This window comes from Microlunatus antarcticus (assembly GCF_014193425.1).
GTDB classification, from domain to species: Bacteria; Actinomycetota; Actinomycetes; order Propionibacteriales; family Propionibacteriaceae; genus Microlunatus; species Microlunatus antarcticus.
Genome location: NZ_JACHZG010000001.1, coordinates 1425076 through 1653064, shown reverse-complemented (window position 1 = coordinate 1653064; position 227989 = coordinate 1425076). Strand labels below are relative to the sequence as shown.

The following is a 227989-nucleotide window of genomic DNA, read 5'->3' as shown; positions in this document are numbered from 1 at the left end:
CCTCACCGGCATCGTCCGCGCCCGGCAGCTCTCCCACGCGACCATGTCGAACATCCGCCAGAACCTGGTGTTCGCGTTCGTCTACAACGTCGCCGGCATCCCCATCGCCGCTGGCGTGCTCTACCCCGCCTTCGGACTGCTCCTCTCCCCCATCATCGCCGCCGCCGCGATGGCCCTGTCCTCGGTCAGCGTCATCACTAACGCGCTGCGCCTCAAGACCCGACGGCTCTGACCCAGCGACGTCGGACTGTGACTGCCGGGCTGAGGAGAGGTCAGGAGCGGACGAGGCGGGCGATGGCTTCGGAGGCTTCCTTCAGCTTGGCGTCGGCCTCCGGCCCGCCCGCGGCGACGGCGTTGACGACGCAGTGGCTGAGGTGCTCGTCGAGCAAACCCAACGACACCGACTGCAACGCCTTCGTCATGGCCGACACCTGGGTCAGGATGTCGATGCAGTACTGCTCCTCCTCCACCATGCGCTGCAGCCCACGGGCCTGACCCTCGATCCGGCGGAGCCGCTTGAGGTACTCGTCTTTGTTGTGGATGTAGCCGTGGGGGGCTGCGGTTTCAGCCATGTCGGTCTCCTTCGGGCTGCAACGGTGCGACCTCAGGTTCCACTGCACGGCCGCGAAGTCGGCGCGATGCGTGCGCCCGACGTACCCCCCAAGGGTATTCGGTGCACGACCAGACTGCAGCAGCGTCGACGACCCCGTCGGCGGGACGACAAGCTGCCTCACCTTTCACCGCCCACCTCCTCGTCGTCGGTGCGCATACCCCCCTGGGGTTCCGAGGGGTAACCTGACATCGACGATCACGACGGCACGGAGGTGGACGGTGAGGCCAGGCTCAGGAGCTGTCGTGCGCGTCCTCCTCGGCCAGCCGGGTGGTCGCCTGCTGCGGCACCTGCTGTTCGCGATGAGCCTGGTCGTCGTGGTGCTGAGCATCGTCGGGATGCACCAGCTGTCCCTCGGCCACGACGTGGCGGTCGGACCGGCCCCCGTTGCTCATGCTCCCGTTGCTCAGGCCGGGACCGCCGCTCGTGTCCTGTCCGGCGGTGAAATGGGGCCGGTCGCGATGGCGGCGCTTCCGAGCGGTCACGACGCCATGGGGATGACCAACGGCGACATGGGCGGCGTCTGCCCGGACTGCGACCATCACCAGATGGCGCTCGGATCGTGCCTGCTGGCACTCACTCTTCTGGTGCTGGGCTGGCTGCTGGCTCCTCCGCGGCCGACCCACGTCTCGCCTTTCCGGCTACCCACCCTGGTTCTCCGGGCGGCCGTGCCCTCCACCGGCAGGCTGGTGCCTCCTTTGTCGTTGGCGGAGCTCTCGCTTCTCCGTACCTGATCGACCTGTGCAGCTGCCGCCGGCCGAGCCTCGCTCAGCCCACCCGCGCGCCACGCCCCCGGTGGTGACGCGCGGTCATCGGACGTCCCACACAGATTCTTGGTACGGAGAGAAGACCCAGATGAAGCACTCACGCGCACGGAAGACCGGCCTCGTCGCCCTGGCCCTGACCGCCACCATCGGCCTGGCCGGATGCAGCGACACCAACATGGGGAACATGGCCCCAAGCTCCTCCGCGGCCCCGTCGAGCCCGAGCGCCAGCACGAGCGCCTCGGCCGAGTTCAACAACGCCGACGTCATGTTCGTCGAGATGATGCTGCCCCACCACGAGCAGGCCGTTGCCATGAGCGACACCCTGCTCGCCAAGACCGGCGTGAACCCCGACGTGACCGCGCTCGCCCAGCAGATCAAAGCCGCCCAGCAGCCCGAGATCGACACCATGAAGGGCTACCTGACCGCGTGGGGCCAGCAGCAGATGGGCGGCGGCGGGATGGGCGGGATGAACCACGGCGCTAGCGATGGCATGGCCACCGACGCCGAGCTCAAGGAGTTCGGCCAGGCCGACGGCAAGACAGGGCAGAAGACGTACCTGGAGCTGATGACCGCGCACCACCAGGGCGCGATCAAGATGGCCCAGGCCGAGGTCAGCAACGGCAAGAGCCCCGACGCCGTTGCGTTGGCCAAGAACATCATCACCACTCAGCAGCAAGAGGTGGGCGTCATGCAGGACCTGCTCGCCCAGCTGTAGGCGCACGAGGCCGGGACCGGGACGATCCTGCGTCCCGGCCTCGTCGGCTCGAACAAGCGGCCGCAGCGCCAGCGGTCGGGCGTTGTGGCCTCGACCCAGCTCTGGGCAGGTAGGACGCCTCATCCGTCGACCGGTGAGCAGCCCGCAGCAGCATCCGCCCAGACCTTGACCCGTTGAAGGAGTCTTCCCATCATCTCGATCGTCAGCACCCGACGCCCTCGATCGGTCGCCGCCATCACCCTCAGCCTCACCGTCGTCTTTCTGTCCACCTCGTGCAGCGCCCCGGCGCAGACGAACGCAGCTGACCAGCCTGCGGCAGCGGCGCCGCCCGTCGAGCTCGACAGCCGCTCAGCACCGCCGTGGCCGGCACCCGCCGACACCACAGCTCGGGTCGCGGCCGCCGGGCTGGACCTCGGACCGATGGGGACGGCCGAGCACTACCACCCCCAGCTCCGCGTCATCGTCAAGGGCAGCGAGGTGGCGGTACCGGCCAACATCGGCGTCGATCCGGCCACCGGTGCCATGTCGGCGCTGCACACCCACGAGCCCGACGGCACGATCCACATCGAGGCCGACCGGGCCGGAAAGGTTTTCACCCTCGGCCAGCTGTTCGTCGAGTGGGGCGTCAAGCTGACCGCCACCCAGATCGGCGGCGTGCGGGCCGACGGCGGCCAGCAGGTGACGCTGACCAGCAACGGAACACCGGTCGACGGCGACCCCTCGCAGCTCCGCCTCACGCCCGACCAGCAGATCGTGCTGCAGCTGCCATGAACACCACCAGCACAACCGTCCGAGCGACCCGCGGCCTTCAAGCCCTGGCGTGGGTCCTTGCTGTCCTGGCGTTGGTGCTCCTGATGATGTGGTGGAAGCCGTGGGCGAGCGCCGACGACGACAACGACGTCACCCGGGCAGACGCCGAGACCGGGGTCAACGCCGAGCCGGGTCTGGACCTCTACCCGACAGCGCAGCGGGCCCCTGCGCCGAAGCTCGAGGGCACCACCCTCGACGGCGAACCGTTCGCCCTCTCCCGGCTGGCCGGCGACATCGTGGTGATCAACGTGTGGGGGTCGTGGTGCGCACCCTGCCGGGCCGAGACGCCCGACCTGGTCCGGGTCGCCACCGACGAGGCGCGTCGCGGGGTCAGCTTCGTCGGCATCGACACCCGCGACAACCCCGACGCGGCCAAGGCTTTCGTACGCGCGAACAAGGTCGCCTACCCCAGCGTCATCGACCACAACGGTGAGGTGCTTCTGGCCCTGCGCGACACCATCCCGACCACCGCCGTACCCACCAGCGTCGTGATCGACCGTCAAGGCCGGATCGCGGCCCGCGTCATCGGGCCGGTCACCTACACCACGCTTAAAGGTCTGCTCGACGACGAGATCGCGGCCAGCAAGGCCACCCGGTGAACCCCGGGGACCTCGTCGCGTACGGGCCGCTGCTGCTCGCGATCCCGGTCGCGATGGCCGCCGGACTGGTGTCGTTCCTCAGCCCGTGCTGCCTGCCGCTCGTGCCTGGGTACCTCGCCTACGTCAGCGGCACCGCCGGAGCCGACGCCCAGACAGCCACCACTACGCAGCCCGACCGCTCAACCACCACCGCACCCGGTGCAGCGACAAGGCCTGGCCGCTTGCGCAGGCCGAGCCGCACGGTCATCGGGACGTTGCTGTTCATTCTCGGCTTCGCGGTGGTCTTCACCAGCTACGGCGCCGCGTTCGGTGCGGCCGGCACTCTGCTGCTCGTACACCAGAACCTGATCATCAAGGTGCTGGGCGTCTTCACCATCGTGCTCGGGCTCATCTTCACCGGGGTCCTCGCCCGGGTCCCGCTTTTTAGCCGCTCGTTCCGGTTGAGTTTCCAGCCCCGCCTCGGGGTCGCCAGCGCGCCGCTGCTGGGGGTGCTCTTCGGCGTCGGCTGGACCCCGTGCATCGGACCCACCCTGGCCGCTGTCTTGTCTCTGTCGTTCAGCACCGGCGGCGCCGGCCGTGGGGCGCTGCTGTCGTTCGCCTACAGCGTCGGCCTCGGGTTGCCGTTCCTGCTGGCCGCCCTGGGCGTCCAGCGAGCCTTCACGGTGTTCGCGTTCGCTCGGCGCCACGCCCGCCGGGTCATGCAGCTCGGCGGGCTGCTGCTCATCGTCGTGGGCATCATGCAGGTCAGCGGCATCTGGGCGTCGCTGATCGTGCAGCTACAGGGCCTCGTGGCCGACTGGCAGACACCCCTCTGAGGAAGGTCGAAGACGGGGAGCTACCGTTTCGCCGAGCCGTCTGGACCGAGCTCGGACCAGTCGGCCAACCGAGAAGCCGCTGACACGATCACTTCGACTCGACATCTGCTGCTTGGCGGCGGGTTGTCGTACTTCCTCCTGCCGATGCTGCTGCTCTGGGTGTTGGCCCCACGAGCGTCAGTGAGCCGCGTGTCTCCGGCAGTGGCCTCAGCCCTGAGTGGTTTGAGCAGCGGGCTCGAGGTTGCCGGAGGCAGGGTGACTTCGTGAGTCCCCTCGGTCGCGCTCAGCTCAGATCAGGGTCGTGTACTGAAGTGCCCAGCCGTCAGGATCGCGTGATGTCGGCCCCGAAGCCGGTGATTAGAAGGATCCCGATCGCGATCATGGTGGCTCCGCTGATGATGGTCAGGAGTCGCTGCTGGGTGCGCACGAGCGTGAGGACGCCGGATAGTCGCTGCAGGGCTTAGCTGCGGAGACGCACCCCAGCCATCGCAGGCGACCGAAGTCTCCCACCTCATTCAGGTGGGGAAGAATCACCCGACTCCACCAACTCACCTCCGCCTCACAACCGAGGACAAGTGTCCCCGCTCTCGAAGCCCCGCGCTCACATGTCTAGGGCGTGATGAGCCCCACGGCAAGAGCAACAGCGATGAGCACGCCGAGGGCGATCCGGTAGGGGACGAATACCGTGATCGAGTGCCGGGCCACCAGACGCAGGAGCCAGGCGATGGCGGCGTAGCCGACGGCGAACGCAACGAGGGTGCCAAGACCGGTCGCTGCCCAGCCCACGGTGCGAGCCACCGCCGAGCCTTCGCTGGCCGCCTCAAAGGCGCCGGCGGCCAGCATGGCTGGGATCGACAGGAAGAAGGAGAAGCGGGTCGCGCTCACCCGGTCGAGACCGCGGAGCAGTCCAGCGCTGATCGTGGCGCCCGATCGTGACACCCCGGGGATGAGCGCGACGCACTGGACGAGGCCGATCACGACGGCGTCGCGATAGCGGATCTCACCCTCGGTACGCGTCTGGCGCCCGTAGCGTTCGGCCACCACCATCACCAGCGACCAGCCGATCAGCGCTGCTGCCACCACCCACAGGTTGCGGGCCGCGCCGACCACGTCGCGCCCGAGGAACCCCACCACCCCGATCGGCACGGTGCCCAGGATCACGGCCCAGGCCAGGCGGTACTGACTGTCGCGTCGGGTTGCGTCGCGGAGCCCGCCCAGCCATGCGCTTGCGAGGGCGACGATGTCGTGGCGGAAGAAGATCAGCACGGCCAGGATCGGACCGAGCTGGACGATCGCGGTGAAGGCGGTCACCCCGGGGTCGTCGAGACGTAGCCCCAGGAGCTTCTCCACCACGGTCAGGTGGCCTGTGCTCGACACCGGCAGGAACTCCGTCAAGCCTTCGGTCACGCCCAGCAGTACTGCTTCGCCCAGATTCACGGCAACCATCAATTCTCGTCGTCCGTCGACCCAGGCCAAACCTGGTGTCGTGCCCGTGGCGCAGCAGGCCGCTAGTATCGCCGGATGGCGATAATAGGGCTAGAACGCGTCGCTGGGGTTCCAGGCGCGCAAGCACGAGAAGCCGCCGCGTGCCTGTTCCACGGTTTCAGCGATCGGTCCCGCTTGGCGATCATGCAGCACCTGGTCCAGGGAGAGCACCGCGTCGGCGAGATCGCCGCGCACCTCGACCTGGCGCAGAGCACGGTCAGCAAGCACCTTGCCTGCCTCAAAGAGTGCGGCCTGGTGACCTCTCGCCCGCAGGGGCGAGCCTCGCTGTTCAGCCTGACCCATCCCGATGAAGTCCTCGCACTCCTCGAAGCGGCCGAGGCCCTGCTCGCCCTCACCGGCGACGCAGTTGCCCTCTGTCCCCGCTACGGCACAACCACCACCCAGGAACTCCAGTCATGACCTCACCCACCACGCCCACCTCGATCTCCGACGCCGAGACCGAGCAACTGACCCGCCGCGGCCTGCGACTGGCTCAGTTCACCGTTGCCTACAACGTGGTCGAGGGCGCCGTCGCGATCACCTTCGGCCTCCTCGCCGGCCTGGTCTCCCTCGTCGGCTTCGGCCTCGACTCCGGCATCGAGTCGGTCTCAGCAGTGCTGGTCGGTCTGCGCCTGGCAGCTCGGCTCCGACACGGTGAAGCGGACGAGGTGAAGGAACGACGAGCTCTCAAGGCCGTCGCGGTCACCTTCTTCCTGCTCGCCGTCTACGTCGTGGTCGAAGGCATCCGGTCCCTGCTCGGCGGGGAGGTACCCGAGCACAGCACCGTCGGGATCGTGCTGCTGGCCCTGTCGATCGTCGTGATGCCTGTCCTGGCCCGCGCCAAGCGCCGCGTCGGCGAGCAGCTCGGTGGCGACCCGCTGATCCTGGCCGACGCGGCCGAGACGCGGATCTGCGTGCTGCTCAGCATCTCCACCCTCATCGGGCTCGTCGTGTTCACCCTCACCGGCGCTGCCTGGCTCGACCCCGTCGCCGGCTTCGTCATCGCCATCTTCGCCGTCAAGGAAGGCCTCGAAGCCTGGGAAGGCGAGCTCGTCGAAGACGACGATGACGATGACGAGGACTGAGAGCCAGGCAAAGTCCCGCCCGCTGACCGCGAGGCGCCTGCTGCTCACCGTCGCGCTCGGCCTGGCCGGCGTTGACCTTGCAGCCAAGGCAGCGGCTCAGCGACTCCTCAGCGCCGGGCGAGTCGTGGACCTCGGCCCGCTCGACCTGCGTCTGGTCTACAACCCCGGAACGGCGTTCAGCCTGGGGGCGACGCTTCCGGCTCCTCTGATCGTGACCGCCGTCGCCGTGATCGTCGCCGCCGTGGCCGTGTTCGCGTGGCGGGAGGCGGCCCACGCGGCGCTGCTCATGGTGCTCGGGCTGGCTTTGGTCCTTGCCGGTGCCATCGCCAACCTGATCGACCGGCTCGACGACGGCGTCGTGACCGACTACCTGCACTCCGGTTGGTGGCCCACCTTCAACCTCGCCGACGTCTTCATCACCGTCGGAGCAGTCGTCGTACTCACGAGCCTGTTTCGCCCGACGCCGCGAACGGTCGATCACCGCCCGCAGAGTCGCTTCGAGTGAACGTCCAAGCTCGAGAACCTGGCCGTCCGCACTACGCGGGCTCGACCGAGTCGGCACCAGACGGGTCTTCGGCTAAGCCGCCCAGTAGCCGCCACGTCTCGGCTCAGGGCACATCACTGAAAAGAGCGCCATGAAGCATCCCCGGCTGCTGGCCGCTGCGGCCCTTCTCGCCGGCGTCACCACGGTGACCGGCTGCGCCAGCAACCCCCGTATAGCCGAACCAGGCCCCGAAGCGACTCGGACCAGACCGAGCCTCACACCTGGCACTCGCAGTGCCGGCAGCAGCGAGCCCACTTCGGGCTCGCATAACGCCGCCGACGTGACCTTCGCGGTTGCGATGCTTCGGCACCACGAGCACGCCACGCAGCTGAGCGACAAACTCCTTTCCAAGCAAGGCATCGACCCCGCGGTCACCTCACTCGCCACACGGATGAAAGCGACGCAAGGCCCTGAGATCGATCAGATGAACACCTGGCTCACCACTTGGCGGCAGCAGGACCCACGCCTCCAGGCCAGAGGTGGCACAGCAGAAGCGGACCCGGACGACGACCCAGCAAGCCAGACTGACCTCGATGCCCTCGACCACGCCATCGGGGCAGACGCCTCCAAACTCTTCCTGACCACCATGATCAAGTACCACCAAGGCGCACTCGGCATCGCCAGGCGAGAGCTAGACGAAGGCCAAGACGGTGACGTCAAGCAGATCGCGCTCACCATCACCACCCTTGACCAAGCCCAGATCATCGAGATGAACTGGCTGCTTCCCCACTGACCTGGGGACGGCGAGGTGACGCCTTGTCCTAGGCCGGTATCTCCCGCTTCGGCCGCGACGCCCGGGCTCTAGCCTCGAGCCCTGGCGATTAGCCAGGCGAGGCGTCTCCCCACCGCGCAACGACGGCGCCGACGCACACGACGGTCACGAACGTCGACCGCAGGTCGGTGTAGTGCAAGCGCGGCAACCCTGCGCCGCAGGCCGTCCGTCCAGCGGTGGCACCGACCCTGTCCCTTCCCCCGCCGCGCGCCACACCGGCCTGATTTTCGTAAGGGCTGACTGTATGGGGCGGGCGGGGTGCCGCCCAAAGGCGACCCCGCTTCTTCTTCTTCGGGCCGCCGAGAGGCTCTGCCTCGCCCGGCTCAGATCGGGGTCGTGTACTGCAGTGCCCAGCCGCGCAGCATTGCGGTGAGGTCAGCCCAGAGGCCGGTAATAAGAAGGAGCCCGACCGCGATCATGCTGGCTCCGCTGATGATGGTGAGGAGTCGCTGGTGGGTGCGTACGAGCGTGAGGACGCCTGAGAGTCGCTGCAGGGCTTGGCCGGCGAGAACGAACGGCAGGCCGAGGCCGATGGCATAGGCGAAGGCGAGCAGGGCGCCTCGGGTGGCGCTTCCGGTGGTGAGGGCGAGGTTGAGGACGACGGCGAGGGTGGGGCCGATGCAGGGTGTCCAGCCGACGCCGAAGACGATTCCGAGCAAAGGCGCGCCAGCGAGGCCGACCTTGGGGGCGAGGTCGAGCCGTCGCTCGCGGCGCCCGAGCGGGACGGCGCCGGCGTAGGCGAGGCCCATGACGACGGCGCCGGCTCCGGCGATGATCTCGATGAGCCGCTGCTGGGTGAGTAGCAAGACGCCGAGGCGTCCGACGACAGCACCGGCGGCGACGAAGACGACAGCGAAGCCCAGCACGAACAGACTGGTGCCGACGAGCATCCGGAGCCGCTGCTTGCCGGGCCGCTGGAGATTGCTGAGACTCATCCCGGTGGCGTAGGACAGGTAGCCGGGCAGGAGCGGGACGACGCACGGGGACAAGAACGACACGAGTCCGGCCAGGACTGCTACCGGGACGGCGGCGAGCATCGGGCCGCCGGCGGCCTGCTGTGCCCAGCCGGCGAGGTCGAGAGGGGTCACCGGGGCTCGGCGGCGATGTCACGGACGAGCTGGACCAGCGTGGTGCGGCTGACGGTGCCGGCGATGCGGACCGCGGTGCGGCCCTGGCGGTCGATGATCAGGGTGCTGGGGATGGCGCTGGGTGATAGGTCGGCGGAGAAGCGGATGAGCTGGGTTCCGTCGGGGTCGTAGATGTGGGCGTACGGCACCTCGGTGGCCCGCACGAACGCTCGGCCTGGATCGGGTGATGCCTCGCGGACGTTCAGCCCGATGAAGACGGCGTCATCGGCGAGGTCCTTGCTGGCGGCGTTAAGCTCGGGCGCCTCCTGGCGGCACGGGCCGCACCACGACGCCCAGACGTTGAGCACGACCACCTGCCCCGGACGGCTGGACGTCACGGTGCCCGTGCCGGCGAGGTCGGGCCCGGTCACGACCGCGGCCGGCTTGCGGTCCTCGGGTGCGACGACGGTCAGCGCCTTCCCGCCGCCCAGGACCTGGCGGTCGTAGGCGTTCGTGTCGTCGATGGCGCTGCCACCGCAGCCGGTGAGCAGGACCAGTAGGAGCCCGGCGAGCAGCGTGCGGCCGCGGAGCCGCGGTCGGGTGGCCATCAGCGGCCGAGCAGGGTCGTCGCGCCCACCGCAGCGCTGAGCAGCACCAGGACCCACAGCACCGAGATCACCGCCGGGCTGGTCGCCAGAGGCTGAGCCACCCCTCGACCCTCGCGCAGTCCTGGACCACCCGCACCAGCGCCGCCGCTGGCGTCGCGGGTGGCGAGCTTGCGGGCGGCGGCATTGCGGGCGGTGACGTGCACGAAGGCTGTGATGGTGACGATCCAGACCGCGATGCAGTACGGGCACAGCGCACCGATGACCACGCTGCTCTGCCAGGCGAGCCAGTGCACGAACACCAACCCAGCCGCCGTTCCGCCCTGCAGGCCGGCCCAGAACCACGAGGCCAGGGGCCTGGGCGAGGCGAGTACGGCGGCACCCGCGGCAGCGAGGGCACCGAAGGCGATCAGCCCGAGTAGGGGGTTGGGGAAGCCGAGCACCTCGGCCTGCGGGCTGGTCATCACCGAGAGGCAGCTGACCTTCTCGTTCACCGTGCACGACGGCACGTAGAACGGGTTCGTGAGTACTCGGAACTTCTCGACCGCCAGGGCAAGGGCCGCGCCGGCGCCGACGAGCCCGCAGAAGAGGACCACTACGCCAGCTCGACGGTCCCGCGAACGCACCCACGACAAAGTGTCCGGCGAATCGCGGTCGTTAGGGGCCGACGCGTCGGCCACCAGCGCGTGGCCCTCCACGGTCATTCGGCGAGCGCGGCGTCGAGAGCGCCGGAGAGGTCGTCGACCGACTTGGGCTGGATGCGCTGTCCGTTCACGAAGAACGACGGGGTGCCCTCGACGCCGAGAGCCTTGCCGTCGGCGATGTCGAGGTTGATGCGGTCGATGGTGGCCTGGTCGTTGTAGGTGCTGTCCCACCGGGCCATGTCCAGGCCGAGGTCGACGGCGAAGCCGCGGAACGTGTCGTCGGCCGCCACCTGCTGCTCGCCCCACTGCTCCTGCGTGGTGTACATCTTCTGGTACATCGCCTCGAGCTGGCCCTGCTGCGCGGCCGCCTCGACCGCGCGCGCGGCGCGCATCGCGTTGAAGTGGCTCTCGATCGGGAAGTAGCGCACGACGAAGCTGACCCGGCCCGCGTACTGCTGGCGCAGCTGCTCCACGACCGGGTAGGCCGCCCGGCAGGCCTCGCACTCGAAGTCGAGGAACTCCACGAACGTCGCCTTGGCCTCAGTCGACCCGGGCAGGCGGTGCGAGCTGTCGCGGACGACCTGCGCGGAGGCGGCATCGGCCGCCGGCACACCCGGCCCGGTCTGCTGCGTGCTGGTACTGCCACGGACCGCGAGCGTGACGACCACGGCGAAGACCACGACAACCGCGACGACGATCGCCACCACCGCGGAGTTGGGCAGCAACCCCGACGGACCCGGCGACGGCAGCGCCGGACCACGTCCGCGGGGAGTGCGGTTCGGTGGGGCGGACTTGGAGCTCATGGGGCGGACCTTCCGTTCCAGTCGTTCGACGTCTAGCGGGCCGGGCTGCGTCACTCGTGCTGCGTCACGCGTCTTACGTCACTCGTCGAGGGGCGCGTCACGCCCCGAAGAACAGAACCGCCCGCGTCCTGCCTGGGTGACGCTGTTCTCGTCAGTCGGTGCAGCACGAGCAGCCGGGCTCGCACCCGCACCGCTCCGTCCCTTCCGTGCGCGCACTGCGGGGGTTGGAGCTGGTGGTCAACAGCGGGGTGAGGGTGAGGAGACCGGCCCCGTTGCTCGCAGGAACGGGCTGCGCGGCCGGGAAGTTCCGGTGGGTGGGTTCACGAGGTTCGCGCCGGGAGGCGTCGGAGCGCGCGGACCGCGGCGGCAGGCCGGCGCGGGTGGGCAGGTGGCGGCGGCGGCCGGCGCGGATGCCGTTGGCGATGACGACGACCTCGGCGAGCTCGTGGGTGGCGACGACCAGTGCCAGGCCGAGGACGCCGAACGCGGACAGCGGCACCAGCACGGCGATGATCAGCACCGACAGCACGAGGTTCTGGGTGAGGACGCGTCGGGCGGCGCGAGCGTGTGCGACGGCGTCGGGCAGGCGGCGCAGGTCAGAGCCCATGAGCGCGACGTCGGCGGCCTCGACCGCGACGTCGCTGCCCATGGCACCCATCGCGATGCCACAGCTCGCGGTCGCGAGCGCGGGGGCGTCGTTGATGCCGTCTCCCACCATCGCGACCCGGCCGCTGCGGCCGAGCTCCTCGACCAGGCGGGCCTTGTCCTCGGGGCTGAGCTCGGCGTGCACCTCCTCCACACCGGCCTGCGCGGCGATCGCGGCTGCGGTGCGATGGTTGTCGCCGGTCAGCATCACCACGCGCAGCCCCTGACGCTTCAGCAGGGCCACGGCTTCGGCGGCTTCGGGACGGACCTCGTCGCGGACGGCGACAGCGCCCAGAAGCATCCCGTCGTGCTCGACCAGGACCACGGTCGCGCCCGCGTCCTGCAGGCGTGCAACATCGGCGTCGAGGGGACCCGCGTCGACGAAGCCGGGCTTACCGAGCCTCGCCGGCCGGTGGTCGACCGCCCCAACCAGGCCCCGGCCGGGCACGGCCTCGACGTCGTCGCCCTCAAGACGCAACGCGGCGGCCCGCTCGTCCGCCTCGGCGGCGGTGAGGATGGCGGCGGCCAACGGGTGCTCGCTGCGCGCCTCGAGCGCCGCGGCCACCGCCAGCACCGTCGCGCGGGCAGCGTCGCTGTCGGGCTGGGTGGCCACGACCTCGATCACCGCGGGCTCGTTGCGGGTGAGGGTGCCGGTCTTGTCGAGGGCGACGATCTGGACCGCGCCCAGGGCCTCGACCGCTGCACCGCCCTTGATGAGGACGCCGCCCTTCGACGCGGCGCCGATGGCCGCGACCACGGCGACCGGGACGCTCAGGGCCAGGGCGCACGGCGCGGCCGCGACGAGAACGACCAGGGCGCGCGGGATCCACACGCCGGGGTCGCCGAGGAGGCTGCCGACCAGCGCGACGAGAGCGGCCAGGATCAGCACACCGGGGACGAGGGGCTTGGCGACGCGTTCGGCGAGCCGCTGGGTGGAGCCCTTGCGCTCCTGCGCCTCCTGGACGATGTGGACGAGCCTCGCCAACGAGTTGTCCGCCGCGGTCGCGCTCACCTCGACCTCGAGCGCGCCGTTGCCGTTGACGGTGCCGGCGAAGACGTCCGCGCCGGGTCCGACCTCGACGGGCACGGACTCACCGGTCACCACCGAGGTGTCGACAGCGCTGCGGCCGCCGCGCACGATGCCGTCGGTGGCGATCTTCTCCCCCGGCCGGACCAGCAGCACGTCGCCGACGGCGAGGTCAGCCAGGCCGACCTCGACCGGGCGCCCGCGCAGCACAGTGGCCGTCTTCGGAGCCAGGCCAAGCAGCGCCTTCAACCCGTTGCGGGTCCGGGTGATGGCGTAGTCCTCCAACGCCTCGGCGATCGAGAACAAGAACGCCAGCGTCGCGGCCTCCGCCACCTCGCCCAGGATCAGCGCGCCGACCGCCGCGATCGTCATCAGCAGCCCGACCCCGAGCCGGCCCTTCACCAGCCCACGCAGCGCGCCGGGCACGAACGTCGCCCCACCCACCACCGCGGCCGCCCAGAACAGCAGAGTCTCGGCCAACGAAGCCGGCACCAGCACGGCCGCCAGCAGCAAGACCCCGGATACCGCCGCGAGCTGGATCTCGCGGACCTGCCAGACCGGCGTCGGCGCCTCGTCCAGCTCGGTGCCGGTCGACGTGCGGGGCTCGTCGGGACCGCAGCACGCGTCAGCCACGGGTCGTCTCCACCTGCGGGGCGAGCGCCGTGCCGGTGGTCACGCCGTCGAGGTCGTCCTCGTGGTCGTCCTCGCGGTCGTGGTCCCCGTGCTCGCAGTCGTAGTCCGCCGGACCACACGTCGACTCCGCCGCCGTCGTCACCAGCACGAGGGAAGCCAGCGCGGCCAGAGCCTCGCCCAGCCGCGGGTCGGCCAGGCTGTAGCGGACCCGCCGGCCCACCGGCTCGGCGCTGACCAGGCCACACCCGCGCAGGCACGACAGGTGGTTCGACACGTTGGTCCGTCCCACCCCCAGCAGCTCGGCCAAGTCGGCCGGGAACGCCGGGCCCGCGACCAGCCGCAGCAGCAGCGCCCGCCGGGTCGGATCGGCCAGCGCCACCCCGACCCGCGCAAGCGCATCCGCGTCCACCGCGATCGCAGGAGTCGGCAGGTCCACCACCGCTTGTTCAGGCCAGGATGAAGTCACGCCTACGAGGATACAGGCAACGATGAATCGTCAGGCGCCACCCGCCGACCGGCGCCGGAGCCACCCCGCGAGCCGGACCAACCCGTGGCAGAAGCCGAGCACGGCCGCCAGGCCGAGCCAGCTGTGCCAGTCGTCGACCTGGTCGGCGCGCGGTGCCGGCAAGGGATGGGCGGTGACCACGACGACCAACCCGGCGACAAGCGCCAGCGCCACCTCCGCAGCAGCGCCCCGCGGGAAGGTCGACCACATCTGCAACCTCCGGCCGGGCACCATCGAGCCGGGCACTAGGGCCGTCGACCGGTAGGCGCCGACTGACGCTCGTGCGTGGACACGACCTCACCGTACAGCCGAGCGTGAATCATTGGGGACACTTGATGCTCCGTGGCCGGTCGAAACAAGAGGCGGCTCGGCGCGCCGGCGATCGCGGGTGCTCGACTCCCGGGGGGGGACCGGCACAGGGCTTCTCTCCCGTCGGCGCCTGCTCTGCGCCTCGCACACTGCTCGCTCAGTGCTGGTGGCGGTGGTGCGCGTCGGGATAGTGCGGGTGGCTGTGCACGGTCGGGTGGTGCGTGTGCTCGTGGGTGTGCCCGGTGCCAGCCGGGACGGCTTCGCGGTGGCCGTGCGGGTGGTGCTCGTCATGGGTGTGCCGGTGGCTGTGGGTCAGCTGCTCGTGGCCGTGGCGGTGCTGGTGGTTCTCGGTGAGGTGCAGCCAGACCCCGGCCGCCATCAGCACCCCAGCGGCGACCAGCGGCCAGGTCAGCTGCTCTCCGAGCGCGACAGCGAGGGCGGCGCCGAAGAACGGGGCGACCGAGTAGTAGGCGCTGGCCCTGGCTGTACCGACATGGCGCAGGGCGAGGATGAACAGGACCAGGCTGACGCCGTAGGCGAAGAACCCGACGACCAGCGCGGCCGCGACGTGAGCGGCGCCCGGAAGCTGGGCGCCGAGGCTGAACGCAAGGACCAGGTTGACCGGACCGGCGACCAGGCCCTTGATCGCGGCCAGCCAGGTGGCGTCGGTCAACGCGACCTTGCGAGTCAGGTTGTTGTCCAGCCCCCAGCACAGGCAGGCGCCGAGCACGGCCAGCGCGGGCCAGACGCTGCCGAGCTGGGCTCCGGTCGGGATGCTGAGCAGGACGGCGCCGGCGATGATCGCCGCCATCCCGACGGCGATGCGCCGGTCGACGTTCTCCTTGAAGACGAACCAGGCGAGCAGGGCCGTGAACACCCCTTCGGCGTTCAGCAGCAGTGACGCCCCCGACGCCGGGAGCGAGGTCAGTCCGACCATCATCAGCACCGGCGCCGCGAGCCCGCCGAACACGATCGCGCCGGCCAGCGGCGCCAGCTCGGCGCGGGTGAGGTGGACGCGGGGAGAGCGACGGGCCAACCGGAGCAGGCCGAGGCCGAGGCCGGAGCCGCAGTACAGCAACCCGGCCAGCAGCCACGGACTCACGCCGTCGAGCAGCAGCTTCGCCGCAGGGGTGCCAGCACCGAACAGGACGGCGGCGAGCAACGCCGCCTGAACGCCGCGGTGTCGCAGAGCGGCCAGCATCAGCCGGACCCTGGGCGGCCCGTGCGGGTCGAGCTCATGCTGCGACCTCTCCGAGGACGTAGATGATCAGGAAGCCCAAGAAGAACATGGCGCTAAGGACGGTGGTCTCGCGCTCCTCGTGGGCCTCGACGAGGAGCTCCTCGACGGCGAGGTAGAGCAGCGCAGCCGTGCCGAAGGCGAGACCCGCGGCCAGCACCTCGTGGCTGGCCCCGCCGAGGAGTGCTGCGCCGAGAACGGCGCCGACGCCGGTCAGCAGCCCCAGCCCCACCGTGATGAGCGCCGACCGCCCGCGGGGCACGCCGGCGTCGGTGAGCTCGGCGACCACCGACAACGACAAGAACAAGATCTCGACCGTCAGGGCGAGGGTGATGATCAGACCGGTGGTCGACCCGAGGGTCACGCCGAGCCCAACGAGCTCGCCGTCGATGAGCAGGTCCACGCCGACCGCGGCGAGCAGCCCGACCGGCAGCACGTAGGCCTCGCTCCGGGCGAGGCTGGTCCGCCGCGCCTCGATCCGACGGCTCCACGCGCCCAGGGTGAGCATCAGCGCGACACCCGCGCTGAACCCTCCGACAACCCAGGGCAGGTGGCCCTGCTCACGCAGCGCGGGAAGTACCTCGCCGACCAGTGCCGCCATCACCACCCCGGCGGCGAAGTGCTGGATCCCGCTCGCCACCGCGGCGCTGGGCCGCCGCACGAGAGCGATCAGCGACCCGAGCAGGGCGGCGAACACCGGGAGGCTGACGTAGAGAGCCGCCTTCGCTACCTGGTCCAACGGTTCAGCCTCCATCGATCACATCGCCTTCAGGCGATGATTTGACGGCAACCTAGCAGGTGCGATGTCATCGTCTCGTGTCGATTGAACAAGAACCGCAGCTCGCGGAAGCTGCCGGGCAGGCGGCCGAGCCGGACTCATCTGCGGCCGTCTGCCTGTTCCGGAGCCTGGCCGACCCGACCCGGCTCCGGATCCTGCTGCACCTGGCGCTGGGCGAGCACCGCGTCGTGGACCTGACCGAGCACGTCGGGCTGGCGCAGAGCACGACGTCGACGCACCTGGCCTGCCTGCGCGACTGCGGCCTGGTCCAGGCCCGCACCGTCGGGCGTTCGTCGGTCTACTCCCTGGCCGTGGCGACCGAGCTGATGGACCTCCTCAGCGCCGCCGAACGGGTCCTCGCCGCCACCGGCGACGCTGTCACCCTGTGCCCCCAGATCGACCACACTGGCGAGACCCACGACGACCCCACGATCTCGCGCTTCAGCCAAGGCCGCTCGTGAGCGGCCACGGTCACGACCACGGCGCGTCGACGGCGACCGGGAAGCACCGCTGGCGCCTGGTCCTGGTGGTCGGCATCACCGCCGCCGTGTTCGTGGCCGAGGTCATCGGCGGACTCGCGTCCGGCTCGCTAGCCCTGCTCGCCGACGCCGGGCACATGCTCACCGACGCCACCGGCCTGGTCATCGCTTTGATCGCGACCTCGCTGGCTGCGCGACCGGCGACCTCGAGCCGCACGTTCGGCTGGCAGCGCGCCGAGATCCTCGCCGCGATGGTCAACGGGATGCTGCTGACCGGGATCGCGGTGTGGGTCCTGGTCGAGGCGGTCCGGCGGTGGAACCAGCCGGCCGACATCTCCAGCACCCTGATGCTGCTCGTCGCCATCGGCGGCGCCGTCGCCAACGTCGTCGGGCTGCTGATCCTGCGGGGTGGCAAGGACGAGAGCCTGAACCTTCGCGGCGCCTACCTCGAGGTGCTGGGCGACCTGCTCGGCTCGATCGCGGTCATCGTGGCCGCCGTGGTGATCGCGCTGACCGGCTACACCCGCGCCGACTCTCTCGCCTCGATCCTGATCTTCTGCCTCATCGTGCCGCGCGCGGTCTTGCTGCTGCGCGACGTCGTGCACGTCCTGCTCGAGGGCACCCCGCCCGGCGTCGACCTCGACCAGGTCCGCCGCCACATCGCCGAGACCCCCGGGGTGGTCGACGTGCACGACCTGCACGCCTGGACCATCACCAGCGGGTCGGCGGTGCTGTCCGCCCACGTCGTCGTCACCGACGAATGGTGGCGCGCCGGCCGCTCCGGCGAAGTCCTCGACCACCTCGGGACGTGCCTGGACGACCACTTCGAGGTCGAGCACTGCACCTTCCAGCTCGAACCCATCGGCCACCAGGACCACGAAACGATCCAGCACGTCTGACCGTTGTCCTCAGCACAAGCCTCATGGGGTGGCCGAGTGCCTCGGCGCGCGTGCTGTGCCGCTCGGCAGAGCCAGGCTCCCGCGCTGAGGACGCCTGCCCGCCCCGTAGACACGGGCGGCACCCGGCCGGCCCCTCCCTGTCGGCGCCACAGGCGCATGGCTGGCAGGACCCAGCCCGTCGTCCCCGAATCTCCTGGAAGGCCCCACCTGATGCGCGTCCCCCTCAAGGCCATCGCCGCACCGATCCTGCTGAGCGCGCTCGGCGTGCTCCTCTCCGGCTGCGGCACGAGCACCACCCCGGCCGACCAGCCGTCATCTGCAGGCAGCGCTCCCCCCGCTGCCAGCAGTTCGGCCACGACCTCGCCGACGACCCAGCCGGGAACGCCCGCCGCCGGAAGCCCGGTGGCCGGCGCGGTCGTGGTGTCGGTGAAGGTCAGCGGCGGCCGGGTCCAACCACGTCTGCAGACCACTCCGGTGAAGGCCGGTCAGACGGTCACGATCACCGCCACGAGCGACGTCGCCGACTCGATCCACGTCCACGGCTACGACAAGACCCTCGACCTTCCGCCAGGCCAGACCGCGTCGGTGAGCTTCATCGCCGACGTGAAGGGCGTCTTCGAGGTCGAGACCCACGAGACCGAGCTCCTCGTCGCGAAGCTGTCTGTGGCGTGAGCCCTGCGCGTCGTCCGCACCGCCTCGGGAGACGGTGATGGTCCCCCTGCACGGCATCGGCGGCCGACAAGACCTCCCCGTCCCGTTCGAGGTGGTCGTGGTCGGGGCGATGCTGGCTGTGCTGGCGTCCTTCGTCGTGCTCTCCTTCACCTGGCGGGCGACCCGCTTCACCGGGGCCGGGACCAGGGCACTGCCGCGGCTGACCCGACTCGTCGACCGGCCGGTCGTGCGGTGGACGGTCCGCGGCGTCGGCCTGGCCATCGGTGCCTGGGCCGCGTGGGCTCTCCTTGCCGGGGCGGACGACCTGACCAACCCGGTCTTCGGCTTCGTGTACGTGTGGGTGTGGATCGGGCTGGTTCCGCTGTCCCTGCTGCTCGGGCGCGTGTGGCCGCTGCTGAACCCGCTCCGCACCCTGCACCTCCTGCTTTGCCGCGCCGTGCGGGTCGATCCCGCCCGCGGCGCCCTCGACCTGCCCGCCCCGGTCGGGGTGTGGCCCGCGGTGGCCGGGCTGTTCGGGTTCGTCTACCTCGAGCTCGTCGCCCCCGACCGCGCCACCATCCCCGTCCTGCTGCTCGCCGTGGCCGCCTACACCGCGGTCATGGCGTGCGGTGCGGTGCTGTTCGGGCAGCGCTGGTTCGCCGCTGCTGACCCGTTCGAGGTCTATGCCAGCCTGATGGCCCGGCTGTCGGTGTGGGGCCGTAACGGCTCCGGGGTGCTCACCGTCTCCTCGCCCCTGACCAACCTGTCCCAGTTCGTCCCCCGCTCCGGCACGGTCGCCTTCGTCACCGTGCTCATCGGGTCGACCGCGTTCGACGGGCTGTCGAACTCGACAGCCTGGATCGGCTGGGTCCAGGCACAACCGGTCCGCCCGATCGTCGCGGCCAGCGTCACCCTCGTCTTCCTCGTCGCGGTCACCGCGGCCACCTTCGTCCTCGCCGCCCGCATCGGCGGCCGGCTGGTCCGCGCCCCGCTCGCCGGGGAACCGCTGGTCTTCGTCCATGCCCTGCTGCCGATCGCCCTCGGCTACGTCACCGCCCATTACCTGACCTTGTTCGCCTTCGAGGGCCAACGCACGTTGGCATTGTGGAGCGACCCGCTGAGCCGCGGATGGGACGTGTTCGGCACCGCGTCCCTCGACGTCAGCTACGCGCTGGCCGCCTACCCGGCCGTCATCGCCGTCGTTCAGGCGGGTGCGGTCGTCATCGGTCACCTCGGCGGAATCATGGCCGCCCACGACCGCGCCGTCGAGGTCTCCCCGACCGGGCGGGCCGCTGTGAACCAAGCCCCGATGGTCGCCGTCATGATCGGCTACACCGGCCTGGCCCTGCTGCTGCTGTTCGCCCGATGAACCGGCGCCGCCCCACATCCCCGCCCCCTCGTCGGCGCGGTGCAGCCCGGACCCACGAGCAGGCACGCCCGATCCCGTTCGTCGTCGAACCGCGCGTGGGCGTGCCGTACCCGTCGGTCCTACGCGGGCTCGGCCAGCCCGCCTGGCACGCGATCCTCGGGATCGTGATGGCGCTGGCCCTCTACCTGCTCGTGGTCCCATTGGTCTCCTCCACGGTCCTGGGAGTCGGCTACCTGCTCCAACGGCCCGCCGTCTCCTTCGCCGACTACCAGACAGCCGGCCGGCGCCTGGAGCACCCGATCGGGATGCTCGCGTCCAACCTCGGCCTCGCCAGCCTCACCCTGATCGCCGCCTTCACCCTCTACGCCGCTCACCGCGTCCGACCGCACTGGCTCAGCTCCGTCCAACCGCGCCTTCGCTGGCGCTACCTGCTGGCCTGCGCCGCCATCGCCCTCGTCGTGCTCGGCGGCGTGCTGCTCCTCAGCAGCACCCTCAGCCCCGACACCACGACCCCACCGCAGCCCCAGCGGCAGCTGGTGGCGTTCTTGCTCGTCATCGCGATCACCTCACCGCTGCAGGCCGCCGCCGAGGAGTACCTGTTCCGCGGCTACCTCCTCCAAGCGTTCGGCAGCCTCCTCGCCACGCCCTGGTTCGGGGTCGTCGTCTCAGCCCTGCTGTTCGCCCTCTTCCACGGGAGCCAGAGCCTGCCGCTGTTCCTCGACCGCTTCGCCTTCGGCATGCTCGCCGCCCTGCTCGTGTGGCGCACCGGCGGGCTCGAGGCAGGCATCGCCGCACACACCGCCAACAACCTGCTCGCCTACGGCAGCGCCGCCCTCACCGGCAGCGTCGCCGGACTACGCGCCGTCAACACGCTCAGCTGGGCCAACGCCGCCGTCGACATCGCCGGCTTCGCCGCTTTCGCCCTGATCGCCACCCTGCTGGGCCGCGGCCTCCAGACACGAACAGCCCACGCTCCGCAGCCACGCCTGCCGGCACGCAGAGACGCGAGGCGAGTTTCCGGCCCCTACTGAGCTTCCCTCTCCGGGGCGGCGCGGCTCACGTCTCGCTGCGCCCCAAGCGGACGCGACCCTTTCCGCGGACGCGCCACTCGTCGGCTCCACAGACCGAGCACGGCTCCAAGCAGAAGCAGGGACGCGAGGACAGCACCCATCCGGACGAGCGGCAACCAGGCCCACGCCTGATCGCCCGGATCATGCCGCAGCTCGTGCACCGTCAAGACGACGACCGCGGCGACCAGCCCCGCCGCGGAGACCAACCCCAGCCGTCGCAGCGGACGCCCGTCCCGGACCTCGTCCAGCGAGGAAGAACCACCCGACTCCACCAGCTCACCTCCGCCTCAGAACCGAGGGCAAGTGTCGCCGATCTCGAAGCCCCGCGCACCGCGTTCAGCATGGGGGAGACCTCTTCTCCAACGCTTCTCCTGACCGCTGCTGGCAAGGGATCGCTCGGTCAGCGGCCACACGGCCGAGCTGATCGCCGACGGGCTCCAGAGCTGGCCGACTGATGGAGGGCCTCGACGACGCGAGCCGCCCAAGGACGGTGGAGAACTCGACCTCGACGTTGCAGCGGTCGATGCGATCGTGCGCGCTCAGCCGGGTGAGGCGCTGCCCGCAGCGGATGGGCGACGCGGCTGGCGCTGACATCGCGTTCCCTGGTGACGTCGGGACCACATCCGCCGCGCGCTGCGGCCTTCCTAGGACTAGCTCGGCCTCCAGGTCTCAGCCCAGCAGAGTCGGTTTGCTGTCTCCGCAAGACGCTGGTGGCGGACCTTCTCCTGATGCTCGCCTTGCGTCTTCCCGTTCGCTGAGCCTTAGCCGTCCCTGTCGTCGCCTACCGGCCTCAGGAGTCGAACCTTCTGCTGCCGCTCGGCCATCATGGCGTCGTACTCCGGCTTAGCGCGAAGGTGAAGGGTCAGCGCGTACTCGCGAAGCTGCCGCACCTCCTCCTCGAGTTCTGCCCGGAGGCCGCGCTCCTTCTCGATGCTCGCGTTCGCCTGGTCGAGCTGGCGTCGGAGGTCCGTGCCGGTCGGCATCTCCCCCACGAGGGACAGCTGGGCCGCTACCAGGTCGGGCACCAGAGCCTTGATGTCCTCGAGGAGCTCGGCGTGGTTGCGATACGTGGCGGACCAGGCGGCTGGCGCCGCGTCGACGATGGCGCGCTTGCTCACCGGCAGGTTGGCCGCCGTCAGCGCTGTGGCAGCGAGCAGCAGCCTGAGCCGTGCGGGCACCTTCTCTTGCGTGAGAAGGTCGCCGGTTAGCCTCTCCCCTGCAGCGACTCGACGTGCCGCCCGGATGAGAGCGTCGATGCCGTCGTCGTTCACGATTCGACCGTCAGCTTCGCGGCGACCCACTGCTCGTACTGCTGCTTGACCATGTCGCGGAGATCGTCATCAGTGCTTGCGGCGAACTCGAGCGAGATGTCTGGGTTGAGCTGATCGAGCTTTGCGGCTCCGCGGCGCCCAACTGCGGTGTCGGGTGTCAGGTACTGCCGTCTCATCAGCTCGTAGCGAGCTCGGTTGCCGGGCGTCATGACTGAGTTCCGGCAAGCTCCGGGTGCGCATCTGGCGAAGTCCGGGCCGGCTTTGCCGCCACATAGTGCTCCCTCGCTCTGCCAGAGGCAGAGCGTCAGGGTGCCCTGGTGGATGTTGCGGTTGGCTTTTCCCAGTGCCCGTTTGCGGGCCGGCGTGAGTGGGGAGGGGTTGGCAAGCTTGGCCTCTGCACGGTCGAGCGCCTCGTCCAGGCGTGGCAGGCCACGTCCTGTGAGCGTGTGGCGCTGGTTCCGGGCGGCGATGACGGCTTCGCCCTTACTGATCAGGATCTCGTCGTCGACGTCCTCGGGGTCGACCGGGGTGATGAGGCGCTTGTAGACATCGCCGATGTAGCCGGCTGCAACTTGGCGGCTGTCCCATTGCCCGTAGGCGGCCGCCAGCGCTGCGCCGTGCTCGCGGGAGGCGTACGCCTGACCGCAGGTGATACGGACTTGGCGGGCACTGCCGCGGACGTCGTCAAGGCCGCGGGTGATGACGCCGCGCTGGAACAGGCGCGCGGCGGCTCTACGCAGGAGCTTGTCGAACCCGGCGTCCAGGTAAAGCCCGTCGCGCGAGTCGTCTCTAGCACTCTTCCCAAAAGGCACGGCGAGACGCTGGTCGAAGAGGAACGGCTGGCCGGTCGGCGCCAATGCGGGCTGGTACGCCAGGGCCTGCTGTAGGCGGCGGAGGAGGGTGAGCATCCGGGCGACGCGTGCGCTGACGACGACGCTCGTCGGGATGGGGCTGTGTCGGTTCTTGGTTCTGTAGGCCTTGAGCACGTATTGGTCGACGGTGGTGCCGTCGGGGCGGTCGAACGTCTCGGCGGTGACGCCGTTAAGGGGCAGACAGGCCAGTTGGCTGTCGCGGAGCATGAGGGTCGAGGACAGGTAAAACATGCAGGCGTACACGGCGTAGCGGTGCCACAGGTCAAGTTCGTGGCTGGACGGGAGGAGTCGGCGCGTCCAGGTGAGAGGTCCGTCTGGGGTGTCGACCTTCGTGAGCGGGACCGGACATGGCGACAAGTCCTCGGACAAGGTCACCTGATCACCGAGCTGGCGCATGGCCCAGCGGCCAGCGAGGTATGCCTCGTCGGCGTCCCTCTGGCCGATGAGGCGGCCCAGAGCCCCGTGAGCGAGCGTGAGTCCGCCGTTGATGTTCCGTACGCCGGGCAGTACGCCGTCGTGGTCTGCCGCGATCTGGCAGAGCAGGTCGAGCATGGCTTCGTAGTTGCCTTGCTGGCTTCCGGCTGGTTCCGGTTGGGCGTTGTCCGACCACCACTCGATCGTCTCGACGATGTCCTCAAGGGCGTTGTCAACGAGCCAGCCGCTGAACCCGAGCATCTGTCCGACGCCTTCGGCGGGGCGCACGCTGTTGCGAGGCCCACGCCGCTCGTACAGCTGCGTGGATTCGCGCCCGTCGAACGGTGCCTCAAGGCCGAGCAGGTCGGTGCGCCCAAGGATCTGCGAGACCTCCCACAGGGCTTTGAGCTGTTGCGCGCGGCCACGGCCGGTAGCACTCGAGAGCGTGACGCCCTCGCGCTTCTCGTCCTTGTTCTGGGGTGTGATGAGCAGCAAAACGATGCGGTCCCAGGTGTCCTCGTCGAACGAGGTCAGGTTGTAGCGGTCGAGGATGGAGGTCGCTTGGAGCAGCATCTTGAGGTTGCCCTGCGCCGTTACCGGCTTGACGGCTTCTTGGCTGCGTGTCCAGGTCTGCGCCATCGGCTCCCAGGGTGCGCGGTCGGTGGCCAGCTGGGGGTGCATCTGCAGAAGCGCCAGGTGCTTCACCGCGACTCGCCAGCGAGGTGAGAAGCGGCTCACGTCGAGGACTCTTTGAGTGCCGGCCTTCGACGTCCAAGCAGCATGTCCGCTCAGGTCCCAGCTGTCGTCTCCGAACAGCGGGTCCATTTCGAGGTCAAGGCCCCCTGGGATCAAGAGGCGGATCGAGTCCTCGGGTGCGAAGAGGCTTGTCTCCCCGGCGGGGGTCGCGTAGGGGTGGAGGTGTCTGACATCAGCCATGGCGAAGCTCCAGGTAGATGCCGGTGACCGTGTGGATGTGGGGGGTCAGGTCGACGCTTCGGCGGACGTTGCCGATGACGAGGGGGGGGAATTGGTCGAGGGCGGCTTGGGCGAAGAAACGCAGCTGTGAAGCTTCGCCGGTCTCCCACTCGTTGGCGTTGTTGTCCTCGATGATGTGGGTGAGTTCGACGGCCGCGAGCAGCCCGGGAATCTGGTCGACGGTCCGGTAGCCGTTGGGGCACTCGAAGCAGGCGACGATTCCCAGCGAGCAGGGCTTCGTGGGCTCGACCGGGTCGTTCCCGCCGCTGGCGCAGAGACTCACCTCGACGTCGGCGACCGTGCCGTGCTCGGCTGCTGCGGCGAGTGCTGCTGCGGCGGGGTGGTCGTCGTTGACGTTCGGGTGTCTGAAGCCCGCGACGGTGTCGTCGTGAAAGGCGTTCTGAGCCTCGGTCGCGTGCTGATGGAAGGTGTGCGCTGGAAGGCTGTTCGCCAGGTAGTGGACCTTCGTACGCTCGCTGTGGCCGTGAACGTCGGCCTTGAGGCCGTCCTTCATCGCGCGGGCTTGAGCTACGAGGCGGAGAGCCCGGAACCTCAACGAGACCGTCTGATGGTCGGTCTGCAGCGTCCAGTAATGCGCGAATACGTCAGCGCGCCAGCCGTTATGGAGGTACGTGTTGGTCAGGACCTTCGATTCAGCGGGCTCGGAGTCGTGGGCGACGTACAGCCGGCCGACGATAGGCGGCTGGGCCCCCGCATCGTCGACGAGGTGACGCCGCGCGTGCCGGGAGAAGCGGCTGATGGCTGTGAGGACCTCAACGATCCCGCCCGGCGTGAAGATGGACGCGGTGCTTGTGGGGCGGGTGTCCTGGCTCTGATTACGCGCCTTGACGTTAGCTTCGAGCGCCGTGTCCTCGCCGATGTACACGAGGCTGTCGACGCTCTTCTCCATGAGGACTGCGTAGTTGTAGCCGCTGTCCTCCCCCAGGCAATGCAGGATGAGCGCCGCCGTGAGGGTGGCCCGATCGGGGTACAGAAGGGTGCCGATCGCTCGAAGGCTCGGCCTGATCAGCGGCTTCTGACGCCCGCGCGCGATCCCGAACGCTTCTGGGTGGGTCAGGGCCCAGGCCACCTCGTGGTCGAAGACGCCATCGAGGGGCTGTCCTGCGGCCGGAGCGCAACAGTGCGGATGGGTGCGCCGGTAGGCGTCGATGACGTCTGCGCGGGCAGGTGAAGCCAGCCTCGCCCGCGCGCCTTGTGCACGTCGTGTCCCATCCGCTCGAAGAGCTGTCGATAGGCGGCATAGTGCGTTGACCAGACCCCTCTAGCGGCAGCTTCGATCGCCTGGGCGGTGTCGTCATCATAGGTAAACCGCTCGGTCTCCTCGACCGCGAAGCGGGTGTTCTTGAGCGCGGCAGCCAGTGCATGGCCGTTCGGGTGCTCGGCCCGCATGATCCGGGCCAGAAGGTGCACAGCGTTCCTGCGCGTGTTCTCTTGAAGAGGGTTGTATAGGGATCGCAGCAAAGGGATGTCGACGCGGCGGTGACTGAAGTCGGAGATGCCGTGTGCGTCCAGCTCGGCCAGGAGCACTTGCGCGAACCACGTCGCCTGCGCGACGGTCTCACGCGACTCCCAGTTGCTGTGTCTGTCTGCGGTCGGGCTGACCCGGATGCTGGCCGCCATCGCGTCGAGCATCTGGTGTGCTGCTCGGGTCTCGAGGGCCCGAACGGTGAATGTCTGGGGCTGGAAGCCAGCCGCGTGTCTGATGGTGATGGTGAGTGCATGGTGGTCAACGCCGACGAACTGGAGGATCTCGTAGGCGCCGCTGCGGTGGCCCCTGGTCCGATGCGCCATCAGCGCGCACCCACGAACTCGTTGGCCGGGATGCCGATGAACCGGTGAGCGGTCGCGAGGTAGAGCTTCGTCGAGTCCTCGCTGGCGTGGCCCAGAGACGCCTTCACGAGCTCCAGAGCGGCAGAGAGGTGGTCGACGGTGTAGTCCCCTCGCCGGTGCTCGGGTAGGTTGCGAGCGATGGTCCCGTGGTAGACGGCGAGCAGCAGGTGGACTGCGTAGGTGTGGCGAAGGTCGTGCAGTCGGAAGGACTGCGGGAACGCCGGATCGATACGCGTGGCAGCGAACTTGCGAGCAGACTCGATGATGTTGGACAGGCTGTCGTAGCTGAGCGGTTCCGCGGTGTACTCGTTCAGGAAGAGGACAGGTGACGAGCCGTCTGCGTCGACCAGCCGCCGCCGAAAGGTCTCGTCGCTCATGACCCAGGTACGGGTCTGGATGCCCGCCTCGCGATGGGCGGGGTCGCTGTACGCGACACGGACGTCGTCGGCCGACTCGATGTGGAGCGGCTGGTCAGGAGCGTACGGTCCGGCCTGCGCGGTCAGCTCTGCGCGGCGGCCCTCGAGGTAGTCCCACACTGCTGGCAGGTAGTGGGCGAAGACAAACGCGTCCCCGCCGGCGTCTCCCTTCGTAATGAAGTCCGCGACGCGCATCACCGTGAAGTCGCGGCTCACGCACCGAGGGACCTCGTACTTGGTGATGTTCGAGAGATTGTTGCGCCTGGTGCCCGTGGCAACTCCGAGAGCAAGTATGGCTTGGTCGCGGTCGGCACCCAGGTAGAGGTGCTGGCAACCTTCGGCGTCGACGCGCAGCGCTGCCTGGAGGAGGACCTGCACGAAGTAGGGGTCGATGGGCGTCCCGCGGGACCCCGTCGCCCGGCGGCGCGGTCGGTAGCCGACGATCGTCGTACCGCGCCGACCGGTGGACTGGTGAACGACCTGGGCGACCTCGAACGGCATGGGGTGCTGGTAGTACCGGTCGAGGTGCTCGTAGAGCCGCTTGGCCGTCGAGCGCACGTCCCGCCAGCTGTCGGAGGTCATAGCACCTTCCCCAGGGTCTCGACCGGCGCTGGGTGCCGCCGACTCGGGGTACTGGCAGCGACGGTAGAAGGCAGCGAAGTCGTCCTCCGTCGCCATGAGGACCGGATCGCGGTCGCCGATGAACGGAGGGTAGTTCCGCTCGTTGACCAGGAACGAGACCCAGTGGCGGAGGTCGGAGGCGATGCGATTTGCAGTGCCTAGATGCGGGCTCGACCGGCAGTGGGACCACAGGTAGTAGCTGGTCGTGGGGTTGATGCGGCCATCAACGGTGATACTAGGCGATGCCACGTAGGCCGAGGGGCGCACGTCGAGCGCGGCCTCTCCCAACGCGCGGGAGACGACGTCGAGGTCGAGTGCGGGCAGCGGCTGTCGCACCTTGACCTCGTACCTCACCTGACCGTCTCCCCGCCTGGCAGCTCGGCGCCCCTGGCAAGAGGTCGTAACTGGAGGCCGCCGTAGCTGCGGGTCTTGCTCGACGACCAGACCCTAGTTGGCCAGAGCAGAAGCAAGGCGGAGTCGGTGTGGAGCCCTTCGCTCAGTGTCGCGATGGCCTCGGCAAGGGGCATCGTGCTGCAGTGAGAGTCCGATTCACCCACGGTCGTCAGCAGTGGCCTTGACCTGCAATCGGATCTCGAGACGCACCTCCTCATGCTACTCATCGTCTGTCAACTCGTCAGCATCACACCGGCTCAGGCGGAGCCTCAGTCAGGGCAGCACCATCTACCGATGGCTGCACATCGCACGACTCCGGGCCCAGCGCGAAGAAGACTCCCGGTCGTACCGCGAGCGCATCAGCAAGTCGCCAGATCGCGTCCAGGGAGACATTTCGCTCACCCCGTTCAACGCCGCCGACGTAGGTGCGATGAAGGCCAGCCTCGTGCGCAAGCAGCTCTTGAGTCAGCCCGCTCCGAAGGCGAAGTTCCTGCAACCGAGCCCCGAACTCCGCCCGACGCCCCAACTGGACCTTCGTGGGCGGCACACCAGCGAACGTAGAAGCGTGATGCCGATGAGTCGACAGACGATGAGTAGCATGATGCGGTGCACCTTGAGATCCGAGTGCAGGTTGACGCTCCTGCCGACGTACGCGAGTGGATCGCACTGGAGCCGCATCGAGGCGACCTTGCCGAAGCGGTAGAGGCCTTGGGGAAGGAACTTCAACGGCTATCGGGTGATCGTCTCCAAGCGGCTGAGTGGGAAGTTGCCACGTACTTCGATTTGCAGGTTCCGTCAGACTCGCCACCAGCGCAGGCCGGCTCAACTTCACTCTTCGCTAAGAGCCACAGCACCTTGGACACCGAGGCCCATGAGGTCCTGCAAGATGCTTCCCGCGTGTCTGAGGAGTGGAACGACCTTCGGCCGGCCGAGATGACGGAGTGGATGTGCCTGCACTTCTGCTGGCAGCTCGACACCTCGCTGCAGGCGGCGCTCGCGCTGCTGTCGAAGTACATCTCGGACGAGGGCTGACATGGAGGAGTGGGAGTCCTGGCAGGAGGCCGGTCTCACCTTGGACGAGTGGGTCGCTCACGTGCTAGGCCGAGCGGCAGACCGGCGCGAGTTGGCCCGGTTCCAAGCCGAGCGCGGCAACGCCGACGCGGCACAGCTACTCATGCGAAGCGCTGTCGCGCGGGAGCTGTACGCGGCATCGCTGCGCGGTGAGCAGACCGCCGAAGAAGTTCAGGTCGTCGGTGCGCTGCTCCCGAACTGGACCGGTAGCAGCAGCGAGGAGCTGCTGGCCGTTGCCCGCGACATCCTTGCGAGCCCGACGGTGAACTCATGACTGCCGACCTGGACCTGCTGATGGCGGCGATGCGCTCGGCGGGCTGCCGGTCCAGCGACGAGCGGATGCGGCGTACCGCTGTGAAGCGGCTGGCGACGTCCGACAACTACCGCGAGCGTGCTGCCGCAGCGCGTGAGCTCGCTCGACGGACCTCCGACGGGTTCGCCGATCTGCGTCCGCTGTTCCTCGAGGACGCGCTTCACCTCGAGGTGAGAGGGGCAGAACGCCGCGGGGAGATCCCGCGGGCCGTTCGTGACATCGCGCTCAGGCTGCTGCCGTGGGCCGGCGACTACGCCTCCCTCGTCGACACCGCACGCCTAGTTGCTGAGCCCCCAAACGCGCACGAGACGTACTCCGCGCCGACCGCTGTCCCCTGTGCTCCCACGACCGTCGACCCGGTGGTGTCCGGACCCGACCCTGGGATCGCGCCATGACAACGTCGGCCGAGGCGGAGGGCGATCTGCGTGCTCGTCTAGCGGTCGCCTTCCTCAACCGAAGTCCGTCTGCTGCGTCTCAGCGCAACCGCTGGGGCAGCCGTCGCGGTGGCCGATCCGGCGCGGGTGTTCCTGGCCGCGCAGACGCACCTGCGCCGACTGGCCGAAGCAGGCGGGCACGCTCCCCTGTTCCTCCCCGAGAGGGCAAGGCGGTGTCGGGGTAGGTGATCGCGCAGTTGATCAACGACGCCCGCGGCGGGCTCGGCGTCGCCGTCGCACCCAGCCGCCTCAAGCGCAAGCCCTCACCGTCGACCGGTGCGCTGGGGCGTCAGCCTGAAGGAGCCCGCATGACCACTCCGCTGAACGTGGGCCTCGTCCGCGCCGGACCAACCACCGACCAGACGAAGGCTAGATGAGCGTCCCCTGTAGTCCCACCACCGGCATCGCCATCTACGACCGCAAAGGCACGCCCATCAGCTTGGCGCGCTACGTCGAGCTCCACAGCGACGAGGAGTACCGCACTGTCGCCTCGGATGCGGTCGGTGACCGACGCGTCATCACTGCCTGGCTCGGCATCGACCACGGCCCGCTCGGCGAGAGCGATCGCCCACTCATCTTCGGCACCGTCGCCCTCGAGCCCAACGGCCAGCTGTGGCAGGGGCGCGAGCTGCTCGCGGCTACCGAACCCGAAGCGCTGGAGCACCACCAGACCGTCCGGCAGGGTCTCGTTCACCAGAAGCACCAGGCGGACCGTCGTCCGAGGGCGGAGCCGTGACCGACCAGCAGCCGCGGATCTCCGGCTGGTCCGCCGACCCCTCCGCCGGGCCGGGCAACCGGACAGGCCCGCAGACAGGCACGACGACCGGACGAGTGGACACTTAGCAGCGGGGCGACCTAACCATCGACGAGCAGATAGGGGGGCGTGCGAGCGGCCTGTGCGGCCGAGCGCCGTGCCGTCGCCCAGTTCCGGCCGGGCGTGGCAAAGTCGTAGCGGCCCGGCGACTTGATGCGGCTCGCCGTCGCGACGAGTTCCATGCTGCGTCGTCGCGCGGCGACCAGACCACCGAGGAGGCGCGAGTCGCCAGCGCCTTGCTGCTCACCTGGACCGTCACCAGCAGCCACGAGCTCCGCGCCACTCTCGCGCCACTGCTCGCGCCGCCCTCGCTGACCGGTCGGAGACGCTGTGAGACGACACGCGAACGACGCCACGGCGAATGTGCAAGTGCATGCACTTGGCAGCGACAGTTGCAGCGTGCCGATGGTTGCACGCGTTCCAGATTTTTCTGATAACGCCAGTTGCGACGTACCAACGGTGACGTGGGTGCCAACGCCCGGAAGCCGCCAAGCAGGGCCCTAGCCACAGGGGTGGTGAACCCTTGCGCGTCCTCGGTCGAAACCAGCCGCCCGCAGGCGAACGAGCGCGGGGGCACATCCCCGAGGGGAACTGGTCAGCAGGAGCCAAAGGCCTCCTGTAAGGACTCGGGAACGCAGTCCGACGCTCCAGCCGTTGTCCCGAGCCGCCGCGGACCCGAGCGACCCGCGTGCGGTCTGCGCGTGGACCTCCGGACAACGGGCTCCGGGCACTCGAGGGAGTCGGCGGTTCCGGGCACACGAGACGCCGACGTTAGAGGATGTCCTCCCAGGATTCGATGGGCTCGTCCTCAGCAGACGCGGCCTCCTCAGCGTTCGCTTCGTGCTCGGCAGCAATGCGGACCTCCACCTCGTCGACGAGACTCCAGAAAAAGCCTCTGGGCTGCGCCTCGTCGAGGCACTCGTTTGCGATGCGGGCCACCTCGACCCGGTCGGCGCCGTTACGAACAAGCGGGCACAGCTCTGCATCGAACACGCCGTAGCGGAGCCTGCTCGGGGCGAGCCTGCTGTGTGCTGACTCGCGGAGGCCCAGATCGTTGGCGAGCGCGGCGATGATCTCGAACGACCCGGTGAGTGACCAGACGAGCAGGGTCTCGAGGTGCTGCGCCTTCACCGCTGCCCATGCCTCGGGGTAGGCCTGGCTGATGTCGTCCTCGCTCGTGCCGGCGACCCAAGCCGCCAGCGAGAACTTGAGGGCGGCCCGGTCGACGTCTCGGAGGTCTTCCAGCTCCTCGAGGTTGGCCACGCACGCCGAGATGAGCCAGGACAGGAGGCGGTCGTGGTCGGCCGGGTCGGGCTGCTCGGCTCGAAGGATAAGAACGATGGCGTTCAGGCTGGCAGCAATGGCGTCGCGCAGCTTCAGGCAGCCCTCGAGCTTCAAGCCCGAGCGGTACAGCGCGGCGCGTAGCGCAGCGTCGGGCACCCTCTGAGCGATCTGGTGCACGTAGCCAGCTCCGTTCGCCAAGGTGGTCTGCAGCACCTGCGGAGCGGACGTCCCCGACCAAAAGGTCCGCTGGAGCGCCTCCTCCAGTGCCCTTCTGAAGTCCCCGTCGGCCGCTGCCGACTCGGCGAGCGCCTCGATCGTGACGGCGTCGATGATGTTCTTGGTGGCGGGAAGCATCTGCTCTGGCGCTTGGTGACGCAGCACCATCAGAGCTTCGGTGAGAGCGGTCCGCGTCGGCGGAAGGTCCTGCCGCATCGCTCGCCGCCACTTGCGGGCCTGGTCGTGGTCCGAGGTCATCACGACGAGCCGCCCGCTGACGAACCTGCCTGCCCTGCCCGCGCGCCCTTCGAGGTTGCGCAGGCGGGCGATGTCGGGTCGCTGCTGCTCAGGGGTCCGCGGCGGGTACGCGGCGATGACGGTGCGCGCCGGGAAGTCCACGCCCTCCAGCAACGTGGAGGTGCAGACGATGCACCTGAGGAGGCCTCGCCGGGCTGCGGACTCGATGACCCGACGGACGTCTCGGTGCACGTCCGCGTGGTGGAGGCCGAAGCCGTTGCGCAGCGCGGCGGCATCTGCGGGGTGCAGCACCTCGATCGAGGCTGCGAGCTCCGTCAGGGTGGGGTGCGGAGTACTTACGGGGGCTGCGCTTGCCGAGATCGTGTTCAGGAGGCCAAGCGCGTGGGACTTGAGGTCGGTGAAGACGACCACCAGCCCCTCGGATGTCCACTTCTCGACGAGCCCAGCGGCCTCGTGCTTCCTGTCGCGGATCCAGCCGTCGCCCTTCGTCTTGCCGCTCGGCTTGAGCGTGAAGACCTCGACGGGCTCCGACCCTTCGGGCCAGAGGTAGGCGGTACGGGCGCGAGTCGGGCTGGTGTCTGGGAGGCCACGTATGAAGACGTGACGCTCCAGCCAGGCAGGGTGCCAGTCGGACTCCAACGCGTCCCCGTTGATCCAGTTCGCGATGGCCTGGACGTCGGAGAACTGGCTGGCCAGGAGGACCACGCGGATGTCGCGTCGCAAGGCCTTGGCGATGAGGAGCTCGAGGGTGGCGCCGCGGCGCCCGTTGTCCACGTGCTGCGCCTCGTCGACGATGAGCAGCTTGATGTTCTGCAGATCGATGCCGCCGTCGTCGGTCATCGCCCGCCGCCAGTCGAGATCGAGGCGCTCGGGAGTCACGACTGCGACCCCCGGACCGTCCAGGACGCCTCCAGCCGAGGGGAGGTCGGTGTCGTAGTCCAGTCCGCCTTGTGAGGACCGGACACTGACGTCGTCGGGCAGTCCGTCTCGCAGGTCGCGGAACAGCTGGCTGACGAGCGCGCGGGTGGGGGCGACGACCGCGACGACCCCCTCAGGGTGGCGGTCGATGGTGTCTGCCGCGACGAGTTGCATGAGGGTGGTCTTGCCGGCGCTTGTGGGCATCTTGACGGCCAAAGACCTCTGCGCCGGGTCAAGGAGGCCGCCACGAACGGCTTCGGCCTGCGACGGCCAGAAGGCATGCCGGCCGTATCGGCGCATGCGGCTGACCACGTGCCGTACGGCGACGCCGGTGGCGCCCTTCGCCTCGGTCATGGTCTGCGGGTGCCGCTCCAGTCGGTGCAGCAGTGCGGCTGCGACGTGCCGAGCCGCCTCCAGCAGGGCCGCGTCAGCGGTCGTCGTGTCGAGGACTTCCCGCATCTTGTCGGGAGGCGCGCTGAGATTCAGGACGTCGCGGGCGGCGTCGGCGAAGGCTGCGAGGGAACGACCCGTCAGCGTTGTCCGGGCGCCTCCGACTGCGCCGGTCAGAAGCTGGGCGAGGCCACGAACGTCAGGATCTGAGTCGGTAGCGGCCACCCCGGCGCGAGCGAGTGCGATGCCGTCTTCGTTGGCCAAGTACCACAGGCTCGACTCGAGGACGGTGTGGAGGGGTGTGGGCGACGATGTGTTGGCAAGCTGAGACGGAAGGTCGCGGCTCAGCAGGCCCGAGATGCCGGCCTTCGCCCCTGGCGAGACCAGAGCCGAGGCGCCTCCTGTCAGGTCTGCGTAGGTGAGGGCCGCTGCGGCGTCGAAGATGTGGTCCCGCGTGCCGTCGAGATCTGGGACCAGGACGACGTGCAGTTCTGTGATGGGCGGACTGCCGGTCCAGTGCTCGTTGATCTTGGATGTCGGCAGCCGGTCATCTCCGACTACGGCGACCGCGTGACGTAGGTGCGGCGCTAGGGGTGCGTCGCGGTCTATCAGTCGGCCCAGATGCTGAGCCGCGGACAGCGCGAAGTTCCGTGCGTGGTCCGGGTGGGCGCGCATGAGCCGCACACCTGCTGCCCACGCCTGAGTCAGGTACTCGTCGGTGACGACCTGGGCACTGTCGTCGAGCGCGCTGAGCACGTTCGAGGGCCAGCCGATGGAGCGGCACTTCGCCTCGACTACGACGGGTTTCGGGTTCTCGCCCGGGCTGATAGTAAGGCTCACTGTGTCGGGCCCCTGAACGGTCGCGTTGGCGACAGGTTTTCCCTGGAGCTTGCTGTAGGGCACCGTGCGACCCATCCGGGTGCTGTAGATGCCTGCTGCAACCATCTCGCCGAAGTCGCCCTTGCGGACGCTGTCGTGGGTTGGCACCGCTGGGCTCACGCTGGCCGTCGGATAGGCAAGGTGCATGTCATCCGGGAGGTACGCGCGGCCAACAGCGACAGCGAGGGCGGCGATGTCGCTGGCTGCAACGTCGAGCGTCCATCTGAAGACGGTCAGTTGCCCGTCGCACGCCAGCTCAGGAGGTGCGGCTACTCGCAGCTTGGCGCCGAACGCGGTCGTCACAGCTGCTTGAGGGTCCGACGACGTGCCGTCGGGCTTGGTGTTGCGAGCATGGCTCTCCTGGTCGGATGGTCTCCAGACCGAGCAGCCGAGGGTCCCGACCGCGTAGCTGGTGGCCGAGATGCGCTGCGCGGCAGGGACGCGCGGCGCTTGTGGCCCGCCGCCCCGGCCCGGCCCCTAGGAGGGGACCGGGCCGGCGTTGGCGCAGTCTGCCGCACCTCTCGTGCAACTAGCAGGCCAGCTGAACGAAGATCAACACGCCTTGGGGGGATCAGGAGTGATTACCCACTAGGGCGATCGACGCCTTGCACCCTTGAGTTGTCGTCATGCGCTTTGGGGGATAGCTCAGGTTTACCCAACCTCAGCTGCAACCGCTCGTCGAGCCGCAGCCCTCGCAGACGTAGCAGCTGCCGCTCGGGCGCATCTTGGTCCCGCAGGTGAGGCAGAGCGGGGCGTCGACGCTGGTGCCGGTCAGGCGCTCGAACAGCTCCGACGTGGTGTGCGCCGTCGCGGGGGCCGGCTTGGCCGACGCGACCGGCTCGTGCAGCTCCTTCGACACGTCCGTGTCGAGCTGGTCGGCCGCGTCGCTCTTCAGCGACTCGGACTCGATCTCCTCCTCCGGCTCGGCCGTGTACGACCCGGTCTCCACCTGGCGGGCGCGCTCGGTCGCCGTGTAGATGCCGAGCTCGGCGCGGTCGTCGAAGGACAGGTAGTCCAGCGCGAGCCGCCGGAAGATGTAGTCCATGATCGACTGCGACATCCGGATGTCGGTGTCGTCGGTCAGGCCGGCGGGCTCGAACTTGAGGTTCGTGAACTTCTGCACGAACGTCTCCAGCGGGACGCCGTACTGCAGCCCGATCGACACCGCGATCGAGAAGGCGTCCATCACGCCCGACAGGGTCGAGCCCTGCTTGCCGAGCTTGAGGAACACCTCGCCGAGACCGTCGTCGGGGTAGGAGCCCGAGGTCATGTAGCCCTCGGCGCCACCGACCGAGAACGAGCGGGTGATGCTCGAGCGTGCCTTGGGCATCCGCTTGCGCTGCGGCTTGTAGACGACCTTCTCCACCACGACCGGCTCGGGCGCCGCGGCGGGCGTCTCCTCGGTGGTCTTGGCGGACGAGCCGCTGCTCAGGGGCTGACCGACCTTGCAGTTGTCGCGGTAGACCGCGAGCGCCTTGAGGCCGTACTTCCAGCCCTGCAGGTAGACGTCGGCGATCTCCTCGACCGTCGCGTTCTCGGGCAGGTTGACCGTCTTGGAGATGGCGCCGGACAGGAACGGCTGGGCCGCCGCCATCATCTTCACGTGGCCCATCGGCTTGATGGACCGCTGGCCCATGGCCGTGTCGAAGATCTCGTAGTGCTCGGTCTTCAGCCCGGGAGCGCCGACGACGTGCCCGTTCTCGGCGATGTGCTCGACGATGGCCTCGACGGTCTCGTCGGCGTAGCCGAGCTTGCGCAGCGCACGCGGGATCGTCTGGTTGACGATCTGCATGGACCCGCCGCCGACGAGCTTCTTGAACTTGACCAGCGAGAAGTCCGGCTCGATGCCCGTCGTGTCGCAGTCCATCATGAAGCCGATGGTGCCGGTCGGCGCGAGCACGGAGGCCTGCGCGTTGCGGAAGCCGTTGGCCTCACCGGTCTTGATGACGCCGTCCCAGGCCTTCGTCGCGCGGGCGTGGATCGAGGAGCCCATGGAGTCGACGTCGCGGAGCGTGTCGTTCGCGGCCTGGTGCTTGCGCATGACGCGACGGTGCGCGTCGGCGTTGCGGGCGAATCCGGCGTACGGACCGACGATCCCGGCCAGCTCGGCCGAGCGGCGGTAGGAGACACCGGTCATCAGCGAGGTGATGGCCCCGGCGAGGGCGCGGCCGCCGTCGGAGTCGTACCCGTGGCCGGTCGCCATCAGCAGCGCGCCGAGGTTGGCGTAGCCGATCCCGAGCTGGCGGTAGTCGCGCGTCGTCTGCCCGATCGACTCGGTCGGGAAGTCGGCGAAGCAGATCGAGATGTCCATCGCGGTGATGATCAGCTCGACGGCCTGCTCGAACCGCTCGGCGTCGAAGGTGTCGTCGTCGCGGAGGAACTTGAGCAGGTTGAGGCTGGCCAGGTTGCAGGAGCTGTTGTCCAGGCTCATGTACTCCGAGCACGGGTTGGACGCGGTGATGCGGCCCGACTCCGGCGTGGTGTGCCAGTCGTTGATCGTGTCGTCGTACTGGATGCCCGGGTCGGCGCACTGCCAGGCGGCGAGGGCGATCTTGTTCCACAGCTCGCGGGCGTCGACGGTCTCGATGACCTCGCCGGTCCCCCGGGCGCGCAGGCCGAAGCCGGTGCCCTTCTCGACGGCGCGCATGTACTCGTCGTTGACCCGGACCGAGTTGTTCGCGTTCTGGTACTGCACCGAGGTGATGTCACGGCCGCCGAGGTCCATGTCGAAGCCGGCGTCGCGCAGCGCGCGGATCTTGTCCTCCTCGCGCGCCTTGGTCTCGACGAACTCCTCGATGTCGGGGTGGTCGACGTCGAGGACGACCATCTTGGCCGCGCGGCGGGTGGCGCCGCCGGACTTGATCGTCCCGGCGCTCGCGTCGGCGCCGCGCATGAAGGAGACGGGCCCGGAAGCCGTGCCGCCGGAGCTCAGGAGCTCCTTGCTCGAGCGGATGCGGGACAGGTTGAGGCCCGCACCGGAGCCGCCCTTGAAGATGAAGCCCTCTTCGCGGTACCAGTTCAGGATCGAGTCCATCGAGTCGTCGACCGACAGGATGAAGCAGGCGCTGACCTGCTGCGGCGACTGCGTGCCGACGTTGAACCAGACGGGTGAGTTGAAGGAGAAGTGCTGGTGCAGGAGCAGCCAGGTCAGCTCGTGCTCGAAGACCTCGGCCGACTCGGCGTCGGCGAAGTAGCCGTAGTCCTCGCCCGCACGGCGGTAGGTGTGCACGACACGGTCGATGAGCTGCTTGAGCCCCTGCTCGCGGACCGGGGAGCCCAGCGCGCCGCGGAAGTACTTGGTCGTGACGATCGTGGAGGCGTTGACGCTCCAGAAGTCGGGGAACTCGACGTTGTGCTGCTCGAAGACGGTCTCGCCGGTCTTCCAGTTCGTCTGCACGACGTCCCGGCGCTCCCAGGTGACCTCGTCGTACGGGTGGACGCCGCTGCTGAAGACACGCTTCAGCGTGAGCCCGGCGCCCTTGCGGCCGTTCTTGACGCCGTTCTTCACGGTGTCGCCGCGGCCGTTGGCCGAACGGGTGGTCTCGGACATGTGTCCTTCTCTCCTGACGTGCATTCCGTGCTCTTGGTAGAACGGTCTGCTGTGGGCTGGTAGTCCCCGGGCGGTGCTCGTCCTGCGGGTGGATCTGCTGCTCTGCTGCGCCGCCGGTGACGCGTCGTCCCGGGGGTGACGACGGTGGCCGGCAGAGGTGGTACCGGGGCTGAGTGCGCGCTGCCTTCCCCTGCGACGCGCTCCCAGCCCCGGAGACGGGGTGCCCCTCAGGGCGGTGGGCGACCTGCTCCGCCGGCGGGCCGGCGACGCGGGGTGAGGCGGTGCGGCGTGAAGCTGCCGACCTTGGCGTCCGCGACGGGCACGGGGATGAGCGGCTCGATGCCGGCCGGCTCGCCCTCCGCCCGGAGCAGGGCGATCTCGGACTCGAAGTCGTTGACCGACCGGAACTGGCGGTAGACGCTGGCGAAACGCAGGTACGCCACCTGGTCGAGGTCGCGGAGCGGGCCGAGGATGGCCACGCCGACCTCGTCGGCCGGCACCTCGGGCTGGCCCGAGGCCCGCAGCGAGTCCTCGACGAGCTGACCCAGCCGGGCGAGCTGGTCCTCGGTCACGGGCCGGCCCTTGCAGGCCTTGCGCACCCCGGAGACCGCCTTGTCGCGGCTGAACGGCTCGACGACGCCGCTGCGCTTGACCACCACGAGCTGCATCTGCTCGACCGTGGTGAAGCGGCGCTCGCAGACCGGGCACTGGCGGCGACGACGGATGCTGCCGCCGTCCTCGGCCGTGCGGGAGTCGAGGACCTTGGAGTCACCGTGGCGGCAGTACGGGCAGTGCACGACGGGCTCCTCTCGACCGCTTGGGCGACCTGTCACGGCCCGCCCTGGGGACAACCCTGGGGAGGACGTGTGGATCAGGCTGTGGACTTCTGTGGGTAACCGACCACAACTTGTGGATGAACTACACCGGTGTAACCACTAGATGTAGTGACCCTACGACCGAGGTCCATTCTGCGCAAGAGGACTGACACTTTGGGGACGAGCGTGTCGGAGACCGGCCGGACAGGCCGCGAGCGACCACGCCACGAGGGCCCGGCGCTACGCCTGACGGGAGCACCGGAGGACGCATGGAGGCAGGAAGGACCCGCACCGAGGGTCGCGCAGATCACAGCCGAAGAGGCCGAGGACGAGGACGGCCCAGAGCGGGCGCGGGCCCTCAGAGCAGGTTGCGCAGCACCGTGTAGACGGTCGCGACGGTGAAGAACGCGACCAGCCGCTGGCGGGGCGTGGTCCGCAGCAGCCGCTGTCGCAGGCCGGCCGGCGGGCGGACCACGGGGCCGCCGAGGGCCTCGACCAGCCACAGCACGCCGACGACGCCGAGCAGGGCGATCCCGACGAGGGCCACGGGGTTGAACGCGAACGCGGCGGCCACGTCGCCGTGCAGCAGGGCGCTCCCCATCCGGGTGCCGCCGCACAGCGGGCAGTCCCACCCGGTGACGATCCGGAACGGGCAGCCGACGCCGACCCCGGTCGTGGCGTAGAGGGCGCTCAGCCCCAACCCGGCGGCGAAGAACCCAACGAGCGGGCGCAGGGCGGACCTGGCCCGGAAGTCCACCGGGAGACGCCTGTCCCCTGCACGACCGACGTCCAAGCTCGCCACGACGCCATTGTGCCCGGAGTTCGGGTCGCGCGGCCCTTCCGCGCCCTAGCCTGAGCCCGGGCGGACCAGCAGGGTCGGTCCGGCGGCACTCCAGGAGCAGCGTGAGCGAGAACGTCCCCGGGGCCCAGGACGGTCCGGAGGGCTCGACGGCGCCCCCGCCGCCACCCGCGTCGTACGGGGGCCGCGGTGGTGGCGGGCCGAAGGGGACGTCGTCGCCGCCCGTACCTCCGGGTGGACCGCACTACGGCCCGGTCCCCCGCTACGCCCGCCCATCGGGACCGCCGCACCCGGGACCGCTGACGGGCTCGTTGCCGGGCCCGAGCGGTCCCCCGTCGTCGGGCCCCTGGTCGCCCGGTCCTCAGCCCGGGCCCGGAGCCTCACCGGTGGCCTGGGGTCCGCCGGCGCCGCCCTTCCCCGCGTACGGCCCGCCGCCGCCCTGGGGTCCGGGCGCTCCCTGGACCCCGCCGCCGCGGGACGACTACGCCGGGTGGGGTCGCCGGGTGGCGGGACTCGTCATCGACCACGCCCCCAGCTATGTCGCTCTGGTCGTGCTCTACGCCGGCTACCTCCCGACGTACCTGGGCTTCTTCCGTCGTGAGCTGAACGTCCCCCCGAGCTACTGGCTGGTGCTGATCGGCACGCTGCTGTCGCTGGGCGCCTTCGGGTGGTCGGTCTACAACCGCTACTTCCTGGCGGGACGTTCCGGGCAGAGCGTCGGCAAGCGCGTGACGAAGACCTGGCTGGTCAGCCAGACGACCGGGAGACCGATCGGGCCCTTCAACGCGTTCCTGCGCGACCTGCTGCACATCGTCGACGGCTTCGGCTACGTCGGCTACCTCTGGCCGCTCTGGGACGACGAGCACCAGACGCTGGCCGACAAGCTCGCGCAGACGATCGTCGTCCGCACTCCTGTGCCGCCGCTGACGGATCTCGAACGCCGGGGCTGAGCCCCCGCGTGCCGGCTCAGGGCTGGACGAGCACCGGCGCAGCGACCGAGTGGCTGGGCTGGTAGCTCTCGCCCGTGACCCGCAGGGCGGTCAGCCCGACGACCGCGATGCTGGCGGCGACCAGCGCCGCCGCCATCACGAGGACGACGGCGAGGCCGCGCTCGGTGAGGCGCCAGCTGCGGCTGACCGGCTCGACAGCCCGAGCCGGAGCGCACGCCCGCGCGCCGGTCGAGGACCCGGCCACGGCCGGGGCGGTGAAGCGCAGCCGACGCGGGCGGGCCGTCGGGCCGACGCCCGGACCGGGCCGGCGGGGCGTGGTGCGCGTCGGGGCGGGGGCCGGTCGACCCACGCGCACGTCGGCGGTCGGTCGGTCGGTCACGGGCTCGGCGAAAGCGACACTCATGGCGATGCTCCTCAGCGGGTCGGGCGTCCGGTCGAACGTAGGTTCGATCGAACGCATGTTCGATGTGTACCGCACCTCGTCGCCGAGTGCAAGCACATTCGAATCGGTGTTCGAGGACTTCATGTCCCAGAGCACACCAGAGGGGTCTGACAGAAACGGCGCCGAAGGAGCACGCGAGCCGCCGAACGACGGATCACGACGAAGCGCGACACGCTCGAACAGGTGTTTGAATGTGGTCGACGTCATCTTTAGAGTGCGGTTCATGGCACACGACGACACGCCTGACGGCACGCTCACCGATCCCGCCCGCCCGGCCCGGCGCCGTGGCCGGCCGACCAAGGCCGAGGTCGCCGCGCAGCTCGCCGAGTCCGCCTCGGTCAGCTCGCTGCCCGACGGTCCGGCCGACAGCACCGGGCTCACCCCGCGCCAGCGTCGGATCCTCGAGGTCATCCGCGACACCGTCGAGTCCCGCGGCTACCCCCCGAGCATCCGGGAGATGGGCGAGGCGGTCGGGCTGGCGAGCTCGTCGAGCGTGTCGCACCAGCTGAAGGCCCTCGAGCAGAAGGGCTTCCTGCGCCGCGACCCCAACCGGCCACGCGCGCTCGAGGTGCTGCTACCGGGCGAGGACCGCCGCGCGAGTGTCGCGAGCACGGCACCGGCCCCCGTCGACCGTCGGCCGCGCCTGGTCGAGATGGACGACTCCGGCATCAACCAGTACCCGGAGCCGGTGCACGTACCGGTCCTGGGGCGCATCGCCGCCGGCGGGCCGATCCTGGCCGAGGAGCGCATCGAGGACGTCTTCGCGCTGCCGCGCCAGCTGGTGGGCGAGGGGACGATGTTCACCCTCGAGGTCCGCGGCGACTCGATGATCGAGGCCGCGATCTGCGACGGCGACTGGGTGGTCGTGCGGCAGCAGCCGAGCGCGGACAACGGGGACATCGTGGCCGCGCTGCTCGACAACGAGGCGACCGTCAAGACGTTCAAGCGCGAGCCCGGCCAGGTCTGGCTCATGCCGCACAACCCGGCGTACGACCCGATCGACGGCAACCACGCCACGATCCTCGGCAAGGTCGTCGCCGTCCTGCGTCGGCTCTGACGCAGGAGGGGCCGGGCAGCAGACCTAGCGCAGGCTGGGCTCCGCAGCCGCCATCTGCGAGGTCAGCCTCGCGACGGCCCGGAGCTTGTTGGCGACGTCGAGGGCGGCGACCTTGTACGCCTCCGACAGCGTCGGGTAGTTGAGGACCGTGTCGACGAGGTAGTCGACGGTCCCGCCGCAGCCCATGATCGCCTGACCGATGTGGACCAGCTCGGTCGCGTTGGTCCCGAAGATGTGCACGCCGAGGATCTCGCGGGTGTCGGCGTGCACGATCAGCTTGAGCATCCCGTACGAGTCCCCGATGATCTGGCCGCGCGCCAGCTCGCGGTAGCGCGAGATCCCGACCTCGAACGGCACCGACTCACGCGTCAGCTCCCCCTCGGTCTTCCCGCAGTAGCTGATCTCGGGGATCGTGTAGATGCCGATCGGCTGCAGCGCCTGGAGGTCGCGGACCGGCTCGTCGAACGCGTGGGACGCGGCGAGCCGACCCTGGTCCATCGAGGTGGCCGCGAGGGCCGGGAAGCCGATGACGTCCCCGACCGCGTAGATGTGGGGCACCGTGGTCTGGTACTTCTCGTTCACCGACAGCCGACCGCGCTTGTCCGCCTCCAGACCTGCGCGCTCGAGGTCGAGGGCCGTCGTGTTTCCCTGGCGTCCGGCCGAGTGCATGACGACCTCGGCGGCGATCCGCTTGCCGGAGGCGAGGGTCGTGATGGTCCCGCCGCCCGAGCTCTCCACCGACGCCACCTCCTCGCCGAAGCGGAACGACATGGTGTGGTCGCGCAGGTGGAACTTGAGGGACTCGACGATCTCGGGGTCGCAGAAGTCGAGCATCTGGTCGCGCTTCTCGACCAGCGTGACCCGCGTGCCGAGGGCCGCGAACATCGACGCGTACTCCACGCCGATCACGCCGGCGCCGACCACGACCATCGACCCAGGGACCTCGTCGACCGCGAGGATCTGGTCGGAGTCGAGCACCCGTACGCCGTCGAACTTCACGTTCGCCGGCCGCGCCGGGACGGTTCCGGTGGCGATGACGATGACGCCGGCGGTCAGCGTCCGGTGCGACGGCTGGCCCTCCAGGTCCACCGACAGGGTGTGCGGGTCGAGGAACGACGCCGTCCCCGGGATCAGCTCGATGTGGTTGCGCTGGAGCTGGGCCCGGATGACCTCGGTCTCCCGTCCGATCACGTGCTGCAGCCGGGCCAGCAGGTCGGAGATCGTGATCTCCTCCTTGACCCGGTAGCTCGCGCCGTACAGCTCGCGCATGTCCATGCCGGTCAGGTAGAGCACGGCCTCGCGCAGCGTCTTCGACGGGATGGTCCCGGTGTTGACGCACACCCCGCCGACCATCGACTTGCTGTCGATGACGCAGACCTTCTTGCCCAGCTTGGCGGCCATGATCGCCGCCTTCTGACCGCCCGGGCCCGAGCCGATGACGGCCAGGTCGACGTCGTAGGTGTGCTCCATGCGGCACACCCTGTCACCCGACCGGCGGAGGTCGGCGTCCGGTCGGCCGCCCTACGGCGTCTCGGCCAGCCGACGGAGCGCCCCCACGGCGATCTCGCGGTCGGTGGTCTCCCACATGTCGGGCATGGACGCGCGCAGGAACGACCCGTAGCGCGCGGTCACCAGCCGCGGGTCGAGCACCGCGACGACCCCGCGGTCGCTGCTGCGGCGCACCAGGCGGCCGGAGCCCTGCGCGAGCAGCAGCGCGGCGTGGGTGGCCGCGACGCTCATGAAGCCGTTCCCGCCCGCGTCAGCGACCGCCTTCTGCCGGGCCAGCGTGAGCGGCTCGTCGGGCCGGGGGAAGGGGATGCGGTCGATGATCACGAGCTGGCAGGTCGCGCCCGGGACGTCGACGCCCTGCCAGAGCGAGAGCGTGCCGAAGAGGCTCGTCGTCTCCTCCGCGGTGAAGCGGCGGGTCAGGTCGGAGAGCTGGGCGTCGCCCTGGCACAGGATCGTCATCTTGGGCAGCTGCCGCCGGACGTGCACCGCCGCGGCTTCGGCGGCCCGCCGCGACGAGAACAGCCCGAGGGTGCGCCCCCCGGCCGCCCACACCAGCTCGGCGATCTCGTCAAGAACCTCTTTGCTCATCCCGTCGCGCCCCGGGGTCGGCAGGGTCCGGGCGACGTAGCGGATCGCCTGGTGGCGGTAGTCGAAGGGCGACCCGACGTCGAGGGCGCGCCACGGGACGACGACGTCGGCGCCGGCCTTGTCCCCGCCGGACGCGACGGGCACGTACGGCGAGGACTCGTCGTCGCGGTCCCGGGCCCGCAGCCCGAGGCTGCCCGCGCTGGGCCCGAAGTCGTCACCGAGCTTGAGGGTGGCCGAGGTGAGCACGACCGTGCGCTCGCCGAACACCGCGGAGCGCATGAGCCCGGCGACGGACAGGGGCGCGACGCGCGCCTCGCGCCCGGAACGTTCCCGCTCGGTCACCCACACCACGTCGTACGCCGACAGCGCGGCCATCCGCTCGGCGACGTCGAAGACCTCACTCACCGCCGCGGCGGCCTGCCGCTGCTCGGGGCTCGCCTTCTCCGAGCCGCTCGTGAGCCCGGAGACTGCGGCCCGCGACGCGGCACGCACCCGCTCCACGGCCGCGACGAAGGCCGAGGACGGGTCCTCGACGCGCTCGAGCGGCGACTCGTCCAGCGCCTCGCGCAGGTCGTCGGCGGACTCGAGCAGCTCCAGGGCCGTCTCGTCGGACAGGAACGTCACGGCCCGCTTGCCGACCCGCTCGACCTGCTGCGGGCTCAGCTCGCCCGAGGCCGCGCCGGTCACGCGGGCGACGAGCTCGTGCGCCTCGTCCACGATGACGGCCCGGTGCTCGGGCACCGCCGTCCCGCCCTGCATCGCGTCGATCGCCAGGAGCGCGTGGTTGGTGACGACGAGGCTCGCGGAACGCGCCCGGTCGCGGGAGACCTCGACCAGGCAGGAGTCCCCGTGCGGGCACCGCTGGGCCCCCAGGCACTCCCGGGCGGGGACCGACACCTGGTGCCAGGCCCGGTCGCTGTGGGTGGGGGCGTCGTCACGGTCCGCGACGCCGCCGGTCGACGCCTGGTCCTCGGCCCACTCGCGCAGGGCCAGGACCTCGGCCCCGAGCGCGGAGTCGGCGGTCGGGGCGGTCCGGGCCGTCGCCACCAGGTCGTCCGCGGAGATCAGCGTGCCCTGGTCGGACGTGCCGCCGTCCCGCACCCGGAGCAGGCAGGCGTAGTTGCTGCGGCCCTTGAGCACGGAGAACTCGGGGCGCTTGCCGGTCACGTGCTCGACCGCGTCGATCGCGGCCGGGATGTCGGCGTGCGCGAGCTGGGCCTGCAGCGCGAGCGTCGCGGTCGCCACGACGATCCGCTCCCCCGGGTGCTCGGTCAGCCAGACCAGGGCGGGGGCGAGGTAGCCGAGCGACTTGCCGGTGCCCGTCCCCGCCTGGACGAGGAGGTGCCGCCCGTCACCGAGCGCCTGGGCGACCGCGTCGGCCATCGCGTGCTGACCCGGCCGGTCGGAGCCGCCGATGCCGGCGACGGCGTCGTCCAGCACCTGGCGGTGGCCGGGCTTCGCCGCCTCGGACGCCGGCCGGGTCGAACCGGTCGGCGCCGTGAGGGTCTGCTCAGGCACCGCGGACGGTGGGGTCCGCGGGCACGCTCCCCCGCTCGAAGACGGCGAGCTCGCCGGCCAGGTCGGCGTTCACCCGCGCGACGACGAGCGTCCCTTCGCCGGTGTGCTCGGTGGTGAGCAGCTCGCCGGCCTGGTGCACCCGGTCGAGCAGGTCGCCCCGCTCGTACGGGATCAGCGCGTGGACCTCGACCTCGGGCCGGGGCAGCCGGGACTCGAGCGTGCGCCGGAGCTCTTCGAAGCCCTCGCCCGTCCGGGCCGACACGACGACCGCGTCGCGGTGGCGCGCCCGGAGCGCGGCGATCGCGTCGGGGGTGGCCAGGTCCGACTTGTTGATCACGACGAGCTCGGAGACGGTGCCCGCGCCGATCTGCGTCAGCACCTCGTGCACGGCGTGGATCTGGCCCTCGGGGTCGGGGTCCGACCCGTCGACCACGTGGAGCAGGAGGTCGGCCTGCGCCGACTCCTCCAGCGTGGACGCGAAGGCCTCGACCAGGTCGTGGGGCAGGTGCCGGACGAACCCGACGGTGTCGGTGAGCGTGAAGACCCGCCCGTCCACGGTGGCCGAACGACGCGTGGTCGGGTCCAGCGTCGCGAACAGCGCGTCCTCGACGAGCACGCCCGCCCCGGTGAGCCGGTTGAGGAGGCTCGACTTGCCCGCGTTGGTGTAGCCCACGATCGCGACCGACGGCACCTGGTGGCGCCGCCGCTCGGCCCGTTTCGTCTCCCGCGTGCCGTCCATGTCCCGCAGCGCGCTGCGCAGGCGCGAGATGCGGTGGTTGATCCGGCGGCGGTCGGTCTCCAGCTTGGTCTCACCCGGTCCGCGGCCACCGATGCCCGCACCGCCGGCGGCGCGACCACCGGCCTGGCGCGAGAGGTTGCCACCCCAGCCGCGCAGGCGCTGCTTGAGGTAGTTGAGCTGCGCGAGCTCGACCTGGGCCTTGCCCTCCGCGCTCTTGGCGTGCTGGGCGAAGATGTCGAGGATCAGCGCGGTCCGGTCGATGACCTTGACCTTGACCTTGTCCTCGAGGTTGCGCAGCTGGGCGGGGCTGAGCTCGCCGTCGCAGATCACGGTGTCGGCGCCCGTCGACACCACGACCTCGCGCAGCTCGGCGACCTTGCCGGACCCGATGTACGTGGCCGGGTCGGGGATCGCGCGGCGCTGGACGAGACCCTCGAGCACCTGGGAACCGGCCGTCTCGGCGAGCAGCTTGAGCTCGGCCACCGAGTTGTCGACGTCGACCTGGCTGCCCGTCGTCCAGACGCTGACGAGGACGACCCGCTCCAGCAGCAGCTGGCGGTACTCGACCTCGCTGATGTCGGCGAGCTCGGTCGACATGCCTCCGACGCGGCGCAGCGACTGCCGGTCGGCGCGGTCGAGCTGCTCGCCGTCGACGCCGTCGGGATCGACGGGTCGGGGTGCGCGGGGTCGGCGGACGGTCTCGACGACCAGCTCGTCCTCGGGTCGGACGGCGTCGTCGTCGAGCGTGGGGTCATCGGTGCGAGGCAGACTCATCTTGTCCCCAGACTCTCACGCAGGGCCAACCGTGGGCACCTGCTTCGGCCGCTGTCCACAGGTCCTTCTGCCGAGCCGACGGCGCCGACGCGCCACGGTCCCGCGACCGGATCGGCGGACACCACCTCGACGCGCCGCGTGCGAACACGCCCGACGGTCGCTACCCTGGACGTTGACAACGTTGTCTCCTTCATCGTCAAGCGAAAGAGACAACCCTCATGACCACGTTCGTCACCCTGCTCCTGGCCGCCCTCGGCGTCCTCTGCCTCGGCATCCCGCTGACCGCCGTCGCCGTCGTCTACCGCGACGAGCTCGCTCCCGTGTGGAACGCCGTGAGGCGCGCCCTGGCCTTCGACCCGCGCCACCCCGCGCTGCACCACACCGCCGCTCGCTGACACAGAGCCGCGCACCCTGCGCACAGCCGCTCAGGCCGCAGCCTGGGCGGCTGTGCCGACGGCGCGCGGCTGCGGTGGTCAGGCGTTCGGCAGGGTGACCTCGCCGTACGCGACCAGCACCGCCGGTCCGGTCAGCCAGGCCTGACCGTCGGCCAGCTCGACCTCGACCTGCCCGCCGGGGACGTCGACGGTCCACGTGCCGTCCCCGTCGCCGTCGCGCGCCTGGCTCGCCGCGACCACCGCGACCGTGCCGGTCCCGCAGGAGCGCGTCTCGCCCACCCCGCGCTCGTAGACCCGCATCGCGACGTGGCGTGCGCCGACCGTCTCGACGAACTCCAGGTTGACGCCCTCGGGGAAGGCCGTGGCCGGTGCCCACGCGGGCGGGCGGGTCAGGTCGAGCGCCCGGGGCGGACCGAAGCTCACGGCGTGCGGGTTGCCCACGTCGACGGGCGTCGCCTCGAACTCGGACCCGTCGGCGGTCGACACGTGCACCGCGCCGTCACCCACCGCGACCGGCCCCATCGCGACCCGCACCCGACCGTCCGCCAGGACCGACGCGGGCCGCAGACCCGCGCGGGTGGCGACGTCGACGTCCGGACCGGTGGCGAGGCCCTCGTCCAGCAGGTAGCGGACGAAGACGCGTACGCCGTTGCCGCACATCTGCGCCAGCGAGCCGTCGGCGTTGCGGTAGTCCATGAACCACAGGTCGGGGTCGCCGTCCCACTCCGGGACGTGCCGGGCCCGCACCGCCCGCAGCAGACCGTCACCGCCGATCCCGGCGCGCCGGTCGCACAGCCACCGCACGTCGTCGTCCGACATGTCGAGGGTGTTCTCCCGGTCGAGCAGGACGACGAAGTCGTTCTGCGTGCCGTGCCCCTTGCTGAACCTCCACCGCCGCACGGCCCTATCGTCCCACCGGTCGCGGCACGCCTCAGGCTCCGGTCCCCTCGGGGCCGGCGAGGACGAGGGCCGCGTCGACCAGGTCGGGACGGTCGTGCTCCAGCCAGGTGATGCGCTCGTCCTTGCGGAACCAGCCGTCCTGCCGACGCGCGAACTTCCGGGTCGCGACGACCGTCGCCTCGCGGGCGGTGGCCTCGTCGACCTCGCCGTCGAGGTGCTGCAGGACCTGGCGGTAGCCGAGCGCCCGCGACGCCGTCACCCCGTCGCGGAGCCCGGACCGTTCCAGGAGCCGGACCTCGTCGACCAGGCCGGCCTCCCACATCAGGTCGACCCGGCGCCGGATCCGCTCGTCGAGCATCGGCCTCGGCACGTCGAGGCCGATCTGGACGACGTCCGGCAGCGCGTACCGACGTTCCGGGAGCTCCGCCACGTACGGCCGTCCGGTGATCTCGCCGACCTCGAGCGCCCGGACGACGCGACGGCCGTTGGCGGGCTCGATCCGGGCCGCCGCCCCGGGGTCGCGCTCGGCCAGGCGGGCGTGCAGCGCCTCCGGCCCGACCTCCGCCAGCTCCGCCTCGAGGCGGCCCCTCAAGGCCGGGTCCGTCCCGGGGAACTCGAACGCGTCGACCACGGCCCGGACGTAGAGGGCCGACCCCCCGACGAGGATCGGCACGACCCCGCGCGCCCGGCAGCCGGCGACCGCGGCCCGGGCCATGCTCTGGAACCCGGCCACCGTCGCGGTCTGGGTCACGTCCAGCACGTCGACGAGGTGGTGCACCACGCCGGCGCGCTCGCGGGCCGACGGCTTGGCCGTGCCCACGTCCATGCCGCGGTAGACCAGCATCGAGTCCGCACTGACCACCTCGGCGGGCTGCCCGCGCGCCGCGTACGCGAGGGCGAGGGCGACCGCGAGCCCGGACTTCCCGGATGCGGTCGGGCCCACGATCACGATCGTCATGGCGCTCAGTCTGGTGCCCGCGGGACCGTGGTCCGGTCGACGGCGCCCGCGAGGAGGGGGTTGACGGCGTGGAGCAGCGCCGCCGCCATGGCCGTGGCGGTCTCGCGCCGGTAGGTCAGCAGGGTGAGGTAGCCGACGTGCCGGTCGTCGGCGGTCATGAGGCCGACGCCGAGCCCGTCGTGGAAGCCGGCCGGGGCGAGGTAGTCCCGCCACCCCTGGAGCCCGGCGAGCTGCGCCGCGATCCGGTGCCCGAGCATCGGCCAGCCGGGTCGACGCAGCCCGAGCCGACGGACGTCGGCCGCCCCGACGTCGTCGGCGAAGAGCCGGTGCAGCGACTCGGCGGCGCCGTCCTCGATCAGGGGCAGGTACCGCCCGGAGGCGTCGTCGAGGCGCCCCAGCCACAGGGCGTCGTAGTCCACCAGCCGGCGCAGCAGCGGAGGCAGGGCCACCAACCAACGCCCGCTCGCGTCGACGCCCGCGGTGGCCCGGGCGACCTCGGTCCGGAAGCGTTGCTCCCCGCCGAGGCCGGAGAAGGACGGCAGCGGGCCGGCCTGCGTCGGGTCGTCGGCGACCACGAGGACCTCCCGACGGTGGTGCCGACCACCCGGAAGGGGTTCGGCTGATCGTCAGCCTATTGGGACGGGGGCCGAGGACCGACCGCCCGCCTAGGCTTGGACGATGGGCATCTTCGACAAGGCACGTGACGCGCTGGAGAAGCACGCGGACAAGATCGACCCCCTGGTCGACCGGGTGGCGGGCGAGGCCGACAAGCGGACCGGCGGCAAGCACGCCTCGCACATCGACCGCGTCGCCGACCTGGCCAAGGACAAGCTCGGCGAGCAGGCGCGCCGCGACACGCCGCCGGACACGGGCCGTCCGGTCTAGGGTCCGGCTTCAGCGCAGGTCGGGGCCCGCCGGCGTCCCGCTCTCGACGACCGCCCGGGCCAGCCCGGCGACCTGCGCCTTCTTCTCCTGCGCGGCCTGACGCGCGGCGACCGCCACCTCCCGGGCCTCGGCAACCTTCTGCTGCACCCGCTGCCGGGCGTCGGCCAGCTCGCGGCGTCGCGTCCGGGCCCGGAACAGCTCGCGGAGCGTGAGGCCGCCGGCCACCACGGCGACGACCAGCAGGAACACCCCGAGGGCCCCGAGCTCCATGGCGAGCAGGACCAGCCCGACCACGAGCGCGACGCCGGCCAGGACCCCGGGCACCAGCACCCGTGACCGAGGCGTGGCCCAGCGCTGGTCCGCCAGGACGTCGAGCTGCGCCAGACGGGCCGGGTCGGCACCGTCGGTCCCGACCTCCACCTGACCCAGCGGCGTGCTCGCCACGACCGGACCGGGCTGCTCGGCCGCCACCCGGACGCCGATCTCCTGTGCGGCCGCCTCCAGGCCGGGGCGCGCCCACGCCGCCAGCCGTCGGCGCGCGTCCGACGTGGTGCCCGGGTCGAGCAGCGCCTGCTGCACGAGGTCGGTCGTGCTCGTCCGGGGCGGCTCGGCCTGCGGGTCGGCCTCGACCGCCCCCGGGTCCTCGATCCGGGCCCGGAGCACCCGGGCGCGCTCCAGCAGGGCCCGCTCGTCGCCCAGACCGGCACCGACCAGGGCGTCCAGCAGCCGGCGCAGCGCGGCCCGGTCGTCGGTGGGCGGGGCGTCCTTGGAGGGGACGGCGTCCGCGGTCGCGGTCGGCGCAACATCCGGTGTCCAGGTCCCGTCGAGCACCTCCTGGAACCGGCGGAGCACGGCGACCGGTTCCGCGGAGCCGGCGGCCCGCTGCGCGAACGCGTCCCAGGTGGACCCACCCAGGTCGAGGTCGGTCCCCCAGCTCTCGCGGACCGTACCGAGGACGTCGCCGTACAGGCCGTGCGTGGCCGCCCGCCACAGCAGGACCTGCGGCGCGGCGAGCGCACCGTCCCCGACCAGCAGCGGCGCGACCCGGGCGGCCACGCGATCCCCGTGACCGAGCCACCCGAGCGCCGCGACCACGAACGTCTCGTGCTCCTGGCTGGTCCCCGGCGTCGGGGCGACGTCGGCCACCCCGCTCGTGGACGCCAGCCGGAGCACCTCGTTCGCCGCGTCGACGAGCCAGTAGTCGACGTCGCGCCCGTCGACGGGCTCGGGGACGCCGCGCTGCTCCAGCACCGTCAGCGCGCGGAGGACGTCACGCCGGACGGCGCTCGTGTCGGGGTGGGCGGCGAGCTGCTCACGCACGTCCCCGAGCTCGACGTAGGCGTCGAACGCCGTCGACAGCGCCTGCAGCCGGGACTCGATCGAGCCCTGCAACGTCCGGAGCTGGCTGCTCAGCCGCGCGGACTGGGCCGAGCTCGCCGACGCGCTGGCCTGCAGCCCCTCGACCTCCTCACGCAGCATCCGGTCACGGCCGTACTCGCTGCTGAAGAACCAGCTCCAGTCGTCAGGCATGGCAGCAGGGTGCCAGCCCGGGGGCTCAGCCGCAGGCGTTCGCGGGCGCGAGAGGCGCGGGCACGCCGATCGCCGGGAGGCCGAGGCTCACGACGGGTCGCGCCGGTCCGGCGCCGGCCTGGCGGGCCGCCCAGGCGTCGCCACCCCGCGTACGCCGCAGGTCGAGCACCCCGTCGTCGGCCGTGAGGTGGTGCGGCGCGGCGTAGGTGACCACGACGTCGGCCAGGTCGCCGGGACGGGGCTGGGCGGCAGGGTCCTCCGGCACACGGACGTGGACCAGCCGGTTGTCGCGGGCCCGCCCGGACATCCGGGCGGTCGCGGCGTCCTTGCGGCCCTCGCCGTCGGCGAACATGACCTCGAGCGTCCGCCCGACCTGCGCCCGGTTCTCCGACCAGGCGATGTCCTCGACGAGCGCGACGAGCCGCTCGTAGCGTTCCTGGACGACCTGGCGCGGCACCTGGTCCGGCATCGTCGCCGCCGGCGTGCCCGGGCGGATCGAGTACTGGAACGTGAAGGCCGCGGCGAAGCGCGACGCCGCGGCGACGTCGAGCGTGGCCTGGAAGTCCTCCTCGGTCTCGCCGGGGAAGCCCACGATGATGTCGGTGGTGATGGCGGCCTGCGGCAGCGCGGCGCGCACGTCGTCGATGATCCGCAGGTACTTGTCGCTGCGGTAGGAGCGCCGCATCGCGCGCAGGACCCGGTCCGAGCCCGACTGCAGCGGCATGTGGAGCTGGGGCATGACGTTCGGCGTCTCGGCCATGGCCGCGATGACGTCGGGGGTGAAGTCGCGGGGGTGCGGCGAGGTGAAGCGGACGCGCTCGAGGCCCTCGACCTGACCGCAGGCCCGCAGCAGCTTGGCGAACGCCCCGCGGTCGCCGAACTCGACGCCGTACGCGTTCACGTTCTGCCCGAGCAGGGTGACCTCCTGCACGCCCTCGGCGACGAGCATCTCGATCTCGGCCAGGATCTCGCCGGGCCGGCGGTCCTCCTCGCGCCCGCGGAGCGACGGCACGATGCAGAACGTGCAGGTGTTGTTGCAGCCGACGCTCACCGACACCCACGCCGCGTACGCGCTGTCGCGCCGCGTGGGCAGGGTCGAGGGGAAACGCTCCAGGGACTCGGCGATCTCGACCTGGGCGGCCTCCTCGACGCGGGCCCGCTCGAGGAGCGTCGGCAGCGACCCGATGTTGTGGGTGCCGAAGACGACGTCGACCCACGGCGCCCGGCGGGTGATCTCGCCGCGGTCCTTCTGGGCCAGGCAGCCGCCGACCGCGATCTGCATGTCCGGGTGCGCCTTCTTGTCCCGGCGCAGGAGCCCGAGCGTGCCGTAGAGCTTGTTGTCGGCGTTCTCGCGCACCGCGCAGGTGTTGAAGACGACGACGTCGGCCAGATCACCCGGCGCCTTCGCGTACCCCGCCTCCTCCAGCAGCCCGGCCAGCCGCTCGGAGTCGTGCACGTTCATCTGGCAGCCGTGCGTGCGGATCGCGTACGTCCGCCCCGCACCCTCGGAGGTGGGGTCGGCAGCGCGGGTGCTCGTCGGGATCGCGGTCAGGGTCATGGCCCGGCCAGCGTAATCGCGCCCGCTCTAGAGTGCGATCCGTGACGTACCCCACCGGGAAGCAGCTCGACCTCGTGCTCGGGGACCAGGAGGCGACGGTCACCGAGCTGGGCGCAGGCCTGCGGCGCTACACCGTCGGCGGGCTCGACGTGGTGAAGGGGTACGCCGCCGACGAGCCGGTCTCCGGGGGCCGGGGCCAGCAGCTCGTGCCGTGGCCCAACCGGATCCGCGACGGCCGCTACCCGTGGGCCGGCAAGACCCAGCAGCTCGTCCTCAGCGAGCCGCCGCGCCACAACGCCAGCCACGGGCTCGCGCGCTACGTGCCGTGGACGGTGGTCGAGCACGGGGAGTCCCACGTCGTGGCCGGGCTCACGATCTACAGCCAGCCGGGGTGGCCGGGCGTCCTGCACGCGGAGCTGACCTACCGGCTGACCGAGGACGGGCTCCACGTCACCCTCGAGGCGACCAACGTCGGGGAGGCGGACGTGCCCTTCGGCTACGGCGCCCACCCCTACCTCACCGTCGGCGAGAACTCGGTGGATCAGGTGCGCGTGACGCTGCCCGCGGCCAGCCGGCTCGAGGTGGACGACCGGCTCCTGCCCGTCGCGGTCTCCCCCGTCGACGGCACCGGACTCGACCTGCGCGACGGCTCCCCGGTGGGCGACCGGGTGCTCGACACCGCGTACACCGACCTCGTGCGCGACGACACCGGCGGCTGGACCGCCACGCTGGAGCGTGAGGACCGCTACGCCGCGCTCTGGGCCGACGCCTCCTTCGGCTGGGCGCAGGTCTTCACCGGCGAGAAGCGGCGCGACGTGGGCATCGCCGTGGAGCCGATGACCTGCGGCCCGGACGCCTTCAACGAGGGCCCGACGCACGCCGGGATGCGGGTCGTGGCGCCGGGCGAAACCTTGTCGTTCCGGTGGGGGATTCGAGGTCGATAGACGGGCTATATGCCAAAAGAACCGTAACAATTGCGGTTCCTTTGGGTGACGCCCGGCCCGGGGGCTGTCGCCGGGGCCCCGTCTCCCACTACTTTGCGACGATGGAAGCCCCAGGCGTCGGACCTCCGCTGGTCGTGCTGGAGGACGTCGACAAGCACTTCGGCGACCTGCACGTCCTGCAGCACGTCAACCTCACGGTGGCCAAGGGCGAGGTCGTGGTGGTGCTGGGCCCGTCGGGCTCCGGCAAGTCCACGCTGTGCCGGGTGATCAACCGGCTGGAGACGATCGGGTCGGGCTCGATCACCATCGACGGCGAGCGGCTGCCCGAGGAGGGCCGGGCGCTCGCGAACCTGCGGGCCGACGTGGGGATGGTCTTCCAGTCGTTCAACCTCTTCGCGCACAAGACCGTGCTCGAGAACGTGACCCTCGGACCGATCAAGGTCCGCAAGGTCCCCGCGGCCCAGGCCCGCGAGCGCGGGCTGGAGCTGCTGACCCGGGTCGGCGTCGAGTCCCAGGCCGACAAGTACCCGGCCCAGCTCTCGGGCGGGCAGCAGCAGCGCGTCGCCATCGCCCGCGCGCTGGCGATGGACCCGAAGGTCATCCTCTTCGACGAGCCGACCTCGGCCCTCGACCCGGAGATGGTCAACGAGGTCCTCGACGTCATGGTCGGGCTCGCCAAGGGCGGGATGACCATGGTCGTCGTCACCCACGAGATGGGCTTCGCCCGCAAGGCCGCGAACCGCGTGGTCTTCATGGCCGACGGGAAGATCGTCGAGGAGGGCGGCCCCGAGTCGTTCTTCACGTCCCCGCGGACCGAGCGCGCGCAGGACTTCCTGAGCAAGATCCTCACCCACTGAGGACTGCTCCCCCACCCCGTGCGCCGACCGGCGCGCGGACGTTCGTCCAGGAGCGGGCGGCTGGCCACCCCAGCCCCCGCCGACACCGGAGGCAGAGACGATGACACGCAACCAGATCCTCGGAGCCCTAGCAGCGGCCGGGCTCGCCCTGACGACGGCCTCCTGCGCCAGCGCGGAGAACGCCGTCCCCGAGGCCGGCAGCGGCGGCTCCGCCGGCGCCGGCGGGCCCGTGACGGTCGGGATCAAGTTCGACCAGCCCGGGCTCGGCCAGCAGGTCGGCAGCGAGTTCAAGGGGTTCGACGTCGAGGTCGCGCAGTACGTGGCCAAGGAGCTCGGCTACACCGACGTGACCTTCAAGGAGGCCCCGTCCGCCCAGCGCGAGACCCTGCTGCAGAGCGGCCAGGTCAAGATGATCTTCGCGACCTACTCGATCACCGACGACCGCAAGCAGAAGGTGTCGTTCGGCGGCCCGTACTTCGTGGCGGGCCAGGACCTCCTGGTCAAGGCGGACTCCGACATCACCGGGCCGGACGCGCTGAACGGCAAGAAGCTGTGCTCGGTCACCGGGTCCACCTCGGCCAAGAAGGTGCAGGACCAGTTCGCGGGCCAGGTGCAGCTGCAGGAGTACGACACGTACTCCAAGTGCGTCGAGGCGCTGAACAGCGGCCGGATCGACGCGGTCACGACCGACAACGTCATCCTCGCGGGCTTCGCCGCGCAGCCGCAGTACGAGGGCAAGCTCAAGGTGGTCGGTCAGACCTTCTCCACCGAGAAGTACGGCGTCGGGCTCATGAAGGGCGACACCGCGACGTGCGAGAAGGTCAACGCGGCGATCACCAAGATGGTCTCGGACGGCGCGTGGCAGAAGGCGCTCGACGACACCGTCGGCGCCGACTTCAAGCCCGACGCCGCCACGAACCCGCCCACGCCCGAGCCCTGCTCGTGATCCTGGTGCGCTGCCGGCCCGTGCGGGCCGGCGCGTCGGCGGCCCGCGCCTGATGGACGCGTTGTCGACGCTCCTGGAGAGCTACGACGTCCTGGCGGCCTTCTGGATGACGGTCAAGCTGACCTTCTGGTCGGCCATCGGGGCGCTGGTCGTCGGGACGGTCGTCGCCGTCTGCCGGGTGTCCCCCGTCGGGGTGCTGCAGGCCTTCGGGACGGCGTACGTGACCCTGATCCGCAACACGCCGCTCACCCTGATCGTGTTCTTCTGCGCCTTCGGGCTGCTGAACACGCTCGGGGTGAGCCTGGCGGCGGCGGGGTCGCCGACCGAGATCGTCGACAACAACTTCCGGTTCGGGCTGATCGCGCTGTCGGTCTACCACGCCTCGTTCGTCGCCGAGGCCCTGCGGAGCGGCATCAACACCGTGCCGCAGGGTCAGGCGGAGGCGGCCCGGGCGATCGGGCTGGGGTTCGGCGCCTCGCTGCGCGAGGTGATCCTGCCGCAGGCGTTCCGCGGGGCGATCGCGCCGCTCGGGAACACGCTCATCGCGCTGACCAAGAACACGACCGTGGTCGCCACGATCGGCGTCGCCGAGCTGTCGTACGTGATGCGCGGGATGATCGAGCTCAACCCGTCGCTGCTGTACGCGATCTTCCTGCTCGTGGCCGCGTGCTTCGTCGTGCTCACGCTGCCGACCGGTCTGCTGTTCACCAGCCTGTCCCGGCGTCTGGTGGTGCAGCGATGAGCGCCCAGGCCGTCCTCTTCGACGTCCCGGGGCCCCGGGCGCGACGGCTCTACCGGGTGCTCGGCGTCGTCGGCGTCCTCCTGATCGCGGCGTTGCTGCTCGTCCTCGTCCGCGCGCTGGCGTCGCCCGACAACAACCAGTTCACCGCGCAGAAGTGGGCCCCGTTCCTCGACCCGGAGACGTGGACGTCCTACCTGCTCCCGGGCCTGCTGGCCACGCTCAAGGCGGCGGGGGCCGCGGTCGTCCTGTCGGGCGTCTTCGGCGTGCTGCTCGGCCTCGGCCGACTGTCCGAGGCCCGGCCCGTCCGCATGGTCTGCGGCGCCCTCGTCGAGTTCCTGCGCTCGGTGCCGGTGCTCGTGATGATGCTGTTCGTCTACTACTTCTGCATCTTCGTGCTCGGCGTCCTGGGTGACACCTCGACGTTCGTCGGCGTCGTCGGCGGTCTGACCCTCTACAACTCCGCCGTCATCGCCGAGCTGATCCGCTCCGGGGTCTTCGCCCTGCCCAAGGGTCAGCGCGAGGCCGGTCTGGCGATCGGGCTGACGCCACGTCAGACGCTGGTCACGGTGCTGCTGCCGCAGGCGGTCACCGCCATGCTGCCGTCGCTGATCAGCCAGCTCGTGGTGATCCTCAAGGACACCGCGCTGGGCTACATCATCAGCTTCACCGAGCTGCTGCGGTCCGGCACGACGCTGTCCACGGTCTACGGGAACCTGATCCCGACCCTGATCGTGGTCGCAGCGCTCTTCATCGCCCTCAACTACACGCTGACGGTGGTCGCCCGGGTCGTCGAGCGTCGCCTGAAGCGGGCGCAGCGCACGGCGGGTCCGGTCGCCGGTGGAGCCGGTCCGGCGGGACCCGGTCTGGTGGCGGCCGGGCCGGCCTCGGTCGAGGGGCCCCCGCTCCGCTGAGCCGCGCACACTCGACCGCCCGCCGGGGCCCGACCCGGCGGACGTTCGCTCAGCGTGCGGTCTCGGTCGCCCGCGACTCCCGCACCACGACGACCTTGATCTGACCGGGGTAGGTCAGGTCCTCCTCGATCTGCTTGGCGATGTCGCGGGCCAGCACCTGGGCCGCGATGTCGTCGATCTCCTCGGGCGCGACCATCACCCGGATCTCGCGCCCGGCCTGCATGGCGAACACCTTCTCCACGCCGTCCCGGTCGCCGGCGATCTGCTCGAGCTTCTCCAGCCGCTGGACGTACGCCTCCAGCGTCTCCCGGCGAGCGCCGGGCCGTCCGCCGCTGATGGCGTCCGCCGCTTGCGTCAGAACGGCCTCGACGGTGCGCACCTCGACCTCGTTGTGGTGGGCCTCGATCGCGTGCACGACGTCGGCGTTCTCGCCGTAGCGCCGGGCCAGGTCGGCCCCGACCATCGCGTGGGAGCCCTCGACCTCGTGGGTGAGCGCCTTGCCGATGTCGTGCAGGAACGCCGACCGCTTGCACTGGGCGATGTCGAGCCCCAGCTCGCCGGCCATCAGACCGGCGAGGTGGGCGCTCTCGACCATGTGCTTGAGGACGTTCTGCCCGTACGACGTCCGGTAGCGCAGCGTGCCGAGGATGGAGACCAGCGCCGGGTGCAGGTCGGTGATGCCGACGTCGGCCATCGCGTCCTCCGCGGCCTGCAGGCACAGCGCCTCGATCTGACCCCGGCTGCGCTCGTGGACCTCCTCGATGCGGGCCGGGTGGATGCGCCCGTCCTTGACCAGCTCGGTCAGCGTGAGCCGCGCGGTCTCGCGGCGGACCGGGTCGAAGCAGGAGAGGAGGACGGACTCGGGGGTGTCGTCGATCATGACGTTGACCCCGGTCACCTGCTCGAAGGCGCGGATGTTGCGCCCCTCGCGCCCGATGATCCGGCCCTTCATCTCGTCGCCCGGCAGGTGCACCGCGGACACGACGGACTCGGACGTCTGGTCGGACGCGACGCGCTGGATGGCCCCGACGACGATGTTCCGGGCCCGCTCGTCGGCCTCGCGCAGCGCCTTGCGCTCGATCTCCCGGGCGACCAGCACCGACTGCCGCTTGGCGTCGTGCTCCACGCCGGCGACCAGCTCGGACTTGGCCTGCTCGGCGGTCAGCCCGGCCACACGCTCGAGGGCGGCCAGCCGCTCGACCTCCGCCTCGTCCAGCCGGCCGCGACGCTCGTCGAGCTCGGCTCGGGTGGCGTCGACCGCGCCCAGCTGGTCGTTGAGCGAACGGAGCTCGCCGTCGAGGCGCTCCTCGCGCTCAGTCAGGCGGTGCTCACGGCGTTCGACGTCGACGCGCTGCGCCCGCAGCTCGTCGCGGCGGGCCTGCATCTGCTCCTCGAACGCGGCGCGGGCCTGGGCCACGGACGCCATCAGCTCGGCGGCACGCTCGTTCGCCTGCTCGACGAGCTGGGCGGCCTCCGGGGACGGCGGCCCGACGTGCTTGACGGGCTCGGGTGCCGCGGCCTGGTGCGGCGCGCCGCTCTCGGCGTCCGGGTCGCTGTCCGGGTCGGGCTCCGACGTCGACGCGCTCGACGTTGCTGCGCTCGGGGAGGTCAACGCGCTCGACGTCGGGGTCGGCGTCACGGCTGTCTGCGCCGCGGTGTCGTCCAGCCCGCGCGGCTCGACGACTGGCGCCTCCGAGCTGACGCGGACCGCCGAGGTCCGTGACCGCCTCAGCAGCACGACCGCCACGACGCCGACGACGGCCACGACGATCAGCAGCAGGACAAGGACGAGGGCTTGGAATGCTCCACCCGCCATGGTGACTCCCTCCTCACGGGCGCGTGCGCGCACCTCGAGGGGTTTCGTCAGCGCTCACCGTGAGCCCGGACGGGTCGAGAGCGTCTCTCTCGTCCGGGCACCACGACGTCGTACAGATATCAGTCCGCCGCAGCGGGTTTCAGTCCGCGGAGCCCTGTTCAGGTCCACGGTCACACATATCAAGATCGAGCCAGCGTTCAGAAAAACCCTCGTCTTGGCAGGTTAGGACCGGCCCCCGACAGGGTCAAGCACCGGCAGTCCCAGGCGCCCCACGCGTCGTCACTCGTCACGGCCGAAGCCGTCGAGCACCTCCGAGAGCACACGGGTCGTGACCGACGACGAGAACCCCCGCCGCGCCAGCACCCCGCCGAGCCTCCGGTACGCCACCTCACGCTCCAGCCCGCCCATCCGGGACGCACGGCGGCGGGCCAGGTCCAGGGCGGCGCTGTGCTCGTCGGCGCCTTCGACGTCGGCGAGCGCGTCGTCGATCACGTCGCGCTCGACGCCCTTGGTCTGGAGCTCCCGCCGCAGGGCGGTCTTGCTGAGGTGACGCCGCTGCTGCCGGGACGACACCCAGTCGTGCGCGAAGGTGACGTCGTCCACGAGCCCGACCTCGGTCATCCGGTCGAGCACGGCGGCCGCGGCCTCCTCGGGCACGTCCCGCTCCGCCAGCGCCCGCTCCAGCTCCACCCGCGTCCTGGCCTGCACGGCGAGCTTGCGCAGCACAACTCCCCGCGCAAGCTCTTCTGGGTCGGCGTCCGGCTCGGGCACCGCAGCGCCCCGACCGCGCTTCCGCCGGGTGACCTCGCCGTCGTCGTCGCCGTCCCCGTCGGAGCCTGCCGGGAGGTCGTCCTCCTGGTCCCGGGACCGCCGTCGGGTCAGAGACCGACTTCCGGAGCCGACGGACGGCGCCCGGCGGCTGCGTGCGTACCCGCTCTCGGCCTCCACCGCTCGGCCGAGCTCACCGGTCCCGGCAGCCGGTATCTCGTCGCCCGGGTCGACCCCGTGGCGACGCAGCCATTCCCGGGCCGCCGAGACCTGATCGACCTCGGCGGGCGACCCGCACGCGCCGGCCGAGGCGCCGAGGTCGTCAGGCACCGCTTAGAACTCGACCTCGCCCGTGACCGGGTCGACCCCGGCCGGAGCGTCGACGCGCGGCCCGATGCCCATCTTCTCCTTGATCTTCTTCTCGATCTCGTTCGCGATGTCGGGGTTGGTCTTGAGGTAGGTGCGGGCGTTTTCCTTGCCCTGGCCCAGCTGGTCGGAGTCGTAGGTGAACCACGCACCGGCCTTGCGGATGATCCCGCACTCGACGCCGAGGTCGATGAGGCTGCCCTCGCGGCTGATCCCGAACCCGTACAGGATGTCGAACTCGGCCTGCTTGAAGGGCGGCGCGACCTTGTTCTTGACGACCTTGACCCGGGTGCGGTTGCCCACGGCGTCCTGACCGTCCTTGAGGGTCTCGATCCGGCGGACGTCGAGCCGGATGGAGGAGTAGAACTTCAGCGCGCGACCACCGGTCGTCGTCTCCGGAGAGCCGAACATGACGCCGATCTTCTCGCGCAGCTGGTTGATGAAGATCGCGGTCGTGCCCGCGCCGCTCAGCGCACCCGTCATCTTGCGCAGGGCCTGGCTCATCAGCCGGGCCTGCAGGCCGACGTGGCTGTCCCCCATCTCGCCCTCGATCTCGGCGCGCGGGGTGAGCGCGGCCACGGAGTCGATGACGATCAGGGCGAGCGCCCCGGAGCGCACGAGCATGTCGGCGATCTCGAGGGCCTGCTCACCGTTGTCCGGCTGGCTCACCAGGAGCGAGTCGGTGTCGACCCCCAGCCGGGCGGCGTAGTCGGGGTCCAGCGCGTGCTCGGCGTCGATGAAGGCGCAGATCCCGCCGGCGGCCTGGGCGTTGGCGATGGCGTGCAGCGCCACCGTCGTCTTGCCGCTGGACTCCGGGCCGTAGATCTCGACGACCCGGCCGCGCGGCAGGCCCCCGATGCCGAGGGCGAGGTCGAGCGCGATCGACCCCGTCGGGATCGTCTCGATCGGGACGCGGACCTCGTCACCGAGGCGCATCACCGATCCCTTGCCGTACTGCTTGTCGATCTGCGCGAGGGCTGACTCCAGCGCCTTGTCGCGGTCGCCTGCGGCCATCGTGATCCTCTTTCCTCGCCCGTGGGGCTTCGTGTGTGCGCCTCGTCGGCGTGACTGCTGTGGTCGTTGACGAGACTGTAGGGACGGGCCCTGACAATCGGCCGCCCTCGGCGCCCGGCCTGTGGAGAACCCGGTCCGTCGTTCCGCTTCGGTGGACAACTTACCGAACAGGTGTTCGACGGGCTAGGCGACACGCCCACGGCCCGACGAGGTCGCTCCCGACCTTCCCCCGACGACGCCAGCGGCCGGGACGGGGGGCCAGGCGCCACTCGTCACCGCGCGGTCCTACCCCCACACGAGGTGGCGCGGGCGGCCACCTGTGGGCCCGGCGGGTCAGCGCTCGCGCGCGGGCAGCTCGAGCGCGGTCCAGGCCGCGCGCCAGACGTCCTTCGACGAGACGCCCGCCTCCAGCGCCTGCACCACGGTCCGGCCGCCCACGTCGGGGAGGCTCTGCTCGGCGGCCCAGACGCGGTAGTAGCCCGCGCCCAGGTGGTGCTGCAGGCGCGCCCACAGCTCGGTCTCCTTCATCGCTCCCCCGTCGCCGACGGTCCGGAGCGTCGGCGGGCGCCCACCGTAGCCCCGGCGTCGTCCGCTCCCAGCAGAAGTGTCGGTGGCCACGGGCAAGATGGAGGACGTGACCGCGATCCTGGCTCCCGCCGACCCGCTGGACGGCTTCACGCCGGCGACGTCGACGTGGTTCCGCGAGGTGTTCGCCGAGCCCACCGGGGCGCAGCGCGGGGCGTGGACCAGCATCGCGGCGGGACGCAACGCCCTGGTGGTCGCCCCGACCGGCTCCGGCAAGACGCTCGCCGCCTTCCTGTGGTCCCTCGACCAGCTGGCCCGCGAGCCCGCCCCGCCGCCCAAGGAACGCTGCCGCGTCCTCTACATCTCCCCGCTGAAGGCCCTGGCGGTCGACGTGGAGCGCAACCTGCGGGCCCCGCTCACCGGGATCACCCAGACCGCGCTACGGCTGGGGCAGACGCCGCCCAGCGTCACCGTGGGCGTCCGCTCCGGCGACACCACGCCCGCCGAGCGCCGCGCCATCGTGAGCCGGCCGCCGGACATCCTCATCACCACGCCCGAGTCGTTGTTCCTCATGCTCACCTCGTCTGCCCGCGAGGTCCTGCGCTCGGTGCGCACGGTGATCCTCGACGAGGTCCACGTGCTCGCCGGGAGCAAGCGGGGCGCCCACTTCGCGGTCTCGATCGAGCGCCTGGAGGCTCTCGTCCAGGAGGGCGGCGCCGAGCGTCCGCTGCAGCGCATCGGCCTCTCCGCCACGGTGCGCCCGGCCTCGCGGGTCGCGGCCTACCTCGGCGGGCCGTACGACGTCGACGTCGTCGCCCCGCCCGCGGAGAAGCGCTGGGACCTCGACATCGTCGTGCCGGTCGAGGACATGACCGACCTCGGCGCCTCCTCCGCCCCCGGGCAGGTCTCGCTCGAGGACGAGAAGCCGACGCGCGCGCCGTCGATCTGGCCGCACGTGGAGAACCGGATCCTCGACGTCATCAACGACCACCGCTCGACGATCGTGTTCGCCAACTCGCGCCGCCTCGCGGAGCGGCTCACCGCCCACCTCAACGAGCTGAACGCCGAGCGCCTCGAGGCGGCCCGCGCCGAGGCCGTCCCGGACGAGGTCGACGACGACGCCGAGGACGATGCCGACGACGCCGACGACGCGGAGGGCGGGGCCGTCGCGCCGCCGCAGCCGCGCCGCCCGCCGGCCCAGGTGATGGCGCAGTCGGGCTCCTCCGCCGGGCACGACGGCACGTTCACCCCGATCGTCGCGCGGGCCCACCACGGCTCGGTGAGCAAGGAGCAGCGGGCCGACATCGAGGCCGCGCTGAAGTCGGGGCAGCTGCCCTGCGTCGTCGCGACCTCCTCGCTGGAGCTCGGCATCGACATGGGGGCCGTGGACGTCGTCGTCCAGGTCGAGTCGCCGCCGTCGGTGGCCAGCGGGCTCCAGCGGGTCGGACGCGCGGGCCACCAGGTCGGTGCCGTCTCGCGCGGCGTCTTCTTCCCCAACCACCGCGGCGACCTGATCGAGTCCACCGTCGTCGTCGAGCGGATGCGGCAGGGCGCGATCGAGGAGGTCTCCGAGCTCCGCAACCCGCTGGACGTGCTCGCCCAGCAGATCGTCGCCGTGGTCGCCATGGAGGAGACCAAGGTCGACGAGCTGTACGCGCTGGTGCGCCGGGCGGGCGTGTTCCGCGACCTGCCGTGGAGCGCGTACGAGTCGGTGCTGGACATGCTGAGCGGGCGCTACCCGTCGGAGGACTTCGCCGAGCTGCGTCCCCGCGTGGTCTGGCAGCGCGACACGGGCGTGCTCACGGCCCGGCCCGGTGCCCAGCGGCTCGCCGTCACCTCGGGCGGCACCATCCCCGACCGCGGCATGTTCGGCGTGTTCCTCGTGGGCGAGGGCAACGCCTCCGGCCGGCACGAGGCGGGCCGTCGCGTCGGCGAGCTCGACGAGGAGATGGTCTACGAGACCCGGGTCAGCGACGTCTTCACCCTCGGCACCACCAGCTGGCGCGTGGAGGGGATCACCCACGACCAGGTGCTCGTCTCCCCCGCGCCGGGCGTCCCCGGCCGGCTGCCGTTCTGGAAGGGCGACGCCCCCGGGCGGCCCCTCGAGCTGGGCCGCGCGTTCGGCCGCTTCGTCCGCGAGGTCGGCTCCCTGCCGCCCGCGCAGGCCGAGGACCGGCTCGCCGAGGCGGGGCTCGACGACTACGCCGCCAACAACCTGCTGACCTACCTGCGCGAGCAGGAGGCGGCGACGGGTTCGCTGCCGACCGACCAGACCATCGTCTTCGAGCGGTTCCGCGACGAGCTCGGCGACTGGCGCGTCTGCGTCCACTGCGCGCTCGGCACCGGCGTCCTGACGCCGTGGGCCCTCGCCGTCGAGCGCGCGGCCCGCGAGCGCTACGGGCTCGAGGTCCAGGCCACGGCGACGAACGACGGCATGGTGCTCCGGGTCCCCGACACCGAGTCGACCCCGCCGGGAGCCGACCTGATCCTCCTCGACCCGGACTCCATCGAGGGCGTGGTGACCGACGAGGTCGGCGGTTCGGCGCTCTTCGCCTCGCGCTTCCGCGAGTGCGCCGCCCGGGCGCTCCTGCTGCCCCGCCGAGACCCCAAGTCCCGCTCGCCCCTGTGGCAGCAGCGGATGCGCTCGGCCCAGCTGCTGTCCGTCGCCGCGCAGTACCCGGAGTTCCCGATCGTCCTGGAGACGATGCGCGAGTGCCTGACCGACGTCTTCGACCTGGACGGGCTGCTCGAGGTCCAGCGCCAGGTCGCCTCGCGCTCGGTGCGCATCGTCGAGGTCGAGACGTCGGAGGCGTCGCCCTTCGCCCGGTCCCTGCTCTTCGGCTACGTCGGGGCCTTCGTCTACGAGGGCGACGTCCCGCTCGCCGAGAAGAAGGCGGCGGCCCTCTCGCTCGACGCCACGCTGCTCGCCGAGCTGCTGGGCAAGGACGGCCTCAAGTCGCTGCTCGACGCCGACGTCATCACGCGCACCGAGGCCGACCTGCAGGGGCTGAGCGAGGAGCGTCAGGCCTCCGACGTCGAGCGGCTCTACGACACCGTCCGGACGGCGGGCCCGTTCACGCTCGACGAGCTGCGGCTGCGGTCCGCCCCGGGCTTCGACCCGGTGGCGGCGGTGGAACGGCTCGTCCTCGACCGCCGGGTCGTCGAGGTCCGCATCGCCGGGCAGCCCATGGTCGCCGTCTCCGAGGACGTCCCACGCCTGCGGGACGGGCTCGGTGTGCCGGTGCCACCCGGCGTGGCCGCGAGCTTCACCGAGTCGTCGCCCCGCCCGATCGAGGACCTGGTCCAGCGCTGGGCGCGGACGCATGGACCGTTCCTGGCGTCTACGGTGGCGACCCGCTACGGCCTCGGCCGGGCCGTGGTCGAGGGGGCGTGCGACGCCCTGGTCGCCGCCGGCACGATCGTGGCCGGGTCGTTCGTCGAGATGGGCGACGCGGAGTCCGACCGGCGGCAGTACTGCCACGGCCAGGTCCTCGCCCTGGTCAAGCGCCGGACGCTCGCGGCGCTGCGGCGCGAGGTCGAGCCGGTCGAGCAGGTGGCGTTCAGCCGCTTCCTCGCCGAGTGGCAGGGCATCGGGTCGGGCACGCGCGGCGCGGACGCGGTGCTCGCGGTCCTCGAGCAGCTCGACGGCTGCGCCCTCCCCGCGAGCGCGGTCGAGAGCCTGGTGCTGCCGGCGCGCGTCGCCGACTACCGCCCCGCGATGCTCGACGAGCTGATGACCGCCGGCGAGGTCGGCTGGGTCGGCGACGGCGCGGTCGGCGACTCCGACGGCTGGGTCCGCTTCGTCATCGCCGGGATGGAGCCGCCGCTCGCCGGCGCGGAGCCGTCGCACTACCGCGGGCAGGAGCTGCTGGCCGCCCTCGGGGCGGGCGGAGCCCGGTTCTTCGACTCGGTGCTCCCCGTCGGCGTCACCGACCGCGCCGAGTACGTCGCCGCGCTGTGGGACCTGGCCTGGGCCGGGCTGGTGAGCTCCGACACGTTCAACCCCGTACGGGCGCTGGTCGAGGGCGGTGGCGCGCACCGCAAGCCGAGCCGACCGGCGACCAGGACCCACCGCGCCCGGCTGAGCGGTCAGGGGCTCCGGCGTCCCGCCCGGGCGCCGCGGCTGTCGTCCCCGACCACCGCGGGACGGTGGTCGCTGGTCGAGCGCTCGCCCTCGACCCCGGCCGAACAGCTCGCCGGACACGTCTTCGGCCTGCTCGACCGCTACGGCGTGGTCACCCGCGGGACCGTCATGACCGAGAACACCGACGGCGGGTTCGGCGCCGCGTACCGGGCGATGTCGACGATGGAGGAGACCGGGCAGTGCCGGCGCGGCTACTTCATCGACGGCCTGGGCGCGGCGCAGTTCGCGCTCAGCGGCGCCGTCGACCGCTTGCGCGCCCAGCAGCGTGAGCCGGACGAGCCGACGGCGACCGTGCTGGCCGCGTGCGACCCGGCCAACGCGTACGGCGCCGCCCTGCCGTGGCCGGAGCGCGAGGGCCACCGGCCGGGCCGCAAGGCCGGGGCGCTCGTCGTGCTGGTCGACGGAGCCCTCGTCTTCTACGTGGAGCGCGGCGGGAAGACGTTGCTGTCCTTCACCGAGGCGGAGCGTCTCCTCGGACCGGCCGCGAAGGCGCTCGCGTCAGCGGTGCACCAGGGTCACCTCGGCAAGCTCACGGTGGAGCGGGCCGACGGCGGTCACGTGTTCGGCTCGGCGGGCGTCAGCACGGCCCTGCAGGAGGCGGGCTTCCGGATGACGCCGCAGGGCCTACGGCTCCGCCCGTCCGTCTGAGCGCGGCCTTGCCGTTTCCGATCACGCGTTCGCGCGATCTTGTGACGTCCGCTCGTGCTGCAGCGCGAGCGAACGCATCAAGAACGAGCGAACGAGCGGGACGCGTGCGAAACGCCAGTGGGAGGGGTTAGCGCCAGGCGGGAGCGACCTAGGACCAGCGCCGGGGACGGCGCGGTGGTGCAGCAGCTCAGGCGGCCTGGGCCATCGCGCGGACGTGCGGCAGCGGGGTGACGCGGTTGTCGACGCGCTCGACGGCGGCCATCTTCTCGCTGGTGACGTTCAGGACCACCGAGAGCGGCAGGTCCAGGGCTCCGCAGATCGAGGCGAGCAGCTCGCTCGACGCCTCTTTCTGGCCACGCTCGACCTCGGAGAGGTAGCCGAGGCTGACCCGGGCGGCCTTCGACACCTCGCGCAGCGTGCGTCCCTGGTCGGTACGCGCCTCGCGCAACGACTCCCCGATCAGCTCACGGACCAGCACCTGCTTGACCGGAGTCAGAGACGACATGCAGAAACTGTACCCACCCCCGCCGCGCGGCCGGAGCGCACCACGCTCAACCCTGGCCACGAGCACGCGGACCGGGTCAGGACAGGGGCACCGCTAGCGCGTCGAGCGCCTCGTGCAGCAGCGTGAGGACCGCGTCCACGGTCTGGCGGCGGATCTCGTCGCGGTCCCCGGCCAGCCGCAGCGGACGCACCTGCGGGGCCGCCCCGGGGACGGCCACGCCGACGTACACCTCGCCCACCGGGTGCCCGTCCTGGGGCGACGGACCGGCCACCCCGGTCGTCGCGATCCCGACGTCCGCGCAGCACACGCGCGCGGCACCGGCGGCCAGTGCAGCCGCGGTCTCCGGCGCCACCGGACCGTGCTCGGCCAGCAGGTCGGCGGGGACGCCGACGAGGCTCGCCTTGAGGTCGGTGGCGTAGCAGACGATGCCGCCGCGGTAGACGTCCGAGGAGCCGGCGACGGCCGTCAGGGCCGCACCGACGAGCCCGCCGGTCAGCGACTCGGCGGTGGCCAGCGTGAGCCCGCGCCGGCGGAGGGCGGCGAGGACGTCGGCGGCCGCCCCGACCCCGGTCACGCTGGGGTCACGCCGAGGCCGAGCTGCGGCGCAGGCGTACGGCCGAACGGACGTAGTTGGCGCCGGTGAGGACGGTGAGCACGAACGCCGCGATCATCACCACCCAGCCGACGGTGTGCACCCAGTGCAGCCCGTCGACCATCTGGAACGGCAGCAGGAACAGGGTCAGCGCGACCGCCTGCAGGACGGTCTTCGCCTTGCCGCCCCGGTCAGCCGCGATGACGCCGTAGCGGATCACGACGAAGCGGAGCACCGTGATGCCCCACTCGCGCACGAGGATCACGATGGTGATCCACCACGGCAGCTCGCCGAGGACCGACAGCCCGATGAAGGCCATCCCGGTCAGCGCCTTGTCGGCGATGGGGTCAGCGAGCTTGCCGAAGCTGGTGACGAGGCCGTACTTGCGGGCGACCTTGCCGTCCACGAAGTCGGTGAAGATCGCGACGACGAAGATCGCGGTGGAGACGACCCGCCAGCCGACCGAGTCGGGGTGCGCCAGCAGCGCCCACGCGAAGACGGGCACCATGACGAGCCGGAGGACGGTCAGCGCGTTGGGGACGTTCCAGGCGCTGACCTGACGCGGGGTGGTCCCGGTGCTGGTGTCCCCGCTCACGCCACCGCCCGCAGGTCCGCGCCGTCGCTGCCCGTCACCACCGCGTCCACGAACGTGCCCACGACCCCAGCATGACCGACGTCCAGCGTCACGGAACCGTCGACCTCCGGCCCCTGGTGCGCGGCGCGGCCGACGGTCTCCTCCGCGTCACCCTGCCCGGCGACCTCCTCGACGAGCACGCGGACGCGCTCGCCGATCCGGTCCTCCGCACGCTGGGTGACCAGCTCGTCGGCCAGGTCGGCCAGCGTGGCCCGGCGTGCCTCGATCTCGTCCTCGTCGATCTGACCGCCGAGACCCGCGGCCTCGGTGCCGTCCTCGTCGGAGTACCCGAAGACGCCGACCGCGTCGAGCCGTGCGGCCACGAGGAACTCGCTCAGCACCTCGACGTCGGCCTCGGTCTCGCCGGGGAAGCCGGCGATGACGTTGCTGCGGATGCCGGCGAGCGGGTTGGCCGCGCGGATGCTCTCGATGAGGCCCAGGAACGACTCCGGGTCGCCGAAGCGGCGCATCCGGCGCAGGACCTTCGGGGCCGCGTGCTGGAAGGAGAGGTCGAAGTACGGGGCGACATGCGGTAGCGACGTCATGGCCTCGACCAGGCCGGGGCGCATCTCGGCGGGCTGCAGGTAGGAGACCCGGACCCGCTCGAGCCCGTCCACGGCGCCGAGGTCGACGAGCAGCTTCTCCAGCAGGCGGATGTCGCCGAGGTCCTTGCCGTACGAGGAGGTGTTCTCGCTCACGAGCATGACCTCGCGCACGCCCTGCTCGACCAGCCAGCGCGCCTCGCCGACGACTTCGTCCGGCGTGCGGGAGACGTACGCGCCCCGGAAGGCGGGGATCGCGCAGAACGCACAGCGCCGGTCGCAGCCCGACGCGATCTTGAGCGGGGCGTACGGGCTGCCGTTGAGGCGGCGCCGGTAGGCGCGGGGGCCGCTCGCCGGCGCGAGGCCGTCGGGCAGCGGCGTCACCGGGCTGGTCTGCGTCGGGACGCCGGGGATGGCCGTGGTGCGGGCGGCAGCCCGACGCTGCGACGGGGCCAGGGGCAGCAGGGTGCGCCGGTCGCGCGGGACGTGAGTCTCGTGCTTGCCGCCGGCGAGGATGTGGGAGAGCCGGCCCGCGACGTCGGCGTAGTCGTCGAAGCCCAGCACCGCGTCCGCCTCCGGCAGCGACTCGGCCAGCTCGGAGCCGTAGCGCTCGGCGAGGCAGCCGACGGCCACGACCGCCTGGGGCCGACCGGACGCCTTGAGGTCGGCGGCCTGCAGCAGCGTGTCGACGGAGTCCTTCTTGGCCGCCTCGACGAAGCCGCAGGTGTTGACCATCACCGCGTCGGCGTCCTCGGGGTCGTCCACGAGACGGAACCCGCCGTCCTCCAGACGAGCGGCGAGCTCCTCGGAGTCGACCTCGTTGCGCGCGCACCCGAGGGTGACGAGGTGGACCGCCGTGAGCGGGGTGGCGGGGCTGGTGACAGGTGCAGGCATGACGCTCCAGTATGACCGACCGGGCGGCAGGTCCCCTCGCGCGCTTGGCACCTCGACGGCGACACGTTCGAGGAGGCGCGGAACAACGTCCACCACGCCGGCTGAGGTCGCCGACGTCTTGGGCATCGACCGGAACCAAGCGGGCAATCGTCCATGGGACAGCGGGCGCTTGCGCAAGAGGGTCGACGGGTCCTACGTGCTGGTCGAGGGTCGATTGACCTAATAAATTGTGTCTGGTACGTGTTGTAGTCATCTCACACACAAGAAGCCACAAACACACAACGCACAATCCCCTTATAGACCTGAGGGTCAGAGTGACAACCCACAACACACACAACTCATACAGGTTGACCCCCTACGCGTGCGGGGTGTGCAGGGGCTGCCCCAGAGGTGGTGTGGTTGCGAGGGCCGCGACGATGGTCACATGCAGATGAGCTTTGAGGGACCGCCGAAGTACGTACGCATGCCGCGACGCGACGAAGTGGGCACCGTCATCCAGGTGGGCAAGAACATGGGGGGCAGCATCAACGTCTACGCCTATGTGGGCTCGATTGAGGCTACGGGTGAGGTCTGCTTCTACGGCAGTAGTCGCGTGACTCGCTGCGACGAGGACGGCAACTAAACAATGGCAGGCAGGCACAAGACAATTACGTATGTGCGGATGCGGGACGTGACGAAGTCGGCTTAGTCGTCGAGTCGCGCCGTGAAGTAGGCGACGTGGAGGTCTACGACCTCTTGATCGAGGCCACAGGGGAGGTTTGTGCCTGTGCCAAGGGCCGCGTCGCCCGCCGCGACGAGAACGGCAATCCGACCTGACCCCTGGGGTGCACCGGCGCGAGCACCGGTACACCCCCTAAGTATTGATACCTACGTGCGCGGCCCCGTGTGGTCGTCGTCGTCAGACTTCGATCGGCGTTCCTCGAACCAGTCGATGATCGCAGTCACCTTCTGGGCTACGTCAGTTCCCCAGGTGACTACACCCCCCACCACACCGAGGGCCTTGTAGAGCAGAGTCGCGCCTGCGATCAGGACGAATAGCGTTCCGTACGTCATCGAGCACCTGACTTTCTTGAACGAGCGAGACCTACTGCCCAAAAGCAAGTCGCCGGGAGGGCCCTTCATGCCTCGCTGCCTTTTGAAAGGTTAAGGGCATTCGGGGTCAGCGGCAAATGTGCTGACGCAGCAGGAAAACGCCCCATAACTAGGCACAACTTCCCAGCGCGCAAAGGCAGTGAGCGCCAGCAGAATACCCCTGGGGAGAGGCCCCCTCCCCCGGATCGTCTGGCGGCCCGGTCGGAATTTTCGCTCGTCCTGTGCACAAGTTTCGAGAATTTCGCTTTGGCTGCTCGCGGGAGCGTGGAGCGCGACAGACGCTCAGTCGCTCGTACAGACGGCAGCGCCCCTGACCCCTGGGTGACATAGGCCATCTTCAGAGGCGGGGTTCAGACGGCACCAGCTCGCACCCGTGTGGTTACCAGGGTGAACGCCCTGCACGTCTGTACGAACCACTGAGGAGCGCAAACGCGGACGACGTACGGCGCGGCTCGGACCTCCGGTCCGGCCGGTGGCGTTCACTGAACCTCGTTCGTCACACCTGCCCCAGGAGTCCCGTATGACCGCCCAGTCCTCCCACGCCGTCATCCCCCTCGCGATCGTCGCGGGCGCGATGGTGCTGACGGCGGCCGCGTGCGGGACCGACGCGGCCTCGACGCCCAGCCCCACGAGCGCCGGCGAGCCCACGGTGACCGTCACGGCCACCGAACCCGCCCCGGCTCCCACGAGCCCGACGAGCGCCCCGAGCAGCACGCCGGGCGGCGCGGGAGGAGGCTCTGGCTGCGCCGTCGGCAGCCTCAAGATCACCTACGCCAACGACACGGGCGGCGGTGGGGCCGGCAGCGTGGCGGGCGCCCTGACCTTCCGGAACACGGGCTCGGCCGCCTGCACGCTGAGCGGCTTCCCGGGCGTGTCCTTCGTCGGCGGTGGCAACGGCACCCAGGTCGGCCAGGCGGCGACGCGGACGGACGCCGCGGTGAAGACGCGGACGCTCGAGCCCGGCACGTCGGTCAAGGCGGCCCTGCGGCGGACGCAGCCCGGGAACTACGGGGACGACTGCGGGCAGACCAAGGTGGACGGCTTCCGGGTCTTCCCGCCCGGGTCCACCGAGTCGGCCTTCGTGGCCTTCCCGACGACCGGCTGCAAGAGCGCCGACGTGCCGCTGCTGCAGGTCGGTCCGGTCAGCTGATCCGCAGTCTCGCGGGACGTTCCCCGAGACCGAGGATCAGCCGAGCCGTAGGTTCTCCACGACCTCATCGAGCTCGTCGGGCTTGACCAGCACCTCGCGCGGCTTGGAGCCCTCCGAGGGGCCGACCACGCCACGGGTCTCGAGGATGTCCATCAGGCGCCCGGCCTTGGCGAAGCCGACGCGCAGCTTGCGCTGCAGCATCGAGGTCGAACCCAGTTGGAGCGTGACGACCATCTCGGCCGCCTGCAGCACGAGGTCGAGGTCGTCGCCGATGTCCTCGGCCACCTTGGCCGACGCCTCGGGCGCGACCATCACGTCCTCGCGGTAGGTCGGCTTGAGCTGCTCGGTGACGTGCGCGACGACCGCGCGCACCTCCTGCTCGGTGACCCAGGCGCCCTGGATGCGGATCGCCTTGGACTGGCCCATCGGCAGGAACAGCCCGTCGCCCTGCCCGACCAGCTTCTCCGCGCCCGGCTGGTCGAGGATGACGCGGGAGTCGGTCATCGACGACGTGGCGAAGGCGAGCCGGCTCGGCACGTTGGCCTTGATCAGGCCGGTGACCACGTCGGTCGACGGCCGCTGGGTGGCCAGCACCAGGTGGATGCCGGCCGCACGGGCGAGCTGGGTGATCCGCACGATCGAGTCCTCGACGTCGCGCGGCGCGACCATCATGAGGTCGGCGAGCTCGTCGACGATCACCAGCAGGTACGGGTAGGGCTCGAGCACGCGCTCGGAGCCCGGCAGCGGCTTGACGCCGCCACCGCGTACGGCCTTGTTGAAGTCGTCGATGTGGCGGAAGCCGAACGCGGCGAGGTCGTCGTAGCGCAGGTCCATCTCGCGGACGACCCACTGCAGCGCCTCGGCCGCCTTCTTGGCGTTGGTGATGATCGGGGTGACCAGGTGCGGGACGCCCTCGTAGATCGTCAGCTCGACGCGCTTGGGGTCGACCATGAGCATCCGGACCTCGTCCGGGGTGGAGCGCATGAGGATCGAGGTGATCATCGAGTTCACGAAGCTCGACTTGCCCGAGCCGGTGGCACCGGCGACGAGCAGGTGGGGCATCTTCGCCAGGTTGGCGACGACGAAGCCGCCCTCGACGTCCTTGCCCAGCCCGACGGTCATCGGGTGGTGGTCGCTGCGCGCCTTGGACGAGCGGATGACGTCGCCGAGGGAGACGACCTCCTTGTCCGTGTTCGGGATCTCGATGCCGATCGCCGACTTGCCGGGGATCGGGGACAGGATCCGGACGTCGGCGCTGGCGACGGCGTACGCGATGTTCTTGGACAGGGCCGTGACCTTCTCGACCTTGACCGCCGGGCCGAGCTCGACCTCGTAGCGCGTCACGGTCGGGCCGCGGCTGTAGCCGGTGACGTGGGCGTCGATCTCGAACTGGCGCAGGACCTCGGTGAGCCGGCCGACGACCGCGTCGGAGGCCTCGGTGCGCGACTTGTGCACGCTGCCGGGCTTGAGCGTCTCGGCGTCGGGCAGCAGGTAGGTGACGTCGCCGGAGAGCTGGAGCTGCTCGGCGCGCTGCGGGACGGGGCTGTGCGGCGGCGCCTCGAGCTCGGGGCTCTCGTGCACGACGAAGGCCTCCGGCAGCGGCGTCGGAGCGGCGGCCGGGGCGGGCGAGCCGGCCGGACGACCGGCCGTGACGGGCTTCTTGAGCACCTCGGTCGGCTCGGCGTCGGGGTTGGCCAGGTCCGCGTCGCGCGCAGCGGTGCCGAGGTCCAGGTCGACGAGCGGGGCCAGGGGCTCGGGCGGACCGATGACCTTGGCGCCACGTCCCTTGCGGCGCGGTGCCCGCTCCTCGATGACGGGGGTCTCGTACGCCTCGTCGACGCCGTACTCGAGGTCGTCGTCGAGCACCGTGCCCTCGATCGCCTCGGGCTCGGCGGTCAGGCGGGCGGTGGCCACGCGGGCGCGGTCGACGAGCTCGTGCAGCGGGATGCCCACGACGACGAGGACCCCGAAGAGCAGGAGCAGGACGAGCAGCGGGACCGCGGCGTAGACGGTGACGAGGTCGGCCAGGATCGAGCTGGACAGGTACCCGAGGATGCCGCCGGCCTCGCGCAGCCGCTCGGGCTGGTCGGTGAGCGGCAGCCCCTTGGCGATGTTCACCAGGCCGAGCAGGCCGAAGAGGATCGCGCCCCAGCCGACGACCTGGCGACCGGCCGGGCCGTTGTGGTCGGGGTGGCGCAGCGTCCGCCACGCCATCACGCCCAGCAGGATCGGGGCGGAGGTGGCCAGCCACCCGACGATCGTCGAGACGCCGACGTGGACCACGGTCCCGAAGCGTCCGGGCAGCCCGAACCAGAACTCGGCCGCGATGACGACGGCGACGGCGAGGACGAAGAGGCCCGCCCCGTCGCGACGCAGGGCCGGGTCGAGGTCACGGGCGCTGTGCCCGATCGCGCGGGCGGCCGTGCCGACGCCGTGGGCGAGGCCGTTCCACAGGACGGCGACGCCGCGGACGAGCGACGCGAGCACCGAGCGCCGCTGGGGCGCCCGTCCCCGCGGGGCGGGTCGGCGGTTGGCCGGTCGCGTCGCGGTCGACGTCGAGCGTCCTCCCGTCGTACGAGGACGCGAGGACGTGCTCTTGCTTCCGGACGCGCGCGGACGGGGAGTAGTGCTGGACGAGCCAGAACGACTGCCGGTCCGCGCGGGGGAAGACGCGCGGGTCGCCATGCCCGCACTCTAGGCGGTCACAGGCGTCACAGGGGTCACACGCGCAGAGCGCGCCTCAGGTCCCACAGGTGGTCGGTCGGCCCGATGCCGGCCCCCAGCGCGAAGCCGCCGGCGATCGCCCCGGTCACGTACGCCTTCGCCCCGGCCACGGCCGTCGGGACGTCGGCGCCGAGCGCGAGGCGGGCCGCGACGGCCGACGCGAGCGTGCAGCCGGTCCCGTGCGTGTGCCGGTTGTCGTCCCGGACGGCGGAGAACCTCTGGTCCGCCGTGTCGTGCCCGACGAGGACGTCGACGGGGTCGCCCTCCGCGTGACCGCCCTTGACCAGCACCCAGTCCGGGCCGAGCTCGAGCAGCGTGCGCCCCAACCGGGCCTGGTCGGTCTCGCCCTCCGCGTCGGGGCCGGCGAGCGTGCGGGCCTCGTCGAGGTTGGGCGTGGCGACGGTGGCGAGCGGGAACAGCCGGGTGCGCATCGCGCCGATCGCGTCCGCGTCGATCAGCGGGTCGCCGTGCTTGCTCACGGCCACGGGGTCGAGCACCACGGGCACCCCGGCGGGCAGGGTGGTGAGCAGCTCGGCGACCAGCACGCAGGTCTCGGCGGTGCCGAGCATGCCGATCTTGACCGCGTCGACGCCGATGTCGTCGACCACGCTGCGGAACTGGGCCGCCACGGCCGCGGCGGGCAGGTTCCACACGCCCTGGACGCCGACCGAGTTCTGCGCGGTGACGGCGGTGACGACGCTCATGCCGTGCACGCCATGGGCGAGCATCGCCTTGAGGTCGGCCTGGATCCCGGCCCCGCCCCCGGAGTCCGAGCCGGCGATGGTCAGCACCCGGGCGGTGGGCAGGTCCGTCATCGGCGTGCGCCGGGGCGGAAGTGGTCGAAGCCGGGCACGCCGGCGAACGGGGACCCGTCGACGAGCACGCCGGCGCCGTCGGGCCCGGCGTCGTCGACCGCGCCGATCGTGGTCCAGCCCGCCGGCACCCGACCGACAGGGAAGGTCGCCACGAGCGCGTGGTCCTCTCCCCCGGTCAGCACCAGCAGCAGGGGGTCGACGCGGGTCGCGGAGCCGACGGTCTGCAGCGGCTCACCGATCTCGAGGAGGCTCGTCTCGACGTCGATGGTCACCCCGGACGCGCGGGCGACGTGGCCGAGGTCAGCCAGCAGGCCGTCCGAGACGTCGACCATCGAGGTCGCGCCCGCCCGCGCGGCGACCGCGCCCTGGCCGTACGGGACGTCCGGCACGCGCTGGACGTCGACCACGGCGCGGGGAGACCGGAAGCCGCGGGTCAGCACGAGCAGCCCCGCGGCCGCCCAGCCGAGCCGCCCGGCGACGGCGAGCACGTCGCCGGGGCGGGCGCCGTCGCGGCGGACGGGGTCGCGGCCGTCGAGGGTGCCGAGCGCGGTGACGGAGAGGGTGACCTGCTGCCCGCGGGTGGTGTCGCCGCCCAGCAGGCTGACGCCCGCGGTCGCGCACTCCGACCGCAGGCCCGTCGCGAGGTCGAGCGTCCAGCGCACCTCGGTGTCACCCGGGGCCGAGAAGCCGACGACGACGCCCTGCGGACGGGCGCCCATGGCCTCGACGTCGGCGACGTTGACCGCGACGGCCTTGCGGCCGATCTCGCCCGGACCGCTCCAGTCGCGGCGGAAGTGGACACCCTCCACCAGGACGTCGGTGGACACGACCACCGAGCCGCCGACCGCGAGGACCGCTCCGTCGTCGCCGGGTCCCACCAGCACGTCGTCGGCCGCGGGGAGGTCACGCACCATCTCGGCGATGAGGGCGAACTCGCCGAGCTGCGCGAGGGTCGTCGGGCCGGTACCGCCCGGGCTCATGGACGACGAACGTGCGTCGGCGAAACGGAGCAACCTGTAGGTTGACGCACACCGGTGAGCGTACGTGGTCGGCCGCCGGGCCGGGCGACGGAGCACCTCCGCCGGACGGTTGTGGCCGCAGGAGCCCGGAGGACGCCCGATGGTCGTGCAGGCCTACATCCTCGTGCAGACCACCGTCGGCAAGTCGTCCGAGGTGACCGCCGCGATCCGCCGCATCACCGGCGTGACCGTCGCCGAGGACGTCACCGGTCCGTACGACGTCGTCGTCCGCGCCGAGGCCCAGAGCATGGACGAGCTGGGGACGCTGGTGATCAAGCGCGTCCAGAGCGTTCCCGACATCACCCGGACGGTCACCTGCCCGGTCGTGCACCTCTGAGGGTGGGTTCGTCCGTGGGTCGGCGTGAGGGCGGGCTGAGCTCGACGCCGCCTCACAACCATCCGCCCGGGCGTCCTCACGCTCGCCGAGCGGGCGCAGATCCTGTACGCCCGGGCTCCCGCCAGGCCCATCCACGTTCGGCGGCGTCGAGCTCAGCCCGCCCTCCCGCCTCGCTTCGCGCGGGCCGGGTCCGGCGCGCGGCCGGGCCGGTGGCCGTCTCGGTCGCCCTGGCCACGCTCCTCGCGGGCTGCGGGAAGGTGGCGGTGGACGATCCGACGCCTGATGCCGCCGGTGCGGCGGTGTGCGCGGGCGTCATGGCGGCGCTGCCGGAGCAGGTGCTGGACCAGGACCGGCGGACGGTCGAGCCCGGGGTCTACTCCGCCGCCTGGGGCAAGCCGGCCATCGTGCTGCGGTGCGGCGTGGCCGCGCCGCCGACGCTGACGCGGGAGAGCGAGTGCCTGCAGATCGACGCCGTCGGCTGGTACGCCGAGGACGCGACCGGCGGGAAGATCTTCACGACGATCGGGCGGGCCACGTTCGTCGAGGTGTCGGTGCCCTCGGGCTACGCGCTCGGCACCGGTGCGCTGGTCGACGTCGGCGACGCCGTCACCGCGCACGACCCGTTGGTCACGCCCTGCGCCTGAGCCCGGCGAGGGCTAGCGGAGCCCGACCGGGCGCCGCAGCGCGAGGGTGATCAGGCGGTCGAGGAGCTCGGGGTAGGCGAGGCCGCTGGCCGCCCACATCCGCGGGAACATCGAGTGCGCGGTGAAGCCGGGCATCGTGTTGATCTCGTTGACGACCACGCGGTGGTCGTGGGTGAGGAAGACGTCCACGCGGGCGAGGCCCTCGCAGCCGACGGCCTCGAACGTCCGCACGGCCAGGGCGCGCACCTCGTCCGCGACGGCCGGGTCGACCCGGGCGGGCACGTCGAGGTCGACCTGCTCCTCGGGGAGGTACTTGGCCTCGAAGTCGTAGAAGCCCGACGCGCTGTGCACCCGGATCTCGGCGATCTCGCTGGCCAGCGGCGCACCGCCGTCGACGTCGGAGAGCACGCCGCACTCGAGCTCGCGCGCGTCGACGAAGCCCTCCTCCACGACGACCTTCGGGTCGTAGCGCTGCGCGAGCGCGATCGCGGCCTCGAGGGCGGTGTCGCCGTCGGCCGCCTCGACCCTGGAGATGCCGAGGCTCGAGCCGCCGCGGGCCGGCTTGACGAAGACCGGGAAGCGCAGCGTGGCCACGGCGTCGAGGCACGCGGAACGGTCCCGCGCCCACCCGGCTGGCGTGATCGTGACGAACGGCCCGACCGGCAGCCCGGAGGCGCTGAGCACCAGCTTCATGAAGTGCTTGTCCATGCCCACGGCGCTGGCGAGCACGCCGGCCCCGACGTAGCGCGTGCCCATCATCTCGAACAGGCCCTGGATCGTGCCGTCCTCGCCGAACGGGCCGTGCAGCAGGCTGAGCGCGACGTCGACCGGCCCGAGCCAGGACAGGGCGGAGCGGCTGTCGACCCCGCCGTACGAGACCGTGTCCTGCACCGCGAGGCGGCTCCCGGGCCCGTGGGTCATGAGGATGGCGTCGGGCGCGTCCTCGCTGAGCTCGGGCAGCCGTCCGTCGACGACCTCGAGCGACCGCAGGACGTCCTCGTCGACCAGGACCCAGCGCCCGGTCGGCGTGATGCCCACGCCGAGGACCTCGTAGCGGTCGGCGTCGAGCGCCGCGAACACCCCGCCCGCGGTCAGGCAGGACACCCCGTGTTCGCTGCTGACGCCGCCGAACACCAGGGCCACCCGCACCCGTCGACCCGCGTCCGGACGCGTGCCCAGATCCGGCTCCGTCGTCACCACACCTCCGCTGAAGCTCGCCCGCCTGCCACGCCGGACCCTACCGGCGCGGGACTCCGCACCCAGGTCGGCGCGCGCGAGGAGAAGGATGGGCTCGTGAGCAGCCATCCCGACCTCCGCCCCGAGACCCTCGCCGTGAGCCTGGGCCGACCGCCGCGTACGCCGGGCGCCCCGCTGAACGTCTCCCCCGTGATGGCGTCGACGTACGTGGGGGCGCACGACACCGCCGCGGCGACCACCCTCGGCTACGGCCGGGACGGCAACGACACGTGGACCGCGCTCGAGGACGTCCTCGGCGCGCTGGGCCGGGGCCGCGCGCTCACGTTCGCGAGCGGGATGGCCGCGGCGAGCGCCGTGCTCGAGCAGCTCGCCCCGGGCGGCACGATCGTGCTGCCGTCGAGCTGCTACCTCGGCGTCGCGGCCCTCGTGCAGAGCCGGGCGGAGAAGTTCGGCTGGACCGTCCGGACGGTCGACGTCGCCGACACCGAGGCCGTGCTCACCGCCGCCGACGGCGCCGACCTCGTCTGGCTGGAGTCCCCGACCAACCCGCTGATGGAGGTCGCCGACCTGCCCGCGATCGGCGCCGCCCTGCGCGGCCGGGTCCGTACGGTCGTCGACAACACCTTCGCGTCCGCCCTCGTCCAGCGTCCGCTGGAGCACGGCTTCGACGTCGTCGTGGAGTCGGGCACCAAGTTCGTCGGCGGTCACTCCGACCTCCTCCTGGGCGCCCTGACCGTCCGGCCCGACGCGGACGCCGACGACCTCTTCGCCGACCTCGCGGCCGTCCGCCACGACAGCGGCGCGATCCCCGGGACGATGGAGGCCTGGCTCGCCCTGCGCGGCGTGCGCACGATGCCACTCCGCGTCCGCGCGGCCCAGGACAGCGCGGCCACGCTGGCCGCGCGGCTGGCCGGTCACCCGGCGGTGAGCCGCGTCCGCCACCCGAGCCTGCCGGACGACCCCGGCCACGCGCGGGCCGCCGCGACGATGGACGGCTTCGGCTCGCTCCTGTCGATCGACCTCGCCGACGCCGGGACCGCCGAGCGCTTCATCGACGGCTGCGCGCTGTGGACCCACGCCACGAGCCTGGGCAGCGTCGAGTCGACCTTCGAGCGCCGGCGCCGCTGGTCCGCCGAGCTGCCCGTCGTCCCCGAGGGGCTCGTCCGCCTGTCCGTCGGCGTCGAGCACGTCGAGGACCTCTGGCGCGACCTCGAGCAGTCGCTCGACCAGCTCTGAGGCAGCCGTCAGTCGCGTTCGCGGCCGGGCGTACGGCCCATCAGGTCCTTGACCCCCTGGGCCGGCGTCAGGTCGCCCGCGATGACCGCCGCGACGTGCTCGGCGATCGGCATCTCGACGCCGTGCTCGTGGGCGAGGGCCTGCACCGAGGCGCAGGAGAGCACGCCCTCGGCGACCTGGCGGGTGGAACGGCTGATGTCCTCCACGGAACGTCCCCGGCCCAGCTCCTCGCCGAACGTGCGGTTCCGGGAGAGCGGCGAGGCGCACGTGGCGACGAGGTCCCCCAGGCCGGCCAGCCCCGCGAACGTGTACGGGTCGGCCCCCAGCGCGACGCCGAGGCGGCTCGTCTCGGCCAGGCCACGGGTGATGAGCGAGGCGGTCGCGTTGGCGCCGAAGCCCAGCCCCACGGCCATGCCCACCCCGAGCGCGATCACGTTCTTGGTCGCGCCGGCCAGCTCGCAGCCCACGACGTCGGCGTTCGTGTAGACGCGGAACGCGGGCGTGTGGCAGATCCGCTGCACGTCGTTCGCCGTCGACTCCGACACGCTCGCGGCCACGCTCGCGGACGGCTGGCGGGCGGCGATCTCGCGGGCGAGGTTGGGTCCGGTGACGACGGCGAGGCGGTCGGGCTCGACGCCGGCGACCTCGCGGACCACCTCGCTCATCCGCCGGCCGGTGCCGAGCTCGATGCCCTTGGCCAGGCTGACGACCCGGGCGTCGGTCGGGACGTCCCACCCGGCGAGCGTCTCGCGCAGCCGCTGCGAGGGCACGGCGAGGACCACCGCGTACGCCCCCGCCATCGCCTCGGCCGGGTCGCTCACGGCCCGAAGAGTGGCGGGCAGCTCGACGTCGGGCAGGTAGTCCGGGTTGCGGCCGGTCGCGTTGATCGCCGCCGCGAGCTCGGGCCGGCGGGCCCACAGCGTCACCTCGTGGCCCGAGTCGCCCACGACGAGCCCGAAGGTCGTGCCCCAGGTCCCCGCGCCCATCACGGCGACCTTCACGAGAGCGTCCGGTCGGCGCGGGGGTCGAAGCGTTCCACGGGGGCCGTCTCGCCCCGGAGCTGCTCGACCAGCACGGTCAGCGCCCCCATGATCCGTTCCGTCGCGTCGCGCAGGACGGCGGCGTCGACCGGCCGGTCGCGCAGGTCGTCCAGCGGCACGGGCGCACCGACGAGCATCCGCAGCGTCGGCCGGGCCCAGAAGCGGGGCACCCCGACGGTCCGGCCGTGCAGGAACTCCTCTGCGCCCCACTGCCCGACCGGGACGACCGGGCAGCCGGTCGCCAGGGCGAGGCGGGCGGCCCCCGTCCGACCCCGCATCGGCCACAGGTCGGGGTCGAAGGTGATCGTGCCCTCGGGGTAGACGACGACGGCCCGTCCCTCGGTCAGCGCCGCGCGGGCCGCCGCGAGCGCGTCGCCGGCGTGGCTGCTCCCCCGTTCGACCGGGATCTGCCCGGCACCGCGCAGCAGGCCGCCGACCAGCGGCACGCCGAAGAGCGAGCTCTTGGCCAGGAACCGCGGCCACCGGCCGGCGTACGCGAGGAACTGCCCGAGCGCGAGCGGATCGGCGTTGGAGATGTGGTTGGCCACGACGATCACCCCGCCGGTGGCGGGGAGCCGGTCGGTGCCCGCCCAGTCGCGCCGGCTCAGCGGGGCGAGGACGACGTTGAGCACCTTGACCAGCGGTCGGATCGTCGCGTCCCCCGGCTCGCGGTTGACCACGTCCAGCCGGGGCACGCGCGTCACCCTATGCGCTTGCCCGCCGTGGGAGCATCGGAGCCGCCCATGCCCACCACGTCCGCCTCCGCCCTCAGCGCCGGGGGCGGCGTCGGGGCCGTGGTCGCCCTCAAGGCCGGCGAGCTGGTCAAGTCCCGCCTGGCGCCCCTGCCCCAGCCGCTGCGGCGTCGCCTGGCCTGGACGATGGCCGTCGACACGCTGCACGCGCTCGTCACCTCCGTCGAGGCGGTGGTGGTCGTCAGCGACCAGCCGGCGCTGGCCCATCGACTCGCGCGCGCGGGCCTGAGCTCCGTCGTCGTCGTACCGGAGACCCGGCCGGCCGGGATGAACGACGCCCTGCGCCAGGGCGCGGAACGTCTCCGGGGCGACGGCCTCGACCGCGTGCTCGCCTGCGTCGGCGACCTCCCCGCGCTCCGCCCGACCTCGGTCGCGGTCGTCCTCCGGGGCGCGGTGGCGTACGAGCGGTCCTACCTGCCCGACGCCACGGGGATCGGGACGTCGATGCTCCACGCCGGCGCGGGCGTCGCCCTCGCGCCGCACTTCCAGGGCCGTTCCGCCGCGGCTCATCACAGCTCGTCCGCGGTGCCGCTGACCGACGAGCGGCTCGCGACAGCGGTGCCCGACGCGCGGCGCGACGTCGACACCGAGGTGGACCTCGCCGACGCGGTCGGGCTCGGGCTCGGCCCGGCCACCGCCGCCCTGGTGGACGACGCGACCGGCCGCCTCGGCACGTACGCGGCCGTCACCACCGTCGGGCGCGAGGACGGTGCCGGCCGTGCGGTGACGTCCGAGGGCGTCCGGGTGGACCTGCCCGACGACCGCCTGGCCGACGGCCTGCGGGCGCTGCGTCCCGGCCAGCGGCTGCACGCCGTGCTGACCGGGACGTCGGTGCTGTCCGCCTGGCTGTAGGTCCGGCGGCGACCCGGAGGCCTACGCGCCGCCGGCCACCGACGTCTTGAGGTCGGTGCCGGGCCGGAAGCGCACGACCGAGGTCGGTGCAGCCTCCTTGCGCTCACCCGTCCGCGGGTTCCGCACGGTCCGCGCCGGCCGGTCGATCTTCTCGAAGACGCCGAAGCCCGTGACGGACACCTTCTCCCCCGTCGAGACCGTCGTCGTGATGGTCTCCACCACCGCCGCCAGCGCGTGCGCAGCGTCGGTCCGGCTGCCGTCGAAGTGCGTCGACAGCTCTTTGATCAGCTCTGCCTTGTTCATTGGTCCTCCCGAACCGCGCGCAAGGTCGGGCCTGGCCCGACCCCGTAGCCCCACTACGGCGCGCGTCGGAAGATTAGGAGATCGTCCGCTCTCAGGACAAATAGCCTCGCTGAGAATCGGCGTGAGATGAGATAAAAGTTCGCCTCAGGAGGCCGAGGCGACCTTCGCCGGCAGGGTGGCCGGCTTGAAGGTGGGCCGGCCCCCTTCGTAGGCGTCGATGGCGTGCACCTGGCGCAGGGTCAGACCGATGTCGTCCAGACCCTCGAGCAGGCGCCAGCGGGTGTAGTCGTCGATCTCGAAGCCCGCCTCGAAGCCGGGGGCGACGATGGTGCGCTCGTGCAGGTCGACCGTGATCGGCGCCTGCGGGTGCTCCTCGACGTAGTCCCACAGCTCCTCGACGACCTTCTGGTCGACCAGGGCCACCAGCAGGCCCGCCTTGCCCGCGTTGCTGCGGAAGATGTCGCCGAAGCGGGACCCGATGACGACCCGGAAGCCGTAGTTCTGCAGCGCCCAGACGGCGTGCTCCCGCGACGACCCGGTGCCGAAGTCAGGTCCGGGCACGATGATCGTCGCGCCGGCGTACTGCGGCCGGTTGAGCACGAAGTCGGGGTCCTTGCGCCAGGCGGCGAACAGCCCGTCCTCGAAGCCCGTCTTGGTCACCCGCTTGAGGTAGACCGCGGGGATGATCTGGTCGGTGTCGACGTTGCTGCGACGCAGCGGCAGCGCGGTCCCGGTGTGGGTGGTGAAGGCGTCCATGTCTGTCCTGTCCTCGGTCCGGGGCTCAGCGAGCACCGACGAGCGCGTCGGCGTCCAGGTCGGCGGGCGAGCTCAGCGTGCCGCGCACGGCCGTGGCCGCCGCGACGAGCGGGCTCACCAGGTGCGTCCGGCCGCCCTTGCCCTGGCGGCCCTCGAAGTTGCGGTTCGAGGTCGACGCGGAACGCTCCCCGGGGGCCAGCTGGTCGGGGTTCATGCCCAGGCACATCGAGCACCCGGCGGCGCGCCACTCGGCACCAGCGTCCTTGAACACGACGTCCAGGCCCTCGGACTCGGCCTGCAGCCGCACGCGGGCCGAGCCCGGCACGACGAGCATGCGGACGGAGTCGGCGACGTGGCGGCCCTCGATCACCGCGGCCGCGGCCCGCAGGTCCTCGATCCGGCCGTTGGTGCACGACCCCAGGAACACGGTGTCGACGGCGACCTCGCGCATCGGGGTGCCGGGCAGCAGGGCCATGTACTCCAGCGCCTTGGTCGCGGCGACGCGGTCGCTCGCCTCGACGAACGTCTCGGGGTCCGGCACGGACGCGCCCAGCGGGACGCCTTGGCCCGGGTTGGTCCCCCAGGTGACGAACGGCGTCAGCTGGGACGCGTCGAGGTCGACCTCGACGTCGAACTCGGCGTCCGGGTCGCTCTTCAGCGTCGACCAGTACTCGACCGCGGCGTCCCAGTCGGCACCGGTCGGCGCGTGCGGACGGCCCTTCAGGTAGGCGAACGTCGTCTCGTCCGGCGCCATCAGGCCGGCCTTGGCGCCCCACTCGATGCTCATGTTGCAGATCGTCATCCGGCCCTCCATGGAGAGCGCCTCGATGGTCGACCCGCGGTACTCCACGATGTAGCCCTGACCGCCGCCGGTGCCGACCTTGGCGATCAGCGCCAGGACGATGTCCTTGGACGTGACGCCCGGGGGCAGCTCGCCCTCGACGTTCACCGCCATGGTCTGCGGCTTCGCCTGCATGAGTGTCTGGGTGGCGAGCACGTGCTCGACCTCGGAGGTGCCGATGCCGAAGGCGATCGATCCGAACGCCCCGTGGGTGGAGGTGTGCGAGTCGCCGCAGACGATCGTCAGGCCGGGCTGGGTCAGGCCCAGCTGCGGGCCGATGATGTGGACGATGCCCTGGTCGAGGTCGCCCAGGGAGTGGATCCGGACGCCGAACTCGGCGGCGTTGTGCCGCAGCGTGTCGACCTGCGTGCGCGAGACCGGGTCCGCGATCGGCTGGTCGATGTTCAGCGTCGGGGTGTTGTGGTCCTCGGTCGCCAGTGTGAGGTCCGGACGCCGTACGGGGCGGCCGGCCTGACGCAGGCCGTCGAAGGCCTGCGGGCTGGTGACCTCGTGCACGAGGTGCAGGTCGATGTAGAGCAGGTCCGGCTCGCCCTCGCTCGAGCGGACGACGTGGTCGTCCCAGACCTTCTCGCTCAACGTTCTGCCCATGTGCCGCGCTCCTCCGTGTGGTCGTTGCGCCCTCGCTGCGCCCCGTCACTCTGGTTTGCGTTCCAGCATCCGAGACGGCAGTATCAAGGCATGGACAACTCTAGCGGTGTCGGCGTGCTGGACAAAGCCGCCATGGTGCTCGGCGCGCTGGAGACCGGCCCGACGACCCTGGCCGGCCTGGTGTCGGCGACCGGGCTCGCCCGCCCGACCGCCCACCGCCTCGCCGTGGCCCTCGAGCACCACCGGCTGGTGAGCCGCGACCTGCAGGGCCGCTTCGTGCTCGGCCCGCGTCTCGGCGAGCTCGCCTCCGCAGCCGGCGAGGACCGCCTGCTCGCCACCGCCGGCCCGGTGCTCGCCCGGCTGCGCGACATCACGGGCGAGTCGGCGCAGATGTTCCGCCGCCAGGGCGACTTCCGCGTCTGCGTCGCCACCGCCGAGCGCATGTCCGGCCTGCGCGACAGCGTCCCGGTGGGCACCCAGCTGACCATGCAGGCGGGGTCCGCCGCCCAGGTGCTGCTCGCCTGGGAGGAGCCGGACCGCATGCAGCGTGGCCTGCGCGGCAGCCGCTACTCCGCCGTCGCCCTCGCCGCCGTACGCCGTCGCGGCTGGGCCCACTCCGTCGGCGAGCGCGAGGCCGGCGTCGCGTCGGTCTCCGCCCCCGTCCGCTCCCCCTCCGGCAAGGTCATCGCCGCGGTCAGCGTCTCGGGCCCGATCGAGCGCCTCTCCCGCCAGCCCGGCCGCCTGCACGCCCCCGCGGTCATCGCGGCGGCCGAGCGGCTCAGCGACGTGCTGCGCCGGAGCGGTTCCGAGGGCTGAGCCCGGACGGCGATGCGCTTCGTCCCTCCGCCGGGCTGGCCGCCGGCTCCACCGGGCTGGGTCCCTCCGCCCGGGTGGCAGCCCGATCCTGCCTGGCCTCCTGCGCCGGTCGGATGGCGCTTCTGGCAGGAGACACCCGCCGCCCGCCGCCGTGTCGGCCGCCCGGGACCGGCCCTGGTCAGCGCGTTCGTCGCCGGCGGAGTGCTGCTGGTCCTCGCGCTCGGCTTCGGCGTGCTGCTGCTCTCGGCGCCACCGCAGGTCCGGGCCCCGGCACCCGGCCCGACCTCCACAGCGGCGCCCCAGACCACGACCGTCGCCGGCTGGGTCCGGCTGGACGACCGCGCGACCGCGACGCACGACTGCGAGGGTCAGGGCCGTCACGCCGACATCGCTGAGGGGACGGCGGTCGTCGTCTCCGACCAGACCGGCACCGAGCTCGGTGACGGAACCTTGACCCCGTACGGCTCGCAGGGGTCGGTCTGCTCCTACACCTTCAGCATCAGCGGGGTCCCGGTCGACGCCGACACCTACACGTTCGCGGTTGGCGACCGATCACCGGTGGTGATCAGCGCGGCGGAGCTGCGTTCGCAGGCGTGGAGCTTCGAGATCAGGCTCTGACACCGGAGCGATGAGGATCGTGCACCGTAGTCGGTGCACGATCCTCATCGCTGTCGTGGGGCGGTCGCTCAGTTCACCGGGCTCGCGTCGAGGGTGACGGTCGCGGACTGCCTGTCGCCGTCCGCGGTCGTCCAGGTGACCTGGACGCGGTCGCCCGGGTTCATGGTCGACAGGGCCTTGGTCAGGCCGGCCGCGTCGGTGACCGTCGTCGACCCGACCCGGGTGATCGTGTCGCCCGCCGCCAGGCCGGCGTCGTCGGCCGCGTCGCCGTCGACCACACCCGCGATCGCGGCGCCCGCGCTGCTGCCGCCCGAGCCGTACGTGTAGCCCGAGTCGCTGACCGCGCTGGTCGCGACCTGCACCCCGAGGAACGCGGCCGCACCGATCCGGACCGCCGTCGTCTCGTCGCCGCTGCGGATCTGCGTGACGACGGCGAGCGCCGTCTGGATCGGGACCGCGTACCCGTCGATCTCCTGGCCGCTCGACGCGGCGGTGTCGATGCCGACGACCTCGCCCTCGTCGTCGAGCAGCGGCCCGCCCGAGTCGCCGGCGACGACGTCCGCGTCCGTCTCGATCATCTTCGTCAGCCTCTCCCCGGCCACCGTGCCCTCGGACTGCGTGGTGATCGAGGCCGCCAGCGAGGTGACGGAGCCGTCGGCCGCGGTGAGGGTGCCGGTGCCGCCCGCGTTGCCCACCGCGGTGACGTCGTCCCCCGCCTTCAGCGTGTCGTCGTCGATCTTCGCCACGGTCAGCCCGCTGGCGTCCTTCAGCTGCAGCAGCGCGACGTCGGCAGCCTGGTCGACCCCGACCACCGAGGCCGTGTACGCCTTGCCGGTGCTCGCGATCGTGACGCGGATCAGGGTCGACCCCTCGACCACGTGGTAGTTCGTCAGGACCTCGCCGTCCGAGGTCAGGACGATGCCCGTCCCCGCCGCCTCGCCGTCGGTGAGGACGGTGTCGATCAGGGCGACCCCGGTCGACTCGGCGTCCGTGGCCGGGTCCGAGTCGACCGCGCTGGTCGCGGTCGACCCCGCGTAGCCGCCCGAGCCCGCGCCCGACCCGCCCCAGCCCCCGGAACCACGCCCGGTCGGCCAGTCCACCAACGTCGCCGCCGAGGCGGAGACCGGGACGGACAGACCCAGGACGGCGGTGAGCATCCCGCCGGCGAGGAACGTGGCGGTGGCGCGGCGGACGGGGCGGTGCAGGGGCGTCGTGGTCATGGGACAACGACACCGCCGCCGGCCGTGGAACCCCTCTGGCCGCCCTGGGGCCCACCTGTGAACCGTTAGGTTTGGGAGCGTGCCCACCAACCCCTTGCCCGAGCCGGCGCTGCACCTCGCCGCCCGCGTGGAGAACCGGTTCATCGGCTGGCGGACCGAGCGGGCCCGGGCCAACGGCTTCGTGCCGCTCGTCATCCCGTACACCAGCTACGGCGGCAAGGGGTGGGTGCGGGTGCTCGGCCGCGTCATGCTCAACAAGCACACGCACCGGCTGACGGGTGAGCCGACCGGGGCGCGCGGGTGGCGGAGCTTCACCAGCATCCCGGTGCAGGACGCCCGAGTGGAGGTCGAGGCCGGGGGTGTCACGAACACCATCACCGCCAACCGCTCGGGCCTGCTCGACGCCGTCGTCCCGGTGGACCTCGAGCCGGGGTGGCACCGGGTCGAGTACCGGGTCGAGAGCTCGGCGCCCACGTTCGGCATGGTCTTCGTCGTCGACCCGTCGGCCCGCTTCGGGCTGCTGTCCGACATCGACGACACCGTGATGATGACCGCGCTCCCCCGCCCGCTCCTCGCGGCGTGGCACACGTTCGTGGTGAACGAGCACGCGCGCACGACCACCCCGGGGATGCCGGTCCTCTACGAGCGGCTGACCGACGTGAACCCCGGGACCCCCGTGCTCTATCTCTCGACCGGCGCCTGGAACGTCGCGCCCACGCTCACCCGGTTCCTGTCGCGGAATCTCTACCCCGCCGGCGCCCTGCTGCTGACCGACTGGGGCCCGACGCCGGACGCCTGGTTCCGCGACGGCACCAAGCACAAGCGCGACACCCTCGACAGGCTGGCCCGCGAGTTCCCCGACATCCGCTGGCTCCTGGTCGGCGACGACGGCCAGCACGACCCCGAGACGTACGCGTGGTTCTGCGAGCGGCACCCCGACCAGGTCCTGGCCGTCTGCATCCGCCAGCTCACCCCCGGCGAGGCCGTGCTCGCCGGCAGCGGCAGCCGGGCGCACGTGCGGCCCGACGGCAGCGACGTGCGCTGGTTCTACGCGTACGACGGCGCCGGCCTGGCCGAGCAGCTGGAGGACGCCGGGCTGCTGGCCGGTTCGGCGCAGCAGCCCGAGGTCGAGTCCTGAGCCCTCAGGGCTGGTCGATCACCACCTCGCGGTGCTGCTCGGCGGACCGGTAGGCCGCCTCGACGATCGTCGAGCGGGTCAGCAGGTGCTCGCCGTGCTGGTCCGCCCACGACGACGAGCGCACCTTGGCCACGAAGTCGTCGACCGCCTCGGCGTGGTTCCCGTCCGCCGGCAGCACGGGGGTGAGCTCGGCCGGGAAGCCCTTGAGCTCGGTGAGCACCGAGAGCTGCGGGAGGTTCCAGGCCTCGGGCGACCCGAGCACGGCACCGCCCTCGGAACCGTAGAGCACGACGTAGAGCTGGTCGCGCTCGATGTAGGACGCCCAGCTCGCCTCGAGCAGCAGCGTGGCCCCGCCCGACAGCCGGACGAAGGCGGTCGAGAGGTCCTCGACCTCGTACGCGCCGGTCCCGTCGGCCCGCGCCCCCACCTTGGCGCCGCTCGACCCGCCCCGACCGCGCGGACCGAACTCGGCGTACGTCGCGGCGCTGACGGCCTCGGCGGTCGGCTCGCCCATCAGGTGCAGCGCCATGTCGAGCATGTGCACCCCGATGTCCATCATCGGGCCGCCGCCGGCGAGCGACTTCTGCGTGAACCAGGTGCCGAGGCCCGGGATGCCGCTGCGGCGCAGCCAGCCCGCCTTGGCGTAGTAGATCTCGCCCAGCAGCCCGTCGTCGATCACCTGCTTGAGCATCTTCACGTCGCCGCGGCGCCGGTGGTTGAAGGAGACGTCGAGGACCCGGTCGGCGGCCTTCGCCGCGCCGACCATCGCCGACGCGCGGTCGACGCTCTCGGCCAGCGGCTTCTCCGAGAGCACGTGCACCCCGGCGGCCAGCGCGGCCAGCGCGACGGGCGCGTGCAGCGCGGTCGGGGTGGCGATGCTGATCACGTCGAGCCGAGCGGCGTCGATCATCTCCTGGTAGCCGCGGAACAGACCCGCTTCGGGCAGCCCGTAGCGCTCGCCCAACGTCGCCCGGGGGCCGTCCTCCAGCCCCGCGATGGCGACGAGCTCCACGTCGGGGTGAAGCGCGTACGCGTCCATGTGCTGCTGGCCGGCCCAGCCGAAGCCGACGACCCCGGCCCGCAGCCGGGCCGGACGCTCGGTGACGGTGCCGCTCATCGGGCGACCTCCGCGTTCGGCGTGGCACCCACGAAGTCGGGCACCTTCCGGTTCACCAGACCGGGCGCCTCGCGGCCGCTGCGCTGCTCGGGCGCCGCCCACCGGACCGCGTTGGCCAGCACGCGCTGGATGTCGGGGTGGTGGTAGACCCCGAAGTCCTGGTCGCCGGGCGAGAAGTAGAAGATCCGCCCGCGGCCCCGACGGAACGTGCAGCCGGAGCGGAACACCTCGCCGCCGGAGAAGGTGGAGAGGAAGACGAGCTCGTCGGGCGCCGGGATGTCGAAGTACTCGCCGTACATCTCCTGCTCGGGGATCCGGATGGGGTGCGGGACCCCCTCGGCAATCGGGTGCCCGGGGGCGACCGTCCACACCAGCTCGGCGTCGTCCGCGCTGCGCCAGGCCAGGGAGCACGAGGTGCCCATCAGGCGCTTGAAGATCTTGGAGAAGTGCCCGGAGTGCAGCACGAGCAGGCCCATCCCGGAGAGCACGCGGTCCTGGACGCGCTGCACGACGGCGTCGTCGACGGCGTCGTGGCGCATGTGGGCCCACCACGTCAGCACGTCGGTCTGCTCGAGCACCTCCTCGGTCAGCCCGTGCTCGGGCTGGTCCAGCGTCGCGGTCCGGGTGACCACCCGGTCGCCCAGCTGGTCGCCCAGCCCACGCGCGATCGCTCCGTGGATCCCCTCGGGGTAGCGCTCGGCCATCGCGGCGCCGTCCCGCTCGCTCGTCTCGTGGAAGTTCTCGTTCCACACGGTCACTCTGATCGGTTCGTCCATGGACCCCATGCTGCCGTCCGCTCCCGACAGCCCCGGGACCGACCACCCCGGTGTCGTCGGAGAAGCTCGCCGCACCCGTGTACAACGTTATAGAGTCCTGAGGACCGCGTGAGGAAGGAGTCGGATGACGCCGACGATCCACGACGTCGCCCGGCTCGCCGAGGTGTCGATCAAGACCGTGTCGAACGTGCTCAACGACTACCCGCACATCCGTCCGACGACCCGGCAGCGGGTGCTCGACGCCATCTCGGCCCTGGACTACACCCCGAACCTCACGGCGCGAGGCCTGCGCTCGGGGCGGACCGGGCTGGTCAGCCTGATCATCCCCGACCTGCGGAACGCCTACTTCGCCGAGCTCGCCGACATCGTCGTGCGCGCCGCGGAGGCCCAGGGGCTGTCGGTGATGATCGCGCAGTCCAACGGCAACCGCGAGCGGGAGCTCAGCCTGCTGACCGGCCCACGCATGCAGATGGTGGACGGGATCCTGTTCAGCGCGCTGGGGCTCAGCGCCGCGGACAACGACCTGCTGGCCCGCATCAAGACCCCGATGGTGCTGCTCGGCGAACGCATCCTCGACGGCCCCAAGGACCACGTCACGATGCGCAACGTCGAGGGCGCGCAGGCCGCGACCGAGCACCTGCTCTCCATCGGGCGCCGGCGCATCCTGGCCTTCGGCGCCGACCCCGAGCAGGGCCTCGGCTCGGCGCGCCTCCGGCTCGACGGCTACCGGCGGGCGCTGGCGGGCGCCGGCGTCGACGAGGACCCGGAGCTGGTCGTCCAGGTCGTCGGCTGGTACCGCAGCACGGGCGCCGAGAGCATGCGCCGGCTGCTCGAGCGCGGCGTCGCGTTCGACGGCGTCGTCGCCTTCAACGACCTGATCGCCCTCGGGGCCATGCGCGTGCTGCAGGAGGCCGGGCGGAACATCCCGTCCGACGTGGCCGTCATCGGCTTCGACGACGTCGACGAGACCCGCTACACGCTCCCCACCCTGTCGACCATCGACCCCGGCCGCGAGGAGATCGTCGAGGTCGCCCTGCGCTGGCTGACCGAGCGCATCACCGGGTCGGCCGCCGACCTGCCGCCCCGCGACCACCTGACGGCCTTCCGGGTCCTGCAGCGCGAGTCCACAACACCCCGGTAACAAATCTGCGCGGTGCTTGACAGGACGTCAGCGTCCTCTCAGGATGGCTCCTACAACGTTTCCCTATAACGTTGTAAACGAGCGGCTCCCACCGCCCGGCCGGTCGACGAAGATCGTGCACCGAACGCTTCCCAGCGCTGCGTGAGCGACCTCCTCGCCGGAGATGCTCCACCGACGACCCACCTGGCCCGGCCCTTCCGCGGGACCGCCCGGAGGCCGTCGGACGACGACGAAGTCCACGCAGCACGAAGGGAACTCACATGCGGAAGTCCATCCTCGCCGGCGCCTCGGGCGTCGCCCTGGTCCTGGCGCTGTCGGCCTGCGCCACCAGCGCGAACAACTCCGGCGGCGGCGCCAGCGCGCCGGCCGCGGAGGAGTCGGGGACGAGCCCCAAGCTCACCGACTGCACCAACAAGATGAAGAACGACGCGCCCCAGGTGTCGGTCTGGGGCTGGTACCCCAACATGGCCACCGTCGTCGACAACTTCAACGCCGGCCACACCGACGTCCAGATCTGCTGGAACAACGTCGGCCAGGGCCAGGACGAGTACACGAAGGTCCAGACGGCCATCTCGGCGAAGAAGGGCCTGCCCGACGTCGTCATGCTCGAGGCCGACCACCTGTCGAGCTACTCGATCCAGGACGCGCTCGTCGACCTCGTCCCGTACGGCGCCAACGACGTCAAGCCCAGCTTCAGCGAGGGGGCCTGGAAGGACGTCTCCTCCGGCGACAAGGTCTACGCGATCCCGGTCGACGGCGGGCCGATGGGCCTGATCTACCGCACCGACGTCTTCAAGAAGTACGACGTCACCCCGCCGAAGACGTGGGCCGAGTTCGCCGACAGCGCGGCCAAGGTCAAGGCTGCCGGCGGGCCGCTCTTCGGCGACCTGGGGTCGAACGTCCCCGCCGCCTTCATGGCCCTGCAGATCCAGAAGGGCGCGGTGCCCTTCGGCTACGACCCGGCCAACCCGCAGGCGCTCACGGTCAAGCTCAACGACCAGGCGTCGAAGGACGTGCTCAACTACTGGGCCGACCTCTCGAACAAGGGTCTGGTCGGCAAGCAGGACCAGTTCACGACCGACTACATCTCCGGCGTGGTCGGCGGCAAGTACGCGACCTACACCTCCGCCGCGTGGGCGCCCGGCTACCTGACCGGCGCCGGCGTCGGCAAGGGCGACTCCAAGGGCGTCTGGGCGGTCGCCCCGCTCCCGCAGTGGGACGAGGCCAACCCGGTCTCGGTGAACTGGGGCGGCTCGGCCTTCGCGGTCACCACCCAGGCCACGGACAAGAAGCTCGCGGCCGTCGTGGCCAAGGGCATCTACGCCGACCCGGCCTCGCTCGAGGACGGCTGGAAGAAGCAGGTCATCTTCCCGCTCAACAAGAGCGTCCTCGACAGCACCGAGTTCGCCGAGAACAAGACCGACTTCTTCAGCGGCCAGCAGGCCAACAAGGAGGTCTACCTCCCCGCGGAGGGCGCGTACAAGGGCGTCGTCTACGCCCCGATCACGACGTACTACTACGCGCAGTTCCAGGCCGAGCTCGCCAAGATCAACTCCGGCAAGGTCACGGGTGACCAGGCGGCCGACGAGCTCCAGGCGAACATCGTGAAGTACGCCGAGAGCCAGGGCTTCAAGGTCACGCAGTAGTCCTTCCTCCCTGCCGGTCCCGGGGGCACGACCCTCGGGACCGGCACCCCCCTCCCTCGAGAAGGAGCCGCGGGCATGGCCCACGCCACCGCCGTCGACGTGACGTCGCCGGACTCCACCACCCGGCCCCGCGCGGGCCGCGGACGCCGCGGGCTGAACGAGCGCAAGCGCTCGCGCACCGGCCTGCTCTTCGTCCTCCCCTTCGCCGTGGTCTTCCTCGCCTTCCTGGTCGCACCGCTGCTCTACGCGTTCTACCTCAGCCTCTACAGCAAGGGCCTCGCCACCGGCGTCGTCTTCGCCGGGCTGAAGAACTACACGACCGCCTTCACCGACCCGCAGTTCCTCAAGGGCGTCTGGTTCGTCGTGCGCTTCGCGCTGGTGCTCATCCCGGTGCAGATGTTCGTCTCGCTCGCGCTGGCCCTCGTGCTGGACGGCCTGACCACGCGCTTCTCGCGCTTCGCCCGGCTGATGATCTTCCTGCCGTACGCGATCCCCGCCGTGATCGGCGCCCTGATGTGGGGCTTCCTCTACAGCCCCACCTTCGGGCCGATGCAGCAGATCGCCGACCTCGTCGGCGCGCAGGCCCCGTTCCTGCTCGACCCCGACCACGTGTTCGGCGGGCTGATGAACGTCGTCACCTGGCAGTGGGCCGGCTACTACATGATCATCATCTTCGCCGCGCTGCGCGGGATCGACGCCTCCGTCTACGAGGCCGCCCGCATCGACGGGGCGAGCTCCTGGCAGATCGCGTTCCGCGTCAAGGTGCCGATGATCTCCTCGGCGCTGCTGCTGATCCTGGTCTTCGCCCTGATCGGCACGCTGCAGTTCTTCACCGAGCCGCAGGCGCTGCGGCTGGTGAGCAACGGCACCATCACGCCGGACTTCACCCCGAACATCTACGCCTTCAGCCAGGCCTTCGCGTACGCCAACTTCAACTACGCCTCGGCCATCAGCTTCTCGCTGGGCATCGTGGTCTTCATCGCGGTGTACGTCTTCCTCTTCCTCACTCGCAAGCGCGGGAGCATCTCATGACGACCACCGTCCCCACGGCCGCCCGGCGTACGTCCCGGTCCGCCTCGGCGCAGTCCCGGGTCGACGCCCCCCGGGGTCCCCGTCAGCGCACGCTGCTGCCGCACCTGTTCCTGGCGATCCTGGTGATCTACTTCCTCGTCCCGCTCTGGTGGCTCTTCGTGGCCAGCACCAAGGACGTGCAGGGGCTGTTCGGCGGGGCCCACGGCGCCCTGTGGTTCGACTCCCGGTTCGCCCTGGGCAGCAACCTGAAGGAGCTCGTCACCTACAACGACGGGATCTACCTGCGCTGGATCGGCAACTCGCTGCTCTACGCGCTCGTCGGCGGCGTCGGCGCGACGGTGCTCGCGGTGCTGGCCGGCTACGGCTTCGCCAAGTTCCGCTTCGGCGGCCGCCGCGTGATGCTCGCCGTGCTGCTCGGCTCGGTGATGGTGCCGCTCACCGCGCTGGTCATCCCGACCTTCGTGCTCTTCAGCAACCTCAACCTGACCGACACCATCTGGGCGGTGATCCTGCCGTCCCTGCTCAACCCGTTCGGGGTCTACCTGATGCAGGTCTACACGACCGACGCGGTGCCGGACGAGCTGCTCGACGCCGCCCGCGTCGACGGGGCCGGCGAGATCATGACGTTCCTGCGGGTGGCCTTCCCGCTGCTGCGCCCGGCCGTCGTCACGGTGCTGCTGCTGTCGGTCGTCGGCACCTGGAACAACTACTTCCTGCCCCTGGCCATGCTGGCCAACACCAAGCTGTTCCCGATCACCGTCGGGCTCGGGCTGTGGCAGGGCCAGGCCTCGGCCAACAACGGCGGCGGCACCTCCCTGTGGGGCCTGATCATCACCGGCTCGCTGGTCTCGGTCATCCCGCTCGTCATCGCCTTCCTCTCCCTGCAGAAGTACTGGCAGGGCGGGCTCTCGCTCGGCGCCCTCAAGTAGCCGCTCCGCTCCTCCCCCCGCTCCCCCGTCCGACCCACGCTCCTCCACGACCTCCAGAAGGACCGGCCATGCCCTCCGCAGACCTCACGCTCGACCCGCACTTCACCGTCGGCGAGGTGAACCGACGCCTCTTCGGCTCCTTCGTGGAGCACCTCGGCCGCTGCGTCTACGACGGCATCTACGAGCCCGGCCACCCCAGCGCCGACCCGGAGGGCTTTCGCACCGACGTCATGGAGCTCGTCCGCGAGCTGGGGGTGTCGGCCATCCGCTACCCCGGCGGCAACTTCGTCTCCGGCTTCCGCTGGGAGGACTCCGTCGGTCCGCGCGACGAGCGGCCCGCCCGCCTCGACCTGGCCTGGCACTCGCTGGAGAACAACCAGGTGGGCCTCGACGAGTTCGCCGGCTGGCTGGAGAAGGTCGGCAGCGAGCTGATGTACGCGGTCAACCTCGGCACCCGCGGCGTGCTGGAGGCCGTCGACGTGCTCGAGTACGCGAACATCCGCTCGGGCACCGCGCTCTCGGACGCCCGCATCAAGAACGGTCGCGTCGACCCGCACCGCATCAAGATGTGGTGCCTCGGCAACGAGATGGACGGCCCCTGGCAGCTCGGCCACCGCAACGCCGAGGACTACGGCAAGATCGCGTCGCAGACGGCCAAGGCCATGCGCCAGCTCGACCCCGACCTCGAGCTCGTCGTGTGCGGCAGCTCCAACGCTCAGATGCCGACCTTCGGGTCGTGGGAGCACACGGTCCTGCGCCACACGTACGACGACGTCGACTACATCTCCTGCCACGCCTACTACGAGGAGCGCGACGGCGACGCCGCGAGCTTCCTCGCCTGCGCGACGAACATGGACCACTTCATCGAGTCGGTCGTCGCGACCGCCGACACCGTGCGCGCCGAGCTCGGGCGCACGAAGCGGATCAACATCTCCTTCGACGAGTGGAACGTCTGGTACAACACCCGCTTCCACGCCGAGGAGCAGATCACCGACATCGAGCGCTGGCCGACCGCGCCGCGGCTGCTCGAGGACGCGTACTCGGTCATCGACGCGGTCGTCGTCGGCAACCTGCTGATCTCGCTGCTCAAGCACGCCGACCGGGTGACCGCCGCGTCGCTGGCCCAGCTGGTCAACGTCATCGCCCCGATCATGACGGAGCCCGGCGGCCCGGCCTGGCGCCAGACGACGTTCTTCCCGTTCGCGATCACGTCGCGCCTCGCCGTCGGCAACGCGCTCGAGGTCCGGCTGACCTCCGACACGTACGAGACGAAGGCGTACGGCGAGGTCCCGCTGGTCGACGCCGTCGCCACGCACGACCCGAGCACCGGCCGGGCGGCGATCTTCCTCGTCAACCGCTCGCTGGACGCGTCGACCACGGTCACGGTCGACGTCAGCCACCTCGGGGCCGTCGACGTGCTGGAGACCCACACGCTGGCCGACGACGACATCTACGCGGCCAACACGCTCGCCGACCGGGAGCGGGTCGGGGTGGCGCCGAACCCGACCGCGAAGGTGACCGACGGCCGCCTGACCGTCGAGCTGCCGCGCGTGTCCTGGACGGCCGTCGCGCTCGGATGACCGCGGTCGCCTCGGTCGACGTCAGCCTGGACGCACCGCCCACGACCTACGCGCGGGAGGTGTTCGGCCACTTCGTCGAGCACTTCCACCGCCAGGTCTACGGCGGCATCTTCTCCCCCGGCTCGCCGCTCAGCGACGAGCAGGGCTTCCGGGCCGACGTCGTCGAGGCGCTCCGCGAGCTCGCGCCACCGGTCGTGCGGTGGCCGGGCGGCTGCTTCGTCTCGAGCTACCACTGGCTCGACGGCGTCGGGCCGGACCGCCGGCCGCACTACGACCTCGCCTGGCGGGTGACCGACCCCAACACCTTCGGCACCGCCGAGTTCGTCGCCTGGTGCCGGGCGATCGGGGCCGAGCCGTACGTCTGCACCAACGCCGGGACGGGCACGGCGAAGGAGATGAGCGACTGGGTCGAGTACTGCAACCTGCCCGCCGGCAGCGGCCGCTGGGCCGACCTCCGCGCCGAGCACGGCTCGCCCGACCCCTTCGACGTGCGCTTCTGGAGCATCGGCAACGAGAACTACGGCGACTGGGAGATGGGGGCCAAGACCCCGGCCGAGTGGGCCAGCCTCGTCCGGGAGTCAGCCAAGATGATCCGCCACGTGGACGAGGACGTGTCCCTGCTGACCGCCGCGCGCGCCGACCTCGGCTGGACCCTGCCGCTGCTGACCGCGGCCGGGTCGAACCTCGACCTGATCTCGATCCACGGCTACTGGGACGTCCTCAACCTGGTGGAGGCGCCGTCGGACTACCTCACCGCGGTCGGCCGCTCGCTCGGCCCGCAGTCCGACATCGAGCGCACCCGCGACATCCTCGGCGCCGCCGGCCTGGCCGAGCGGGTCGGCATCGCCTTCGACGAGTGGAACCTGCGGGGCTGGCACCACCCGGACGGCGACCGCCCCGAGCTGATCGCCGCGCGCGACCTCAACGACGTCAACAGCACCTACACGATGGCCGACGCGCTCTTCTCGGCGAGCTTCCTCAACGCCTGCCTGCGCCACGGCGACGTGGTCAAGATGGCCAACATCGCGCCCACGGTCAACACCCGCGGCCCCCTCTACGTCCACCCCACCGGTCTGGTGCGCCGGACGACCTTCCACGTGCTGGCGATGTACGCGCACCTGCTGGGCGGGCGGGTGCTGGCCAGCACCGCGCTCGCGGACGGACTCACGGGCGCCGACGTGCCGGTGATCGACCACCTGGCCACGGTCGACGAGGCCGGCACCCGCCTCTCGCTCGTGCTGGTCAACCGCGACCCCACGGCGGCGGTCGCCTGCGACGTCCGCCTCGGCGGTCACGTCCTGGACGGCGCGTACGACGCGACCGTGCTCGACGGCCCGTCGGCCGACGCGTACAACGACGTGGACCACCCGGGGACGGTCGTCCCCCGCCCCGTGACCGTCGGCGTCCACGCGGGTCGGACGTCGCTCCCGCCGCACTCGCTGACCGTGGTGCACGTCGACCTCCCCCTCGCGCACGGCGCGGGCGAGGTCGGCCTCCGCCCCACGGACGGCGCAGCCTGGCACGCGACACCCCGCGGCTGGTACCGCACGCCGTCCAGCCACTAGGGTCGGGCCCGTCGACGCTCCCTGAGCTTGTCGAAGGGCCTCGCAAAGGTCAGCGTCCGTGGAGGTGGCCCGTGGTGCCGAAGGTGCTCTTCGTCGGCGACGACGCGAGCTCGACCCAGATCGCCGAGACGCTGCTGCGCCGGCTGGTCGGGGACCGCATCGAGATCAGCACGGCCGGCGCCCAGCTGCCCGACCCGGGCGGGCGGGCCGACCAGATGCTGGTGATGATGGGGCTCGACCCCGCCCACGAGGAGCGGCTGAGCGTGCGCTCGCTGCACTCCGCCGACCGGGTCGTCATCCTGTCGACGACGCTCGACGTGGCGCGGGTGCCGGGACGGTCCTACGAGGAGTGGGACGTCGAGAACGACGACCTGCAGGAGCGGGTCCGCGTCCTCGCGCTCGACCTGCTGGGCCGGGAACCAGACCGGCGCACCCGTCCGCTGGACGTGGTGCGCCGGATCCTGGCCTTCGTGAGGGCGACCGTCAGAAGATAGATTTCGGGTCGTAGTACTCGTCGATGTTGTCGCAGCCGATCCCGACCGCCTTCGTGAAGGACTCCGCCGGGAAGTCGGACGGCTTCTTCGCCCCCGTGGCGATGTCGACCGCGATCCCCAGCGCCTGCTCGGCGGCGAGCGACGGCGAGTTCAGGCCGGTGGAGATGTAGCGGCCGTCGCAGCCCCCGGACTTGATGAGGGCCAACGCCTCCTTCTGCCCGTCGGCCGACGCCGCGACGTACACGTTCTTGTACTTCTCCTGGCCGTTGACGACGTTGTAGCCGCCGAGGGCCATCGAGTCGTTCAGGCCGAGCACGAGGTCGGTGTCCGGGTTGGCCGCGAGCATGTTCTCCGCGGCGACCTGCCCCTTGTCCTGGGCGTAGTCACCGGACTGCTCGCCCTTGATCTCGTACGCCAGGCCACCCTCCTTGAGCCCGTCGAGGAAGCCCTGCCGCCGGTTCGGGCCGACGAACTCGTCGGTCGCCGGGCCGGTGAGGATGACCATCTTGATCGACTTCTTGCCCAGGCCCAGGAACCGCTTGGCCGTGAGCTTGCCGGACTCCCGCCCGATGGTCAGGTTGTCGGAGGAGACGCTCGTGGTCCCGGTGCCGGGGACACCCGTGTCGATGTAGATCACGGGGATCTTGGAGGCAACCTGGGTCATCATCTCCTTCTGGCCCTTGACGCTCGTGGCGTTGACGACCAGGACGTTCGCGCCCTGCGCCATCATCGCCTGCATCTGGTTGAGCTGGATCGCGGGATCCTTGTTCGCCGCCTGGAAGAGCAGCTTGAAGCCCTTCTGCTTGGCGATGTCCTCGGACTGCACCTGCATGGCGGCGAAGTACGGCGCCTGCAGCTGCTGCTGGGCGAAGCCGATGACGACCTTCGACACGTCGGGCTGCACCCCGCCGGCGGGTCCCTGTGCGGGCGTCGACGACGGGTAGATCTGGCCGCAGGCGCTCATGGCGACCATCAGGGCGCCGCCGCTGGCGACGGCGGCGGCGCGAACCGCCCGCGACCGGAGGGTGCGGGACTTGAGCGTGGTTCTCATGGGGTCCTCCTGCCGGTTCCGGCCGGGCTCACTTCGCCGCCGGCGCGGTGGTCCGGCGCTTGCGGCTGAACTGGATGGTGGCGAGCGTGACGGCGACCAGGATCAGGGCGCCGCGGAAGGCGTCCTGGAGGAACGTCGAGACGTTCAGCAGCGACAGCAGGTTGGCGATGACGGCGAAGATGATCGTTCCGACGACGGCGCCGAACACCTTGCCGTAGCCGCCGGAGAGGCGGGCCCCGCCGATGACGACCGCGGCGATGGCCTCGAGCTCCAGCAGGTTGCCGGCGGTCGAGGTGCCGCTGGCGAAGCGGCCGAGGAACATCCAGCCGCCGAGCCCGACGAGCAGGCCCGCGAGGATGTAGACCGACCAGAGGGTGGTCTTGACCGGGATGCCCGAGCTGCGGGCGGCCTCGATGTTGCTGCCGATGGCGTAGACGCGACGGCCCCAGACAGTGCGGTAGAGCAGGAAGGCGATCAGCGCCACCATGACCAGCCAGATGATCGCCAGCAGCGGGATGCCGATGATCGTGGTCTGGCCCAGCGTGGCGTAGCTCGAGGCCGCGGTCGGGTTGATCGGGATCCCGTTGCCGTACGCGTAGACGAGGCCCCGGGCGAGGGCCAGCATGCCCAGGGTGACGATGAAGGGCTCGAGACCGCGGAAGGCGACCAGCCAGCCGTTCACCGCGCCGACGATGCCGCCGATGATGATGGCGACGACGAGGCCGAGGAAGACCGAGGGACCGCCGAAGAGGCCGGCCGCGATGACCGCGGCGAGGCCGAGGGCGGAGCCCACGCTGATGTCGATGCCGCCCGTGAGGACGACGATCAGCTCGGCGAGGGTGACCACGCCGATGATCGACATCTGCAGCAGCAGGTTGGTGAGGTTGGTGCCGCCCCAGAAGATCGAGCCGCGGGTGATGGTCGCCACCAGCAGCAGCGCGACCAGGATGTAGAGGGCGTACTGGCTCTTGAGCCAGTCGAGCACCGGGCTCCCCTGGCGGGCCTCCGGCGGGGCTGCCGGGGCCGGGGCTGTTGCCGTGGCGGTCATCTGTGAAGACTCCTTCGTCGGTGAAGCAGGTGCGGGTCGAGCCGTGGGTCGTACGGCCGGGGTCGTCCGCGAGGGGACGACCGGTCCGGCGTGGTCAGTCCTGGTGCGTGAGGGCGGTGCGGATGAGGTCGTCGGTGTCCGCCTCGGCCGGGTCGAACTCCGCGACGATCTGGCCGTTGCGCATCACGAGGATGCGGTGGCAGAGCGAGAGCAGCTCCTCGGCCTCGCTGGAGATCACCAGGACGCCCTTGTCGCGGGCCGCCACGCTGTGGATGATCTCGTAGATGTTGGCGCGGGCGCCGACGTCGATGCCCTTGGTCGGCTCGTCCAGCACGACGAAGTCGGGGTCGGACTCGAGCCACTTGGCGATGACGACCTTCTGCTGGTTGCCACCCGACAACGAGCTCGTGTACGTCTTCGGCCCGCCCTTGACCTGGAACTCGCTGATGAGCTCCCGGACCCGGCTACGCTCCTTCTTGGAGTCGATGACGCCGCCCTTCGACCACTTGGGGAGGACGACGAGGCTCATGTTCTCGCCGTTGTCGAAGTCCTTCACGAAGCCCTCGAGGCGACGGTCCTCGGTCAGGTAGACCACGGACTTCTCGAGCGCGGCACCGGGCGAGTTGAGCTGGACCTGCTCGCCGCGGATCTCGATCGTGCCGCTCGCGGCCTTCTTCTGCCCGGTGATCGTGCGCCCGACGGACGACCGACCGCTGCCGACGAGCCCGTACAGGCCCACGACCTCGCCCGGGAAGACGTCGAACGACACTCCCGCGGCCGTGCCGCCGTGCAGGTCACGGACCGAGACCAGGGGCTGCTTGCCCTCGGTCTGGGCGGGCTTGGGGCGGTCGAGGGCCTTGAGGGCCTGACCGATCATCAGCGTGGCGATCTCGTCCGGGTTGGTCTCGGAGGTCTTGAGGACGTCGACGAGCAGGCCGTTGCGCAGCACCGCGATCCGGTCCGACATCGCGAAGACCTCGTTCAGCCGGTGGCTGACGAACATGATGTGCGTCCCGGCCTCGCGCTCCCGCTTGACCAGGTCGAGGATGTCGTTGAAGTGCTCCTCGCTGGTCGAGGCCGTGGTCTCGTCCAGGATCATGATCTTGTGCGTCGTCACCTCGGCGCGGCTCAGCGACAGCATCTGCCGCTGACCGGGACCCAGGTCGCGCGCGAGCTGGCTGGTGCGCAGACCGCCGAGGCCGACCTTCGCCAGCACCTGCCGCGTCTCGTCGCTGTTGGCGTCGACCTTCGTCGCCCAGGGGCGGATGTCGCGGCCCTCGCGGAGCTTGTAGAGCCAGACGTTCTCGCCGACGGTGAAGTCGTCGATGATCAGCGGCTCCTGGAACATCATCAGGACGCCGGCCTGCTCGGCCTCGGCCGCGTTGCGCACCGGGTGCGGGAAGCCGGCGATCTGGATCTCGCCCTCGGTGAGGGGCTGGACGCCGGCCAGGAGCTTGGCGAAGGTCGACTTGCCGGCGCCGTTCGCACCGCAGACCGCGAGCACCTCACCGGCGTAGCCCTCGAGGTCCACGCCGTCGAGAGCCTTCACGCCCGGGTAGTGCTTCTTCACCCCCGTGGCGCGGAAGAGGACGTCGTGGGCCTGGGCCGGGGCCGAGGCGCTCGGATCGGTGGTAGTCGTCATCGACTCAGATCTCTCGAGGTGGGTGTGCACCTCGAACCTCACGCATAACAGTGGTGCTGTCAATGATCTTGGGGTTGCGACACGGGCACGATTGAGCCCGGTCCACAAGATCAGCAGGCGCGTCGGGCCCTCAGCCGTGCTCCGGCGGGGCGGTCGAGTCGACGTCGAGGGCGTAGTCGCGCAGGATCCGGCGCAGGGTGCCGAAGGGGTGGAGGCTCGGCTGCGAACCGGCCTCGACGACGCCGGCCGCCATGTGCACGAGCGGCAGGTCGGCGCTCGCGGCCCACCCGCGGAGCGCTGCGGCCGCCGTCGGCGCGGACACCCCGTAGTAGGCCATCAGCATCCCGACCGCCTGGTCCACCACGCTCCGGTCCTGGAACCGGTCGTCGGGGTGGGCGCCCGCCGACGGCGAGCCGGGACGGGGAGCCGGCTGGAGCCGGTCGCGGACACCTTCGTGCCGCCGGGGTCGTGGCATGACCACCTCGCTGCTTCGTCGGGACGGCAAGCGGCGGGTGCGACACCACCAGGCACCCACGGCTGCTCCCTAGCCGCTTACAGCGTAAATGGTCTGGATCCCGACCGGCAAGAGGCTCGTGAGTCCAGATCCCTCCCGTCGGACCCGCGCCCGTCTTCGACACCCGTCGAAGAGCGCGGCCTAGGGTGAGGCTCCCATGCAGACGACGGCCGCGACGACCCCGGAGCCCGACGGGCACGAGGACGTCCAGCTGGCGGTCGACCGGCTGGCCGTCCGCCTCGACCTGTCGGTCCTGGTCGAGGACCGTCGGCAGCGCCCGGTCTGGTGGTCCACCCGTGGACCCGTGGACGGGACGCGCGTCCGCACGATCCTCAACCGGCGCGTCGACACGGCCGTCGCCCGGGCGGTCAAGACGTTCGACCTCGCCCACGCCGTGGCCCCGGTCCACACCCCGGGCATCCCCGAGCTCGACATGTGGGCGCGCTGGTGCATGCCCGTGCACCGGGGCGACGAGCTGCTGGGGCTGCTCTGGGTGCTCGACCCCGACGACCGCGTGACGCCCGGTGACTTCCCGGCGATCGTCGCCTGCGCCGAGCGGGCCGCGGAGGTCCTGGCGCGGGCCGAGGTCTCCCAGCGCGACGTCGCGCGCCGTCGGGACCAGCTCCTCCGGCGGCTGCTCGACGGTCGCGACGTCGAGGTGGCGCGCGAGCTCGCCCAGCTCGAACAGCTACCGCCCGACGCGCGGGTGCAGGTCGACGCGACCCCGCGACGCGGCGGCTGGGTCCTGCCCGACGGGCTCCGGGCGCACGTCGCCGGTGCACGCGCGCACCCGGCCACCAGCGGGACCCCGCTCCCCCTCGTCGACCTCGCCGAGTCCGTACGCCGCGCTCGCGCGACCCTGCGAGCGGTCCGCGCCGGAGCCGCCCTCGACCCGGTGTCCTGGGACGCCCTCGGCGCCTGGCGGCTCGTCGTCGACGCGCCGGACGACCTGTCGGCCGCGGCGATCCACCCCGCCGCGGAGACGCTCGCGGGTCTGCCGAGGACGGACCTGCTGCAGACGGCCCGTACGGTCCTCGACCTCGGCGGCGACGTGGCGGCTGCGGCGGAGCAGCTGCACGTGCACCGCACGACGCTCTACTACCGGCTCGACCGGATCACCGAGCTCACCGGCGTCGACCTGCGCCTGGGGCGCGGTCGCACCGACCTGCAGCTGGCGCTCTGGCTGGTGGCCTACCGCGCGGCGGACGCGAGCGGCTGAGGAGGCACACCGACCGACGGTCGGACCGCAGCCGGCAGGTCGTCCTCGGTCCCTTCGTCACCTGACCACCGATGTGTAAAGTGATCACGTCGCGAAAATAGACGGCGTCTTGTGCGGCCGTCGCCTGCAACCCGAGGTCACCCGACCTGGGTCAGCGTCTCCAGCAGTGGCCTCCGTGGCCACGCTCGGGGCTCGCTCGCGAGCTCCAGATCAGGAGCGCTGTCGTGTCTTCACCCATCATCGTCATCGGCGCTGGCCTCGGCGGCCTCGTCACCGCTCGCATCTTGAGCATGCAGGGCCTCGAGGTCGTGGTGTACGAGGCCGAGACCTCGATCGGCTCACGAGCCCAAGGTGGATTGCTCGACCTCCACGAGTACAACGGTCAGCTGGCCGTGCGCGCGGCAGGACTGTGGGACGCGTTCCTGGCTCTGGTCCGCCCGAACGAGGACGCCAAGCGGGTCGTGGACAAGGCCGGCAACGTGCTCCTCGACCACCCCGGCAGCACGGACGGGACCCGCCCGGAGATCGATCGGGGCGACCTCCGACGCATGCTGGTCGACTCGCTGCCGCTTGGCGTGATCCGTTGGGGCCACAAGCTCACCTCCATCAGCACCACGAGCGAGGGGCACCACGAGCTGCAGTTCGCCAACGGCCACCGCATCGTCACCGAGGTGCTGGTGGGCGCTGACGGTGCGTGGTCACGGGTGCGCCCCCAGCTCACCGACGCACGTCCCGACTACAGCGGGGTCACCTTCATCGAGACCACGCTGGCCGACGGATCCGGCCGGTACCCGGCCGCCGCTGCGCTCGTCGGAGACGGAACGCTCATCGCGCCCTCCCCGGGTCAGGCGGTCATCTCGCACCGGCACGCGAACGGCAGCCTGACCACCTACGCAGCCGTGACCCGGTCGGCCGACTGGCTGGCCTCGATCGACCTCGACGACCCGGAAGGCGGAAGAGCCGAGATCGCGACCGCGTTCGCGGACTGGGCGCCACCGTTGCGCACCCTGGTGACCGAGTCTGACGCAGCCCCGACCGTTCGAGCGATCCACGCCCTCCCCGTGGGGATCAGCTGGGCCCGGACGCCCGGCGTGACCCTGGTCGGTGACGCCGCCCACCTCATGTCGCCCTTCGCCGGCGAGGGTGCGAACCTCGCCCTGCTCGACGGCGCCGAGCTCGCCCGCGCGATCATCGCGTCACCTGACGACACCGAGGCGGCGATCAGCGCGTACGAGCGCGACCTCTTCTGGCGTAGCGAGACCTTCGCCCGGGCGAGCGCGTCCAACCTGATGCTGTTCTTCGGCGCCGACGCACCGGGCTCGGTAGCCGGACTGTTCCAGCGCGTTCTGTCCTAGCCACGAGTGCGTGAGCTCTCCCCCTCCTGAGCCCTGTCGCCCGGAAGCGGTCTTCCACCGAGGTGCCGTGGTGGTCAGCGAGATGCGTCGGGCCCCGTCGCGAACCAGCAGGGGTACGACCGTGTCTTACCACCGAGTTCCTGCACGAACAGGAGCCGTTCGTCCTCGTCCAGCCAGTGGCGCTGGCCGGGGTGAACGATCAGGGGCTGCTCGAGGACCAAGGGGGATCCGCCCACCGCACGTCTGATCTCGGTGACGAGCAGCAGCCATTCAGCGACTACCGGTTCGTCCACGGTGTGCTGCGCGCCTGGGACGTCCTGCTGTTGTCACGCCAGGGCGGAGCGTGCCGAGCGGCCACATCGAAGGAAGCCTTGCTGCGTGAGGGAAGTGACGACTCGAGCTCGTAGACCCCGCTCATGCCGGAGCGAAGGACGCTGCACCGGCTGTTTGTCGCAAGCCCGGCGGGCACGGGCCGCTTGGGCGCCGTACTTATGTTCTCTCCGGGCGCTTGCCCTGGTGAGAACCAATCAGAAGTAGCCCCGACGGGATTCGAACCCGCGCTACCGCCTTGAGAGCGCGATTCAGCGCCTCTTTCGACGTCTTTCGACAGTGGCCGAGAGTCTGCAAAACCCGTCATGACAAGGGACGATACTCCGATCTACATCTGTCGATTGTTGTCCATGTTCCGCACCGCCTTGCGTCCTCGTGAGTCCTGCTCGCCCCCAGGCGTGGAGTAATCGAACACCCACGGGGATCTACTCGGCTTGCTCGCGCGCCTGGCGACGCGATCCCGTCAGCACACGAACCCTTTCAGCCGAGCTCAAGCTGCTGCCCTGCTTTGGTACGAACTGGCGCTTGCGGTGGTCATCTCTGCTGCAGGAACGACAGGTCGCCAGTGGCCCGAAGGGCAAGGCCGCCGACAAACGGATGCGGCCCGGCCTGTCCGCGCAGCACATGGGCCGCGGCCGCGACCTGGCGCACCCCAACCGCAGCAGGCTCGGCCCCCACGCCCGCCAGACTCGGCACCCGAGAGTCCCGACCTGCCGCTCGAGCGCGCGATCGCCGGCAAGGCGATGCTGCACACGGACTGGGAGGACATGGCCATCCTCGTCGCTGGCCCCCGGACGCAGTACACGACCGCCTAGGCGATCGCCGCGCTGCTCGCCGCCCACGGTCAACCTATGGGTCTTCGACGCCCAGGGCGTCGCCGGCGACGTAGCCGTGCGGCACTGGGACCCGCTGCCCTACATCACTGGACCGACGCTGTCCGAGGCCAGGGCCGAGCGGCTCGCCGCACAGTTCTTCACGTCTGCCCGTCCTGCCGGGACCAAGGTCGACGCCGACTTCGACATCGACATCGAGGCCAAAAACCTCACCTTTCTGATGCTGCTCGCCGTCGCCTGCGTCGGCCAGCCAGTCACCGTTGTCTGCACCTGACGAAGCAACCTTGTGTTACCGTATTCGAGTAAGCCGCTGCGCGGGTGTCGTATTACAAGGAGCCTCTTGCCCACGATCACTGTTCGGCTTGATGACGACACACGTGAGGCCCTGCAGCAACGCGCCGACGCTGAGCGCGTCACCGTGAGCGACTTCGTGCGCGACCTGATCCGCGAGCAGGTCGTCAAGGTGCGCGCCGACGACGACGCGACCTCGGAGGTTCCTGTTCCTGAATCGCTCAGCCTGCATGACCGCCGCACGCTCTCCCTGCTGCACCGGATCCTGGCCAGGGTGCTGCCCGAGGACGCGAACGACGTCGACGGCGATGCGGCCTACCAGCTCGAGCGCGCGGAGGTGTTGGAGAAGGGTTACACGCAGGAGTACTGGGTCGAGTTCGCCGGCATCTCGGCCGAGCTCAGCAACCGCGATTGCAAGCGGGTGATGGATATCCTTGACATGTTCCGGATCGCGCGTTACAGCCTCTCCGAACTTGAGAAGGCCGGTAAACCGGCTGGCGAAGAGCTGGTCGAGGACCTGCGCTTCGGGGGCTTTGACCACAACGACCCCCTCGAGGGGCAGATGGCGGACTACGTCCGGCACCTTGTCGCCAATGACCGCTGGTCTGAGCAGGTTGACTTCATCAACGGCCCCACCGGGGGAAATTCTCACTCCCCCACCCTTGAGCGGTACCTGAGAATGCTCGCGGAGTACCGCCGCATCAGAGCCGGGCGTCCGTGGTCAGGCCGGCGCGACGCCTACCTGCTCTCCGTCGACGAGCTGATGGCCGTCGCGGCGGCCCAGACCCACCCGGATAACAGGTAGAAACGCGCAAGGCCAGTAGGTGTGGCCTGGCGGGCGACAACGAGCGCGAGCCAGACCTCGGACGGGTCTCAATCACCGAGTCAAAGAGCAGGGGTCACCGCGGTGTCAGCGCACGTCTTCGTTGACGAGAGCAAGCGGCGGGACTTCGTGCTCATCGCCGCCACTGTCGTACCGGGCAACCTGGCTACGGCACGCAGGACGATTCAAGACCTCTACCTTCCCGGACAGCACGGCCTCCACATGGTGAAAGAAGGAGCAGGCCGGCAGCGGACCATCCTGCGAGCGGTTGCCGCGATCGACGTCGCGGTGAACGTGTACTTCGCCTCCAAAGGAACTCACAACAGCGAGCGCGAGGCTCGGCTTCGCTGCCTCGAGCGGCTGGTCGAGGACATCGCCGAACAGGGGCACGCGAACCTCTGCCTCGACCGCGACGACTCCATCGCCCACGTCGATCGGCACACCATCGCACGCAAGCTCAACCAGGTCGGCTACACAGGATTGACCTATACCCACGGCAAAGTCGTGAACGAACCTCTGCTGGCCATCCCAGACGCGGTTGCGTGGGCCTGGCCCCAAGGCGGCCGCTGGCGCGAGGCCTGCAGCGACGTCGTCGCGCACGTCGAACACGTCGAGTAAGCGCGGAAACCCGAGCGCCACAACCGTCCGGAAGGGTCTCGGGTCCACTTCTCAGGACTACTGCCCCGAGCAGGAGCCAGGCTAGCACTGGCCAGACACGACTGAGGGGCGGACGCTGGACTGCCCGCCATCGGCATGGAACGACGAGGACGACCGACCATAAGCGGAGCACACCCAGGTCGACGGAGCGCCCCGAGTCGCGTCGCACCCCAAGTGTCGTACTCGGGGCTCGCCAGGACAGGGTTCTGTCACCCGCGATAACACAGAGAATCACAGGTGTGTGTCCCGTAAGAGCTGGGTCGGTGGGCATCACGGTGACCGGGGTGCTTCGCTATCCGGGTGATCATGTGGCGACGACGACGGTACGCCCAGCCACTCGAACCGGTCAGCGCCCCGCCGAGTGGTACCCCGACCTCCGACCTCGATCGGACCAGTAGCGCAGATCCGCGAATCTCGCTCGTCTTAGAGCAGGTCCTACGTGGATTGTCCCAGCAGCAGGCCGGCTTGAACGAGCTCCGCTCGAGAGCGGCCACCCTGGTCGCAGCAGCCGCGCTAGGGACTTCGTTGCTCAGCACGTCCGCGCTGCGCATCAACCAGGGGTGGTCGGACCGCCTGTTCGTTGGCTTGGCGCTCGTCGCCCTTGGCGTTGTGGTCGTGTCCGCCGTCCTGATCTTGTGGCCGCGCGAGTGGAAGTGGCGGACCGACGGGCACAAGCTCCTCATCGACTACGTCGAGGCCGATCCCCCAGCAACTATCAACGAGATGCGCCGAGACCTGGCGTACTTCATCACCGACGATCTCAGAGAGAATGACACCAAGCTCAAGAACTTGTGGCTGCTGCTGGAGGTCGCGATCATCGCAATAGCCGCAGAGGTTGCCTTCTGGGCCGTCGTCATCATCTTCTAGCGACAGGGCGCACGTGTCCGACAAGAACAAGGCCCGCCAAGAGCCAGCCCCGCCATCCGCTCCGGTACAGCCGGCGCGGCCGGCACCGCCGACCAGGCCGTCGCCGAACGTCGCCGTCACCGGCGGCGGGCCCCCCCCGCAGCAGCCTGCACCGCAACGGCCAACGCCCCCTTCGCGCCCCTCGCCAACAGTCCCTGAGCGTCGCGGGACCAAGCCACCTCCCACCCCGCCCCGGGTACCCAAGAAGAGCTCCTAGCCGTGAGCTCAGTGCCCAGCGAACGACGGCCCCAGATCTTCGTCGCGTCGTCGTCGGAGGCGATTGACGTCTGCCGCAACCTTCAGGCCGAGCTGGAGTCGTCCGGCGAGTGCGACGTCGAGCTGTGGACGCAGGGTGCCATTCTGCCGTCGCAGTACACGATCGAGGGGCTGGTGGACGCCGCTCGACGCATCGACTTCGCCGTCATAGTCGCTACTCCCGATGACATCTCGGAAAAGCGTGGTGATCGCGCTGCCTCGCCTCGGGACAACGTGATCTTGGAACTCGGCTTGTTCGTCGGCGTCCTAGGCCGGCAGCGCACCTACCTGATCGCCGACACCACCGTTTCGATGCAGCTCCCGACCGACCTACTCGGCCTGACCTATATTCCCTACCGGCCCCGGCCCGGCGGCAACCATCGCGCTGCCGTGGGCACGGCCGCCACACAGATTCTCGAGCGCGTCCACGCTCTGGGGACCCGGTCTGACCCCGGCTCAGGTTCAGCCGTGGGCTCGGCTACTGGAGCGGACCACGCGCAGGTGCTGCACTACGAGATTCAGCGGATCTGTGCTGATGCTGCAGCCCAAGGTTGGCGGGTTCGGACTAACTCTCACACCACCTTGCGCGTACAGAGCCCGCGTGGGCGGACGCTAACTTTCAGTATTGGTGAACCGTCATCTTCGCGGGTACGGCTTCGCGAGTTCGCTGCCGATTTGCGGGCCCACGGCCTGCGGGTGAACCACAGCGTCCGCCGGCGCGTCGAGGACTCTCCGGTCCGGATCGGCTGAGGTTCTCCCGCACGTCCCACTGCCGGATCGCCCGGCTAGTTACGTGCGGGAGAACAGCGCTCCAACTCAGCCGCTACTGAGAACTCCCCTTCGGGGCGTGCCGCGCCTGTCCAACGGCCAAGCATGCGGTCAGCGAGTCGCTAGGGCTTATCGCCCTCACAACCACCACCCGGGCGGCGTGTGCGGCTCCGGCCGCACCTCTTGGCTGTCGGCGAGGTGCAGACTACTGCCCCGTAGGCGCGGCCTGTGGCACAGTCGGAGCGTGGCTAAGCGACTGGTGTACAAGCGCAAAGACGACAAGTGGGCCTGGAACCTCACCGTGAACGGCGAGGTCGTGGCGACCGACGGCGGGCAGGGCTACGAGAACGAGTTAGACGCAAGAAGCATGGCTGACCGGATCATCAACGGCGAGTTCTCCGACGCGGACAGGAAGCGGCGAGACACCCCGCCTCCCGGCAGCTGATGCCGGCACTGCGCCGCACTGAACCCGAATCTTCGATGGATCTGCGGGCTACAGCGCGGGCACGACGCCGCGGACGGGTAGATAAAGGACGTTATCTGACGGTCCGTCGAGCCGGAGGCCGATGGTCCGGCAGGGGGACCGACCTCTCGAGACGCCCGCCGCTGACCCCTTGCTGAGACGCTGGAGCCCCATTGAGATGGGTGCTTCCTACCGGGCACGAGGTGTCCTGCCCCATTCATGTACCTCTAGCCGGTCGGGTCCTCCGACCATGCGAACACCTGCTTGAGTTATGGCGAATATGCGTCCTCCGGTACGTCGGGTCGACGTCTCTCCCGAGGGCTGGCAACCACGCGCCTCGTCCAGATCAGCCGGAGTGACGCTGAGCGAGGAACTCCTACACACCTCTTGCACTCCGACTGCCTGGCGCCGTTGAGGTGAGCGTGGGCGAGGCGTTGGCGGCCTTCGGGGTGCGTGACGTTGTCGCTGCACAAGTTGTGGGCGGGGTCGGGTTACGAGTACCTGACCCGACAGGTCGCGCGCCAGGACGCGACGCACGCTGGCCGGGCGCCTCTGGCGTCGTACTACTCCGAGCGAGGCGAGACGCCGGGGCTGTGGGTCGGGTCTGGCCTGGCCGGCGTAGACGGACTCACAGCCGGACAGGTGGTCGAGGCCGAGCAGATGCGGTCCTTGTTCGGCCAGGGCCTGCACCCCCTCGCGGAATCACGTGTCGCGACAGCCGCGGCGGCCGGAGCGTCCTTATCGGAGTCGGCGAAGGCTGGCCATCTCGGCGCACCGTTCCGGGTTCGGTCAACCTCCGACACCGCGTTCGAGGCGGAAGTGTCGCGGCGCCTCGCGGCGCGCCGTTCTTCCTCCGGTGAACCACCGACGTCGCCTCAGACCGGGCGGGCGGCGGCAGTGTCGAAGGTCGCGGCGGAGTGGTTCGAGCGTCAACACGGTCGGGCTCCGTCGGATGCACGGGAGCTGTCGTCCGCGGTGGCGCGGTGGTCGGCGAGTCCTGCGCAGCCCGTGTCGGGGTTCGACCTGACGTTCTCACCGGTGAAGTCGGTGTCGGCTTTGTGGGCGGTCGCTCCCCCGGCTGTCGCTGCGGAGATCGAGCGATGCCATCGCGCGGCGGTCGGGGACGCCTTGCGGTTGGTCGAGACGCGGGCGTTGTTCTCGCGTGAGGGTGCGCGGGGGGTACGTCAGGTTGAGGTGACCGGTCTGGTGGGTGCGGCGTTCACTCACCGCGACTCTCGTGCGGGGGATCCGGACCTGCACACCCACGTGGCGGTCGCGAACAAGGTGCAAACCCGCCAGGGCAAGTGGCTCGCAATCGACGGGCGCGTCCTCTACGCCGCGACCGTTGCGGCGTCGGAGACGTACAACACGGCGGTGGAACGTCACCTGGGGGAACGACTCGGCCTGCGCTTCGCTTCCCGGTTGACCGGAGAGTCCGGTGATCGAGGACGGCGTCCGGTGCGGGAGGTGGTCGGCGTCGACGGGCGACTGCTCGAGGGTTGGTCGTCGCGGCGGCGCGACATCGACGTGCGCCGGGCCGAGCTCGCGCGTGACTTCCAGCAGCAGACCGGGCGGCCGCCGACGCGTCGCGAGGCGTGGGCGCTGGCCCAGCAGGCGACCCTCGAGACACGACCGGCGAAGCACGAGCCCCGCAGCCTCGACGAGCAGCGCACGGCGTGGGCCGCGCAGGCAGATCAGCTGCTGGGCGGCCGGGCTGTCGTGGACTCGATGGTCTTCCGGGCCCTTGCTCCCCGACTAGAGGTCGGCCCACCCGTCGACGGAGCTTGGATCGCCCAGACCGCCGGACAGCTCGTCGCGGTTCTTGAGGCCGAACGAGCGACGTGGAATGTGTGGCACCTGCAGGCCGAGGCGCAGCGGCAGGTTCGCACCCTCGATGTCACCCCCGACATGGCGGGCCATGTCGTGGACCTCGTGGTCGGCGACGCGATCAATCGCTGCGTTCCCCTGATGGGACCCCCAGGCCTACCAGTGCCAGTGGAGCTGCAGCGGTCGGACGGGTCGTCGGTGTACGAGGTCGTCGGAACGCACCGGTGGACGTCCTCGCGCGTGCTGACGGCGGAAGACGAGATTGTTGCCGCCGGAGCGCGGCATGACGGCCGGCGGGTCGACACAGCAACGGTCGAGCTGGCTCTCAGTCAGGCAGCGTTGGAGGGGCCGGCGTTGAACCCGGGTCAGGTCGGGCTTGTGCGGGAGCTGGCCGGTTCAGGGCGGCGGGTGCAGCTGGCCCTGGCTCCGGCCGGGACCGGCAAGACCACCGCCCTGCGGGTGCTGGCTCAGGCGTGGGTGTCGGCCGGAGGGAACGTGGTCGGACTGGCCCCGTCCGCCGCGGCGGCCGGCGTCCTCGCCGAGCAGCTGGACGGGCCGACCGACACCCTCGCCAAGCTCGTCTGGGCCCTCGACCATCTCGACGCGCCGCGACCGGCCTGGGTGAGTGAGCTGGGCCCTCGTTCGTTGGTCGTGGTCGACGAGGCCGGGCTGGCCGACAGCCCGAGCCTGGCCCGCGCAATCTCTTACGTGCTGAAGGTCGGGGGTTCAGTGCGGCTGGTCGGCGATGACCAGCAGCTTGCTGCTGTCGGCGCTGGCGGTGTCCTCCGCGACCTGGCGGCGCGGCATGGGGCGGTTCGGCTCGACGACGTCGTCCGCTTCAGTGATGCAGCGGAGGCGGCCGCGTCGCTGGCGCTGCGCGAGGGGCGCCCCGAGGCGATCGGCTTCTACCTCGACGAACACCGCATCCACGTCGGCGACACCACGACCGCAGCCGACCAGCTGTTCGCCGCCTGGACCACCGACCGGGCCGAGGGTCGCGACAGCCTGATGCTCGCCCCGACCCGCGACCTCGCCGCTGACCTGAACGCACGCGCCCGCGCCACACGCCTCTCGACAGCTCCAACATCCGCGTCGGACGTGCGCGAGGTGGTCCTCGCGGACCACAACCACGCCAGCGTCGGCGACACGGTCATCACCAGGACGAACGACCGACGCCTCAGGTCAGGGTCGCGGTGGGTCCGCAACGGCGACCGGTGGAGGGTCAATCATGTCCACCGCGACGGAAGGCTCACCGTACGAACCATGAACGGCGACCGGAAGGTCACGCTCCCCGCCCCCTATGTCACGGAGTCGGTCGAGCTCGGCTACGCCAGCACCATCCACGCCGCGCAAGGCTCCACGTGCGACACCGTCCACGGCCTGATCACCGGCCAAGAAACCCGCGCGCAGCTGTACACACTCCTCACCCGAGGCAGGTCCGCGAACCACGTCTACCTCCAGCTCGACCCCGACGCCGGCACCCGCGAGCCGACCGGGCCCGACGCGGCACCATCTCGGACCGCGACGCAGATGCTGGAGCAGATCGTCACCCGTGACGGCGACGACCAATCCGCCACCGGCTACCGCGAGGACCTGCACGACCCCACGCTCCGGCTCCCCGACGAGATAGACCGCTACCGCGACAGCCTCCGCCTCGCCGCCGAACACACCACCCCACCCGAAGTCGACCTCCACCTCACGACGACAGCCCAGCGACTCGTCCCCGGCCTGACCGACGAACCCGCGTGGCCCACACTGCGATCCCAGCTTCTTCTCGACGCCACCTACGGCCACGACCCCGCACACCAGCTCACCCTCGCCGTCGCCGTCGCGCTCCAACTCCTCGACGACCCGGACAGGCCCGCCCACGACCGGGCGGCTGTCCTGCACCGCCGCATCCTTAGCGGCCAGGCATCGCCAGCCGGTGGTCCGCTGCCCTGGCTGCCCCCGGTGCCGGAACGCCTCCTCGAGCACCCGACCTTCGGTGCCTATCTCACCGCCCGCAGCACCCTCGTCCGCGACCTCGCCGAAGCGGTTCGAACCAACAGCGCGTACGTCCGGCCAGCGTGGACCAACGCCCTCCCGGAAGACGCAAATCCCGATGTCGTCGGCGACATCGCCGTCTGGCGAGCGAGCCACCGAATCCCTACGAACGACCCCAGCCCGCTCGGAGCACCTCCGACCGACCCGTCCACGCAACCCTGGTATCACCACCTCGAGGTTGCGTCTGGAGTCGCCGCAACCGACCATGCCGAACCGCTGCTGTCGCCATTCGCCCGGCCGGGGACCGACCCCTACCGGCCACAGCTCGAACGCCACCTCGCCTCTCTCACGCGTCAAGACGTCGCCGTCAGACCGGCGCTGCAAGCAGCGCTCGACGAGAAGCCATTACCCGACGACTACCCCTCCGCGGCCTTGTGGTGGCGCCTGCAACGACACCTTTCGCCCGAGGCCATCAAGGCGCTCGAGCGACGACCGGCCAACCAGTCCGACAACACCACGCGGATACCCGAGGGCCCGGCACCGGCGAGGATGGTCACAGCGCAGCACCGGGTGGATCTGGCTCTTCTTGTGGCTGGCATGCTCCGCCTCGGCCAACCGGCACCCGTACCCGAGCGCCCTTCTGTCGAGCTGGCGCCCGAGCGTCGAGCGGAACTGCTGAAGGTCAACGAGCTGACGCTGCACTACTACCGCAGCCGGTACGCCGGGTCCTGGTCTGCGCGATACCTCACCGAACGGTGCGGCAAGGACCTTGCCGACGACGCCCGCTTCTCCCCCGGCCACGCACCAGCCGGCTGGACCCACCTCATCGACCACCTCCGCACCCGTGGCGTTACCGACCAGGACATGCTCGACGCCGGCGTGGCCCGCCACACGAGCCACGGGAACCTGATCGACCTGTTCCGCGACCGACTCGTCCTGCCCATCCACGACACCGACGGCGACCTCGTCGGCTTCGTCGCCCGACGCCACGACCGGCCAGGCACACCCACCGAACCGAAGTATCTGAACACCCCGACCACCGCCCTCTACAGCAAGAGTCACCACCTCTACGGCGCCCATCTGCTCGGCCGGGGACGAGCTCAACGCCCTGTCGACGACAACGAGCTCACCCGCACGGGCAGCGCTGCACGAGTTCCCGTGCTGGTCGAGGGACCACTCGACGCCATCGCCATCAGCCTCGCCGACGGTGACCGCCACACCGGCGTCGCCACCCTCGGCACCGCCCTCACCGACCAGCAAGCCGCGCTAATCGGCCATCTCCGGATGGACCCGATCCTCGCCCCTGACCCCGACACCGCAGGAGCCGCAGCAGCCGAGCGCGCCTTCTGGACCCTCACGCACGCCAATCTCGACCCGCGATTTGCTCAGCTACCCGCATCGGCCGATCCCGCCGAGCTCTACCGCCGTCACGGCGCCGCAAGCGTCCGAGCCGTGCTGGCCAACGCCGGCCCTCTCGCAGACCACCTGCGCACAAGTCCCGGGCAGGCTGTTCGTGAACAGATCGACTGGTTCCTGCGCATCGCCGCCGCCCGCCCGCCGCGCACTTGGGCGACCTCGGTCGACATGCTCACCCACAAGCACCACCTCGATCCCACCTGGCTGCGCGAACAACTCCTCCACCACGTCCAGAACGACTCTCAGCCGCCGACACGAGAGGGTCGGGTTGGGGAACGACTCGACCTGCTACGTCCATCACCCGCCACACGCCGACCCGCGACCACCCTCGATCAGCGCGAGACTCACTTGGAAGATGTGGGAAACGCTGGTCAGCCATCGGGACCTGTCCAGGGCCGCACCAGGTGACCCCCGACCCCAAGAAGCCGCCGAACGGCATCCATCGAGGGCGAGCTGCCAAGACTCACCACTCGGTAGCTCTTTTGAGCTCGAACAGCCCGCAGCCGTACTTGAAGGCGCCACTCGCCGTCACCCATTGGTCCCCTCGGTTTGGGCGCGTCAGTGAAGCTCGGCAGCAAGACGTGCCGCTTGCGCGAATCGCCGCGGGCAGTCTGAGCGCGTCAACGCTGCCTCGAGGCTCGACCAATCCCGCTAGCACCAGCCTGGTCGGCCCGCGGCTGAAGTACAGGTGCGGAAAGTCGAACGTCAAACTCTGCTATGGAATACGACCTTCTTCAACGTCTCGGGATGGATCCCTACTCCTTGCGCTGCCGCATGAATTGTTGCGCCGTCGTCGTCCTCATTCGTGGAGGCAAGCGGCAGAGGAGACTTCAGGCGTTACCCTCGTCTAGTCAGGAAAGCGTGATGAAAGGAAGCACAATGGCACAGCGGGTACAAGTGATCCTCGAAGACGACCTCGACGGCTCCGAAGCTGACGAGACCGTCATGTTCGGCCTCGACGGCGTCGAGTACGAGGTCGACCTCTCCACCGACAACGCCCAAGGGCTACGAGATGCGCTCGCCCAATGGGTCGCCGTCGCCCGCCGCACCGGTGGCCGTCGCAAGCGAACCGTCAACACAGCCGTAGCCCAGCCTGTCGACAGCGACAACGCACCGACTACGAGCGACATCCGCGCCTGGGCGCAGGACAACGGCTACGAGGTGTCCAGCCGAGGACGCGTCTCCACAGACGTTCGCGAAGCGTACGAGAAGGCCAACGGCTGAAACAGCAACTCATCTGTGCCGAGGCTCGGCCGGCGTCCCCCGGGCCTCGGCGCGATGACCAGGCGGCCGAGTCGTTGACGCGCCGCACCGGAACTCAGGTCCTCGACCAGCAGGCATCTGTCGATAGGTCGCGTCAATCTGGTCGACGCGACTCGACCATTCATCTAGTCTTCGCAGACGCGTGGATGGTTCGTCACACGCGTAACGCGATCACCGCGGGGCAGCCCGACGATGAGTCGACCAGTTAGTCCAGTCCTTCGAAACTGGGCCGCGACGCTTAATTGGACCACTACCGCCGTGGCTCTTCGAGAGCTCCAGAGCCGGAGGATGAGATGGGCGGCACATTCATCGTTCCTGCGTCGGTCACGTCCACAGTTCGAGCACTCAGCGACGAGGCAGCCAGCAGAGGTTTCGACGTGCTCCCCGTCGTACTCGGTAGGGACCTTCCGCTGGTACCCACCTCGGGCCAGCTACATCTGTTCGGAGGTCCTCGTCTCGCCGCCCACGTCCAGCGCCAGTCCCCGCTCGCGCTCCTTGAGCCCCACGACGACTGGCTGGCCACCCTTCCCGAGCGTTTCCTGCGGCGACAGGTCCAGCTCGTGCCTGCACTCGAGGCTTACGGCTTGCAGGAACAGCTATTCGTCAAGATGCCCCGAGAGAAGGGCTTCGAACCTGGTCCGTACTTCGGCTACGAGCTGCCGACCTTGCCGGAGGACGAGCCGCTGCTCATCAGTGACCTGGTGACGATGACGGATGAGTACCGGTTCTGGATCCTGGACGGCGCCGTCCACGCCTCGTCTAGCTACCGGATCCGCGGTCACCCCGACGCCCGGCAGCTCGACCCCGACGCACGTCCGTCCCTTCACCGCTTCGTAGACGACCTGCTTGACGGGCATGCTCACAACCTTCCGAGCGCCGTTGTGGTCGATGTCGCCTGGGTCAGCCAACCCAGCCCGGGATGGGTAGTTGTCGAGGCGAACATGGCTTGGTTCAGCGCTCATTACGCGGCCGACCCCGCCCGAGTCTTCGACGTGGTTCTTCGGGCAGCCGGACCACCCGAAGCCGTACTCGCCCGAGACGCACGATTCGTCGACCCGAGATAAGCGCTCGGCTCACAGTCGGGTCACCGCGCCACGATCAGCAAGGACGAGTATCAGCGGAGGAACAACGTGGACAGTTCTGACCAAGATCAGACACGCATACCGGCAGAGCTGGTATGCGCTGCGAGGTCCCTCAGGTGCGGACTGGGCGGGCAGTGAGCTCGCTGGTGCTGCCGAGCGGCAGCACCGTGCTGGGAATGCGCTCGGATTCGATGCTGGCGACGAGGAAGCCGTCGAACTGCTCTCCGGACCACACCTTGAACTCCTGGCTCCGCCCAACTGGGGAGGCGACCGTGTACGTGTACCCCCACGCGTGTCGGCGGTTGTCCGTGCGGAACAGCTCGCAGCGCGTCACGGCGCCGGTCTCTCCGTCAGAGAGCACGACCCATGTTCCGGGCTCAACTCGGTCGTCAACGGCCAGGAGCGCCGGATCCACCATCCGCTGGCCCAACACGGTGAGGACCAGCGCCTCTCCGGAGGCGGAGACGGCCAAGACGTTGCCGTGGACGGGGTTGGTCTCGCCATCCTCGTCGCTGCCGTCGCCGCGGACGGAGAGAAAGACCTCGTCGCCATCGCTGGGCACGTATGTCTCAGCGGCGGGGAGGGCGAACACGGCGTCGACGGGAAGCTCATCGATGCCCTCGTCCTGCTGGTCGGACCGCACCCTGACGTGGGTCGAGCCGACGCTGACGGCGACGCCGACGGCGTGGCGGGCGTACGGGTCGGGCGCCATGTCGGGTGGGTACTCGACGGACATGGCGACGACGTGGGTGCCGATCTCGACCCGGCCGGTCGGGACCGGGACGACGTGGAGGTCCTCGAGAGGCATGTGCAGGACGTCGAGGCCGCCGTACGACTTGACGTCGTAGCTGTCATCACGGTTGACGTCGTAGACGACGCCGCGGTGCGAGCACCAGGGGGCCAGGGGGTTCGGATACACGACGTGTGTCCCGGGGGCGAGCTCAGTCACCGGATCTCCTCGGCAGCGGGCGATTGCGGGCACTTGGAGCCGTCTTGGGCTCCGCCGGCGTCAGACACCGAGACCGCCGCCGGGAGCGCGACAGAAGCCACGAAAGCTGGACCTCATCACATCCAGTGAACCTTCTCGGCTTCGACGGGGTCCCGGAACACGAGCACCGACTCGTCGAGCCGGTGCACCTCGAGCCTGCCGTCGAGGGTCTCGCAGACCTCTCCCGCCACCAGCAGCAGATCGCGTCCGTCGATGGTCAGGGTGATCCGGGCGAGGGTGCCCTCATCGAAGTCGATCTTGACGCCGTCGATGCGGCCCACTGGCAGATCGAGGGCGCGCCACCGCATGATGCCGTAGCAGTCCTGTGGCGACGGCCGGCCGGCTGCTTCGACGCAGAGGCCGAACCAGCCGTCGCCTTGATAGACACCGATGGTCTGTTCATCCGGTCCAGAGCGGAGGCGGAGCCAGGCGAGCTGGAGGAACCGGACCTGCGGGTCGGTGAACTGAGGCCCATCCCCCGAGTCTTCTCGAATGGCCATCTCGACGCCGTCCCATGACGTCACAGTGACGCCGACCAACGCCTCGAGAAGGTTCCGCTGGCGGGCAAGCCAGTCGTCTATCTCGATGGTCCCCGACGTCAAAGCCTCCCTGTCGCCAGTGCCCGACTCGTAGGTTCCATGTCCTTCTGCGGCAGTGGCGCGGCGCGTGTGCCCCGGTCTCACGCTCTCTTCCGCTTCGGGTTCCCAGCGCAGGAAGAACCAGTGCTCGCCTTCCTCCAACTCCCGCGCGGCGTGGGGTATGACGGAGAAGGATGTGGTCAGGCTGTCGGGGACCTCGTTGAAGTCGGAAACGAGGTAGGTCTCCACGAGGGACACGAGCTCCTCCTGAAGATCACCGACCGCGCCGGCGTACAAGAACCGGACCCTGAACGCAGGCCGTTCGGCGTCGTCCAAGGCGATGGCGACGCCTCGAAGGTCCGACGTGACGGATTCCCACATGGCGCGCTGCAGCGACAGGCGCAGGCGGGTCCACAGCTCAGCGTCCATGGATCCACTCTGGGGTAAAACGGAGGGAGTGGCACGCGCTTTAAGTCGGATGGCCGCGTTCTCGGGCCGGGGAAGGCGACGGATGTCGGGGTCGCAAGCCCTGGTCGCGCCTGGGCAACTGTCGCGGACGGGGCTGCGGCTGACGCCTGCAACTCGGCGAGTTCGCCACTGGTATGCGTCCCGCGTCTGGGAGCTCGGCGAGATGCTTCGTGCGCTACGTCCGCGCCTCCAAGGCGCCGCCTGCACAGCCGATGTTGTCCTGTGGGGCGAAGCGGGCATGCACGGCTCTACGCGTCGGCCGGTAGTTCGGTGGTGTACGGCGTCTGATGACCGGCTGCGCAGCGTTGCCCAATGGCAAGCCGCATGCGATCGAGGAACGACGGCAGGATGATGCGGTGCCATTGCTCGAGGAGCAGGCTGCTGGGCTCGTTGCCGGCGCGGCGGCGGTGGTCGGCGAGGACTGCGAGGTCGTGGACGAGGTGCGGGTGGTAGCCCCAGCAGGCCGGGATGGCGGTGTCCGGGTTCCAGGTGTGCTGGGTGTTGACCCAGTCGGCGACGTCGCTCAACCACGTGACGAGCTCTCCGTGCAGTCCGGGCGGACTGCAGGTGGCCGGTTCCCATGGTCTAGGCAGGTCCGGCGGGCTGGGTGCGCCGGTGACCTCGATTGCGTCCCACTCGAGCAGCACCGCGGCTAGCAGGTCGCCAGGTGGCGGGAACGATGTGACGGCGTACGGGAGTGAAGGTCTGACGAGTGGAAGTCGCGCAGGCGGATCGCCGAACGCGGCGTGGCCGGGGTCAGGGTGCGGCGACTCGGTCGTCATCAGGCGTCCCCGGCCTGCCCGGGCCGTCGTCGGAGCTGGGTCTGGTCGGCGAGAAGCTGACGGCCGCGGGGTCCGTTGGTGCAGCGTTCGAGGCGGGCGATGAGGGGACGGGCCTGGTCGGCGAAGACGAGGGCTCGCCCGGGTGGCAAGAGGCGGATCTCGTCGGCGGTCAGGGTGGGAAGGTCGTCGCTGCTGGTGGTCCCGTTGCGGGTGGGTCCGTGGCTCCAGCTGGTGCGGGGGGTGCGGGTATGTCCGGCAAGGTCGGTCAGACGACGGGTGAGGATGGGGTCGCTGGTGCCGCCGAACACGGCGAGGACGTTGGTGAGGCCGAGCAAGGTCAGGGCGCCGGTGTCACCGAATCGGGTGACGAGCTGGGTGTAGGTCTGCGCAGCCCAGATGAACGAGATGCCAAGGGCCCGTTCGTTCGCCATCCGCGTCTGCAGGGTGGGCAGCGGCGCGATGGAGGGGAGCTCGTCGAGGCAGGCGAGCAGCGGTGGGCACAACCGTCCGTGTGGGCTCGAGTTGGCGTGTCGGAGTGCGGTGTCGAGGACGTCTTCGGCGATCGCGGTGAGCAGAGGTGTGGCAGGGGCGTAGGGGTCGTCGCGGCCGAGGAGGTAGACGGTCCCCCGCCGCCGGACGAGGTCGTCGAGGTCGGTGGCGGGACGGTCAGGCGTGGGGGTGCAGCGCGCGCGGAGGGCGGGCTGGAAGAACAGCCCGAGAGCCTGCTGGACGGTGGTGGCGGTGTTCGCGGCGGTGCGTTCGTCGCCGTGCAGGGCGGCATGGAGCAGGCCGTGCCACTGGGGTGCCGCGCCAGGGTGGCGGCGCAGGATGTGGACGGGTTCGACAGCGGCGGTGGGGTCGGCGACCCAGCGCAGGAGCTGGTCGAGGGTATGTCCGGCGAGGGCGGCGGCGTGAAGGAAGGCGGCCGTGACCTTGGCCGCTTCGGCGGTGTAGAAGCGGGAGGCGTCGCTGGTCCCTCCTCCGGTGCTGTCGCCGGCACCGAGGCCGGCGCAGAAGGCGTGAGCGCGGCGTTGCGCGACCCATGGGTCGCCGCACCCGGCGATGGGGTCCCAGACGAGCGGGGTCAGGTGCTGGGCCAGCCCGAACGGGTCGGCGACGACGCAGGGCCGGTCTAGGCCGCCGAGCGAGTTGCGGCTGCGGTGTGTCCAACTCAGGTAGAGGTCATCGGGCTTCGTCGTGGTGACCAGCGCTGCTCCGGGGGCGTCGAGAAGGGCAGGGACGAGCAGGTCGAGGGTCTTGCCGCTGCCCTGAGGGCCGAGGACCCCAACCGTGCGGTCCCACGGCACCCAAAGCGCCTGCCCGGTGTCGGGGGTCGACGCACGACCCAGGCGCCAGCCGACCTGGGTCGGGTCGAACCTGCCCCGCCTCCGAACCTCTGTCGCGCGCCTCGGGCGCCCCGACCGCCCGCCGCCTGTTGGGGACGTCTCCGTTGTCATCTCGACTCCTGGGTGACCTGTTCATCTGCTTGTTGCGCCGATTGCTGAGTTGCCGGCGGCGTCACACCGTGAAGGTCGGGCCGGATGAGGTGCGCTGTCCGACGGAGCCGGTGCAGCCCGAGGATCCGGTCGATGTCGGCCGGGTCGGCGAAGCCGCGGGGACGCCACGGGTTCCCCCGGTTCCACCCCCACCGGACGCCGTAGATAGCGTTCGCGAGCAGAACCAGCTCGACCAACCCAGTCACGACCCACAGAAGCGCAGGTGACGCGACCGGGTCCGGTACGGGAACGAGCCCGGCTGCCGCGTGCCCAGCGAGCAGGCCGGGAGCCGTCGCCACCCAGGTCTCGGTGGGCGCGACCTGCCAGGTCCCGACAGACAGACCGTTGGCCAGGGAACGGCCCGCTTGTAGACCGACCACGACGACGAGTGCGAGGACGGCGGTGACGAGGGCGGCGGGTTCCCAGGTCCAGGGGTACGGGTTCTGGCGCCGTTCGCGCTGGCTCACGTTGTGGCCGTGGCGGCGAGGTCGGGTCGCCAGATCTCGTAGCGGTGGTGGCGGGGTTGGTAGGTGAAGTGGCCGACGCCGAGGCGGGTGTTGTGGGCCTCGATGGTCGTGCGTCGCTGGGGGTCGTGGACGAGGACGACGTGGCCGATGGTGCGGGGGCCGAGGTAGGAGTCCCAGAAGATCAGGTCGCCGGCCTGTTCGTGGCCGGGTGGGATGCGGGTGCCGTGGCCGTCGGCGAGCCAGTCGCGCTGGTCCTGAGCGATCCGCGGCAGCCGGACCCCGGCCTTGGCCCAGGCGGCCTGGGTGAAGCTGGAGCAGTCCCAGGCGTGGGGGCCGTTCGCGCCCATCCGGTACCGGTCGCCGGCGTGGCTGTCGGCCCAGCGCAGCACCCGCGTCGCGGCACCGGACGCCGAGACGTCTGCGCTTCGACCGATGCCTGCCGTCCCGTCGGTGGAGCTGGCAGGCGGGAAGTTCGAGGCGGCGCTGAGGGCGAGAGCGGCAGCGACGGGCAGTCCCAGGAGCAGCGCCGCGAGGACGGCGAGCAGGGCGAGCAGGCGGGTCATCCGTAGGTCCTGTCGTTTCGTTGAAGGTTCTGGCGGAGCTGGTGGTTGGTGTCGTAAAGCCGTTCTTCGAGGGGGTGGAGGACGGTCTGGACGCGGTGGAGCTGGGGGCCGAGGCACCACAGGGCGCGGCCGGTGCCGTGCATGGCCCAGCCCGTGACGGCGTCGCGAGCGATGGGTCCAAGGCCGAGGAGGTGGTCGAGGTCGTCGGCGGTGGCGGGGTCCTGGCCGTGCAGGATGCGGATGTCGGTGAGGTGGAGCAGGTCGCGGGCGATCTCGGCGGCCTGGCTGCCGGTGTCGCCGGCGGTGAGCAGGTCGGACGGCTTGTGGGCGACGGCGATCTGGATGTCGCCTGTGGAGCGGGACAGGCGCAGGTCGGCGTCGAACGCGGCCACTGCGTCGACGCCGAGACGCAGCTGCTTCCACGCCTCGTCCCGCACCACCAACCGTGCTCGCCCGCCTGCTGCTTCGGCTGCAGGTGTGGTGCCGGCGGCCCAGGCGTTGAGGCAGAGCAGGGCGATGCCGACGGCGTCGTCGCCGGCTGCGGACAGCCTTGCGAGGGAGAGGCTCTGGATGGGGGTGTCGGGGTCGAGGTGGACGGTGGAGGGGGCGTCGAACAGGCCGGCGAGGGTGCCGGTGACGAGCTGGCCGAGGGAGTCGCGCAGCAGCCGGGTCTCGTCGAGGAAGTGCCGGGCGTCGGCGTAGCAGCAGGCGTCGACTAGCTGCTGGGTCGGCTGGGCGAGTCGCTGCCATAGCGCCGGCACGGTCACCGGCGCCAGACGAGTTGCAGCGCGGTCGGTGCCGGTCAGGTCGCGCAGCGCGTGGGCGATGACGGTGGTGTCGGTCGGCGTGACGGGCGCTCTGCCTCCGCTGCGGCGGGCGGCGCCGACCAATCCGGCGGTGAGCCGCACCCACCGGCCCAGGAGGGCGTCGACGTCGGTGTGGTTCTCGGGTCGGTGGGCGAGCGTGTCGTACGGGTTGAGCCGGGCGGGCAGGCCGGGGCCGAGCTCGACGGGTTCGACGTCGAGAGCGCGGCACAGCGGGGCGTACTCGTCCTTCGGGTCGCCGAGGACGAGGGTGCGGTGGCCCAGGTCGAGGAGGCGCAGGACGAGGGCCTTGATGGTGGCCGACTTGCCGCGGCCGGGCTTGCCGAAGACGAAGACGTTCGGATTCGCGACCGGGATGTGGGGGTCGAGGACCCAGCCGGTCGGGTCAGCGTGGAACAGCCCGCCCGAGGCGAGGTCCCACCCCATCAGCGCGCCGGTCGCGGGTGGCGCTTGGGTGCCGAGCAGCGGCCACAGGACCGGCGCCTGGTCCGACGTCATCCGCCACCGCGACACCGCCGGCCGCACCCGCAGCCACCCCGACCGCGGCCGGGCAGACGCACCCCCGCTCCTGCTCTGAGTCGGTTGTGCAGCCACGGGGCCGTCGAGGGCGGTTTTCATGAGGTGCTCCCGGTGCGGGTGAAGGTGTGGCCGAGGGGCAGGCAGCCCGCGGCGAACGCGGTGTCGTGGGCGAGGTCGAGCCGCTGCGCGGCGTACCCGGCCCGCCGCACGGCCGCCTCGAGCCGCCGGGTTGCCTCGCCCATCGCCGCCTTTGCCTGCCCGGTGGGGATGGTGGTGGTAGCGATCGCGTAGGGCCGGCACAAGGCGGCGCCGGCGACGAGCTTGGCGTCGACGCCACGGGCGGTGGCGTGGTCGGCGCGGGTCTTCGCGCGGGGGCGGACGCCGGCGCGGGTGCGGAGTCCGTCGCCCAGATCTGCGGCCCATTCCCGCGACGCGGTGACCCGGTCGGCCACCGTCGCCGTCATCACCGGGAACGCGACCAGCAGGCACCGCCGTTCCCCCGCCACGCCCGGAGCCAGCACGGGTGCGAGGGCGCCGAGGACCGCCCCGCGGGGCGGGAGGAGGACCGACACCGACGCCGACTGCCACGCGTCGTGGAGGTACGAGCGCGGCCTGGCCTCGGCGTGCGCTGGGCCGGCCGCCGCCCACGGAACCTCGGCCTCCACCTCTGACGTGCCGGTCCGGGCCGCCGCCTGCGCGTCGGCGAGGGCAACTCCGGCGTCGAGGTGGAAACCGGCGCGGCACGCCTGTGCCAGCATCGACGGGTCCAGCCAGCGGACGTCGTTGACCCCGAGGTACGCGGTCGCCTGCTGGCCGATCTCCCTGGCGGCTGCGGTGAGCAGCTGCAGACGAGTCTCGAGGGGGTTGGCGCTGCTGCGAGCCCCACGCGCGTGGCTGTCCTGGCGGGCCTGCCGCCGCAGTCTCGTCTCGGGCAGGACGAGGACCAGGAAGGTCTCGGTCTGGGTGGCGGCCGATGTGAGGTGTCGGCGTAGGTCGTCGTGCACGGACCTGCTCAGCCTCGTCGCGGCAGCACCCGTCGTGACATCGGCATTGGGGGTGTGGGTGCGGTGCTCGGTGAGCCAGTGCTCCCGCTCAGCGCCGTCCTCCGGGCAGGCCCGGACGAGGACCTGCACCTCGCTGACCAGTTCGGTCCGACAAGCCGCGTCGAGCAGTGCCGCCAGCCCGGCGGCGCGTTGGTCCTGCTCCTCGCTGGTGAGCCAGTCGAGCCCGGCGTGCTGGAGCCGAGCGACCACCGTCCAGGTCCGCCTCGACGGGTCCTCGACCACCGCCAGGTCGCCGCCCGGCCCGGCCGACGTCGCTTCGTGCACCCGCAGCGCGTCGAGTGGCGCCGGCAGGTCCGGCAGCTTGGGTGCTGTCGCGCGACCGTCTGCGAGACGGCTGGTCCACCGCGTCCACCCGAGCAGGTGCCCGACCTCGTGTGCGAGGGAGGCCGCGGCCCAGCTGACCGCGCTGCGGCCGCGTACGGGCACGACGACGAGGACCACAAGCCCGACCCAGCCGACGAGCGTGGCGAAGGCGGCCGACCACCAGCCGACGTGTGCCGCCCAGAACACGGGTAACGACCCTGCGGTCAGCAGCCCGAGCTGGGTGCCGGTCAGGCCGAAGAACCAGCCGACCCGGTCGCGCTGGTAATCGCGGTACACCCGCCCCGTCACTGCGCGCTCCTCATACCGGGACGACCGGCAGCGCACCGGCCTCCCCGGCCACAGCCGAGCCCGCCCCACCCGCCGCACCGGAGGGTGGTGCCGGGCTGTGGGTCGCAGCCGGTGGTCGCTCGCCATCGGGTGAATCCGAGGAAGCGTTCACGGGTCCAGGACCGGGAGGGGCGCCAGCGGCGTCTGCCGGACCTGGAGCCGATCCGGCACCCTCGGCCCACCCCGGCCTGCCCTGGTCAGCCGGTGACGTCGACGCCGACTGGAGGCCACGCTCGGCGTCGCTGCGGCGGTCGCCGACCGTGTCGTCCCCAGCGGCTCCGGACGAGCTAGACGTCGCGGGCGATGTGCTGTCGGGGGCCTGGTCGTTCAGCGTCGAGGGCCAGCGGCCTGGTGCGCCGAGGAGCTGGCCCGCCTGAACCGCCGACATCACCGCCTGGCGGAACGAAGCACCGGCTGGGGTGGCGGGGTCGACGAACGACAGCAGCCGGAACAGCGCCAACGGCGCGAAGCAGGACGTCAGGATCAGCAGCACCCCGGGCAGCGCACCACCGACCGCCCGCGCAGTGCCGTCCGACAGCCCGTCGGTCACGCCGTTCGTGGTCTGGACGCCGACGCCGAGGAGCAGCGCCATCAGCAGCGGGGTCAGCGCGGCCGCGTGGAACCAGCGGACGCTGCGCCAGAACCAGGCCCGGCCCAGCTCACCGACCAGGCCCGCCGCCGCGATCGGGGTCGTCGCGGCCAGGACCAGCAGCATGACCGCACGGCCGAGCATCACCAGCACGTGTCCGAGCGCGGCCAACCACAAGACCATCCCGAGCAGCCCCAGGACCGTCGCGACCGTGACGTCGACCGCCTGCTCCGGGGAGATCCGGAGAGACGGATGCCAGCCGGAGAACGACGACACGTGCAGCAGGCTGCGCAGCACCGCCCGGGTCAAGCCGCCGCACACGGCGACCACCGCAGTGGCCCAACCGACCCAGCCGGCCCAGACGACGACGAACTTGGCGCAGCCCAGCAGCGCCGCTCCCAGGCTGTGCGCGTCGCGGCGCAGCAACGCCACCAGCAGCTGCGCGAGGAGCATCACCACGCCCAGCGCCGCGGCCATCCAGAACGTCAGCGCGTACGCCTCCCCGACCGGCCCGTCGCCGCGCAGGTCCGGGGTCAGGAGGGCGTCCTCGATGTGAAGCACCAGGCCGAGGAGCCATAGCCCGGCGTTCCACAGCCCGAGCATCGCGACCTGCCACGCCTGCGCCGCCAGGCCGCCGGTCAGGCCCGTCGCCGGGTCCCACGGCGTCACCGGGAGCACCCACAGCACCACAAGTTCGGCCACCGCGGCGGCAGGCCGGTGTTCGACGTGGCCATCAGATGCACCCGGAGCCGAGGATCGACTGCAGCATGCCAGGCAGCACAAGGTAGGCGATCGCGCAGAGGAAGACGACGACGATGCTGACCACGCCGAGCTTCGAGGACTGCGGCATCGAGAAAAGCCGACCCGCGACGATCGCGCCGATCGAGACGACCAGCGCGACGACGAACATCACCTTCACGCCCCACTGCACGTACCCGGTGATCTGGTCCACGTAGCGCTGCGCCCCCGCCGGCGCCACCGGACACGTCTCCAGCAAGGCCAGACCCAGCTCCATCACAGCCCGGCCTCCCTCGACGACGCCGAACTCCGATGAGGATCGTCGACGTGAGCCGCGGCGAGGTCCTGTGCTTCGGCGAGCTCGACGTCGGTGACCTCGAGCAGGTGGGCCCGGGCCCGCTGGATCGCGCGGAGCTGGGTCACGCAGTCGTTCAACCAACCCAGCAGCGCCTCTTCCTGGCGGACCAGCTCGAGCAGCGCCACGGTCTGCCGCAACGCCGCGTCGACCCGCGCGGGGCCGTCCTCGTCGCCGGTCCCGAAGCCGCCCGGCCTCGCGCTGCCGGTGTTCATGCGGCCTCGATCAGGCCGGTGCGCTGCGCGTCGGCGATCGCCATGACCGAGCGGCGTACGCGCCTCCGCACCGTCGCAGGCGACAGGCCCGTCTCCCCGACAACCCGGTCCACCACTCGGTCGGCGAGCAGCCCACCCTTCCCGCGCTGAGCACCACCGCCCACCCTGTGTGCCTGCTCGACCAGGACCTGGAGCAGCTCGTGGTCCGCCACCGCCAGCACCCCGGTCGCGGTCGCGTCGGCGAGCACCTCTCGGAGTTCCTCGGCCACGTCGGGCTGCGCTCCTTCGCCCGTTGCCCAGACCCCGTGCCACAGAGCGCTGTGCGGGTCGACGAGCCGGTACTCGAGCCGGCCACGTGACCGTCCGGCGGACGTCGGCAGGTCGGCGGCAAGGACGTGGGCGCGGGTGTTCGACAAGACGTTCGCAGCGACCTTGTGGAGTCGCGGCCACGGGAACGTCCGCACCTCCAACCACAGCTGGGCCGCGACGAGCTGGTCGACGTCCGCCGAGACGGTGCGCAGTCGACGGGCTAACGCTCGAGCCCCCGGAAGCAGCGCCCAGGTCACAACGTCGACGGCCAGCAGCTCGTCGCCGCCAGTCGGCGACCCGCGCCGGACCAGGGCGTGCAGCACCCGGTCGGCATCCTGCGCCTCTGCCGCCGCCAGCCAGCTCGACAGGTCGGTCACGCCCGTTGGGCCCGCCAACAGCTCGTCTGCTGCGGACCACAGCGGCCAACGTTCCCCAGCAGCCACCATCGCCCTGCTCGCTAGCCCGGCGCCTAGGCCGAGCTCGATTGCCACACTCACCGCACACTCCCCTCGCTCCTGCTCGATGGCAGAAATCTGGGGTGGCAACGTCACCCTCCTCTCGACCTACATGAGGGGGGAACAGGGAGCGGTCGGAGAGGGAACGGGGCGAAACCGCTGGTCAGGGCCGAGTTCCCCTCGTTCCCCCGGCGAGGCCCGACTCGGCGTCGAGAACGGGCGATCAGTTGGGAGCCCGCGGCGTGTCAGCCGAAGTGGCGGACCCGTCCGCCGTCGTTCGGGTCGCTCCGCACGGGAGTCAGCCGCTCGACCTCCACCCACCGAACTTCCTGGCGAGGCCGGTTGTACTCGTCGACCGTGACCGTAAGGACGCTGGCCCACCACCGGTAGCCGTGCCGGCGCCACTCCAGGACCAGTCCCTGCACCGGCGCGCTGTGCGGCCCTAGTGGTGGACCGTCTTGTTCGACTGGCGTGAATGCTCCTTCACCCGGGTGTGAACCAGAGGGTCAGAGGCGAGCCTCGACGCGGTCGAGGAGCCTCATCAGGAGGTCGGCTAGGAAGATGACCTCGGCGGCGAGGACCGGATCGGCGTAGTCGACCGCTCGGTGGGAGGACGGGTTCTTAAAGGTGCCGATGGCGCCGCGAAAGAGCGCCATCGTTGCTTCTTGTTCGCCGCCTTCGGCTTGGGGCTCGGCGAGTGGTCCGGTTTTGGGCTTGAACGCGGCCGCCATGAGGCTGACGCCGACGAGATCGTCGGGGAAGTTGCTGAGGGCGCGGACGCGGATCTCAACCTCTCGGAGGGCGGCGAAGGCCGCGAGCTCCTGTTCCCCCATTAGGAACTGCCGGCGGACCGTCCATTGGAGCCGGGGGTGAAGGTCGACGTCGAGCCGCCTTCCCGCCTTCACGCGTGCGAGGCCGGTCTTGAGGGCCTCGGCGCCGGCCTTGGTCATGCGCCTTGCGTTGGGGCTGCTCCCCTGGGTGGGGTGGGGTCCGATGAGGCCTTGGGCTTCGAGCCAGGCCCAGGCATCGGCGAGTCGTTCGGGCAGTCCTGGAGTCGCCCAGGCGCCAGCGTGCTGCTGGGAGACTCCGTTGAAGTAGTTGCCCACGTTCCAGCCGCCGCCGAAGTCTTCGAGAACGAGCATGCCGAGGGCGTCGTCGGGCATGGCGACGATCTCTGGTGCGGTGTGGTCCCAAAGCTTCATCGTCTGATGATGACCGGCTGGTCTGACAAGGCTGGTGTGCGCGCACCCGGCGCCGCATGTAGCCGCGTGATGGCGTCTCGGCACGCCCATCCTCGCTTCGGACGCCCTCGCGGGTCTCTTGCCGCCACAAAGGACCGCACCGGCAGGCGCACCGCACCCTCCTCGTCGGCGCGGCAACGATCGCATCTGGTTAGGTAGCGAACGTGGATATTCGGCAGATGACCGGCGGCGAGGGCGTCGAAGTTTTGGTGTTGCACGGTAGTCCGGGTTCTGGTAAGACGACTTTGTCAAGATCCGTATCCGAGATCTTGCGGCGGGCGGACGTCGCTCACGCTGTGATTGATCTGGACGACCTCGATCGCGTCTACCCGCACCGTGGCCGAGCCTTCGTCCGAGACAATCTCCGCGGAGTGTGGCCGAACTACACCGCCAAAAGGCCGCTCAAGGTCATTATCCCAAGCCTGATAGCTAATGAGCAGGAGCGCGACGACTTGAGAGCAGCCGTCCCTGCTGCGCGCTTCCTCGTGTGTGAGCTGACCGCACCGGAGGCCGTTCTAAGACACCGCGTGACTGAGCGAGAAGCCGCCGGCGGCGAGTACTGGCAGACGAGATTGCTCAACTTCGTTGATATGTACAACCGGAGGACCGACCTGACACAGATAAGAGACTTCCTCGTCGCTACAAATGCTCGATCTACCGAAGAAGCGGCGAAAGAGATCATAGACAGAGCCGGGTGGACCCTCGATTCGCACTCGTCGTCGTCACAGTTGTAAGCCATAGGCGCGGCTCGCCGAGGATTATCCGCGGGCGCTAAAACTCTGCAATGGACGAGCCGGAGTTTACTGGTGAACCGGCTTACTCGTATGCCGTGAATGCTTCCGGGTACGGCTGTCGGAACCTTGGTTGACCTGCTGCTACTTGACGGGACGGCGGGTGTGGATTGTGGCGGCTCAGTTCTCGTCGTCGTCGTAGTAGGACTGGTCGCGTCGGTATCGAAAGTTCTCGAGGACCAGCAGAGTTCCGGTTGAGATGCCGGCGATGAGGGTTCCCATGCCGAGGAGCGCCAGGATTGTCGGGATGATGTTCCCGGCCACGTGGGCGAGCGTGAGCACGACCCCCAGGGCGATCATGGCGATGCCGCCGAGCCCGGCGAAGGTGCTGCGACGAGAGGTGCGCTGTCGCTGCTGAGCACGCGTTCTCGCCACGCCCCACGCTAACTCTTCGATGTGCGAGCACGACGATGCGTGGGTCTTTCAAGCCGGACGGTGGCCGAAGGTAGCGTCAGCATCAAGTGCCAGCTCGTCGAGGGGGACGTCTTGCGTCAGGTGGCTGTTGGTGCCCGGAAGGTGGGGTTGGTCTACTCGATGCTGCTCGTCCTCGTGCTTGGGGTGGGATGCACCGGATCAGCCCCGGCGGTGCAGCTGACGGTGACGCCGGCGGCCACCAGGATGGACGAACCGGCGGCGCTGCGGGTCTCGCACCTGAAACCAGGATCTCTTGTCGACTTGGTGCTGCGCTCCGTCGACGCGCGCGGCACGACCTGGACATCTCAAGCGTCGTTCGTGGCCGACGCGACCGGGACGGTCGACCCGACGCTCGCCCCACCCACGGACGCTTACCTCCAGGCGTGGGGAATGGGCTTGTTCAGCGTCATGAGCCCGTCGCCCGCGGAGGACGGCTACCGCTGGCCGACGACCGGTGCGGCCACGTTCGATGTCGACGTCGAGCAGGGCGGCCGCAGCGTGGCCAGCGGTTCGCTGGAACGAACGATGTGGACCCAGCCGCCGACGACCCGGACCTTCACGGTGGCGGCGGACGGTTTCGTCGGCACCTATGTGAAGCCTGCCGGGGTCCAGCGAGGGCCTGCCGTCCTCGTCCTGGGCGGTTCCGAAGGCGGCGACCCGTCATTCGACGCAACCATCCTCGCTGCCCGAGGCATCCCCGCCCTGTCAGTCGCCTACTTCGAGGCACCTGGCCTGCCATCCCAGCTGCAGAACATCCCGCTGGAGTACTTCGACACACCCTTGCGTTGGCTGCGTGCTCAACCCGAGGTCGACCCGGACCGGATTTGGATCTCGGGCGCATCGCGCGGCAGCGAGGCGGCAGGTCTGATTGCCGCAGCACGGCCCGACCTGGTCCACGGACTGCTCGACCTGTCCCCGTCGTCAGCCGCGAACTGCGCCTACGTGCCGAGCACCCACCAACCGTGTCCCGGGGCGGCGTGGCTTCGCAACGGCCGACCGGTGCCCTACACAAAGCAGTACGGCACCTCGGTACCCACGGACCACCCGTCGGCCGCGATCGCCTTCGAGAAGGTCAACGGTCCGGTCCTGACCCTCTGCGGCGGCGCGGACCTGCTCTGGAACTCCTGCAAGTACAGCGACGCCATCCAGCAGCGGCTGCAGCAGCACCACACCCGGTTCCCGCGTTTGGCACTTCATTACCCCGACGCCGGTCACGCCGTTGACCTGCCGATGCCCTACGAACCGCTGGCGCCCCCCGCACCCGGTGCCGACCCCACCTACGGCAGCACACCGACCGCAAACGAGCAAGCCCGTGCGGACGCCTGGCCGAAAATCTTGAGCTTCGTGCGTCATCCGGCCTGATCACGTCAAGTTCGACCAGGGGTCGCCCGGCTGTTCCGGCCGGCTCTGGTCACCGCTCCTATTCGGGCGACGCGGCTGGGGGCAACATCGGCCTGGCGGTGTTGCGGAGGCGGGCCGCGGTGTAGAAGGCCAGGTTGCCTCCGGCTAGTGCGCGCCAGCGTTCGACGGTGCCTGGGTGTAGTCCGAGGAGGTCGGCGAGAACCACAGGTGGGACGTCGCGGGCCAGCGTGAGCAGCGCGGTGTTGCGGTGCCCTCGCAAGTTTCCGGGCAGCAGCGGGTGGATCCGCTCGGCCAGCGCCGTTGGGCCGAGGTGGCGGGTGAGCGGTAGTCCCGGGAAAAGCCAGTCGGTCTTGGTTGCGAAGCCGGTGCCGATGCCGGTCCGGGCCGCGCCGTGCGCGGGTGTCTGGACCAGGCTGCGGGCGGCGTCGGCCAGCGGTGGTACCAAGACGACGGGGGTCCGGCCGAGCCGCAGGGTGACGGTGCCGTCGGGGTCGAGGTGCAGGTCGCTGGTGCGTAGCCGGCAGATCCGGGTGAGGGGCTGGCCATAGAGGATGACGAGGCCTGCGGCTAGGCGGTGACCGGGCGGGATGCTCTGGTCGGTGAGGCAACGTCGGGCGGCGGCGTAGAGCTCGTCCTGGCTCGAGTGCAGCCGGACGGTGCGTGGCCGCTGTTCAGGTGGTCGCAGGCCGCGCGGAACGTGGCCGCGCCGGGCGGCCCAGCGCAGGAACGAGCCGAGTTCGGCGACGCTGTCGAGGTGGTCGGCCGCCCACTCATCGAGCGGGGCCTGTGCGAGTGCGGCGAGGCTGCTGTCGTGCTGACGCAGCCAAGCCGCCAAGCGGCACATAGTGATGATCGTGGACCGGGCGCGGGCGAGGACGGAGCCGCTGGGCTGGCCGGTCTCGACCCGTCGTCTCGCGCGGGGCAACACATGCCACAGCGCCCACTGCTGCAGCACCGTACGGTCGGCCGGGTCGCTGTCGGCCAGCAGCTGGTCGATGTCGTGCTCGAGTCGGTGCATCGGCTCGTCGCGTTTGGGCAGGACAGTGCTGGCGACGAGCAGGGTGCGTAGGTGCTCCACCGAGGTCGACCGCTTCTGCCTGCCCACGTTCACGGCGTCGAGGGTGGCGTGCTGCACGGGTTGGCGGGCGTGGAGCAGGTCGTCAAGCAGTCGTTGAGCGGTGCGGCTGCGGTAGAGCCAGTCGAGGCCGCGGCGCGGGTCGTCAGTCCGTTCCAGGCCACGCAAGAAGGGTTGGAGCTGCTCGACGCGGCCAGGGTCGGCGCCTTCGGTGAGGTGGGCGAGTCGTTGCTGCAGCCGGCAGCGGTAACAAGTAATGCCGCCGTAGGCGAACCAGGTGTCACCGCAGACTGGGCAGCTCCTGGTGGTGTGACTTGCGCAGCGGGGGCAGCCCGGGTCGGGCTTGACCCGAAGCCTGGTGAGTCCGCAGACGTCGCAGATGCGGGCCGGGGCGACGGCGCAGCGTCGGCACAACACCCTCCCGGCGTGGGGTCGGCGGGTGACATCGTCGCGGCCGCACTCGGTGCACGGCAGATCGGTCGGTTCGGGACGGCACGGTCCGCAGTAGGGGCCGGCCGCGGTGCGGCGCACCACCGGACGTCGCCGCCCGCACCGAACACACGGCTCCCAACGGGACGGGTCACGCCGGGCGCAGACCGTGCACAGCGTCGCGCCATCAGGGCTGCGCACGGCGGCTCGGCGGCGGTGTCCGCAGCCCGGGCAGAGGGTCGCGGTGAGCCGGTCGCGGCAGGGCCCGCAGACGCGCCCGCCACCGCTTAGTGAGACCGGCAGCGGCCGGATCCGGCGACACAGCGTGCAGTGCGGTGCCCGGACGCCGGTCGAGCCGGCGGCGAGCAACTCGCTGATCAGCCGCTGCATCGCACCTGATCCCTCGGGCCGGCCTGAGCTCAGCACGTCCGGGTGTCTGGTCAGATCCCGGGCCAGCCACCCCCGGGCCTGCGGGGTGGGTGCGACGCGCGCGAGTGCGTCCCGCGCGGCCTGCTTGGGCAGGGCGGGGTCGGCGGCGGTAACCGCGGTCAGGATCAGCGCGGTCCGGGTCTTGTCGTTGGCCTGCGCGACCCCGGGCACTCGCGACCCACGATCGCGGCGGAAGTGGGCGAGCCAGCCGCGGGTCCACTCGGCGAGTTCGCGGCGGTCGCAGGCCCTACAGATCCGTATTCCGTCCGTTCGGGTTCGGCTGAGCAGGCATGTCGACCCGCAGGCTGGGCAGCATCCGACCTTGGCGTGGATGGCTCGCTGCCGGTTGTGGCACGGCAGGCAGACCCGGACCCCGTCGGCCCGGCGCCAGCCGACCCGGCGCGCCTCGCCGCAGCCCGAGCAGTGCTGCGCCAGCAGCCGGTCGTGGCAGGCGCTGCAGGCCCGACCGCCCCCGTCAAGCCCTACCGGCAAGTCCGTCACCCGGCGGCACAGGGTGCAGTGCGGGGCTCGGACCGAAGTCGAGTCGGCTGCCGCCAGCGCAACAACCAGTTGGTGCGTCGCTATGCAGCCGCCCGGCCGGCCCGACGTCAGCAGCCCTGGCTGGGCCTCGAGCTCGCGAGCGACCCGGAGGCGCGCCGACCGAGTGGCCACGACCCGACCGACCACCGCCCGCACAACGCCGGTGTCGAGTGCCGGGTCGACCACCGCGACGACGCGCAGAATGCGGACCAGCCCGGCGTCGTCTTCCGTAGCTGTGGCGCTGACGTCCGCGCCAACCTCAGCGGTGCCCACGGTCAGGCTGGTGGGACGACCCGGACGCGAGTGGGCCGCTGCGGCGGAGCCTCGTCCGCCGCGGCTGCTGGGTCCTCCGCGGCCTGGCCGCGCCGCCGGCGGGGCGCCGTCAGTGTGGTGTCGTCCGCGGTGGGCTCGATCAAGTCGTTCGGCGTGCAACCTAGGGCGTCGCAGACTGCGGCGAGGACCTGCATGTTCAGCCGTTCCGGTGGGGCGGTGACCAGCCGGTAGACCTGCGCGGCGGACAGCTCGACGCCCCGCTCGACCAGCAATGGCGCGAGGTCGGTGGTGGAGAACAGCCCGTGCGCGGCCATCACCTGCCGCAGCCGCCACGTGTAGCCGACCTCGCGGCGGATCACGACCCGCCTCCGGTGAGCCGGTCCAAGGTGGCCCGCAGGGTTTGGTTCTTGAAGTCGCCCGACACCCCGCTGTAGAGCGCTGTCGTCGAGCCCCAGATGTGGCCGACCTGGTGCTGCACGAACGTCGGGTCCCACCCGTCTTCGATCAGGTGGGTGACGTAGGAGTGGCGCAGGCAGTGCGGGTGCAGCTCCGCCGGCAGCCCGGCCGCGTCGCGGTACTCCGCGAACCGGCGGGTCACGTAGTCCACCGATACCCTCCCGCCCCGCTCGGTCGGCCACAGCGCCGGACCCCGAGCGGTGGCGTAGAGCGGACGGATCTGCTCGACGTACTCCGCCAGCACCGTCGTCGTCCACGGCCACGCCCCCAGAACCGAACGGCGCCGCGGCGGGCTGCCGCGCATCGCTTTGCCGTAGCGGACCTGGCAGATCGCGAACGCGCCGAACTCCGGCGCTACGGCATTGCGGTGGAAGTCAACGGTGTCGAGCATCACCGCCTCCCGGCGGCGCAGCCCGAACCCGTAGATCACCTTGAACAGCGCCGCGTCTCGCCACGCCGCCTGCCACCCCTTCCGGCCCAACCGACGTACCGCCTCGACCTGGTCGTCGGCGTGGTCGAACAGCCGCTGCACCTCCTCTCGGGTCAGCGGTCGCACGGCGGGGCGGGCCTCGACGTCGACCACGTGGCGCATCGTGTTCCACTCGTGGCACACCTGGACCGGGTGGGTCCCGAACAGCTCCAGGCACCGCTCGCCCCACCCGTAGCGCGCGTCGACCAGGTAGTCGCAGAACAACCTCAGACCCGCCTGGTAGCCCCGCAACGTGGACCGGGCGACGCGCCGGCCCAGCAGCTCCGCCGACCAGGCGTCGACGTCGTCGGGCGACCAGCGCCACGGATACTCACCGCTGAACGTCATGAACCGGCGCACGCCCGACAGCCGCGGTTCCACCGTCGACACCGACAAAGCCCGCGACCGCATCTGCGCCGCCCAGCCCGTCATCATCGCCTCCCACACCACCTCTTCCGGGTGCAGGTGCCGCACCGACGACGGCACTAACGCCAAGGCCGAGACCTCACCAAACCCGCCCTCAGCCACGCCAGACCCCCCAAGAAGTAGACGCAAGGATCGTGCACCTGACGCAATGTCCGCGTCAAGACCCCTAGTCAGCGGCTTACTACCCCGTTACGCTCCTAGCGCAGGGAGAGGGGTGCGAGACCCGCTGCGCCGGCCGGAAGCAGCGGCGGTCTGACGTGAAAGTCTCATCCAATGCAATAAGCCGGAGTTGCCCTCGGTCCGCAGCCAGACGTGCCTCGTGGCCCGCGGCACCGGCCACGTTGCGGCGGCTCCAACCATGCGGTCCAAATGCGTGAATGGCGGCGAGCGGCACGGCGCTGAGTTTTGTCCGCGGTGCTAAGCGGTGTGACGTCACCACCGACGAAAAGCGTTTTGAGACGTACATCGCTGCCGACTCCGTCGACCGGCAGAATCACGCCGATCGATGATCGTAGCGGGGAGCCGTCCGCGGAAAGCCAGAGCAGCTCTAGTCAGCGCCAAAAAGATTGGCCTCGGAAAACACCTTAGGCGGGCCGGCGCCATCGAGCATGCAGTCCCCGTTACGGACGGGCACGCCAACTTTGCGCGGTCCTCCAACGTCTAGTTCCCGGTCCATGCGGCCGCCTCGATACCGTGTCGAGGTGAGCGTGCGCAGAGCACGCTGGCGTAGCCACGGCAGGTGGCCAGCGGTTGGCGGCCACGCCACGCGCAACCCTCCGCGAGCGGGAACCCGGCTGCGTGGGGTGCGTAGGGGAGATCAAATGTGGGCTGGAATTGGTTGACTTTCCGACTACGACGGCTTTCACTGAGGGCGGTTGGTAACAGCCGCACAGGAGCACCTGACGCCGCGCCACTCTCGCGGCCGCGTCTCGAGCGATGACCTGCACCACCCGGAACTCGGTCCTTGAGACCGACCGAGTACGTGCTCGACGGGCCGCTCACGACGTCGCGCCGCCCATCGTCCGTTGAACCGTCACCTCGCTAAGGCACCCGGTCAAGCCCCGTCTCCCGCTTCGCGCTTCTCGTCCCGCTCTGCGGGCTCCCGCAGCTCTAAGCAGCGAGGTTAGAGAGGAGATAGACAGTGCCGGGGTCATCGAGCCGCATCGGCAATCTCTGTTAGGTTCCGCTCTCGACCCGAAAGGCCACTCGTGCCCGGCTCTGCCAGCGCGATCGAGCCACCGTCCGAGCTCATGAACGCCGTGGAGCCGGCATGCCCCGGCGAGCGACCCGCTCCGCCCGTCCGGCTGGTGCGCGACGTCGGGCGCCCAGGCAGGTCCGCGCGATCCGTCACCCAGATGAAGATCGACTTCGGGGTCCGGGACCTCTTCGCACGGATCAGCGAACAGGAGCAGCAGGCCGAAGTCGCCCAGGCGAACTCGAAGAAGTTCTTCTGCTGGCCCTCGTGGTCGATGGACACCGGACTCTCCCCTGCGCAGGAGACGTTCGTCGAGCACTGGTCCCCGCAGCGCGTCCTCGACGAGTCCCGGACGCTGCGCGAGCTCGTGGGCGTGCTGCAGCGCTGGAGCAGCAGGCAAGGCACCGACGTAGACCGCGACGACCTCCTGGCAATCCTCACGAAGCTGGTCCCGCGGTGAGACAGCCGCACCCGCCGGGTGGTGGTCCGACTCCGGCATGCCCGTCGCTACTCGCGTACACCGCGCCGGCGCCGGCGCCTGACGTGGCCTGGGGCGGTGAGAGACCTCCAGCACGGGAACTGGAAGACGATCCGCGGGTGGTCCCCTGATCCCCCCAGCACGCCATGTGGTGCTGGGCGAGTTCTCCCAGCGGCCGTAGCCCAGCGTCTCCCGTCAGACCCACCACAGAAAGACCCACCCATGAAGCACCGCAGCAAAATCATCCTGACCGCCGCCGTGGCCGCGAGCTTGCTCACGACCGTCCCCAGCGCCACCGCAGCCCAGACCGGCCACGGCCACACCTCGAAGCCCACCGTCGTGCTCGTGCACGGCGCCTGGGCCGACGGCTCCAGCTGGTCCGGCGTGACACAACGACTGCAGCGACGCGGCTACACCGTCGACGTCGTCCCCAACCCGCTGCGCGGGCTGGCCAGCGACTCGACCTAACTCAAGGCCTACCTCGCCACGGTCAAGGGCCCGATCGTCCTCGTCGGGCACTCCTACGGCGGCGCGTTGATCAGCAACGCCGCCACCGGGAACGCGCAGGTCAAGTCCCTCGTCTACGTCGACGCCTTCGTCCCCGACCAGGGCGAGACCCTCAACCAGCTCACGGCTGCGAAGCCGGGCTCCCGCCTCGCCGTCGCGGACCCGACCACGGTCTTCAACATCGTTCCCATCCCCGACGGAGGCGGCAACGTCGACCTCTACGTCAAGCAGGAACTCTTCCCCGAGATCTTCGCCGCCGGCATCTCAAGGACCAAGGCCGCGCAGCTCGCTGCCGGCCAGCGGCCGTTGGCCGCCGGCACGCTGAGCGAAGCGTCCGGCGCCCCCGCCTGGAAGTCCATCCCCTCGTGGGACGTCATCGGTACTGCCGACCAGGTCATCCCGCCCGCCGAGCAGGAGGTGATGGCCAAGCGTGCCGACGCCCACGTGACCCGGGTCAAGGCCCCGCACCTGTCCATGGTCGCCAGGCCCGGCACCGTCACGAACGTCATCATCTCCGCAGCCCGCGCCCGCTGACCTCGACCGCGGCACGTCCCAGGCCGCCGGACGTGCCGTGGCTCGCTCCATCACCGAGGTTCACCACTCCACCAAGGGAGGAGCTCGCGTGTCAGTAGCTCGCGTTCCGCTGAACATCTTCGGCATCGGCTTCGGGTTGGCCGGTCTGGCCACCGCCTGGCGGGTCGCGGTGCGCTTCGACCTCGCACCGCACGAGGTGAGTGACGTCTTGTTCGCGATCGCTGCCCTGGCCTGGTTGGCCTCGTGCATCGTTTACCTCCGCTACGCCCTCAGCGTCCGCGGGGCGCTCGGTCGCGACCTGCGGGACATGACGGCCGGACCGTTCGCGTCGTTGGCGTTCATCACCCCGGTGCTGCTCGCCGCCGGAGGCATCGCCCCCTACTTCCAGGTCACGGCGACCGTCGTCATCGACGTCCTCGTGGTCGGGATCGTGCTCCTCGGGGCCTGGTTGACCAGCTTCTGGATGCGCGGCGGCACCGACATCGACCGTCTGCACCCTGGCTACTTCCTGCCGACCGTCGCCGGAGGCCTGGTCGCCTCAGCCGGAGCGGCCGAGTTCGGACAGGCCCTGCTGGCCGAGGTCATGCTCGGCCTCGGCCTGGTCTGCTGGGTGATCATCGGGCCGATGATCGTGGCTCGCTGATCTTCCGGCCGCCGCACTCTCCGCAAGCCGTCGGTCCTGCAGGCGCCGATCATCGTCGTTCATCGACCGTCGTGCGGAGCACGCAAGCCGACCCTCGTGCGGAGCACGCAAGCCGACCCTCGTGCGGAGCACGCAAGCCGACCCTCGTGCGGAGCACGCAAGCCGACCCTCGTGCGGAGCACGCAAGCCGACCCTCGTGCGGAGCACGCAAGCCGACCCTCGTGCGGAGCACGCAAGCCGACCCTCGTGCGGAGCACGCAAGCCGACCCTCGTGCGGAGCACGCAAGCCGACCCTCGTGCGGAGCACGCAAGCCGACCCTCGTGCGGAGCACGCAAGCCGACCCTCGTGCGGAGCACGCAAGCCGACCCTCGTGCGGAGCACGCAAGCCGACCCTCGTGCGGAGCACGCAAGCCGACCCTCGTGCGGAGCACGCAAGCCGACCCTCGTGCGGAGCACGCAAGCCGACCCTCGTGCGGAGCACGCAAGCCGACCCTCGTGCGGAGCACGCAAGCCGACCCTCGTGCGGAGCACGCAAGCCGACCCTCGTACGGGTAGACGTCAGCGATGCCTCCGTGAGGAGTGCGGTCGTCGCGCCCAAAGTCGGCTGCCGCGGGACGATGGGTCAGTGACGGACTCTTCCACCATCGCTCACTTCAGTCAGTCCAATCCGAGTGGGCCAACACAGGGCGACGTGGCAGCGCTCCTGCGGCGGGTGGCGGACTCGATCGCAGAGCTGGGGGAGGTCGAGGTGCAGGACATCGCGTTCCACAGCGAGCTAGACGACGAGGGCGATTCCTGGCCATCCATGACGGTCTACTTCCATCCGAGTAGAGGACCCCTCCGCTAGCGGACCATCGTGCGGAGCACGTGTGGTGACCGTCGTACGGAGCACGCAAGCCGACCGTCCTACGGAGCACGCAACCCGACCGTCGTGTGCGACAGCCCTGTCCGTGTCGGAGGTCTAAGCGGTGGTGGAGTTCTAGGGTTTCGGGGGTGGGTCGCGACTTCCGGGTGTTCTGGGGCGCGTACACCTTGAGCGAGTTGGGCAGCGCTATCGGCACGGGTGCGCTGCCGCTGGTTGCGATTCTTCTGCTGCACGCCTCGTCTGGTCAGGTCGCGATGCTGGCCGCCGCTGCCGGGCTGGCAGCGGCGGTGATCACGATTCCGTTGGGACCGTGGGTGGAGTACCACCACAAGCGACCAGTGATGGTCGGTGCCGACCTGACTCGGTTCGTGGCGTTGGCCAGTGTTCCGGCGGGCTGGGCTGCCGGCGTGCTGAGCTTCGCCCAGCTCTGCGTCGTCGCTGCAGTTGAGGTGTCAGCAACGATCGTGTTCGCCGCAGCTAGCGGGGCCCACCTCAAAGCGTTCGTGACGCCAAAGGATCGCCCTAGAGCCATGGCGCGGCTTGAGGGGTCGATGTGGTCGGTGAACACTGTCGGGCCGGCGCTTGGCGGGCTGCTCATCGGGCTGCTCGGCGCCACTGTCGGCGTAGCGATCGACGCGGTGAGCTACTTGCTGTCCGCTCTCGGGATCCGTGCACTGCGCTACCGCGAACCTCCGCCCCCTACCCGTCAGCCGACGAAGCGTTGGCTGGTCGAGGTGACGGCGGGTTGGAGCTACGTCCGACGCAAGCCAGTACTGCGGGCACTGTTCGTGAACTCACTGGTCTTCGGTGGTTGCATCACTGCGAGCACGCCGCTGCTCGCGGTGCTGATGCTCCGCGACCTAGCCTTTACACCGTTCCAGTACGGGCTCGCTCTCGGGCTTCCGTGCCTGGATGGTGTGGTTGGAGCGGTGCTGGTCAGGCCACTGCGCCGTCGGGTTGGTGAACGTGTCGTGTTGTTGGGCAGTGGGACAGCACGCACTCACGGGGGAACTCGCCGCCACTCGTCCCCAGGACCATCAGGCGTCAGGTCAGCACGTGGCTTCTTCTTCGACACCTCCCGTCCCACGACCGCCCAGCGGAGCCCCCTCAGGCACAGACAGGCCCGACGGCAGCTTCTTCCTGCACCCGAGCCCCTTGCCGGCAGCCGATGTCGACCCCGCCTCGCCGCTGATCGAGGCCGCCTCGCTGCTGGGCGTCGCAGAGACGACTGCGTTGCTGGTCGAGTCATTGCACTCCCATGCCGCCGTCCACCTGGCGGTCGGGGTGCTGATGAGCCGCTACACGATGACCGCGCACGCCGCACGCACCTTGATCACCCAGCTGGGTCGCCAAGACGACGTCACCGACCTAGCAGCTGCCCGGACCCTGCTCCCCGACCAGACGGACGACACCCCTGGTTCGACGCTCTCGACCCGTGCCCGACGCATCCCGCAGACCCCTCCGCTCGACCTGGACGCGCTGGCGTCGCCCGCACGGGTCGACATCGCCCTGCTGACCGGGCTGCGTCACCTCGACATCGACCCCGGGCGCGCTCTTGCGCTGCTGGAGGACCTGACTCGAGTCGTGCCCTCCATGCTCGGGATGAGCATCTCGCTCGAACCCAACGAACACGGCGGAACCGCGCTGGACATCAACCTCGTGCCGCACACCCTGGAGGCCGGCGACGTCGCCTCCGCGCTGCGCCTGACCGGTCAGCAGCTCACTCCCGGGACCGCGACCGTCGTCACGTTCTACGCCAACCTCCCGGGGGCGTTCGCCGAGGAGGCGGCCGCGCTGCTCGCCACCGGCCGGGTACGACCCGACGACCTGGACCAGGACCCGGCCCTGCCGACCGCACCTGTCCGACCCGGCGTCTTCGGCCTGGACGATTCCGCAGCGGTCCAACACGCCCTCGGCGTCCTAGTAGAGCGCGGCCTCAGCCTCACCCAAGCACAAGCCGAGCTCAACGACAACGCACACGCGTCAGCCAGCACCGTTCTGCCCCGGGCAGCACAGCGGCCGCTTCACGCGACCCAGCACCCCAGACCCACGTCGGGTCCTGCCGAGCACGATCTCGGCTAGATCGAGGCCAGCATGCGGAGCTCCTCAGCACGAGGACGAGAGCTCGGAGGGGAAGCGCCTGGACTGGCAGGGACAAATCCACCTCCGCCGCAGAACACGTCCTGGGGTCCACCACCCGCGGTATTAGCAGACGCTAGGTTTCTCTACAACCGCCAGCGCCTCGAGGTCGTCACGTCCTTCGTCCGCTGCGCGGACGAGCAGACGGGAAGACACGGCCGCAGCACGTTCTTCTCAGCGCGAAGCAGCGCCATATACCACCAAGTCCATGGGCGGGCCAGGACCTGCGGCGGTACTGGACGAGCTGGCGCAGCACCTGAGCGAGCTGGCACCCGCGCTGGAGGCCGAGGACGACACCCAGGCCGTGCTCGACGACCTCGTGGCCGCAGCGGTGGCGCAGATCCCCGGCGTCGACGAAGGCTCGATCAGCATCGTGCTCGCCCGCAAGGACGTCACCTCGCAGAGTCCCTCTTCCGACCTGCCTCGCCGGGTCGACGCCCTGCAGACCGAGGTGGGGGAAGGGCCGTGCCGGACGCGGCCTATCAGGAGAAGACGGTCCGCGTGCCTGACATGGCCAGCGAGACTCGGTGGCCGAAGTTCGCGCGTCGCGCGCGGGTGCCCAGGGTGAAGCCTTCCTCGGCTTGCTCGTCGAGACCCGCGTGCATCTCGACGCCCAGCGCGGTGACCTTCGTGGCGCGGGTGGCCTTGTCGGCGACTCCGATGAGGTCGACGACGATGCCCGTGCCGTGCCGTACGGGCGGCCTTCACGGCACTGATGATGGTGCTGTCGCCGGCGGCGCCGAGGACGGTGACCAGATCTGCGCCTGCCGAGAAGGCGATGTCGGGATCGAGCTCGCCGGCGTCCGCCGTCTTCAGGTCGGCGAAGACGATCTTGTCCGGGTGCGCTGTCTTAGTGGCGGTGATCGCGCGCAGCCCCTCCGCTTGATCAGCGGCGTGCCGAGCTCGATTATGTGGACGCTGTCGGCGACCTTGTCGGCGAGGGCGAGGGCATCGGCGGTGGTCAGGACGTCGCGGCGTCGAGCCCTTCGGGAACGATGCCCTGCGCCACGTTGTCCGAGCCGTCGAAGCTGACCACTCCGAGGGTGTTGGAGACACCCAACGAGACGACAGCAGCCAGCACAGCGGTCCCGAGGACGCCGCCCAGCTGCAAAGCGGTCGCTTGCAGCCCGCCTTCGACTCCAGCCAGCTCAACGGGCGCATTCCCGACGATCGCCTCGGCTCTGGCGGTCATGACCATGCCGACGCCAAGAGCAAGAACGACGAAGGGAATCGCCATGCCGACGTACGGGGAGTCGACGCCGACGCGGGTCTGGGCGAACAGCGAGAGCCCGACGAGGCCGAGGTCTTCGGCCAGGGGGATGCGGTTACCGAATCTGCTCACCAGCGCCGCGCCGATCGGGGAGGAGACGATCGAGACAGCGCTGAGCGGCAGGAGCATCACACCAGCTGCGAGGCCAGTCTCGCCACGGAGGTTGAGCAGGTACAGCGAGAGAAGAACGTCACCCCGAAGAGTGCGAAGAAGTTCGCCGCGACGGGCAGTACTCCGACGCTTGGACTCGCGTTCCGGAACAGCGTCATGGGCAGCAGCGGCACCAACATCCTGTCCTCGACGAGGACGAAGCAGACGATCAGTGCGAGGCCGGCGATCAGCACACCCAGGGTGAGCGGGCTGGTCCAGCCTCAGGTCTCCGGCTGCACAACAGCAAGGACGGTGGTCAACAGGCCCAGAGCGAGCAGGATGGTGCCAACTGCTGTAGTAGTCCGGGACCTGCCGCGCCAACCAGGACATCAACAAGCGGGTCATGGACTCGAAGGACAGACCCGGTTCGTGCTGCGCAAGGCGCTGGCCAAGAACCTGCCGATCATCGTGGTGGTCAACAAGGTCGACCGCCCCGACGCCCGGATCACCGATCGGGTGACCCTTGACGAGACGCGGAAGCGTCGAGCAACCGGCCTAGAAGCCCCCCGCCACCGCCCGGACCGCCACGGGAACCTCCGCCCCTGCCTCCACCAACCGGGCCGCCGAAGAAACCGCCTTGGCTGCCGATGCCCGCGAAGAAGGTGCCACCCCCGCCCTGGTCACCGAACATCCCGCCACCCTGGCCGAGGTAACCGCCGGGGCGGCCCCGCGAGCCGAAGCCGAATAAACGCGCGAGGGGGCCAGGTCGTCCGCCCATCTCGTCACGACCGGTGACCGAGCTCCATGCAGCGGAGCCGACGAAGCCTGCGGCTAGCGGTGCCAGCACAGTCGTGCCAAGCGATGACTGGCCGCCGAGGATCTGCTGCAGCGTGCCGGGCCGCTGCACCTAGAGCCAGGTCGCCGACCGGGCAAGCGACGTCGGCGAGGCGTCGCTCGGCACCTCGGAGGTCTTCGCCAGTGCCTGCAGGACCTCGTCCCGTTCGCTCGGGGTCATGGCCGCGAACGCCTGCTGATGGGCCTGCTCGATCTGGGTCGGATCCGGTGTCCTCAGCATGTACTGGTAACGGCGGGCTGCGTCTGCCGCGGTGCTCACGTCGTGCTCCCCTCGGTTCGTGCTTCCCCCTACAACCCTCCGGCGTGTGAGCCCGACGGGTACAGCCTGTCGGTTGCCGGTCATGATCGTCGAGTCCGAGGCGTCGCCTTCGGGGAGCCCTACGAGACGGTGGAGTGACTATTGGGCCTCAGCGGCAGGCTGACGACGAAGGTGCTACCTCCGCCGGGGGTCGGCTCGTGCCAGACGCGGCCATCGTGCGCGTCGACGAGGCCTGCCACGATCGACAAGCCGAGGCCGGTGCCTCCGGTGTCGCGAACTCGTCCCGGGTCCCCGCGGTAGAAGCGCTCGAAGACCCGGGCCGCGACCTCGGGCTCAAGACCGGGTCCGTGGTCGACGACCCGGCACACCACCTCCGCAGTGATAACGCCCACCTGTACCTCGACCGGCGCGGCCGGCGGCGTGTGCCGCAGTGTGTTGCTCAGCAGGTTGGCCAGGACCTGGCGCAGCCGGGCTTCGTCGCCGTCGACGACCGGTGGTTCGTCGGCCCATGGGGGCGCGATCCTCGGCTGCAGCACGATCGGACGGCCAGGCTGTCGGGCTCGAGCGTCGACGACGGCGTCGGCAGCGAGGGATAGCACGTCGACTGGAACTCGCTCGAGCTGCCGTGCGGAGTCGAGCCGCGCGAGCAGCAGCAGATCTTCGACGAGCGAACCCATCCGAACGGACTCCGCCTCGATCCGGCTCAGCAGCAGAGCCACCTCCTCGGGGCCGGTCGCCACGCCCTGCCGGTAGAGCTCCGCGTGACCTCGGATGGTGGCGACCGGGGTGCGTAGCTCGTGGCTGGCGTCGGCGACGAACCTCCGCAACCGGGCCTCGCTCTCGGAACGGTCGTGGAACGCTTGTTCGATCTGGGCCAGCATCGTGTTCAGCGCTGCCGCCAGCCGTCCGACCTCGGTCTTCGGCGGGGCCGGGTCGACCCGACGCGAGAGGTCCCCGCCCGCGATCGCCTCGGCGGTGTCCTCGATGGCCGTGAGCGGGCGCAGCCCTACGCGCACGAGTATGAACCCGCTGCTGACCGCCAGTGCCAGGATCACCAGCGACGTCACCGCCGTGACCGCCTCGAGCCGGTGGACGGTGGCCTGCACCTCGGCCTGGGAGACGCCGATGACGGTCGCGCCAGCGTCGGCCGGCACCACGCGGATACGCCAGCCCGCGCCCCCCGCCGTCCCGGGCACCGTTCGGATCATGCCGTCGGACTGGGCGGCGGCAAGCCCTGCTGGTCCGAGCGGCCGCAGATCGGGGACGTTGTCGCTGGGACCGAGGTCGCTGGGCAGTCGGCAACGGATCTGACCGGTTGTGTCCAGCGCGGTGATGACGAAGGTCGTCGGCAGCTGCTGCTCGGCCGCGCCACCCTCCGCTGGGGCGGAGCACGGATCGGACGGGCCCTCGCGTGGCGGTCCACCGACCGGCGCCAGCAGCTGCTGGTCCAGGCGCTGCACGAGGTAAGAGCGGAGCAGCAGCACCCCGGCCACGTCGGCGACGAGCAACCCGCAAGCGAGCAGCAGTGCAATTCCGAGGATCAACCGCGCTCGCAGCGACAGGGTCACGGTGTGCTTCGCACGAGACGGAGCGTGTAGCCGACACCGCGCACGGTCTGGACCAGCGGCGGGTCGAAGACATCGATCTTGCGCCGCAGGTAGCGGATGTACGAGTCCACGACTGACCCGTCGCCGTTGAAGTCGTAGTGCCAGACGTGCTGCAGGATCTGGCTTCGCGACAGCACACGCCCTGAGTTGTGGAGCAGGTACCTGAGCAGCGCGAACTCCGTGGGCGAGAGGTTGACCAGCTCGTCGTGGCGCCAGACCTGGTGGCCCTCCTCGTCCATGACGAGATCGGCGTAGGTCAGCCGGGTCTCACCCGGGTCGAGCTCGCCCGTGCTGCGGGATCGGCGCAGGATGGTGCCGACCCTGGCCACGACCTCCTCGAGGCTGAACGGCTTGGTCACGTAGTCGTCGGCCCCAAGTGTGAGGCCGCGGACGCGGTCCTCGACGGCGTCGCGTGCCGTCAGGAACAGCACCGGGAGGTCGCGGTCGCGCCGTAGCTCGCGCAGCAGGGTGAAGCCGTCGGTGTCGGGCAGCATCACGTCGAGGATCACGAGGTCGGGCTGGAAGCGGGATGCGACCGAGCGTGCTTCGGAGCCGGAACCGGCCGTGGCCACCTCGAAGCCGACGAACCGCAGGCTCAGCCGGAGCATCTCGGTGATCGACTCAGCGTCGTCGACGACGAGGATCTTGGCCCCGGCGGCGGCGGATGGAACCTGCACGCCCCTAGCGTGCGTCACCCACATGTCAGTTCGGTGAGAGCGCCGGCTCTCACCGAACTCTCACCGAACCGACGCCGGGCGCATACGTTGCCCGGCCATGGTTGCTGCCGTGCCCGACGTGATCCCCTGCCCCCTCGCCAGCCCCGATCGTGAGGACCGCCCATGAACCGCCGCCGCGTGTTCGTCAACAGCGTGCTGGGGGTGGCTCTGGTCGGGGCTGGCCTCGGCACCTACCTCTCGGTGAGCTCGGCCGGGCAGTCGACGGCCCAGGCCGCCCGCACCGTCGTCGTCAGCAAGGCCAACCTCACCTCGACGGTGACCGCGACCGGCAACGCCGAGGTCGTCACGAGCATCGGCGTCGAGCTCGAAGGCTCGGCCGGGGTCGTCCGCAAGATCTACGTGAAAGAAGGCCAGAAGGTCACCAAGGGCCAGAAGCTGCTCCAGATCGACCAGACGGCGGCGAAGCAGGCGCTCAAGACCGCGAAGAACGGGCTCCGCTCCGCCGAGGCATCGTACGAGACCACGACCCAGGGCCAGTCGGCCGACGAGCTCGCTCAGAACAACGCCTCGATCGCCGCGTCGCGCACCTCGCTGGCGAACGCGCGGACCGGTTTGAAGCAGGCCAAGGCCTCCTACTCATTGGACAAGAAACAGACGGCCACGACGGTCGACATCGCCGAGGATGCCGTCGACCAGGCCGAGGACGCCTACGACGACGCAAAAGACGCACAGACCAGCACGACGAGCACCGACGCGTCCGGGACCGTCACGACCACCACCACCGACACGGCGGCCAGCACCGACAGCGCGGAGGCTGCGGTTACGTCGGCCAGGAACGCCCTGACCCAGGCCAAGCAGTCGCGCGACAGCACACTGCTGAAGGACCGGCAGGCCATCGAGAGCCAAGAAGGTCAGGTGGCCTCCGCTCAGAAGGCCCTCAGCTCGCAAGTGGCTGCAGCGAACGTGGCCGCCCAACCGGCGCGGGCCGGGGCGGTCAAGTCCGCCCAGGTGCAGATCGACAACGCTCAGGTCGCGGTGGACGAGGCCCAGACCACACTCGACGAGACGGTGCTCCGCGCCCCCGCCGCCGGTACGGTCGCCGACGTCACGGCGGTCAAGGGCCAGTCGTCCGGCTCGTCGAGCTCAAGCTCGAGCTCGAGCTCCTCCAGCTCCAGCACGACCTCCACCTCCTCGACCTCGACCTCGACCACGTCCGGACTGGTCACGCTGACCGACCTCGACAAGAAGCAGATCGAGGCGTCGGTGGCCGAGGCCGACGTCACGAAGGTCAAGGTCGGCCAGAAGGTCTCCGTGGTCTTCGCCGCGACCGACACGACCGTGGTCGGGACCGTCACCGCGATCGCCACCCAGGACACCGTCACCAACAACGTCGTCACCTACGCCGTGACCGTCACCCTCGACGGAAACGCCGCCGCGGTGCGGATCGGGCAGAGCGCCAGCATGACCATCACCACCGGCACCGCTACCGGCGTCCTGGTCGCACCGAGCAGCGCAGTCACGACCGCCGGCGATCGGACCACCGTCACGCGACGGGTCAACGGCGTCGACAGCCCGGTCGTCGTCGAGACCGGCCTGGTCGGGACCAGTGGCACCGAGATCAGCTCCGGCCTCGCCGAGGGCGACACCCTGGTCGTCCCGACGACAACGACCGCCTCGTCCACCTCCACCACCAGCTCCGGTGCCGGCGGACTGGGCGGCGTCGGCGGCGGCGGCGGCCCCCGGTGACCGGAGCACGTGCGGCCGGGCCGGTCATCGCTCTCAACCGGGTGACGAAGACCTACGGCGAGGGCGAAACGGCGGTGCACGCCGTCGCCGGCGTCACGCTCGACGTCGAACGCGGCGACTACGTCGCGATCATGGGCGCCTCCGGGTCCGGTAAGTCGAGCCTGATGAACATCATCGGCTGCCTCGACATGCCGTCGCGCGGCACGTACCACCTCGACGGCGTGGACGTCCGCCGGCTGGTGGACCGGCAGCTGTCGCTGATCCGCAACCGCAAGATCGGCTTCGTCTTCCAGAGCTTCAACCTCATCGCCCGCACCACGGCGATGAGCAACGTCGAGCTGCCCCTCGCGTACGCAGGCGTCTCGAAGGCAGACCGCCGGGCCCGGGCGCGGGTGGCGCTGGAGCAGGTCGGCCTCGCCGGGCGTCTCGACCACACCCCCGCCCAGCTCTCCGGCGGGCAGCAGCAGCGCGTAGCGGTGGCGCGGGCCATCGTGTCCGAGCCCGTGCTACTGCTGGCCGACGAGCCGACCGGTGCGCTGGACTCGCGCAGCACCGTCGAGGTCCTGGCCCTGTTCGACGAGCTGTCCGCCGCCGGCCGCACCATCGTCGTGATCACCCACGAGGACGAGGTCGCCCACCACGCCAAGCGGGTGCTGCGCATGCGGGACGGGCTGATCGCCTCCGACGAGCGCCAAACCGGCGTGCACGAGCTGCCGCCGCGCTACCGCGCCAGCGAGGTCGACATGGAAAGAAGAGCCTCGTGAACCTCGGGCAGAGCGCGCGTTTCGCGTGGCGCGGGGTGACCGCCAACAAGCCGCGGTCGGCCCTGACGACCCTCGGGGTCCTGATCGGCGTCGCCTCGGTGATCATCCTCGTCGCGGTCGGCACCGGGTCCAGCAAGAGCGTCTCGGACTCGATCAGCAGCCTCGGCTCCAACACCCTCACCATCAGCAGCACCACCGGCGGGACCGGCGGACGCGGCGGAGGCGGAGGCGGTGGGGGCGGCGGCGGCGGCGGGGGCATGCCCGGCGGCACCAGCACCACGTCCACCGACACCGGGACCAAGACGAAGACCACGACGCTCAGCGTCGCCGACGCCGAGGCGCTCCTCCACCCGACGACAGCGCCCGACGTGCTCGCCGTAGCCCCAGTGGTCTCGGCGTCGTCCGTGGTCGCCACCTACTCCGGCGCCTCCCACACGGTGACCACGACCACCGGGTCCACGAGCGCCTACCTCACGATCAACAACGACACCGTGTCCTCCGGGCGGACGTTCACCGACTCCGACGAGGACACCCGGACCCGGGTCGTGCTGGTCGGCACAACCGTCGCTGAAGACCTGGCCGGCGGCGACGGCAGCGGCGTCCTGGACCAGGTCATCCAGCTCAACGGCAGCTCCTTCACCGTCATCGGCATCCTCACGACCAAAGGCAGCACCGGCCCGCAAGACCAGGACGACCGCATCATCGCCCCGCTCAACGCGATCCAGGACACGCTGTCGGGCTACGGCGCCTTGAGCTCGATCTCGGTCAAGGCCACCTCCGCCGACACCGTCACGGGCGCGGAGGCCGAGGTCGAGACGATCCTCGACGGTCGGCACGGCACCACCTCGAGCGACCGCGACTACACCGTGAGCAGCGCCTCGTCGTTCATCACCGCAGCCACCTCCTCGACCAAGACCTTCACCGTGCTGCTCGGTGCGGTCGCGGCGATCTCGCTGCTGGTGGGCGGCATCGGCGTCATGAACATCATGCTGGTCACCGTCACCGAACGGACCCGCGAGATCGGCGTCCGCAAGGCCATTGGCGCCGGCAAGGGCGACATCGTCGCGCAGTTCATCATCGAGGCCGTCCTGCTGTCGGTCTTCGGCGGCCTTGCCGGCGTGATCGTCGGCCTCGTCGGCTCGCAGTTCACCATCGTCGGCGTCCAACCCGTCGTCGCCCCGTACTCGGTGGTCGTGGCCTTCGGCTTCGCCGTCGCCGTCGGGCTGTTCTTCGGCCTGTACCCCGCCAACCGCGCTGCGTCCCTGCGTCCCATCGACGCGCTCCGATACGAGTGACACCCGAGAAGAAGGCCCACCTCATGCGCTGGTCACGACACCCCGACAACACCTCGCTGGGCGAGCTGATGAACTCCCAGCCAGACACCTCGGACAACACAACCCCGTCCGACACGTCCACCGCAATCCTGTCGTCCGACGGCAAGCCGGACGAGGAGACCCGGATCCGCCTCTGGCCCGGGGACTACATGGATGACTCCACAGCGTCGGCCTCGGGGGCCGGCGAGGGAACCAACCACAACGACGCGGTTCCCGACGGAGGCGACAGCTTCCTCGACGACGAGGACTACCTCCCCCAGGAACGCCGTGGTCCAAGCCGTCTGACCGTAGGGCTGATCGCCGCCCTCGTACTAGCCCTCGGCGTGCTCGGCGGAGTCTGGGTGGAGAAGCAGCTCGGCTCGGCCAACTCCGCCGTCGGCCAGGGCATGCCAGGCGGCGCCAGCGGACAGGGCTTCCCGAACGGAGGCACCGGCGGCCAGGGCATGCCCGGCGGGACCTCGAGCGGTCAGGCTTTACCAGGTGGTGCCGCCTCGGGGTCGACCGGCAACCAGGCGGGGGCCGGCGGCAGGTCGGGCGGCGGCTCCACCGCCCCGAGCACGCCCGTGGTCGTCGGCACCGTCTCGTCCTCCGGTACGAAGTCGCTGGTCGTCACCGACCTGGGCGGCACCAAACACACCGTCGTGATCACCAGCACCACCACCGTCACCGCGCCGTACGGCCACAACTCGCTCGAGGCCGGCGACACCGTCGCCGTCACGGGCACCACCACCTCCGACGGCTCGGTCACCGCGACCAGCGTCACCGTCTCCTGACCACGACCGAAAGGCTCAGCATGACCACCGGCACCCATACGGCCACCCGGCCCCGCCGCTTTCCTCGCGCTGTCACCTGTGGTGCGCTGCTGCTCACCCTGGCGGCCAGCCTCAGCGCCTGCGGAGGTTCCGAAAGCAGCTCGACCCCGTCCGCGTCCCCCACCTCCAGCGCTCAGGCGGGCGGCCCCGGCGGTGGGGGCGGAGCACAGATGCAGCAGGTCCAGGCCTGCCTCGAAGCCGCGGGCATCGAGGTGACCAGGCCGAGCGGCACACCCAGCGAGATGCCGAGCGACGGCGGTCCCGGCGACGGGACCCCGCCGAGCGGCATGCCTAGCGGAGCCGCGCCAAGCGGGGCACCATCGGGCGGTCCAGGCGGAGGTGGCGGCGGGATCGACTTCAGCGACACCAAGGTCCAGGCCGCACTGAAGGCCTGCGGCATCAGCGTGCCCTCGCAGCCAGCGGCTCCCGGTGCCACACCCGCAAGTTGACAAGGCCCGACCAACGACATGCGGCGCCCGCCCGCCACGTCGATGCGCACGCGGTGCTGGCGGCGCTCTCCGAACCGTCGCGCTACGCGGGGCTGGGCACGCTCCACGCCACCCTGCCCTTCGACGCAGGCCTTCCGACCACCTTGGACCGGCTGGCCGGACTTCCAGTCCTGATCGTCCAGGGAAGTGCCGACCGCATCATCCCGACCGAGCTCGAGGCCCGCTCGTGGACCTACCTGCACGAGAGCTCCGGAGCAGCGCTGACCGCCCACAAGACTCCGGGCGGCCACGGCATGACCAGGAACGACGTCGACGTCCTCGCGCACTGGATCGCCGGTCTTCCGGCCGGGCCGTCCCCGCACGACCAGTGACGGGCCGGATCTACTAGCGCGGGACGGTCGCGGCGCCGCCCACTCATCCCCGCCGTACGCCACCAGGCGTCGGCCAGCACGACGAAAGCAGACCTATGAGCAATCAGTCCCCCGTTACCGCGATCCTCGTCATCGACATGCAGAACGACACCGTGCACCCCGACGGCGCCTACGCCTCCTTCGGCGCCGCCGAGCACGCCACCTCCCAGCAAGTCATCCCCCACATCGCCTCGATCCTGACAGCCGCCCGCGACGCCAAGATCCAGGTCTTCCACAGCCGCATCGTCGTCCACCCGGTCCCCGGCCTCGGCGGCGGCAACGCGCCGATCTTCCAGATGCTGGCCCCCGACACGTTCAAGATCGGCAGCTGGGGTGCAGAGATCGTGGACGAGCTCGTGCCCCAGCCCGGTGACGTCGTCCTCGACCGCACCCGGATGAGCTTGTTCAACGGCACCGAGATCGACGTCATGCTCCGCAACCTCGGCGTCCAGCGCCTTGTCGTCGTTGGCGCGTGGACGAACATGGCCGTCGAGCACACGGTGCGCGACGCCGCGGACCACGGCTACGAGGTCACGCTCGTGGAGGACGCCACCTCGAGCCTCAGCACCGAGTGGCAGGCCGCGGCGGTCGGCTTCGCCCTCACGAACATCGCCACCATCACCGACACCGCGAGCGTCACGGCGACGTTCTCAGGTTGACGGTTCGACGGCGCTGCGGGTCACTCTGCCCGGACACCGGCGGGCTGGTGGTCGCTGCTGGTGCTGGTCAGGTCCCGCTGGTGCGCGGCCGCACGGTGGGAGCGGTCCTCGTAGGTGAAGCTCGCCAGCGCGAGGACGATCCCGAGGACTCCGAGCCCGACGCCGATCCAGCTGGGAGCGAGGTACCCGAGCCCGGCGGCGATGACGACGCCGCCGAGCGCCGCGCCAATGCTGTTGGCGACGTTGAGCGCGGAGTGCACGAGGGCGGCGCCCAGCAGCTGGGCCTCCCCCGAGACAGCGATCAGCCGGGTTTGCACGGCGGGGATCAGGAGCATGTTGGAGCCGCCCACCACGAAGGCGCCGACGAACACTCCCCCGGGCGAGTCACCGAAGAGCCCCATGAAGGCCATCGCGGCAAGGAAGACCGGAAAGCCGACTACGACCGTACGGCGGAGATTCTGGTCGGCGGCCCAGCCACCGATGAGGTTGCCGACCACCATCCCGAGGCCGAAGACGGCCAGCACCCAGGGCACGTAGGCCGGCGGCAGACCCGCCTCGACCTGGACGACCTCCGCGATGTAGGTGTAGACCGCGAAGAAGCCCCCGAACCCGATAGCGGCCACGCCCATCATCAGCCACAGCTGCGGCCGCCGGAAGACCCGCAGCTCCGCGCGCACGGAGGCTCCGACTGGGCGGGGCTGCGGGGGCACGGCGACGCTGAGGGCCACAAGGGTGAGCAGGAACAGGGCCGCCACGACGAGGTAGGCGGTGCGCCACCCGTAGAGCTGACCCACCCGGGTGATCACGGGGACGCCGACCACGTTGGCCAGGGTCAGGCCGCTCAGGACGAAAGCGATGCCCTTGGCCTGGTTGCCGGGACCCATGATCCGCCCGGCGACCAGCGCGGCCGCCCCGAAGTAGGCGCCGTGCGGCAGCGCGGCGACGAACCGGGCCAGTACGACGAAGCCGAAGCTCGGAAGCACCGCCGAGGCCACCGTGCCGAGCGCGAGCACCGCCATCAGGATCAGGAGCAGGGTCTTGCGGGGCAGCCGAACCGACAGCACGGCGAAGATCGGGGCTCCGACGACGACGCCGAGCGCGTACGCGGTGATCAACCAGCCGGCGCGGGCGATCGCCAGGTCGGGCGCCTCTGCCGACAGTCCGGGTTGGAGGTCGTGGGCCAGGTTGGGCAGCAGCCCCATCGCGACGAACTCGGTGGCGCCGATCCCGAAGCCGCCGAGCGCGAGAGCGAGGAGCGCGCACCAGCGGCGCGCAGAGGACAGAGGGGGCACGAGCGACCTTCACCTGGATGGACGGGCGGCAGCCCTGCGGTCGAGCCGCAAGGCTGTTTAGCGCTCGGGGTGGGACTGCGCTGTACCACCTCAACTGCTGATCTTAGGGTCGAGCTGACCCCGACTGAGCGCGCACGTCGTCGATCCACGCGCAGCACGTGAACGGCGTCGGCGAGGCTGTGCACGGGCGAGTCCGTGAGGCCGTCCGCCACGTACTCGGCGGTGGCGCACGTCTGCCACGCCAGCCCCTGTCGCAGGGTGAGCCCGGTGGTGTCGTCCCACCGGTGGCTGCCGGAGGCGACCTCGACGACGAAGCTCGACGGGGAGACGAACGGTCGGACGAAGCGAGCCGCTCCTGCCGTCCCAACGACGGTGGCAAGGCCTGAGTTCATGACCGCCATGGACGTGCTTACGCTCGCCTGGCGACCGCCGGCGCTCTCAATCGCGACGACGGACTGCTCGTCGACCCCGGAGGCGCGTGCGTCTGGACGAGGGCGCGCACCGTCTCTGCCTGCCCGATCGCGAAGTGCGCGAACCAGTAGCCGTAGACGCCCATGTCGAGCGCCGCACCGCCGCCCTTCTCCCGGTCGAAGAAGCGAGGCGGGGCGTCCGGAGCGACCTGCCAGCCGACATCGGCCGTCGCGAGCCGCACCTCGCCGAGGTCACCACGGTCGAGCACCTGCGCCAGGACGTCGAACTGCGGCAGATAGCGCGTCCACATCGCCTCGGCGGCAAACACGCCCGCTGCCTGCGCCGCCCCAGCGAGCTCCTCGGCCTCTCGCGCCGAGATCTCGATCAGCTTCTCGACGAGGACGTGCTTCCCGGTTGCGATCGCGAGCATGGCCAGCGCATGGTGCTGCCGGTGCGGGGCCGCCCCGTAGACGATGTCGACGTCGGCCCGTGAGACGAGCTCCTCGTAGGAGTCGGCCACGCCGCGGATGCCGTGCCTGGCCGCGAACTGCTCGGCCCGCGGACGCGACCGCGAGCCCACCGCCGAGATCGTCGGGTCTGTGTTCGCCAGGACGGTGGCCGTGAAGTCGTTGGCGATCTCGCGGAGCGAGGACGCCCCAGCGCAGCGTGGGTCCGCCGCGAAGGTGGGGCCCACGCGCTTCCGGGAACCGGCTCACGATCAGCCCGGGATCGGGGTAGCGCTCGCGGTGTCGAGCATCTCCTCGACCTCGACGATGAGGCCGGCCTTGTCGAGGTGAAAAACGCACCAGATGACGGCGAGAAGCTGCCCCTGCGGCGTCTCCAGCCGTAGCCGGGCCAGGACCCGAGCGGGGTCCTCGAACGGCTCGGTCACGACGTGGATCGCGTACGGCGGCCGGCTCTCGAACTTGTGCCGCGTCGTCTCGGTCAGCTGCTCGATCCCCTCGACCGTCGCGGCCTGGGCGAAAGGAAAGGTCTGGCGACCCTCCGGGTGCCACAGGGACGTCCAGGCCGTGAGGTCGCGTACACGCTCGCTCTCGTACATGGCTTCGACCGCGGCGACGTTGCGGTCGCGGACGGCCTGCTGCTCCTTGGTCATGCTTCTCCCAGGCCGTTGTCGGCCGTGACCTTCGCATACCAGGCGGCACTGTCCTTGGGCGTGCGGACCTGCGTCTCGTAGTCCACGTGCACCAGGCCGAAGCGGGACGACTCCCCGTAGGACCACTCGAAGTTGTCGGTGAGCGTCCAGATGAAGTAGCCCCGCAGGTCGACCCCGTCGGTGATGGCGCGGTGCGCGGCCCGGAAGTGGGCGTCGAGGTAGGCGATGCGGTCCGGGTCGTGCACTGCGCCGTCGGCGTCGACGACGTCGTCCAGGGCGATGCCGTTCTCGGTGATCCACAGCGGTGGTGCGTCGTAGGCGCTCGACACGTGGGTCAGCAGCTCGTAGAGCCCGTCGGGGTTGATCTCCCAACCGCGGGCTGACCGCGGGAGCCCGGCGCCGACGAACTCGACGTCGCCGGAGCCGACGTACGGCGTCCCGTGGTAGCGGTGGTTCCGACCGGCCCGGACCACGTACTTCATGTAGTAGTTGATGCCCAGCGCCTCGATCGGCTGACTGATGAGCTCGAGGTCGCCAGCCTGGACGTGGTCGAAGGTCATCAGCGGAGCCAGATCCGCGACGAGGTCCTCGGGGTAGCTGCCCTTCAGGATGGGGTCGAGGAAGAGCCGGTTGGACAGGGCGTCGATGCGCCGGGCCGCGTCGGCGTCCGCCTCGCTGTCCGTGGCCGCAGCGACCGGCGACAGGTTCAGCGTGAGACCGAACTGGTGCTCCGGACCGGCCTGGGTACGCATCGCCTGCAGCGCCAAGCCGTGCCCCAGCAGCAGGTGGTGGACCGCGTGGATGCCGGCGACCGGCTCGTTGCGGCCTGGCGCGAGCTGGCCGGCGGCGTAGCTCAGGAGGCCGGCGCAAAAGGGTTCGTTGAGCGTCGTCCAGTGCTCGACCTTGTCCTTCAGCGCGTCGAACACCTGGGTGGAGTAGTCGGCGAAGCGCAGGGCCGTGTCGCGGACGGGCCAGCCGCCGGCGTCCTCGAGGACCTGCGGGAGGTCCCAGTGGTAGAGGGTCACCCAGGGGGTGATGCCGCGCTCGAGCAGCTTGTTGGTGAGCCGGTCGTAGAACGCGAGGCCGGCTGGGTTGAGCTTGCCGTGGCCGTCCGGCTGCAGCCGGGGCCAGGCGAAGGAGAAGCGGTAGAAGCTCGTGCCGAGGTCGGCCATCAGCTCGACGTCCTCGGCGTAGCGGTAGTAGTGGTCGTCGGCACGGTCACCGTTCGAGCCGTCGGTGATCATCCCGGGGGTGTGGGAGAACGTGTCCCAGACCGAGGGTGAGCGCCCGTCGACGCCGACCGCTCCTTCGATTTGGTAGCTCGCTGTCGCGGTGCCCCAGCCGAAGCCGTCAGGGAACGTCACGGGCTCGGGTGCAGCGGTGGTGGAGATGGTGCTCACAACCTTTCGCGGACGCGGCACAGGCCGCCGTGCGGATAGATCTTCAGGACCGGCAGCGGGCCTGTCGGACGGTGGCCGACCGCGTCAGCCCTTGACCGCGCCGCTGGAGAGGCCCTGGACGAAGCGCTTCTGGACCAGCGAGAAGGCGACCACGATCGGGAGGCTGGCCAGGATCGAGGCCGCCATGATGTTGTTCCAGTGAATCGGTGAGGTGGGCTGCGCGACGATCGCCGACAGCCCGATCGCGAGCGTCTGGGTCGCGTTCGTCGTGAGCACGGACGCGAAGAGGACCTCGCTCCAGGACAGCACCGTCGCGAAGACGGCGACGGCGACCACGGCCCCCAGGTTGGACGGCAGGACGAGCCGGACGAAGGCCCCGACGTCGGACAACCCGTCGATCATGCCGGCCTCCTCGATGTCTTTCGGGATGGAGGCGAAGTAGCCCGCCAGGACCCAGATGCACAACGGCAGTGCGAACGAGAGGTAGACCAGGACCAGCGCTGGCCTGGACCCGACCAGCTGGACGCCGACCAGGCCCTGCAGCTTGACGAGCAGCAGGAATAGCGGGATCAGGAAGAAGATGCCGGGGAACATCTGCGTGGACAGGATGACGGCCAAGAAGGCCTGCCGCCCGGGGAAGCGGTAGCGGCTGACGCCGTAAGCCGCTGCGAGCGCGATCGGGATAGCGATGGCCACCGTCGCGACGGTGACGATGATGCTGTTCATGAAGTACTTGGCCAGAGGCGTCTCGTGCCAGACGTCGACGAACGCGCCGAGGTCCGGATGCTGCGGCCACCACTGGAAGGTGTTGGAGAAGTCTTCGAAGCGAGTCGCCGCCGTGACGAACGCGATGTAGATCGGGAACAGGACGAAGACCGACAGGGCAGCCAGCACGACCACCCGCGCGACCCGAAAGCTGAGGACGTCCTTCATCACTGGTCTCCGAATCGCGTGATTTTGACGTAGGGGACGACGATGAAGAGCGCCAGGACGATAACCGCGAGCAGCGTGATCGCGGCACCGACGCTGTAGGCGAAGCTGACGAAGGTCGTCGTGTAGGTGTTGAGCAGGAACAAGTTGCCCGACTGCGGCGCGATCTGGCCGAAGAAGACGAACGGTGTAGCGAAGTCGTTGAAGTTCCACACGAACAGCAGCAGAGCGAGCACCCCGAGCGTGGAGGCGACGTGCGGCAGGATCACGTGGCGCACCTCGGCCCACCGTCCGCCGCCGTCGACCGAGATCGCCTCGAAGAGCTCGGTGGCGATGTTCGACGTCGCGGCGAGCATCATCAAGAACACGAACGGCCAGGTGCGCCATACCGCGGTGACCACCAGGCTCGAGAACGCGAAGGGGTCTTGGAGGTAGAGCACGTCGCCCGTGATCCCGAGGTCGTGGTGCAGCAGGGTGTTGACGGCCCCGTTGCCCTGGAACGCGAAGTCCCACGCCAGGACACCGGCGTAGAGCGGCGTCGCGTAGGGCAAGACGAAGAAGATCTGGAAGAAGCGGCCGCGACGCAGGCTGCGGACGAAGACCGTGGCGACAAATCCGAGGAACAGGCTCACGGCGACCACCGCGACCACGTAGCCGAGGCTCAGCAGCAGGGACCGCAGGATCGGCCCCCCGATCGCGGGCGATCCGAAGATCAGCTTGAAGTTGTCGAAGCCGATGAACGGGGCCCTGAACCAGTCGCGGATCGTGAACTGGTTGACCTTCGTGAAGCTGGTAAAGACGCCGACCAGGATCGGTACGACGTAGACCAGCGCCTCGCAGAGGACTGCCGGTGCCATCAGGTACCACAAGACGCGGCGCCGGTAGGCCGGCGGTGCGCTTCGCACCTTGGCGACGAGCCCGTTCGCCCGCCCGGGCGTGGACGTCGTCGGCTCTTGGACAACTGCTCCCTGGGTCATGCCCATTGCTTCTCCTCCGGCCTTTGCGGTGGGATCGGGACGGCCGGTCGGGCGGCTGTGCCGCCCGACCGGCGTCCGGTCACTTCTGGGTGGCTTCCCGGGCGAGGGCTGCCTGCTGGACCCCCTGGAGGGCGGACTGGATCTCGGGTGCCCCGACCTGCTTGCCGGTCGCGACCTGGCCGGCGAGCTGACCGATAGCGCGGGTGTACGCCTGCGACAGCGGTCCGTCGTCGGAGTTGATCTGCTGCGGCTGGGCGTACTTGTCGGCGATCTCGATGTCGATCTTGTCGATCTTGTACTTGCTGAACTCGGACGCCTTGGCGGCGTCGAGCGTGACGGGGATCGAGCCGTTGTTGACGTTCTTAGTGATCTGGGTCTTCGTGCTCAGCAGGAACTTGATCCACTTGATCGAGGAGTCCTGCTTCTTGCTGGAGCTGAACAGGATGACGTTCTCCCCAGCGATGTGGGACTGGACGGCCTGGTCGGCGGGCGGGGTCTCTGACCGCATCGGCAGCAGGGCCGCCTCGTACTTCGACTGGTCCATCGTCACGTTGCTGCGGCCCTGGGTGAACAGGAAGGCCAGCTTGCCGTTGTTGAAGTCCTGCTCCGACTGGGCCGCGTTGTACTGCGCGGCCTGCGGCGACATGATCTTGTCCTTGCCCATCCAGTCGAGGAAGAACTGCATGGCCTCGACGTTGGCGGGCGAGTCGGCCGCCGCCTTGCCGGTCGAGGCGTCGAAGAAGTCGCCCCCGTGCTGGCGCATCAGGATCCACTCCCAGGTGGTCATGTCGGAGACGTTCGCGACGTTGACCGAGGTGCCCCAGATGCCCTTCGCGGGGTCGGTCGTCTTCTGGGCGTCGGCGATGAACTCGTCCCACGTCTTCGGAGGCGCGGTGATGCCGGCGTCGGCCAGGATCTTCTTGTTGTAGACCATCTGCCAGGTTCCGCCGCCGATGGGGATGGAGACCGGGTCCTTGCCCGGGTAGCCCATCACCTTGGTGAACGCCGGTACGAGCTGCTGGGTCCCGCCGATCTGGTCGAGCATCTGCGGGGTCCACGGAGTGACGCCGCCGGTGTCGGAATAGATGCCGTTCCACGTGTTGCCCCCCGAGGCGACGTCGGGACCGGTGTTGCTGGCGATCGCCGTAGTGAGCTTGGAGAGCAGGCTGCTCCAGTCGATGACCTCGACGTTGACGGTGATGCCCGTCTCGGCCTTGAACTGGTCGGTCAGTGGTTGCAGAAGGGCCTTCGTGCCGCTCTCGGACTGACCGGCCTGGGGCGGGGACCAGTAAGTGATCGTCTGCATGTCGCTAGCCGAGCTCGCTCCTCCCCCCCCGCCGCAGGCTGCCGTGACCAGTGAGGTCACCGCCAGCACGACGGTGGCGGCCGCGAGGCGGGACCTGCGGGCGATGCGGCGGGATCGACGGGCAGGCGTACCTGCCGCAGGCGGCGTTGCCCGGGTCGAAGGGGTCATGGCGGTCAGCTCCTGGTCGATGGGTGAGAGGTGAAGGTGCTCATGCGATGCCTCCGCCGGCGCGAAGGTTCTGGCCGGTGATCCAGCCGCCGTCTGGCCCGGCGAGGAACGCGACGACGCTCGCGACGTCCTGGGGCCGGCCGAGCCTGCCGAGCGGCGTGGCCGCGATGGCACCCGCCAGCTCGTCCGGCGTCCGGTCCGCGCGCAACCGCTCGGTGTCGACGGCGCCCGGCGACACCGTGTTCGCGGTGATCCCGCGGCTGCCGAGCTCCTTGCTGGCGATGGCTACCAGCTGCTCGACCGCTGCCTTGCTCGCCGCGTACAGCCCGTTGCCAGCAGCCGGGTTGGCCGTGTCCAGCGAAGAGATGTTGATGATGCGTCCGCCGTCGTTCACGCGCCTCGCGGCCTCCTGCAGGACGGTAAGGCCGCCCTTCAGGTTGCCGTCAACCATCACTTGGTAATCGTCGTCGGTGATGTCGGCGACGTCGGCGCGCACGATGTCGGTGCACGCGCTGTGCACGACGATGTCGAGCCCGCCGAGCACCGCGATGACCTCGGCGAACACCTGACGCACCTGATCGGTGGACTCGATCTGTAACTGGGCGGTTCGGCAGGGCTGCTCCGGCGTGCTGAGCTCCCCCACTAACGCCGTCGCTTCGTCGACACGACCGGCGTAGGTGAAGAAGACGGAGGCGCCGTCTGCGGCCAGCCGCTCGACGATCGCACGCCCGATGCCACGCGATCCGCCCGTGACCAGGGCGACACGGCCCTGAAGGGATCCCACCAGGAGCCTCCTTGCTCTCTGCACCTCGGCCTCGTCGCCGACTGGATACGATGTTTCTAATGTATAGAAAGGAAGTATGTCAAGGGTTCCCCGGTCGACCCTGGTGATCGTGGTATTCGAGGAAGCTGTCGATGACCGTCCGGGTGTTCAGTGCATGGGTCTCAGACCTCGCGCAGCTCCCGCCACATCGAACAGGTCTAGGAGCGACTGGGCCCGAGCCGAGACCGTAGGACCAGGCTGGCCGCCCCCAGAGCCGCCGAGTCCGGACCGGTCTCGGACAAGGTCACCTCGGTCGCGTGGACGAGTCCGACATAGCTGAAACGCCGCAGCTGCTCGGCCGCGGTATCGACGTAGATCTCGCCGACGCCGGCGAAACCCGGCCCCGCCAGGACGATCGAGTGCAGGTCCATCAGGTTCGTGAGCGAGACCAGCACGGACGCTAGGTGCTGGGCAGAGGCGTCGATGAGACGGCGCGCGGCTGGATGCTCCCGTGCGGCCGCGGCAGCGACCTTCTCGTGGTCGCGGCGGACCGTGGCGCCGGTGCGTCCCAGCCGGAGCGACGCACGCAGGTCGGTGTCGCCACGCGCGAGCTCGACGATGCGGACCGCACCCGCCATGGCGTTGAGGCAGCCGTGGCGTCCGCACTCGCACTGCGGTCCGTCCGGGTCGACGAGCACATGGGATATCTGACCGGCGTTGCCCGACGCACCACGGTAGACGTCCCCCCTGATCATCAGACCCAGTCCGAACCCGTCCGTCATGTAGACCGTGGCGACATTGTCGGTCGGCGGCCGACGCCCGATCCAGAACTCCCCCACGGCGGCGCAGATCGAGTCGTTGTCGACGATGACGGAGGTGGCCAGCGCGGAGCCCAGAGTGTGTTCGAGGTCGAACTGCTCCCACTGCGCGGCATCCGGGTCGGCCCGAAGCTTGCGGTAGGGGCTGTCTTGGCGTCCCTTGACGGCCACCCCGACCCCTAGGAGATCGCCGGAATCGATCCCGGCTCCGGACAGCAGCAGCCTGGTCTCCTCGGCCATCTGCTGCGTCACCGTGATCGGGCGGCGCCCTCCGCTGCCCTTCGTAGTCCGACGCTCGATCACCTTCCCGTTGAGGTCGACGACCACGTAGGTGATGCCCAGGTCCTCGACCGAGATCCCGACGGCAGCCCGGGCGGCGGCGTTCAGCTGGATCAGCGTGCGGGGCTTGCCCCCGGTCGACTCGGCCTGACCGGTCTCGACCACGAGGCCGTCCTGCATCAGCTGCCGGATGATCCGGGTGATCGTCGCCCCCGTGAGTCCAGAACGGTCGACGAGCTCGGTTCGGCTCACCACACCGCTCGACCTGATCAGGTCCAGGATCGCCGCATGTGTCTCGAGCGCGGTCACCCCGCGGTACTGGCTCGCCACACGCTCATCCTTCCGGAACGACACGCGGGGAACCGGGCGTCCCAGCACGAGCTCTCCTTTAGCCGAGCACCGATCTTTCTAATCTAGCGGCAGAAACCTGCCGGTGGCGCTTCCCCGGTCGCGCACCCCAGCAGCGGCCGCGGGACAGGTTCGATGCGCACCCGGCGTCGCACCTGACCGCGGCAAGCGGGCAGCCGGTGTAGTTTCACGCTGACTCAACACCTGAGGTCTGGAGGACGTTGAATAGGACGGTGTCATGGACGCGGGACCGCAGCGCCTCAAGGGGAGCTCGTACCGGGGAACGCGTAGTGCGGTCCTGGACCTGATCCGTTCGAGCGACGGCGTCTCCCGCGTGGAGCTGTCGCGGCGCTCAGGGCTCACCGAGGCCACCATCTCGAAGATCGTGAAGGATCTGCTCGCCGACGGGGTGGTCGTCAACGCCGGCGAAGCGGAGTCCACCGGCGGCAAGCGTCCCCAGCTTCTGCGCCTCAGCACGAGCACGCGATACGCGGTCGGGATCACCTTGGACATCTCGACCAGCGTCATCGTCCTGTGCGGGCTCGACGGCGCGCCGATCGCGGAGCGTCGGATCCCCGGGTTCGGTCGGGACGAACCCGCGCCGGTGGTGTCTCGCGCCGCCTCAGCGGTCATGGGGCTACTGCGCGACCAGGGCGTGCCTGGGGCGTCCATCATCGGCGTCGGGCTGGCAAGCTCCGGCCGGCGTCGTAGCCCGCTGGGCTGGGGCGAAGACGCCGCTGTGGCCGACCGCTGGGAGCGCTTCGACACCGGCGAGGCCTTGGCCGAGCGCCTCGGCCTCCCCGTAACGGTCGAGAACGATGCGAACTGCGCGGCCCTCGGGGTGTTCTGGTCGGGCGGAAAGGACGCACCACGCACGTTCATGACGGTCTACATGTCGGAGGGCATCGGCGCAGGCATCGTGATCGCCGGGTCGCTCTATCGGGGAGCCTCGGGCAACTCCGGCGAGATCGGCCACGTCACCGTTGACGCCCAAGGTCGCCCTTGCTGGTGCGGGGCGAACGGCTGCCTGGAGACCGTGGGACCACCGCGCGCCATCATCGCGCAGGTTCTCGCCGACGACGAACTGCGTCGTACCTTCGAGGTCGACGCCGACACCGAGCCGGGGACAGTGCACCGACGGGTGCTCGAGGCGGCCGAGACCGGCTCGGCCACCGCGCTCGACCTCCTCCGCTCGTCGGCGCGGCAGGTCGCCGACGTCGTCCGCGGCCTGGCGAACACCCTTGACCTCGACTCCATCTTTCTGGCGGGCCCGGGGTTCGGTTCGGCCGCCCCGATCTACCTCGCCGCCATCCGCACCCGGCTCGCCGAGGCCTCGTTGGCCCGCGGCGTACACGCCGTCAACGTCGAGTTCGCGGGGGGCGGTCCCGAGGTCGCCGCGCTAGGAGCGGCCTCGGTCGTGCTGCACAGCGCCTTGACCCCCCACCACGACCTGGCGGTCCGCTGGTAGGCCAGGGCTCCCTTACTTTCGTAACTAACTATTGCTAAGTCCCTCGAACAGGCCTAGTGTCCTCCGCAAGCGTCACAGCCGACGCCCCGACAGGAGGACTGACCGTGCTTCGCAGGCGTTCACGGATCGTGCAAGGAATCGCTCTCACCGTCACCTCGGTGATCGCTCTCGCCGGCTGCGGCGGTGGTGGTAGTGGCGGATCGACCTCGGGTGGCGACGGCGGATCGCCCACCGCAGGCACCATCCAGTGGTGGAGCTGGACCCCGGACAACGACGTCGCCGAGCGCGACATCGCGGAGTTCAACAAGCAGTACCCCGACATCAAGGTCACCTACAAGAAGGTCCCGAACGCGGACTACACCGCGGTGCTCCGACCCGCTTTGGCGTCCGACTCCGGTCCCGACGTGTTCACGATGGCCGCAGCGGGCACGGTCGGTCCGTTCGACGTGTTCAACCCGTACGCCGCCGACCTCACTCCGAAAGTCTCCGAGCTCCTCGGGTCGGACTGGCAGTCGAAGGTCTATGCCACCGGTGTGAAGGCGTTCAGCAAGGACGACAAGCTCAAGGCGATGCCGTTCGCCAAGGTCGCGGCCGGCAACATGTGGATCAACCCGGACATGTTCGACAAGTACAACGTGAAGGTACCGACGAACCTCGCCGAGTGGCAGCAGGCGTGCCAGACGTTCCGCTCGAACGGGTTGGGCTGCTTCAAGGAGGGCATCGGCGCCTCTGGCTTCGATGTCGACACCTTCCACTCCATCGTCAACAGCATCGAGCCCGGCCTCTACCAGCAAGCCGCCACGGACCAGGTCAAGTGGACCGACCCGCGGTTGGTGCAGGCGTGGCAGATCTTCTCCGACCTGCAGAAGGACAAGATCCTCGATCCGGGCGGAGTCGGTGTGCAGCAGTATCCCGACGTCAACAACGCCTTCCTGTCGGGCAAGGTGCCGATGGTGCAGATGGGGTCCTGGTACGCGCAGTACGCCACGGTGAACAGCCTGACCGCTGCCCTGGCCGGGGCGGGTGTACCGGTCGACACGGCGAAGGTAGCCATCCAGCCCATCTCGTTCCCCGATGTGGCGGGCAAGGGCAACCCTGCCTCTCTGTTCACCGACCCTGACGCGGCGCAGGCGGTCAACAGCAAGTCGAAGTCGCTCAACGCGGCGACCACGTTCGCGCTGTGGCTGGGTGGGACGACACAGGGTCAGAGCAACGTGGCGAACAATGTCGATTCGCTACCGACCCTCGCCGGCGTGCAGCCTGCCTGGAACGACATCAAGCTGGTGAACCAGAAGGTCCAGGAGCCGTTGCTGAAGGACCTGTACACGAAGGCGGCCGACGCCAGCGAGCCGCGCAGCCAGAACCTGCCCGCCGCTCGGTTCCAGGCGATCTCGGACGCCAACCAGGCCGTGCTCGGGGGAAGCAAGACCCCCACTGAAGCTGCGGCTGACGTGCAGGCCGCGTTCGACGCCAACCCGGTCGGATCGTGACCGGGTCCGTCCTGCCGCCCCCCGCGCTCACGCAGAGCAGCCGTCGCCGCCGTCAGGTCGATGGCGACGGTTCCCGGGAGTCGGTCGTGCGGGGGGCGCCTGGTGACCGTCGGCCGAGGCAGTCATGGGTCCGACGCAACGCGGCCCTGCCCTGGATCCTGCCGGCGTTGGTGGTGTCCGTCGGAGTCCTCTACTACTGCATCGGCTACACGGGCTACCTCTCGACCCTGAAGTGGGACGGGGCGAGCCCTGAACCGGAGCAGGTAGGGACGCGCAACTACGTCCGGATGTTCTCCGACCCGATCTTCTGGCGAGCGTTGCAGCACACCGCGGTGTTCTTCCTGGTGACCTTCGCAGTCCAGGTGCTGCTCGGCATGACCTTTGCGGTCATCCTGCACTCCCAGGTCCGGCTGCGCGGGCTCTACAAGGTGTTGATCTTCATCCCTGTGGTCATCGCACCCGCGACGACTGCGCCGGTGTTCCGCCAGATCTACTCCTCGGACGGTCAGCTGAACGTCGTGCTGCGGCTCCTCGGGCTGCACGACTTCAGCTACCCCTGGCTGGCGAACGGGGCGGCGGCGCTCGTCGTGGTGATGTCGGTGGCCATCTGGCAGTCGACCGGCATCAACTTCGTCCTCTACTACGCCGCGATGAGCCAGATCGACACCGAGATCCTCGAGGCAGCCCGTCTCGACGGGGCCAGCAACCTGCGGGTCGTCAGCAGCATCATCTGGCCAGGCGTGCGGGGCACGACCCTGGCGATCGCGATCCTGACCGCCATCGGGTCGTTGAAGACGTTCGACATCCCGTTCCTGATCACCGTCGGCGGGCCGAGCTACTCCACCGAGTTCCTCGGGACCCAGATCTACCGGGTCAGCGTCGCCCTCTCCCAGGTCGGCTACGGAGCGGCGCTGTCCATGGTCCTGCTCGTGCTCGCCCTGCTGATGGCGGTCGCCCTCAACGTGGCCGGCAAGGAACGGGGGGCCCGCCGTGTTTGAGCTTCGAAGCCGGCGCAGCCGAGTCCTCGTTCAGGTCGTGCTGACCCTGCTCGTGATCCCGTTCGTCTTCCCCCTGGTGGCCATGGTGCAGGGGTCGCTGGCAGGGCTTGGGTGGGGCAACTACCGCACGGTCCTCTCGCTCGACCTGCTGCCGCACTTCTTCCTCAACAGCGCACTGATCTCGATCGGCGTCATCGTCATCGTACTGGCCTGCACACTGACCGCTGCGTTCGGCTTCTCCAAGCTCCCGCTCGGCGGCCGGGAGGTCTACTTCTGGCTGCTGCTGGCCTGTCTCACGCTGCCCGAGGTCGTCCTGCTGGCCCCGCTCTTCGCCACCGTGACCGCCGTCGGCGCGTACAACACCCTCTGGGCAGTGATCATCCCGGCAGCGGCGCTGCAGGTCCCCTTCGCCGTGCTGCTCGCTCGCAACTTCGTCGACGGCATCCCCTCGGAGCTGGTCGAAGCGGCGCGGGTCGACGGCGCCTCCACCGGCCGCGCCTTCGTCCACGTGGTCTTGCCGCTCACGAAGCCGATCGTCGCGGCCGTGGTCGTGCTCGTCTTCATCAGCTCCTGGAACGGCTACCTGTTCCCGCTGCTGTTCCTGCAGACCCCCGAGCAGCAGACCATCACGCTGATCCCGCAGTTCTTCATCGGCAAGTACAACAACGACCAGACCAAGGTGCTCGCGGCCGCCGTGATAACCGCGCTGCCGGTGATCATCGCCTACGTCTGCTTCCAGCGCTTCTTCGAACGCGGCCTCGCCGCGGGTGCCCTCAAGTAGCAATCCACCACACACGAACGAAAGGAGCGCGCGATGCCGCACGCCCGGATCGACATGCACCGCACCCTCGAACCGAAGATGGCCGACATCAGCGCCGCGATCCTGCGCGGCATGGTCACCGGCTTCGAGATGCCCGCCGACGACCTGTTCCAGATCTTCCGGCTCCACGAGCCAGGAGAGCTCGTCTACTCCCCCACCTTCCCCAACCAGCAGCGAGACGACATCGTCTTCATCGAGCTCGTCGCCAGCAAGGGCTACAGCGACGACCAGAAGCAGGCGGCCATGAGCGCGATTGTCGACGAGGTGTCCGCCCTCGACATCAGGCGCGACAACCTGCTGCTCGTGATCAACGAGGTCGGCCAGAACTCCACCTGGTACGCCCCCGAGCCGGTCTGACGCCCTCGACGTCTCCGCTCGCTCTCCTCACGACCCGATTGGACTGACATGAAGTACCCACGTGTGCTCGAACCCGGCCAGCGCTCCCAGGTGTGGCTCGGCGGCACCTCGCTCGATGCCCCGACACTTGTCCTCGAGACCTCCGACCTGCTCGTCGAGGCGCCCAACTGGACCATCGACGGCCTGCTTCTCCTGAACGGCGATGGGGTTCTGTGGACCCTCGACCCCGACGACCCCTCAGCCGGCCTGCAGCCGGTCGACCTGCCCGGCCTCCCCGACCTGAACAACGACCACGTGCTGGACCCGGACGGCGAGCACGTCTACGTGTCAGCGATGGACACCCACATCTACAAGAGCCCGCTGGCCGGTGGCGCCTCGGAGAGGGTCACGCCCGAGGACGGGAACTGGCACTTCCTGCACGGGGTCTCGCCCGACGGCAAGCGGCTCGCCTACGTGGAGATCGCCGACATGGCGAGCCCCGTCGGGCGCCTCGTCGTCCTCGAGCCCGATGGCTCGGTGACCCACGTCGACACCGGGCCCGCCCACATCGACGGGCCCGAGTGGTCGCCCGACGGGGCCTGGATCTACTTCAACACCGAAGGCTGGGCCTCTCGGCCGGGCCACGCCCAGCTCGCCCGCGTTCCCGACGCCGGGGGGCCGGTCGAGTGGCTCGTCTCGAGCGAGACGGTCGACTGGTTCCCGCACCTGTCCCCCGACGCAAGGCTGGCGACCTACATCTCCTTCCCGGCGGGGACGGAGGGCCACCCCGCCGACCTCGACGTCGAGGTCCGGATGGTCTCCACCGACGACTGGTCCACCCCGCTGCAGCGCTACCCGCTCTTCGGCGGGCAGGGCACCATCAACGTGAACAGCTGGTCGCCTGACAGCTCCCGGTTCGCGTTCGTCGCGTACCCGATCTCGTGAGGACGGACTCGCCCGAGTGGCTTCGCCCGCTGGGCTCGACCGGCCTGACCGTCTCAGCCATCGCGGCTGGGGGTGCCCCGCTCGGCAGCATGCCCGAGGTGCTGGGCTACGAGGTCCCGGCCGAGCAGGGCATCGAGATCGTGGTCGACATCCTGCACAGCCCGGTGCTGGTCATCGACACCGCCAACGGCTACTCCGACGGCGAGAGCGAACGGCGGATCGCCGAGGGCGTCCGTCGCGCGGGTGGCCTGCCGGCCGGCCACTGGATCGCGACCAAGGTCGACGGCAAGGACGGCGACTACTCCGGCAACCGGGTCCGGCGCTCCGTCGAGGAGAGCGCCGAGCGCCTGGGTCTCGACCGCTTCCCGCTCGTCTACCTCCACGACCCCGAGTTCGCGCTCGACCAGGGGCTGGACGAGCCGGGCGGGGCCGTGGACGCGCTGATCGGGCTGCGGGACGCGGGCGTGATTGAGCACCTCGGCGTCGCCGGAGGCGACGTCGCGGTGATGAACCGCTTCCTCGACCTGGGTGTGTTCGAGGTGCTGTTGAACCACAACCGCTACACGCTCGTCGACCGCAGCGCCGACGCCCTCTTCGAGCGCGCCGCCGCCGACGGTCTCGGTGTCGTCAACGCGGCCTACCTGGGTGGCGGGCTGCTAGCCAACCCGGACGGTCCCCGTAGCTACGCCTACCGACCCGCGGCCGACGCGACGGTCGAGGCTGCCCTCGCTCTGCGCGAGCTCTGCCGGGCGCATGGCACCGACCTCCCCACGGCGGCCCTGCAGCTCTCGCTGAGAGACCCGCGGATCCACATGTCCGTCGTCGGGTTTACCAAGCGGTCGCGTCTGGACGGCCTGCCGGCCTCGGTCGCGCAGGAGCTGCCGGAGGAGTTCTGGACGGCAGCGGAGGCGCTGCTGCCGGACTCGCGCTACTGGCTGGACCCACCGCAGTGATCAGGGTCGGCATCCTCGGCGCGGCCGGGATCGCTCCGCAGGCCGTCATCGTGCCGGCGCGGCGACGCGACGACCTCGCGGTCACCGCCGTCGCTTCGCGGAACGCGACGACAGCGGCGCGGTACGCGTCCACGCACGCCATCCCCACGTCGTACGGCTCGTACGACGAGCTGCTGCGGTCTAGTGAGATCGACGTGGTCTACGTGGCGTTGCCGCCGTCGGAGCACTTGCGCTGGTCGCTGGTTGCCCTGGCGCACGGCAAGCACGTGCTGTGCGAGAAGCCGGTGACGATGGACGCCGTTGAGGCAGTCGAGCTCGCCGACGCCGCGGAGGCGAGCGGGCTGCACGTCATCGAGGCCTTCCACGATCATTACCACCCGCTCACCGGTCATCTCGCCGACGTGGGTCGCTCCGGCGTGCTTGGCCGACTCACCTCGATCGCGACGTCGTTCACAGCCGACAACCCTTACTTCCCCGGATCGATCCGGCACGTGCCCGCCCTGGGCGGCGGGGCGCTGATGGACCTGGGCTGCTACCCGGTCCACTGGGTCCGCGCCTTCACCGGCGCCGAGCCCTTCGTCGAGTCGGCCACCTACGTCGCCGGCTTCGAGGGGGCCGACGAGAGCATCGAGGCTCGGCTCAGTGTCGGCGACGTCACCGTCGCGCTGTCCGCGAGCATGGCCGCCGGCGTGCCCTTCGCCGCACCCTTCCGGGTCGAGGGCGAGCGCGGCAGCGTCGAGGTCGACAACCTCGTCCTGCCCCACCGCGGTCACCGCGTGACGACCGTCATCGATGGGATCAGCCGCACCCGGACGATCGGCGGCCGGGAGACGTACGACTACCAGCTGGACGCCGTGGCCGACGCCGTGGCGAACAACCGCACGCAGGCGACCGAGGGCGCTGACTTCGTCGCCAACATGACCGTGATCGATGCGATCTACACCGCAGCCGGAGTCCCCCGACCGGCACCCGCTTCCAGTCGAACAGGACCAGCCTGATGACCTCGCCCACCCGGGGAGAACCGGTCTCGTTGTTCAACGGCCGCACCCTCGACGGCTGGCATGCCGTCCCTCGTGTCTACGGCACCGTCTGGCCCGGCGGTCCCCCGCTGGCCGAGGTGTACCCGGTCTTCACGGCCGAGCAGGCTGCGCTCGCCGAGGCGTACCCCGCTCGCTGGGAGGTCGTCGACGGGGCGATCGAGGGGTTCCAGCACCCCGACCACCCTGGCTTCGGTGGCTATCTCGTCAGCGACGACGTGTACGCCGACTTCGAGCTCACCCTTGAGATGAACCCCGACTGGCCAGCTGACACCGGCGTGATGGTTCGTCGCCGCGCCGACAGCTGGCACGGCTTCCAGGTCCTGGTCGACCACCGCAAGTCCGGTTCGATCGGCGGCTTCTACGGCAACGGGCTCGCCGGCTTCCATGGCGTGCCGTACGTGCTCGACGTGTCGCAAGGCCCCGACGGTGCGCCCAGCGGCCTCCAGCTGGAGGACCCGGCCACGACCCTCGAACCCATGACCGCGGACAAGCAGACCGTGCTCGCTCAGACCGGCGACCCGCAGGCGTTCCTGGAGGCCTGGCGGTGGCAGGGTTGGAACGCTCTACGGATCCGCTGCGTGGGGGCTCAACCCGTCATCACCACCTGGGTCAACGACGTGCTCGTCGCCTCGATCGACACCGCGACGATCCGCCACCCGCACTACGACGCCGGTCAGGTCGCAGACTTCCTCGGACCGGCCGGTCACCTCGCGTTCGAGGTGCACGACAACGACCCGTTCTTCGGCGATGCCCGCTGGGCGCGCGGTGCACGCTGCCGCTGGCGCAACATCGTGCTCACGCCGCTCTGAGGCCCGCCGCCGCCACCTCACGATCCGAGGGAACCATGACCAGCATCCACGACCACACGCCCGGCCCCGACCTCCTCGCCGAGGAGCAGACGCTGCGGCTCGACCACGTCGACGAGCTGACGTGCCACCGGATCGGCGCCCAGATCGCGGAGCGGGGACTCCGGGAGGGCCGCAGCGTGGCCGTCGCGGTCTACCTCGGCGAGTGGCTGGTCTACAAGACCATGCTGCCCGGGACCTCGTTGAACAACGACATCGTCATCGACGGCAAGCGGCGCGTCGCGGGCCTCGAAGGACACTCCAGCCTGTGGGCGCGCAACCGTCACCTGGACGCGGGGACGACGTTCGAGGAAGCGACCGGACTGCCACTGCCGGCCTGGGCCCCGTTCGGCGGCGCCGTGCCGCTGGTCACGACCCAGGGCGCGCGCCAAGGTTGGGTCATCGTGTCAGGGATGAGCCAGGAGGACGACCACACCTTCGCCGTCGACGGGATCCGCGCCGCCCAGGAAGCACCAGACCCTGCAGATCCGTCGGCGGTCGACCAGTCCCGCTGAGCGGTGAACCGCCCGCTGGCGCTGCTGGTCGCCGGCACGTTCTTCATGGAGAACCTGGACGCCACGATGATTGCGACCGCCGCACCGGCGATCGCCGCTGACCTGCAGGTCGGCCCGGTGGACGTGAACGCCGCGATGACCGACTACTTCGTGGCTGTGGCCGCCGGACTTCCGGCCAGCGGCTGGCTGAGCGACCGGTTCGGCGCCCGGCGACTCCTGCTCGTCGCGATCGCTCTGTCCATCGTCGCCTCGGCCGTGTGCGCGCTGAGCCTCGACCTGCCCATGCTGGTCGTCGCCCGCGCCGCCCAGGGAGTCGGTGGCGCCCTCATGGTGCCGGTCGGTCGGCTGACCGTCCTCCGGGCGACGTCGAAGACGGAGTTGATCGACGCCATCGCCTACCTCACTTGGCCAGCGCTGCTGGCGCCGGTGGTGGCGCCGTTGCTGGGAGGCTAGATCGTCACTGTCGCCAGCTGGCACTGGATCTTCTTGCTCAACCTCCCCCTGGGGGTCGTCGCCTTCGTCATCGCCGCCCGGGTCGTGCCGCCGAACCGGTCGGCGGTGCCGCCGTTGGACTGGGTGGGCTTCGCGATCTGCGCCGCACTTCTGTTCAGCGTCATGATCGGCGTCGAAGTCGCTCGCCCGTCGAGCAGCGGCGGGATCTCGACCCTTCTGGTGCTCATGCTCCTGGCCGTTGTCGTCGCCGCCGCCACCGCCCGGTGCCGGTTCCGGCGTGCACCGCACCGCTCCTACGGTTCGCCGTCCTGCGGGTCGCCTCATTCCGCGTCACGAACGTCGGCGGCTCCGTCTACCGGACGATCATCAGCGCCGTCCGGTGTCCTGCCGCTCGTGCTGCAGGTGGGGTTCGGCTGGTCCGCTGTGCGGGCCGGCTCGTAGGTCCTGCTCCTGTTCGTCGGGAATCTGCTGATCGAGCCGGCGACCAGCCCGCTGCTGCGCCGCTTCGGCTTCCGCAGAGTGCTGATCGCGAGCATCCTCGGCGCGATGGCGACGCTGATCGCGATCACGTCGTTGCGACCGACGACTGCGGCCGCTCTGATCGGCGCCGTCCTCGTCCTGAGCGGCGTGTTCCGCTCGGCGGGCTTCAGCGCGTACAACTCGCTGCAGTTCGCTGTCATCGACCCCGGTGACCTGGCGACGCCAACACTCTGTCGTCGACCCTGCAACAGGTGGCCGCCGGTCTCGGTGTGGCTGTCGGTGCCCTGCTGCTGCGTTGGTCCGACCGCGCCCTCGGGTCCGCGTCGCCCGCCTCGATCACCTCATATGAGCTCACCTTCCTGCTGCTGACCGTGATCATGCTGCAGCCGCTCGTCCAGGTGCTTCGGCTGCACCCGTCGGCCGGCGGGAGCTCTTTGCTCGCTAAGAGCGTTCGGGAGGGCGGACCAGGAGGGGCACACAGACCCACCCCCGCCCCCGCCACTTTCGGCACCCCCTCGGACTCTCCAGGAGGCGGCCGCCGGGTCAGCGCAGAAGTCGTAGTGATGATCGTGGCTCAAGGTCGAGGACAGGTCAGGTCAGACCCGGTCGAACGCGAGATCATCGCGCCACCAGAATTATGGTGCGCAGACCAGCGGGGCACCACGCACGAGTCCAGGTCTTCGGCCTCACCTCGCTCTGAGCCACGGCGGACGCCGTCAGCGCGCCTACCATCGCGGTCAGGAAGACGGCGATTACACCTACTCCTCCGTGCCCGGCTCCGACTCATTGCAGGATCACCGTGTCGAACGGGAACGGCTGGCCCGCTTAGAGGGCGATCAGACGACAGACAGATTCGTCGTCCCTACGGCACTATCTGCTATACCTCATCGCTAGAGCGTCAATTCTTGCAGCGAGGCGCCGGTACCGAAGTTCACTGTGACGCCGGGTGCCGGGGCGCCACGCTGGCCCGCGTGAGCGCAGGGCGAGCGCGTCGACGGCCTCTTCGGACAGTTCAGGACGCGCAGCGGTGTCGACGACGTAATCGGAGCGTGACCGCGGTGAGCGCCGTGCCCACCTCGGCGAGCTTGTCGATCGTGGTGTTGATGTCCCCCGTCGCGCCCAAGTCCCTGGCCAGCTCGAGCCGCGAGTCGTCGAGGTCGACCGCGATGTTCTGAGTGTGGTTGGCGATGTCTGCGGCCACGATCGCGCGCCAGCACGAGAGCGTTCAAGCCGAGGACGTCCAGGGATCGAACTCCACGCCGGGCTGCAACTCGTTGAGCACGGTTGCCGGCGACGGTTGCAGGACAGCCCACGGGCCACGTCCGGCGCCGCCAGGATATCCATCAGGTCGACCCTTGACCACGGTCACCTGCTCCGCAGCGACACCAAAGTAGAACCCGACTGACACCACGAGTGCTTACCGGACCCTCAGACGCTCGAAGGTCATTGGCCCGAGTCGCTAACTCGCCGTGATCGTGAGATCAGCGAAGAAGGCCTCGGTCCCGATATCGACGAACAGGGCGACGGGTCCGGACCGAACCGGTGCCTTCGTCTCGGCGACCGCCAGCACAACCACGCCGTTGACGCTAACCCGCACGGAGCTCTCGGAGACGGTGAGCACGAGGGTCGTCCAGATGTCCGGAAGCAGGTCGGCCGGTGCTTCGAAGCGGCCGTCGGGATACGCCTCGCGTAGCCGATCGAAGGGCCAGTCCGGGTAGGAGAAGTACTGCACCGCCCGGCGGTTGCGTGGCGCCGGCGGGTTTAGTCCTTGGCCGTTGAGAGGTCGCAGGTACACGCACTCGAACTGATCGACCTCGCCGCTGAGGTGGTAGGCGAGGCCGGCGAAGCCACGTGCGTCCGGAGGTCCCTTGTGGTTGAGCCCGCTGGCGACGTCAACGCTGATCGATCCGACCCCGAAGTCGGTCGGGACGACCAAGAAGGTCGGCTGGTCGACGTAGTCGACCCCTGGGCTCCCGTCGTAGGTGATGGTGTCGGTCAACTCGACCCGCATACAGGTGCGTCCAGCGTGCAGCGCTGGCTCAGCGGTCACTCCGTGTGTCAAAGCCCCGCTCGGCAACTGGTCGAGGGTCCAAGTGGTCACGAGCGGCGCGACCCGGCGAAGAGGTCGACGGCGTCGGCGAGCCTCTCTGCGTCGGCCCCCGTCCCAGGAAGGCGGGCCAGTCGGAGCATCGGGATCTCAAGCAGCATCCGACCCCGACCCGGGTCGACGTGCTGAACCTCCGATCCGGGCCCGATGAGGCGAGGGGCGGGCAGGGCGAGTGGCATGCGGATTCTTCCTCGGGGTCGGGTGTGGGCTGCAGGAGATGTCGAGTGGTTCTTACGTCGGTCCTACTCGGGGAGACCGATCCGCCAACGGGCGATGGCGCTGTCGAGGTAGCGGTCGAACAGGCCGACGAGGTCGACGCGGCTATCAAGCAGCCACTGCAGTTCCAGGCCGTCGAGGACCGCGTAGAACATGGAGGCCTCGGCCCCGATCTGCTCGTCGGTCAGCGGTCCCACCTCACCGGTGTCGCGCGCTTCACTCAGTGCATGGGCTTGCCGTGCAAGCCCGGACGCGTAGCGCTGCTGGATGAAGCGACGGGCCGGGTGGGCGACGTTCGTGGCCTCGGCGGCCATGGTTAAGAACAGCTCGAGGAGGCCGCGGTGCTCCAGGTGGAAGGCCATCAGCTCGCGAAACGCCTCGAACGCCGCGAGGCCGTGCAGGTCGGTGCCGAGGTATTGCGCTCCAGTCTGTTCGGACCAGTCCTCAAGCACCGCCTCGAGAAGACCTTCTTTGCTGCCGAAGTGCTGCAGGAGAGACGCGGGCGTCACCCCGACCCGCTCGGCGATCGTCCGCAGTGAACCACCTACGTAGCCGAGCTCGCCGAAGACCTCCGACGCCTTGGCGACGATCTGCTCACGACGGCGGATCCCGTTGCGGTAGGGGCCGCGGGCGACGGACGGAGTCGACATGACACCACCTGAGGTTTTCTGAGGGAGTCGTTGACGAAACCGTATCAGCCGTTTACTCTTCGTGAATCATGAACGACTGATCACATTGATGACGACCAGTGGGGGCAACGATGCCAAGCACGAGACTCGGGGTGGGGTTCGTCGGGGCAGGTCCCGTGACACAGGCGATCCACCTGCCGACGCTGGCCCGGCTGAGCGACGAGTTCGAGGTCGTGCACGTCGCCGACACCAACGGCGACGTCGCCACGTCGGTCGCCAGCCGGGTCGGGGCGAGGGCCTCGACGTCGGTCGACTCGCTGCTCGACGACCCTCGTGTCGACGTCGTCGCCATCTGCAGCCCGCACCAGTTCCATGCCCCTCAGGTCATCGCGGCCTGCCGGGCCGGCAAGAAGGCCGTGCTCTGCGAGAAGCCGTTCGCGATGTCGGGTGCCGAGGCGCGCGAGATCGCCGAGGTGGCCGCTGAGACCGGGGTGCCGATCGTGGTGGGTGCGATGCACACCTTCGATCCCGGTTGGTCCTCCGTGACAGCGCACTGGGGTTCGTTCGCCGCCGACAGCCACACGATCCGCTCGTCGGTCGTCCTGCCACCCAACCCGCGATTCGAGGACTTCGCCACCGAAGTGATCACGCGACCGTCCCGCTCGGCTGCTGACCTCGACGACCCCGAGGTTCAGGCCGCTCTGGTTCACGCCGGGGTGATGGGCCTGGCGATCCACGACCTCCCGCTGGTTCGGACGATGCTGCCGTCGTTCGACGACCTAGTGGTCCACAGCGCCCATCCACTCACGCCGTTCGGCTACCAGATAGTGCTCACCGCGGGGGGCAAGCGGGTCGTGCTCCACGCCGCGATGTCAGCGACCTGGAAACCGGAGTGGGTGCTCGAGGCCTGGAGCGACAGCTCGGCCCTGCACCTCGAGTTCTCCCCCTCCTACGTCCACGCGGGGTCGGCCGTCGCCACGCTGCGGTCGGCAGAGTCCTCCCAGACCTGGGGACCCGCCACCCACAACGGCTACGAGGGCGAGTGGCGCGAGATCACCGCGATCGTGCGGGATGGGAAGGCACCGCCGCGCACCGCCGAGCTGATCGACGACCTGCGCTTCGCGGTCGCGGTGGCCGACGCCTCGGCCCTGCTGATCCGTTCCGGGCAGCGCGAGAGGGTCCTCGCGTGAGCGCTCCCGTCGTTGTCCACGCGCCCGCCGGGGTCGGTGCGGGGGCCGGGGTCAACGCTGTGCTTTCCTCGCTGCCGCTGTCGTACGCGCCCGGATCCACCGCCGACGGCGGCCTCGTCGTCGTGAGCGGATCGAAGGAGTGGCCGGCCGCGGCCGCTGCTGCGCTCGACGCCGGCGCCTCGGCTGTCGTCGTGGTGCATCCGAGCCCGGCTGATGTCTCGGCTCTCCAAGCCCGGCAGGGCCTCGTGGTGCTGGACTCGGCCTGGGCGGCAAACCCGATCATCGCGTCAGCTTCCGCGACGTTCACCGCAGCACTTCCCCGGGCCTGCCGCCTCGAGCTTCAGACGATTTCTCGGGTCGGAACTGCTCTGGAGGCCGCGCTGCTCGACCAGCTCGCCCTGGTCCGCACGCTGATCGGGCCAATGAGCGAGGTCAGGCTGCTGACCTGGTCGCTTCACGGTTACGCCGCCGAGGGTTTTGCCGCAGGCCACCCGGTCGACCTCGAACTGGTCTGCACCGGTGCTGTCGCCGAGGGCGCCTGGGTCCGACTGCTCACCGACGACGGAAGCGTGGAGCTGAGCATCCCGAGCGGAGTCACCGCTCAGCCCGCACGGCTCTGCATGACCGACCCGCACGGCGCGACGCTCGCGCCGACCTTGTACGAGTCCGGGCACCGCGCTACCTGGCGCCGGGTCCGGACCCTGCTGTCCACCCAGTCCGCCGCTGACGACCTCGACGACTTCGCGTCCGACAGGGAGACGGCCCGAACCGCTTTCCAGATCGACGAGGACTAGGCCTCGAGCCTCCTAGCACCTTCCACCCTCAACGAAGAGCCGCCCGCGACCGGGCGCATGCAGAAGGAGCAGAACATGACTGGATCTACCTCGCGTTCGATGGGTCGTCGCGGTTTCTTGGGGCTCGCGGCCGCGGCGGCCGCCGTGCCCACCCTGGCCGCGTGCAACGTGTCCGGGTCGAGCAACACCGGTAGCGCCGGCGGCAGCTCGGACCCGGTCAAGTTCTGGGACCAGCCGTGGGCGACGACGGCGTACAACGACCTCGGCAAGAAGATCACCGAGGCATTCGTCCCCTCGGGGATGAGCAACAAGGCCTCGTACCAGGTGATCCCGTGGAACAACTTCTACCAGACCTACGCCTCGGCCATCGCGTCCGGCACGGGGCCCGCGGTCTCCACCGGCGGGGGGTTCCAGCCGTTCCAGTTCGCCGAGCAGGGTGCGATCGCGTACGCCGACAACCTGCTGACCAGCTGGAAGTCCAACGGCATGTACGACGACTACCTGCCGGGCATCGCCGAGGCCAACAAGACCGACAACGGGATCGCCGCCGTGCCCTGGCAGCTGGACGCGCGCGTCATGTGGGCCAACACCAAGCTGCTGGACCAGGCCGGGGCCGACGTGCCGACCGACTTCGACTCCCTGCTCAAGGCGGGCCTCGCGCTGAAGAAGATCGGCGTCTCCGGCTTCGCCACCGGCGCCGGTGCCGGGAACAACCTCGGCTCGCACACCATGGTCGCCATGATGATCATGAACGGTGGGGGGTTGTTCACCGAGGACGGCACGCCGGCCTGCGTGACGGACCGCAACATCGAGGCCATGGACTTCGTCAAGCAGCTGGCGAACGAGGGGATCATCGACGCGGGTGCGGTCAGCTACACGTCGGACAACCTGAACAACCAGTGGAGCACGAAGAAGGCCGGGATCGGGATCAACACCGCCGGGCTCGACGCGTCGGCGGCCGCGGTGAAGGGCGACATCGAGGTCATCTCGCCGCTCGCCGGACCGCACGGCGACAAGGCCACCCTGTACTTCGTGAACAGCGTGATGATGTACACCAAGACGCCGTCCCAGGCCGCGTCGGAGGCGTTCGTCACGTACTACCTCCAGAACATCCACCAGTACTGGGACTCCGGCCAGATCAACGGCGTCCCGGTGCTCAAGTCGATCGCCACCTCCGAGGCGGTCACCAAGAACGCGAACCTGGCCAAGGCCACCAAGGAGTACGTCCCGCTCGGCAAGACCTACGCAGCGACCGGCACGAAGCTGTTCGCAGGGCTGGCCTCGGTCGACGGCGGGCAGGCGCTGACCCAGTTCGCGCAGACGATGCTACAGGGCAAGACCGACTCCAAGACGGCGCTGACCGCTCTGCAGTCCGGTATCGAGCAGGCGATCAAGTGACCCGGCGGCGTCTTGCGGACGGGAGCTAGGTCATGGCGACCACCACCGGTCTCAGGCGGGCCGCCACGGGGGTCGGTGTCGCCGGTCCAGGTGCGCCCCTCCACCACGGCAAGAACAAGCAGCTGTCCCGCGGGGCGATCACGATGGTGCTGCTGGTCGCGCCGTCGGTGGTCCTGCTCCTGCTGATCAACGCCTACCCGCTGATCTACGCCGCGAACCAGTCGCTGCACAAGGGCTCGCTGATCATCACCGGGAAGTTCGTCGGGTTCGCCAACTACACCGACGTCCTGACCCGGCCGGCCTTCTGGCAGGCGGCCCGCTTCACCCTGATCTTCACGCTGGTCGGGGTGTTCGGCAGCTGGCTGATCGGGCTGGCGCTCGCCCTGCTCCTGCGCACCCGGATCCCCGGGGGCACGGTGTTCAAGGTGTTGCTGATGCTGCCGTGGGTGGTGCCCATCGTGGTGTCGTCGACGGCGTGGAACTGGCTCGTCGCGACCCCGAGCAGCCCGGTCCCGGCGCTGGCCGAGCGTCTCGGCTTCGGTCAGCTGCTGTTCCTCGCCGACCCCACGCTCGCCGCGATCACCGTCTGCGTCTTCAAGGTCTGGGTCAGCTTTCCGTTCATGATGCTGATGACCTCGGCCGCGCTCGCCTCGGTCGACACGACCGTCTACGAGGCGGCGAACATGGACGGCGCCACCAAGTGGCAGCAGCTCACCCAGATCACGTTGCCGATCGTCAGCCGGTCGACGTACATCAGCTGGATCCTCATGACGATCTTCTGCGTCAACGACTTCCCCACCATCTTCCTGCTCACCGGTGGCGGACCTGTCACGGCGACGTCGTCGCTGGTCGTGCTGGCCTACCGCACCGTCTTCCAGGACTTCCAGACCGGGCCCGGGGTGGCCATCGCGTTCCTGATGACCATCGTCCTGGTGATCATCTCCACCGTCCTCTACCGCCAGATCCGAAAGGGTGAGACCGCATGACCGCGCTCGAGGTCGGCGGGCACCCCGCCGTGGTCCCCGTCAAGGAGCTCACCGTCAAGGGAAGCGCCGAACCGGGCACGAAGGGACAGTGGGGGCGCTTCAGCCTCCTCCTGGTCATCACGGTCGTGGTGCTGATCCCGATCTACGTGACGTTGTTCCTCTCCATCCGGCCAGGATCGTTCAGCACCAGCAGCAGCTTCTTCACGCTGGGGAACTTCTCCTACATCTTCGCCAGCTCCGACGTCCTGACCTGGCTGGTCAACAGCCTCGGCGTCACCGTCGTGACCGTCCTGATCTCGGTCGCCGTGGCGGCGCCAGCCGGTTACGTCCTCTCGCGCGGACGCAGCAGGGCCGTCGCCGGATACTCCCTGCTGCTGTTCATCATCCAGTCGCTGCCGATCATCACGGCCGTCATCCCGCTCTTCATCCTGTTTGCGAAGATCGGGCTGGCCGACAACCTCATCGGTCTGGTCATCGTCTACGTCGGCTCCACGATGTCGGTCGCGACCTGGATGATGGCGGCCTACTTCGACTCCATCCCGCACACCCTCGAAGAGGCAGCCTGGGTGGACGGGGCGTCGGTCTTCGGCGGGTTCGTCCGCATCATCCTGCGCAACTCCCTGCCGGGGATCCTGTCGACGGCGATCTTCGCGTTCCTGGTGGCGTGGAACGACTATCTCGTCGCGCTGGTCTTCCTCAAGTCCAGCAACGTCTTCACCCTCCCGGTCGGGCTGCAGAGCTTCTTCCAGCAGAACGCCACCGACTGGGGCTCCGTCATGGCGGTCTCCGTCGTGATGCTCCTCCCCCCGACGGTCCTGTTCGCGGTGCTGAACAAGTACTTCAGCGTCGGGGGCATCGGCGGCTCGCTCGCCGGCCGCTGAGCCCGACCACGCTGGGCCCGCGTCACCGCGCGGGCCCGGTCGTCCCGGCGAACCTCCATGCCGACCTCGATCTCCAGCTCCACCAGACCCTGAGGACTCATCTCCTATGAGCAGCTACCGTGTCGGCCTCAACCCCCTTCCCTGGGTGCTGACCGCCGACGGCTTCGACCTCAGTGTGCCGATCCTGCGAACGGCCTTCGCCGAGATCGCCACCACCCCCTTCACCGGGATCCATGCCGACCCTCCCGCGGACCTCGACGCGAACGGGTACGCCGCCCTGCTGGCGGAGTTCGGCCTGCGCCCAGCGCCGGGCTACTTCGCCCGGCACTTCGCCGCTGACGACCCCGGCGAGATCGTGGAGGCGGCGAAGCGGCACGCCGCCGTCCAGGCCGCGCTCGGCAACACCGAGGTCTTCATCGCCGACCACCTCTCCGAGCTGCGCCGAGCCGAGCCAGCGGTCGGAACCGGCTTCGACGCAGCGACCCTGGACCGGGTGATCGACCGGCTCGGGCAGGCGGCCGAGGCCATCACCGCTGAGGGGGTGCGGCCCGCGCTCCACCCGCACGTCGGCAGCTGGATCGAGGTGGAGTCTGAGGTCCGCGCCGCCCTCGACGGGATCCCGGCCTCGGTCCTGGGCTTCGGGCCGGACACCGGCCACCTCAGCTGGGCGGGGATGGACGCCGTCGCCGTCATGACGGACTACGCCGACCGCATAGCGGCGGTGCACCTGAAAGACGTCCACCTCGACCAGGCCCACGCCGCCCGCGAGGCGGGCGCCGACTACACCCAGGCGACCCGCGTCGACTTCACTGTCTGGACCGAGCCGGGCCGCGGCGACGTGCAGCTGGAGAAGGCCATCGGCGCACTGCCGGACGCCTTCGCAGGCTGGCTGATCGTCGAGGTCGACGTCCCCGAGGCCCCCACCAACCTGGAATCCACCCAGATCTCGGGTCGCTGGGTCGCCGAGCACCTCGGCGCGGACACGTTCTCCCGCGGTCGGGCGTGACCAGCGGTTCGGGCCGAGGCGGGCGGGACCGCCCGCTGCGGGTTGCCGTCCTGGGGGCCGGGATGATCGGTGAGGTGCACCGCCGGGCGGTGCTGCTGGCCGGGGCGGATCTCGTCGGGGTGCTGGCATCGAGTCCCGAGCGGTCCCGCGAAGTGGCCGCGAGCTGGGGCGTCGCCACCGCGTACGAGGACCTCGCGCAGGTGGCGGCCTCCGACGTCGACGTGGTGCATGTCTGCACCCCGAACGCGTCGCACGTCCCGTACGCGGTGGAGCTGATGCGGGCCGGGAAGCACGTGGTCTGCGAGAAACCCCTCGGGGTCAGCGTGGCCGACGCCGAGCAGGCCGCAGCGGTAGCGGCCGAGACCGGCATGGTCAACACGATGCCGTTCACCTATCGCTTCCACCCCATGGCGCGCGAGCTGCGGGCGGTCGTCGGCGACGCCGGCTTCGGCGCTGTGAACCTGGTCCACGGGAGCTATCTCCAGGACTGGATGCTGTCCCCGACCTCGACCAGCTGGCGGGTCGACCCGGTGCTCGGCGGCCCGTCACGGGCGTTCGGCGACATCGGTTCGCACTGGTGCGACCTGGCCGAGTGGGTGACCGGGGACCGGATCGCGTCGCTGGTCGCCACCACCTCGATCAGCATCCCGCAGCGGCCGGCCGCGACCGCCGCCAGCTTCAGCGCGACGGCGCCCGACACCGGAGCGGATGCTCCGCTGGTCGACGTCGAGACCGAGGACAGCGCCCTGATCCTCTTCCGCACCGTCGGTGGTGTCGCGGGCTCGGCGGTCATCTCCCAGCTCGCCGCCGGACGCAAGAACCGGCTCTGGCTCGAGGTCGACGGCGGGCGGCGCAGCGCGGTGTTCGACCAGGAGGACGCCGAGCATCTGTGGGTCGGTGCCGAGGACGGCGCCACCGTGCTCAACCGCGACCCGAACCACGGCTCGGCCGAGCAGCGACGGCTCTCCTCGCTGCCCGCCGGCCACGCGCAGGGCTACGCCCAGTGCTTCGAGAGCTTCGTCGCCGACACGTACGCGGTGATCCGCGGCGAGACCCGCGACGGGCTACCCACCTTCGCCGACGGCCTCCGCGCCGCCCGGATCTGCGACGCCACGCTCACCTCCGCCCGGACCGGCGGATGGGTCGACGTAGCCGGGATGGAACCGAGATGAGGACGACCATGAGAGAAGCCACCGGTCGCGCCGAGGCCCAGCAGGCCCGGCCCGTGACGCTGTTCACCGGGCAGTGGGCCGACCTGCCGTTCACCGAGGTGTGCCGGCTGGCGTCGGAGTGGGGCTACGACGGTCTCGAGATCGCCTGCTGGGGCGACCACTTTGACGTCGCCCGCGCCGCCGAAGACGACGCCTACGTCGCCGAGCGCCGCGACATTCTCGCCTCCTACGGTCTGGGCTGCTGGGCGATCTCGAACCACCTGAACGGCCAGGCTGTCTGCGAAGCGATCATCGACTCGCGCTACCAGCAGATGGTCCACCCCCGCGTCTGGGGCGACGGCGACCCCGAGGGGGTCCGGCGGCGCGCGGCCGAGGAGATGAAGACGACAGCCCGGGCGGCCGCCGCTTTCGGGGTCGACACCGTCGTCGGCTTCACCGGCTCCGCGATCTGGCACTACGTCGCCATGTTCCCGCCGGTCGCCGACGAGGTGATCACGGCGGGCTACACCGACTTCGCCGACCGCTGGAACCCGATCATCGACGTCTTCGACGAGGTCGGCGTCCGGTTCGCCCACGAGGTGCACCCCAGCGAGATCGCGTACGACTACTGGTCGACCGTAGCGACGCTGGACGCCATCGGCCACCGACCCGGCTTCGGTTTGAACTTCGACCCCTCCCACATGGTCTGGCAGGAGCTGGACTACGTCGGGTTCCTCTGGGACTTCCGCGACCGGATCTACCACGTCGACTGCAAGGACACCAAGGTCCGGATGCACAACGGCCGCAACGGCCGTCTCGGCTCGCACTTGCCCTGGGCCGACCCGCGAAGAGGCTGGGACTTCATCTCGACCGGTCGCGGCGACACCCGCTGGGAGGACATCTTCCGCATGCTCAACCACATCGGCTACACCGGCGCGATCTCCATCGAGTGGGAGGACGCCGGCATGGATCGGCTAGACGGTGCCCCGGAGGCTCTGGGGCTCGTACGCCAGCTGAACGCGATCACCCCCTCCGCGGCCTCGTTCGACGCCGCGTTCGCCACCCGCGACCACACGCCCGACGACGACGGAGCCTGACGACCACATGACCAGCACCACACCCGACGACCGTGGCTTTATGAGCCTGTTCGACGGCCGCACCCTGAGCGGTTGGCACGCCGCACCCCGGAGCTACGGCTCGCTGTGGCCCGGCGGGCCCGGCATCAGGACCGCGCTGCCCGAGCTCCCGCCGGATTACGACGCGCTGGCCAACGCCCACCCGGCGCACTGGGAGGTCGTGGACGGCGCTATCGAGGGCTTCCAGGACCCGGCGCTGGCCGGCTACGGCGGTTACCTAGTGTCCGACCAGAGCTACACCGACTTCGAGCTGGAGCTCGAGATGAGGCCTGACTGGCCGGCCGACACCGGCGTGATGCTCCGGCGACGCCCCGACAGCTGGCACGGCCTCCAGGTCCTGGTCGACCACCGCAAGTCCGGCTCGATCGGTGGCTTCTTCGGCAACGGCATCGGCAGCTTCCACGCCGTCCCGTTCGTCCTCGACGTCGCCCACGGCGGCGACGGACGCCCCGTCCGTCTGGTCGTCGAGGATCCTGGCACAAGCCTCGAGCCGATGACGCCGGACAAGCCCGCCATGCTGACCCGCCGCGGTGACCCGCAGGAGTTCCTCGAACACTGGCGCTTCGAGGACTGGAACAGCCTGCGGATCCGCTGCGTCGGCGACCGGCCGACGGTGACGACCTGGGTGAACGACGTCCTCGTCGCCGAGATCGACCTCGCGACACTGCAGGTCCCCCACTACGACGCCGACGAGGTCGCAGGCTTCCTGGGACGGTCCGGGCACCTCGCACTCGAGGTCCACGACAACGACCCGCGCTTCGGCGAAGGCCGGTGGGGACGCGGCGCCCGGTGCCGCTGGCGCAACATCGCGATCAAGGAGCTGTTCACCAACAGCTGACCGCCCACTGCCGACCACCCGAGCCCACCAGGACGACGAGGATCTCACCGTGCCCGACGAACCTGACTTCGCCACCTTCACCCACGACGACTCATGGCGGCTCGGAAGCGCCCTGGTCGCCATGTGCCGGGCGGAGTCGCTTCCCGTCACGATCAGCATCCACCTCGGAGAGCAGCGGGCCTTCCACGCGGCTCTCCCGGGCACCAGCGCGGACAACGACGCGTGGGCGATGCGCAAGACCCGCGTCGTCCGCCACTTCGACCGGTCCTCGCACGAGGTCGGGCAGGCCTACGTCGGCGCCGACCCAGCCCTGTTCCACGCGGCCTTCGGACTCCCCGCCGGCGAGTACGCGCCGACCGGCGGCGCGGTCCCCATCCGGGTCCAGGGCGCGATGGTCGGCGTGCTCGCGGTCTCCGGGCTAGCGTCGATCGACGACCACCAACGCGCCCTGGGCGCGCTACGCACAGCGGCCACAGCCCAGGCATCACCGGGCTGAAACCCAGTAGAACCCGGCGCAGCTAGGTGAGCAGGCCGAGACGTTCCCCGTCTTCAACGCCACCGGGGCCGACGTCATCGGCCTGACGAGCGTGCTGCCGCGCTGGGGTTCTGTCGTCTGCTCGGACACAGCACACCTCCACACCGACGAGGCCGGGGCGCCGGAACGGGTGACCGGGCTCAAGCTGCTGACCAGCGCATCTTGCTCGTGAGCTGCATCGTCAGCATGCGGAGGTAGACCAGCCCGCTCGCCCGCGCCGGCTCGAGGACCACGACAGCCTCGGTGCCGAGCAGCCCGTTCTTGGTGCCGCCGAAGGTGAGGACGTCGACACCGACCTCGCTGGTGAAGGCGGCGAACGACAGGCCCAGCCCCGCGGCCGCGTTCCAGATCCGCGCTTCGTCCAGGTGCACCGCCATGCCGTGGCTGTGCGCGAGGTCGGCGACCGCCCGGATCTCGTCGGGGCTGTAGACCGTGCCGAGCTCGGTGCTCTGCGTGCGGCTCACCGCGAGCGGCTGCGCCCGGTGGTCGTCGCCCCAGCCCCAGGCCTCCCGCTCGACGAGCTCGGGGTGAACTTGCCGCCCGGCGCCGGGACGCCTCGGCCCAGCTGCTTGCGCTCTTCGAGGACGACCTCGGCCTACGTAGCGCGCGGCACGCGAACGCGATGGCGGCACGGCTGCGTACGGCGCTCGAGGCCGGCGTGGCGGTCGTTGCCGGGCCTGACCTTCACGCGGACGACCCAGGCGAACGCGGTCTTCGCCAGCCTGGCGCCGGCGGTGGCCGACCGGATCCGCCAGCGTCCCGCTTCTACGACTGGGACCGCACCCGCGAGGAGGAGCGGTGGATGACGGCGTGGGACACGACCGAGGCCGACGTCGACAGCTTCTTGGAGGTCATCGGTTCGGAGCTCATCAACTCCCGCTGACCCCGCTTCGCATCGGGCCGACAAGACCTCTCCGCGTACGACCAAGATCATCCGGTACTGACAACTTGAGTGACACAGAATCCGGCTACTGCCAAGATCATTGACACATGCGGAGCGCATCCCGACGCACGCAAGCTGTCATCTGAGCAAGGAGCTGCTGACAAGTTCGATGACGCCGGACAGGCCAGGTCCGGTCGATCCGACGCTGACCCACCTTCCGAGACTAATCGAACATGTATTCGAACAGACGGAGGTGCCGGGTGCTTCGAGTGGCTGTGGGAGGGTGCGGCTTGTGACGAGCAGGCCCTCCACACTCGACCTCGATCGGGCTCGGCGCCTGTACGAAGCGGGCCTCAGCTTCTCCCGGGTCGGTGCAGAGCTCGGTTACTCGGCCACCTACCTCGCTCGGCGCTTCAAGACGGCGGGCCTTCCGGTCCGACCGTCCGGGCGACCACTCGCGACACCGGCCCCGCCCGTCGACCTGCCCGAACTCGTCCAGCTGAGCGAGAGTGGCTGGACGTATTCACGCCTGGCCGAGCGGTACGACATGTCGACCGACGCCGTGCGTACGCGATACCTGCGGGCCAAGGGCCGCCCGCTTCGGCGTGCGGAAGCCGAGCGGCGAGGCGTTCCCTTCACGTCCTGACCTGCCGGCGTGCGGCGGGGGTAACCGTTGCTGTCGTCAGTGGTGTTACCCACCGTGATTTCCGCGGCAACTGGCTGTGTGAGGCTGACGTGGTGTTCGACGTCGCAGCACGTGAGGCGCTCCTGAGCAGGCTCGTCGCCGCCGCACGATCAGATCAGCTGGTCGTTGGAGCCGCGCTGCTGGGGTCTGCTGCGCGGGGCGAGGAGGATCGCTGGTCCGACATCGACCTGGCGCTGCGGCTCGCGCCGGGCGCCGACGTCGTACAGACGGCGGACCGGTGGACGGGCCGGGTCGCCGAGACGGAGCTGGTCGTCGACCATCTCGACCTCCGCGCGTCCGGTGCGTTGTACCGGGTCCTGCTGCTCGGCTCGACCTTGCAGGTCGATCTGTCGTTCTGGCCTCACGACCAGACGCTGGCCTTCGGTGCGCCCGTCGAGGTCCTGTTCGGTGAGCTGCCCGTCGAGGTCCTGTTCGGTGAGCTGCCCGTCGAGGTATCGGCCGTGGGCTCGACGGAGGTCGACGGCGATGCGATGGCCGCGTTCCGCATGGGGTGGTTGTATGCGCTGCACGCCCGCTCGGCCCTGGGGCGCGGCCGGGTCTGGCAAGCGTTGTGGATGCTCAACTCCCTACGCGATGTGGTCGTCGGGCTGTACTGCCGCCGCCTCGGTCTACCGGTAGGCGAAGGACGGGGCGTCGACCGGCTGCCCTCCGAGCTGCTGCCCGCGCTGGCGGCCAGCCTGCCGGTCGGTGTCGAAGCACGCAGTCTGCAGCGCAGCTTCAAGGAGCTGATCGGGCTGCTTCTAGCCGAGGCCGAGCGCCAGCACCTACCGGGATCGCTCGACCTGACGAGAGTCATCAGCCGGCTGGCCCGCGTCGAACCGAGCACCTGACAACGCTCCGGCACGGCGCACCCCGCAGTGGTCAGCCCACGCGCCCGATCTGCATTCTTGGGTCCCCTGCGCGCGGGAACGACACGAACCACAGGTCGTACAGGCGGCAGGTTCGGCGGCCCTTAGGACCAGTAGGGGCTCTGGGTGCCGGCGGTAATGACCAGGCTGGGCAGGCTCATGACCCAGGGCTCGTCGTTCGGGTCGTCCGCGTCATCGACGACGATGCTCACGCCCGCCGACAACTGGAACGCGGGCAGGCGTCCTTCGACGACGTCGAGACGAAGCAGGTCGAGGCCCACCAATTCCGGCACGCGATCACCTGAGTTGGGCGTGTCCGCGTTGAACCCCAGCTCAGGAACGCTCCACGGGCAGGAGATGTTCAACGACCAGCTGAGCCCGAACAACGTCAAGATCGGGTCGTTCAAGGCGTATCCCCCGATGCGCAACGGCAGCGCAGCCGCGATCACCTCAGACGGGACCAGTCCCGATCTCCCTGCGGGCACTACCGTCTCCTCACCCTCGATCAGAAATCTGCTGAAACCCCGTCTGCGCCAACAACGCGCAGCGTGGGCAAGACTCCGCCCAACCGCCTCGGCAATGACACGTGCCCGTCCGCCCGAGCAACGACCCGGGCAAAGCCGCTCGGCGGTGCGGTCGAGCAAGTGGTCGCTCTTCGCAGCTCGAGGGCCATCCGCGCTGCCGCCAGAAGCTCAGGGCAGGAGGAGCCAGTCCGGAAGGCACGCTCGGTGGCTCCAGCCCCGAGCCCGCAGCCCCGGGACGTTCACCGCCTCCGCGTCGTCGATCAGCTCGTCGCACCGGCAGCAGACAACCCCTGCTGGCGGCTGGCCGACCAGGTATAGCGGCGCGGAAACGTGCCTGCCGCGCCCGGAGCCACTGGACCTCGCATCATCTCGAGGATCGTTCACGAGGCGGCCTCCGTCGTGATCGCGTGCGCCTGGACAGGGTCGATCTTGGCAAGTGCCTCGACGACGCGTCGAGTGGCCTCGTCGTCGCGGCGCCCGCTGTGATAGCCGACGAGCTCGACCGCGACGTCTCCGACGGCTTTCGTCACATGCAGATCAACACGATCGCCCTCGAAGAGCCAGCCCCAGCCGGCGGGCCGCGCACGATCGAACGGCTGGCCGGTGACAAGTTCCAGAGCGCCCTGCAGCGCGTCGGCCTTCTCCTTTCCGTCCTTTGTCTTGGCCGCGGCGGCCCGGAGTCGCTCGAACAGGTGCCAGTCGCAAAGGGCGCCATCGAGCTGGTAAACCGCGACCCCACGCTGCAGGGCAGCGGCAGTCGTGCGCGCGTCGGGCAGGAAGGGGTTGCCGCTGGCCGGATCGACCCCGAGCCAGTCGCGCAGGATCTTCATGTCGGTACGGACCCGTGCCGGGGTGAGGCTGAAGTCGTCGGCGATCTCGTCGACGGTCGCGCCGTGCGGGCGCATTGCGAGGTAGGCGAAGAGTTCGGTGTAGTACGGGCGGCGACGGGCCAGGGCCTGGCCGCGGGTTCGGGCGTGCACCGGACCGAGCACGCTCAACCGCGGCCGATATGTGTCGCTCGAGCGCCACGCCGCGATGTCGGCTGCCAGCGCCGCCTCGAGCCACGAACCGGATGCTGCATCTTCGTCGGGCGCGCCGAGCGTCGTCGCCGACTCCGCCACCACAGGCATTGCGGCCGCTTCCGGCGGAGCAGCGCCGGCCGGAGGGACAGGCGTCGGCAAAGCGTCGACGTTCGCGCCAGCTGTGGGAGTCGAGGCAGCGGCGGAGCTGACTTGCTGGCCTGCCAAGAGCGATCCGACTGTCGTCGCCCCGTTCGTCTCGTGCCGGGGAGGGCCCGTTGTCCCGACTGTCGCCGAGCTGGGTTGCGCTGTTCCGCGAGCTCGCCGACGGCGGACGACATCGGCGAGCCCACCAAGCCCGATGAACGCCGCGCCGGCTCCACCGATCCAGGGCCAAGGCATCTCGGTCGACTCCGCAGGAGTGGGCGATGCGCGCGGTGCGGGAGATGGTGGTGCAGCGGCGGGTGTCTCCGAGGTCGACGCAGGCGCCGGCGAGACGCTCGGACTTGGGCTGGGACTTGCGGCGCCAGGAGTCGTCCCCGTCGCGGTCGGCGTGGGGTGTGGTGCTGCGCTCGGCTCAGGGGTGCTCGGTCGGGCAGGGGGTGCAGTCGTGCCCGGCCGCGTGAGGGTGACCACGACGCGGCGGTTCTTGCGCCGGTTCGCCTTGCTGGTGTTGGGCACGGCCGGATGAGCCTCGCCAAGGCCACGGACCACGGCGGGAAACTGCTTGGCGGGGAGGACCTGGCGTAGCTCGTTTGCGACACGGCGGGCACGACGTTCCGACAGGTCGAGTCCGTGCGCGGCGCTGCCGAGGTCGTCGGTGTAGCCGGTGACCTCGACCCGGCCGGCACCCTGGGCACGGAGCTGGTCGCCCAAACGGCGCAGGCGGTCGCGCGCGCCGGGCCGGAGGACGTCGCTGTCCTTGCCGAACAGGATGGTGCAGTCCAGCCGCGACTTCGTGCCTGTCTTCGTCGGCTCCAGGGTGGTGCTGCCGTCCACCTCCGCCGTACCCGCGTAGAACGCGAGCACCGGCCCCTCCACGTCCACCACGGGCGCTGACACCCCCGCCGGAAGGGCTAAGGCGACGGTCGGGATGCCGAGCAGCAGGGTGCCCGCGGCGAGGGCCCCAGCGGCGCGCACTGCGGGGGACAAAGTCATGCCGTGCCCGCTGGTTCCAGCAGCGGGCACGGCGTCAGCGGACCGGGACATCGGTGAAGGTGCCGAAGGTCGGGACAGTGACGTTGATCATCGTGAGCTCGGCAGGGGGGGCGGCGAAGGTCACGGTTACCCACACCGAGCTGCGGACCTCCCCGGTCGCGCCGTCGTCGGGTGAGCACACGCACTGCCCGTCTGCCGTGACCGCCGGCAGGTACGCCTTCTTCGCCACCGGGTCGACGAGGCGGACCCCGTCGACCGAGGTGAGCGCCTTCGACGACGTCTCGGTGTTCCCGTCGCCCAGGCTGTTCAGCAGCATGAACGAGCCGTCCGGGTCCTGCGCGGCGATGTAGAGATTCACCGACGCCGTCTGCCCAGTCCGGCGCACCGGGTACAGCGTCGCGACGACCTTGTCCTTGTCGAACGAACCCGGTCGCGTCGCGACCGGCTGGTCCCCCGTCGACGCCGAACCCGACGGCAACGGCACGGGCGCGGGGCTCGTCGTGCCCGGCCCCTCGGACGCCGAAGGTGCAGGACCGGTCGGCCCGGAGGGATCGATCGGGTCGACGGGAGCAACCAGGGTCTGCTCTCCGGTCGGCTGGCTCGCTCCTGCCTCCGGGGTGGTCGTCGTGGTGGGGACGCCGCACCCCGCGGCCATCAGTAGAGCCGCTGCCCCGCCAAGTCCCGCAAGAAGTCGAGTTCGCATCCTTCGCTCCTTCCCGGACCCGGCAGGGTCCGTTAGTGTCGTTCACGTCCACCCGCTGGACGTGAAAATCACCGTAGAGCACAGAGCGTCCACCTACTAGACGTAGATGCCGCTTATCCACAGGACGACAGGAGTAGATGGGTGGGAACCCCGGACGCGATCAGGGTCAACCGAGTCAAGCTCGGCCTCACCCAGGCCCAGCTCGCCCGCGAGATCGGTGTCGACACCCGGCAGATCAACCGCTACGAGACGGGCGAGACCGAGCCCACCCTCGCCATCGCCCGCCGCCTCGCCGACAAGCTCCGCATCACCATGGATGAGCTCGCCGGCGGCCTGTCGCCCCTGAACGGCACCTGGCACGCCGCCTGGCACAACCTCACCCCTGACAAGGCCCTCTACACCGGCGCCGTCGAACTGGCCCAACAGGGCCACCACCTCACGATCCAGCCCCTCCGAGGGCGCGGATCGGGCCGCGACACCACGGACGACGCCAGAGATGAGCTGGTCTGGAGCGCCGAGGTCTTCGTCGACGTCGACACCCTCCTCGGCGGCTACCGCATCGACACCCCCGCATTCCGCGGCCGCGGCCTGCTCAACCTCACCCACCACGACACCACCATCGACGGCACCTGGGTCCGCGTCGCCATCAGCGGCTCCAGCACCGGCAAACTGGTGCTCGCCCGCAACCTGGATGCTGCCCTGACGCAAGTCAACGAACTACTCGACTCCGAGTAATCCCCTTGGAGAAGCGAGCACTACTTCTTCGGCCGGGCAACCAAATCGACCGTCGTGCGGAGCACACACAGGCCGACCCCCGCGCGGGGCACAGAGAACGACCGTCGTGCGGAGCACGCAGAACGACCGCCGTGCGGGGGCACACCCGACCCGCCGTGCGGAACACGCAACCCATCCCGTCGTGCGGAACACGTAACGCACCCTCATGCGGACAGATGCCAGTCGTGGTCGCGGCCTCAGCGCGTACGGCTCAGAGTGCTGCGCAGCAGAGCGTTTGCCACGCCCCAAACCATTACGGCCAGCAGCGGTAGAAGGATCGCGCCAAGCACATGTCGGGCGCGACGGTCCTCCTGACGGAGCAGGGTCAGGCTTCCCCAGGTACTGAGCAGCGCCAGTCCACTGCCAAGACCCCCGCCCGCCACCACTGCTAAGCCGATGAACGCCAAGAAGGCGACCCGAACCCAGGTCGGTATGGACCGACCCAGGAACACGGTCTGGCTGCCGATCTGGAGCTTGGGTCGAAGCTCCCACCACTGGTAGGCCACACGTAGCTGCGCGGGCTGGCCGTTCTCGTCATGGAACTGGTAGTTGCCCCATGAGTCCTGCGTGAGTTCGCGACCCTGGTGGGTGACTCGGGGGCGACGAGACCACTCCTTGGTGACCGTCAGCTCAACACCGTTGACGACGCCGGAGTAACTCACCGTGAGATTGTCGCTGATGGTCCGAGCGCGTGGTGCCGTTCAGCGCGGAGGGGTAGAGCAAGGTCACTTCGCCCCCTAGCCGTCATCACAAACGGCCGTGGTCGGGAGCACGCTGCGCGACAGTCGCGCGGAGCAGCTGATCGACCACGCTGGTGCGCGCTGAGGGACCGCAGCAATTGTTGACTTGCCAGTTAGTACCAATCAGTTACTGGGCTCATCCGAGGCGCTCGCAGCCGGCGCGGCGCGGGCTCGTCGAACCAGCATTCCTACCGTGAGAGGTACGGCCATGGCCGTCGCTACAACCGCGGCAGTCTTCTCGCCCGGGCCGCTACCTGACCAGACCTCCACAGCGCTGACAGTCGTCAGCACCGCGGCAGCGACCATAAGCGCGAGGACGCGCGCCGAGACCAACTGTCGTCCCCCAAGTATCCGAGATTCCGTAGCCCTCTGATGGAGCACGGTTACGAAGATCGCCGGATGGAGCGGAGCGAGACTCCAGACCCCGGTCCGCAAGGTGAGCACGAGCTCGAAGAGGACACCGACTCCGAGGACCGTGGCTAGGAACACTTGTATCCCATGGCCCCTGCTGCTCGCTGCAGACTGCGTACGAAGAAGAAGCCAGTCTTCGAACCTTTGAAAAGGAGAGCGTCGCGCGGTCGACCCGCCCTTCGTCATGACGCCCACCTCAGCACAACCAGCAGCGGTGGGCGTCGATCTTGGCTATCGATTGACGGCGTCAGGCAACGGGCGGCACTGCGTCGTAAGCCGTCCGTCCGACGGGGCGGCCGTCGCCGCAGAACGACCCTCCTGCGGAGCACGCAAGCCGACCGTCGAGCGAAGCACGCAAGCCGACCGTCGAGCGAAGCACGCAAGCCGACCGTCGAGCGAAGCACGCAAGCCGACCGTCGAGCGAAGCACGCAAGCCGACCGTCGAGCGAAGCACGCAAGCCGACCGTCGAGCGAAGCACGCAAGCCGACCGTCGAGCGAAGCACGCAAGCCGACCGTCGAGCGAAGCACGCAGAACGACCCTCGTGCTGAGCGCAAACGGCACCTTGCCTACCCGCGCGCTGAGCGGCCTCGAAGCCAGTGGACGAGGACTCCAAGACTGGCAAACGGGAACAGCGCGACGCAGAACGCAATCGGTAGGACCAGCAGGAGCAGTGAGCCCGTCGAGTTGCTGAACATGTCGAGCATGGCAGTGATGAGAAGACCGCTGAACAGCACGCAGGTCACCGCGGTGGCGGGCATCCCTCGCGGCCATAGGCCAGCAGTCAGCACAATAAGTACTGCCAGTGCGACCGGTGAGAGCAGGTTGTATAGCAGCAGGCCTGTCGACTCAAGGTCCCACGGCGACCCACTCTGCAGATAGACGATCAGTCCACCGACGAAGATCGCGTCCGCAGCAGGCAGGAGCAGGAGCAGCCGGGCCTTTGAGCTCAGGACTTGCATCCCGTGCAGCGGCGGCGTGCTGACCTGCGAAGCAGGTGTCGCGGAACTCATGGGCACAGTGTGAGAGGCCGACTGAGCGCAAGGACAAGTTGCCAGATAGGCGGACGAGGCGCCCATGGGCGGGGAACCGACACGCCAACATCATGGCCCTCCAGCCCGCTCATCATGCGTCTTGAGGTGGACGTCCAATCGGACACTTGGGGTACGCAAGCCGACCCTCGTGCGGAGCACGCAGGACGACCGTCCTGCGAGACGCTTGTAGGTCGCCCCTTCTGGTTCGCTCGGCCGTGGCAGGCGACGTGACTCTTACAGGCCGAGCCAGTCTCTGATCTCCATGGCCTTGAGTCGGAGTGACTCGTCATCGCTGTTCGTGAGCGCACCCAGGCCTCGACGCAGAAAGGGATCTTCGGCGCCCAGCGACGCGGCCGACACCTCCCCGAAAGCGTCGAACAACCACTGGCCAGTGTTGAAGTCTCGCGCCAACACAGCCGCCCTAACGACTAGCTCGACGCCCCTATCGTCGCGACGTGCCAGCAAGGCAAGCGCGGTGCAAAACGTCACGTACGTGTCCCACGGATCAAGGAGTAAGTGCAGGAGCCGCTCGTCCACTCCTGCGTCTCCGACTAAGGCCGCCAGCGCCTCCCCTTCGCGGACTCGCATCTCGAAATCGTCCCCGTCCACCAACCCATTGTCATCTGTCCTGCAGGACGCGACCCGTTCCACTCGCAGGACCGGTAACGCGTGGTCCGTGCCGGGGAAGCCCGCCCAGTAGCCAACCGCGTGCGAAGCACGCATGCCGACCGTCGTGCGGAGCACGCATGCCGACCGTCGTGCGGAGCACGCATGCCGACCCTCGTGCGGAACATGCGGGCGCACCGCCGGTTGCACCGGCAAGCAACCACCGACCTACGCCTGGACGCGCTTCTTCAACTCATCTCAGGCGCGTCGTCGTGCGGCTCCCAGATCCCGGGACGAACTTCCTGGCGCGCCATTATCTCGTCGTGCACGAGCTGGTAGACGCGCCTCAGCTGAGCATCGTCGATCGCTACCAGCGAGGTCGGAGCAGCCTGCCCTGGGCCCCAGTGGTCTCGGTGCTGCTCACGACGTCTCTCCATCAACTCGCCCATCACCTCGCTGTAGAGGTTGAGCAGGTCCTGATCGTCGGCGCTCGCAATTCCTCGATCGGTTAGTCCTTGCGGGGCAATCACAACGCGAACCCTAGAAGGCCCCACCCCTACCGTCGAGCACTCGGGCACGAGGGCCACATCGCACGCACGCAAGCCGACCGTCGTGCAGAGCACGCAAGCCGACCGTCGTGCAGAGCACGCAAGCCGACCGTCGTGCAGAGCACGCAAGCCGACCGTCGTGCAGAGCACGCAAGCCGACCGTCGTGCAGAGCACGCAAGCCGACCGTCGTGCAGAGCACGCAAGCCGACCGTCGTGCAGAGCACGCAAGCCGACCGTCGTGCAGAGCACGCAAGCCGACCGTCGTGCAGAGCACGCAAGCCGACCGTCGTGCGGAGCACGCAAGCCGACCCTCAAGTGCTCTGCCCTGAGTGGAGTGCACGCTAGACCGATGGCGTCTTCCGAGGTTCTCGGTCCGCTCAGCACTGAGCGGCTGGTCCTGCGACCCCAAGAGGCGAGCGACGCAGCCGTGTTCCATCAGCTGTGGACGGAGCGTGACCCGCGTGTCCCGCCGCACCGGCACCTTGTGGACGGTCCCCCACGGTTGATCACATCGCCGGCAGCATCGCAGAATCAGACCCAGACGCTGAAGGACCGAGATTGCTTGCTGTCCAGCTCCGCAGCACTGGTGCCGTGCTCGGCTACTGCGGCCTCAACGGACACGGGAACGGGTCGTCCGCTGAGCCGGAAATCGCTTACGAGCTCCTACGCCTGGCGCAGGGATACGGGTACGCGACCGAAGCGGGCAACGCGGTGGTCAGCTGGGCTGCGAACGCTGGTTACAAGCGTCTTTGGGCTGGCGTCTGGGATTGGAACGTCGCCTCGCGGCGAGTCCTCACCAAGCTCGGCTTCCGCGAGCTGCGACGCATCGAACCGTCGTCGGAACACGGACATAGCCTCCTGACGGTGCGAGACCTCTGACCTTGGCTCCCGGCGGAACGTGCCGCGTTGAAGCTCGAGGAGACGCCCGCCAAGCATCGCGTCGTCCTGATCTCGATTATCGGACATACCTCAGGGGGGTATATCGACGACTGCTGTCGACACCACGGACCGCCGGCCGCGAGCAGTATCGACGGGCCAGTAACCAGGACTTGGTGACTACGAGTCGCACATTAACTCGTTGTGTTCCGCGCAGCCTTGGCTGCTGTCACACTCCCGTCATGCACCTCGATGTCGCGGCTGCTTCTCGCGCACGCACACTCGTCTTTGCCCTGCTCCTGCTCGTCGGGCTCCTCGGAGCCGTCGACCAGACCAAGGCCGCCGCGGACGACGGCCCTGCTCCAGCACCTGAGTCGTTGGCGACGGCGAGCATGACTCGGAACAACGGGTCGGGTGGCACGGTGACCTACTCAACCCGAACCGCCAAGGTCTCGGGCACGCTCGCGGACGGACTGTGGGTCGACTGGGACTTCGACGACTTCCCCTATCCGCAGCTCGAGTTCGATTCCAGCGTGCAACGGCCACTGCACGTCGGCGTCTTCGCCAACATCCAGCCGTCCCCCGACACAGGCGACCCGACCATCGACGACTTCACCGACCGCGCCTTCGAGCCGCTGCACGGCGAGTTCGACGTCCTCGACCTCGCCACCGACAGCGACGGCCACTTCACCCGGTTCGACATCGTCTTCATCACCTCGACCACGTTCGCACCAAACACCGTCTTCGGCGAGGTACGGCTGAACGAGGACGCACCCTCGACGGTGGTCTCCCCGAGCGCGACCGCCCTGCGCTGGCCACTGGTACGTCGACACTCCGACCCGTTGTGGGCCGTGGAGACCCTGACCAACACCAGCACCTCGAAGGTCAAGCTCGGCAAGGCCGACCTGACCCGCGGCGCAACCTCGGACTACCGGATCCGCAAGGACCGCTGCAGCCACCACACCCTGGCCCCGGGCGCCAGCTGCACCCTGCAGGTGGGCTTCTCGCCCACCCACGGGGGCCCGCGCGACGCCGTCCTCGAGGTCCCCACCGGCACTCAGGCAGTAACGATGTCCCTCGCCGGCGCGGCGGCGATCGGCACCACCAAGCTCACCGTCACCGGCTCCTACGCACCCCACGACAAGAAGAAGACCACCTACCGCGACATCTCGGTGGACTCCGACTACGACCGAACCTCATCAACGACCGGGTACCGCTTCAGCGGAATCGTCCAGACCGGGAACCAGCCTCACGGTTTCGAGATCGAGGTGGGTGGACCTCGCCCCTTCACCTCCGGGACCTACTCCACCCACGAAGACGTCACCCCGCAGGAGCCCTACGTCTTCGGCTTCCTCCTCGACTACCGCTGCTACAACCAGGCCGGCACCATCACGATCCACGACTTCCAGACCGATGCCCGCAACGTCCCGACCGAGGCCGACATCGACATCGTCCAGCACTGCGACCACGTCACCCTCAAGGGCCGCCTCCAGTGGCAAGACCGCGACGACACCCGCGCACCCTCCAAGCCCACCAAGTTGCGGATCACCGGCGGCAAGGCCCGTTGGACGCACTCCTCGTCGAAGGACTACGCCGCCACCGTCGTCCGAGTCGTCCCCGGGACCGGAACCGACGCGACGCCCCTGAACGGGTACCCGGTCAGCAGCAGCCGCGCCACCTCCGCAGCCCTCCCGACCCTCACCAAAGGTCAGAGCTACACCTTGCTCGCCTACAGCCTCGACGAGACCGGCAACGCCAGCGCCGCTACGATGCTGGCCTTCACGGCCTGAGCAAGACCACCAGGGAACGCCATGCCCTGCTTGGCGTCTCGCAAGCCGACCGTCGTGCGGACACGCATGCCGACCGTCGTGCTAAGCGGGCTCAGCGGCTGGCGAACACGGCGGAGGCGGGAGCCCCGACATCGCCCGCAGCAACGTGAGCTCCCCGGACTCGGCCCGGCTCGAACGGGACTGCCACCCTCACCAGCTGCGGGCAGGACGCTCCCTTATCGAATAGGCGCGCCTTGGGCGAGTCCAGCTTCGAACTGTAGATCCTCGACGACCAGCTCGTGGCGGCGTTGAGCAGCACGTTGACCGCTGTCCGGGAGGCGCGCAACCCGACCGTCGTGCGGAGCACGCAAGCCGACCATCGTGCGGAGCATGCTGGCTCTCGCGAATCGCACGTCACCTGCCCGCCAGCACACGACGCGCCAGACCGAGGATCGGCTACCGTGCGCTCAATCTTCTTCCCGGAACTGCTGGAGTACTCGTGCCTGCTCGACGCCTGACCCTGCCGGCTGCGGCCGCAGCACTGATCGTCGGACTGGCCACGCTGGCCACGCCGGCCCTGGCCGCCGGACCTACTCCGGCGCCCACCGACCGCCCTGCGGCGACCGTGGCCATCGAGGACGGTCCATTCGCCTACACCCCCCGAGAGCTCGGCATCGCGCTGCGGTACGCCTGCTACGGCGACCCGACGACCATCAACGTCACGGTCACCGCCGGCGCCGCACAGGCCACCGGGAGCAAGGCGATCACCTGCGCGGGCGAAACCGAGTTCCCGGTCGGCCTAGGACTCACGGTCCCCGACGACGCCCCCGTCTTCCCGCCCGGCCACTACAGCGTGGAGGTCCGCGTGAGTATCCCGGGCCAGGCCAGCCAGGATTATGGGCTGCCGTTCGACGGGGCGCCGACGCTGGCGGAGGTCCATTTCACTGTCGTCGTGGACGCCTCGCCCAAGGAGGTAGTCAAGGGCAAGAAGATCACCGTCACCGCGGGCATCTACCGCGGTGGTGGAGACCTCCCGTTCTCGGCCAAGACGGCGCTCGAGTTCCGCCCTGACGGTGGCGACTGGCGCAAGGTCAAGTCGGTGACCAGCAGCAACGGCACCCTCAAGACCAAGGTCAAGGCGACGAAGTCGGGAAACTATCGTTTCCGTTACGCAGGCAGCTCGGAGAGCGCACCCGCCACGTCGTCGGCTGTCCACGTCGTCGTGCGGCCCAAGCCGAAGGCCTACAAGAGCTGCAAAGCTCTCACCAAGGTCTACAAGCACGGTGTCGGCAAGAACGGCGCGACCGAGGTCGGGCTCGGCCTGACCAACTGGACGTGGAGCACCCCGACGTACAAGAAGAACAAGAAGTTCGACCCCGACCACGACGGCGTGGCCTGCGAAAAGGTTTAGGCCAAGACGACCGGGCCGTCGTGCGGCACGCCGCACCACCACGTGGTGCAGAGCACGCAGGACCGTCGTGCGGAGCACGCAGGCCGACCGTCGTGCGGAGCATGCAACTCATGAGCCGGGCTCCGCTGGCCTCCAACGTCGTGTTCACTCAGGGTCGTGCTGCGCGGACTTCGGTACACGGCTGACGGGTCGCTCGTGGACGACACCGGTCGCTCCTGGCGCCGGGTGAGCGACTGGGTTGAGCCGTCCGACGCAGATCGCCGAGTCCAGGCAGGGACAAGGTTCGTGGTCCAGGAGTGCTCCGCGCCTCCTGTGGTCGTTCGACCGGAGCGGTTCAAGCGAGATGTCAAGGTGCACATGGTCACCGCGGCGGTCCTGCGGGACTACGAGGGCAGGACCACTGTCCCCACGATCATGGTGGGAGAACTGTGGCGTAGTTCCGACGGCGCCGACCTCCTACTGTTCGTTGAGCAGGTACCGCATCGTCGGAGTGCTCATGAGCTGCAACACGACTGGTGATCGACGGGCAGACTTACCGCTCCGGTAATTGACCGTCGTGCGGAGCACCCGCAAGCCGACCGTCGTGCGGAAGCACGCAAGCCGACCGTCGTGCGGAGGCCCGCAAGCCGACCGTCGTGCGAAGCACGCAAGCCGACCGTCGTGCGGAGCACACAGAACGACCGTCGAGCGGAGCACTCAAGCCGCCCCTTTTGTAGAGCATGCAGACCGACTGAGCTCCGGGAGCGGGCCGGGCCTCTTCAGAGCACCCGAGAAACAAGGTCCTGGGCGCCCCGGGAGTCGTTGCGACGCGCGACACTCGTTTGATGGAGACCGCGATCAGCGACACGACACCGCCCCACCCCAGACTGCTCGCTTCCTTCGTGCGTTCCATCGCAGTCCTGGCTCTCCCCGCTGTCGACCAACACCTATGGATGGATAGGGCCCTGTCCATCGCGAGCTGGAACGTTGACGAACTGGCGCTCGAGTTTGACGACGGTATGCGACTTGTAAGCCAGTGGGTGACCGCAGGGTGGCTGCCAGCGGCGACCATGCCGGCGTTGCTGACCCTCGACCGCGCGCTCGAGGAGATGTCGGGAGAGAAGTTTGCATCGCTCTGGGAGCGGGATGCATTGGTTACTACTGCGGAGTGGTCGCACGTACGACTGCTTGCGGCCGAGGTGCTCGGTACGTTTTAGCGAGCTTTTCAGGAACCTTCGTCGGAGCACGCAAGCCGACCGACGTGCGGAGCACGCAAGCCGACCGTCGTGCGGAGCACGCAAGCCGACCGTCGTGCGGAGCACGCAAGACGACCCTCTTGCGAAGTGCTCTCAGACTGACCGGCAACCGCAGGCGGCAGCAGTGCGGCGGTTACGCTCAACCCGCAGAGAACTTCTCACCGGTTCCGCCACGACACGGCGCTGAAAATGACCCACAGAACTACAGACCCCATCGAGGTCACCCACGCGATGGTCAGGTCTCTATGGGACCAGGTACTGGAAACGCCAGGCGACTTGGTCGGTATCCACGACCGCACCGAGACCCTTCTGGACCAGGCTAACTCCGAGACGCCTCTCGTCACCCGGGGGCTGGTGACCTTGCACTCACTCACCCGCGCTCCCGCCCAGCGCCGTGAGGAAATCGGCGAACACCGGAAGGTATGGCTGGCGGAGGTCGACCGCTACGAGGCGGACCCGCAGGGTTGGATGCGTCGCTTCTTCCAGGCGATGGTCCGCGATTTCACGAACCGTCATGGACACGACCGGGGCGCTCAGTTTGCCCTCAAGCTCCGGCGGAACGGTCTACTCGATCCAGCTGACGTTCCCCGTGAGGCAGTCGGGGACGGCTCCTGAGAGGTCCAGCGACCCGCTCGTCGTAAAAGGTCCGTCGTGCGAAGCACGCAACCCGACCATCATGCAATCCGCGGCTCTGTCTGGCTGTCATCGAGCCGGCGAGCGTCGAAGGCTGAGTAAGAGTGTTGGTACGGGTACCTGCTCAGCAGGACTGACCACCCGTCTTTGCGCGGACCGCAGCTACCGGCCAGACGGTCATCGCTGCGAACTCGGCCGCTTCGATCGTAGATCGACGTCGTAGCTCAAGCCATCTAGTTGCTGACCGTCGTGCGGAGCACGCAGTAGTCAAATGGGGAGCCTGACTCGAGCGCAAGGCGTCTCTGAGTCGCTGCGGCAACGTGCGATGCTGCGGCAATGGACGAAGACGGGAACGTGAAGAACTCAACGCTCATCGTCGGCGTCGCCATCACACTCGTGCTCATCGTTGTGGGGACACTGATCGCCGAGGCCGTCGCCCCTCACTTCGTCTACTGGGCCTTCATCCCAGCCCTCATCTTCGCTGTCGTCTACATCAACGTTCATCGAAACAGGGACCGCCGTAAGCGTTCGTGATCACCGGCAACCCGTACCGATTCGCCGCAGCCCGACCGTCGTGCGGAGCACGCAGACCGACCGTCGTGCGGAGCACGCGCTTCCGTCTGGTCGGCCATAGGAGCCGCGAAGTCGCGCGCTGGCGGCATCTAGTCACCGCAGGAGATGGCAGGACCCGCCTAAGCAGTCCTCATCAACTTGCAGGTGTTGGTGAGCACCGGATCGAGGAGTCGTAGGTGGCTAGCAGTGGTTGGGTAGCCAACCGGACTGCCCGCTGGCTCGGCTTCCTCTTCCTGGGCATCGCTGGAGCCTCCTTGGCTGGGTTGGCTCTATCGCCGGACGGGTCGAGCTTGGTCAACGTCACGATCTCCGTAGTCATGATCGCCATCCTGGTAATTGCGATTCGGTATCTCCGGGCTGGCCTTCAACTGAGCCCGATCGGCTTCGTCTCACGCGGAGACTTCTGGACGCGCGAGTTGCGTTGGTCTGACGTAGCGGACATCGAGGGTTCAGGGTTGGTGCACGGCTGCGAGACGGGCGTTGGCTTCCCCTGTTCTTTGCTTAGCGCATGCCACCCGACCGAGAATGAGCTGGTGGTGGCACTCCGGTCCGGACTTTCTGAACGAGGGTGATCAAAGCCGCGCACGCTGCTTCGTAAGCCGTCCGCCCACTGTCGTTTCGCAGAGCGTCCGTCCTACGGGCGCCGGTCGTCGCCGCAAGCCGACCGTCGTGCGGAGCACGCAAGCTGACCCTCCTGCGGAGCACGCAACCCGACCCTCGCGCGGAGCACCAAGCCGACGCTCGCGGGGGACTTGGTCAAGGTTGATAGGCCTGGGAAGAAGGCTGATTCCAAGGCCGATGGTGCGGGAGTAGGACATTGCCTGGGAGGACAGTGCAACGCTTCGATTCTCCAAAGCGTCTTCAGGGTGTGGACCAAGCCGGAGAGGCGGCGGCCGTGGCACAAGACCGCGGGCCTGTCGCTACCGCGCGACCCCGGCGAGGGCCGCCAGAGGCGGCTACGTCCTTCGACGAATGGGTCGGTTCGGCGGCCGAAGAGCTGCTGCGATTCGCCAGAGTCACGACAGGTGACGACCCAGCCGACCTGGTCCAAGACGCCCTGGTCGCGGTATTCACGCGGTGGTCGACACTCGACGCTGCATCGGCAGTTGCCTACGCCAAGAGAGTGATCGTCAACGGCCACGTGTCGCGGTGGCGCCGTTGGCGCCGGCGCGTGGTGCCGGTCGGCCTGTCAGAGCCAGAGACGGCCGCCGGCACCCCATTGCCGGCCGAGGACGTCTTAGTCGCCCGGCAATTGCTGGACGGGCTCCCGGTCCGTCAGCGGGCCGCAGTGTTCCTTCGTTTCTACGACGACCTGAGCTACCGCGACATCGCCGACATCCTCGGCTGTCGAGAAGCCACCGCCCGCTCCTACATCCACCGGGCACTGCAACAGCTGAAGCAGCATCTCGAGACAGAGAGCCACCGATGAGAGACGACGAGAGCCTCGCTGACTTGTACCGAGCAGCGATCACCGAGGTACCCGGCACCGGTGCCCTCGACCCCGCCCGCGCACGGGCCACCGCCCGCCGTCGCCGGCAGCGCAGCAGCGCAGTCCTGGCTGGCATGGGCGCCGTCGTCCTGGTCGGCCTGCTCCTGCTGCTCCCACAGATCACCAACAGCACCTACCTGACCGCCGCCCCGGCCGCACCCACACACTCGGCAGAGCCGGTCATGACAGTCGTACCAACCACGGCACCTGCAGGAACGTCGGTCACCGTGTACTTCCCCACCGGCCTAACGCGTGGCCTCGGATTCACCCTGGGGGCCACCTCGCCGGATACGGCAGGTCCGGGTAAGCCGCCGCGACCGACGGACGAGGAGCGGGTCGACTACTACCTGACTGCCGGGAGGAACGGAGCAGAGCCGGACCCACGAAGTTGGAACCCCGCATACCCCACCGTCGACGTGGCCTGGCCCTCTGTAGTCGTCAAAGGCACCGGCGGCGACAAGGTACACATCCCCGAACCGACTGCTGCCGGTGAATACCGGCTGTGCACAGCCGCCGTCGCGCCAGGTTCCTGCACGACCATCACCATCACCTAGCCGTCGTTACGGAGCACGCAAGACGACCGATGAGAGACGACGAGAGCCTCGCTGACTTGTACCGAGCAGCGATCACCGAGGTACCCGGCACCGGTGCCCTCGACCCCGCCCGCGCACGGGCCACCGCCCGCCGTCGCCGGCAGGGCAGCAGCGCAGTCCTGGCTGGCATGGGCGCCGTCGTCCTGGTCGGCCTGCTCCTGCTGCTCCCACAGATCACCAACAGCACCTACCTGACCGCCGCCCCGGCCGCACCCACACACTCGGCAGAGCCGGTCATGACAGTCGTACCAACCACGGCACCTGCAGGAACGTCGGTCACCGTGTACTTCCCCACCGGCCTAACGCGTGGCCTCGGATTCACCCTGGGGGCCACCTCGCCGGATACGGCAGGTCCGGGTAAGCCGCCGCGACCGACGGACGAGGAGCGGGTCGACTACTACCTGACTGCCGGGAGGAACGGAGCAGAGCCGGACCCACGAAGTTGGAACCCCGCATACCCCACCGTCGACGTGGCCTGGCCCTCTGTAGTCGTCAAAGGCACCGGCGGCGACAAGGTACACATCCCCGAACCGACTGCTGCCGGTGAATACCGGCTGTGCACAGCCGCCGTCGCGCCAGGTTCCTGCACGACCATCACCATCACCTAGCCGTCGTTACGGAGCACGCAAGACGACCGTCAGCGGGTCAGGCGTTCCCAGACCTCGCGAGAGGGCGGCTGGTGCTGTAGCCACCACCACTTCAAGCCGCCGCGCTCGTCGAGCTGCTGCTGAGGATTGTCGATCATCCACCTCACAAACGCGGGCTCGCTAGTCGACCCAGGGATCAGGGTCGACAGCCCCGAGGCCGGTCGGTCCCACTCGACCCGGCGGACCGGCCTGCGTAGCTGCCGCTCGAACCACAACCCCGCCCATGCGCCGAACTGCTGTGGACTGGCGTCGACTCCGCTGACCCACAAATCGGTCTCCGGGTCTGGCTGCTCGTACCCGGGCCCCTCGAACGGGTAGCCGAACGCCGTCCACTCCGACTGCAGCGCTGGCGGGCCGTCCACGTCTACGTCGTAGAGGATCCGCAGGGTTCGACGAGAAGTCGTGAGAGAAGGAACCTTCACCTCGACGAGCCGGCCGATCTCGTTCGCTGCCGTTGATGTGTGGGCAGCGTCGAGATCGGTGAAGGACCACGTGGATGCGACTACTCGCAACGCCTCCACGAACGCTTGCTCGCGTGCTTCTGTCGGCTCATCGCCCGCGAACCACTGCGCTGACCCCACCACCAAGCCATCATCTGCTGGTTCGGCATCGCCGTCGACGAAAATTGGCGTGTCCGCAAGCCGTCAGTGGGTGCACGGACCTGAGGGATCATGGAAGTCTGACGACCTCGGGTGCCCAAGGTCAGTGGGGCTCCGCAGAAAGCTACGTGGCGGAGGCCTCGCCGCCGGCGCGTTGGAGGGCGCGGTACACGGTGGCCCGGCTAACGCTGAACAGGTCGGCCAGCTCGGCGGTGGTGTGCTCCCCGTCGCGCCAGAGCTTGACAAGGTGGGCCTCCTGGGTCGGCTTGAGTTTGGGCTGCTTGCCGCGCAGTCGGCCCTTGGCCTTCGCGATCGCGAGGCCTTCGCGGGTGCGGGACCGGGCGAGGTCGGCCTCGAACTCGGCGATCATCGACAGCACGGTGAACAACAGCCGCCCGATCGGGTCGGTCGGGTCGTACATGGAGCCGCCGATGTTGAGCCGGACGCCGCGGGCGGTGAGCTCGTCGGCGATGTCGCGGGCGTCGGGGACGGAGCGGGCGAGGCGGTCGAGCTTGGTGACGACGAGGGTGTCGCCCTCGCGGCATGCGGCCAGTGCTTCGCGCAGGCCGGGCCGTTCTCGGTTGGTGCCGGTGAGGCCGTGGTCGACGTAGACCCTCTTGTCGTTGACGCCGAGGCCCGCGAGCCCGACGCGCTGGGAGGCGAGATCTTGGCTGGCGGTCGAGACGCGGGCGTAGCCGATCAGCAGTCCACTCACTTGAACAGTGTGTTCGTAACAACCCCGTTGACCGGGCTTTTTTGCGGGCGGGTCTTACGAGACTCACGCTCAGCGCGGCGCCGACTCTCGGGCGTCGTGTCTGCTCGTTCTCGCTTGAGGGACGGCTACGGAGACGTGGCTGCGGGTGTTGTCGGTGGTCCTCCTGCGGGCGGAGGCGCTGCTGCTCGCGGGCAGGGCGCTGTTCGAAGAGGCCCATGGGGAGGTGTCGAAGTCTCAGCCCGAGTCCTGACGCCGAGGTGCTCGCCTACAACATAGGAATGGCAATGCGTCACTGGCGATGCTCGGGTGGCGCCCGACTGTGCTGCTGCGCAGTCGACGGCCTTCGCGGATCGGATACTGGTCAGGTGCCCCTGCTTAGCGTTGACGAGCTGGCCGGCGACCGCGATGCGGCGTGGCCGGGTCTCGTCGAGCGCATAAACCAGGCATTCGTCCCCGTCCGCATGCATCCAGCGCTGCCTGAGGACGGACGACAAACGCTGTACCGACTCCAGGTGACCACGCGCTCGACGCTTGGAGCGCTTGCCCTCAACTGCGGTGCGCTCGAGGTCGACCACGGCTGGGTGAAGGTACTCGGCGCAGGTGCAGCAGGACTGCCCGACCTGGCGTTCGCCAACGGTCTCGGGGAGCCGACGGCCGAGAGCCAGCCGCCGGCGCTGCTGGTCGTGGCCTTGGACGTGCTGGGCGGGGTGTTCGCCATTAACGGCGGCGGACTTGGCTTCGCCCCCGGTGAGGTCTGCTACTGGGCGCCCGACACGCTGAACTGGGACAGCACTGGCATGGCTCACTCAAGCTTCATGCACGCTCTTCTCGCTGGTGCCTTTTCCGGCTTCTACGCGGACCTGCGGTGGGAGGGCTGGGAGGCGGAGGTGCAGAGCCTGCCGACTGACCACGGGCTCTCCGTGTACCCGCCGCTCTTCTCAGAGCAGGGACAAGACATCAGCCGGTGCTCGCGGAAGCCGGTGCCGCTCGCTGAGCTCGCGACCATGCGCTGAGAGACCGCACGCCACATGCCCATCCAGTGGTCGGCAACGTGCTCCGCACGACGGTCCGCTTCGGACTCTGCAACAAGACGTGGCGGCTGTCACAGCGGGAAGCCGACCTCCGCCCAGAAACATCGTCGTCAAACACTCGGCGACACTGATACCAGTAGCGCGACTAACAAGCGCCAACCAAGTAGCAGCCCGGCGACCAGCATCCCAACCATCAAAGACGCGACCACTACGTCCCTCGTGCTCATCGGGAAACAGTACGGCTCACCCCGCTCGCACGCCCCCGTCAAGGCGTCCTGCCACGGGCCAGCGTGCGTGCGTGCGGTCGGTGGTGTGCGTGCTCCGCACGACGGTCGGCTTGCGTGCACCGCACGACGGTCTGCTTGTTATGCCCTCGGACCCGCTGCTGGTGCGTGGGCGGCGGCGCATCGAGCAGAACGGCGGGCCTCGGCGGGCCGAGTCCACCAAATCGGGGAGACGGGGGTCGTGGCTTGCCCGAAGATGATCTGGTGATGACGCTGTCTGAGGCGCGGACCGTCGTCTCGGAGCTGGCTCTTGCCGCGACTGGTTCGGGCACAAAGGCCTGGACAACCGGTCGTCGACGGCTCGAGGCGTACGACAGCAGGACCTGGCTCCTTCTCGACGAAGCCAGTCGGACCTTCTCCTATGCGTCATCCGCTGCCGTGACGGGCCAAGAGGAATGGCTCAAGGTCGACCTCGCCGAACCGACGGGCTTAGTCGCTGCCCTCACCAGCTTCCACACCGACGGACGCATCCGACAAGGAGCTACACGGGCGCTCGCCGACAGGGGTGGCACCCTGCCGTCCCGCGCCCTCGCTCTACGCCTCCTCGACCACGTACCCCAGGTGCGCGCAGAGGCTCACCACGCACTCCTGTCCACTCTCGGCCCGAGCGATGCCGGCGCTGTCCTCGGAGTGCTGCTCACCGGTCGAGGACGTCAGCATGCACCGGCGGCCTTGTCGGCGGTACGCGACGCTCTCCTCGGGCGTTCGTCGGTCAATGATCTGGTCGAAACGCTGATGCGTAGCGACGACCGCCTTGTCCGACGGTGGGCCTTCGGCGAAGCACGCGATCAGCAGGTGCTCACGGTTGAGCGGATGCTCGACGTCGTCCGGTCCGACCCCGATCAGCACCTGCGCGCGGCCGCGGCCGAGTGGCTCCTGAATGTGGCGAACACGGAGCAGCTGCACGAGCTCGTCACAGCGCGCTCCGTCGAAGCGCGGCTCGCCGCTGTGACCTACCTGCCCGACGACGTCCTCGTCGACAAAGACCTGGTGTCGTTGCTCCTTGATCGAGCGGCCCGCGTGCGTGAGCAAGCCCGCTGGCGTGCCCGCCGCCGAGGCATCGCGCCGGCGACCTATTACCGGGACCAGATCGGCGACGCCGCGCTGGCGCCTCGCTCGCTCGCGGCCAGCCTGGACGGTCTGGCCGTGACGGGGTCGACCGACGACCTCCCCGTGTTCATCGACCACCTACGTCATCCCAGTGCAGCAGTTCGAACGGCCGCGCTCACAGGCTTGAGCTTGCTCGGGCAGACCGACCTCGTCCTCAATGCCCTCGAGACGGCACTGCTCGACCAGAGCCCACGAGTGACTTCGACTGCCGCTCGGGCACTCGTCCGCCTGAGAGCTCTGCCTTCCCGGGCTGAAGCCGCCTGGGCTTCACCTCAGCCTTGGACACGGCGCGCGGCCTGGCGGACCGCGCGAGGTGGCGGGAGCTGGGACCGCGTCGAGGCGGATCTTCGTGCTGCCGCCGACACCGATCCCCAGGTCGCAGCTCTGGGGCAGTCAGGCATCCGAAACTGGCTGAGCACGAGCGCGGCAACTACCTGGGCGAAGCTCTCGGACAACCAACACAAGCGGATTCAGACACTCCTCGCTTCTCGCTCGGTCAGTGAGCCCACGACTATGGCCGTGGCCTTCCACGCGCGGATCCAGCTCCAGCCGCCAGGCTGACAACCTGCAGAGCACGTCCCCGATCGCCATACCTGAGAAGGCAAACGGCGTTCCGTAAGACGGTCGGCTTGTGAACAGCCATCGTCAGACGCCCTGGACGTCTCGCGGATCGCTCGGGGTTGCCTACTCGGTGAGGCAAAGTCGGCGGCTCGACGCGAACCTCTTTCGATCTCCTTAGGCGAGGTGACGCACGGCCCGCCAGGCGGGATCGAAGCTGCTGTCCACCGCAGCTCCCGGAGTGGCACTGACCAACTCGTCGATGCGAGCGGTGACGTTCTGGTCTTCGGAATCGCTGTACACGTGCAGAACCCGGCGACCGGCGTGCGTCTCGTGGGCGAGCAGCTCCGCGCCCGGGCCAGCGGCTGCGACCAACGAGTCCTCCAGTGCGCGCAACCAGGCCAGCGATTCGCCGGTCGGCAGGCCGTTCGGTTCGGCCTGGTAGGTGAGACCGACCTTGTTGTGAAGGTCGAGCAACGGACTGTCGATCCAGCGCAGCGGACGACGGGCCATGGCCATGACCGGCAACCCCTCGGGGTCCTGGCCCTGCATCATCACCCATGTCTCCTCGATCGGCTGAGCAGCGAGAGCGTCGACGGTCTCGACGAAGTTCGTCACGCTCTGACCTGTCGCGGGCGAGATGACAGACGCTTCGATAGCGCCGATCCAGCGTTCGACGTCATCCTCTCCGAGCGCCCAGTCCAGGACGAGGAACGTGAACTGCTGACGCTGGCGCTCGTCCATACGCGCGAACTGCGGATGATGGATGACGACGTTGTAGCGGAGTCGGTGCTCGTCGAGGTCGGCGTCGACGACGGTCTGCCCCAGGTCGAGGCTGTGTCCGTCGAGCTCGAGGCTCGCCTCCTCGACCGTCGCGTCGCGGGTCCGGGCGGGCTCGTACTGCCAGACGGGGTCCTCCGGGGGTGCGGCACGCTTCCAGCGCTGAGACAGCGGGCGCAGCTCGGGCGTGCCGGCGCCGGTCACGCACAGCGTGTGCTGGGCCCGAGTACCGGAGCTCAGTTCCCACTGCAGGTCGGGGTGGATCGCGTGCACGTGCTCGCTCATCTTCTGCGGTAGATCCCCCCAGGCTCCGCTAGCGATCGCAGCAGCGAATTGATCCTTCGCCGAGCCTGCCCACCACGACCAGAAGGCGTAGACGGGCGAAACCGGGGCGGCAGGCAGCGCGGTCGTCTTCGGCGACTTGAACCACTTCACGAGCAACTCCTTCTCGGGCTATGCAGGACGGGCGCCTCGCAGTGTCCCGCACGACGGCCGGCTTGCGTCCTCCGCACGACGGTCGGCTTGCGTGCTTCGCACAAGGGTCGGCTTCCGTGCTCCCACGACGGTCGGCTTGTGCGTGCTCCGCACGACGTCGGGTCAATGGCGTCGACCAAGGACTCGGGCGATGTCGGGAGGCCGGTAGCAGCCGGGCGCGGGGGCAACCTCGTCCTCAGTCACCATCGTCTGCTGTCGCCTCGGAGATGGTCTCGCCACTGGGTGCCGCGGGGGTGTGGGGGTGGCGCCTGTCGAACTGGTCGCTCTTGCGAACGATCTCCCGGACTGCATCTCCAATGCGGTCGATGCGATGGTCGGCGAGCAGAACTTCACTGGGGCGTTGGTCGGCGGCAGCGCGATTCAGCAGCACTGCCGTGAGCAGGATCTGAGCGCTGAACGAGAGCCGTGCCAGTTCGGCTGCCGGGCGTCTAGGCCCTGAACGGTGCTTCTCGTTGACATAGGCCTCGTGGAAGACCTCTCCCCACGCCTCGGCGTCTTCGACGAACGATTCGAACTCAGCGCCGGCGTGAAGAGCCAGCGCGCCCTCATAGGTCGTCGACTTGCTGGGCCAGCTAAGACCTTCACCGGCTGCCCTAATTTCGCCCTTGACACTCGCGACGTACTGCTCGATCGCGGCTCCGAGCTCGATGATCCGACGGGTTGGGTTGGTGGGCGTGCGGTAGCGGACCCAGATGGCGTTTGCCGCGTCGGGGTACTGCTGGTTAAGCGCCACCCAGCGGGCAACTGCTGGGGCGCCGCCAAGATCGTTGAGCTTGAACATTGGCGACTTGCTCTGCTGGTCGGCCGGCTCTTCCCGGGTGGGGACCGCCTCCTCGACGAGGCTGCGGTGGTAGAACCAGGTCGGGCCACGGTCCGTACCCGCTCCCTCGAAAACGACCTGGGCCCGCTGGGCGGGCAGGAACCGGTCGTAGGCCAAGCTGACGAGGTCCTGGACGCCCATCACGACTTCGACGTGGTCGTCGTGCTCGTGCGGCGTCTCAGACTCGGTGATCACCTGCAGCCCGGTGGCAACGGAGGTGACATGGTCCTGGTCTGTCTTTGTCTCGCTCCAGGTGCCGCGCAGCGACACCTGGATGTCGTTGACGTGTCCGCAGTCCACCGTCTCGGTTCCGCGCAGGGTGATGTCGAGCCCCTGCCAGCGCTGCTCGCTGTCGAAGTGCCCCGTCTTCGTCAAGGGGTCGAGCTCCGCCCAGCGCGCAAACGGCAGGTCCACGGCCAGCCGGGTCACCCGAGGGCCAGTGGCATCCTCGCCGACCAAGACGGCGACCGATGGTCCTCGGTAGGTGTGCGTCGATACGCGATTGCCGCCCAGCTGCTGGTTGACGCGGTCTCCGGTGACAACCGGGACCAAGACTTCGCCGATCTCGGTAATCCCGAACAGCCACCGGGTTGCCGGTGCAACACCGCCGGCCAGTCCCGTGAAGACACCGTGCAGGTCCGCCAGGCTGCTGGCGGCGGGCAGTTGTGTCTTGACCTGGACCACGCCAGCGACCAGCTGCAACTGGCCGATGACGGCCGCATCGTCGTGAAAGGGTTCGGACTGCTCTGCGTCGATGGTCCAGAAGCGGCCCAGTACCCCGCTGGTAAGCGACGCCAATTCTTCGGCTCTCATGATTCGCGTCCTCCTCGACCAGTTCATGATCTACGTCCTCCTCGGCTCGCTCGCACGCGGGTTGCAGGTCCGTCTGCAAGTTCGGCCTCCGAGGCGTCGGACGCTTGTCGAGGAAGCCAAGCAGGCTGAGCTGCGCCTGCACGACGAGGGCTGTCGAGTACGTCTCGCTCGGGGGTCGGGTTGCGTGCTCCGCACGACGGTCGGCTTGCGTCTTGAGCACGGCGGTCGAACGACGGCTGCAGGTCAGGTCACCAGCGTCAGCAGGTACTCGCAACTCCTGCCGTCCAGCTCCAAGGTCACACGCAGCTCCGGTGCCGGCTCGGGCCCCTCCCACTGCTGAAGCGTCTCCCAGGTGTCGCGGTCAGCGGTGGATCCGCCCGACGACTGCTCTGCAGGACGTCCCTCAACCTCTAGCGACACCTGGAGGCGATCAATCGGGATGTCGAGCTCGGGATCGAAGGGACGCCCAACGACAGCCGGGATGTCGCCTCGAGCCACTAAGTAGTACTCGCTGCCGTCGAACGCGACCGAGACCAACGAGGCCAGCGGCGCTTTATCGGTGAGAACAACTTCCCGTTCGATGCGCCACGAGAGGGGCGTGTTCCTCGACGTCGACATGCACGGACGCTAGCCGAAGACCGGGACCTAGATGTCTCTCGACCAGAGAAGGCGGCTACCTTCTCCCCCGCTCGACGGCGCTCCGCACGACGGTCGTTCTGCGTGCTTCGCACGAGGGTCGGCTTGCGTGCTCCGCACGAGGGTCGGCTTGCGTGCTCCGCACGACGGTCGGGTTGCGTGCTCCGCACGACGGTCGGGTTGCGTGCTCCGCACGACGGTCGGGTTGCGTGCTCCGCACGACGGTCGGGTTGCGTGCTCCGCACGACGGTCGGGTTGCGTGCTCCGCACGACGGTCGGGTTGCGTGCTCCGCACGACGGTCGGGTTGCGTGCTCCGCACGACGGTCGGGTTGCGTGCTCCGCACGACGGTCGGGTTGCGTGCTCCGCACGACGGTCGGGTTGCGTGCTCCGCACGACGGTCGGGTTGCGTGCTCCGCACGACGGTCGGGTTGCGTGCTCCGCACGACGGTCGGCTTGCGTGCTCCGCACGACGGTCGGGTGTCGGGACTGCGACGTGCTGCCATGGGTAGCGCGTTTAGCACCATCCTGTACGAGCGGGCTTCGGCGCTCACCAAAGTTCCTGCACGAGTTCGTGACAGTCGCCCTCGACTGTGACGGTGGCTAGCGCGCCGTTGACGAGCGGTAGGTGTGGGGGCACATGACCTATCTCGAGGTCGAAGACGATGGGCAGGCCGAGCGGCGCCAGGGCGTCGAGGACGGCCTCGCGCTGCGTCATCACTGGATTGTCCGGGGCAGAGGTCCGGCCGATCAGGATTGCTCGCGCGTGGTCGAACCATCCGGCGAGGCGAAGGCCGTGCAAGTTGCGGCAGATGGTGGCGGCTTCGTCCCCCGCGGCCTCCAGGTAGACGATCAGGCCGTCCTTCGAGTGCTTCCGGCCGAAGGTGGCGACGTCGCCGTACGGCGTGCCTGCCAGGTTGCACAGGGTCTCGATGCACCCGCCGATCAAGCGTCCGGTGACGTGGAGTGACTCGCCGCCATGAACGCTCCAGGTCCCGGTGCCGACACGCTTCCAAACAGTAGCTTGTGGGTCCTCCTCGAACCGCCACCAGTCGGCGACCAAGCCGGAGTCTTGCTGACGGTGCGGACCGGTGCCGGAGGCAATCTGCAGCCAAGGCAACAGCCCAGATGGCGGCGTATAGGGGGTGTCTGCGAGGTTGTCGCCGTGCAGAGTGGCCCAACCGAGGCGGGTCGTTAGCGGCAGCAGGATGGTCGAAAGGTCGGAGTATCCGACCAGCCAGGTGGGGTCAGCCGCAGTCAAAGCATCCCAGTCGAGCAGGTCGAGCAAGTCGATCGCCGTCTCGCCGCCCCAAGGCGGGACAACACAGCGGATTGAGGGGTCGCACAGCATCTGCGTCAGCTCCTCAGCCCGTGCCCGCGCGGGTGCTGAGGTGATGCCTGATCCGTCCATGCAGTCGCCAACGACTACGTCGTAGCCCGCGTCACGGAGCCAGTCAACACAAAAATTGATCCGCCGCGCCGCTGCCGCCTCTACACCCGCGGACGGGGCAGTCACTCCGATCCTGTCGCCGGGACTCAGGGAAGTTGCGAAGGACAACACGGAGGAATCCTCTCCCATCGAGCTTTGGAAGTTGCGGTTGATCGATGCGGCCAGTACCGATCCGAGATCGGTGCTGTCCTGGCCAAGCCGCTCACCGATCCAGCGTCGCCTATGCCGCTCGCCCTTAGCGCTGCGTGCTCCGTATGACGGTCGGCTTGCGTGCTCCGTACGACGGTCGGCTTGCGTGCTCCGCACGACGGTCGGCTTGCGTGCTCCGCACGACGGTCGGCTTGCGTGCTCCGCACGACGGTCGGCTTGCGTGCTCCGCACGACGGTCGGCTTGCGTGCTCCGCACGACGGTCGGCTTGCGTGCTCCGCACGACGGTCGGCTTGCGTGCTCCGCACGACGGTCGGCTTGCGTGCTCCGCACGACGGTCGGCTTGCGTGCTCCGCACGACGGTCGGCTTGCGTGCTCCGCACGACGGTCGGCTTGCGTGCTCCGCACGACGGTCGGCTTGCGTGCTCCGCACGACGGTCGGCTTGCGTGCTCCGCACGACGGTCGGCTTGCGTGCTCCGCACGACGGTCGGCTTGCGTGCTCCGCACGACGGTCGGCTTGCGTGCTCCGCACGACGGTCGGCTTGCGTGCTCCGCACGACGGTCGGCTTGCGTGCTCCGCACGACGGTCGGCTTGCGTGCTCCGCACGACGGTCGGCTTGCGTGCTCCGCACGACGGTCGGCTTGCGTGCTCCGCACGACGGTCGGCTTGCGTGCTCCGCACGACGGTCGGCTTGCGTGCTCCGCACGACGGTCGTACAGCGTGCTCGCACGACGGTCGATCGTCCCGCAGCCCAGACCTGCGGAAGGCGAATGGCCGAGAGGGCCCTAGGTCAACCTGGCACTCCACCTTCGGCCTAACGAGCGCGCGCTGCGCCGCGACGGTCAACTAAATTGCCACATGCCCCACGGGGCGTCTATGACGGTGGCCGTGGGGTGCACCTCCACAGGCAGGCCGCCTCAGCAACAGCACTTCGCTGAAACCCTGCCCTAGGGGGTGCTCCACAATGCGCCACTTGCTTGGTCCCGCCCTAGGTGCCAGCAGGCACTTGTGCTCGACGTGCCTCCCGCACAGCGGTGGGCTTACGGGATTGCCGATCAGGCTAGTGATGGAGCCGTGGCTCCGACCCTCCAATCAGCGTCAATGCCCTTGGTACGAAGTCGGCGGTTAATCATGCGGGGTCTGACAGGTCCTAGAATTCGACAGTATGAGCGACGAGGCGTACCCATGGCACGTGCGGCTGAAGTCCGCTACCAGGCACCTCGACCAACTGCAGGCCGACGTCGACGCCTACCTGGCAACCGACCCGTTCCACGTCGCCGTGCAGCAGGAGAATGTGAAGCGTGTTGGCGGCGTAGGCAGCTACGAGATTGCCTTCTACGCGAGCATCCACTCTGAGCCGCCGGACGAAATTAGCGAAGGAGTCTTCGTCGTGGGCGAGAGCCTGCGCAGTTGTCTCGAACTCGTCACGACCGCCCTGGCCGAGAAGCACTCGGGACCTCTCTCGGAGCCGCAAGCTCGGTCCGTCGGCTTCCCCGTCAAGCTCACCTCCGAGGCCTACTTCGGCAAGAACAACAACGAGGTGCCGCGGAGCATTCGGTTCCTCGAGCCGCCTGCCCAGACTGTCGTGGCGCAGCTGCAGCCTTTTCAGGGTCAGGACCCGGCGCCTCGTCATCCCCTCGCTGTTCTCGACGTGCTGCGTGAGCGGAACTTTCACCGCTCGCGACTCCTCGCGGTGTCTATCGGCGGGATCACGAACACGGGTATCACCTACGCCAACGGCGGGGCAAGCCTCTACTTTCCTGGACCGGCGAGTCGTCCGCCCGCATTCAGAACGGGTGATGAAGTGCAGCGACTGCAGGTCGCTATCAATCGGCCGGACACGGAGATGGACCTCACGTGGACACCGCCGGTGTTCTTGCTCTCGTTCGCGCCAGATGGCCCGGGTGATGGAGCCACGGTGATGCCGACGCTCGGACGTATCCGTGACCACCTGCGTGACGTTGTGTTCCCGGCGCTTGAGCAGTTCGCCTGACCCGTCCGCAAGCCTCACAGCAGCAACTCCTGAAGCCCTCGCGGGACCGAGGCAGGTGGTGCCCGGTTATGACGTCATCGGAGACGCTCCCGGTCGACGCCGTACTACAGCAGACTTTGCGTGAAGGGCGGATCAACCTCGCGGAGCCGGTGGGCGGAGCTAGCGCGTCCCCTCACCGCTGTTATCGGCTCGCCGACGCACGGCTCCCAGCTTTCACCGCCTTGTCCTGCGCTTGATACACGACGGTTGGCATGGGTAGATCCGGGCTTGGCCAAGGGAGCCTCTCGCGCAGAGCGTGCAGCAGGGCGCGTCGCCAGTACTGGCGGTTCGGGAACTCGTCGCCGACGTCCCAGCGCCAAGACGCGACCATGGCCAGGACGAGTTGGCGACAAAGGTCCAGCAGCTCGCGGTTGATGCCCGGGTAGTGCTCACACACCTCCTCGGGAGCGTGCGCGAGGTCGAACTCGACGGGCCCGCGGCAGAGGGTCTCGAAGTCGATGAAGACCGGGCCCTGCCTGGTCCCGAGCACGTTGCCGGGGTGCGGCTCGCCATGGAGCAGCTGCTCAGGTGCGTCGAACTCGAGGATGGTCTGTCGTAGGGCTGCGAGTCGACTGGTGAGCAACGCTCGATCTTCCTGAGCGAGGTCGGGTGAGAGAGCCGGGTCTGCCACGACCTGCTGGGCCTCCGCGATTCGGTCGGTGAACCGCGGGCTGGTCAAGTCGGCCGTGCGCATCCCGGCGTGCAGCTGACCCAGCGCTGCTGCGTAGGCATCGGCTGTCACGGGACAGGCTGCCGTGTCGTGGTAAGTCCACAACGTCACCACGAATCCGGCTTCTTCGTGCACCAGCGGCGCGACGCCTGGCAGTGCGGCGCCGACCGGGCAGCCAGCGCCAGCGAGCGACAGGGCACGGTCTAGCTCTAGTCGGGCCTCGCCGCCGTGTCCGGCGCGGGTGACCCGGGCAAGGACGTCGCAGGGCTCGAGTCGCAGCGCCACCTTGTTGGAGTTGAAGAGAACGACGGCGTCGTCGGCCGGCAGATCGAGCGATGCCGCGACCGCCAGGGCCGCCGCCCCAGCGCGAGCGAGCTCGAACTCTTCCACGCCTCAACCTAAGCGGAGGTGATACCGACACTCCACCTCGAATCGGTCAGCGGGGGTGGTTGAGCGCGGGTCACGAGAAGGGTGCCGTGCGGGCACCGCCGACCAGATCGCCTCGCGTGTCTCGTATGACGGTGGTCTTGCGTGCCTCCCACGAGCTGCCTTTCGAGCGTCCGGGCGATGATCATTGGCACGCGATCCCGCACGTGGTGGTGCTGCCTGTCTGCAGCAGGCGGAGCGGCCGAGGGTGCTGGTCTAAGTTCGCTTCATGATGGCGGTCCTGACAGCTGCATGGTGGCTTGACGCCCCGCGTGGCCGGGCACTGCGGCCTCCGTGGTCGATCCTGCGGCGCGGGATCGGGTGCGGCGTTGTTGGAGGAGCAGTCCTAGGCGCTGCTCTGCAGGCCAGTGACGGCGCCTATCGGTCTTGGGCGACCGTCGGCTTCGCCGCTCTGGTCGGCGCACTCGTCGCACTGCCGGCAGCATTGGCCGCGGTGATCGTCTATCAGGCCGTCGAGGGCAAGGGGCTGCGCTTGGCCTGGTTAGCAGGAAGCTTCGCGGCGGCACTCGCTGTCGTCGGGGTCGCACTCGTGCTCGGAGTGTTCGACGCCCCTGCTGTCGCGGTCTGTGCCGCTGTGGCTCTCGCAGTCGCGTTCATGTCCGCTCCGGTCGTCACGACCCGACGCAACTCGATCAGCGAGCCCGACGAGGCAGCGCACGTATGGGATTGACGTTGGCGACGCCCGGTCAGGCGGCTTGTAGGTAGAGGACCCTTGTCGCGCTCACGCACTGCAGCGGCACATGCTTCAGCCCTCCTGGGTCGCCTATTCCTCCGGCCCCCGAGATGCTGCCGCCTATGTGCACCGTGGTCTGGTCAGGAAGCGTGACGCCCTGACCGTCGGCAGTGAGCGTGCTGCCGTACGGAAACTGGGTGAGTGTCTCCTCGCCATCCCCGACGTCTAGGATCATGCAGCCCAGCGGAGTCCGGGTCAGGACGCCTCCGATACCGGCCAACATCACGGCGTCAGGCTTGGTAGGCGCGACCAGCATCACGGTCCCCTGCGCGCGCTGCACAGTCTGGGTAGGTGGGCCTCCGCAAGCGGCGAGCACAAGGAGTGCGGAGGCCGCCACCACCGTCGTCCACCTAATGTATGCATTGTCTCCTGCGCGCGGCTGCCGTCACGGGCACGGTCTGGACCAGCCATACGTCCTCCGCACGACGGTCGGCTTGCGTGCTCTCAGTGTGAGAGTGACAGCGCCGCCGATGCGGTGGTTGGGTCCTGAGCACCGGTCGTCTGGCTCATTGCGTGCTTGTCGCTCTTCGGGGTTGGCCTCGTTCGGTTTTGCTGGCGACCGGTGTGAAGGACCGGCCGGCGTGACTTGATAGGAGCGTGGCACCGCCCCCACTGAGATGTGTCCGCCGACCGGCCCAACCGTCCCTCTTCTGAGTGAAGGAGGCAGCCTTCATGGTTGTCGTTGGTGCTGATGTTCACAAGCGGACCCACACGTTCGTCGGGGTCGACGAGGCGGCCCGCGAGCTGGGCCACAAGACGTTCCCGGCCACGACCGAGGGCCACCGAGCCGCGGTTAGGTGGGCGCGCAAGACGTTCGGCCCTGAGCTGCGGTGGGCGATCGAGGACTGCCGCCACCTCTCGGCCCGGCTTGAGCGCGACCTGCTCACCAATGGCCAGGCGGTGGTCCGCGTGCCGCCGAAGATGATGGCCGAGCAGCGCCGCATTGCACGGACGCGCGGCAAGTCCGACCCGATCGACGCCGCTGCGGTCGCGCGGGCTGCGCTGCGCGAACCCGACCTGCCCGTCGCCTCCCACGACGCGACCTCACGCGAGCTGAAGCTGCTCGTCGACCGCAGAGAAGACCTCGTCACGACACGAACGGCCACGATCAACCGGCTGCTGTGGCGTGTCCCACGAACTCGACCCGGGGTGGTCGCCACCAGCCAAGTCGCTGGACCTGTCCAAGTACCAGCAAGCGTTGAAGGCCCGCCTGGGCTCTGTCGTGGAGGACGGTGTCGTCGGCCTGGTCGCTGAGCTCGCTGCTGCTGAGCTGGGCGAGATCATCGAGTTGACCGACAAGATCAACACGCTGACCAAGCGGATCGAGAAGCGGACAGTGCAGGTCGCACCGACGCTGCTCGCGATGCCCGGCGTGGGCCCGCTCACCGCGGCCAAGATCGTCGGCGAAGCCGCCGGGGTCGGTCGGTTCAAGTCCGAGGCCGCGTTCGCCCGGCACTCCGGGATCGCGCCGATCCCGGTCTGGTCGGGCAACACCGCAGGCCGGGTCCGGCTGACCCGGTCCGGCAACCGCCAGCTCAACGCCGCTGTGCACCGGATCGCGATCACCCAGATCCGCCTCGACGGGCTCGGGCAGGCCTACTACCGCAAGAAGAAGGCCGAAGGCATGTCCAACCCCGAAGCCCTGCGCTGCCTCAAACGCCGTCTCGTCCGCGTCGTCTACGGCCACCTCCACACCGACCAGGACGCTGCAGCGCCACGCCTAGCGGCAGCGGCTTGACATAGGAGAAACCGCACAACGGTCGGCTTGCGTGCTCCGCACGACGGTCGGGTTGCGTGCTCCGCACGACGGTCCGCTTACGAGGCCGCGCCAGCCTGGTCTACTGACCGGTCCTGGGGGCGTTCGCCATCAGCTGGGAACGACCACGACGTCCACCTCGCCGTCGGTGGCGACGCCACCGATGCAGCCCGGCTGCTGCGCCAGCGGCAGGTCAGCGCACATCGCGTGCCCGGCGCTCAGACGGGTCGAACCGACCCTGACCGCTCTCACTGTGTGTGCGTCGGCGGTACGCAACACCGACTCGTTTTGGGACGACATGATCACTGCCGATCCGCAGCCGCCGTCCGCCTCCAGCCGCAACGTGTCACCGACCCGGAGTCGGACCGTCGACGTGCTGTTGGGCGTGAGCTGCACGACGTCACTCGTCGGCCCGACGAGTCGCACCGTCCCGATGCAGGGTCCGTCCTGAGGCTGGTCACTAGGCGGGGTCGTCAACGTGGTTGGCGTCGGAGACGGCGACGTCGCGGGTGCCGGGTGCGTAGAAGCCGTTGGTACGGGGCCTGCCGGCACAGCGGTACGTTCGCCGATCGACGGCGCAAGGATCAGGCCGGTGGTTGCCAGCGCCGCTGTGACGCAACCCAGCGCTACCGCTCGACGTCGCCTCTGAGTGCGTTGAAGCCGACGCCCTCGTTCGAGGTCAGCGAGGGGGTTATGACTTTCGGGGAGGGCTGCGAACTCGCCATCGAAGGCGTGCTCGTCGAGTGAGTCCTCCAGCGGCACCGGCATCAGTCACCAACCTCCTCAAGCACCAGCAACACGTTGAGCCGCTTCAGCGCCCGCGAGGCGTGGCTCTTCACCGTGCCTGGCGACAGCGCCAAGATGTCGGCCGTCTCTCGGACCGGTAGGCCCCAGTAGTGCCGCAGCACGACCACCTGTCGCTGCCGGAGCGGGAGCATCAACAACGCCGTGCGCAACGTCATCCGGATGGCTACGTTCCCCGCTGCGTCGAGAACGGCAAGCTCGTCGTGGTCAGCGACAGAGACTTCTCGCCGCCAGGGCCGGCGGCTCTCATCGACCGCCGTCCTCGCGATGATCGTCCGGGCGAACCACTCGTGACTGCCCTCGACCCGCGGCCACGCCACGTACAGCTTCGACAACGCGATCTGCGTGACGTCCTCGGCTCGCGACGCGTCGCCGCAGATCAGGTATGCAGCCCTTAACAACCGGTCCCGGTGCGCCACGACGAACGCGGTGAACGCCTCGTCTCGCTGCACCCCATCACCGCCCACCTCGACACCACGGCCGGCTTCGGCCTCTCCCCTTAGACGGTGCCTCGACTCATATTGGTTGTCACCCTCCCGAAAGTCACGACATCGAGTCCTACCCGCCAACCCGCGCCCCGGTGCACGGCTCCCGCGTGTCTCGCACGACGGTCGGCTTGCGTGCTCCGCAGGACGGTCGCCCTGCAAGCCCCGACGAGGGCCTTCTGGTCTCGAACCCGAGTAGATCTCGCGTGCCGAGCTCATCACTGACGCATCGGTGTTTAGATAGCGAGGCCATTCACACCTAGATCGGGGATCTTGTGATCAAGCACGCCTGGCTGGCCAGCAGCGTCGCCAGTGCAGCACTGCTGCTGACCGCCTGTAGCGGATCGAGCAGCACGCCTGCGACTCCACCGTCGAGCCCGCCGATCGCCAGCGCGCCTGCGGCCAGCCCCTCGACGCCCAGCGAAGCAGCCTCACCGGAGCCGAGCACCGGAGTCAGCGTGCCCGCCGACTCTGCCGCCATCGGCGACTCGATCCAGTACGACGACAAGGTCGAGGTCACGATCACCCAGTTCGAGAACACGGCCGACCACACCACTCTCACGGTCGAGATCGACAACAAGGCTGCTGAGGAGCTCGCAGGACCGGTCGACGTCCAGGCCTCGTACGGCGACGACCATCTCGCCGCCACCCCGGTCGCCGGAGGCAGCCCGATCTCCGTGCCGATCCAGGCCGGGAAGAAGGCCAGCGGAAAGTACACATTCACCATCCCCAAAGGCGGCCGCAACAAGGTGGCCGTCGACGTCGCCCTGGGCACCGATCGCGATCACGCTCAGTTCCTCGGGCCGGTCAAGTAGGCCGCCAGACGCGATCGGCAGAGTCAGTCCGCTCCGCACACTGCAGCGTTAGTGCGCTCAGCATCGAACAGCCCGGCCGACCGACCGACAACCTCTCGGACGTCCCGCGACGGTGGTCCCGGGCGCTCCGCACGATGGTCGGCATACGTACCCACAGCACTGGTGGGACGGCGACTGGTTGTGGCGCAGGCGGCGCACGTGAGACGGATGACGCGCTCGGAGTGGGCGTAGATCTGGGGCTTGTTGCCTTGGGCTTCGGCCGTCGGGTGTGACCATCAGCCGGTAAACGCGTACAACCGCAATGTGCTTCAGCGGTTACGACCGGTGCTAGTGGTTTCGTCGACGGCTCCGCGACCTCGATCGAGGATCTCCAGAGTTGGCTGGCGACCTCTGAAGAGCTCCTCGAACGGGAGCCTTAAGCCGACGACCTCAAGCAGGCATTCCACGCCGGCGACAACGAGTGTGAAGACCTCCTCCACGCGCCGTTTGCCGACGACCAGCCAGGACGACTTCACCACCTCGCGCACACGCTGCTAGCGCAGGTCGACGCCGCACTTGACCACTAAGAGATCCCATCGCTGTGGTGCGACACCCTTACCTTGCCGCTCCGCCCAAGTGCCCTTCGGACGCCATGGCGGGGTCGTTCTGCGTGCTCCACACGACCCGACCGTCGTGCGGAGCACGCAACCCGAGCTTCGAGCTCAGTGCTCCGTCACAGGACCAGCTGACTCGTCACGTGCGTTCCTGTCGCTTCGGCTCGAGGCCGGGCCTCGTCACGATCTGACGCGGACTTCTGGACGCTGGTCAGCTGTGGTGCGGGGAGCGGTGGCCGAGGCGCGGCACCCTGAGCCCGGCGGTCGGGGTGCCGCGCTGCTAAAAGGGTCAGCGGGGCGACTTGAGTTTGCTCGTGATGCGTCGGGCGGCCGACCTGGGGCGCCTGGTGCGGTGCTGGAGCGGTGAGGGGACGCCCGAGTTCGGGTCGGACACGACTCCGTCGCGGATCTGGCCCAGGAGGTCGACGACGACGTGGGTCGTGGCGGAGGCGTAGACCCGGATGAAGTACGTCGGGCCGCCCTCGGCGGTGTCCAGCAGGACGGCGGGGGTGACGGTGAAGTTCGCGACGGTCACGCCCTTCGTGAAGTGCACCGTGGACTGGCGTGGCGGGATGTTCGACGGCGCCGAGGTGCCGGCCGGGTAGACGGCGAGGTAGCCGTTCGCGGTCGAGCCGGAGCTGTGCACGTTGACGAACACCGCCCGGATCGTGAAGCGGTCGATGGTGCCGACGGCGACGTCGACGTAGCGGCCGGCCTTCAGCCGGCCGGAGGAGTCGAAGTTGGTGGTGGGCTGGATGGTGCCGGGGAACGCCTTGGTCGTGTCGAGGATCCGGTACGGGGCGGTGATGTAGGGCTGCTGGACGAGGTCGATGTCGTCGAGGGTCGCAAGGCCGACGGCGTATCCGTTGGGGTTACCGGGCTCGTCGGCGCGGTAGACCGGGCGTTCCTTGAGCGTGAAGAAGGAGCCCGCCTCGGTCCGGTAACCCACCTCGCTCTCGAAGTCGGTGTCCTCGGGCGACGGCTCGAGGTAGAGCGCCGGGCCCTTGGCGTTGATCAGGCCCAGGGTCGGCCGGTTCGGCGGTTCCTCCCCGGTGGTGCGGTACTCGAGCTGGGTGTACCTGGCGGTGAGGTTCGCGCCGGAGCCGATGATCAACGGGTCGCCGGCCGCTGCTTCGGCGGGCCGGGTACCGGCGCCCAGGGCCAGTGCACCCGCGGCTGTGCCCGCGGCGAGCGCGGCCCCTCGACCGAGCAGGCCTCGCCGACCCACGATCTCGGGGGTTGTCTCGTCGCTCATCAATGCTCCTCGTCCTGGCTGGCCAGGCACGCTCTGCGCCTGGCTGGCTCATCCTCAGGTCCACGCCGTCGGCCGGCACGCGCGGGGTCCGCGCTGCCCCTGAGGCTGTTCTACAGTTTGCTCAGTTTCCCGACGAGAGCGAGTACCTCATGTTCAAGCGCCCCGCGCTCTCCGCGGTACTTGCCGCAGCAGCCCTCGCACTGGTGATGGTTCCCTCGACCGCCACGGCAGCACCCAGCCCGGGCCCGCACGAGCCGGCGTTCATCGCCACGGAGGAGGCGCCGTACATCCAGGACACCAGGGTCGCAGGCGTGTCCTTGCGCTACACCTGCTACGGGCCCGGCACCGTCATCAACGTGTCGCTGACCGTGGAAGGTGTGGAGGCCAAGGGAAGTGCACCAGTGGTGTGCCACGGCGACACGGACGCTCCCGTGGGGGTGCGGCTGGACGTCCCGAAAGGTTCGAGCGGGTTCCCGGTCGGAACGTGGAACGCCGTCTTGGTGACGACCATCCCTGACCAGGTGACCCAAGCCTTGTTCCAGCAGGTCACCGTGCCGGCGCCGCTGCTGAAGACGGTCAAGCTCACGATCAATGCTTCGCCGGAGAAGGTGGCCCAAGGAAAGAGGATCACCGTCAAGGGCACGATCGAACGCGACGGCAAGAGGTGGCCCCAGGCGCAGGCCGACCTCCGCTTCAAGGTCGACGGAGGCAACTACCTGTACGTGCGAACCGTCACCGCAGACGACAAGGGCGTCTTGAAGACCACCCTGCCGTCCACCACCTCGGGGTCGTTCCGCTACGCCTTCACAGGATCGCCCACGCTGGCAGAGGCAACTTCGCACGGGGATCACATCGTCGTGAAGAAGCTCAAGCCGAAGTCCTACGCGAGCTGCTCCGCGCTCAACGAGATCTACGCGTACGGGGTGGGCAGGGCTGGCGGGCGCGAGAAGGGGCTGGGCGTGAACAACTGGACGCGCGACACGAACACCTACAAGAAGAACAAGAAGCTCGACCCCGACGAGGACGGCGTGGCCTGCGAGAAGCGCTGACCGCACACGAGACCCCTGCCGAGATGTCGGGCAGGGGTCTTCGCATCACTAGGCCTTGTTCTCGCAGGACGGTCGGCTTGCGTGCTCCGCACGACGGTCGGCTTGCGCTCATAGCCCCTCAGGCAGGAGCCCACAGAGCGCTCTGATCCTGAAGGTCG

Annotated in this window: 223 protein-coding genes and 5 pseudogenes (1 of these 228 cut by a window edge); 114 read left to right on the top strand and 114 right to left on the bottom strand. The window is 69.7% G+C overall.

Annotated elements, in window-relative coordinates:
• Positions 1–232: the end of a heavy metal translocating P-type ATPase gene (locus FHX39_RS07680; protein WP_269778511.1), read on the top strand. The gene continues 2153 nt to the left of window position 1, outside the view; the window shows 232 of its 2385 coding nt (coding positions 2154–2385); its start codon lies beyond the left edge, outside the window; its stop codon occupies positions 230–232.
• Positions 233–272: 40 nt separating this feature from the next.
• Here FHX39_RS07680 and FHX39_RS07675 read toward each other — a convergent pair whose 3' ends face one another.
• A complete protein-coding gene (locus FHX39_RS07675; RefSeq protein ID WP_183337513.1) occupies positions 273–572 on the bottom strand; it encodes a metal-sensitive transcriptional regulator in 300 nt (99 codons plus the stop codon).
• Positions 573–855: 283 nt separating this feature from the next.
• Here FHX39_RS07675 and FHX39_RS07670 point away from each other — a divergent pair, with 283 nt between their 5' ends.
• From FHX39_RS07670 to FHX39_RS07650, 5 genes are all read left to right on the top strand, one after another.
• Positions 856–1344 (top strand): DUF6153 family protein, encoded by a 489-nt coding sequence (locus FHX39_RS07670; protein WP_183337512.1) that lies wholly within the window; start codon positions 856–858, stop codon positions 1342–1344.
• 121 nt (positions 1345–1465) lie between these two features.
• Complete coding sequence (locus FHX39_RS07665) at positions 1466–2092, top strand: DUF305 domain-containing protein (RefSeq protein ID WP_183337511.1); 627 nt, start codon at positions 1466–1468, stop codon at positions 2090–2092.
• Positions 2093–2512: 420 nt separating this feature from the next.
• Positions 2513–2863, top strand: a complete 351-nt coding sequence (locus FHX39_RS07660) for a hypothetical protein (RefSeq protein ID WP_183337510.1) — start codon at positions 2513–2515, stop codon at positions 2861–2863.
• An 83-nt stretch (positions 2864–2946) separates the two neighbouring features.
• Positions 2947–3501: a TlpA family protein disulfide reductase gene (locus FHX39_RS07655; RefSeq protein ID WP_232530965.1), complete on the top strand. Its 555-nt coding sequence runs from the start codon at positions 2947–2949 to the stop codon at positions 3499–3501.
• A complete protein-coding gene (locus tag FHX39_RS07650; protein ID WP_332836721.1) occupies positions 3498–4316 on the top strand; it encodes a cytochrome c biogenesis CcdA family protein in 819 nt (272 codons plus the stop codon). Before FHX39_RS07655 ends, FHX39_RS07650 begins: the two co-directional genes overlap by 4 nt.
• A gap of 609 nt (positions 4317–4925) precedes the next feature.
• On the opposite strand, the gene FHX39_RS07645 is transcribed toward FHX39_RS07650, so the two are convergent.
• Entirely contained in the window at positions 4926–5762 is an 837-nt protein-coding gene (locus FHX39_RS07645) for an undecaprenyl-diphosphate phosphatase (RefSeq protein ID WP_198423296.1), read from the bottom strand.
• 75 nt (positions 5763–5837) lie between these two features.
• Here FHX39_RS07645 and FHX39_RS07640 point away from each other — a divergent pair, with 75 nt between their 5' ends.
• The 4 genes from FHX39_RS07640 to FHX39_RS07625 all read left to right on the top strand — a co-directional run bounded on the left by FHX39_RS07640 (position 5838) and on the right by FHX39_RS07625 (position 8163).
• Positions 5838–6221, top strand: coding sequence for an ArsR/SmtB family transcription factor (locus FHX39_RS07640; protein WP_183337508.1), 384 nt, complete (start codon positions 5838–5840; stop codon positions 6219–6221).
• Positions 6218–6886, top strand: coding sequence for a cation diffusion facilitator family transporter (locus FHX39_RS07635; RefSeq protein ID WP_183337507.1), 669 nt, complete (start codon positions 6218–6220; stop codon positions 6884–6886). The genes FHX39_RS07640 and FHX39_RS07635 overlap by 4 nt, the downstream gene beginning before the upstream one ends.
• Positions 6867–7391, top strand: coding sequence for a signal peptidase II (lspA, locus tag FHX39_RS07630; RefSeq protein ID WP_232530595.1), 525 nt, complete (start codon positions 6867–6869; stop codon positions 7389–7391). Before FHX39_RS07635 ends, lspA begins: the two co-directional genes overlap by 20 nt.
• Positions 7392–7521: 130 nt before the next feature.
• Positions 7522–8163: a DUF305 domain-containing protein gene (locus FHX39_RS07625; RefSeq protein WP_183337506.1), complete on the top strand. Its 642-nt coding sequence runs from the start codon at positions 7522–7524 to the stop codon at positions 8161–8163.
• Between the two features lie 362 nt (positions 8164–8525).
• Here FHX39_RS07625 and FHX39_RS07620 read toward each other — a convergent pair whose 3' ends face one another.
• The 9 genes from FHX39_RS07620 to FHX39_RS07580 form a co-directional block, all read right to left on the bottom strand.
• Positions 8526–9239: a cytochrome c biogenesis CcdA family protein gene (locus tag FHX39_RS07620; RefSeq protein ID WP_183341076.1), complete on the bottom strand. Its 714-nt coding sequence runs from the start codon at positions 9237–9239 to the stop codon at positions 8526–8528.
• A gap of 47 nt (positions 9240–9286) precedes the next feature.
• Complete coding sequence (locus FHX39_RS07615; RefSeq protein WP_183337505.1) at positions 9287–9877, bottom strand: TlpA family protein disulfide reductase; 591 nt, start codon at positions 9875–9877, stop codon at positions 9287–9289.
• Positions 9877–10470 (bottom strand): vitamin K epoxide reductase family protein, encoded by a 594-nt coding sequence (locus tag FHX39_RS07610; protein ID WP_332836720.1) that lies wholly within the window; start codon positions 10468–10470, stop codon positions 9877–9879. Before FHX39_RS07610 ends, FHX39_RS07615 begins: the two co-directional genes overlap by 1 nt.
• A gap of 104 nt (positions 10471–10574) precedes the next feature.
• The gene (locus FHX39_RS07605) at positions 10575–11321 is read right to left on the bottom strand and encodes a DsbA family protein (protein WP_183337503.1); all 747 of its coding nucleotides are present in this window, start codon (positions 11319–11321) and stop codon (positions 10575–10577) included.
• Between the two features lie 151 nt (positions 11322–11472).
• The gene (locus tag FHX39_RS07600) at positions 11473–13626 is read right to left on the bottom strand and encodes a heavy metal translocating P-type ATPase (protein WP_183337502.1); all 2154 of its coding nucleotides are present in this window, start codon (positions 13624–13626) and stop codon (positions 11473–11475) included.
• Positions 13619–14092, bottom strand: a complete 474-nt coding sequence (locus FHX39_RS07595) for an ArsR/SmtB family transcription factor (protein WP_332836719.1) — start codon at positions 14090–14092, stop codon at positions 13619–13621. The genes FHX39_RS07600 and FHX39_RS07595 overlap by 8 nt, the downstream gene beginning before the upstream one ends.
• 30 nt (positions 14093–14122) lie before the next feature.
• Positions 14123–14341, bottom strand: a complete 219-nt coding sequence (locus FHX39_RS07590; RefSeq protein WP_183337501.1) for a hypothetical protein — start codon at positions 14339–14341, stop codon at positions 14123–14125.
• 256 nt (positions 14342–14597) lie between these two features.
• The gene (locus FHX39_RS07585; RefSeq protein ID WP_183337500.1) at positions 14598–15641 is read right to left on the bottom strand and encodes a DMT family transporter; all 1044 of its coding nucleotides are present in this window, start codon (positions 15639–15641) and stop codon (positions 14598–14600) included.
• Between the two features lie 34 nt (positions 15642–15675).
• Positions 15676–16416 carry a ZIP family metal transporter gene (locus FHX39_RS07580; RefSeq protein ID WP_198423295.1) on the bottom strand — a complete coding sequence of 247 codons (741 nt, stop codon included), beginning with the start codon at positions 16414–16416 and terminating at the stop codon, positions 15676–15678.
• A 77-nt stretch (positions 16417–16493) separates the two neighbouring features.
• Here FHX39_RS07580 and FHX39_RS07575 point away from each other — a divergent pair, with 77 nt between their 5' ends.
• The 5 genes from FHX39_RS07575 (at position 16494) to FHX39_RS07555 (ending at position 20884) form a co-directional block, all read left to right on the top strand.
• The gene (locus FHX39_RS07575) at positions 16494–16916 is read left to right on the top strand and encodes an ArsR/SmtB family transcription factor (RefSeq protein WP_456299345.1); all 423 of its coding nucleotides are present in this window, start codon (positions 16494–16496) and stop codon (positions 16914–16916) included.
• Complete coding sequence (locus tag FHX39_RS07570) at positions 16913–17833, top strand: cation diffusion facilitator family transporter (RefSeq protein WP_183337498.1); 921 nt, start codon at positions 16913–16915, stop codon at positions 17831–17833. Before FHX39_RS07575 ends, FHX39_RS07570 begins: the two co-directional genes overlap by 4 nt.
• 210 nt (positions 17834–18043) lie before the next feature.
• The gene (locus FHX39_RS07565) at positions 18044–18505 is read left to right on the top strand and encodes a cupredoxin domain-containing protein (RefSeq protein ID WP_183337497.1); all 462 of its coding nucleotides are present in this window, start codon (positions 18044–18046) and stop codon (positions 18503–18505) included.
• 37 nt (positions 18506–18542) lie between these two features.
• Complete coding sequence (locus tag FHX39_RS07560) at positions 18543–19853, top strand: hypothetical protein (protein ID WP_183337496.1); 1311 nt, start codon at positions 18543–18545, stop codon at positions 19851–19853.
• Positions 19854–19948: 95 nt separating this feature from the next.
• The gene (locus tag FHX39_RS07555) at positions 19949–20884 is read left to right on the top strand and encodes a CPBP family intramembrane glutamic endopeptidase (RefSeq protein WP_183337495.1); all 936 of its coding nucleotides are present in this window, start codon (positions 19949–19951) and stop codon (positions 20882–20884) included.
• 800 nt (positions 20885–21684) lie between these two features.
• On the opposite strand, the gene FHX39_RS07550 is transcribed toward FHX39_RS07555, so the two are convergent.
• The 6 genes from FHX39_RS07550 to FHX39_RS07525 all read right to left on the bottom strand — a co-directional run bounded on the left by FHX39_RS07550 (position 21685) and on the right by FHX39_RS07525 (position 28283).
• On the bottom strand, positions 21685–22194 hold the full coding sequence (locus FHX39_RS07550; protein ID WP_183337494.1) for a hypothetical protein: 510 nt from the start codon (positions 22192–22194) through the stop codon (positions 21685–21687).
• On the bottom strand, positions 22191–24218 hold the full coding sequence (locus tag FHX39_RS07545; RefSeq protein ID WP_183337493.1) for a hypothetical protein: 2028 nt from the start codon (positions 24216–24218) through the stop codon (positions 22191–22193). The genes FHX39_RS07550 and FHX39_RS07545 overlap by 4 nt, the downstream gene beginning before the upstream one ends.
• Before the next feature lie 190 nt (positions 24219–24408).
• Positions 24409–25545, bottom strand: a complete 1137-nt coding sequence (locus tag FHX39_RS07540) for a hypothetical protein (protein ID WP_183337492.1) — start codon at positions 25543–25545, stop codon at positions 24409–24411.
• Positions 25530–26267: a hypothetical protein gene (locus FHX39_RS07535; RefSeq protein WP_183337491.1), complete on the bottom strand. Its 738-nt coding sequence runs from the start codon at positions 26265–26267 to the stop codon at positions 25530–25532. The genes FHX39_RS07540 and FHX39_RS07535 overlap by 16 nt, the downstream gene beginning before the upstream one ends.
• Positions 26267–27697 (bottom strand): site-specific integrase, encoded by a 1431-nt coding sequence (locus FHX39_RS07530; protein ID WP_183337490.1) that lies wholly within the window; start codon positions 27695–27697, stop codon positions 26267–26269. The genes FHX39_RS07535 and FHX39_RS07530 overlap by 1 nt, the downstream gene beginning before the upstream one ends.
• A gap of 286 nt (positions 27698–27983) precedes the next feature.
• Complete coding sequence (locus FHX39_RS07525) at positions 27984–28283, bottom strand: helix-turn-helix domain-containing protein (protein ID WP_332836718.1); 300 nt, start codon at positions 28281–28283, stop codon at positions 27984–27986.
• A gap of 350 nt (positions 28284–28633) precedes the next feature.
• Between FHX39_RS07525 and FHX39_RS21725 the strand changes: the two genes are divergently transcribed.
• The 5 genes from FHX39_RS21725 to FHX39_RS07505 all read left to right on the top strand — a co-directional run bounded on the left by FHX39_RS21725 (position 28634) and on the right by FHX39_RS07505 (position 30290).
• Positions 28634–28768 carry a hypothetical protein gene (locus FHX39_RS21725; RefSeq protein WP_269778510.1) on the top strand — a complete coding sequence of 45 codons (135 nt, stop codon included), beginning with the start codon at positions 28634–28636 and terminating at the stop codon, positions 28766–28768.
• Position 28769: 1 nt separating this feature from the next.
• Positions 28770–29081 (top strand): hypothetical protein, encoded by a 312-nt coding sequence (locus FHX39_RS07520; protein WP_183337489.1) that lies wholly within the window; start codon positions 28770–28772, stop codon positions 29079–29081.
• The gene (locus FHX39_RS07515; RefSeq protein ID WP_183337488.1) at positions 29078–29515 is read left to right on the top strand and encodes a hypothetical protein; all 438 of its coding nucleotides are present in this window, start codon (positions 29078–29080) and stop codon (positions 29513–29515) included. Before FHX39_RS07520 ends, FHX39_RS07515 begins: the two co-directional genes overlap by 4 nt.
• Before the next feature lie 224 nt (positions 29516–29739).
• On the top strand, positions 29740–29931 hold the full coding sequence (locus tag FHX39_RS07510) for a hypothetical protein (protein ID WP_183337487.1): 192 nt from the start codon (positions 29740–29742) through the stop codon (positions 29929–29931).
• Positions 29928–30290: a hypothetical protein gene (locus FHX39_RS07505; protein ID WP_183337486.1), complete on the top strand. Its 363-nt coding sequence runs from the start codon at positions 29928–29930 to the stop codon at positions 30288–30290. The genes FHX39_RS07510 and FHX39_RS07505 overlap by 4 nt, the downstream gene beginning before the upstream one ends.
• Before the next feature lie 119 nt (positions 30291–30409).
• On the opposite strand, the gene FHX39_RS07500 is transcribed toward FHX39_RS07505, so the two are convergent.
• The 5 genes from FHX39_RS07500 to FHX39_RS21060 form a co-directional block, all read right to left on the bottom strand.
• The gene (locus FHX39_RS07500) at positions 30410–30550 is read right to left on the bottom strand and encodes a hypothetical protein (RefSeq protein ID WP_183337485.1); all 141 of its coding nucleotides are present in this window, start codon (positions 30548–30550) and stop codon (positions 30410–30412) included.
• A gap of 589 nt (positions 30551–31139) precedes the next feature.
• Positions 31140–34616, bottom strand: a complete 3477-nt coding sequence (locus tag FHX39_RS22060; protein WP_183337484.1) for a DEAD/DEAH box helicase — start codon at positions 34614–34616, stop codon at positions 31140–31142.
• A 358-nt stretch (positions 34617–34974) separates the two neighbouring features.
• A complete protein-coding gene (locus FHX39_RS07490) occupies positions 34975–37863 on the bottom strand; it encodes a vitamin B12-dependent ribonucleotide reductase (protein WP_183337483.1) in 2889 nt (962 codons plus the stop codon).
• A gap of 227 nt (positions 37864–38090) precedes the next feature.
• Positions 38091–38660 carry a transcriptional regulator NrdR gene (gene nrdR, locus FHX39_RS07485; RefSeq protein WP_183337482.1) on the bottom strand — a complete coding sequence of 190 codons (570 nt, stop codon included), beginning with the start codon at positions 38658–38660 and terminating at the stop codon, positions 38091–38093.
• A gap of 376 nt (positions 38661–39036) precedes the next feature.
• Positions 39037–39435, bottom strand: coding sequence for a DUF2752 domain-containing protein (locus FHX39_RS21060; RefSeq protein WP_183337481.1), 399 nt, complete (start codon positions 39433–39435; stop codon positions 39037–39039).
• Positions 39436–39863: 428 nt separating this feature from the next.
• Between FHX39_RS21060 and FHX39_RS07475 the strand changes: the two genes are divergently transcribed.
• Entirely contained in the window at positions 39864–40427 is a 564-nt protein-coding gene (locus tag FHX39_RS07475; protein ID WP_183337480.1) for an RDD family protein, read from the top strand.
• A 16-nt stretch (positions 40428–40443) separates the two neighbouring features.
• On the opposite strand, the gene FHX39_RS07470 is transcribed toward FHX39_RS07475, so the two are convergent.
• Positions 40444–40830 (bottom strand): hypothetical protein, encoded by a 387-nt coding sequence (locus FHX39_RS07470; RefSeq protein WP_183337479.1) that lies wholly within the window; start codon positions 40828–40830, stop codon positions 40444–40446.
• Positions 40831–41092: 262 nt separating this feature from the next.
• On the opposite strand from FHX39_RS07470, the gene lexA reads away from it, so the two are divergent.
• Positions 41093–41926, top strand: coding sequence for a transcriptional repressor LexA (lexA, locus tag FHX39_RS07465; RefSeq protein WP_183337478.1), 834 nt, complete (start codon positions 41093–41095; stop codon positions 41924–41926).
• Between the two features lie 24 nt (positions 41927–41950).
• On the opposite strand, the gene sthA is transcribed toward lexA, so the two are convergent.
• The 3 genes from sthA to hflX all read right to left on the bottom strand — a co-directional run bounded on the left by sthA (position 41951) and on the right by hflX (position 47054).
• Positions 41951–43396 carry a Si-specific NAD(P)(+) transhydrogenase gene (sthA, locus tag FHX39_RS07460; protein ID WP_183337477.1) on the bottom strand — a complete coding sequence of 482 codons (1446 nt, stop codon included), beginning with the start codon at positions 43394–43396 and terminating at the stop codon, positions 41951–41953.
• A 51-nt stretch (positions 43397–43447) separates the two neighbouring features.
• Positions 43448–45406 (bottom strand): ATP-dependent DNA helicase, encoded by a 1959-nt coding sequence (locus tag FHX39_RS07455; RefSeq protein ID WP_183341068.1) that lies wholly within the window; start codon positions 45404–45406, stop codon positions 43448–43450.
• 127 nt (positions 45407–45533) lie between these two features.
• Positions 45534–47054 (bottom strand): GTPase HflX, encoded by a 1521-nt coding sequence (gene hflX, locus FHX39_RS07450; RefSeq protein WP_183337476.1) that lies wholly within the window; start codon positions 47052–47054, stop codon positions 45534–45536.
• 218 nt (positions 47055–47272) lie between these two features.
• Here hflX and FHX39_RS07445 point away from each other — a divergent pair, with 218 nt between their 5' ends.
• A complete protein-coding gene (locus FHX39_RS07445) occupies positions 47273–47449 on the top strand; it encodes a hypothetical protein (protein ID WP_183337475.1) in 177 nt (58 codons plus the stop codon).
• Positions 47450–47527: 78 nt separating this feature from the next.
• Here the strand turns inward: FHX39_RS07445 and dapF are convergent, their stop codons facing one another.
• From dapF to FHX39_RS07430, 3 genes are read right to left on the bottom strand one after another with little or no spacing between them, the layout of a single operon-like run.
• Positions 47528–48349: a diaminopimelate epimerase gene (gene dapF / locus FHX39_RS07440; protein WP_183337474.1), complete on the bottom strand. Its 822-nt coding sequence runs from the start codon at positions 48347–48349 to the stop codon at positions 47528–47530.
• A 31-nt stretch (positions 48350–48380) separates the two neighbouring features.
• Entirely contained in the window at positions 48381–49307 is a 927-nt protein-coding gene (gene miaA / locus FHX39_RS07435; protein ID WP_183337473.1) for a tRNA (adenosine(37)-N6)-dimethylallyltransferase MiaA, read from the bottom strand.
• Positions 49308–49312: 5 nt separating this feature from the next.
• A complete protein-coding gene (locus FHX39_RS07430) occupies positions 49313–49882 on the bottom strand; it encodes a hypothetical protein (RefSeq protein WP_183337472.1) in 570 nt (189 codons plus the stop codon).
• Positions 49883–49985: 103 nt separating this feature from the next.
• On the opposite strand from FHX39_RS07430, the gene FHX39_RS07425 reads away from it, so the two are divergent.
• Complete coding sequence (locus FHX39_RS07425) at positions 49986–50192, top strand: antitoxin (protein ID WP_183337471.1); 207 nt, start codon at positions 49986–49988, stop codon at positions 50190–50192.
• A 9-nt stretch (positions 50193–50201) separates the two neighbouring features.
• Here FHX39_RS07425 and FHX39_RS07420 read toward each other — a convergent pair whose 3' ends face one another.
• Together FHX39_RS07420 and miaB are read right to left on the bottom strand one after the other, a co-directional pair.
• Positions 50202–51722: a hypothetical protein gene (locus FHX39_RS07420; RefSeq protein WP_183337470.1), complete on the bottom strand. Its 1521-nt coding sequence runs from the start codon at positions 51720–51722 to the stop codon at positions 50202–50204.
• A gap of 25 nt (positions 51723–51747) precedes the next feature.
• On the bottom strand, positions 51748–53280 hold the full coding sequence (gene miaB / locus FHX39_RS07415) for a tRNA (N6-isopentenyl adenosine(37)-C2)-methylthiotransferase MiaB (RefSeq protein WP_183337469.1): 1533 nt from the start codon (positions 53278–53280) through the stop codon (positions 51748–51750).
• A 41-nt stretch (positions 53281–53321) separates the two neighbouring features.
• On the opposite strand from miaB, the gene FHX39_RS07410 reads away from it, so the two are divergent.
• From FHX39_RS07410 to FHX39_RS07390, 5 genes are all read left to right on the top strand, one after another.
• Positions 53322–54224: an aldose 1-epimerase family protein gene (locus FHX39_RS07410; protein ID WP_183337468.1), complete on the top strand. Its 903-nt coding sequence runs from the start codon at positions 53322–53324 to the stop codon at positions 54222–54224.
• 101 nt (positions 54225–54325) lie between these two features.
• Positions 54326–55081: an amino acid ABC transporter ATP-binding protein gene (locus FHX39_RS07405; RefSeq protein WP_198423293.1), complete on the top strand. Its 756-nt coding sequence runs from the start codon at positions 54326–54328 to the stop codon at positions 55079–55081.
• A 100-nt stretch (positions 55082–55181) separates the two neighbouring features.
• Complete coding sequence (locus tag FHX39_RS07400; protein ID WP_183337467.1) at positions 55182–56027, top strand: glutamate ABC transporter substrate-binding protein; 846 nt, start codon at positions 55182–55184, stop codon at positions 56025–56027.
• A 52-nt stretch (positions 56028–56079) separates the two neighbouring features.
• The gene (locus tag FHX39_RS07395; protein WP_183337466.1) at positions 56080–56769 is read left to right on the top strand and encodes an amino acid ABC transporter permease; all 690 of its coding nucleotides are present in this window, start codon (positions 56080–56082) and stop codon (positions 56767–56769) included.
• Complete coding sequence (locus tag FHX39_RS07390; RefSeq protein ID WP_183337465.1) at positions 56766–57680, top strand: amino acid ABC transporter permease; 915 nt, start codon at positions 56766–56768, stop codon at positions 57678–57680. The genes FHX39_RS07395 and FHX39_RS07390 overlap by 4 nt, the downstream gene beginning before the upstream one ends.
• Before the next feature lie 49 nt (positions 57681–57729).
• Here FHX39_RS07390 and rny read toward each other — a convergent pair whose 3' ends face one another.
• From rny to FHX39_RS07370, 4 genes are all read right to left on the bottom strand, one after another.
• A complete protein-coding gene (gene rny, locus FHX39_RS07385; RefSeq protein WP_183337464.1) occupies positions 57730–59496 on the bottom strand; it encodes a ribonuclease Y in 1767 nt (588 codons plus the stop codon).
• 279 nt (positions 59497–59775) lie between these two features.
• Positions 59776–60594, bottom strand: coding sequence for a regulatory protein RecX (locus FHX39_RS22055; RefSeq protein WP_183337463.1), 819 nt, complete (start codon positions 60592–60594; stop codon positions 59776–59778).
• 3 nt (positions 60595–60597) lie between these two features.
• Positions 60598–61644, bottom strand: a complete 1047-nt coding sequence (gene recA / locus FHX39_RS07375) for a recombinase RecA (RefSeq protein ID WP_183337462.1) — start codon at positions 61642–61644, stop codon at positions 60598–60600.
• A 333-nt stretch (positions 61645–61977) separates the two neighbouring features.
• Positions 61978–62172, bottom strand: coding sequence for a DUF3046 domain-containing protein (locus FHX39_RS07370; protein WP_183337461.1), 195 nt, complete (start codon positions 62170–62172; stop codon positions 61978–61980).
• A 97-nt stretch (positions 62173–62269) separates the two neighbouring features.
• Here FHX39_RS07370 and FHX39_RS07365 point away from each other — a divergent pair, with 97 nt between their 5' ends.
• A complete protein-coding gene (locus FHX39_RS07365) occupies positions 62270–66961 on the top strand; it encodes an ATP-dependent helicase (RefSeq protein ID WP_183341064.1) in 4692 nt (1563 codons plus the stop codon).
• 187 nt (positions 66962–67148) lie between these two features.
• Here the strand turns inward: FHX39_RS07365 and FHX39_RS07360 are convergent, their stop codons facing one another.
• The 4 genes from FHX39_RS07360 to rimO all read right to left on the bottom strand — a co-directional run bounded on the left by FHX39_RS07360 (position 67149) and on the right by rimO (position 70128).
• Positions 67149–67466: a helix-turn-helix domain-containing protein gene (locus FHX39_RS07360; RefSeq protein WP_183337460.1), complete on the bottom strand. Its 318-nt coding sequence runs from the start codon at positions 67464–67466 to the stop codon at positions 67149–67151.
• 76 nt (positions 67467–67542) lie between these two features.
• Entirely contained in the window at positions 67543–68040 is a 498-nt protein-coding gene (locus FHX39_RS07355; protein WP_183337459.1) for a CinA family protein, read from the bottom strand.
• A gap of 7 nt (positions 68041–68047) precedes the next feature.
• Complete coding sequence (gene pgsA, locus FHX39_RS07350) at positions 68048–68653, bottom strand: CDP-diacylglycerol--glycerol-3-phosphate 3-phosphatidyltransferase (protein WP_332836716.1); 606 nt, start codon at positions 68651–68653, stop codon at positions 68048–68050.
• Positions 68650–70128: a 30S ribosomal protein S12 methylthiotransferase RimO gene (rimO, locus tag FHX39_RS07345; RefSeq protein WP_183337458.1), complete on the bottom strand. Its 1479-nt coding sequence runs from the start codon at positions 70126–70128 to the stop codon at positions 68650–68652. Before rimO ends, pgsA begins: the two co-directional genes overlap by 4 nt.
• A gap of 424 nt (positions 70129–70552) precedes the next feature.
• Here rimO and FHX39_RS07340 point away from each other — a divergent pair, with 424 nt between their 5' ends.
• Together FHX39_RS07340 and FHX39_RS07335 are read left to right on the top strand one after the other, a co-directional pair.
• On the top strand, positions 70553–70750 hold the full coding sequence (locus tag FHX39_RS07340; protein ID WP_183337457.1) for a hypothetical protein: 198 nt from the start codon (positions 70553–70555) through the stop codon (positions 70748–70750).
• A 990-nt stretch (positions 70751–71740) separates the two neighbouring features.
• Positions 71741–72370, top strand: coding sequence for a DUF4232 domain-containing protein (locus tag FHX39_RS07335; RefSeq protein WP_183337456.1), 630 nt, complete (start codon positions 71741–71743; stop codon positions 72368–72370).
• Positions 72371–72406: 36 nt separating this feature from the next.
• Here FHX39_RS07335 and FHX39_RS07330 read toward each other — a convergent pair whose 3' ends face one another.
• The 3 genes from FHX39_RS07330 to FHX39_RS07320 are packed head-to-tail and all read right to left on the bottom strand — an operon-like array spanning position 72407 to position 76889.
• The gene (locus tag FHX39_RS07330) at positions 72407–75055 is read right to left on the bottom strand and encodes a DNA translocase FtsK (protein ID WP_183337455.1); all 2649 of its coding nucleotides are present in this window, start codon (positions 75053–75055) and stop codon (positions 72407–72409) included.
• Between the two features lie 35 nt (positions 75056–75090).
• Complete coding sequence (gene thiD / locus FHX39_RS07325; RefSeq protein WP_183337454.1) at positions 75091–75909, bottom strand: bifunctional hydroxymethylpyrimidine kinase/phosphomethylpyrimidine kinase; 819 nt, start codon at positions 75907–75909, stop codon at positions 75091–75093.
• A complete protein-coding gene (locus FHX39_RS07320) occupies positions 75906–76889 on the bottom strand; it encodes a thiamine-phosphate kinase (RefSeq protein ID WP_183337453.1) in 984 nt (327 codons plus the stop codon). Before FHX39_RS07320 ends, thiD begins: the two co-directional genes overlap by 4 nt.
• 139 nt (positions 76890–77028) lie before the next feature.
• Between FHX39_RS07320 and FHX39_RS07315 the strand changes: the two genes are divergently transcribed.
• Positions 77029–77265: an Lrp/AsnC ligand binding domain-containing protein gene (locus tag FHX39_RS07315; RefSeq protein WP_183337452.1), complete on the top strand. Its 237-nt coding sequence runs from the start codon at positions 77029–77031 to the stop codon at positions 77263–77265.
• 209 nt (positions 77266–77474) lie between these two features.
• Positions 77475–77909 (top strand): DUF3515 family protein, encoded by a 435-nt coding sequence (locus tag FHX39_RS07310; protein ID WP_332836715.1) that lies wholly within the window; start codon positions 77475–77477, stop codon positions 77907–77909.
• A 12-nt stretch (positions 77910–77921) separates the two neighbouring features.
• Here the strand turns inward: FHX39_RS07310 and FHX39_RS07305 are convergent, their stop codons facing one another.
• Complete coding sequence (locus tag FHX39_RS07305) at positions 77922–79106, bottom strand: D-alanine--D-alanine ligase family protein (RefSeq protein WP_332836714.1); 1185 nt, start codon at positions 79104–79106, stop codon at positions 77922–77924.
• A 96-nt stretch (positions 79107–79202) separates the two neighbouring features.
• Here FHX39_RS07305 and FHX39_RS07300 point away from each other — a divergent pair, with 96 nt between their 5' ends.
• Positions 79203–80342: a trans-sulfuration enzyme family protein gene (locus tag FHX39_RS07300; RefSeq protein WP_332836713.1), complete on the top strand. Its 1140-nt coding sequence runs from the start codon at positions 79203–79205 to the stop codon at positions 80340–80342.
• 8 nt (positions 80343–80350) lie between these two features.
• Here FHX39_RS07300 and FHX39_RS07295 read toward each other — a convergent pair whose 3' ends face one another.
• Positions 80351–81343, bottom strand: a complete 993-nt coding sequence (locus tag FHX39_RS07295; protein WP_332836712.1) for an NAD(P)H-dependent glycerol-3-phosphate dehydrogenase — start codon at positions 81341–81343, stop codon at positions 80351–80353.
• Positions 81340–82077 (bottom strand): lysophospholipid acyltransferase family protein, encoded by a 738-nt coding sequence (locus FHX39_RS07290; RefSeq protein ID WP_332836711.1) that lies wholly within the window; start codon positions 82075–82077, stop codon positions 81340–81342. Before FHX39_RS07290 ends, FHX39_RS07295 begins: the two co-directional genes overlap by 4 nt.
• A 48-nt stretch (positions 82078–82125) precedes the next feature.
• Here FHX39_RS07290 and cofC point away from each other — a divergent pair, with 48 nt between their 5' ends.
• Positions 82126–82986: a 2-phospho-L-lactate guanylyltransferase gene (gene cofC, locus FHX39_RS07285; RefSeq protein ID WP_183337450.1), complete on the top strand. Its 861-nt coding sequence runs from the start codon at positions 82126–82128 to the stop codon at positions 82984–82986.
• A gap of 21 nt (positions 82987–83007) precedes the next feature.
• On the opposite strand, the gene FHX39_RS07280 is transcribed toward cofC, so the two are convergent.
• The 3 genes from FHX39_RS07280 to leuC all read right to left on the bottom strand — a co-directional run bounded on the left by FHX39_RS07280 (position 83008) and on the right by leuC (position 85495).
• Positions 83008–83289 carry an HU family DNA-binding protein gene (locus FHX39_RS07280; RefSeq protein WP_183337449.1) on the bottom strand — a complete coding sequence of 94 codons (282 nt, stop codon included), beginning with the start codon at positions 83287–83289 and terminating at the stop codon, positions 83008–83010.
• A gap of 144 nt (positions 83290–83433) precedes the next feature.
• Positions 83434–84045, bottom strand: coding sequence for a 3-isopropylmalate dehydratase small subunit (leuD, locus tag FHX39_RS07275; protein WP_183337448.1), 612 nt, complete (start codon positions 84043–84045; stop codon positions 83434–83436).
• A gap of 25 nt (positions 84046–84070) precedes the next feature.
• Positions 84071–85495, bottom strand: coding sequence for a 3-isopropylmalate dehydratase large subunit (leuC, locus tag FHX39_RS07270; RefSeq protein WP_183337447.1), 1425 nt, complete (start codon positions 85493–85495; stop codon positions 84071–84073).
• Between the two features lie 90 nt (positions 85496–85585).
• On the opposite strand from leuC, the gene FHX39_RS07265 reads away from it, so the two are divergent.
• The gene (locus tag FHX39_RS07265; RefSeq protein WP_091073534.1) at positions 85586–86311 is read left to right on the top strand and encodes an IclR family transcriptional regulator; all 726 of its coding nucleotides are present in this window, start codon (positions 85586–85588) and stop codon (positions 86309–86311) included.
• Positions 86312–86323: 12 nt separating this feature from the next.
• On the top strand, positions 86324–86929 hold the full coding sequence (locus tag FHX39_RS07260; protein ID WP_183337446.1) for a hypothetical protein: 606 nt from the start codon (positions 86324–86326) through the stop codon (positions 86927–86929).
• A 68-nt stretch (positions 86930–86997) separates the two neighbouring features.
• On the opposite strand, the gene FHX39_RS07255 is transcribed toward FHX39_RS07260, so the two are convergent.
• Positions 86998–88149 (bottom strand): S1C family serine protease, encoded by a 1152-nt coding sequence (locus tag FHX39_RS07255; protein ID WP_183337445.1) that lies wholly within the window; start codon positions 88147–88149, stop codon positions 86998–87000.
• A gap of 79 nt (positions 88150–88228) precedes the next feature.
• Here FHX39_RS07255 and FHX39_RS07250 point away from each other — a divergent pair, with 79 nt between their 5' ends.
• On the top strand, positions 88229–89287 hold the full coding sequence (locus tag FHX39_RS07250) for an App1 family protein (RefSeq protein WP_332836710.1): 1059 nt from the start codon (positions 88229–88231) through the stop codon (positions 89285–89287).
• Between the two features lie 4 nt (positions 89288–89291).
• Here FHX39_RS07250 and FHX39_RS07245 read toward each other — a convergent pair whose 3' ends face one another.
• Both FHX39_RS07245 and FHX39_RS07240 read right to left on the bottom strand, forming a co-directional pair.
• The gene (locus tag FHX39_RS07245; protein ID WP_183337444.1) at positions 89292–90404 is read right to left on the bottom strand and encodes a Gfo/Idh/MocA family protein; all 1113 of its coding nucleotides are present in this window, start codon (positions 90402–90404) and stop codon (positions 89292–89294) included.
• On the bottom strand, positions 90401–91180 hold the full coding sequence (locus FHX39_RS07240; protein ID WP_183337443.1) for a ThuA domain-containing protein: 780 nt from the start codon (positions 91178–91180) through the stop codon (positions 90401–90403). Before FHX39_RS07240 ends, FHX39_RS07245 begins: the two co-directional genes overlap by 4 nt.
• Positions 91181–91304: 124 nt before the next feature.
• Between FHX39_RS07240 and FHX39_RS07235 the strand changes: the two genes are divergently transcribed.
• From FHX39_RS07235 to FHX39_RS07205, 7 genes are all read left to right on the top strand, one after another.
• Positions 91305–92321 (top strand): LacI family DNA-binding transcriptional regulator, encoded by a 1017-nt coding sequence (locus FHX39_RS07235; RefSeq protein WP_183337442.1) that lies wholly within the window; start codon positions 91305–91307, stop codon positions 92319–92321.
• A gap of 260 nt (positions 92322–92581) precedes the next feature.
• Positions 92582–93967, top strand: coding sequence for an ABC transporter substrate-binding protein (locus tag FHX39_RS07230; protein ID WP_183337441.1), 1386 nt, complete (start codon positions 92582–92584; stop codon positions 93965–93967).
• Positions 93968–94042: 75 nt separating this feature from the next.
• Positions 94043–94999 carry a carbohydrate ABC transporter permease gene (locus FHX39_RS07225; protein WP_183337440.1) on the top strand — a complete coding sequence of 319 codons (957 nt, stop codon included), beginning with the start codon at positions 94043–94045 and terminating at the stop codon, positions 94997–94999.
• Complete coding sequence (locus FHX39_RS07220) at positions 94996–95928, top strand: carbohydrate ABC transporter permease (protein WP_183337439.1); 933 nt, start codon at positions 94996–94998, stop codon at positions 95926–95928. The genes FHX39_RS07225 and FHX39_RS07220 overlap by 4 nt, the downstream gene beginning before the upstream one ends.
• 68 nt (positions 95929–95996) lie before the next feature.
• On the top strand, positions 95997–97508 hold the full coding sequence (arfA, locus tag FHX39_RS07215) for an arabinosylfuranosidase ArfA (protein ID WP_183337438.1): 1512 nt from the start codon (positions 95997–95999) through the stop codon (positions 97506–97508).
• The gene (locus FHX39_RS07210; protein ID WP_183337437.1) at positions 97505–99073 is read left to right on the top strand and encodes an alpha-L-arabinofuranosidase C-terminal domain-containing protein; all 1569 of its coding nucleotides are present in this window, start codon (positions 97505–97507) and stop codon (positions 99071–99073) included. Before arfA ends, FHX39_RS07210 begins: the two co-directional genes overlap by 4 nt.
• A gap of 74 nt (positions 99074–99147) precedes the next feature.
• Positions 99148–99567 (top strand): hypothetical protein, encoded by a 420-nt coding sequence (locus FHX39_RS07205; RefSeq protein ID WP_183337436.1) that lies wholly within the window; start codon positions 99148–99150, stop codon positions 99565–99567.
• Here the strand turns inward: FHX39_RS07205 and FHX39_RS07200 are convergent.
• The 4 genes from FHX39_RS07200 to FHX39_RS07185 all read right to left on the bottom strand — a co-directional run bounded on the left by FHX39_RS07200 (position 99557) and on the right by FHX39_RS07185 (position 103783).
• Entirely contained in the window at positions 99557–100618 is a 1062-nt protein-coding gene (locus tag FHX39_RS07200) for a sugar ABC transporter substrate-binding protein (protein ID WP_183337435.1), read from the bottom strand. The genes FHX39_RS07205 and FHX39_RS07200 overlap by 11 nt on opposite strands.
• Positions 100619–100646: 28 nt before the next feature.
• Positions 100647–101666, bottom strand: coding sequence for an ABC transporter permease (locus FHX39_RS07195; protein ID WP_183337434.1), 1020 nt, complete (start codon positions 101664–101666; stop codon positions 100647–100649).
• A 94-nt stretch (positions 101667–101760) separates the two neighbouring features.
• The gene (locus FHX39_RS07190) at positions 101761–103308 is read right to left on the bottom strand and encodes a sugar ABC transporter ATP-binding protein (protein WP_183337433.1); all 1548 of its coding nucleotides are present in this window, start codon (positions 103306–103308) and stop codon (positions 101761–101763) included.
• Between the two features lie 130 nt (positions 103309–103438).
• Positions 103439–103783, bottom strand: coding sequence for an ANTAR domain-containing protein (locus tag FHX39_RS07185; protein ID WP_183337432.1), 345 nt, complete (start codon positions 103781–103783; stop codon positions 103439–103441).
• A 196-nt stretch (positions 103784–103979) separates the two neighbouring features.
• Here FHX39_RS07185 and FHX39_RS07180 point away from each other — a divergent pair, with 196 nt between their 5' ends.
• From FHX39_RS07180 to FHX39_RS07130, 11 genes are all read left to right on the top strand, one after another.
• Positions 103980–105041 carry a PucR family transcriptional regulator gene (locus tag FHX39_RS07180; RefSeq protein ID WP_183337431.1) on the top strand — a complete coding sequence of 354 codons (1062 nt, stop codon included), beginning with the start codon at positions 103980–103982 and terminating at the stop codon, positions 105039–105041.
• Between the two features lie 224 nt (positions 105042–105265).
• A complete protein-coding gene (locus FHX39_RS07175) occupies positions 105266–106396 on the top strand; it encodes an FAD-dependent oxidoreductase (RefSeq protein WP_183337430.1) in 1131 nt (376 codons plus the stop codon).
• Between the two features lie 1221 nt (positions 106397–107617).
• Positions 107618–107833 (top strand): hypothetical protein, encoded by a 216-nt coding sequence (locus tag FHX39_RS07170; protein WP_183337429.1) that lies wholly within the window; start codon positions 107618–107620, stop codon positions 107831–107833.
• Between the two features lie 66 nt (positions 107834–107899).
• Entirely contained in the window at positions 107900–108655 is a 756-nt protein-coding gene (locus FHX39_RS07165) for a YfbU family protein (protein WP_183337428.1), read from the top strand.
• Positions 108656–108757: 102 nt separating this feature from the next.
• A complete protein-coding gene (locus FHX39_RS07160) occupies positions 108758–109291 on the top strand; it encodes a hypothetical protein (protein ID WP_183337427.1) in 534 nt (177 codons plus the stop codon).
• Positions 109292–109795: 504 nt separating this feature from the next.
• Positions 109796–110197 carry a hypothetical protein gene (locus FHX39_RS07155; RefSeq protein ID WP_183337426.1) on the top strand — a complete coding sequence of 134 codons (402 nt, stop codon included), beginning with the start codon at positions 109796–109798 and terminating at the stop codon, positions 110195–110197.
• Between the two features lie 258 nt (positions 110198–110455).
• Entirely contained in the window at positions 110456–111241 is a 786-nt protein-coding gene (locus FHX39_RS07150) for a TIR domain-containing protein (RefSeq protein ID WP_183337425.1), read from the top strand.
• Positions 111242–111503: 262 nt separating this feature from the next.
• A complete protein-coding gene (locus FHX39_RS07145) occupies positions 111504–111704 on the top strand; it encodes a YegP family protein (RefSeq protein WP_183337424.1) in 201 nt (66 codons plus the stop codon).
• Between the two features lie 471 nt (positions 111705–112175).
• On the top strand, positions 112176–117356 hold the full coding sequence (gene mobF, locus FHX39_RS07140) for a MobF family relaxase (RefSeq protein WP_183337423.1): 5181 nt from the start codon (positions 112176–112178) through the stop codon (positions 117354–117356).
• A 471-nt stretch (positions 117357–117827) separates the two neighbouring features.
• On the top strand, positions 117828–118172 hold the full coding sequence (locus FHX39_RS07135; protein WP_183341050.1) for a histone-like nucleoid-structuring protein Lsr2: 345 nt from the start codon (positions 117828–117830) through the stop codon (positions 118170–118172).
• A gap of 332 nt (positions 118173–118504) precedes the next feature.
• A complete protein-coding gene (locus FHX39_RS07130; protein WP_183337422.1) occupies positions 118505–119275 on the top strand; it encodes an ATP-grasp domain-containing protein in 771 nt (256 codons plus the stop codon).
• Positions 119276–119405: 130 nt separating this feature from the next.
• On the opposite strand, the gene FHX39_RS07125 is transcribed toward FHX39_RS07130, so the two are convergent.
• The 14 genes from FHX39_RS07125 to FHX39_RS07060 form a co-directional block, all read right to left on the bottom strand.
• On the bottom strand, positions 119406–120242 hold the full coding sequence (locus FHX39_RS07125) for a hypothetical protein (protein WP_183337421.1): 837 nt from the start codon (positions 120240–120242) through the stop codon (positions 119406–119408).
• Between the two features lie 116 nt (positions 120243–120358).
• Positions 120359–121288 carry a hypothetical protein gene (locus FHX39_RS07120; protein ID WP_183337420.1) on the bottom strand — a complete coding sequence of 310 codons (930 nt, stop codon included), beginning with the start codon at positions 121286–121288 and terminating at the stop codon, positions 120359–120361.
• Between the two features lie 287 nt (positions 121289–121575).
• Positions 121576–121974, bottom strand: a complete 399-nt coding sequence (locus FHX39_RS07115) for a hypothetical protein (RefSeq protein WP_183337419.1) — start codon at positions 121972–121974, stop codon at positions 121576–121578.
• A 134-nt stretch (positions 121975–122108) separates the two neighbouring features.
• Complete coding sequence (locus tag FHX39_RS07110; protein ID WP_332836709.1) at positions 122109–123416, bottom strand: type IV secretory system conjugative DNA transfer family protein; 1308 nt, start codon at positions 123414–123416, stop codon at positions 122109–122111.
• A 146-nt stretch (positions 123417–123562) separates the two neighbouring features.
• A complete protein-coding gene (locus tag FHX39_RS07105) occupies positions 123563–124072 on the bottom strand; it encodes a hypothetical protein (protein WP_183337417.1) in 510 nt (169 codons plus the stop codon).
• Positions 124069–124635 carry a C40 family peptidase gene (locus tag FHX39_RS07100; protein ID WP_183337416.1) on the bottom strand — a complete coding sequence of 189 codons (567 nt, stop codon included), beginning with the start codon at positions 124633–124635 and terminating at the stop codon, positions 124069–124071. Before FHX39_RS07100 ends, FHX39_RS07105 begins: the two co-directional genes overlap by 4 nt.
• A complete protein-coding gene (locus tag FHX39_RS07095) occupies positions 124632–125957 on the bottom strand; it encodes an ATP-binding protein (protein WP_183337415.1) in 1326 nt (441 codons plus the stop codon). Before FHX39_RS07095 ends, FHX39_RS07100 begins: the two co-directional genes overlap by 4 nt.
• A gap of 116 nt (positions 125958–126073) precedes the next feature.
• Positions 126074–127654 carry an SCO6880 family protein gene (locus tag FHX39_RS07090; protein ID WP_183337414.1) on the bottom strand — a complete coding sequence of 527 codons (1581 nt, stop codon included), beginning with the start codon at positions 127652–127654 and terminating at the stop codon, positions 126074–126076.
• Positions 127655–127664: 10 nt separating this feature from the next.
• The gene (locus FHX39_RS07085) at positions 127665–128984 is read right to left on the bottom strand and encodes a hypothetical protein (protein ID WP_183337413.1); all 1320 of its coding nucleotides are present in this window, start codon (positions 128982–128984) and stop codon (positions 127665–127667) included.
• Positions 128985–129015: 31 nt separating this feature from the next.
• Positions 129016–129261: a hypothetical protein gene (locus FHX39_RS07080; protein ID WP_332836708.1), complete on the bottom strand. Its 246-nt coding sequence runs from the start codon at positions 129259–129261 to the stop codon at positions 129016–129018.
• A gap of 35 nt (positions 129262–129296) precedes the next feature.
• Positions 129297–129590 carry a hypothetical protein gene (locus FHX39_RS07075; RefSeq protein WP_183337411.1) on the bottom strand — a complete coding sequence of 98 codons (294 nt, stop codon included), beginning with the start codon at positions 129588–129590 and terminating at the stop codon, positions 129297–129299.
• Positions 129587–130450, bottom strand: coding sequence for a hypothetical protein (locus FHX39_RS07070; protein WP_183337410.1), 864 nt, complete (start codon positions 130448–130450; stop codon positions 129587–129589). Before FHX39_RS07070 ends, FHX39_RS07075 begins: the two co-directional genes overlap by 4 nt.
• A 149-nt stretch (positions 130451–130599) precedes the next feature.
• On the bottom strand, positions 130600–130779 hold the full coding sequence (locus tag FHX39_RS07065) for a hypothetical protein (protein ID WP_183337409.1): 180 nt from the start codon (positions 130777–130779) through the stop codon (positions 130600–130602).
• An 81-nt stretch (positions 130780–130860) separates the two neighbouring features.
• Positions 130861–131556, bottom strand: a complete 696-nt coding sequence (locus FHX39_RS07060) for a TIGR02391 family protein (protein WP_183337408.1) — start codon at positions 131554–131556, stop codon at positions 130861–130863.
• Between the two features lie 218 nt (positions 131557–131774).
• Between FHX39_RS07060 and FHX39_RS07055 the strand changes: the two genes are divergently transcribed.
• On the top strand, positions 131775–132329 hold the full coding sequence (locus tag FHX39_RS07055) for an AAA family ATPase (RefSeq protein WP_183337407.1): 555 nt from the start codon (positions 131775–131777) through the stop codon (positions 132327–132329).
• 177 nt (positions 132330–132506) lie between these two features.
• Here FHX39_RS07055 and FHX39_RS07050 read toward each other — a convergent pair whose 3' ends face one another.
• Positions 132507–132761, bottom strand: a complete 255-nt coding sequence (locus FHX39_RS07050) for a hypothetical protein (protein ID WP_183337406.1) — start codon at positions 132759–132761, stop codon at positions 132507–132509.
• A 60-nt stretch (positions 132762–132821) separates the two neighbouring features.
• On the opposite strand from FHX39_RS07050, the gene FHX39_RS07045 reads away from it, so the two are divergent.
• Positions 132822–134162, top strand: coding sequence for an acyl-CoA thioester hydrolase/BAAT C-terminal domain-containing protein (locus FHX39_RS07045; protein WP_183337405.1), 1341 nt, complete (start codon positions 132822–132824; stop codon positions 134160–134162).
• Positions 134163–134220: 58 nt separating this feature from the next.
• On the opposite strand, the gene FHX39_RS07040 is transcribed toward FHX39_RS07045, so the two are convergent.
• From FHX39_RS07040 to FHX39_RS07030, 3 genes are read right to left on the bottom strand one after another with little or no spacing between them, the layout of a single operon-like run.
• Complete coding sequence (locus FHX39_RS07040; RefSeq protein ID WP_183337404.1) at positions 134221–136908, bottom strand: hypothetical protein; 2688 nt, start codon at positions 136906–136908, stop codon at positions 134221–134223.
• 2 nt (positions 136909–136910) lie between these two features.
• Positions 136911–137267 (bottom strand): helix-turn-helix domain-containing protein, encoded by a 357-nt coding sequence (locus FHX39_RS07035; protein ID WP_332836707.1) that lies wholly within the window; start codon positions 137265–137267, stop codon positions 136911–136913.
• Positions 137264–138319: a tyrosine-type recombinase/integrase gene (locus FHX39_RS07030; protein ID WP_332836937.1), complete on the bottom strand. Its 1056-nt coding sequence runs from the start codon at positions 138317–138319 to the stop codon at positions 137264–137266. The genes FHX39_RS07035 and FHX39_RS07030 overlap by 4 nt, the downstream gene beginning before the upstream one ends.
• Positions 138320–139614: 1295 nt before the next feature.
• On the opposite strand from FHX39_RS07030, the gene FHX39_RS07025 reads away from it, so the two are divergent.
• The 7 genes and pseudogenes from FHX39_RS07025 (at position 139615) to FHX39_RS21045 (ending at position 145337) form a co-directional block, all read left to right on the top strand.
• Positions 139615–139914 carry a hypothetical protein gene (locus FHX39_RS07025; protein ID WP_183337403.1) on the top strand — a complete coding sequence of 100 codons (300 nt, stop codon included), beginning with the start codon at positions 139615–139617 and terminating at the stop codon, positions 139912–139914.
• Positions 139915–140154: 240 nt separating this feature from the next.
• Entirely contained in the window at positions 140155–140400 is a 246-nt protein-coding gene (locus FHX39_RS20630) for a lipase family protein (protein WP_198423290.1), read from the top strand.
• Positions 140401–140424: 24 nt separating this feature from the next.
• A pseudogene (locus tag FHX39_RS07020) lies at positions 140425–140973 on the top strand (alpha/beta hydrolase); the annotation flags it as partial.
• Positions 140974–141061: 88 nt separating this feature from the next.
• On the top strand, positions 141062–141616 hold the full coding sequence (locus FHX39_RS07015; protein ID WP_183337402.1) for an SLAC1 family transporter: 555 nt from the start codon (positions 141062–141064) through the stop codon (positions 141614–141616).
• Between the two features lie 934 nt (positions 141617–142550).
• Positions 142551–143456: pseudogene (locus FHX39_RS22405) on the top strand (MFS transporter); the annotation flags it as partial.
• Positions 143457–143637: 181 nt separating this feature from the next.
• Positions 143638–144564 (top strand): hypothetical protein, encoded by a 927-nt coding sequence (locus FHX39_RS21050; protein ID WP_232530593.1) that lies wholly within the window; start codon positions 143638–143640, stop codon positions 144562–144564.
• 584 nt (positions 144565–145148) lie between these two features.
• The gene (locus FHX39_RS21045) at positions 145149–145337 is read left to right on the top strand and encodes a hypothetical protein (protein ID WP_232530592.1); all 189 of its coding nucleotides are present in this window, start codon (positions 145149–145151) and stop codon (positions 145335–145337) included.
• 31 nt (positions 145338–145368) lie between these two features.
• Here the strand turns inward: FHX39_RS21045 and FHX39_RS22400 are convergent.
• The 3 genes and pseudogenes from FHX39_RS22400 to FHX39_RS06995 all read right to left on the bottom strand — a co-directional run.
• Positions 145369–145677, bottom strand: a pseudogene (locus FHX39_RS22400) (hypothetical protein); the annotation flags it as partial.
• Positions 145583–146020 carry an MFS transporter gene (locus FHX39_RS07000; RefSeq protein ID WP_183337401.1) on the bottom strand — a complete coding sequence of 146 codons (438 nt, stop codon included), beginning with the start codon at positions 146018–146020 and terminating at the stop codon, positions 145583–145585. The gene FHX39_RS07000 and the pseudogene FHX39_RS22400, both read right to left, overlap by 95 nt.
• On the bottom strand, positions 146020–146235 hold the full coding sequence (locus FHX39_RS06995; RefSeq protein WP_183337400.1) for a hypothetical protein: 216 nt from the start codon (positions 146233–146235) through the stop codon (positions 146020–146022). Before FHX39_RS06995 ends, FHX39_RS07000 begins: the two co-directional genes overlap by 1 nt.
• Positions 146236–146377: 142 nt before the next feature.
• Here FHX39_RS06995 and FHX39_RS22395 point away from each other — a divergent pair.
• Positions 146378–146500 (top strand): annotated as a pseudogene (locus FHX39_RS22395) (GTP-binding protein); the annotation flags it as partial.
• Between the two features lie 388 nt (positions 146501–146888).
• Here FHX39_RS22395 and FHX39_RS06985 read toward each other — a convergent pair.
• The 3 genes from FHX39_RS06985 to FHX39_RS06975 form a co-directional block, all read right to left on the bottom strand.
• Positions 146889–147095: a hypothetical protein gene (locus FHX39_RS06985; protein WP_183337399.1), complete on the bottom strand. Its 207-nt coding sequence runs from the start codon at positions 147093–147095 to the stop codon at positions 146889–146891.
• Positions 147096–147214: 119 nt separating this feature from the next.
• On the bottom strand, positions 147215–148663 hold the full coding sequence (locus FHX39_RS06980) for a sensor histidine kinase (protein WP_183337398.1): 1449 nt from the start codon (positions 148661–148663) through the stop codon (positions 147215–147217).
• The gene (locus FHX39_RS06975) at positions 148660–149379 is read right to left on the bottom strand and encodes a response regulator transcription factor (protein ID WP_332836706.1); all 720 of its coding nucleotides are present in this window, start codon (positions 149377–149379) and stop codon (positions 148660–148662) included. The genes FHX39_RS06980 and FHX39_RS06975 overlap by 4 nt, the downstream gene beginning before the upstream one ends.
• A gap of 162 nt (positions 149380–149541) precedes the next feature.
• On the opposite strand from FHX39_RS06975, the gene FHX39_RS06970 reads away from it, so the two are divergent.
• The 6 genes from FHX39_RS06970 to FHX39_RS06945 all read left to right on the top strand — a co-directional run bounded on the left by FHX39_RS06970 (position 149542) and on the right by FHX39_RS06945 (position 155553).
• Positions 149542–151125 carry an HlyD family efflux transporter periplasmic adaptor subunit gene (locus FHX39_RS06970; protein ID WP_183337396.1) on the top strand — a complete coding sequence of 528 codons (1584 nt, stop codon included), beginning with the start codon at positions 149542–149544 and terminating at the stop codon, positions 151123–151125.
• Positions 151122–151889 carry an ABC transporter ATP-binding protein gene (locus tag FHX39_RS06965; RefSeq protein ID WP_183337395.1) on the top strand — a complete coding sequence of 256 codons (768 nt, stop codon included), beginning with the start codon at positions 151122–151124 and terminating at the stop codon, positions 151887–151889. The genes FHX39_RS06970 and FHX39_RS06965 overlap by 4 nt, the downstream gene beginning before the upstream one ends.
• The gene (locus FHX39_RS06960; RefSeq protein WP_183337394.1) at positions 151886–153184 is read left to right on the top strand and encodes an ABC transporter permease; all 1299 of its coding nucleotides are present in this window, start codon (positions 151886–151888) and stop codon (positions 153182–153184) included. The genes FHX39_RS06965 and FHX39_RS06960 overlap by 4 nt, the downstream gene beginning before the upstream one ends.
• Before the next feature lie 23 nt (positions 153185–153207).
• A complete protein-coding gene (locus FHX39_RS06955) occupies positions 153208–153996 on the top strand; it encodes a hypothetical protein (protein ID WP_183337393.1) in 789 nt (262 codons plus the stop codon).
• A 484-nt stretch (positions 153997–154480) separates the two neighbouring features.
• Positions 154481–154855 carry an alpha/beta hydrolase gene (locus tag FHX39_RS06950; RefSeq protein ID WP_183337392.1) on the top strand — a complete coding sequence of 125 codons (375 nt, stop codon included), beginning with the start codon at positions 154481–154483 and terminating at the stop codon, positions 154853–154855.
• A 95-nt stretch (positions 154856–154950) separates the two neighbouring features.
• Positions 154951–155553 carry a cysteine hydrolase gene (locus FHX39_RS06945; RefSeq protein WP_183337391.1) on the top strand — a complete coding sequence of 201 codons (603 nt, stop codon included), beginning with the start codon at positions 154951–154953 and terminating at the stop codon, positions 155551–155553.
• A 20-nt stretch (positions 155554–155573) separates the two neighbouring features.
• On the opposite strand, the gene FHX39_RS06940 is transcribed toward FHX39_RS06945, so the two are convergent.
• From FHX39_RS06940 to FHX39_RS06900, 9 genes are all read right to left on the bottom strand, one after another.
• Positions 155574–156845: an MFS transporter gene (locus FHX39_RS06940; protein ID WP_183337390.1), complete on the bottom strand. Its 1272-nt coding sequence runs from the start codon at positions 156843–156845 to the stop codon at positions 155574–155576.
• Positions 156846–157254: 409 nt separating this feature from the next.
• A complete protein-coding gene (locus FHX39_RS06935; RefSeq protein ID WP_183337389.1) occupies positions 157255–157950 on the bottom strand; it encodes a Gfo/Idh/MocA family protein in 696 nt (231 codons plus the stop codon).
• Between the two features lie 24 nt (positions 157951–157974).
• The gene (locus FHX39_RS06930; protein ID WP_183337388.1) at positions 157975–158373 is read right to left on the bottom strand and encodes a nuclear transport factor 2 family protein; all 399 of its coding nucleotides are present in this window, start codon (positions 158371–158373) and stop codon (positions 157975–157977) included.
• Positions 158370–159773: a GH1 family beta-glucosidase gene (locus FHX39_RS06925; protein WP_332836705.1), complete on the bottom strand. Its 1404-nt coding sequence runs from the start codon at positions 159771–159773 to the stop codon at positions 158370–158372. Before FHX39_RS06925 ends, FHX39_RS06930 begins: the two co-directional genes overlap by 4 nt.
• Before the next feature lie 84 nt (positions 159774–159857).
• On the bottom strand, positions 159858–160706 hold the full coding sequence (locus FHX39_RS06920; protein WP_183337387.1) for a carbohydrate ABC transporter permease: 849 nt from the start codon (positions 160704–160706) through the stop codon (positions 159858–159860).
• Positions 160706–161680: a carbohydrate ABC transporter permease gene (locus tag FHX39_RS06915; protein ID WP_232530591.1), complete on the bottom strand. Its 975-nt coding sequence runs from the start codon at positions 161678–161680 to the stop codon at positions 160706–160708. Before FHX39_RS06915 ends, FHX39_RS06920 begins: the two co-directional genes overlap by 1 nt.
• A 79-nt stretch (positions 161681–161759) precedes the next feature.
• Complete coding sequence (locus tag FHX39_RS06910) at positions 161760–162986, bottom strand: ABC transporter substrate-binding protein (RefSeq protein ID WP_183337385.1); 1227 nt, start codon at positions 162984–162986, stop codon at positions 161760–161762.
• 208 nt (positions 162987–163194) lie between these two features.
• On the bottom strand, positions 163195–163938 hold the full coding sequence (locus FHX39_RS06905; protein WP_183337384.1) for an SDR family oxidoreductase: 744 nt from the start codon (positions 163936–163938) through the stop codon (positions 163195–163197).
• A 197-nt stretch (positions 163939–164135) separates the two neighbouring features.
• Positions 164136–165344, bottom strand: a complete 1209-nt coding sequence (locus FHX39_RS06900; protein WP_183337383.1) for an ROK family transcriptional regulator — start codon at positions 165342–165344, stop codon at positions 164136–164138.
• Between the two features lie 256 nt (positions 165345–165600).
• Between FHX39_RS06900 and FHX39_RS06895 the strand changes: the two genes are divergently transcribed.
• The 11 genes from FHX39_RS06895 (at position 165601) to FHX39_RS20620 (ending at position 175225) form a co-directional block, all read left to right on the top strand.
• On the top strand, positions 165601–166830 hold the full coding sequence (locus FHX39_RS06895; protein ID WP_183337382.1) for an ROK family transcriptional regulator: 1230 nt from the start codon (positions 165601–165603) through the stop codon (positions 166828–166830).
• 158 nt (positions 166831–166988) lie between these two features.
• Positions 166989–168320 (top strand): ABC transporter substrate-binding protein, encoded by a 1332-nt coding sequence (locus FHX39_RS06890; protein ID WP_183337381.1) that lies wholly within the window; start codon positions 166989–166991, stop codon positions 168318–168320.
• 170 nt (positions 168321–168490) lie between these two features.
• Complete coding sequence (locus FHX39_RS06885) at positions 168491–169318, top strand: carbohydrate ABC transporter permease (RefSeq protein WP_332836936.1); 828 nt, start codon at positions 168491–168493, stop codon at positions 169316–169318.
• A 37-nt stretch (positions 169319–169355) separates the two neighbouring features.
• Positions 169356–170099, top strand: coding sequence for a carbohydrate ABC transporter permease (locus tag FHX39_RS06880; protein ID WP_198423287.1), 744 nt, complete (start codon positions 169356–169358; stop codon positions 170097–170099).
• A 33-nt stretch (positions 170100–170132) separates the two neighbouring features.
• Positions 170133–170495, top strand: a complete 363-nt coding sequence (locus FHX39_RS06875; RefSeq protein WP_183337379.1) for a tautomerase family protein — start codon at positions 170133–170135, stop codon at positions 170493–170495.
• 48 nt (positions 170496–170543) lie between these two features.
• A complete protein-coding gene (locus FHX39_RS06870; protein ID WP_183337378.1) occupies positions 170544–171419 on the top strand; it encodes a TolB family protein in 876 nt (291 codons plus the stop codon).
• An 89-nt stretch (positions 171420–171508) separates the two neighbouring features.
• On the top strand, positions 171509–172372 hold the full coding sequence (locus FHX39_RS06865; protein WP_183337377.1) for an aldo/keto reductase: 864 nt from the start codon (positions 171509–171511) through the stop codon (positions 172370–172372).
• Entirely contained in the window at positions 172369–173370 is a 1002-nt protein-coding gene (locus tag FHX39_RS06860) for a Gfo/Idh/MocA family protein (protein ID WP_183337376.1), read from the top strand. Before FHX39_RS06865 ends, FHX39_RS06860 begins: the two co-directional genes overlap by 4 nt.
• On the top strand, positions 173370–174221 hold the full coding sequence (locus FHX39_RS06855) for a 3-keto-disaccharide hydrolase (protein ID WP_183337375.1): 852 nt from the start codon (positions 173370–173372) through the stop codon (positions 174219–174221). Before FHX39_RS06860 ends, FHX39_RS06855 begins: the two co-directional genes overlap by 1 nt.
• 35 nt (positions 174222–174256) lie before the next feature.
• Positions 174257–174772: a heme-binding protein gene (locus tag FHX39_RS06850; protein WP_183337374.1), complete on the top strand. Its 516-nt coding sequence runs from the start codon at positions 174257–174259 to the stop codon at positions 174770–174772.
• Positions 174773–174775: 3 nt separating this feature from the next.
• Positions 174776–175225, top strand: a complete 450-nt coding sequence (locus tag FHX39_RS20620; RefSeq protein ID WP_198423286.1) for an MFS transporter — start codon at positions 174776–174778, stop codon at positions 175223–175225.
• On the opposite strand, the gene FHX39_RS20615 is transcribed toward FHX39_RS20620, so the two are convergent.
• The 5 genes from FHX39_RS20615 to FHX39_RS06835 form a co-directional block, all read right to left on the bottom strand.
• Entirely contained in the window at positions 175222–175452 is a 231-nt protein-coding gene (locus FHX39_RS20615) for a hypothetical protein (protein ID WP_198423285.1), read from the bottom strand. The two genes, FHX39_RS20620 and FHX39_RS20615, sit on opposite strands and share 4 nt — an antisense overlap.
• A gap of 93 nt (positions 175453–175545) precedes the next feature.
• Complete coding sequence (locus FHX39_RS20610) at positions 175546–175905, bottom strand: hypothetical protein (protein WP_198423284.1); 360 nt, start codon at positions 175903–175905, stop codon at positions 175546–175548.
• An 812-nt stretch (positions 175906–176717) separates the two neighbouring features.
• Positions 176718–176906 carry a hypothetical protein gene (locus FHX39_RS20605; protein ID WP_198423283.1) on the bottom strand — a complete coding sequence of 63 codons (189 nt, stop codon included), beginning with the start codon at positions 176904–176906 and terminating at the stop codon, positions 176718–176720.
• Positions 176907–177164: 258 nt separating this feature from the next.
• Entirely contained in the window at positions 177165–177806 is a 642-nt protein-coding gene (locus FHX39_RS06840; RefSeq protein ID WP_183337373.1) for a hypothetical protein, read from the bottom strand.
• Between the two features lie 248 nt (positions 177807–178054).
• A complete protein-coding gene (locus FHX39_RS06835) occupies positions 178055–178678 on the bottom strand; it encodes a TetR/AcrR family transcriptional regulator (RefSeq protein WP_183337372.1) in 624 nt (207 codons plus the stop codon).
• Between the two features lie 110 nt (positions 178679–178788).
• On the opposite strand from FHX39_RS06835, the gene FHX39_RS06830 reads away from it, so the two are divergent.
• The 11 genes from FHX39_RS06830 to FHX39_RS22390 all read left to right on the top strand — a co-directional run bounded on the left by FHX39_RS06830 (position 178789) and on the right by FHX39_RS22390 (position 188744).
• A complete protein-coding gene (locus FHX39_RS06830) occupies positions 178789–179847 on the top strand; it encodes a Gfo/Idh/MocA family protein (RefSeq protein WP_183337371.1) in 1059 nt (352 codons plus the stop codon).
• Entirely contained in the window at positions 179844–180641 is a 798-nt protein-coding gene (locus FHX39_RS06825) for a hypothetical protein (RefSeq protein WP_183337370.1), read from the top strand. The genes FHX39_RS06830 and FHX39_RS06825 overlap by 4 nt, the downstream gene beginning before the upstream one ends.
• 75 nt (positions 180642–180716) lie before the next feature.
• Entirely contained in the window at positions 180717–182039 is a 1323-nt protein-coding gene (locus tag FHX39_RS06820) for an ABC transporter substrate-binding protein (RefSeq protein ID WP_183337369.1), read from the top strand.
• A gap of 32 nt (positions 182040–182071) precedes the next feature.
• Positions 182072–183025, top strand: a complete 954-nt coding sequence (locus FHX39_RS06815) for a carbohydrate ABC transporter permease (RefSeq protein ID WP_183337368.1) — start codon at positions 182072–182074, stop codon at positions 183023–183025.
• On the top strand, positions 183022–183906 hold the full coding sequence (locus FHX39_RS06810; RefSeq protein ID WP_183337367.1) for a carbohydrate ABC transporter permease: 885 nt from the start codon (positions 183022–183024) through the stop codon (positions 183904–183906). The genes FHX39_RS06815 and FHX39_RS06810 overlap by 4 nt, the downstream gene beginning before the upstream one ends.
• A gap of 106 nt (positions 183907–184012) precedes the next feature.
• Positions 184013–184912, top strand: a complete 900-nt coding sequence (locus FHX39_RS06805; RefSeq protein ID WP_183337366.1) for a sugar phosphate isomerase/epimerase family protein — start codon at positions 184013–184015, stop codon at positions 184910–184912.
• Positions 184909–186084, top strand: a complete 1176-nt coding sequence (locus FHX39_RS06800; protein ID WP_332836704.1) for a Gfo/Idh/MocA family protein — start codon at positions 184909–184911, stop codon at positions 186082–186084. The genes FHX39_RS06805 and FHX39_RS06800 overlap by 4 nt, the downstream gene beginning before the upstream one ends.
• Before the next feature lie 8 nt (positions 186085–186092).
• Complete coding sequence (locus FHX39_RS06795) at positions 186093–187160, top strand: sugar phosphate isomerase/epimerase family protein (protein WP_183337364.1); 1068 nt, start codon at positions 186093–186095, stop codon at positions 187158–187160.
• 40 nt (positions 187161–187200) lie between these two features.
• A complete protein-coding gene (locus FHX39_RS06790; RefSeq protein WP_198423281.1) occupies positions 187201–188037 on the top strand; it encodes a 3-keto-disaccharide hydrolase in 837 nt (278 codons plus the stop codon).
• 49 nt (positions 188038–188086) lie between these two features.
• Entirely contained in the window at positions 188087–188533 is a 447-nt protein-coding gene (locus FHX39_RS06785; RefSeq protein WP_183337362.1) for a heme-degrading domain-containing protein, read from the top strand.
• A 76-nt stretch (positions 188534–188609) separates the two neighbouring features.
• Complete coding sequence (locus FHX39_RS22390) at positions 188610–188744, top strand: hypothetical protein (RefSeq protein ID WP_408631499.1); 135 nt, start codon at positions 188610–188612, stop codon at positions 188742–188744.
• On the opposite strand, the gene FHX39_RS06775 is transcribed toward FHX39_RS22390, so the two are convergent.
• The gene (locus FHX39_RS06775; protein WP_332836703.1) at positions 188713–189204 is read right to left on the bottom strand and encodes a beta-eliminating lyase-related protein; all 492 of its coding nucleotides are present in this window, start codon (positions 189202–189204) and stop codon (positions 188713–188715) included. The genes FHX39_RS22390 and FHX39_RS06775 overlap by 32 nt on opposite strands.
• On the opposite strand from FHX39_RS06775, the gene FHX39_RS21035 reads away from it, so the two are divergent.
• Together FHX39_RS21035 and FHX39_RS06770 are read left to right on the top strand one after the other, a co-directional pair.
• Positions 189195–189455 carry a hypothetical protein gene (locus FHX39_RS21035; protein ID WP_232530590.1) on the top strand — a complete coding sequence of 87 codons (261 nt, stop codon included), beginning with the start codon at positions 189195–189197 and terminating at the stop codon, positions 189453–189455. The two genes, FHX39_RS06775 and FHX39_RS21035, sit on opposite strands and share 10 nt — an antisense overlap.
• A gap of 738 nt (positions 189456–190193) precedes the next feature.
• Positions 190194–190991, top strand: coding sequence for a nucleotidyltransferase domain-containing protein (locus tag FHX39_RS06770; RefSeq protein WP_183337361.1), 798 nt, complete (start codon positions 190194–190196; stop codon positions 190989–190991).
• Positions 190992–191113: 122 nt separating this feature from the next.
• On the opposite strand, the gene FHX39_RS06765 is transcribed toward FHX39_RS06770, so the two are convergent.
• The 3 genes from FHX39_RS06765 to FHX39_RS06755 form a co-directional block, all read right to left on the bottom strand.
• Complete coding sequence (locus FHX39_RS06765; RefSeq protein ID WP_183337360.1) at positions 191114–191494, bottom strand: hypothetical protein; 381 nt, start codon at positions 191492–191494, stop codon at positions 191114–191116.
• Positions 191495–191913: 419 nt separating this feature from the next.
• Positions 191914–193710, bottom strand: a complete 1797-nt coding sequence (locus tag FHX39_RS06760; protein ID WP_183337359.1) for an OmpA family protein — start codon at positions 193708–193710, stop codon at positions 191914–191916.
• Between the two features lie 34 nt (positions 193711–193744).
• A complete protein-coding gene (locus tag FHX39_RS06755) occupies positions 193745–194365 on the bottom strand; it encodes a hypothetical protein (RefSeq protein ID WP_183337358.1) in 621 nt (206 codons plus the stop codon).
• 189 nt (positions 194366–194554) lie between these two features.
• Between FHX39_RS06755 and FHX39_RS06750 the strand changes: the two genes are divergently transcribed.
• Positions 194555–195148, top strand: coding sequence for a helix-turn-helix transcriptional regulator (locus FHX39_RS06750; protein WP_183337357.1), 594 nt, complete (start codon positions 194555–194557; stop codon positions 195146–195148).
• 236 nt (positions 195149–195384) lie between these two features.
• On the opposite strand, the gene FHX39_RS06745 is transcribed toward FHX39_RS06750, so the two are convergent.
• From FHX39_RS06745 to FHX39_RS06730, 4 genes are all read right to left on the bottom strand, one after another.
• Positions 195385–195849, bottom strand: coding sequence for a hypothetical protein (locus FHX39_RS06745; protein WP_183337356.1), 465 nt, complete (start codon positions 195847–195849; stop codon positions 195385–195387).
• A 1057-nt stretch (positions 195850–196906) separates the two neighbouring features.
• Positions 196907–197350 carry a hypothetical protein gene (locus tag FHX39_RS06740; RefSeq protein WP_183337355.1) on the bottom strand — a complete coding sequence of 148 codons (444 nt, stop codon included), beginning with the start codon at positions 197348–197350 and terminating at the stop codon, positions 196907–196909.
• Positions 197351–197605: 255 nt separating this feature from the next.
• Entirely contained in the window at positions 197606–197980 is a 375-nt protein-coding gene (locus tag FHX39_RS06735) for a hypothetical protein (RefSeq protein WP_183337354.1), read from the bottom strand.
• A 245-nt stretch (positions 197981–198225) separates the two neighbouring features.
• Positions 198226–198507 (bottom strand): hypothetical protein, encoded by a 282-nt coding sequence (locus tag FHX39_RS06730; protein WP_183337353.1) that lies wholly within the window; start codon positions 198505–198507, stop codon positions 198226–198228.
• A gap of 529 nt (positions 198508–199036) precedes the next feature.
• Here FHX39_RS06730 and FHX39_RS22385 point away from each other — a divergent pair.
• From FHX39_RS22385 to FHX39_RS06685, 9 genes are all read left to right on the top strand, one after another.
• Positions 199037–199405, top strand: a complete 369-nt coding sequence (locus tag FHX39_RS22385; RefSeq protein ID WP_408631498.1) for a GNAT family N-acetyltransferase — start codon at positions 199037–199039, stop codon at positions 199403–199405.
• A 239-nt stretch (positions 199406–199644) separates the two neighbouring features.
• Positions 199645–201192: a hypothetical protein gene (locus FHX39_RS06720; protein ID WP_183337352.1), complete on the top strand. Its 1548-nt coding sequence runs from the start codon at positions 199645–199647 to the stop codon at positions 201190–201192.
• 478 nt (positions 201193–201670) lie between these two features.
• Complete coding sequence (locus tag FHX39_RS22045) at positions 201671–202582, top strand: excalibur calcium-binding domain-containing protein (RefSeq protein ID WP_183337351.1); 912 nt, start codon at positions 201671–201673, stop codon at positions 202580–202582.
• 824 nt (positions 202583–203406) lie between these two features.
• Positions 203407–203778, top strand: coding sequence for a hypothetical protein (locus FHX39_RS06710; RefSeq protein ID WP_183337350.1), 372 nt, complete (start codon positions 203407–203409; stop codon positions 203776–203778).
• 228 nt (positions 203779–204006) lie between these two features.
• Positions 204007–204432 carry a hypothetical protein gene (locus tag FHX39_RS06705; protein WP_183337349.1) on the top strand — a complete coding sequence of 142 codons (426 nt, stop codon included), beginning with the start codon at positions 204007–204009 and terminating at the stop codon, positions 204430–204432.
• Positions 204433–204786: 354 nt separating this feature from the next.
• The gene (locus tag FHX39_RS06700) at positions 204787–204984 is read left to right on the top strand and encodes a hypothetical protein (RefSeq protein ID WP_183337348.1); all 198 of its coding nucleotides are present in this window, start codon (positions 204787–204789) and stop codon (positions 204982–204984) included.
• An 871-nt stretch (positions 204985–205855) separates the two neighbouring features.
• Entirely contained in the window at positions 205856–206452 is a 597-nt protein-coding gene (locus tag FHX39_RS06695) for an RNA polymerase sigma factor (RefSeq protein ID WP_332836702.1), read from the top strand.
• Complete coding sequence (locus tag FHX39_RS06690) at positions 206449–207066, top strand: hypothetical protein (RefSeq protein ID WP_183337346.1); 618 nt, start codon at positions 206449–206451, stop codon at positions 207064–207066. Before FHX39_RS06695 ends, FHX39_RS06690 begins: the two co-directional genes overlap by 4 nt.
• Before the next feature lie 29 nt (positions 207067–207095).
• Positions 207096–207713: a hypothetical protein gene (locus FHX39_RS06685; RefSeq protein WP_183337345.1), complete on the top strand. Its 618-nt coding sequence runs from the start codon at positions 207096–207098 to the stop codon at positions 207711–207713.
• Between the two features lie 29 nt (positions 207714–207742).
• Here FHX39_RS06685 and FHX39_RS06680 read toward each other — a convergent pair whose 3' ends face one another.
• Positions 207743–208336 (bottom strand): hypothetical protein, encoded by a 594-nt coding sequence (locus FHX39_RS06680; RefSeq protein ID WP_183337344.1) that lies wholly within the window; start codon positions 208334–208336, stop codon positions 207743–207745.
• A gap of 139 nt (positions 208337–208475) precedes the next feature.
• Complete coding sequence (locus tag FHX39_RS06675) at positions 208476–209066, bottom strand: recombinase family protein (RefSeq protein ID WP_183337343.1); 591 nt, start codon at positions 209064–209066, stop codon at positions 208476–208478.
• A gap of 365 nt (positions 209067–209431) precedes the next feature.
• Between FHX39_RS06675 and FHX39_RS06670 the strand changes: the two genes are divergently transcribed.
• Together FHX39_RS06670 and FHX39_RS06665 are read left to right on the top strand one after the other, a co-directional pair.
• The gene (locus FHX39_RS06670) at positions 209432–210079 is read left to right on the top strand and encodes a DUF2625 family protein (protein ID WP_183337342.1); all 648 of its coding nucleotides are present in this window, start codon (positions 209432–209434) and stop codon (positions 210077–210079) included.
• 509 nt (positions 210080–210588) lie between these two features.
• Positions 210589–212052, top strand: a complete 1464-nt coding sequence (locus tag FHX39_RS06665; RefSeq protein ID WP_183337341.1) for a hypothetical protein — start codon at positions 210589–210591, stop codon at positions 212050–212052.
• Between the two features lie 174 nt (positions 212053–212226).
• Here the strand turns inward: FHX39_RS06665 and FHX39_RS22040 are convergent, their stop codons facing one another.
• From FHX39_RS22040 to FHX39_RS06645, 4 genes are all read right to left on the bottom strand, one after another.
• Positions 212227–213264, bottom strand: a complete 1038-nt coding sequence (locus tag FHX39_RS22040) for a DUF695 domain-containing protein (protein WP_183337340.1) — start codon at positions 213262–213264, stop codon at positions 212227–212229.
• Positions 213265–213499: 235 nt separating this feature from the next.
• Positions 213500–214957 carry an ApeA N-terminal domain 1-containing protein gene (locus tag FHX39_RS06655; protein ID WP_183337339.1) on the bottom strand — a complete coding sequence of 486 codons (1458 nt, stop codon included), beginning with the start codon at positions 214955–214957 and terminating at the stop codon, positions 213500–213502.
• A 243-nt stretch (positions 214958–215200) separates the two neighbouring features.
• Complete coding sequence (locus FHX39_RS06650) at positions 215201–215575, bottom strand: hypothetical protein (protein ID WP_183337338.1); 375 nt, start codon at positions 215573–215575, stop codon at positions 215201–215203.
• Positions 215576–216142: 567 nt separating this feature from the next.
• The gene (locus tag FHX39_RS06645; protein ID WP_332836701.1) at positions 216143–217153 is read right to left on the bottom strand and encodes a S66 family peptidase; all 1011 of its coding nucleotides are present in this window, start codon (positions 217151–217153) and stop codon (positions 216143–216145) included.
• A 1204-nt stretch (positions 217154–218357) separates the two neighbouring features.
• On the opposite strand from FHX39_RS06645, the gene FHX39_RS06640 reads away from it, so the two are divergent.
• Positions 218358–219185, top strand: coding sequence for a hypothetical protein (locus FHX39_RS06640; protein WP_183337337.1), 828 nt, complete (start codon positions 218358–218360; stop codon positions 219183–219185).
• Positions 219186–219366: 181 nt separating this feature from the next.
• Here FHX39_RS06640 and FHX39_RS06635 read toward each other — a convergent pair whose 3' ends face one another.
• Positions 219367–220284 (bottom strand): phosphotransferase enzyme family protein, encoded by a 918-nt coding sequence (locus FHX39_RS06635; RefSeq protein ID WP_183337336.1) that lies wholly within the window; start codon positions 220282–220284, stop codon positions 219367–219369.
• Positions 220285–220774: 490 nt separating this feature from the next.
• On the opposite strand from FHX39_RS06635, the gene FHX39_RS06630 reads away from it, so the two are divergent.
• Complete coding sequence (locus tag FHX39_RS06630; RefSeq protein WP_183337335.1) at positions 220775–221011, top strand: hypothetical protein; 237 nt, start codon at positions 220775–220777, stop codon at positions 221009–221011.
• Between the two features lie 16 nt (positions 221012–221027).
• Here FHX39_RS06630 and FHX39_RS06625 read toward each other — a convergent pair whose 3' ends face one another.
• The gene (locus FHX39_RS06625; RefSeq protein ID WP_183337334.1) at positions 221028–221330 is read right to left on the bottom strand and encodes a hypothetical protein; all 303 of its coding nucleotides are present in this window, start codon (positions 221328–221330) and stop codon (positions 221028–221030) included.
• Positions 221331–221728: 398 nt separating this feature from the next.
• On the opposite strand from FHX39_RS06625, the pseudogene FHX39_RS21020 reads away from it, so the two are divergent.
• Positions 221729–222812, top strand: a pseudogene (locus FHX39_RS21020) (IS110 family RNA-guided transposase).
• A 129-nt stretch (positions 222813–222941) separates the two neighbouring features.
• Here FHX39_RS21020 and FHX39_RS06615 read toward each other — a convergent pair.
• From FHX39_RS06615 to FHX39_RS06605, 3 genes are all read right to left on the bottom strand, one after another.
• Positions 222942–223226, bottom strand: coding sequence for a hypothetical protein (locus FHX39_RS06615; protein ID WP_183337333.1), 285 nt, complete (start codon positions 223224–223226; stop codon positions 222942–222944).
• 371 nt (positions 223227–223597) lie between these two features.
• Positions 223598–224086, bottom strand: coding sequence for a SigE family RNA polymerase sigma factor (locus FHX39_RS21715; protein WP_332836700.1), 489 nt, complete (start codon positions 224084–224086; stop codon positions 223598–223600).
• A 292-nt stretch (positions 224087–224378) separates the two neighbouring features.
• Positions 224379–224567, bottom strand: coding sequence for a hypothetical protein (locus FHX39_RS06605; protein ID WP_183337331.1), 189 nt, complete (start codon positions 224565–224567; stop codon positions 224379–224381).
• Between the two features lie 10 nt (positions 224568–224577).
• Between FHX39_RS06605 and FHX39_RS06600 the strand changes: the two genes are divergently transcribed.
• A complete protein-coding gene (locus FHX39_RS06600) occupies positions 224578–224934 on the top strand; it encodes a hypothetical protein (RefSeq protein WP_183337330.1) in 357 nt (118 codons plus the stop codon).
• Positions 224935–225242: 308 nt separating this feature from the next.
• Here FHX39_RS06600 and FHX39_RS06595 read toward each other — a convergent pair whose 3' ends face one another.
• Both FHX39_RS06595 and FHX39_RS06590 read right to left on the bottom strand, forming a co-directional pair.
• Positions 225243–225461 carry a hypothetical protein gene (locus tag FHX39_RS06595; protein ID WP_183337329.1) on the bottom strand — a complete coding sequence of 73 codons (219 nt, stop codon included), beginning with the start codon at positions 225459–225461 and terminating at the stop codon, positions 225243–225245.
• A 355-nt stretch (positions 225462–225816) separates the two neighbouring features.
• Positions 225817–226782: a hypothetical protein gene (locus tag FHX39_RS06590; protein ID WP_183337328.1), complete on the bottom strand. Its 966-nt coding sequence runs from the start codon at positions 226780–226782 to the stop codon at positions 225817–225819.
• Between the two features lie 149 nt (positions 226783–226931).
• Between FHX39_RS06590 and FHX39_RS06585 the strand changes: the two genes are divergently transcribed.
• The gene (locus tag FHX39_RS06585) at positions 226932–227831 is read left to right on the top strand and encodes an excalibur calcium-binding domain-containing protein (protein ID WP_183337327.1); all 900 of its coding nucleotides are present in this window, start codon (positions 226932–226934) and stop codon (positions 227829–227831) included.
• Positions 227832–227989: the final 158 nt, after the last annotated feature.

Bases quoted from the DNA above. Each gene is read 5' to 3' on its own strand.
- FHX39_RS07675 (WP_183337513.1), bottom strand. From the start codon at position 572: ATGGCTGAAACCGCAGCCCCCCACGGCTACATCCACAACAAAGACGAG.
- FHX39_RS07665 (WP_183337511.1), top strand. From the start codon at position 1,466: ATGAAGCACTCACGCGCACGGAAGACCGGCCTCGTCGCCCTGGCCCTG.
- FHX39_RS07660 (WP_183337510.1), top strand. From the start codon at position 2,513: ATGGGGACGGCCGAGCACTACCACCCCCAGCTCCGCGTCATCGTCAAG.
- FHX39_RS07655 (WP_232530965.1), top strand. From the start codon at position 2,947: ATGATGTGGTGGAAGCCGTGGGCGAGCGCCGACGACGACAACGACGTC.
- FHX39_RS07645 (WP_198423296.1), bottom strand. From the start codon at position 5,762: ATGGTTGCCGTGAATCTGGGCGAAGCAGTACTGCTGGGCGTGACCGAA.
- FHX39_RS07640 (WP_183337508.1), top strand. From the start codon at position 5,838: ATGGCGATAATAGGGCTAGAACGCGTCGCTGGGGTTCCAGGCGCGCAA.
- FHX39_RS07635 (WP_183337507.1), top strand. From the start codon at position 6,218: ATGACCTCACCCACCACGCCCACCTCGATCTCCGACGCCGAGACCGAG.
- lspA (WP_232530595.1), top strand. From the start codon at position 6,867: ATGACGATGACGAGGACTGAGAGCCAGGCAAAGTCCCGCCCGCTGACC.
- FHX39_RS07625 (WP_183337506.1), top strand. From the start codon at position 7,522: ATGAAGCATCCCCGGCTGCTGGCCGCTGCGGCCCTTCTCGCCGGCGTC.
- FHX39_RS07620 (WP_183341076.1), bottom strand. From the start codon at position 9,239: ATGCTCGCCGCCGTCCCGGTAGCAGTCCTGGCCGGACTCGTGTCGTTC.
- FHX39_RS07615 (WP_183337505.1), bottom strand. From the start codon at position 9,877: ATGGCCACCCGACCGCGGCTCCGCGGCCGCACGCTGCTCGCCGGGCTC.
- FHX39_RS07605 (WP_183337503.1), bottom strand. From the start codon at position 11,321: ATGAGCTCCAAGTCCGCCCCACCGAACCGCACTCCCCGCGGACGTGGT.
- FHX39_RS07590 (WP_183337501.1), bottom strand. From the start codon at position 14,341: ATGTGGTCGACCTTCCCGCGGGGCGCTGCTGCGGAGGTGGCGCTGGCG.
- FHX39_RS07585 (WP_183337500.1), bottom strand. From the start codon at position 15,641: ATGCTGGCCGCTCTGCGACACCGCGGCGTTCAGGCGGCGTTGCTCGCC.
- FHX39_RS07565 (WP_183337497.1), top strand. From the start codon at position 18,044: ATGCGCGTCCCCCTCAAGGCCATCGCCGCACCGATCCTGCTGAGCGCG.
- FHX39_RS07560 (WP_183337496.1), top strand. From the start codon at position 18,543: ATGGTCCCCCTGCACGGCATCGGCGGCCGACAAGACCTCCCCGTCCCG.
- FHX39_RS07535 (WP_183337491.1), bottom strand. From the start codon at position 26,267: ATGGCGCATCGGACCAGGGGCCACCGCAGCGGCGCCTACGAGATCCTC.
- FHX39_RS07520 (WP_183337489.1), top strand. From the start codon at position 28,770: ATGGAGGAGTGGGAGTCCTGGCAGGAGGCCGGTCTCACCTTGGACGAG.
- FHX39_RS07515 (WP_183337488.1), top strand. From the start codon at position 29,078: ATGACTGCCGACCTGGACCTGCTGATGGCGGCGATGCGCTCGGCGGGC.
- FHX39_RS07505 (WP_183337486.1), top strand. From the start codon at position 29,928: ATGAGCGTCCCCTGTAGTCCCACCACCGGCATCGCCATCTACGACCGC.
- FHX39_RS07500 (WP_183337485.1), bottom strand. From the start codon at position 30,550: ATGGAACTCGTCGCGACGGCGAGCCGCATCAAGTCGCCGGGCCGCTAC.
- FHX39_RS07490 (WP_183337483.1), bottom strand. From the start codon at position 37,863: ATGTCCGAGACCACCCGTTCGGCCAACGGCCGCGGCGACACCGTGAAG.
- FHX39_RS07470 (WP_183337479.1), bottom strand. From the start codon at position 40,830: ATGAGTGTCGCTTTCGCCGAGCCCGTGACCGACCGACCGACCGCCGAC.
- lexA (WP_183337478.1), top strand. From the start codon at position 41,093: ATGGCACACGACGACACGCCTGACGGCACGCTCACCGATCCCGCCCGC.
- sthA (WP_183337477.1), bottom strand. From the start codon at position 43,396: ATGGAGCACACCTACGACGTCGACCTGGCCGTCATCGGCTCGGGCCCG.
- FHX39_RS07455 (WP_183341068.1), bottom strand. From the start codon at position 45,406: ATGGCCGACGCGGTCGCCCAGGCGCTCGGTGACGGGCGGCACCTCCTC.
- hflX (WP_183337476.1), bottom strand. From the start codon at position 47,054: ATGAGTCTGCCTCGCACCGATGACCCCACGCTCGACGACGACGCCGTC.
- FHX39_RS07445 (WP_183337475.1), top strand. From the start codon at position 47,273: ATGACCACGTTCGTCACCCTGCTCCTGGCCGCCCTCGGCGTCCTCTGC.
- miaA (WP_183337473.1), bottom strand. From the start codon at position 49,307: ATGACGATCGTGATCGTGGGCCCGACCGCATCCGGGAAGTCCGGGCTC.
- FHX39_RS07425 (WP_183337471.1), top strand. From the start codon at position 49,986: ATGGGCATCTTCGACAAGGCACGTGACGCGCTGGAGAAGCACGCGGAC.
- FHX39_RS07420 (WP_183337470.1), bottom strand. From the start codon at position 51,722: ATGCCTGACGACTGGAGCTGGTTCTTCAGCAGCGAGTACGGCCGTGAC.
- miaB (WP_183337469.1), bottom strand. From the start codon at position 53,280: ATGACCCTGACCGCGATCCCGACGAGCACCCGCGCTGCCGACCCCACC.
- FHX39_RS07405 (WP_198423293.1), top strand. From the start codon at position 54,326: ATGGAAGCCCCAGGCGTCGGACCTCCGCTGGTCGTGCTGGAGGACGTC.
- FHX39_RS07400 (WP_183337467.1), top strand. From the start codon at position 55,182: ATGACACGCAACCAGATCCTCGGAGCCCTAGCAGCGGCCGGGCTCGCC.
- FHX39_RS07395 (WP_183337466.1), top strand. From the start codon at position 56,080: ATGGACGCGTTGTCGACGCTCCTGGAGAGCTACGACGTCCTGGCGGCC.
- FHX39_RS07390 (WP_183337465.1), top strand. From the start codon at position 56,766: ATGAGCGCCCAGGCCGTCCTCTTCGACGTCCCGGGGCCCCGGGCGCGA.
- rny (WP_183337464.1), bottom strand. From the start codon at position 59,496: ATGGCGGGTGGAGCATTCCAAGCCCTCGTCCTTGTCCTGCTGCTGATC.
- recA (WP_183337462.1), bottom strand. From the start codon at position 61,644: ATGGCCGCAGGCGACCGCGACAAGGCGCTGGAGTCAGCCCTCGCGCAG.
- FHX39_RS07370 (WP_183337461.1), bottom strand. From the start codon at position 62,172: ATGAAGGAGACCGAGCTGTGGGCGCGCCTGCAGCACCACCTGGGCGCG.
- FHX39_RS07365 (WP_183341064.1), top strand. From the start codon at position 62,270: ATGGAGGACGTGACCGCGATCCTGGCTCCCGCCGACCCGCTGGACGGC.
- FHX39_RS07360 (WP_183337460.1), bottom strand. From the start codon at position 67,466: ATGTCGTCTCTGACTCCGGTCAAGCAGGTGCTGGTCCGTGAGCTGATC.
- rimO (WP_183337458.1), bottom strand. From the start codon at position 70,128: ATGCCTGCACCTGTCACCAGCCCCGCCACCCCGCTCACGGCGGTCCAC.
- FHX39_RS07340 (WP_183337457.1), top strand. From the start codon at position 70,553: ATGCAGATGAGCTTTGAGGGACCGCCGAAGTACGTACGCATGCCGCGA.
- FHX39_RS07335 (WP_183337456.1), top strand. From the start codon at position 71,741: ATGACCGCCCAGTCCTCCCACGCCGTCATCCCCCTCGCGATCGTCGCG.
- FHX39_RS07330 (WP_183337455.1), bottom strand. From the start codon at position 75,055: ATGGCGACCCGCGCGTCTTCCCCCGCGCGGACCGGCAGTCGTTCTGGC.
- thiD (WP_183337454.1), bottom strand. From the start codon at position 75,909: ATGACGGACCTGCCCACCGCCCGGGTGCTGACCATCGCCGGCTCGGAC.
- FHX39_RS07320 (WP_183337453.1), bottom strand. From the start codon at position 76,889: ATGAGCCCGGGCGGTACCGGCCCGACGACCCTCGCGCAGCTCGGCGAG.
- FHX39_RS07315 (WP_183337452.1), top strand. From the start codon at position 77,029: ATGGTCGTGCAGGCCTACATCCTCGTGCAGACCACCGTCGGCAAGTCG.
- cofC (WP_183337450.1), top strand. From the start codon at position 82,126: ATGCCCACCACGTCCGCCTCCGCCCTCAGCGCCGGGGGCGGCGTCGGG.
- FHX39_RS07280 (WP_183337449.1), bottom strand. From the start codon at position 83,289: ATGAACAAGGCAGAGCTGATCAAAGAGCTGTCGACGCACTTCGACGGC.
- leuD (WP_183337448.1), bottom strand. From the start codon at position 84,045: ATGGACGCCTTCACCACCCACACCGGGACCGCGCTGCCGCTGCGTCGC.
- leuC (WP_183337447.1), bottom strand. From the start codon at position 85,495: ATGGGCAGAACGTTGAGCGAGAAGGTCTGGGACGACCACGTCGTCCGC.
- FHX39_RS07265 (WP_091073534.1), top strand. From the start codon at position 85,586: ATGGACAACTCTAGCGGTGTCGGCGTGCTGGACAAAGCCGCCATGGTG.
- FHX39_RS07260 (WP_183337446.1), top strand. From the start codon at position 86,324: ATGCGCTTCGTCCCTCCGCCGGGCTGGCCGCCGGCTCCACCGGGCTGG.
- FHX39_RS07255 (WP_183337445.1), bottom strand. From the start codon at position 88,149: ATGACCACGACGCCCCTGCACCGCCCCGTCCGCCGCGCCACCGCCACG.
- FHX39_RS07245 (WP_183337444.1), bottom strand. From the start codon at position 90,404: ATGAGCGGCACCGTCACCGAGCGTCCGGCCCGGCTGCGGGCCGGGGTC.
- FHX39_RS07240 (WP_183337443.1), bottom strand. From the start codon at position 91,180: ATGGACGAACCGATCAGAGTGACCGTGTGGAACGAGAACTTCCACGAG.
- FHX39_RS07235 (WP_183337442.1), top strand. From the start codon at position 91,305: ATGACGCCGACGATCCACGACGTCGCCCGGCTCGCCGAGGTGTCGATC.
- FHX39_RS07230 (WP_183337441.1), top strand. From the start codon at position 92,582: ATGCGGAAGTCCATCCTCGCCGGCGCCTCGGGCGTCGCCCTGGTCCTG.
- FHX39_RS07225 (WP_183337440.1), top strand. From the start codon at position 94,043: ATGGCCCACGCCACCGCCGTCGACGTGACGTCGCCGGACTCCACCACC.
- FHX39_RS07220 (WP_183337439.1), top strand. From the start codon at position 94,996: ATGACGACCACCGTCCCCACGGCCGCCCGGCGTACGTCCCGGTCCGCC.
- arfA (WP_183337438.1), top strand. From the start codon at position 95,997: ATGCCCTCCGCAGACCTCACGCTCGACCCGCACTTCACCGTCGGCGAG.
- FHX39_RS07210 (WP_183337437.1), top strand. From the start codon at position 97,505: ATGACCGCGGTCGCCTCGGTCGACGTCAGCCTGGACGCACCGCCCACG.
- FHX39_RS07200 (WP_183337435.1), bottom strand. From the start codon at position 100,618: ATGAGAACCACGCTCAAGTCCCGCACCCTCCGGTCGCGGGCGGTTCGC.
- FHX39_RS07195 (WP_183337434.1), bottom strand. From the start codon at position 101,666: ATGACCGCCACGGCAACAGCCCCGGCCCCGGCAGCCCCGCCGGAGGCC.
- FHX39_RS07190 (WP_183337433.1), bottom strand. From the start codon at position 103,308: ATGACGACTACCACCGATCCGAGCGCCTCGGCCCCGGCCCAGGCCCAC.
- FHX39_RS07185 (WP_183337432.1), bottom strand. From the start codon at position 103,783: ATGCCACGACCCCGGCGGCACGAAGGTGTCCGCGACCGGCTCCAGCCG.
- FHX39_RS07180 (WP_183337431.1), top strand. From the start codon at position 103,980: ATGCAGACGACGGCCGCGACGACCCCGGAGCCCGACGGGCACGAGGAC.
- FHX39_RS07135 (WP_183341050.1), top strand. From the start codon at position 117,828: ATGGCACAGCGGGTACAAGTGATCCTCGAAGACGACCTCGACGGCTCC.
- FHX39_RS07130 (WP_183337422.1), top strand. From the start codon at position 118,505: ATGGGCGGCACATTCATCGTTCCTGCGTCGGTCACGTCCACAGTTCGA.
- FHX39_RS07120 (WP_183337420.1), bottom strand. From the start codon at position 121,288: ATGGACGCTGAGCTGTGGACCCGCCTGCGCCTGTCGCTGCAGCGCGCC.
- FHX39_RS07100 (WP_183337416.1), bottom strand. From the start codon at position 124,635: ATGACCCGCCTGCTCGCCCTGCTCGCCGTCCTCGCGGCGCTGCTCCTG.
- FHX39_RS07095 (WP_183337415.1), bottom strand. From the start codon at position 125,957: ATGACGTCGGACCAGGCGCCGGTCCTGTGGCCGCTGCTCGGCACCCAA.
- FHX39_RS07075 (WP_183337411.1), bottom strand. From the start codon at position 129,590: ATGAACACCGGCAGCGCGAGGCCGGGCGGCTTCGGGACCGGCGACGAG.
- FHX39_RS07060 (WP_183337408.1), bottom strand. From the start codon at position 131,556: ATGAAGCTTTGGGACCACACCGCACCAGAGATCGTCGCCATGCCCGAC.
- FHX39_RS07055 (WP_183337407.1), top strand. From the start codon at position 131,775: ATGACCGGCGGCGAGGGCGTCGAAGTTTTGGTGTTGCACGGTAGTCCG.
- FHX39_RS07025 (WP_183337403.1), top strand. From the start codon at position 139,615: ATGAAGATCGACTTCGGGGTCCGGGACCTCTTCGCACGGATCAGCGAA.
- FHX39_RS20630 (WP_198423290.1), top strand. From the start codon at position 140,155: ATGAAGCACCGCAGCAAAATCATCCTGACCGCCGCCGTGGCCGCGAGC.
- FHX39_RS07000 (WP_183337401.1), bottom strand. From the start codon at position 146,020: ATGCTCCTGCCGCTCAGCGCTGTCTCGATCGTCTCCTCCCCGATCGGC.
- FHX39_RS06970 (WP_183337396.1), top strand. From the start codon at position 149,542: ATGAACCGCCGCCGCGTGTTCGTCAACAGCGTGCTGGGGGTGGCTCTG.
- FHX39_RS06955 (WP_183337393.1), top strand. From the start codon at position 153,208: ATGCGCTGGTCACGACACCCCGACAACACCTCGCTGGGCGAGCTGATG.
- FHX39_RS06945 (WP_183337391.1), top strand. From the start codon at position 154,951: ATGAGCAATCAGTCCCCCGTTACCGCGATCCTCGTCATCGACATGCAG.
- FHX39_RS06930 (WP_183337388.1), bottom strand. From the start codon at position 158,373: ATGACCAAGGAGCAGCAGGCCGTCCGCGACCGCAACGTCGCCGCGGTC.
- FHX39_RS06920 (WP_183337387.1), bottom strand. From the start codon at position 160,706: ATGAAGGACGTCCTCAGCTTTCGGGTCGCGCGGGTGGTCGTGCTGGCT.
- FHX39_RS06915 (WP_232530591.1), bottom strand. From the start codon at position 161,680: ATGACCCAGGGAGCAGTTGTCCAAGAGCCGACGACGTCCACGCCCGGG.
- FHX39_RS06910 (WP_183337385.1), bottom strand. From the start codon at position 162,986: ATGCAGACGATCACTTACTGGTCCCCGCCCCAGGCCGGTCAGTCCGAG.
- FHX39_RS06895 (WP_183337382.1), top strand. From the start codon at position 165,601: ATGGACGCGGGACCGCAGCGCCTCAAGGGGAGCTCGTACCGGGGAACG.
- FHX39_RS06875 (WP_183337379.1), top strand. From the start codon at position 170,133: ATGCCGCACGCCCGGATCGACATGCACCGCACCCTCGAACCGAAGATG.
- FHX39_RS06870 (WP_183337378.1), top strand. From the start codon at position 170,544: ATGAAGTACCCACGTGTGCTCGAACCCGGCCAGCGCTCCCAGGTGTGG.
- FHX39_RS06865 (WP_183337377.1), top strand. From the start codon at position 171,509: ATGCCCGAGGTGCTGGGCTACGAGGTCCCGGCCGAGCAGGGCATCGAG.
- FHX39_RS06855 (WP_183337375.1), top strand. From the start codon at position 173,370: ATGACCTCGCCCACCCGGGGAGAACCGGTCTCGTTGTTCAACGGCCGC.
- FHX39_RS06850 (WP_183337374.1), top strand. From the start codon at position 174,257: ATGACCAGCATCCACGACCACACGCCCGGCCCCGACCTCCTCGCCGAG.
- FHX39_RS20615 (WP_198423285.1), bottom strand. From the start codon at position 175,452: ATGAGCACCAGAAGGGTCGAGATCCCGCCGCTGCTCGACGGGCGAGCG.
- FHX39_RS20610 (WP_198423284.1), bottom strand. From the start codon at position 175,905: ATGACAGCGAACTGCAGCGAGTTGTACGCGCTGAAGCCCGCCGAGCGG.
- FHX39_RS06835 (WP_183337372.1), bottom strand. From the start codon at position 178,678: ATGTCGACTCCGTCCGTCGCCCGCGGCCCCTACCGCAACGGGATCCGC.
- FHX39_RS06830 (WP_183337371.1), top strand. From the start codon at position 178,789: ATGCCAAGCACGAGACTCGGGGTGGGGTTCGTCGGGGCAGGTCCCGTG.
- FHX39_RS06820 (WP_183337369.1), top strand. From the start codon at position 180,717: ATGACTGGATCTACCTCGCGTTCGATGGGTCGTCGCGGTTTCTTGGGG.
- FHX39_RS06815 (WP_183337368.1), top strand. From the start codon at position 182,072: ATGGCGACCACCACCGGTCTCAGGCGGGCCGCCACGGGGGTCGGTGTC.
- FHX39_RS06810 (WP_183337367.1), top strand. From the start codon at position 183,022: ATGACCGCGCTCGAGGTCGGCGGGCACCCCGCCGTGGTCCCCGTCAAG.
- FHX39_RS06805 (WP_183337366.1), top strand. From the start codon at position 184,013: ATGAGCAGCTACCGTGTCGGCCTCAACCCCCTTCCCTGGGTGCTGACC.
- FHX39_RS06795 (WP_183337364.1), top strand. From the start codon at position 186,093: ATGAGAGAAGCCACCGGTCGCGCCGAGGCCCAGCAGGCCCGGCCCGTG.
- FHX39_RS06790 (WP_198423281.1), top strand. From the start codon at position 187,201: ATGAGCCTGTTCGACGGCCGCACCCTGAGCGGTTGGCACGCCGCACCC.
- FHX39_RS21035 (WP_232530590.1), top strand. From the start codon at position 189,195: ATGGCGGCACGGCTGCGTACGGCGCTCGAGGCCGGCGTGGCGGTCGTT.
- FHX39_RS06760 (WP_183337359.1), bottom strand. From the start codon at position 193,710: ATGACTTTGTCCCCCGCAGTGCGCGCCGCTGGGGCCCTCGCCGCGGGC.
- FHX39_RS06755 (WP_183337358.1), bottom strand. From the start codon at position 194,365: ATGGCCGCGGGGTGCGGCGTCCCCACCACGACGACCACCCCGGAGGCA.
- FHX39_RS06740 (WP_183337355.1), bottom strand. From the start codon at position 197,350: ATGAGTTCCGCGACACCTGCTTCGCAGGTCAGCACGCCGCCGCTGCAC.
- FHX39_RS06720 (WP_183337352.1), top strand. From the start codon at position 199,645: ATGCACCTCGATGTCGCGGCTGCTTCTCGCGCACGCACACTCGTCTTT.
- FHX39_RS06710 (WP_183337350.1), top strand. From the start codon at position 203,407: ATGGAGACCGCGATCAGCGACACGACACCGCCCCACCCCAGACTGCTC.
- FHX39_RS06705 (WP_183337349.1), top strand. From the start codon at position 204,007: ATGACCCACAGAACTACAGACCCCATCGAGGTCACCCACGCGATGGTC.
- FHX39_RS06700 (WP_183337348.1), top strand. From the start codon at position 204,787: ATGGACGAAGACGGGAACGTGAAGAACTCAACGCTCATCGTCGGCGTC.
- FHX39_RS06690 (WP_183337346.1), top strand. From the start codon at position 206,449: ATGAGAGACGACGAGAGCCTCGCTGACTTGTACCGAGCAGCGATCACC.
- FHX39_RS06685 (WP_183337345.1), top strand. From the start codon at position 207,096: ATGAGAGACGACGAGAGCCTCGCTGACTTGTACCGAGCAGCGATCACC.
- FHX39_RS06665 (WP_183337341.1), top strand. From the start codon at position 210,589: ATGACGCTGTCTGAGGCGCGGACCGTCGTCTCGGAGCTGGCTCTTGCC.
- FHX39_RS06655 (WP_183337339.1), bottom strand. From the start codon at position 214,957: ATGAGAGCCGAAGAATTGGCGTCGCTTACCAGCGGGGTACTGGGCCGC.
- FHX39_RS06650 (WP_183337338.1), bottom strand. From the start codon at position 215,575: ATGTCGACGTCGAGGAACACGCCCCTCTCGTGGCGCATCGAACGGGAA.
- FHX39_RS06640 (WP_183337337.1), top strand. From the start codon at position 218,358: ATGAGCGACGAGGCGTACCCATGGCACGTGCGGCTGAAGTCCGCTACC.
- FHX39_RS06625 (WP_183337334.1), bottom strand. From the start codon at position 221,330: ATGCTGGTCGCGCCTACCAAGCCTGACGCCGTGATGTTGGCCGGTATC.
- FHX39_RS06590 (WP_183337328.1), bottom strand. From the start codon at position 226,782: ATGAGCGACGAGACAACCCCCGAGATCGTGGGTCGGCGAGGCCTGCTC.
- FHX39_RS06585 (WP_183337327.1), top strand. From the start codon at position 226,932: ATGTTCAAGCGCCCCGCGCTCTCCGCGGTACTTGCCGCAGCAGCCCTC.